Annotated in this window: 175 protein-coding genes, 1 tRNA gene and 2 pseudogenes (1 of these 178 cut by a window edge); 72 read left to right on the top strand and 106 right to left on the bottom strand. The window is 67.1% G+C overall.

What is annotated here, in order from left to right:
• Positions 1 to 431 precede the first annotated feature (431 nt).
• The 9 genes from ACWDPV_RS09045 to ACWDPV_RS09005 form a co-directional block, all read right to left on the bottom strand.
• Positions 432 to 1,988, bottom strand: a complete 1,557-nt coding sequence (locus ACWDPV_RS09045) for an HNH endonuclease signature motif containing protein (RefSeq protein ID WP_348809673.1) — start codon at positions 1,986 to 1,988, stop codon at positions 432 to 434.
• Positions 1,989 to 2,590: 602 nt separating this feature from the next.
• Positions 2,591 to 4,852, bottom strand: a complete 2,262-nt coding sequence (locus ACWDPV_RS09040) for a SulP family inorganic anion transporter (RefSeq protein WP_449742649.1) — start codon at positions 4,850 to 4,852, stop codon at positions 2,591 to 2,593.
• Between the two features lie 124 nt (positions 4,853 to 4,976).
• Positions 4,977 to 5,987, bottom strand: coding sequence for a YdcF family protein (locus tag ACWDPV_RS09035; RefSeq protein ID WP_449742648.1), 1,011 nt, complete (start codon positions 5,985 to 5,987; stop codon positions 4,977 to 4,979).
• 143 nt (positions 5,988 to 6,130) lie between these two features.
• Positions 6,131 to 7,633 carry an NAD(P)(+) transhydrogenase (Re/Si-specific) subunit beta gene (locus ACWDPV_RS09030; protein WP_348809675.1) on the bottom strand — a complete coding sequence of 501 codons (1,503 nt, stop codon included), beginning with the start codon at positions 7,631 to 7,633 and terminating at the stop codon, positions 6,131 to 6,133.
• On the bottom strand, positions 7,630 to 7,935 hold the full coding sequence (locus ACWDPV_RS09025; RefSeq protein WP_348806521.1) for an NAD(P) transhydrogenase subunit alpha: 306 nt from the start codon (positions 7,933 to 7,935) through the stop codon (positions 7,630 to 7,632). Before ACWDPV_RS09025 ends, ACWDPV_RS09030 begins: the two co-directional genes overlap by 4 nt.
• Positions 7,935 to 9,014, bottom strand: coding sequence for an NAD(P) transhydrogenase subunit alpha (locus ACWDPV_RS09020; RefSeq protein ID WP_348806522.1), 1,080 nt, complete (start codon positions 9,012 to 9,014; stop codon positions 7,935 to 7,937). Before ACWDPV_RS09020 ends, ACWDPV_RS09025 begins: the two co-directional genes overlap by 1 nt.
• 264 nt (positions 9,015 to 9,278) lie before the next feature.
• Complete coding sequence (locus tag ACWDPV_RS09015; RefSeq protein ID WP_449742647.1) at positions 9,279 to 10,679, bottom strand: hypothetical protein; 1,401 nt, start codon at positions 10,677 to 10,679, stop codon at positions 9,279 to 9,281.
• 81 nt (positions 10,680 to 10,760) lie between these two features.
• A complete protein-coding gene (locus ACWDPV_RS09010; RefSeq protein WP_449742646.1) occupies positions 10,761 to 12,281 on the bottom strand; it encodes a cutinase family protein in 1,521 nt (506 codons plus the stop codon).
• Positions 12,282 to 12,434: 153 nt separating this feature from the next.
• Positions 12,435 to 14,006 (bottom strand): molybdopterin-dependent oxidoreductase, encoded by a 1,572-nt coding sequence (locus ACWDPV_RS09005; protein ID WP_449742736.1) that lies wholly within the window; start codon positions 14,004 to 14,006, stop codon positions 12,435 to 12,437.
• A 205-nt stretch (positions 14,007 to 14,211) separates the two neighbouring features.
• Between ACWDPV_RS09005 and ACWDPV_RS09000 the strand changes: the two genes are divergently transcribed.
• Positions 14,212 to 15,675: an FAD-binding protein gene (locus ACWDPV_RS09000; protein ID WP_449742645.1), complete on the top strand. Its 1,464-nt coding sequence runs from the start codon at positions 14,212 to 14,214 to the stop codon at positions 15,673 to 15,675.
• 1 nt (position 15,676) lies between these two features.
• Here ACWDPV_RS09000 and ACWDPV_RS08995 read toward each other — a convergent pair whose 3' ends face one another.
• The 6 genes from ACWDPV_RS08995 to nadB all read right to left on the bottom strand — a co-directional run bounded on the left by ACWDPV_RS08995 (position 15,677) and on the right by nadB (position 21,524).
• Entirely contained in the window at positions 15,677 to 17,956 is a 2,280-nt protein-coding gene (locus ACWDPV_RS08995; protein WP_449742644.1) for a heavy metal translocating P-type ATPase, read from the bottom strand.
• Positions 17,957 to 17,986: 30 nt separating this feature from the next.
• Entirely contained in the window at positions 17,987 to 18,130 is a 144-nt protein-coding gene (locus ACWDPV_RS08990) for a hypothetical protein (protein WP_449742643.1), read from the bottom strand.
• Entirely contained in the window at positions 18,127 to 18,330 is a 204-nt protein-coding gene (locus ACWDPV_RS08985; protein WP_348806528.1) for a heavy-metal-associated domain-containing protein, read from the bottom strand. Before ACWDPV_RS08985 ends, ACWDPV_RS08990 begins: the two co-directional genes overlap by 4 nt.
• A 34-nt stretch (positions 18,331 to 18,364) precedes the next feature.
• Complete coding sequence (locus ACWDPV_RS08980; protein ID WP_348806529.1) at positions 18,365 to 18,658, bottom strand: metal-sensitive transcriptional regulator; 294 nt, start codon at positions 18,656 to 18,658, stop codon at positions 18,365 to 18,367.
• 137 nt (positions 18,659 to 18,795) lie between these two features.
• The gene (locus ACWDPV_RS08975) at positions 18,796 to 19,731 is read right to left on the bottom strand and encodes a hypothetical protein (RefSeq protein WP_449742642.1); all 936 of its coding nucleotides are present in this window, start codon (positions 19,729 to 19,731) and stop codon (positions 18,796 to 18,798) included.
• 110 nt (positions 19,732 to 19,841) lie between these two features.
• Positions 19,842 to 21,524 (bottom strand): L-aspartate oxidase, encoded by a 1,683-nt coding sequence (gene nadB, locus ACWDPV_RS08970; RefSeq protein ID WP_449742641.1) that lies wholly within the window; start codon positions 21,522 to 21,524, stop codon positions 19,842 to 19,844.
• A gap of 211 nt (positions 21,525 to 21,735) precedes the next feature.
• Between nadB and ACWDPV_RS08965 the strand changes: the two genes are divergently transcribed.
• Together ACWDPV_RS08965 and ACWDPV_RS08960 are read left to right on the top strand one after the other, a co-directional pair.
• Positions 21,736 to 23,109, top strand: a complete 1,374-nt coding sequence (locus tag ACWDPV_RS08965) for an ABC1 kinase family protein (RefSeq protein ID WP_348809685.1) — start codon at positions 21,736 to 21,738, stop codon at positions 23,107 to 23,109.
• Between the two features lie 102 nt (positions 23,110 to 23,211).
• Positions 23,212 to 24,744 carry a DUF3068 domain-containing protein gene (locus ACWDPV_RS08960; protein WP_449742640.1) on the top strand — a complete coding sequence of 511 codons (1,533 nt, stop codon included), beginning with the start codon at positions 23,212 to 23,214 and terminating at the stop codon, positions 24,742 to 24,744.
• Between the two features lie 445 nt (positions 24,745 to 25,189).
• Here ACWDPV_RS08960 and ACWDPV_RS08955 read toward each other — a convergent pair whose 3' ends face one another.
• On the bottom strand, positions 25,190 to 26,146 hold the full coding sequence (locus ACWDPV_RS08955; protein WP_348809687.1) for an alpha/beta hydrolase: 957 nt from the start codon (positions 26,144 to 26,146) through the stop codon (positions 25,190 to 25,192).
• Between the two features lie 285 nt (positions 26,147 to 26,431).
• On the opposite strand from ACWDPV_RS08955, the gene ACWDPV_RS08950 reads away from it, so the two are divergent.
• The 7 genes from ACWDPV_RS08950 to ACWDPV_RS08920 all read left to right on the top strand — a co-directional run bounded on the left by ACWDPV_RS08950 (position 26,432) and on the right by ACWDPV_RS08920 (position 35,570).
• The gene (locus ACWDPV_RS08950) at positions 26,432 to 28,090 is read left to right on the top strand and encodes an FAD-binding dehydrogenase (RefSeq protein ID WP_348806535.1); all 1,659 of its coding nucleotides are present in this window, start codon (positions 26,432 to 26,434) and stop codon (positions 28,088 to 28,090) included.
• A 99-nt stretch (positions 28,091 to 28,189) separates the two neighbouring features.
• A complete protein-coding gene (locus tag ACWDPV_RS08945) occupies positions 28,190 to 29,239 on the top strand; it encodes a Dyp-type peroxidase (RefSeq protein ID WP_348806536.1) in 1,050 nt (349 codons plus the stop codon).
• A 61-nt stretch (positions 29,240 to 29,300) separates the two neighbouring features.
• Positions 29,301 to 30,098, top strand: coding sequence for a family 1 encapsulin nanocompartment shell protein (locus tag ACWDPV_RS08940; protein WP_348809688.1), 798 nt, complete (start codon positions 29,301 to 29,303; stop codon positions 30,096 to 30,098).
• A 14-nt stretch (positions 30,099 to 30,112) separates the two neighbouring features.
• Entirely contained in the window at positions 30,113 to 31,396 is a 1,284-nt protein-coding gene (locus ACWDPV_RS08935) for an acetyl-CoA hydrolase/transferase family protein (protein WP_348806538.1), read from the top strand.
• An 89-nt stretch (positions 31,397 to 31,485) separates the two neighbouring features.
• Positions 31,486 to 33,219: an ABC transporter ATP-binding protein gene (locus ACWDPV_RS08930; RefSeq protein WP_348806539.1), complete on the top strand. Its 1,734-nt coding sequence runs from the start codon at positions 31,486 to 31,488 to the stop codon at positions 33,217 to 33,219.
• Complete coding sequence (locus ACWDPV_RS08925) at positions 33,216 to 35,174, top strand: ABC transporter ATP-binding protein (RefSeq protein ID WP_449742639.1); 1,959 nt, start codon at positions 33,216 to 33,218, stop codon at positions 35,172 to 35,174. The genes ACWDPV_RS08930 and ACWDPV_RS08925 overlap by 4 nt, the downstream gene beginning before the upstream one ends.
• A 228-nt stretch (positions 35,175 to 35,402) precedes the next feature.
• Entirely contained in the window at positions 35,403 to 35,570 is a 168-nt protein-coding gene (locus ACWDPV_RS08920) for a hypothetical protein (RefSeq protein ID WP_449742638.1), read from the top strand.
• Positions 35,571 to 36,107: 537 nt separating this feature from the next.
• Here ACWDPV_RS08920 and ACWDPV_RS08915 read toward each other — a convergent pair.
• A complete protein-coding gene (locus ACWDPV_RS08915) occupies positions 36,108 to 36,785 on the bottom strand; it encodes a hypothetical protein (RefSeq protein ID WP_449742637.1) in 678 nt (225 codons plus the stop codon).
• A 45-nt stretch (positions 36,786 to 36,830) separates the two neighbouring features.
• On the opposite strand from ACWDPV_RS08915, the gene ACWDPV_RS08910 reads away from it, so the two are divergent.
• A complete protein-coding gene (locus ACWDPV_RS08910; protein ID WP_348806542.1) occupies positions 36,831 to 37,400 on the top strand; it encodes a YdeI/OmpD-associated family protein in 570 nt (189 codons plus the stop codon).
• Between the two features lie 15 nt (positions 37,401 to 37,415).
• Here ACWDPV_RS08910 and ACWDPV_RS08905 read toward each other — a convergent pair whose 3' ends face one another.
• The 5 genes from ACWDPV_RS08905 to rnhA form a co-directional block, all read right to left on the bottom strand.
• Positions 37,416 to 38,222 (bottom strand): SDR family oxidoreductase, encoded by an 807-nt coding sequence (locus ACWDPV_RS08905; protein ID WP_449742636.1) that lies wholly within the window; start codon positions 38,220 to 38,222, stop codon positions 37,416 to 37,418.
• Positions 38,223 to 38,297: 75 nt separating this feature from the next.
• Positions 38,298 to 39,287, bottom strand: coding sequence for an aldo/keto reductase (locus ACWDPV_RS08900; protein ID WP_449742635.1), 990 nt, complete (start codon positions 39,285 to 39,287; stop codon positions 38,298 to 38,300).
• Complete coding sequence (locus ACWDPV_RS08895) at positions 39,284 to 39,751, bottom strand: MerR family transcriptional regulator (RefSeq protein ID WP_449742634.1); 468 nt, start codon at positions 39,749 to 39,751, stop codon at positions 39,284 to 39,286. Before ACWDPV_RS08895 ends, ACWDPV_RS08900 begins: the two co-directional genes overlap by 4 nt.
• 57 nt (positions 39,752 to 39,808) lie before the next feature.
• On the bottom strand, positions 39,809 to 40,720 hold the full coding sequence (locus ACWDPV_RS08890; protein ID WP_449742633.1) for a D-isomer specific 2-hydroxyacid dehydrogenase family protein: 912 nt from the start codon (positions 40,718 to 40,720) through the stop codon (positions 39,809 to 39,811).
• Positions 40,717 to 41,208 (bottom strand): ribonuclease HI, encoded by a 492-nt coding sequence (rnhA, locus tag ACWDPV_RS08885; RefSeq protein ID WP_449742632.1) that lies wholly within the window; start codon positions 41,206 to 41,208, stop codon positions 40,717 to 40,719. The genes ACWDPV_RS08890 and rnhA overlap by 4 nt, the downstream gene beginning before the upstream one ends.
• Positions 41,209 to 41,244: 36 nt before the next feature.
• On the opposite strand from rnhA, the gene ACWDPV_RS08880 reads away from it, so the two are divergent.
• Positions 41,245 to 42,012, top strand: coding sequence for a methyltransferase domain-containing protein (locus tag ACWDPV_RS08880; RefSeq protein ID WP_348809695.1), 768 nt, complete (start codon positions 41,245 to 41,247; stop codon positions 42,010 to 42,012).
• On the opposite strand, the gene ACWDPV_RS08875 is transcribed toward ACWDPV_RS08880, so the two are convergent.
• Entirely contained in the window at positions 41,971 to 43,227 is a 1,257-nt protein-coding gene (locus ACWDPV_RS08875; RefSeq protein WP_449742631.1) for a citrate synthase, read from the bottom strand. The two genes, ACWDPV_RS08880 and ACWDPV_RS08875, sit on opposite strands and share 42 nt — an antisense overlap.
• Positions 43,228 to 43,282: 55 nt before the next feature.
• Between ACWDPV_RS08875 and ACWDPV_RS08870 the strand changes: the two genes are divergently transcribed.
• Positions 43,283 to 44,422: a citrate/2-methylcitrate synthase gene (locus tag ACWDPV_RS08870; protein WP_449742630.1), complete on the top strand. Its 1,140-nt coding sequence runs from the start codon at positions 43,283 to 43,285 to the stop codon at positions 44,420 to 44,422.
• A 16-nt stretch (positions 44,423 to 44,438) separates the two neighbouring features.
• On the top strand, positions 44,439 to 44,978 hold the full coding sequence (locus ACWDPV_RS08865) for a DUF1697 domain-containing protein (protein WP_449742629.1): 540 nt from the start codon (positions 44,439 to 44,441) through the stop codon (positions 44,976 to 44,978).
• Positions 44,979 to 44,992: 14 nt separating this feature from the next.
• Here ACWDPV_RS08865 and ACWDPV_RS08860 read toward each other — a convergent pair whose 3' ends face one another.
• The 4 genes from ACWDPV_RS08860 to ACWDPV_RS08845 are packed head-to-tail and all read right to left on the bottom strand — an operon-like array spanning position 44,993 to position 47,109.
• Positions 44,993 to 45,481, bottom strand: a complete 489-nt coding sequence (locus ACWDPV_RS08860) for a hypothetical protein (protein WP_449742628.1) — start codon at positions 45,479 to 45,481, stop codon at positions 44,993 to 44,995.
• 10 nt (positions 45,482 to 45,491) lie between these two features.
• Complete coding sequence (locus ACWDPV_RS08855; RefSeq protein WP_449742627.1) at positions 45,492 to 45,959, bottom strand: MarR family winged helix-turn-helix transcriptional regulator; 468 nt, start codon at positions 45,957 to 45,959, stop codon at positions 45,492 to 45,494.
• Positions 45,956 to 46,669, bottom strand: coding sequence for a hypothetical protein (locus ACWDPV_RS08850; protein WP_449742626.1), 714 nt, complete (start codon positions 46,667 to 46,669; stop codon positions 45,956 to 45,958). The genes ACWDPV_RS08855 and ACWDPV_RS08850 overlap by 4 nt, the downstream gene beginning before the upstream one ends.
• Before the next feature lie 23 nt (positions 46,670 to 46,692).
• Positions 46,693 to 47,109, bottom strand: a complete 417-nt coding sequence (locus tag ACWDPV_RS08845) for a CoA-binding protein (RefSeq protein ID WP_449742625.1) — start codon at positions 47,107 to 47,109, stop codon at positions 46,693 to 46,695.
• Positions 47,110 to 47,133: 24 nt separating this feature from the next.
• On the opposite strand from ACWDPV_RS08845, the gene ACWDPV_RS08840 reads away from it, so the two are divergent.
• Positions 47,134 to 48,030, top strand: coding sequence for an SDR family NAD(P)-dependent oxidoreductase (locus tag ACWDPV_RS08840; protein ID WP_449742624.1), 897 nt, complete (start codon positions 47,134 to 47,136; stop codon positions 48,028 to 48,030).
• Positions 48,031 to 48,052: 22 nt separating this feature from the next.
• Positions 48,053 to 48,646: a dihydrofolate reductase family protein gene (locus ACWDPV_RS08835; protein ID WP_449742623.1), complete on the top strand. Its 594-nt coding sequence runs from the start codon at positions 48,053 to 48,055 to the stop codon at positions 48,644 to 48,646.
• On the opposite strand, the gene ACWDPV_RS08830 is transcribed toward ACWDPV_RS08835, so the two are convergent.
• The gene (locus ACWDPV_RS08830) at positions 48,643 to 50,028 is read right to left on the bottom strand and encodes an SMI1/KNR4 family protein (protein WP_449742622.1); all 1,386 of its coding nucleotides are present in this window, start codon (positions 50,026 to 50,028) and stop codon (positions 48,643 to 48,645) included. The two genes, ACWDPV_RS08835 and ACWDPV_RS08830, sit on opposite strands and share 4 nt — an antisense overlap.
• 154 nt (positions 50,029 to 50,182) lie before the next feature.
• The gene (locus ACWDPV_RS08825) at positions 50,183 to 50,941 is read right to left on the bottom strand and encodes a LysR family transcriptional regulator substrate-binding protein (protein ID WP_449742621.1); all 759 of its coding nucleotides are present in this window, start codon (positions 50,939 to 50,941) and stop codon (positions 50,183 to 50,185) included.
• A gap of 81 nt (positions 50,942 to 51,022) precedes the next feature.
• On the opposite strand from ACWDPV_RS08825, the gene ACWDPV_RS08820 reads away from it, so the two are divergent.
• Entirely contained in the window at positions 51,023 to 51,406 is a 384-nt protein-coding gene (locus ACWDPV_RS08820; protein ID WP_449742735.1) for a DUF5997 family protein, read from the top strand.
• Positions 51,407 to 51,484: 78 nt separating this feature from the next.
• Here the strand turns inward: ACWDPV_RS08820 and ACWDPV_RS08815 are convergent, their stop codons facing one another.
• The 4 genes and pseudogenes from ACWDPV_RS08815 to ACWDPV_RS08800 all read right to left on the bottom strand — a co-directional run.
• Positions 51,485 to 52,948, bottom strand: a complete 1,464-nt coding sequence (locus tag ACWDPV_RS08815; protein WP_449742620.1) for an MFS transporter — start codon at positions 52,946 to 52,948, stop codon at positions 51,485 to 51,487.
• Positions 52,945 to 54,219, bottom strand: a complete 1,275-nt coding sequence (locus tag ACWDPV_RS08810) for an alpha/beta hydrolase family protein (protein ID WP_449742619.1) — start codon at positions 54,217 to 54,219, stop codon at positions 52,945 to 52,947. The genes ACWDPV_RS08815 and ACWDPV_RS08810 overlap by 4 nt, the downstream gene beginning before the upstream one ends.
• Before the next feature lie 66 nt (positions 54,220 to 54,285).
• Positions 54,286 to 55,710 carry a hypothetical protein gene (locus tag ACWDPV_RS08805; protein ID WP_449742618.1) on the bottom strand — a complete coding sequence of 475 codons (1,425 nt, stop codon included), beginning with the start codon at positions 55,708 to 55,710 and terminating at the stop codon, positions 54,286 to 54,288.
• Between the two features lie 15 nt (positions 55,711 to 55,725).
• A pseudogene (locus tag ACWDPV_RS08800) lies at positions 55,726 to 56,952 on the bottom strand (AfsR/SARP family transcriptional regulator); the annotation flags it as partial.
• Positions 56,953 to 58,620: 1,668 nt separating this feature from the next.
• Between ACWDPV_RS08800 and ACWDPV_RS08795 the strand changes: the two are divergent.
• The gene (locus ACWDPV_RS08795) at positions 58,621 to 58,824 is read left to right on the top strand and encodes a hypothetical protein (RefSeq protein ID WP_449742617.1); all 204 of its coding nucleotides are present in this window, start codon (positions 58,621 to 58,623) and stop codon (positions 58,822 to 58,824) included.
• Between the two features lie 491 nt (positions 58,825 to 59,315).
• On the opposite strand, the gene ACWDPV_RS08790 is transcribed toward ACWDPV_RS08795, so the two are convergent.
• Positions 59,316 to 59,401 (bottom strand) — tRNA-Ser (locus ACWDPV_RS08790).
• 275 nt (positions 59,402 to 59,676) lie between these two features.
• Between ACWDPV_RS08790 and ACWDPV_RS08785 the strand changes: the two genes are divergently transcribed.
• A complete protein-coding gene (locus tag ACWDPV_RS08785) occupies positions 59,677 to 60,651 on the top strand; it encodes an NAD(P)H-quinone oxidoreductase (RefSeq protein ID WP_449742616.1) in 975 nt (324 codons plus the stop codon).
• Between the two features lie 4 nt (positions 60,652 to 60,655).
• Here ACWDPV_RS08785 and ACWDPV_RS08780 read toward each other — a convergent pair whose 3' ends face one another.
• Together ACWDPV_RS08780 and ACWDPV_RS08775 are read right to left on the bottom strand one after the other, a co-directional pair.
• The gene (locus ACWDPV_RS08780; RefSeq protein WP_449742734.1) at positions 60,656 to 61,135 is read right to left on the bottom strand and encodes a MarR family winged helix-turn-helix transcriptional regulator; all 480 of its coding nucleotides are present in this window, start codon (positions 61,133 to 61,135) and stop codon (positions 60,656 to 60,658) included.
• Positions 61,136 to 61,224: 89 nt separating this feature from the next.
• On the bottom strand, positions 61,225 to 62,421 hold the full coding sequence (locus tag ACWDPV_RS08775) for an aminotransferase class V-fold PLP-dependent enzyme (protein ID WP_449742615.1): 1,197 nt from the start codon (positions 62,419 to 62,421) through the stop codon (positions 61,225 to 61,227).
• A gap of 92 nt (positions 62,422 to 62,513) precedes the next feature.
• Between ACWDPV_RS08775 and ACWDPV_RS08770 the strand changes: the two genes are divergently transcribed.
• The 5 genes from ACWDPV_RS08770 to ACWDPV_RS08750 all read left to right on the top strand — a co-directional run bounded on the left by ACWDPV_RS08770 (position 62,514) and on the right by ACWDPV_RS08750 (position 66,798).
• Positions 62,514 to 63,086, top strand: a complete 573-nt coding sequence (locus tag ACWDPV_RS08770) for a bacterial proteasome activator family protein (protein ID WP_348807387.1) — start codon at positions 62,514 to 62,516, stop codon at positions 63,084 to 63,086.
• A gap of 71 nt (positions 63,087 to 63,157) precedes the next feature.
• Entirely contained in the window at positions 63,158 to 64,018 is an 861-nt protein-coding gene (gene wzm / locus ACWDPV_RS08765; protein ID WP_449742614.1) for a galactan export ABC transporter permease subunit Wzm/RfbD, read from the top strand.
• Positions 64,019 to 64,025: 7 nt separating this feature from the next.
• Positions 64,026 to 64,868, top strand: a complete 843-nt coding sequence (gene wzt, locus ACWDPV_RS08760; RefSeq protein ID WP_449742613.1) for a galactan export ABC transporter ATP-binding subunit Wzt/RfbE — start codon at positions 64,026 to 64,028, stop codon at positions 64,866 to 64,868.
• On the top strand, positions 64,865 to 65,779 hold the full coding sequence (glfT1, locus tag ACWDPV_RS08755; protein ID WP_449742612.1) for a galactofuranosyltransferase GlfT1: 915 nt from the start codon (positions 64,865 to 64,867) through the stop codon (positions 65,777 to 65,779). Before wzt ends, glfT1 begins: the two co-directional genes overlap by 4 nt.
• A 140-nt stretch (positions 65,780 to 65,919) precedes the next feature.
• Positions 65,920 to 66,798, top strand: coding sequence for a TIGR03619 family F420-dependent LLM class oxidoreductase (locus ACWDPV_RS08750; RefSeq protein WP_449742611.1), 879 nt, complete (start codon positions 65,920 to 65,922; stop codon positions 66,796 to 66,798).
• Positions 66,799 to 66,822: 24 nt separating this feature from the next.
• Here the strand turns inward: ACWDPV_RS08750 and ACWDPV_RS08745 are convergent, their stop codons facing one another.
• The 5 genes from ACWDPV_RS08745 to ACWDPV_RS08725 all read right to left on the bottom strand — a co-directional run bounded on the left by ACWDPV_RS08745 (position 66,823) and on the right by ACWDPV_RS08725 (position 73,108).
• Positions 66,823 to 68,331 (bottom strand): glycosyltransferase family 39 protein, encoded by a 1,509-nt coding sequence (locus ACWDPV_RS08745; protein WP_449742610.1) that lies wholly within the window; start codon positions 68,329 to 68,331, stop codon positions 66,823 to 66,825.
• A gap of 22 nt (positions 68,332 to 68,353) precedes the next feature.
• Positions 68,354 to 70,177, bottom strand: a complete 1,824-nt coding sequence (locus ACWDPV_RS08740) for a glycosyltransferase (RefSeq protein WP_449742609.1) — start codon at positions 70,175 to 70,177, stop codon at positions 68,354 to 68,356.
• Between the two features lie 86 nt (positions 70,178 to 70,263).
• Positions 70,264 to 71,685, bottom strand: a complete 1,422-nt coding sequence (locus tag ACWDPV_RS08735) for a phytoene desaturase family protein (RefSeq protein ID WP_449742608.1) — start codon at positions 71,683 to 71,685, stop codon at positions 70,264 to 70,266.
• Positions 71,686 to 71,732: 47 nt separating this feature from the next.
• The gene (locus tag ACWDPV_RS08730) at positions 71,733 to 72,236 is read right to left on the bottom strand and encodes a GtrA family protein (protein WP_449742607.1); all 504 of its coding nucleotides are present in this window, start codon (positions 72,234 to 72,236) and stop codon (positions 71,733 to 71,735) included.
• Between the two features lie 41 nt (positions 72,237 to 72,277).
• The gene (locus ACWDPV_RS08725) at positions 72,278 to 73,108 is read right to left on the bottom strand and encodes an aldo/keto reductase (RefSeq protein ID WP_348807378.1); all 831 of its coding nucleotides are present in this window, start codon (positions 73,106 to 73,108) and stop codon (positions 72,278 to 72,280) included.
• A 138-nt stretch (positions 73,109 to 73,246) separates the two neighbouring features.
• On the opposite strand from ACWDPV_RS08725, the gene ACWDPV_RS08720 reads away from it, so the two are divergent.
• The 5 genes from ACWDPV_RS08720 to ACWDPV_RS08700 are packed head-to-tail and all read left to right on the top strand — an operon-like array spanning position 73,247 to position 79,580.
• The gene (locus tag ACWDPV_RS08720) at positions 73,247 to 74,479 is read left to right on the top strand and encodes an alpha/beta hydrolase family protein (protein ID WP_449742606.1); all 1,233 of its coding nucleotides are present in this window, start codon (positions 73,247 to 73,249) and stop codon (positions 74,477 to 74,479) included.
• A 48-nt stretch (positions 74,480 to 74,527) separates the two neighbouring features.
• Entirely contained in the window at positions 74,528 to 75,751 is a 1,224-nt protein-coding gene (locus tag ACWDPV_RS08715) for an alpha/beta hydrolase family protein (RefSeq protein ID WP_449742605.1), read from the top strand.
• A gap of 13 nt (positions 75,752 to 75,764) precedes the next feature.
• On the top strand, positions 75,765 to 77,333 hold the full coding sequence (locus ACWDPV_RS08710; RefSeq protein WP_449742604.1) for a phytoene desaturase family protein: 1,569 nt from the start codon (positions 75,765 to 75,767) through the stop codon (positions 77,331 to 77,333).
• Between the two features lie 42 nt (positions 77,334 to 77,375).
• Complete coding sequence (locus tag ACWDPV_RS08705) at positions 77,376 to 78,800, top strand: FAD-binding protein (protein ID WP_449742603.1); 1,425 nt, start codon at positions 77,376 to 77,378, stop codon at positions 78,798 to 78,800.
• 18 nt (positions 78,801 to 78,818) lie between these two features.
• Positions 78,819 to 79,580 (top strand): decaprenylphospho-beta-D-erythro-pentofuranosid-2-ulose 2-reductase, encoded by a 762-nt coding sequence (locus ACWDPV_RS08700; RefSeq protein WP_449742602.1) that lies wholly within the window; start codon positions 78,819 to 78,821, stop codon positions 79,578 to 79,580.
• Positions 79,581 to 79,599: 19 nt separating this feature from the next.
• On the opposite strand, the gene ACWDPV_RS08695 is transcribed toward ACWDPV_RS08700, so the two are convergent.
• Entirely contained in the window at positions 79,600 to 80,229 is a 630-nt protein-coding gene (locus ACWDPV_RS08695; RefSeq protein ID WP_449742601.1) for a hypothetical protein, read from the bottom strand.
• Between the two features lie 113 nt (positions 80,230 to 80,342).
• On the opposite strand from ACWDPV_RS08695, the gene ACWDPV_RS08690 reads away from it, so the two are divergent.
• Positions 80,343 to 82,301, top strand: coding sequence for a galactan 5-O-arabinofuranosyltransferase (locus ACWDPV_RS08690; RefSeq protein WP_449742600.1), 1,959 nt, complete (start codon positions 80,343 to 80,345; stop codon positions 82,299 to 82,301).
• Between the two features lie 10 nt (positions 82,302 to 82,311).
• On the top strand, positions 82,312 to 83,070 hold the full coding sequence (locus tag ACWDPV_RS08685; RefSeq protein WP_449742599.1) for an MBL fold metallo-hydrolase: 759 nt from the start codon (positions 82,312 to 82,314) through the stop codon (positions 83,068 to 83,070).
• Positions 83,071 to 83,510: 440 nt separating this feature from the next.
• On the opposite strand, the gene ACWDPV_RS08680 is transcribed toward ACWDPV_RS08685, so the two are convergent.
• The 6 genes from ACWDPV_RS08680 to aroQ form a co-directional block, all read right to left on the bottom strand.
• Positions 83,511 to 83,834 carry an ArsR/SmtB family transcription factor gene (locus ACWDPV_RS08680; protein WP_449742598.1) on the bottom strand — a complete coding sequence of 108 codons (324 nt, stop codon included), beginning with the start codon at positions 83,832 to 83,834 and terminating at the stop codon, positions 83,511 to 83,513.
• Positions 83,827 to 84,279 (bottom strand): SRPBCC domain-containing protein, encoded by a 453-nt coding sequence (locus ACWDPV_RS08675; protein ID WP_449742597.1) that lies wholly within the window; start codon positions 84,277 to 84,279, stop codon positions 83,827 to 83,829. The genes ACWDPV_RS08680 and ACWDPV_RS08675 overlap by 8 nt, the downstream gene beginning before the upstream one ends.
• Positions 84,280 to 84,393: 114 nt before the next feature.
• On the bottom strand, positions 84,394 to 85,242 hold the full coding sequence (locus ACWDPV_RS08670) for an RCC1 domain-containing protein (RefSeq protein WP_449742596.1): 849 nt from the start codon (positions 85,240 to 85,242) through the stop codon (positions 84,394 to 84,396).
• Between the two features lie 54 nt (positions 85,243 to 85,296).
• On the bottom strand, positions 85,297 to 85,482 hold the full coding sequence (locus ACWDPV_RS08665; RefSeq protein WP_449742595.1) for a hypothetical protein: 186 nt from the start codon (positions 85,480 to 85,482) through the stop codon (positions 85,297 to 85,299).
• On the bottom strand, positions 85,461 to 86,405 hold the full coding sequence (locus ACWDPV_RS08660; RefSeq protein ID WP_449742594.1) for a serine/threonine-protein kinase: 945 nt from the start codon (positions 86,403 to 86,405) through the stop codon (positions 85,461 to 85,463). The genes ACWDPV_RS08665 and ACWDPV_RS08660 overlap by 22 nt, the downstream gene beginning before the upstream one ends.
• 77 nt (positions 86,406 to 86,482) lie before the next feature.
• The gene (gene aroQ / locus ACWDPV_RS08655; protein WP_449742593.1) at positions 86,483 to 86,947 is read right to left on the bottom strand and encodes a type II 3-dehydroquinate dehydratase; all 465 of its coding nucleotides are present in this window, start codon (positions 86,945 to 86,947) and stop codon (positions 86,483 to 86,485) included.
• A gap of 57 nt (positions 86,948 to 87,004) precedes the next feature.
• Here aroQ and ACWDPV_RS08650 point away from each other — a divergent pair, with 57 nt between their 5' ends.
• Entirely contained in the window at positions 87,005 to 90,331 is a 3,327-nt protein-coding gene (locus ACWDPV_RS08650; protein ID WP_449742592.1) for an arabinosyltransferase domain-containing protein, read from the top strand.
• A 254-nt stretch (positions 90,332 to 90,585) separates the two neighbouring features.
• On the opposite strand, the gene ACWDPV_RS08645 is transcribed toward ACWDPV_RS08650, so the two are convergent.
• The 3 genes from ACWDPV_RS08645 to ACWDPV_RS08635 form a co-directional block, all read right to left on the bottom strand.
• Positions 90,586 to 93,951 (bottom strand): arabinosyltransferase domain-containing protein, encoded by a 3,366-nt coding sequence (locus ACWDPV_RS08645; protein WP_449742591.1) that lies wholly within the window; start codon positions 93,949 to 93,951, stop codon positions 90,586 to 90,588.
• Entirely contained in the window at positions 93,944 to 97,318 is a 3,375-nt protein-coding gene (locus ACWDPV_RS08640) for an arabinosyltransferase domain-containing protein (RefSeq protein WP_348810243.1), read from the bottom strand. Before ACWDPV_RS08640 ends, ACWDPV_RS08645 begins: the two co-directional genes overlap by 8 nt.
• A gap of 100 nt (positions 97,319 to 97,418) precedes the next feature.
• Positions 97,419 to 98,114, bottom strand: a complete 696-nt coding sequence (locus tag ACWDPV_RS08635; protein WP_449742590.1) for a hypothetical protein — start codon at positions 98,112 to 98,114, stop codon at positions 97,419 to 97,421.
• Positions 98,115 to 98,224: 110 nt separating this feature from the next.
• Between ACWDPV_RS08635 and ACWDPV_RS08630 the strand changes: the two genes are divergently transcribed.
• The 7 genes from ACWDPV_RS08630 (at position 98,225) to ACWDPV_RS08600 (ending at position 109,060) form a co-directional block, all read left to right on the top strand.
• Complete coding sequence (locus ACWDPV_RS08630; protein WP_449742589.1) at positions 98,225 to 101,644, top strand: arabinosyltransferase domain-containing protein; 3,420 nt, start codon at positions 98,225 to 98,227, stop codon at positions 101,642 to 101,644.
• Positions 101,645 to 101,762: 118 nt separating this feature from the next.
• Positions 101,763 to 105,020, top strand: coding sequence for an arabinosyltransferase domain-containing protein (locus ACWDPV_RS08625; RefSeq protein ID WP_449742733.1), 3,258 nt, complete (start codon positions 101,763 to 101,765; stop codon positions 105,018 to 105,020).
• Positions 105,021 to 105,407: 387 nt separating this feature from the next.
• Entirely contained in the window at positions 105,408 to 105,953 is a 546-nt protein-coding gene (locus ACWDPV_RS08620; RefSeq protein ID WP_449742588.1) for a Dps family protein, read from the top strand.
• A 22-nt stretch (positions 105,954 to 105,975) separates the two neighbouring features.
• Positions 105,976 to 106,224 (top strand): hypothetical protein, encoded by a 249-nt coding sequence (locus ACWDPV_RS08615; protein WP_449742587.1) that lies wholly within the window; start codon positions 105,976 to 105,978, stop codon positions 106,222 to 106,224.
• Between the two features lie 119 nt (positions 106,225 to 106,343).
• Positions 106,344 to 107,552 (top strand): DICT sensory domain-containing protein, encoded by a 1,209-nt coding sequence (locus ACWDPV_RS08610; RefSeq protein WP_449742586.1) that lies wholly within the window; start codon positions 106,344 to 106,346, stop codon positions 107,550 to 107,552.
• 113 nt (positions 107,553 to 107,665) lie between these two features.
• Positions 107,666 to 108,424 carry a VIT1/CCC1 transporter family protein gene (locus ACWDPV_RS08605; protein ID WP_348807274.1) on the top strand — a complete coding sequence of 253 codons (759 nt, stop codon included), beginning with the start codon at positions 107,666 to 107,668 and terminating at the stop codon, positions 108,422 to 108,424.
• A 333-nt stretch (positions 108,425 to 108,757) separates the two neighbouring features.
• Positions 108,758 to 109,060, top strand: a complete 303-nt coding sequence (locus ACWDPV_RS08600; protein WP_449742585.1) for a hypothetical protein — start codon at positions 108,758 to 108,760, stop codon at positions 109,058 to 109,060.
• Positions 109,061 to 109,162: 102 nt separating this feature from the next.
• Here ACWDPV_RS08600 and ACWDPV_RS08595 read toward each other — a convergent pair whose 3' ends face one another.
• From ACWDPV_RS08595 to glf, 13 genes are all read right to left on the bottom strand, one after another.
• Positions 109,163 to 110,710 carry an acyl-CoA carboxylase subunit beta gene (locus ACWDPV_RS08595; protein ID WP_348807283.1) on the bottom strand — a complete coding sequence of 516 codons (1,548 nt, stop codon included), beginning with the start codon at positions 110,708 to 110,710 and terminating at the stop codon, positions 109,163 to 109,165.
• 19 nt (positions 110,711 to 110,729) lie between these two features.
• On the bottom strand, positions 110,730 to 116,048 hold the full coding sequence (gene pks13 / locus ACWDPV_RS08590; RefSeq protein ID WP_449742584.1) for a polyketide synthase Pks13: 5,319 nt from the start codon (positions 116,046 to 116,048) through the stop codon (positions 110,730 to 110,732).
• A 268-nt stretch (positions 116,049 to 116,316) separates the two neighbouring features.
• Positions 116,317 to 118,239 (bottom strand): long-chain-fatty-acid--AMP ligase FadD32, encoded by a 1,923-nt coding sequence (fadD32, locus tag ACWDPV_RS08585; RefSeq protein WP_348807285.1) that lies wholly within the window; start codon positions 118,237 to 118,239, stop codon positions 116,317 to 116,319.
• Between the two features lie 319 nt (positions 118,240 to 118,558).
• Positions 118,559 to 119,566 (bottom strand): LLM class F420-dependent oxidoreductase, encoded by a 1,008-nt coding sequence (locus ACWDPV_RS08580; protein ID WP_449742583.1) that lies wholly within the window; start codon positions 119,564 to 119,566, stop codon positions 118,559 to 118,561.
• Positions 119,567 to 119,850: 284 nt separating this feature from the next.
• Positions 119,851 to 120,864 (bottom strand): cutinase family protein, encoded by a 1,014-nt coding sequence (locus tag ACWDPV_RS08575; protein ID WP_449742582.1) that lies wholly within the window; start codon positions 120,862 to 120,864, stop codon positions 119,851 to 119,853.
• 37 nt (positions 120,865 to 120,901) lie between these two features.
• Entirely contained in the window at positions 120,902 to 121,444 is a 543-nt protein-coding gene (locus ACWDPV_RS08570; protein WP_348807288.1) for a DUF732 domain-containing protein, read from the bottom strand.
• A 270-nt stretch (positions 121,445 to 121,714) separates the two neighbouring features.
• Entirely contained in the window at positions 121,715 to 123,187 is a 1,473-nt protein-coding gene (locus tag ACWDPV_RS08565) for an alpha/beta hydrolase-fold protein (protein ID WP_449742581.1), read from the bottom strand.
• Positions 123,188 to 123,476: 289 nt separating this feature from the next.
• Positions 123,477 to 124,505, bottom strand: coding sequence for an alpha/beta hydrolase (locus ACWDPV_RS08560; protein ID WP_449742580.1), 1,029 nt, complete (start codon positions 124,503 to 124,505; stop codon positions 123,477 to 123,479).
• Positions 124,506 to 124,823: 318 nt separating this feature from the next.
• Complete coding sequence (gene zomB / locus ACWDPV_RS08555) at positions 124,824 to 127,196, bottom strand: flagellar motor control protein ZomB (RefSeq protein ID WP_449742579.1); 2,373 nt, start codon at positions 127,194 to 127,196, stop codon at positions 124,824 to 124,826.
• On the bottom strand, positions 127,183 to 128,103 hold the full coding sequence (locus ACWDPV_RS08550) for a decaprenyl-phosphate phosphoribosyltransferase (protein WP_348810172.1): 921 nt from the start codon (positions 128,101 to 128,103) through the stop codon (positions 127,183 to 127,185). Before ACWDPV_RS08550 ends, zomB begins: the two co-directional genes overlap by 14 nt.
• A complete protein-coding gene (locus ACWDPV_RS08545; RefSeq protein WP_425476276.1) occupies positions 128,100 to 128,837 on the bottom strand; it encodes a phosphatase PAP2 family protein in 738 nt (245 codons plus the stop codon). Before ACWDPV_RS08545 ends, ACWDPV_RS08550 begins: the two co-directional genes overlap by 4 nt.
• A complete protein-coding gene (locus ACWDPV_RS08540; protein ID WP_348810179.1) occupies positions 128,818 to 130,716 on the bottom strand; it encodes a glycosyltransferase in 1,899 nt (632 codons plus the stop codon). Before ACWDPV_RS08540 ends, ACWDPV_RS08545 begins: the two co-directional genes overlap by 20 nt.
• An 86-nt stretch (positions 130,717 to 130,802) precedes the next feature.
• Positions 130,803 to 132,020, bottom strand: a complete 1,218-nt coding sequence (glf, locus tag ACWDPV_RS08535) for a UDP-galactopyranose mutase (protein ID WP_348810171.1) — start codon at positions 132,018 to 132,020, stop codon at positions 130,803 to 130,805.
• Positions 132,021 to 132,132: 112 nt separating this feature from the next.
• On the opposite strand from glf, the gene ACWDPV_RS08530 reads away from it, so the two are divergent.
• Positions 132,133 to 132,810, top strand: coding sequence for a GAF and ANTAR domain-containing protein (locus tag ACWDPV_RS08530; protein WP_449742578.1), 678 nt, complete (start codon positions 132,133 to 132,135; stop codon positions 132,808 to 132,810).
• Between the two features lie 6 nt (positions 132,811 to 132,816).
• Here ACWDPV_RS08530 and ACWDPV_RS08525 read toward each other — a convergent pair whose 3' ends face one another.
• Positions 132,817 to 134,379 (bottom strand): SpoIID/LytB domain-containing protein, encoded by a 1,563-nt coding sequence (locus ACWDPV_RS08525; RefSeq protein WP_449742577.1) that lies wholly within the window; start codon positions 134,377 to 134,379, stop codon positions 132,817 to 132,819.
• 275 nt (positions 134,380 to 134,654) lie between these two features.
• On the opposite strand from ACWDPV_RS08525, the gene ACWDPV_RS08520 reads away from it, so the two are divergent.
• A complete protein-coding gene (locus tag ACWDPV_RS08520; protein ID WP_449742576.1) occupies positions 134,655 to 136,181 on the top strand; it encodes a peptidoglycan recognition protein family protein in 1,527 nt (508 codons plus the stop codon).
• A gap of 432 nt (positions 136,182 to 136,613) precedes the next feature.
• On the opposite strand, the gene ACWDPV_RS08515 is transcribed toward ACWDPV_RS08520, so the two are convergent.
• From ACWDPV_RS08515 to ACWDPV_RS08500, 4 genes are all read right to left on the bottom strand, one after another.
• Entirely contained in the window at positions 136,614 to 137,879 is a 1,266-nt protein-coding gene (locus ACWDPV_RS08515) for an HNH endonuclease (RefSeq protein ID WP_348810166.1), read from the bottom strand.
• 518 nt (positions 137,880 to 138,397) lie between these two features.
• Positions 138,398 to 139,237, bottom strand: a complete 840-nt coding sequence (locus tag ACWDPV_RS08510) for an HAD family hydrolase (protein ID WP_348809351.1) — start codon at positions 139,235 to 139,237, stop codon at positions 138,398 to 138,400.
• On the bottom strand, positions 139,234 to 140,061 hold the full coding sequence (locus ACWDPV_RS08505) for a lysophospholipid acyltransferase family protein (protein ID WP_449742575.1): 828 nt from the start codon (positions 140,059 to 140,061) through the stop codon (positions 139,234 to 139,236). The genes ACWDPV_RS08510 and ACWDPV_RS08505 overlap by 4 nt, the downstream gene beginning before the upstream one ends.
• A gap of 36 nt (positions 140,062 to 140,097) precedes the next feature.
• Complete coding sequence (locus ACWDPV_RS08500) at positions 140,098 to 140,505, bottom strand: YybH family protein (protein ID WP_348809349.1); 408 nt, start codon at positions 140,503 to 140,505, stop codon at positions 140,098 to 140,100.
• Between the two features lie 99 nt (positions 140,506 to 140,604).
• On the opposite strand from ACWDPV_RS08500, the gene ACWDPV_RS08495 reads away from it, so the two are divergent.
• Positions 140,605 to 141,486, top strand: a complete 882-nt coding sequence (locus ACWDPV_RS08495; protein WP_348809348.1) for a LysR family transcriptional regulator — start codon at positions 140,605 to 140,607, stop codon at positions 141,484 to 141,486.
• Position 141,487: 1 nt separating this feature from the next.
• Here the strand turns inward: ACWDPV_RS08495 and ACWDPV_RS08490 are convergent, their stop codons facing one another.
• The gene (locus ACWDPV_RS08490) at positions 141,488 to 142,255 is read right to left on the bottom strand and encodes a lysophospholipid acyltransferase family protein (protein ID WP_348807125.1); all 768 of its coding nucleotides are present in this window, start codon (positions 142,253 to 142,255) and stop codon (positions 141,488 to 141,490) included.
• Between the two features lie 79 nt (positions 142,256 to 142,334).
• Positions 142,335 to 143,195 (bottom strand): DUF5134 domain-containing protein, encoded by an 861-nt coding sequence (locus tag ACWDPV_RS08485; RefSeq protein WP_348807126.1) that lies wholly within the window; start codon positions 143,193 to 143,195, stop codon positions 142,335 to 142,337.
• An 84-nt stretch (positions 143,196 to 143,279) separates the two neighbouring features.
• Here ACWDPV_RS08485 and ACWDPV_RS08480 point away from each other — a divergent pair, with 84 nt between their 5' ends.
• Entirely contained in the window at positions 143,280 to 144,878 is a 1,599-nt protein-coding gene (locus tag ACWDPV_RS08480) for a Rieske 2Fe-2S domain-containing protein (RefSeq protein WP_348809347.1), read from the top strand.
• A 216-nt stretch (positions 144,879 to 145,094) separates the two neighbouring features.
• On the opposite strand, the gene ACWDPV_RS08475 is transcribed toward ACWDPV_RS08480, so the two are convergent.
• A complete protein-coding gene (locus ACWDPV_RS08475; protein WP_449742574.1) occupies positions 145,095 to 145,439 on the bottom strand; it encodes a hypothetical protein in 345 nt (114 codons plus the stop codon).
• Positions 145,440 to 145,718: 279 nt separating this feature from the next.
• Between ACWDPV_RS08475 and ACWDPV_RS08470 the strand changes: the two are divergent.
• Together ACWDPV_RS08470 and ACWDPV_RS08465 are read left to right on the top strand one after the other, a co-directional pair.
• Positions 145,719 to 147,241, top strand: a pseudogene (locus ACWDPV_RS08470) (basic amino acid/polyamine antiporter).
• Positions 147,242 to 147,304: 63 nt separating this feature from the next.
• Positions 147,305 to 148,552: an arginine deiminase gene (locus tag ACWDPV_RS08465; RefSeq protein ID WP_449742573.1), complete on the top strand. Its 1,248-nt coding sequence runs from the start codon at positions 147,305 to 147,307 to the stop codon at positions 148,550 to 148,552.
• Positions 148,553 to 148,585: 33 nt separating this feature from the next.
• On the opposite strand, the gene ACWDPV_RS08460 is transcribed toward ACWDPV_RS08465, so the two are convergent.
• The 4 genes from ACWDPV_RS08460 to ACWDPV_RS08445 are packed head-to-tail and all read right to left on the bottom strand — an operon-like array spanning position 148,586 to position 152,142.
• Positions 148,586 to 149,449 (bottom strand): DMT family transporter, encoded by an 864-nt coding sequence (locus ACWDPV_RS08460; protein WP_449742572.1) that lies wholly within the window; start codon positions 149,447 to 149,449, stop codon positions 148,586 to 148,588.
• A gap of 53 nt (positions 149,450 to 149,502) precedes the next feature.
• Complete coding sequence (locus ACWDPV_RS08455) at positions 149,503 to 150,417, bottom strand: EamA/RhaT family transporter (RefSeq protein ID WP_348807135.1); 915 nt, start codon at positions 150,415 to 150,417, stop codon at positions 149,503 to 149,505.
• 12 nt (positions 150,418 to 150,429) lie between these two features.
• A complete protein-coding gene (gene serS, locus ACWDPV_RS08450) occupies positions 150,430 to 151,692 on the bottom strand; it encodes a serine--tRNA ligase (protein WP_449742571.1) in 1,263 nt (420 codons plus the stop codon).
• A 24-nt stretch (positions 151,693 to 151,716) separates the two neighbouring features.
• Positions 151,717 to 152,142: an ankyrin repeat domain-containing protein gene (locus ACWDPV_RS08445; RefSeq protein ID WP_449742570.1), complete on the bottom strand. Its 426-nt coding sequence runs from the start codon at positions 152,140 to 152,142 to the stop codon at positions 151,717 to 151,719.
• 79 nt (positions 152,143 to 152,221) lie between these two features.
• Here ACWDPV_RS08445 and ACWDPV_RS08440 point away from each other — a divergent pair, with 79 nt between their 5' ends.
• Together ACWDPV_RS08440 and ACWDPV_RS08435 are read left to right on the top strand one after the other, a co-directional pair.
• Complete coding sequence (locus ACWDPV_RS08440; RefSeq protein WP_449742569.1) at positions 152,222 to 153,583, top strand: septum formation family protein; 1,362 nt, start codon at positions 152,222 to 152,224, stop codon at positions 153,581 to 153,583.
• 12 nt (positions 153,584 to 153,595) lie between these two features.
• The gene (locus tag ACWDPV_RS08435; protein WP_449742568.1) at positions 153,596 to 153,946 is read left to right on the top strand and encodes a metallopeptidase family protein; all 351 of its coding nucleotides are present in this window, start codon (positions 153,596 to 153,598) and stop codon (positions 153,944 to 153,946) included.
• A 332-nt stretch (positions 153,947 to 154,278) separates the two neighbouring features.
• Here ACWDPV_RS08435 and ACWDPV_RS08430 read toward each other — a convergent pair whose 3' ends face one another.
• Both ACWDPV_RS08430 and pheA read right to left on the bottom strand, forming a co-directional pair.
• Positions 154,279 to 154,947, bottom strand: coding sequence for a histidine phosphatase family protein (locus ACWDPV_RS08430; protein ID WP_449742567.1), 669 nt, complete (start codon positions 154,945 to 154,947; stop codon positions 154,279 to 154,281).
• Positions 154,947 to 155,948, bottom strand: a complete 1,002-nt coding sequence (pheA, locus tag ACWDPV_RS08425; protein WP_449742566.1) for a prephenate dehydratase — start codon at positions 155,946 to 155,948, stop codon at positions 154,947 to 154,949. Before pheA ends, ACWDPV_RS08430 begins: the two co-directional genes overlap by 1 nt.
• A gap of 133 nt (positions 155,949 to 156,081) precedes the next feature.
• Here pheA and ACWDPV_RS08420 point away from each other — a divergent pair, with 133 nt between their 5' ends.
• The 5 genes from ACWDPV_RS08420 (at position 156,082) to ACWDPV_RS08400 (ending at position 160,528) form a co-directional block, all read left to right on the top strand.
• Positions 156,082 to 156,873 (top strand): DUF2470 domain-containing protein, encoded by a 792-nt coding sequence (locus ACWDPV_RS08420; RefSeq protein WP_449742565.1) that lies wholly within the window; start codon positions 156,082 to 156,084, stop codon positions 156,871 to 156,873.
• 148 nt (positions 156,874 to 157,021) lie between these two features.
• A complete protein-coding gene (locus ACWDPV_RS08415) occupies positions 157,022 to 157,828 on the top strand; it encodes a CPBP family intramembrane glutamic endopeptidase (RefSeq protein WP_449742564.1) in 807 nt (268 codons plus the stop codon).
• Between the two features lie 220 nt (positions 157,829 to 158,048).
• Entirely contained in the window at positions 158,049 to 159,422 is a 1,374-nt protein-coding gene (locus ACWDPV_RS08410) for an LCP family protein (protein ID WP_449742563.1), read from the top strand.
• Between the two features lie 130 nt (positions 159,423 to 159,552).
• Complete coding sequence (locus tag ACWDPV_RS08405; RefSeq protein ID WP_449742562.1) at positions 159,553 to 160,095, top strand: ferritin; 543 nt, start codon at positions 159,553 to 159,555, stop codon at positions 160,093 to 160,095.
• 97 nt (positions 160,096 to 160,192) lie between these two features.
• The gene (locus ACWDPV_RS08400) at positions 160,193 to 160,528 is read left to right on the top strand and encodes a hypothetical protein (RefSeq protein ID WP_449742561.1); all 336 of its coding nucleotides are present in this window, start codon (positions 160,193 to 160,195) and stop codon (positions 160,526 to 160,528) included.
• Here ACWDPV_RS08400 and ACWDPV_RS08395 read toward each other — a convergent pair.
• From ACWDPV_RS08395 to ACWDPV_RS08375, 5 genes are all read right to left on the bottom strand, one after another.
• Positions 160,515 to 161,504: a DUF5926 family protein gene (locus ACWDPV_RS08395; protein WP_449742560.1), complete on the bottom strand. Its 990-nt coding sequence runs from the start codon at positions 161,502 to 161,504 to the stop codon at positions 160,515 to 160,517. The two genes, ACWDPV_RS08400 and ACWDPV_RS08395, sit on opposite strands and share 14 nt — an antisense overlap.
• Before the next feature lie 45 nt (positions 161,505 to 161,549).
• The gene (locus ACWDPV_RS08390; RefSeq protein WP_348807149.1) at positions 161,550 to 162,338 is read right to left on the bottom strand and encodes a glycerophosphodiester phosphodiesterase; all 789 of its coding nucleotides are present in this window, start codon (positions 162,336 to 162,338) and stop codon (positions 161,550 to 161,552) included.
• Positions 162,335 to 163,327 (bottom strand): DUF4328 domain-containing protein, encoded by a 993-nt coding sequence (locus ACWDPV_RS08385; RefSeq protein ID WP_449742559.1) that lies wholly within the window; start codon positions 163,325 to 163,327, stop codon positions 162,335 to 162,337. Before ACWDPV_RS08385 ends, ACWDPV_RS08390 begins: the two co-directional genes overlap by 4 nt.
• A 2-nt stretch (positions 163,328 to 163,329) precedes the next feature.
• Positions 163,330 to 163,674, bottom strand: coding sequence for a rhodanese-like domain-containing protein (locus ACWDPV_RS08380; RefSeq protein ID WP_449742558.1), 345 nt, complete (start codon positions 163,672 to 163,674; stop codon positions 163,330 to 163,332).
• A gap of 412 nt (positions 163,675 to 164,086) precedes the next feature.
• A complete protein-coding gene (locus tag ACWDPV_RS08375; RefSeq protein WP_449742557.1) occupies positions 164,087 to 164,935 on the bottom strand; it encodes a S49 family peptidase in 849 nt (282 codons plus the stop codon).
• Positions 164,936 to 164,988: 53 nt separating this feature from the next.
• Here ACWDPV_RS08375 and ACWDPV_RS08370 point away from each other — a divergent pair, with 53 nt between their 5' ends.
• Positions 164,989 to 165,750: a VOC family protein gene (locus ACWDPV_RS08370; protein WP_449742556.1), complete on the top strand. Its 762-nt coding sequence runs from the start codon at positions 164,989 to 164,991 to the stop codon at positions 165,748 to 165,750.
• 17 nt (positions 165,751 to 165,767) lie between these two features.
• Here the strand turns inward: ACWDPV_RS08370 and ACWDPV_RS08365 are convergent, their stop codons facing one another.
• Positions 165,768 to 166,841, bottom strand: coding sequence for a winged helix DNA-binding domain-containing protein (locus tag ACWDPV_RS08365; protein ID WP_449742555.1), 1,074 nt, complete (start codon positions 166,839 to 166,841; stop codon positions 165,768 to 165,770).
• Between the two features lie 5 nt (positions 166,842 to 166,846).
• Complete coding sequence (gene msrA, locus ACWDPV_RS08360) at positions 166,847 to 167,548, bottom strand: peptide-methionine (S)-S-oxide reductase MsrA (RefSeq protein WP_449742554.1); 702 nt, start codon at positions 167,546 to 167,548, stop codon at positions 166,847 to 166,849.
• 165 nt (positions 167,549 to 167,713) lie between these two features.
• Between msrA and ACWDPV_RS08355 the strand changes: the two genes are divergently transcribed.
• The 4 genes from ACWDPV_RS08355 (at position 167,714) to ACWDPV_RS08340 (ending at position 169,856) form a co-directional block, all read left to right on the top strand.
• Entirely contained in the window at positions 167,714 to 167,863 is a 150-nt protein-coding gene (locus tag ACWDPV_RS08355) for a hypothetical protein (RefSeq protein ID WP_449742553.1), read from the top strand.
• 241 nt (positions 167,864 to 168,104) lie between these two features.
• Positions 168,105 to 168,734, top strand: a complete 630-nt coding sequence (locus ACWDPV_RS08350) for a superoxide dismutase (RefSeq protein ID WP_348809330.1) — start codon at positions 168,105 to 168,107, stop codon at positions 168,732 to 168,734.
• 243 nt (positions 168,735 to 168,977) lie between these two features.
• Positions 168,978 to 169,496, top strand: coding sequence for a hypothetical protein (locus ACWDPV_RS08345; protein ID WP_348807158.1), 519 nt, complete (start codon positions 168,978 to 168,980; stop codon positions 169,494 to 169,496).
• 153 nt (positions 169,497 to 169,649) lie between these two features.
• Positions 169,650 to 169,856, top strand: a complete 207-nt coding sequence (locus tag ACWDPV_RS08340) for a hypothetical protein (RefSeq protein WP_449742552.1) — start codon at positions 169,650 to 169,652, stop codon at positions 169,854 to 169,856.
• 24 nt (positions 169,857 to 169,880) lie between these two features.
• Here ACWDPV_RS08340 and ACWDPV_RS08335 read toward each other — a convergent pair whose 3' ends face one another.
• The gene (locus tag ACWDPV_RS08335; protein ID WP_348807160.1) at positions 169,881 to 170,630 is read right to left on the bottom strand and encodes an energy-coupling factor transporter transmembrane component T family protein; all 750 of its coding nucleotides are present in this window, start codon (positions 170,628 to 170,630) and stop codon (positions 169,881 to 169,883) included.
• Entirely contained in the window at positions 170,627 to 172,825 is a 2,199-nt protein-coding gene (locus tag ACWDPV_RS08330) for an ABC transporter ATP-binding protein (RefSeq protein WP_449742551.1), read from the bottom strand. The genes ACWDPV_RS08335 and ACWDPV_RS08330 overlap by 4 nt, the downstream gene beginning before the upstream one ends.
• A gap of 175 nt (positions 172,826 to 173,000) precedes the next feature.
• On the opposite strand from ACWDPV_RS08330, the gene ACWDPV_RS08325 reads away from it, so the two are divergent.
• The 3 genes from ACWDPV_RS08325 (at position 173,001) to ACWDPV_RS08315 (ending at position 175,241) form a co-directional block, all read left to right on the top strand.
• Positions 173,001 to 173,522 carry a peptidase gene (locus tag ACWDPV_RS08325; RefSeq protein WP_348807162.1) on the top strand — a complete coding sequence of 174 codons (522 nt, stop codon included), beginning with the start codon at positions 173,001 to 173,003 and terminating at the stop codon, positions 173,520 to 173,522.
• Between the two features lie 116 nt (positions 173,523 to 173,638).
• A complete protein-coding gene (locus ACWDPV_RS08320) occupies positions 173,639 to 174,385 on the top strand; it encodes a TMEM165/GDT1 family protein (RefSeq protein ID WP_348809326.1) in 747 nt (248 codons plus the stop codon).
• 94 nt (positions 174,386 to 174,479) lie between these two features.
• Positions 174,480 to 175,241: an SDR family NAD(P)-dependent oxidoreductase gene (locus tag ACWDPV_RS08315; RefSeq protein ID WP_348809325.1), complete on the top strand. Its 762-nt coding sequence runs from the start codon at positions 174,480 to 174,482 to the stop codon at positions 175,239 to 175,241.
• A gap of 31 nt (positions 175,242 to 175,272) precedes the next feature.
• Here the strand turns inward: ACWDPV_RS08315 and ACWDPV_RS08310 are convergent, their stop codons facing one another.
• The 3 genes from ACWDPV_RS08310 to ACWDPV_RS08300 form a co-directional block, all read right to left on the bottom strand.
• Complete coding sequence (locus ACWDPV_RS08310) at positions 175,273 to 176,502, bottom strand: MAB_1171c family putative transporter (RefSeq protein ID WP_348809324.1); 1,230 nt, start codon at positions 176,500 to 176,502, stop codon at positions 175,273 to 175,275.
• Positions 176,493 to 176,999, bottom strand: coding sequence for a hypothetical protein (locus ACWDPV_RS08305; RefSeq protein ID WP_348807166.1), 507 nt, complete (start codon positions 176,997 to 176,999; stop codon positions 176,493 to 176,495). The genes ACWDPV_RS08310 and ACWDPV_RS08305 overlap by 10 nt, the downstream gene beginning before the upstream one ends.
• A 68-nt stretch (positions 177,000 to 177,067) precedes the next feature.
• The gene (locus ACWDPV_RS08300; protein WP_425476225.1) at positions 177,068 to 177,619 is read right to left on the bottom strand and encodes an XRE family transcriptional regulator; all 552 of its coding nucleotides are present in this window, start codon (positions 177,617 to 177,619) and stop codon (positions 177,068 to 177,070) included.
• Between the two features lie 285 nt (positions 177,620 to 177,904).
• Here ACWDPV_RS08300 and ACWDPV_RS08295 point away from each other — a divergent pair, with 285 nt between their 5' ends.
• Positions 177,905 to 178,726, top strand: a complete 822-nt coding sequence (locus ACWDPV_RS08295; RefSeq protein ID WP_449742550.1) for a hypothetical protein — start codon at positions 177,905 to 177,907, stop codon at positions 178,724 to 178,726.
• On the opposite strand, the gene ACWDPV_RS08290 is transcribed toward ACWDPV_RS08295, so the two are convergent.
• Positions 178,706 to 180,403, bottom strand: coding sequence for a TM0106 family RecB-like putative nuclease (locus tag ACWDPV_RS08290; protein WP_449742549.1), 1,698 nt, complete (start codon positions 180,401 to 180,403; stop codon positions 178,706 to 178,708). The two genes, ACWDPV_RS08295 and ACWDPV_RS08290, sit on opposite strands and share 21 nt — an antisense overlap.
• A 175-nt stretch (positions 180,404 to 180,578) precedes the next feature.
• On the opposite strand from ACWDPV_RS08290, the gene ACWDPV_RS08285 reads away from it, so the two are divergent.
• Positions 180,579 to 181,304: a DUF6474 family protein gene (locus ACWDPV_RS08285; protein WP_348807170.1), complete on the top strand. Its 726-nt coding sequence runs from the start codon at positions 180,579 to 180,581 to the stop codon at positions 181,302 to 181,304.
• Between the two features lie 90 nt (positions 181,305 to 181,394).
• On the top strand, positions 181,395 to 182,027 hold the full coding sequence (locus tag ACWDPV_RS08280) for a hypothetical protein (RefSeq protein ID WP_449742548.1): 633 nt from the start codon (positions 181,395 to 181,397) through the stop codon (positions 182,025 to 182,027).
• A gap of 16 nt (positions 182,028 to 182,043) precedes the next feature.
• On the opposite strand, the gene ACWDPV_RS08275 is transcribed toward ACWDPV_RS08280, so the two are convergent.
• Positions 182,044 to 182,892, bottom strand: a complete 849-nt coding sequence (locus ACWDPV_RS08275; RefSeq protein ID WP_449742547.1) for an alpha/beta fold hydrolase — start codon at positions 182,890 to 182,892, stop codon at positions 182,044 to 182,046.
• A gap of 62 nt (positions 182,893 to 182,954) precedes the next feature.
• Positions 182,955 to 183,785 carry a helix-turn-helix domain-containing protein gene (locus ACWDPV_RS08270; protein WP_449742546.1) on the bottom strand — a complete coding sequence of 277 codons (831 nt, stop codon included), beginning with the start codon at positions 183,783 to 183,785 and terminating at the stop codon, positions 182,955 to 182,957.
• 70 nt (positions 183,786 to 183,855) lie between these two features.
• Between ACWDPV_RS08270 and ACWDPV_RS08265 the strand changes: the two genes are divergently transcribed.
• The gene (locus ACWDPV_RS08265; protein ID WP_449742545.1) at positions 183,856 to 184,305 is read left to right on the top strand and encodes a DUF3224 domain-containing protein; all 450 of its coding nucleotides are present in this window, start codon (positions 183,856 to 183,858) and stop codon (positions 184,303 to 184,305) included.
• Positions 184,306 to 184,374: 69 nt separating this feature from the next.
• Here ACWDPV_RS08265 and ACWDPV_RS08260 read toward each other — a convergent pair whose 3' ends face one another.
• Positions 184,375 to 186,495, bottom strand: coding sequence for an ArnT family glycosyltransferase (locus tag ACWDPV_RS08260; RefSeq protein ID WP_449742544.1), 2,121 nt, complete (start codon positions 186,493 to 186,495; stop codon positions 184,375 to 184,377).
• 245 nt (positions 186,496 to 186,740) lie between these two features.
• Between ACWDPV_RS08260 and ACWDPV_RS08255 the strand changes: the two genes are divergently transcribed.
• Positions 186,741 to 187,307, top strand: a complete 567-nt coding sequence (locus ACWDPV_RS08255; protein WP_449742543.1) for an Rv1733c family protein — start codon at positions 186,741 to 186,743, stop codon at positions 187,305 to 187,307.
• 424 nt (positions 187,308 to 187,731) lie between these two features.
• On the opposite strand, the gene ACWDPV_RS08250 is transcribed toward ACWDPV_RS08255, so the two are convergent.
• The 3 genes from ACWDPV_RS08250 to rraA all read right to left on the bottom strand — a co-directional run bounded on the left by ACWDPV_RS08250 (position 187,732) and on the right by rraA (position 191,088).
• Entirely contained in the window at positions 187,732 to 188,922 is a 1,191-nt protein-coding gene (locus ACWDPV_RS08250; RefSeq protein ID WP_449742542.1) for a CapA family protein, read from the bottom strand.
• A gap of 78 nt (positions 188,923 to 189,000) precedes the next feature.
• Positions 189,001 to 190,554, bottom strand: a complete 1,554-nt coding sequence (locus ACWDPV_RS08245; protein ID WP_449742541.1) for a succinic semialdehyde dehydrogenase — start codon at positions 190,552 to 190,554, stop codon at positions 189,001 to 189,003.
• A 36-nt stretch (positions 190,555 to 190,590) separates the two neighbouring features.
• On the bottom strand, positions 190,591 to 191,088 hold the full coding sequence (gene rraA / locus ACWDPV_RS08240; RefSeq protein ID WP_449742540.1) for a ribonuclease E activity regulator RraA: 498 nt from the start codon (positions 191,086 to 191,088) through the stop codon (positions 190,591 to 190,593).
• Between the two features lie 148 nt (positions 191,089 to 191,236).
• Between rraA and ACWDPV_RS08235 the strand changes: the two genes are divergently transcribed.
• Positions 191,237 to 192,757: an alpha/beta hydrolase-fold protein gene (locus ACWDPV_RS08235; protein ID WP_449742539.1), complete on the top strand. Its 1,521-nt coding sequence runs from the start codon at positions 191,237 to 191,239 to the stop codon at positions 192,755 to 192,757.
• Between the two features lie 63 nt (positions 192,758 to 192,820).
• Entirely contained in the window at positions 192,821 to 193,585 is a 765-nt protein-coding gene (locus tag ACWDPV_RS08230) for a glycoside hydrolase family 16 protein (RefSeq protein ID WP_449742538.1), read from the top strand.
• 27 nt (positions 193,586 to 193,612) lie between these two features.
• On the opposite strand, the gene ACWDPV_RS08225 is transcribed toward ACWDPV_RS08230, so the two are convergent.
• Genes ACWDPV_RS08225 through lysX form a run of 3 tightly spaced genes read right to left on the bottom strand, consistent with a single transcriptional unit; the run spans position 193,613 to position 198,544 of the window.
• Positions 193,613 to 194,188 carry a LemA family protein gene (locus ACWDPV_RS08225; protein WP_449742537.1) on the bottom strand — a complete coding sequence of 192 codons (576 nt, stop codon included), beginning with the start codon at positions 194,186 to 194,188 and terminating at the stop codon, positions 193,613 to 193,615.
• 42 nt (positions 194,189 to 194,230) lie between these two features.
• On the bottom strand, positions 194,231 to 195,154 hold the full coding sequence (locus tag ACWDPV_RS08220) for an alpha/beta fold hydrolase (RefSeq protein WP_449742536.1): 924 nt from the start codon (positions 195,152 to 195,154) through the stop codon (positions 194,231 to 194,233).
• 3 nt (positions 195,155 to 195,157) lie between these two features.
• Positions 195,158 to 198,544, bottom strand: a complete 3,387-nt coding sequence (lysX, locus tag ACWDPV_RS08215) for a bifunctional lysylphosphatidylglycerol synthetase/lysine--tRNA ligase LysX (protein ID WP_449742535.1) — start codon at positions 198,542 to 198,544, stop codon at positions 195,158 to 195,160.
• Between the two features lie 64 nt (positions 198,545 to 198,608).
• Between lysX and ACWDPV_RS08210 the strand changes: the two genes are divergently transcribed.
• Positions 198,609 to 198,821: an RNA-binding S4 domain-containing protein gene (locus ACWDPV_RS08210; RefSeq protein ID WP_449742534.1), complete on the top strand. Its 213-nt coding sequence runs from the start codon at positions 198,609 to 198,611 to the stop codon at positions 198,819 to 198,821.
• 43 nt (positions 198,822 to 198,864) lie between these two features.
• On the opposite strand, the gene ACWDPV_RS08205 is transcribed toward ACWDPV_RS08210, so the two are convergent.
• The 4 genes from ACWDPV_RS08205 to gltB form a co-directional block, all read right to left on the bottom strand.
• On the bottom strand, positions 198,865 to 199,014 hold the full coding sequence (locus ACWDPV_RS08205; RefSeq protein ID WP_449742533.1) for a hypothetical protein: 150 nt from the start codon (positions 199,012 to 199,014) through the stop codon (positions 198,865 to 198,867).
• A gap of 183 nt (positions 199,015 to 199,197) precedes the next feature.
• Positions 199,198 to 199,632, bottom strand: coding sequence for an SRPBCC family protein (locus ACWDPV_RS08200; protein ID WP_449742532.1), 435 nt, complete (start codon positions 199,630 to 199,632; stop codon positions 199,198 to 199,200).
• Between the two features lie 143 nt (positions 199,633 to 199,775).
• Complete coding sequence (locus ACWDPV_RS08195; RefSeq protein ID WP_449742531.1) at positions 199,776 to 201,230, bottom strand: glutamate synthase subunit beta; 1,455 nt, start codon at positions 201,228 to 201,230, stop codon at positions 199,776 to 199,778.
• Positions 201,223 to 205,827: a glutamate synthase large subunit gene (gltB, locus tag ACWDPV_RS08190; RefSeq protein WP_449742530.1), complete on the bottom strand. Its 4,605-nt coding sequence runs from the start codon at positions 205,825 to 205,827 to the stop codon at positions 201,223 to 201,225. The genes ACWDPV_RS08195 and gltB overlap by 8 nt, the downstream gene beginning before the upstream one ends.
• Before the next feature lie 461 nt (positions 205,828 to 206,288).
• Between gltB and ACWDPV_RS08185 the strand changes: the two genes are divergently transcribed.
• The 3 genes from ACWDPV_RS08185 (at position 206,289) to ACWDPV_RS08175 (ending at position 208,520) form a co-directional block, all read left to right on the top strand.
• Positions 206,289 to 207,383 (top strand): alpha/beta hydrolase, encoded by a 1,095-nt coding sequence (locus ACWDPV_RS08185; RefSeq protein WP_449742529.1) that lies wholly within the window; start codon positions 206,289 to 206,291, stop codon positions 207,381 to 207,383.
• 29 nt (positions 207,384 to 207,412) lie between these two features.
• A complete protein-coding gene (locus ACWDPV_RS08180; protein ID WP_449742528.1) occupies positions 207,413 to 208,012 on the top strand; it encodes a DUF937 domain-containing protein in 600 nt (199 codons plus the stop codon).
• Positions 208,013 to 208,133: 121 nt separating this feature from the next.
• Positions 208,134 to 208,520, top strand: a complete 387-nt coding sequence (locus tag ACWDPV_RS08175; protein ID WP_449742527.1) for a DUF4189 domain-containing protein — start codon at positions 208,134 to 208,136, stop codon at positions 208,518 to 208,520.
• A gap of 82 nt (positions 208,521 to 208,602) precedes the next feature.
• Here the strand turns inward: ACWDPV_RS08175 and ACWDPV_RS08170 are convergent, their stop codons facing one another.
• Together ACWDPV_RS08170 and ACWDPV_RS08165 are read right to left on the bottom strand one after the other, a co-directional pair.
• Positions 208,603 to 210,759: a DUF2254 family protein gene (locus ACWDPV_RS08170; protein WP_449742526.1), complete on the bottom strand. Its 2,157-nt coding sequence runs from the start codon at positions 210,757 to 210,759 to the stop codon at positions 208,603 to 208,605.
• 119 nt (positions 210,760 to 210,878) lie between these two features.
• Positions 210,879 to 212,591, bottom strand: a complete 1,713-nt coding sequence (locus tag ACWDPV_RS08165; RefSeq protein WP_449742525.1) for a flavin-containing monooxygenase — start codon at positions 212,589 to 212,591, stop codon at positions 210,879 to 210,881.
• Between ACWDPV_RS08165 and ACWDPV_RS08160 the strand changes: the two genes are divergently transcribed.
• Positions 212,479 to 213,128, top strand: the beginning of a protein-coding gene (locus ACWDPV_RS08160; protein WP_449742524.1) for a phosphopantetheine-binding protein. The gene runs 817 nt beyond the window's last position; the window shows 650 of its 1,467 coding nt (coding positions 1-650); it begins with the start codon at positions 212,479 to 212,481; its stop codon lies beyond the right edge, outside the window. The genes ACWDPV_RS08165 and ACWDPV_RS08160 overlap by 113 nt on opposite strands.

The following is a 213,128-nucleotide window of genomic DNA, read 5'->3' as shown; positions in this document are numbered from 1 at the left end:
GCGAGGAGCCCCTGGGCGACGAGCCTCGAGACCACGCAACACGACGCTGGAACCCGATCACAGCACAGCACCACCCGACAGCAGGCCGAAGCCAGCCGCCTACCGCGGATTCGTGGTGATGGTTTCCCCGGACACGAGGTCACGCCACCCATCCGCCGGTCGAGGAGCGAGGAGCCCCTGGGCGACGAGCCTCGAGACCACGCAACACGACGCTGGAACCCGATCACAGCACAGCACCACCCGACAGCAGGCCGAAGCCAGCCTCTTACCGCGGATTCGTGGTGATGGTTTCCCCGGACACGAGGTCACGCCACCCATCCGCCGGTCGAGGAGCGAGGAGCCCCTGGGCGACGGGCCTCGAGACCTCGCAACATGGAGCTGGAAAGCGGTTGCAGCGCAGCACCACCCGGAGGCAGGCCGAAGCCGGCCTCTTACCGCGGATACGTGGTGATAGTCTCCCCGGTGACCGGGTCTCGCCACACCACAGCCCGATCGGTGAGCATGGTGGGGATCAACAACCCCATATGTTTTCGCTGATGGCACGCGATGCACAACGGCATCAGGTTGAACTCCACGGTCCAACCACCGGTCTTCGGATCGCGGTGCACAAACTTCACCACGTGATCGATCTGGCATTCACTGGCCGGCCGACCGCAATGGGGGTACCGGCAGGTGCCATCCAACTCGATGATCTTCTCCCGCAACCACGCCGGTATCCGATACGTCAACGCACCCTTCGGTGGGGTGAGGTAGCCGCCGTGCCCGCTCGGGTCAATCGGCGTTGCGGGGAACGGGATGTCGGGGCGGCGCCAGGCTGCGGGTACCCGATCCAACGAGGTCACGATGCCGGCGGTGCGCGGGATCTCCAGCCCGGGGAACTCCAAGACCTCGACCAGCCCCAACCGAATCAGGTGAGCGGCATGGGAATCATCGATCACCCCGAAGCCCGCCAGCCGGGCTTCGCGCTGCCCGACCGGATCGATGGCCAGATCCAGAAGCAGCTGCGCGTCGGTGTCGTCGTCCGAGTCTGCCGATTCATCCTCGCCCTCGGCGCCTGCATCGGCGTTGTCAATGGTGTCGCTCTCGGAGAAGTCCAGTTGCGCAGCGCGATCAGCATCAACATCATGCGGTAGATCGCCGGCCGGGTCGAGATCGGCAGGTTCCTCCGGCAACGGCACCGCGCGCGGGCAGTCGTCGAGTCCGCACTCACACGACAGATGCGCGCCGGGCAGTCCTTGGATCTCGGCGAACGCCGCGACCCGCTGCTGACCGCGGCGACGCGGATCACGAGTGCAGATGCGGACGTTGATCATCTTCGCGATGCGTGCCGCGAGGTGCGCGCCCATCTCCCCGGGCGCGTAGACGGAGATGTTGCAGTGCCCGTTGGTGTCTCGCCGCACCCGCACATTCTGGTCACGTTCGGCCGCGTCTTCTCGCCGGTCTGCGGCACCATCGGGGTCCAGCGCGATCACCATCTCGGCGACCTGATCCCGCAGGGTCGGATCGGCCTGATTACGTTCGGCGATCTCCAATGCGCGGGTTTCGGCGAAGGCGCGGACGTCGTCGTCGGAGAGGACGACGATCTCGTCGGCGATGATGCGGATGCGTTCCAACGAGTGGTCACCGTCGAGGAACGCTGCGGTCACCGTCGGGAGCGTCGACAGCACAGAGCTCAATGCCATCCAGGCTTTGGCTTTGGGGACTGAGACTCCAAGGCCTGTCGATATCTTGCTGGTGGCGGCTTTGTCGGCGCCGTCGTCGGTGTGGCAGTTGATCTCGTGGCCCGAGGTCAGCATGTCGAGGAAGACGCTCTGCCCGATCCGCGCCGCGGACAGGACTTTCCGAGCGATGACCTGTCGTTCCTGGCGTTGCAGGGAGCGGGCCAGGACGGTGGCGGCTTCGCCGGGGAGGTGATCGATCATGGCGGCGTCGTCGGGGGTCATCGACAGTTCTGGAACCTGCTTGGTCTGAATCATTGTGTCGGCCATGATGTTCACCTCCTCGGCTCGGTCGGATCAACTGAAGTGAGTCAAGTGTATCGGCGACCACCGACAACTTTCTCCGAAGCGGAATCGGTTGGGGGTGAATGCTGTCAGTTCTGTCACGCTTGGGTTCGGTTGGCAGTGGACCGGTTTCGCTGTCGAGTTGCGGAGGTCTCGACACGGCTCGTCGCTTGCGCTCCTCACCGGCTCGACCGGCGAGACGTGGGTTCGGTTGGCGGTGGCCCGGTTTCGCTGTCGGATTGCGGAGGTCTCGACACGGCTCGTCGCTCGCGCTCCTCACCGTCTCGACCGGCGAGAGGTGGGTTCGGTTGGCGGTGGACCGGTTTCGTCGTCGGGTTGCGGAGGTCTCGACACGGTCCTCCGCTATCGCTCCGGACCGGCTCGACCAACAGAAAGGGGCCGGCTCGACCAACGGGGGAAGGGTCCCGCTCGAGACGGGGGTAGAGTGCCGGTCGGCCAACGGAAAGGGGCGGGCTCGGCCAGCGGGTGGGACGGCTCGACCGGCGGAAGGAGCGGACCGGCTTGACCGGTAAGGGAAGGGCTCGGCCGGCGGGGTTATCCACCGCCGGCCGAGCCGTATCCGCCATCTATCCCAACGCGGGTTGAGCTTCGGCGGCCATTGGCTTCACGTGATGTCCCACCCCGGCGAGGTGGATGCCGGTCTGGGTGACCTCGTAGACCCGCGCGGCGCGAATGTCGTAGTAGAGACCGACGATCCGCAGGGTCGACTCGGCCGCTGCACGCCCGACGACCGGGTGCCTCGTCAGAGTCTCGACCTGCTTGGCGACGTTGACCACCGCGAGTTGGTCGACGTCGTCGAACCCGAGGGCGGCCGCCGCCCGGCCGGCCGGATGCCCGAGTCGCTGCGCGGCGAGACTCGGGAATGCACGATCCAACCAGCGCTGCAGTGCGGAGTCCGGGTTGCTGCCGGTTTCCGACGCCGCGAGGGCTCGCATCGCCCCGCACGAGGAGTGGCCACACACCACCACCGACGTCACGCCGACCTCGGAGACCGCGAACTGCAGTGCCGCCTCGGTGGATTCATCGGAACCGCCCGACGGTACCAGGTTGCCGACGTTGCGGACGGTGAACAGATCCCCGGGGCCACTGGAGGTGATGATGTTCGGCATGATCCGTGAGTCGGCACAGGTCAGGAAGAAGCCGTCGGGCCGTTGGTAGTCGACGACGTCGGCCAGGTGTGCGCGCATCACCTCGGCGTGGTCGCGGTGATACTCGGTGACCCCGGCCATGATGGACCGCAACGCCGGCGGGACGTCGGCGACCTGCGAATCGGACCATGTTGCTCGGCTTCGCCACGGGGTCAGCCCCACCACGCCACCGGTGTGCCGCTTCGGTGGTGCCTGCGCCGCGTCCGCCAGCCGGGCCTTTCCGCGTTCGAGTATCTGAACCGTCGCACCTCCACTGCGGCGCAACCGAATCCAGTCCTCCAGCATCTCCGATGCCGCGTGGTCGAGGAAGTCGGTGTCGAGTTCGACGGTCACCGGCACGTCGTCGGGGATGCGGCGCAGCACACTGTTGACCCGCGGCAGCGACAGGAAACTCAGTGACCCACGAATCCGGATGACGTGGGTGTCGTCGGGCATCTCGTCGACATGGATGTCGGCGCGGATCACCCGCCACAAGACCAGTGCCACCGCGAGTGCGAGCCCGATGGCGACGCCCTCGAGCAGGTTCAGGAACACGACCGAGACCACGGTGACGCCGTACACCCACAGGTCACCGGTGCGCAGTGCGGTCTTCATGTGCGCGAGCTTCACCAGCTGCATGCCGATGACGACGAGCAGGCCGGCAAGCGCTGCGGTCGGGATCTGCTCCACCAATGCGGTGAGGAAGACCGCGAACACGAACACCCAGATACCGTGCAGCACAGCGGACCACCGGGTACGGGCACCGGTGTTGACGTTGGTCGTGCTGCGCACGATCACCCCGGTCACCGGCAGGCCGCCGAGTGCGCCGGAGAGCATGTTCGCGCTGCCCTGCCCGAGGAGTTCGCGGTTGAAGTCGCTGCGCACCCCGTCATGCATCTTGTCGACCGCGACCGCCGACAGCAACGATTCGACGCTGGCGATCAGGGCGACGGTCAGGGCTCCGAGCACGAACCCCGACCAGTTGTCAGTGGGCAGCTCCGGCAGACTGATGGATTCGAAGAAGTTGCCGTCCAACGTGATCCGCTGGATGTCCGGGCCTGTGACAGCGGCGACGACGGTGGCGATCACGATCGCGCCGAGCGGTCCGGGCACCTTCCGTATCGGCGCGGGCAGATACTTCCATCCGACCAGCAGGGCGATGACGAGGAAGCCGATGAAGGCCGCCGACCACTGTGCGTGGTTGACCCGATCAGGCAGTTCGGTCAGGTTGGTGACGGCAGAACTCGATGACGAACCGCCGAACAGTACGTGAATCTGTTGCAACGCAATGGTGATGCCGATGCCGGCCAGCATGGCATGAACGACTACTGGTGCGATCGCCAGCGCGGCGCCGGCAATCCTGCTGAGCCCGAAGATGATCTGCAGGATGCCCGCGCACACCGTGATCGCGCAGGTGACCTTCCAGCCGAAGTTGGCGACGAGTTCGGCGACCACCACCGTGAGTCCGGCCGCCGGCCCCGATACCTGCAGCGGGCTCCCGCCGATCAGTCCCGCGACGATGCCGCCGACGACCGCGGCGATCAATCCCGCCATCACCGGCGCACCGGAAGCGATGGCAATACCTATCGAAAGTGGCAGCGCCACAAGGAAAACCACCATCGATGCCGGTAGGTCGTAGCGGACCACGTCTCGTATGGTCGTATGCGCATGTTGTTGTCGGATTCCCCCAATTGATCCCATATGCCCGAAGGTACCGATTTCTCGTGACATCAAGGTTTCGGCGCAAAAGGCGGCGACGTGAGAATCGCCGCGAACCCCGTGGCGACGTGGGCTGCGTCACGACGCCGGTGTCACCGTGCTCAGCTCATCCGGCCGAACCCGAAACTCCAAGTTGCTCAAGGATCTTGCCGCCGATATCGCCGATCAGGCCCGGTCCGACGTCGGGCAGTTGATCCGACGGCAGCAGCGGTTGCCGCGACGCCGGCAGCCCGGCGGCGCGGGTGGCCTCCACCCGGATACCGGTCTGCTTGTCCTTGCTCAGCGGCGTCGCGTACTTTGTCAGGTCCGTCGGTGTGGTGACGGCACCGGTGACCGAAAGCCCGGCCGCGGCGAAATCCGCTGCGGCACGACGGATGTGATTCGGTGACGTCACGAGGACGACCGAGTTGATGCCGCGCGCAGCCAGAATGGTGGCACTGTTCTGCGCATTGGACATCGTCGAGACCGACCGGTCCTCGGTCACGATGCGGGAGGCGTCGATCCCGTTGTCCACCAACCAGGTACGCATGGCGGCGGCCTCGGTGACACCGTTCTGCGGCTTGCCGCCGGTGACCACGATCGGAGCCGTCGGATCGGCTTGCGCCTGCAACTTTCCGGCGGCGAGTCGTTTGATCAACTCCGGCGCCATCGTCCCTTGCGGACTGAGCCCGAAACCGAGGATCACGATCGCCGGATTCCCGGACGTGGCAGTGGGTTCGGTGCTCGGGACGATCGCCGCGGCATCGGTGACCCCGGCGATGACCCGCCGCGCCGTCGCCACCAGCAGCGGGTTGACCACGGTCAGCCGGTCCAGGGCGGTGCGTCCGGTGTCCGCGTCGTCGATCTGATCGGCCCAGATGGCCTGCAGCGCCAGGGATTGGCCGTCGCCGGGCGAGAGGGTGAGTACCTGCCGCAACTCCGTCAGGCCGCCGGCGACATCTCCCGCGGCGAATCGTTGTTGCGCGGAGTTGTACAGCGACGACGGGTCGACGCTGACCGCGACCGGTCGCAGGCCACCGTCATCGGTCGGCTGCGTGGCCACGACGACGCCACCCAGCGATGCGACGGCGACGGCACCGATCGCCAGCCGCCGATACCGCCGTCTCACCTGAGTCACACCAGTCACTTCAGTAACAGTAGGTGTGGCCGTCGCGTCCCACCACCTCAGCGACGTTTCGGCTCGATAACAAAGCTCTCCAGCACACACAGACAGGCGGGAGGGGAAGATCACTTCCCCTGCCGCCTGTCAGGACGAACGTGTCAGAGCGCCTTGAGTTCCTCGATGATCGACTCGACGGACTTCTTCGCGTCGCCGAAGAGCATCGACGTCTGGTCGAGGTAGAACAGCGGATTCTCGATACCGGCGTAGCCGGAGGACATTCCGCGCTTGAGGACGATCACCGACCGCGCCTGATCGACGTTGAGGATCGGCATGCCGTGGATGGGCGACCCCGGATCGTTGCGGGCGGCCGGGTTGGTGACGTCGTTGGCGCCGATGACGATGGCGACGTCGGTGCGGCTGAACTCGCCGTTGATGTCGTCCATCTCCTTCATCGCGTCGTACGGCACATCCGCTTCGGCGAGAAGCACATTCATGTGTCCGGGCATACGACCGGCGACCGGATGGATGGCGTACTTGACCTCGACGCCCTTGGCCTCGAGCAGCGACGCCATCTCCTTGACCGTGTGCTGCGCCTGGGCGACGGCCAGGCCGTATCCGGGCACCACGACCACCTGGTTGGCATAGGACATCTGGATCGCGGCGTCGGCGGCCGAGGTGGCCTTGACGGTGCCGCCGGCCGCGCCGGCAACTCCGGCGCCACCTTCGTCGCCGCCACCGAACGAGCCGAACACGATCGCCGGGATGGACCTGTTCATCGCCTTGGCCATCAGGTTGGTCAGGATCGACCCGGAGGCACCCACGATCATGCCCGCGACGATCATCGCCTGGTTGTTCAGCGCCAGACCGGCTGCCGCAGCCGACAATCCGGTGAGCGCGTTGAGCAGCGAGATGACCACCGGCATGTCGGCGCCACCGATCGGGAACACCACGAACAGCCCCATCACACCGGCCACGACGAGCAGCGCGACGATCCAGAACCACGGGGTCGCCGAGGTGGAGTCCGCCGACACCCCGATGTAGATCGCGATCGCGATCGCCGCGATGGCCAGGATGATGTTGGCGAACTGGAAACCCTTCGCGGCGGCGACGAGTTTCTTCTCGAGATTCTTGTTGAGCAGTTCCTGCAGCTTCGCGAAGGCGACGAGCGAACCCCAGAACGACACCGAACCGATGATCGCGGCGAACAGCGAACCGACGATGACATGCACATCGGGGGTCTCGTGCAGGGCGGTGAAGCCGTCGGACTCGATGTACTCGGCCCACGCGATCAACGCGACGGTGCCACCACCGACACCGTTGAACAGTGCGACCAGCTGCGGCATGGCCGTCATCTTGGTCTTCAGCGCCGGCGGAATGCCCAGCGCCACACCGACAGCCAGTCCGACGACGATGAGAATCCAGTTGATCGACGGGACGCCCGCGTCACCGGCGTTGTTGTAGACGCCGATCAGCGTCGCGACGATGGCGATCCCCATGCCGACCGCGGCGATCCAGTTACCGCGCACCGCGGTCTTGGGTCCGGTCAGTCCCATCAGGCCGTAGATGAACAGCGAGAAGGCGACGATGTAGAGGGCGGTGACGCCGTAGCCGAGTGCCTCGGAGACCTGTCCGGACTCGGCGGCGAGAATTGCGGCGCTCACTTGGCGGACTCCTTCTTACCCTTGAACATTCCCAGCATGCGGTCGGTCACGGCGAAGCCGCCGACCACGTTGAGGGTTCCGAAGACCAACGCGACGAAGGCGATGATGCGCACACCCCAGTTGGCGTCGGCGGGCAGCGAGCCCAGCACCACCAGCGCGCCGAGCACGACGATGCCGTGAATCGCGTTGGTACCCGACATGAGTGGGGTGTGCAGGGTGTTGGGGACCTTCGAGATGACCGCGAAGCCGACGAAGCCGGCCAGGACCAGAATGGCGATGTTCGCCAGAAGTTCGGTGTACATCAGGCCGCCGCCTCCTTGGTGACACACGACGCGGAGATGACCTCGTCGGTGAAATCGGGTGTGAGCGCGCCGTTCTCATCGAGCATCAGATCGATGAGGGCGAACAGGTTCTTGGCATACAACTCGCTGGCGTGCTCGGGCATGGTGGCCGGCAGGTTCAGCGGCGAGGTGATCGTGACGTCGTGTTTGACGACGGTCTGACCCGGCTCGGTCAACTCGCAGTTGCCACCGGTCTCGCCGGCGAGGTCGACGACCACGCTGCCCGGCTTCATCCCCTCCACCGCGGCGGCGGTCACCAGACGCGGTGCGGGACGACCGGGCACCAGCGCGGTGGTGATGACCACGTCGAAACCCTTGATCGCGTCCTCGAGCGCCTGCTGCTGCTTGGCACGTTCCTCGTCGGTGAGTTCGCGGGCGTATCCGCCCTCACCGGCGGCGTCGATGCCGAGGTCGAGCCACTGCGCACCGACGGAGCGGACCTGCTCGGCGACCTCGGGTCGCACGTCGTATCCGGTGGTGCGCCCGCCGAGACGCTTGGCGGTGGCCAGCGCCTGCAGGCCGGCCACGCCGACACCGAGCACCAGCACCGTCGCCGGCTTCACCGTGCCGGCGGCCGTGGTCAGCATCGGGAAGAATCGCGTCGACAGGTCGGCGGCCACGACGACCGACTTGTAGCCGGAGACGTTGGCCTGCGAGCTCAGCGCGTCCATCACCTGGGCACGCGAGATACGCGGGATGGCCTCGACGGCGTACGCCTCGATCCCGGCGTCCTTGAGCGCACCGATCTTGTTGTCGGCATTGCGCGGGGCGAGGAAGCCGATCAGCTTCTGTCCGCTGCGCAGTTTGCCGATCTCCTCATCCGAGGGCGGCGACACCCGCAACACCACGTCGGCGGAATACGGATCGCCGATCGTCGCGCCGGCTTCGACGTATGCTGCATCGGGAATCAAGGCGCCCAGCCCGGCGCCCTCCTCGACGATGACGGGGACCTTCTTGCCCACCAGTGACGCGACCACCTTCGGGACAAGCGCCACCCGACGCTCTCCCGGGGCCGTTTCGCGCACGACACCCACACTCATTGTTTTGCTGTCTTTCGCCTCGTCGGTGCCGCCGCACGGGGCGGCGCACCAATCAGTCGGTTTCACACCGGCGACGACGACTCGGCCCGGTCGGTTCGCGGATCGGCCGTGCCGCGGTGATGCTTATCGTGTGCGGCGACGGATCGCATCACCGCATCGGGAAAAAACGTGCGACGAACATAACATGACCTCCGTCGATGGGGTTCACCACGTTGGGTTGGTCACTTTTTCTTGACGCGGGCCGAGCTGGTCACATGAAGCAGGTCACGATGCCGGAGTGGCGGAGGTCACAGCGGATGTGGTGGATGCCGACGTGGGGGCGTCGTCACCGGTGCTGCGCGGAGCGGGCGCCGGACCGGATGACCCGGTGACCGTCGTCGAACCGACCGCGGTGGTCGCGAGTCCCGAGAGCACATCGCCCAGACTCTGACGGTCGGTTGTGGTGACCGGCGTGGTGGTGGTTGTTGCGGCCCGGCCGGTGGTGTTCGCCGAGGTGGTGCGCGGTGTGGTGGTGAGCGGGGGCGCCTTCCACGTCTGCCCTGCGGCGGCCATCGCGTCCGGATCGGTCACCGGGACCGGCAGGCCGAGTTTCGCAGCGATCTGTACCTGCAGTTCACGCGGCGTGGGGATGTCGACACCGTTGACGGTGGAGCGCTCCCCCGGCATCGGCACCGGGACCAGCTCGTCGAGGGCGTCGTCGAAGGCGGTCGGCACCGGTATGCCCATGCTGCGCAAGAAGATCCCCCACGGGTTCCCGCCGTCGAGGACGACATAGGTGGTGGCACCGACCTGGGTCTGCGAGATGACGTCGTACTGGTTGACCAGATCGCCCTTCTGGCCGTGGATGGTGGCGCCCGGCCCCAGGTAGAAGAGCGTGGCGAAGGGATGCGCGAGCGGATTTCCCAAGCCGCACACCGCATCCCCGCGAACGCAATAGGAGATCACCCGGATGTCCCCGGTGGCCGACTCGTCGCGGGGACCGTTGGTGTAGACGCCGTCGATGATGCTCGGGAAAACGCTTTCGATGCCGGTGTTGGGGAATCGGGTGTCGGCGCCGTTGATGACGACGACGTCGGCGTCGGGGATGGCGTCCGGGTCGCCGGCGAGTGACTTCTGATGCAGGAGGTAGGCGACGTTCATCGCGACGGGCACGCTCTGCGAGTAACCGTTGAGGATGATCGTCCCGGTCTTCCCCTGCGCCGCCCAGGCGGCTTCGGCGGCGGCGAGACCGGCGACGGTGCCCGCATCCACGGAGTCGTTGTAGGTGCCGGTGCCGACCAGGTTGAGCGTGGTATCGCCGACGACGAAGCCGAAGGCCTGCGGGTAGTCGACGAAGCGGACCTGCGGATCGTTCGGGTCGTAGAACCCGATGCTCACCGTGCGTTCGTACTGATCGCCACCGACCGCGGAGCTCCCGCCGACGATGTCGTCGCCGGTGACCTCGGTGAAGTCGGAGGTTCCGGGTACCAGGATGACCGTCGCATCCCGACTCAGGTCGGCGGGCAACCAGGACGGCCGCTCCCGGATGACGGGCGCCTCGTACCAGGACGTCGGAAACAACCCGGCTCCGAGTGGGGCCGCGGCGGCCGCGCCCGTGTCGGGTGCCGATGTCAGAACCAGGGCGGCCGCGCAGGCGGTGACCGCAGTCATGGTCAGTCGACGCACTCGGACTCCCCTACCGATGAGATGCCGTCCGCGACACGTGGTGCGCGGGCCTTCCGGGTGGAGTGTCCCGGCGGTGCGATGCTAACCGGCCGCGGTCGCGCTCGCCACCTGCGTGCCGGAATCCGGAACCGGGTCGTCCGCGTCCGGGGCGGTGGTCGGTGCGGCGGCAGTAGTCGGCGCGGCGGCAGTGGTCGGCGCGGCGGCAGTGGTCGGCGCGGCAGCGGTGGTCGGTGCGGCGACGGTGGTCGGTGCGGTGATGGCGCCGGTGGCCGGAGCCGATGCGGTGGCGGCGATCCGGGATGCGGCGGAATCGCTCTGCGCCACTTCGGTTGTGGCGACCGTGGCGGTCGATGATGTGGTGGGCGGACCACTCTCGATGATGCCGACCGCGTCCGCGGTTGCTTGCGGATTCGGCGCGTAGTCCGCCCGGCAGGCCGACGGGCTGATGTCGCAGGTGTCCGGGTCGTGGACGGGAACGTCGATGCCGAGCCGATCGGCGACGAGTTGTTGCAGCTCACGCGGCGTCGGGACGTTGTAGGCCGACAGGCGTTGCCGGACGTCGTCCGGCAACGGCAGCCGAAGATCCGCGAGGGTCGACTGCTGGCCCGGCATCGGCACCGGAATGAGCGCGCCGAGAACATCGTCGAATTCGGTGGGCACGGCAATGCCCAGGTCCCGCAACATCATTCCCCAGGGGTTGCCGCCGTCGTAGACGATGTAATGGGTGTTGCCGTCCTCCCACTCGCGGGCGATCGAGTACTCGTTGATGCGGTACTCGAGGAAGGCGTGGACGTAGAACCCCGGAATCAGGTAGAAGAACGTAGAGATCGGGTTGACCAATGGGTTGCCGACTCCGCAGGTCGCGTCGCCACGCACGCAGTAGGAGTAGACCTTGATGTCGCCGGTGGCGTCCACATCGCGGTCACCGTTGGTGTACATCCCGGGCAGGAAGCTGGGCACGATGTTCTCGACCCCGGTGTGCGGGAAGCGGGAATCAGCGCCGACGATGACGACGATCTGATCATCGGGGATGTCGCCGTCACCCTCGGTGTTCTTGCGATGCAACAGATATGCGACGTTCATGGCGATCGGGGCACTCTGCGAGTAACCGTTGATGACGATGGTGGCGTCCGGATTACCCGCGTGGACCGCCTCGGCCGCGGCGACGCCGTTGACCGTGCCGACCTGCACCGAGTGGGTGAAGGTGTCGCTGCCCGCGAGGTAGATCGGGATGCCCCACGGATCGATCCCGAAGGCCGCCGGATAGGAGACGACCGAGATGGCCGGGGTCTGGGTCTCATCGACGCGGACGTCGTCCCCGGTGCCGACGACCCCGCCGAACAGTCCGATGCCCAGGGTCCGTTGGGTCTGATCGGTTCCGTCGTAGTCGGTGGTTCCCGGGATCAGGACCACCGCGTCGCCGGCCGACAGTGGCGGCGCCCAGGAGGGGGTCGCGATCACCGTCGGACGGGCCTGATCGATGGTCGCGGGCGGGTTGACATCGGGAAAGACGATCGGTCCGATCTGGAGCGCCCGTGCCACACCCGGGTCGACGCCCGGTGCCCAGAACATCGTGACGGCGACGACGGTCAGGACCATCATACGTCGGAACCCGACCAAATCTCCCCGCACCAAATCTCCTCTGCGCCAACCCGACCGGCCGCCTCCCGGCCGATCACCACACCGACGGCCCCGAAACCGACCGGCACAGTGTACGACGCCGCAGCAAGCAAGCAAGCAAGCAACAAGCGACGATCAGGTGACCGTGTAGCTACGGCTGTCCAGGCCGGTGGCGCCGTCGGGAATCGGGTCGGCGTTCTCCGAGGTCTGGACCTTGCCGTCCTTGCCGATCGCACGGCAGGAGATCTGGTGGGTTCCCGACGTCGCCGGCCAGGTGTACTTCCAGAGTCGCCAGGTGTCGTCGCTGTAGTCGGCGGCCAGAGTCGCCTCCTGCCAGGGGCCGTCGTCGACGCGGACCTGGACCTGCGCGATGCCCACGTGCTGCGCCCACGCCGTCCCGGCGATGACGACGTCACCGGCCGACACCTCCGCCGCGGACGGGCGGTCGATGCGGGAGGCGATCTTGATCGGACCGGTGGCCGACCATCCGCGCGTCGTCCAATACGCCTGCGCCTTCGAGAATGTGGTGAACTCCCAGTCCACCACCCACTTGGTGGCCGAAACGTAGCCGTAGAGACCGGGAATCACCTGTCGCACCGGGAAACCGTGCTCGACCGGCAGGGGCTCACCGTTCATGCCGATGGCCAGCAACGCATCCCGGTTGTCGGTGATCGCCGACACCGGGGTTCCACAGGTCCAGCCGTCGGAACTGGTGGACAGCAACATATTCGAGCCCGGTTGGACGCCGACGCGGTCGAGGATGTCGGTCATCCGGACGCCGAGCCACCGCGCATTGCCGATCAGGTCGCCGCCCACCTCGTTGGACACGCAGGTCAGGGTGACCAGCCGTTCGGTCATCGGCATCGCCAGCAACTCGTCCCAGGACAGGGTGATCTCCTCGTCGACCATCCCGTGCACCCGCAAGTGCCAGTCCGCCGTGGTCAGATGGGGCACCTGCAGCGCGGTGTCGATGCGGTAGAAGTCGACGTTGTTCGTGACGAAGCGGTTGGCCCCCTGCACCCCGAGGTCGGCGTCGGGCGGTACCGGTGGGGCCGGGTCGGCGGGTGTCGGGAGCAGGATCGCCTTGCGATCGGCGATGGTGCGCGACGCGCCCGCGAGCATGGTGCGGCCGAGTGCTCCGACGGCGACGGCGGCGGCCGCGATGCCCCCGGCGGTCAGCAGGAAACGTCGTGACACCGGCGCGCGCCGAGCGGAATCGGGCTCCGCTGCATCGGAATGCGCTGTGTCGGAATCCGCTGTGTCGGAATCCGCTGTGTCGGAATCACGGTCGAGCATTCCGATCAGCACGCGGAGCACCACCACGCCGACTGCGCCACCCAGGATCGACGGCAGCATGTACGACCCGGTGGCCCCGGCCCGACCGAGCGCCGCGACGGCTCCGAGAACCGCGAAGACGATGATGATCACCGAACCGATCGGCGGGCGTCGACGTTCGGCGGCACCGCTGCCGGCGGCGATGATCGCGATGACCGCCCCCATCACGACGAACAACACGAGTTTGTCGGAGGTGCCGAAGGTGGCGATCGCCCATTCGCGCACGGCCTGCGGCGTGTGGTCGACGACCCAGGAGCCGACCGCGAAGTACGGGGAGGAGTCCGGCGAGACGAGGGCGGCGACGAGTTCGCCCACGCCCAGCGCCGCGCCGACGGCGATGACGCCGGAGAGCGCACCCAGCGGCGGAGTCAATCCCGGGTGGGTGTGTGCCGACGCATTCGCGTCGTCATCGAGATCGGTGCGGGTTGGACGGGCCACACTCCTTGATACCTCGAAAACCTGCCGCGGCGTGCGTCCCGACGCATGTCAGGTCGGTCGGACAGTCGATGGGCCGGCCCGGAGAGCAAATCATGGAAGCACTAGAACGTGTTCTAGTTTGTGGGTTAACCTGATGCGCATGGCAGGTGACACAGCGATCCCCGAGACAATCGCGGTGGGGTCGATCGACGAGTTCAGCGACGACGTCGACGTGGTGGTGATCGGTCTCGGCATCGCCGGCGGATGTGCCGCGGCCGAGGCCGCGGCCCACGGAGCGCGGGTCCTCGTACTCGAACGTGCCGCGCAGGCCGGCGGGACGACGGCGCTGGCCGGTGGGCACTTCTATCTCGGCGGCGGCACCGCGGTCCAGCAGGCCACCGGACATGAGGACTCGGCCGAGGAGATGGAGCGCTACATCACCGCGGTCTCCCGGGATCCGGAACCCGAGAAGATCCACGCGTATTGCGTCGACAGCGTCGACCATTTCACGTGGCTCGAGGACCTCGGATTCACCTTCGAACGCAGCTATTACCCGGAGAAGGCGGTCGTCCAGCCCGAGACCCAGGGGCTGATGTACACCGGCAACGAGAAGGTGTGGCCGTTCAACACGATCGCCAGGCCCGCTCCGCGCGGGCACAAGGTGCCGGTCCCCGGTGACACCGGCGGCGCGGCGATGGTGGTGGAGTTGCTGGTGAAGCGTCTCGCCGAACTCGGCGTCGAGGTGCGCTACGAGGTCGGGGCTCGGGCGTTGGTCGTCGACGCCGACGGGCAGGTGGCCGGCGTGCGCTGGCGCGGCCTCGACGGTGCAGAAGGGTTCATCCGGGCGCGCAACGTCGTCCTCGCGGCGGGTGGGTTCGTGATGAACTCCGAGATGGTCGCGGAGAACGTGCCGTGGCTGGCCGAGAAGCCCTTCGTGTTGGGCAACACCTACGACGACGGCCTCGGCCTGCGCATGGGTGTCTCCGCGGGTGCGGTGCTCAAACACATGGATCAGGCCTTCTGTACCGCACCGGTGTACCCGCCGTCGATCCTGCTCACCGGTATCGCGGTGAACAAGAACGGCGAGCGCTTCGTCGCCGAGGACTCCTATCACTCCCGGACATCGGCTTTCGTTCTGGAACAACCGGATTCGACGGCCTACCTCATCGTCGACGAGGCGCATATGAAGCGGCCGCGGATGCCGCTGGTGCCGCTCCTCGACGGCTACGAGACCGTCGAGGAGATGGAGGCGGCGCTCGGTATCCCGACCGGGAAGCTCGCCGCCACCCTGGAGCGTTACAACACCCACGCCGCACGCGGCGAGGACCCCGACTTCCACAAGTCACCGGAATTCCTTGCCGCACAGGACAAGGGACCGTGGGCGGTCTTCGACATGAGTCTGGGCAAGGCCATGTACGCCGGGTTCACCATGGGCGGCATGGCGACGTCGGTCGACGGTGAGGTGCTCGACGCCGACGGCGCACCGATCGCCGGCCTGTATGCGGCGGGCGCGTGCGCGGCGAACATCGCGCAGGACAGCAAGGGATACGCCAGCGGTACGCAGCTCGGGGAGGGGTCGTATTTCGGCCGACGTGCCGGACGACACGCGGCGGCGCGCGACTGAGTCACCTCACCGCCGAACGAAACCCCCGCAACCGCAGGCTGTTGGCGACGACGAACACCGACGAGAACGCCATCGCCGTGCCGGCGATCATCGGATTCAGCAACCCGGCCGCGGCGACCGGGATGGCGGCCACGTTGTAGCCGAAGGCCCAGAAGAGGTTCTCGTGGATCATGCGAAGGGTCCGACGCGACAGCCGGATGGCGTCGACGACCTTGCGCAGGTCACCGTCGACGATGGTGAGGTCGGCGGCGGCGATCGCCACGTCGGTACCGGTGCCCATCGAGAGTCCGAGGTCGGCCTGGGCAAGCGCGGCGGCATCGTTGATCCCGTCGCCGACCATGGCGACCGAATGTCCTTGCTGCTGAAGATCTCTGATGAGAGATACCTTCTCCTCGGGGCGAACCTCGGCGTGCACCTCGTCGATGCCGACCTGCGCGGCCACATGTCGGGCCGCCCCGAGATTGTCACCGGTCAGCAGGATGGGGGTGAGTCCCATCGCGGTCAACTCGGAGATGGCTTGCGCGGAGGTCGCTTTCACTTCATCTGCGACCACGATCACGCCGAGTCCGGACTCACCGCCGCCGTCGATCGTGACGATCACCGCGGTCGAGCCGCGCTCGTGGGCCGAGTCGACGGCGGCGGCCAGCGGCGCCGGTAGTGCGGCACCGAATTCACGTGGGCTGCACACCCGCACCTTCTCGTCACCGACGATGCCGGTGACGCCGGCACCCTTGACGGCGACGAAATCGACGACCGCGTCGACCGGTCGGCCGTTCACCGAAAGCTCGTGCGCAGCATCGACGATGGCTGCGGCGATCGGATGTTCCGATGCGGCTTCCACGGCCGCGGCGACCGCCAGGAGGTGGTCGGCGTCGGCGCCGTCGGGTACCGCGATCGAGTCGAATCGCATCACGCCGGTCGTGACCGTGCCGGTCTTGTCCAGGACGATGGTGTCGACGCGGCGGGTGTTCTCCAGCACCTCTGGACCCTTCAGCAGGATGCCCAGTTGAGCGCCCCGGCCGGTGCCCACCATCAGCGCGGTGGGCGTGGCCAGGCCGAGCGCACAGGGACAGGCGATGATGAGCACCGAGACCGCCGCTGTGACGGCAAAGGTGATCGACGTTCCGGTGGCGATCGCCGATCCCATCCAGAATCCCAGGGCGGCAACGGCAATGGTGATGACGATGGGGACGAACCAGGCGGAGATGCGATCGGCCAGCCGTTGCGCCGCCGCCTTGCCGGCCTGCGCGTCGGCGACCATGGTGGTGATCTGCGCCAGCGCGGTGTCGGCACCGACGCGTGTGGCACGCACCCGAAGTCGCCCACCGGCGTTGAGGGTGGCGCCGGTCACCTCGTCACCGACGGCCACCTCCATCGGCACCGACTCACCGGTCACCATCGAGGCGTCGACCGCCGACACCCCTTCGACCACAACACCATCGGTGGCGATCTTCTCGCCGGGTCGCACGATGAACTCGTCACCGACGGCGAGCTGTTCGATCGGTACCCGCGTCTCGACGCCGTCGCGGAGCACCACGGCGTCCTTCGCCCCCAACTCCATCAGGGCCCGCAGGGCGTCACCGGCGGTGCGCTTGGCGCGGTTCTCCAGGTATCGCCCGAGTAGCAGGAAGGTGGTGACACCGGCGGCGGCCTCGAGATAGATGTTCGACGCCCCATCGGAGCGTTGCGGGATGAGATCGAAGCCGTGCGTCATCCCCGGCTCGCCCGCGGTGCCGAGGAACAGGGCGTAGAGCGACCAGCCGAATGCGGCGAGGGTGCCCATCGACACCAGCGTGTCCATCGTGGTGGTGCCGTGACGCAGGTTGCGCCACGCGGCCCGGTGAAAGGGCCACGCACCCCAGACGACGACCGGCGCGGCCAGCGTCAACGACAGCCACTGCCAGTAGGTGAACTGCCAGGCCGGCACCATCGCGAGTGCCACCACCGGAATCGACAGCGCCGCACAGATGATCACCCGCGAACGCAGCGCGGCGAACTCGGCGTCACGGGCGTCGTGGGAGTCCCTCGACGCTCCCGGCTCACCCGCGGCCGGGCGATCCGCCACCGGCGCGGCGTCGTAACCCGCCGCCCGGATGACGTCGATCAACTCGGCGGACGCGATCTCGGCCGGATGGTCGACGTGTGCACGTTCGGTCGCGAAGTTCACGCTGGCCTGCACGCCGTCGAGCTTGTTCAGCTTGCGCTCGATGCGGTTGGCACACGACGCGCACGTCATGCCCGAGATGTCGAAGTCGACTCGCTCCCGTTCGGTCGCGGCCATCAGTGACCTCCGTGCTGATCCGTGTTCTCTTCAGTGCTGCATGTCGGTGTGGTGATCGGTGCCGGCGGTGGGCGCCCAGGCGTGTCCCACCGCGAAGGCGATGGCGAAGACCGCCGCGAGCGCCACCACGAAGGCGGTGATGCGCGCGGCCGTGTTCGCGGCCCAGCTGTTCATACCAGTTGGTAGCCGGCCTCGGTGACGGCCCGCTCTACGTCGGCACGATCGAGCGGCGCCTCGCTGGTCACCTCGACGCGGCCGGAATCGACCGCGACCTCGACACCGGTGACACCGGCGATCTCCTCGATCTCCTCGCGCACCGATGCCGCGCAGTGCCCGCAGGTCATACCGGTCACGGTGTAAGTCTCATTCGTCATCGAACTCTCCTTTTTTGTCGACGTGATGGATGTGTCAGGATCGGACGAGCCGGCTGATCGCCTGGACGGCCTCGTCGAGCTTGGCCCTGCCCTGCTCCTCGCCCTCTTGGGCGGCCTGCAGCACACAGTGGTTCATGTGCTCCTCGAGCAATCCGAGACTGACCGCCTGCAGGGCCTTCGTCATCGCCGAGACCTGCGTGAGGATGTCGATGCAGTACTGCTCTTCCTCGACCATCCGCTGCAGCCCCCGCGCTTGGCCCTCGATCCGGCGCAGGCGACGCAGGTAATCGTCCTTGCGCTCGATGTACCCGTGTTCGGCGTGATCCATGACAACTCCGTTCTATACCCCCTACAGGTATACCTTAGGCGGCCATGGAACGGTACCCCCCTAGGGTAGGTGACGCGACAGTGTCGGGCGCCACCGCATCGGGCGGGGTCGAGCCGGGGATGGTGCCGGGTTGTTGGTCAGCTCCGACGCAACGCGTCGGCCAGGCGGGACAGCGCGGCGGCGACATCGCTCAACGCGTCACTGACGGCGTCCAGCGACGGCCCGGCCGAATCCGTGCCCGGGATGCCGGTGCTCGGGATGCCGGTGCTCGGGATGCCGGTGCTCGGGATGTCGGTGCTCGGGATGTCGGTGCTCGGGATGTCGGGGCTCGGGATGTCGGTGCTCGGGATGTCCGCGCCCTGGACGTCGGGCGCTCCGATCGGCGATGCCGCACCGGCCGTCACCACGACCGGATCCTCGTCGAATCCGTGACGACGTCCCTGATAGGGCGGCAGACCGTCGGGTGGGGCGGAGTCGGTGGACCGGCGGCCGCCGCGGTAGGCACCCAGTCCGTCGATCTCCGACGAACCCGTCGGCCCGGACACCATCGGCTCGGACACATCGGCCGGGCCGGACACCAGGTGATCAGGCATCCGGTGTGCACCACTGTGCCCGGCGGCCATGACCGGCAGGTCACCGGTGGACGGACCGCTGTGAACCGGCTCGGCAGGCGACGGCGGGAAGCCGGGCGACGCATGGTGATGCCCGCCGGACGGACCTTGTGCCCCGGCGGCCGCGATCCCCGTCAGCGCCGTGGGGGCGTGCCCGTTGGACCGGACGAAACCGTGGGGGCCGGGATGGCCGTGGAAGTACAGACACGGCGCGTTCTCCGGGGAGGTCACCGGGCACGGATTGCGTTCGATGAGCGATTGCGCGTGCGGATCGAAGTCGTTCCACTCCAGCCAGTACCGGCGGTCGGCTCGCGGATGCGCACCACCATCGGTAGCGTGGTTGCCCCGGTGCCCGATCCCCAAGCGGCACTGCAACATCCAGCCCGCCGAATCGGGGAGTCCCAACGCGCGCCGTTCCGCGGTCGAACTGACCACCGTCGACCAGCAACCTTCGCCGTCCATCGAGCCTCCATTCGCCCGGCCGTGCCGCGCAGTCCAACGATGGAGTTCCCGCCCATGACAGCGTCACACACAACCCCGCGGGTCAGTGTACGAAAGGACCCTCGATGCGGCTACCCCGAAAGGGGGACGGCCTCCCCGGTGCGCATCTCCCCAGGCCTCATCTCCACGGGGCTCAGCTCGGTCACCTGATCGCCCACGAGCCGAAAGACGCGTGACCGCGCGGTGGCCGCGGTCTCCGGATGATCCGACCGCACGTGGCAGCCGCGCGATTCGGTGCGGGCGGCGGCAGCGGCGACCACGGCCCGCGCGGTCATCGTCAACGCGGCGTCCTCGGCCGCCCGCACGGAGTCGAGCGGCACCGGACGGGCGCCCGCGAGCAGCGTGGCGACCTCGGTGAGCCCAGACGCGTCGCGTTGGAGCGCCACATGCCGACCCATCGCATCCTGCAGCACGGCGCGATCGAGCACCGGTGCGCTCATGACGGCGCTGTCGGGCGCGGCAGCGGCGTCGACGGTCGGCGATCGGCGCTCCCCGCGTGCCGTCGTCGCCACCCCGGCGGCGCGGATGCCCATCACGACGCCCTCGAGCAGGCTGTTCGACGCGAGACGGTTGGCGCCGTGCAGCCCGGTGCGGGCCACCTCACCGGCGGCGAGCAGTCCGGGGACCGCGGTGCGGGTGTGGATGTCGGTGACCACGCCGCCACACTGGTAATGCGCGCCCGGGACCACCGGGATGCGACCCGAACGCACCGACAACCCGGCCGCCGCGACCCCCGCGGTCACCGTCGGGAATCGGCGCTCGACGTCGGCGATCCCGCTGATGTCGAGGTAGACGCAGGGGTGTCCGGTCCGATCGATCGCGGCGATCGCGGCGTTCGCGACGACGTCACGCGGCGCGAGGTCGCCCTGCGGATGCACGCCCGCGGTGACCGACCGGCCGTCGACGTCGACGAGCCGACCGCCCTCGCCACGGATGGCCTCGGTGATCAGCGTTCGACGGCCACGTTCGCCGGGGGTGTAGAGCATCGTCGGGTGGAACTGGATGAACTCGAGGTCGGCGACGTGCGCACCCGCCCGCAACGCCAGCGCGACCCCGTCGCCGGTCGCGCCGGCCGGATTGGTCGTCGCCGGATACAGGTGGCCGGCGCCGCCGGTGGCGAGCAGCACCGTCGGGGCCGCCACCGCGTGTGATGCCCCGTGCCGCAGATAGGTGACACCGGAGACCCGCCCCTCGCCGTCGGTGAGCACCCGCGTGACGACGGCATCGTCGATGATCTCGATCGTGCCGTCATGTGCCGCGCCGGTGAGCGCGGCACCGAGCGCGCGTTGGATCGCGGCCCCGGTGGCGTCACCGCCGGCGTGCAGGATGCGGCGCACGCTGTGCCCGCCCTCGCGGGTGCGGGCCAGGGCGCCACGCGGGTCGCGGTCGAATCGGGTGCCCCACGCCATCAGTTCGGTCACCGCGGCCCAGCCGGCATCGACGATGGGTCGGGTCGCCGCCGGATCACCGAGGCCCGCCCCGGCGGCGATGGTGTCGGCGACGTGGAGGTCCACCGAGTCATCGGGGTTGGTGTCGTCGGGGTCGGTGGGCATCACCACGGCGATCCCGCCCTGGGCGTAGAAGGTCGAGGTCGGCTGTTCGGCGCGATCGGGGTTCCATGCCTGCCCCTTGTGCAGCATCGTCACCCGCAGTCCGGCGGCGTGCGCGGTCAGTGCGGCGGTGATCCCCGCGATGCCGGCGCCGACGATCACCAGGTCGGCGTGCGCGGGCACGGGCGCAAGTGCAGCGGCCATCGGACTCGCCTTTCTCGGGTGCCCGATCGTCGGGCGTCTGCCGGACTCAACCATCCGGGGGCGTTTTCGATTCCCAGTCGAAAACCTCTGCCACGCACTCTACGCGTCCCCGAGGTGACCGGGGTCTCTCGGTACACTGGCCCGCGGTGACCGCTCAAGCCCGCGGCCCACGCGGGATACCCCCCGATGACGACGGCGGCACCTCACCGATATGAACACTTCTCAGATCACCAGCCCGGACGTCACCGGCCTTCGACCGGTGTCACCACTGACCGAGGCCTACCGATTCGGAACCACGGCGGCGCACGGGGCCGCGGGCGTCATCCGCTTCGCCGTCGGCACCGCCGTCGATGCACTGCACCTGCGCCCACCCAACGCCGCCCGCGCCGCACACGAGGTGCGGACGACGTTCGAACATCTCGGGCCCACCTATGTGAAGCTGGGCCAGCTCATCGCATCGAGCCCCGGCGTCTTCACCGAGACCCTGGCAACCGAGTTCGAGTCACTTCTGGACCGCGTCCCCCCTGCCGACCCCGACGACATCCGTCGCCTCTTCGTCGAGGAGTTCGGCCGCGCGCCGGAGGAGGTCTTCGCCACCTTCGATCCCGTGCCTATCGCGTCGGCGTCGATCGCCCAGGTCCACACCGCCACCCTGGCCGACGGCACCGAGGTCGTGGTGAAGATCCAGCGGCCCGGGATCGGCGATCGCCTCGCCCCCGACGTGGCGATCCTCGACCGGCTCGCCGGCCTGGCCGAACTCTCCGAGTACGGACGCATGCTCAGCGCCCGCCACGTCGTCGAGGACTTCGCCGACGGCCTCGCCGCCGAGCTGGACTTCCGCAACGAGGCCACCACCATGCGGGAGTGGTACGAGTGCCTGAAACCGGGACCGTTCGGCGATCGGGTCCGCGTCCCCCACGTCCACGACGAGTTCACCACGGCCCGGGTGCTCACCATGGAGCGCATCTACGCGATCCGGATCGACGACGCGAAAGCGGTCCGCGAGGCCGGTCACGACGGCGTCGCACTGTGCCGCACCCTGCTGCTGTCCCTGCTGGAATCGGCCTTTCACGGCGGGTTGTTCCACGGCGACCTGCACGCCGGCAATGTGCTCGTCGACGACGCGGGCCGCCTCGTGCTGCTCGATTTCGGCATCGTCGGCCGGTTCACCCCGCGGACCCGCCGCATCCTGCGTCAGCTCGTCGTCGATCTCATCGTCAGGGGTGACTACGAATCCGCGGGGCGTGCGATCTTCCTGCTCGGCGCGGTCCGCAATCCCGGGTCCACCGCCCAGGGCGGCGTCGACATCGAGAAGGTCGCCGCACCCCTGTCGGGGACCGATCTGGGGGCGATGAGTTACACCGATCTGGGCCGGCAACTCGCCGCGATCGCCCGGGCCCACGACGCGCGGCTGCCTCGCGAACTGGTCCTCGTCGGCAAGCAACTGCTGTATGTGGAGAAGTACATGAAGCTGCTCGCACCGCGGTGGAAGGCGATGAGCGACCGCGAGATCTACGGGTACATGGCCGGGATCATGAAGGAGGCCGAACGGGACCGGCGCGCCGACCGCGCGCACACTCGCTGACCCGTCCTGGGTGGGTCCACCGGCCTGCGCCATTAGGGTGGTGACACGAAACCCGAGCGAATCCCGATCCCGCTCGACGGCGCCGACCCAGGGAGTCGATTGATGAAGCGAGTGTTGCCGGCCGTGCTGGCATTCCTCGGCGTGGCCTGCATCTCGGCGGCGATCGCCGTTCCGCTGTGGTTGGTGCCGCAACTGAAGGTCGTCCCGCTCGACCTCGACATCACCACCAACGCCACCTCGGTGAGCGCCGACGGCTCCCCCGGTGACCGCTTCCCCGCGGTGATCTTCGACCGTTGTTCGGTCAACGAGTCGCGGGCGCGGACCCTGCAGGCGCACCTCACCCAGCAACGCCGGTCGGTCATCGTCGACCCGTCGGACCGCCGTCAGGCCACCGTTCAGGCCGCCCAGACCGTGCGCATCGACCGCACCCGTGACGCGAACGGCGACGAGAGCGTGCCACCGGCCCCGGTGTCCGGTGGTGAACTCGAATGCGACGACGGCCTGCTGACGGCCAGCATCGACAAGGTCTCGGTGAACCGTAAGACCTCGGTACCCAACGGAACCGTGAGCTCCGTGCAGGTCGAGGCGGCACCGGAAGGCGTCGACCCCAAGGATGTGTCGGTGCAGCTGACCAACCGGCAGGGCTTCCAGTACAAGTTCCCGTTCAACACCAAGAAGCGCTCCTACCTGTACTACGACCTGAACAGCAGGCAGGACACCGAGGCCACGTTCGTCGGGGTGGAGACCATCGACGGCGTCGAGACCTACCACTTCCAGACGAAGGTCCCCGAGAAGGATCTGTCCTCACTGCCCAACCCGCAGAACGAGGCGGCCCTGGGCACGATGCTGACGATGCCCGCCCGGTGGTGGGGCATCAGCGGACGCGGGGTCCGCCCGACGCAGCAGGTCTCCATGCACCGCTATGCCACGGTGACCCGGGATCTGTGGGTGGAGCCGCAGACCGGCACGATCGTCGACGGCCGCGAAGACCAGCACCAGTACTTCCGTTCGCCGTACCAGGATGACGAGTCGACGCCGGCCGCGGTCCGCGAGTTCCGGCTCGACGCGCTGAAGACCACGTTCGAGTTCACCGATGCGACGGTCTCCGAACAGGCCGGCAAGGCCTCCGGCTACAAGGACGAGATCCGGCTGGGCGGTTTCTGGCTGCCGCTGATCCTCGGCATCGTCGGTGCCGTACTGCTGCTCGCCGCGGTGTTGCTGTTCCTGCGTGGTCGGCGGGCGCGCCGCCGCGATGGTGGCGACGACCTCGATGATGACCTGGAGAACACCGACTCCGACACCGAGATCGTCGAGCGACCCGACACCACCGCGGATGCCCCCGAGTACACCGGCTCCGAGGAACCCACGGTCGTCGACCGGCCGCACGGATCGCATGCCGCGGCAGCAGCGGCGGCGCCGACCGCCGTCATCGCCTCACAGCGGGCGCGGCACCGCAGCCCGGCCTCGCCGGTGGACGAATGGTCCGACGAGGACGAGGCCAATGCCTACCTGTGGGACAGTCCGACGCAACGGATCCCGCGCGTGGAGGGCCCGGCCCCCAAGATCGACGGTGAAGAGGACTTCCGGCCGGTGGACGGGGACTCCCCCGGCGGTCGAGCCGGTGAGGAGCGCTAGCGACGAGCCGAGTCGAGACCCCCCGCACGATCCGCTGGGAGCCATTGCGAGCGCTCCAGCCTCACCGACAGAGGTCTCGACACGCCGCTCGCCCTGGGGGGCTCGCGTCGGCTCGACCACCGGGCTTGGGTGCAGACCCGGCCGCCGCCGCTCAAGCCGACCCCACTTCCGCCGGTCAAGCCGACCTCTGCCGGTCAAGCCGACCCCGCTTCCGCCGGTCGAGCCGGTGAGGAGCGCTAGCGACGAGCCGAGTCGAGACCCCCGCACGATCCGCTGGGAGCCGTTGCGAGCGCTCCAGCCTCACCGACAGAGGTGACGCCGGTACCCACCGAAAGCGGAACCAACCCACACACGACAACCACACACAACAACAAGGGCCGGTGATCGTGATGATCACCGGCCCTTGTGGTTGAACTGGTTTGGGTCCCAGGTTCCTATCCGCGGATCAGAAGAACGCGGGAGCGAACGTGGTGGCCCAGGACTGCTTGAAGGTGTCGTCCCAGTAGGTCCACCAGTGGTCGCCATCCGGGGTGATCCGGGTGGTCAGGTGGATCGGCAGGGTGCGCAGCCGGGCGATGTAGAGCTGGCTGCTGGTCGACGCGGCGACCTCGAGCGGCACCATCTGGGCGAAGTGCACCGGGTTGAAGTTGGCGCTGCCCGGGGTGATGGACGAGTCGTACTTGCTGCCCATGCCGGTTCCGGCGGAGACGTAGACGTGCTTGCCGGACAGGTTGCCCGCCGACAGGAACGGATCGTTCTGGAACCATTCACCGGCCGGGTAGATGCCCCACATGTTGTTCGGGTTGCCGCCCATGTCGGCGACCGAGGCCTGGATGCCCTGGGTGAAGCCGGGCATCGTGACGGTCGGGTAGCCCGAGTAGGACGCGACCGCGTCGTAGAAGCCGGGGTGCCGCGACGCGAGGTTCAGCGCCGAGGTGCCCGACATCGACAGGCCGGCGATGCCGTTGCGACGGTTGTCACTGCCGTGGTTCTTGGCCATGTAGGCGGGCAGCTCACGGGTGAGGAAGGTCTCCCACTTGTTGACGCCCAGCTTGGGGTCCGGGGACTGCCAGTCGGTGTAGAAGCTGCCGCCGCCGCCGAACGGGATGGCGACGTTGGTGCCCTTGCCGGCCATCCAGCTGGCGACGTTGGTGTTGATCAGCCAGCCGCTGTTGTTGTTCGGGGCGCGCAGACCGTCGAGCAGGTACAGGGTGGGCTTGTTGCTACCGCCGGCAGAGACGATGCACACCGGCACACTGCGGTGCATGGCCGGGGAGTACACCCGCTCGACACTGCAGCCGTTGGCTGCGTGTGCGGCCGGCGCGGCGACCGTGGTGACACCGCCGATGGCGGCGACCGCCACCATTGCGGCCACCAGGCGCTTACGGGCGCGAGTCAGCATGAGATTCGATTTTCCTTACGATCGTGACCCGAGCGGGCGCGTTCATATGGGCATGGTGCGGGGGTACGGCGGCGTGCCGCCCGGGACGAACCCCGTCGCGGCCGATAGTAACGGCTCGATAACACAGCGGCAAAGGCAGGAAAGTGAACTCCGCGTGCTTTCTCCGATCCTGCCGCACCCGGGTGACCGGCGTCACCTGCAGCTATCACGGTTTCGCGTCGACTTGGTCACACCGGTTCCGGGCACCCCGATAAGGTCATGATCGACCCTTCCAAAGGAGATCCAGTGACCGAGCAGCAGGCCGATGCAGTCGTCGTGGGGGCCGGATTGGCCGGACTCGTCGCCACCTATGAACTCACCCAGGCCGGGCGCCGGGTGATCCTCATCGATCAGGAGAACCGCAACAACCTCGGTGGCCAGGCGTTTTGGTCACTGGGCGGGTTGTTCCTGGTCGACACCCCGGAACAACGACGCCTCGGTGTCCACGACTCGGCGGAGTTGGCGCTGCAGGACTGGATGGGATCGGCCGGTTTCGACCGCGACGACGAGGACTACTGGCCGCGGCAGTGGGCGCGCGCCTACGTGGAGTTCGCGGCCACCGAGAAGCGCCAGTACCTACACGACCTCGGACTGCGGGCACCGGTGGTGGGCTGGGCCGAGCGAGGCGGTGGCTTTGCCGACGGTCACGGCAATTCCGTACCGCGTTTCCACCTCACCTGGGGTACCGGCCCGGAGGTCGTCCGCATCTTTGCCGAACCGGTGCTCCAGGCCGAACGTCGTGGGCTCGTCGAATTCCGTTTCCGGCACCGCGTCGACGAGATCGTCGTCGACGACGGCGTGGCGGTCGGCGTGCGCGGGGCCGTCCTGGAGCCGACCGACCTCGAACGCGGGAAGGCGTCGAGCCGCGAGGTGATCGGCGATTTCGAGGTGCGCGGCGACGCCGTCATCGTCACCTCCGGCGGCATCGGCCACAACCACGACCTGATCCGCGAGAACTGGCCCGTCGAGCGGCTCGGTCCGGCCCCGCGGTTCATGATCTCGGGGGTGCCCGCGCACGTCGACGGCCGGATGCTGGCGATCAGCGAGTCGGCCGGTGCCAGCCTGGTCAACCGCGATCGCATGTGGCATTACACCGAGGGCATCATCAACTGGGACCCGATCTGGCCCGATCACGCGATCCGCATCATCCCCGGCCCCTCGTCGTTGTGGCTCGACGCCAACGGTGATCGCCTGGCGCCGCCCAACTTCCCCGGTTTCGACACCAATTCGACGATGAAGGCCATCCTGTCGACCGGATACGACTACTCCTGGTTCATCCTCACGCAGTCGATCATCGAGAAGGAGTTCATGCTCTCGGGATCGGAGCAGAATCCGGATCTGACCAACAAGGACCTGAAGTTCGCCGCCAAGAGCCGCCTCGCCAGGGGCGCACCCGCTCCGGTGGCGGCGTTCGTCGAGCACGGCGAGGACTTCGTGGTGGCCGACAACCTCGCCGCGCTGGTCGCGAAGATGAACACGATCACACGCGGTCCGGATCTCGATCTGCAGAAGATCGAGCGCATCATCTCCGCCCGCGACGCCGACGTCGACAACAAGTTCTCCAAGGACGCACAGCTGATGGCCATCACCAACGCCCGTCAATATCTCGGTGACAAGGTCGCCCGCGTGGCCAAGCCGCACAAGTTGCTCGACCCGGATCACGGCCCGCTGATCGCGGTGCGCCTGAACATCCTCACCCGCAAGACCCTCGGCGGACTGGAGACCAATCTCGATTCGGCGGTGATGCGCCCGGACGGCACCGTCTTCGAGGGCCTCTATGCGGCCGGTGAGGTCGCCGGTTTCGGTGGCGGCGGGGTGCACGGCTACAACGCACTGGAGGGAACCTTCCTCGGTGGCTGCATCTTCTCCGGCCGGGCCGCCGGACGCGCGGTGGCCCGGGGATGAACCACCGATGTACGCCCCGAAAAGGATTGCCTGGCCTCAACTTTCACAGGGTGCCCTGAGTGACCACGCGACCCGTACCACTCCGATAGGCTGAATTACGTGCCTGTGCCGCAGACGATCCTGACCCGCAAGACCAAACAAGCCTTGTTCCTCGTCATGACGATCAACGAGGGCGGCGAGAGCACGGTCCGGGATTTCCTCGGCGAACTCGGCTCGCGGATCAACTCGGTGTCGTCGCGGGCGCCCGAACAGGCACTCGCCGGGATCGTCTCGATCGGGTCCGACGCGTGGGACCGACTCTTCGCCGGCCCGCGGCCACGCTCACTGCGCCCCTTCGTCGTCTACGAGGGCGAGGTACACACCGCACCGGCGACACCCGCGGACCTGCTGCTGCACATCAAGGCCGATCAGATGGACCTGTGTTACGAGTTGGGCCGGCTGGCGATGACGGCGCTCGGTGACGCGGTGACAGTCGTCGACGAGGTGCACGGCTTCCGGTACTTCGATCTGCGCGATCTCATCGGATTCGTCGACGGTACAGAGAATCCCGTCGGGCAGGCCGCGATCGACGCGATCACCGTCGGCGACGAGGACCCCGGTTTCGCCGGCGGCAGTTATGTGGCCATCCAGCGGTATGTCACCGACTTCGCCGCGTGGAATGCGCTTTCGGTGGCCGATCAGGAAGACGCGATCGGCCGCACCAAGTCGGACAACATCGAGATGTCGGACGACGTCAAGCCGAGCAACTCGCACATCGCGCTCAACGTCGTGGAGAACGCCGACGGCGAGGAGATCGACATCGTCCGCGACAACATGCCGTACGGGGACGTGTCGGGTGCGGGCGAGGCGGGCACCTACTACATCGCCTACTCCGCGGGCCCCGACGTGACCGAGGAGATGCTGCGCAAGATGTTCATCGGTGATCCGCCGGGCAACTACGACCGCCTGCTGGACTTCACCACCGCGGTCACCGGATCGCAATTCTTCACTCCGACAACCGATTTCCTCGACGACCTGCCCGCCGCGCCACTGGCCGAGACCGCCGACGAGGACGACCACCCCGCCGACACCGCCGGAACCCCTGAACCCACCCCGCCGAGCGCCTCCCGCCCAGCCGACGGTTCGCTCGGCATCGGCTCCCTGCGCTGAATCACGTTGCGCTGAACCGGCACATCCACCACATCCCGATCCGACAACCAGGAGAGTCACCATGAACAACCTGCATCGCGAACTCGCCCCCATCTCCGATTCGGCGTGGGCGGCCATCGAAGAGGAGGCGACGCGGTCGTTCAAGCGCAACATCGCCGGACGGCGAATCGTCGACGTGAAGGGCCCCCTGGGACTCGAGGCGTCGTCGGTGACGCGCGGCCACCGCTCCAAGATCGATTCGCCCGCCGACGGCATCCTGGCGTTCCAGCGCCACGTGCAGCCGCTGGTGGAACTCAAGGTGCCGTTCACGGTGACCCGCGAGGCCATCGACGACGTCGACCGCGGTGCCGAGGATTCCGATTGGGATCCGGTGGTCGAGGCGGCCCGGCAGCTCGCCCTCGCCGAGGACCGCGCCATCTTCGAGGGGTACGACGCCGCCGGGATCAGCGGCATCCGGTCGGCCACCGCCACCCCGATCGCACTGCCCGAGGATGTGCGGGACTACCCGGAGGCGTTCAGCCAGGCACTCTCCACACTGAAGCTCGCGTCGATCGACGGCCCCTACTCGATCGCGGTGTCGGCCGACGTCTACAACCTGATCAACGAGACCTCCAATCACGGCTACCCGATCAGCCAGCACATCAAACGGCTAATCGACGGCGAAATCGTCTGGGCCCCGGCCATTTCCGGCGCCTTCGTGGTGTCCACCCGGGGCGGCGACTTCGAGCTGACGATCGGCCAGGACGTGTCCATCGGATACGACTCGCACGACGCCGACACCGTCAACCTGTACTTCCAGGAGTCGTTCACCTACCTCACCTACACCGGCGAGGCCGCCGTCGCACTCACGAACGCCTGAGTCACACTCGACGCATGTCCCCCACCTCAGCCGTGGCCATGCCGGTGGAGCCCGAGCGGGTTCTCGAACACATCCCGCCGGGCGCCAACCTCATCGCCCCGCTCTACGCGGCCGAACCGACCGCCCTGCTCGATGCGATCGAGGCGGGGAACGAGCAACTCACCGGGGTCCGGGTGCACCGGATGAGTGCGATCGAGGAACGCGCCTACATCCGCGGCGAGTTCGGCGATCGACTGCGCCACGTCGACTACTTTCTGGCGCCGGCCACCCGGCAGGCGTTCTGGAACGGCACCTGCGACCTGGTGGCCAGCCACTTCTCCGAAACCCCGACACTGATGCGCGCGCTCACCGGCCCCAAGCTGGTGATCACCAGCGCGAGCATGCCCGACGAGCACGGCTACTTCTCGTTGGGCACCAACGCCGAGTACTGCGCGGCGCTGATCGGTGAGATGCCGTTCTTCCTCGAGGCCAACGAGCAGATGCCGCACACCTACGGCGAGAACCACATCCACATCAGCCAGATCGTGGGGTGGACGGCGGTGGATCGCCCTCTCTTCGAGGCACATTCGGCCGGCGACGACCCGCGCGATCATGCCATCGCCGAGAACATCGTGGACCGGATCCCGGACGGCGCGTGCATGCAGTTCGGTATCGGCAACGTGCCCGAGAAGATCGCCGAGCTGTTGTCGGGCCACCGCGATCTGGGCATTCACACCGAGGTGCTGACCGACGGCGTGATGCGTCTGGTGCAGTCCGGCGCGGTCACCGGAGCCCGCAAGCGACACCACCGGGCCAAGCATGTGGCCACCTTCTGTCTCGGCACCCGGGAGCTCTACGACTGGATCGACCACAACCCCGGCATCGCGCTGCTGCCGGTGGATCAGACCAACGATCCGCGGCTCATCGGCGACGAACCCAATGTGGTCTCCATCAACGCGACCACCGAGGTGGATCTGATGGGGCAGGCGGCCAGCGAGACGATCGGCGGCCGCTACTGGTCGGGGTCGGGCGGTCAGGTGGACTTCGCCCGCGGCGCGCAGTACTCCGAGGGCGGACAGGGATTCCTCGTCACCCGGGCCACCACGTCGAAGGGTAAGAGCCGGATCTCGGCGCAGTTGAGTCCCGGCAGCGTGGTGACCACCCACAAGAACACCATCGACAACGTGGTCACCGAGTACGGGATCGCGGAGTTGCGCGGCCGGTCACTGCGGCAGCGCGCCGCGGCCCTGATCGCCATCGCCGCCCCCGAACACCGCGATCAGCTCACCAAGTCGGCGCGTGAACTCGGGTTGCTCTGAGCGGCCTCTGACGAGTGCTCTGACGAGTGCCCGGCAAACCATTCGCCGAGATGGTGGGCCTGTTGCTAGCGTCGTGAGGTGACCTGCCCATGCTGACGCGACTGATCCGGACATACCTGGCGCGGTACCCGGTCAACATCGTCGCGGTGATCGTGCTGCAACTCATCGCGACCGCAGCGATGCTGTTCCTGCCGACCCTCAACGCCGACATCATCGACAACGGTGTCTCACGCGGCGACACCGACTACATCCTGCGCATCGGCGGGGTGATGCTGGCCGTCGCGTTCGCGCAGATCATCTGCACGCTCATCGCCCAGTACTACGGTGCCCGCGCCGCCCTCGGCGCCGGTCGCGACATCCGCCACGACCTGCTGCACCGCGTCAACACGTTCTCCGCACGCGAGATCGGCACCTTCGGCGCACCGTCGCTGATCACCCGCACCACCAACGACGTCCAGCAGGTGCAACTGCTGATCGTGATGAGCACCGCCATCCTGGTGATGGCCCCGATCATGTGCATCGGCGGCATCGTGATGGGTGTCTATGTGGCGCCGGGCCTCTCGTGGGTGCTGCTCATCGCGGTGCCGATCCTGGGTGTCACGATGGCGCTGATCATCGCGCGGATGATCCCCGGGTTCCGCGCCATGCAGGAACGTCTGGACACCGTCAATCGCGTACTGCGGGAACAGATCACCGGTATCCGCGTGGTCCGCGCCTTCGTCCGGGAACGGTATGAGACGCAGCGCTTCGGCGTGGCCAATGACTCGCTCAGCGACGCCACCCTGCGGGTCGGCCGGATGATGGCGTTGATGTTCCCGGTGGTCATGGTGATCACCAATGTGACGATCGTGGCGATCATCTGGTTCGGCGGGCACGCCGTCGTCGACGGCGGCACCGAGATCGGCGCCCTGACCGCGATGATGAGCTACGCCATGCAGATCATGATGTCGGTGATGATGGCGTCGTTCCTGGCGATGATGGCGCCGCGCGCGGCCGTCTGCGCCGAGCGCATCTGCGAGGTCCTCGACACCGAGACATCGGTCCGCCCACCCGCCGAGGCGACCGGTTTCGCGGCGGCGCCGTCGTCGGTGGAGTTCGTCGGCGCCGAGTTCCGCTACCCGGGTGCCGACGAGAACGTGTTGAGCGACATCGGTTTCGCCGTGTCCGCCGGCACCACCACCGCCATCGTCGGGTCCACCGGCTCGGGCAAGACCACCCTGATGGCACTCGTGCCCCGGCTCATCGACGTCACCGACGGCGCGGTCCGCGTCGGCGGCACCGACGTCCGCGACCTCGACCCCGACGAGTTGCGGTCGGTCATCGGTTTCGTGCCGCAGCGGCCGTACCTCTTCTCCGGGACGGTCGCCTCCAACGTGCGGCACGGCAAACCCGACGCGACCGAGGAGGAGATCTGGGCGGCGTTGCGGATCGCGCAGGCCGAGGAGTTCGTCGCGGCCATGCCCGACGGGCTCGACACCGCGATCGCGCAGGGCGGCACCACCGTATCCGGCGGGCAGCGGCAGCGGTTGGCGATCGCGCGGGCCCTCATCCGCCGGCCGGCGGTGTACCTGTTCGACGACTCGTTCTCCGCACTCGACCTCACCACCGACGCGAAACTGCGTGCGGCACTGCGTCCGGCCACCGCGGATGCTGCGGTGATCATTGTCGCCCAACGTATCTCGACGATCGTCGACGCCGATCAGATCGTTGTCCTGGATCGCGGTCACGTCGTCGGGCTCGGTCGTCACGACGAACTGCTGACCTCGTGTGAGACGTATGCGGAGATCGCGAACTCGCAGCTGTCGATCGGAGAACCGGCATGACCCGCCCCGGACCCGGCTCGGGACCCACGGCCGCTCCCGGCCCGGGACGCGGCCCGATGATGGCCGGACCCGTTCTGCAGAAGGCGCATTCGTTCGGCCCGTCGATGAAGCGTCTGGTGCGGCTGCTGATGGCCTACCCGTTGCGGATGGTGACGGTGCTGACCGCGATCGTCGGGTCGGTGATCCTGCTCGCCATCGCACCGCGCATCCTCGGTCACGCCACCAACCTGATCTTCGACGGTGTCATCGGCAAGGCACTCCCCGAGGGGATCACCAAGGCGCAGGCCATCGACGGGCTGCGCGAGCGGGGGCAGGACACCGTCGCCGACATGATCTCGTCGATGGATGTGACGCCCGGCGTCGGCGTCGATTTCACCGCCGTCGGACAGACGCTGCTGATCGTCCTCGTCTGCTATGTCGCGTCGTCGTTCCTGTCCTGGGTCGCGGCGTATCTGCTGAACATCGTTGTGGTGGCCACGATCCGGCGGTTACGCGCCGACGTCGAGGACAAGGTGCACCGACTTCCGTTGCGTTACTACGACACCAGCCCGCGCGGCGATCTGCTCAGCCGTGTCACCAACGACCTGGACAATCTGTCGCAGAGTCTGCAGCAGACCATCTCGCAGTTCCTCAACTCGATTCTGACGGTGATCGCGCTGCTGGTGGTGATGATCTGGATCTCGCCGCTGATGGCGTCGATCGCGGTGATCACCGTGCCCCTCGCGGTGGCGGCCACCGCGATCATCGCGCGACAATCCAAGCCGCACTTCATCGCTCAGTGGTCGTCCACCGGGAAGCTGAACGCGCAGATCGAGGAGGCGTTCACCGGCGCCGAGTTGGTCAAGGTGTTCGGCCGCCAGGCCGAGGTGGAAGCGGTCTTCGACGAACGCAATGAGAAGCTCTACCAGTCGAGTTGGCGGGCGCAGTTCATCTCCGGCATGGTGATGCCGACGATCATGTTCCTCGGCAACCTCAACTACGTGGCGATCGCGGTGGTCGGTGGGCTGCGGGTGGCGTCGGGCAATCTGAGCCTCGGTGAGGTGCAGGCCTTCATCCAGTACTCACGGCAGTTCACCCAGCCGCTCACCCAGATCGGGTCGATGATCAATCTGATGCAGAGCGGCGTGGCCTCGGCCGAGCGGATCTTCGAGATCCTCGACGCCGACGAACAGACCCCGGATCCTCGCGATCCGGTGAGCCCGGCAGAGGACAAGGGCCGCATCGAGTTCGACGATGTCTCCTTCCGCTACGTCGAGGACAAGCCGCTGATCGAGGATCTGTCTCTGGTGGCACGACCCGGGCACATGGTGGCCATCGTCGGGCCGACCGGTGCGGGCAAGACCACGCTGGTCAACCTGATCATGCGGTTCTACGACGTCGATTCCGGCACCATCCGCCTCGACGGTGTGGAGACCCGCGACATGACCCGCGACGACCTGCGCGAACGCACCGGCATGGTGCTGCAGGATTCGTGGCTGTTCGGCGGCACCATCTACGACAACATCGCCTACGGCGACCCGACCGCCTCCCGCGAGCAGGTCCTCGAGGCCGCGATGACCAGTCACGTCGACCACTTCGTCCGCATCCTGCCCGACGGCTACGACACCGTCCTCGACGACGAGGGTGGCGGCGTGAGTGCCGGTGAGCGACAACTCATCACGATCGCCCGGGCCTTCCTGGCGCGGCCGACCATCCTGATCCTCGACGAGGCCACCAGTTCGGTGGACACCCGCACCGAACTGCTGATCCAGCAGGCGATGGCGAATCTGCGGGCCGACCGCACGAGTTTCGTGATCGCGCATCGCCTTTCGACGATCCGCGACGCCGACACCATCATCGTGATGGAGGACGGGCACATCGTCGAGCAGGGCAATCACGAGGAACTGCTGGCGGCACAGGGCGCGTATTGCCGGCTCTACCGCAGCCAGTTCGCGGGGGCGTTGGACACGGAGTAGCGGCCGGATCTCGCATCTGCACGCCCAACTCCCAGATACACACAATGCATTCCGTGCAGGTGGGAGTTGCGCGCGCAACTCACTTCTTGAGGATGCCGAGTCGCACCGGGCCACGAACTCACCGCGCTCGTCGAGGTAGACACGTTGGAGGATCGGAAGCGGCAGGTGTTCGACGATCATCTGCCCGCGGCCCCAGGATTCGCCCGGATTCTCCGACAGTCCGTTCGCATGCCCGAGCGCAAAGCGCGCGAGACCCACCCCGGTTCGTCGTCGCTCCAACGATTCGGCCATCGCCTCGGCGTCGGCACCCAACCGCAGGGCCGAGTCGAACACCGCCAACGCGCGCGCGAATTCGCCTACCCCACAGGCAAGATCGATGGCGGTCAGCTCCAGTGACGTCGTCGGGAATCCGTCGACGAGGTCGACGTCGGACTCGTCGAGCATCCCGCTGTGCAGGTGCCGGTAGGAATCTACCCGGCCACCGGTGGCCGTCCCGGTGCGCTGATGCACACGACCGAGATCTGGCATCAGCATGGACAGTCCGTGCAGCACCGCCGCCGACGTATGGCTGGCCACATGATCGGTGGTGCTACACGTCATGGCCGCGATGGTGCGGGCGCGGTGCAGCGGCTCATGCTCGAGGACCGTCGAGGACGGGAGGAACGCGCCCGGCCAGATCCGCCGGAGGTGGCCCTGGTCCACCGCACGTGCGAGCTGATTGTCGGTGATGCCGTGCTCGCGTGCGGTCTTTCGATACACGATGCCGTGCGGGTCGGTTGGGAAGGTGATGCGGGAAGGCGCCGGTGAGAGTGTCATGCAGGATTGGACGCACGCCGCGGCGTTTCGGTGCCATCCGAATCCAAGTACATGCTAAACTCCCAGATACACACAATGCATTCCGCGCAGGTGGGAGTTGCGCGCGTAACTCCCAGCTCAGGACTCGCGGCCGCGCTCCAATTCCCCGGCGATGCCCCGTTCGAGTTGCTCGGCGGCCGGTTGCGGGACGTCGATGAGGCCGTCGAGTTCGGTGCGGGCCTTGCGGTAGGCGGCCTGACGTTCGGCCGGGGTGGCCGCGGAATCGGCGGCCACCGCGATGAGTTTGCGGGCACGGTCGAGGGTTTCGCGCTCGATGGGTGAGAAGTCGGACTGCTTACGACGACGAGCCTCGCGTTCGGCGGCGTCGAACGACGCCGCGTACACCTGCACGGCGTCGCGGTAGTCGGCGAAGGTCTGCGGATCGAGGGTCTCCCCCGGCGCCGGACGCAGGTCGTCGGCGCGCACCTTGGCCTGATGGAACGCCAGGGTCAGCGGTTCCCGCATGTCGATGAGCATCGGGTATTCGATGAGGGTGGCCAGGTCGAGTTCGTACTGGAACCACTTCTCGTTGATCTCGTCGTGGCGGCGGGTCACCTTGATCACCTGGGCCTTGTCGGCCTGGGTGATCCGCATCTGTTCGGTCGTCGCGGTGGCCTTGATCCGGGCGAGTTCGATCTTGTCCTTGCGGCGCTTCTCGTTGTACCGCGCGATGTGACCGGCCCAGCCCCCGACGACGCCGCCGACCGGGAAGATCAGCCACCAGTAGTCCGTCGCGTAGTGGAGGAATTGGTCCACCCGACCAGGGTACCGACGCCGTCGATTCGGCGTTAGCGTGAGCACGTGGCCGATCCCGACGCCCCCACCCTGCTCGTCGCATCCATCGAGGAGTGGGGCACCTGGCTGTCGGCGAACCACTCCTCGTCGGCCGGTGTCTGGTTGGTGTTCTGGCGCAAGGACTCCGGCCGCGAACCACTCGATTACGACGAATCGGTCCGCGAGGCGTTGTGCTGGGGATGGATCGACGGCCACACCCGCACGATCGACGATCACCGCCGCGGCATGTGGTTCACCCGGCGCGGACGCAACTCCGCATGGGCCGCGTCGAACAAGAGGCGGGTGACCGAACTGCTCGACGCCGGCCGGATACGACCGCCGGGACAGGCCGTCATCGACGATGCCAAGGCGCGTGGCCTGTGGTCGTTGCTCGACGACGCGGAGGCCGGCATCGAGCATCCGGAACTCACCGCGGCACTCGACGCCGTGCCCGACGCCCGGGCCCACTGGGACGCCTTCCCGCCGAGCGCGCGCAAGTTCGCCCTGACCCAGATCGCGATGGCCCGCAAACCCGACACCAAGACCCGCCGGATCGCCGTCATCGTGGAGAAGGCGGCGCGCAATCAGCGCCCCTGACCCGCGCGTAGCCGACTACAGATCCGGTATCGGCAGGTCCAGGTTCGGCGTGATGATGCCGCCGTCGATCTCGAGGATCTTGCCGGTCACGTATGAGCCCGCCGGTGAGGCGAGGTACACCGCGGCCGCGGCGATGTCCTCCGGGTCGCCCAGTCGGTGCAGCGGCGTCGCGGACTCGACCGCGGTGCGCATCCCGTCGTCACCGGCGACGATCTCCAGCGCGGAGGTCAGGATCGCCCCGGGCGCAATGGCATTGACGCGGATGCGGGGATTGAGGTCCATCGCGGCCAGGCGCGTGTAGTGGGCAAGCGCCGCCTTGGCGGTGCCGTACGCCGCATATGCGCGACCGGGAACACGCCCGACCGCCGAGGTGACGTTGATGATCGATCCGGCGCTGTTCCCCGGGCCCTCGGCCGTGGCCAGCAGATGCGGTACCGCCGCGGTGGTCAGTGCGTGCGCCGTCGTCACGTTGAAGGTGAAGGCATCGGTCATGTGGCGCGCCTTGGTGTCGAGAAGCGGCCGCGGCATGGCACCGCCGACATTGTTGACGACGGTGTCGAGGCGGCCGAACTCGTCGACGGCGGTCTGCGCGAGGCCGGCCACCGTGTCGGGATCGGCGAGGTCGGCGACGACGACGTGCGCACGGCGACCGCGTGCGGCCACCTCGGCGGCCACCTTCTGTAGCTCGTCCTCGGTGCGTGCCGCGATCAGCACGTCGGCGCCGGCCTCGGCGAATCCGATGGCGATCGCGGCACCGAGGCCGCGGCCCGCGCCGGTGACGATGGCGACGGTGTCGGTGAGGAGGAAGCGGTCGAGGATCACGCTCCCGAGCCTGCCACACAAACTAGAACATGTTCTAGAAGTTCGCGGGTTCTGTTCCGCCCGGGCACCGGCAGGCTACGCCGAGCGCCCGGCCACCCATGCCATGTCCGGGTAGCGATCACCGGCCGGGCGTAGCGCGGCGAGCCGGGTCAGGTGCTCGTCGGACAATGCCACCGCGCTCGCCCCGATGTTCTCGTCGAGGTAGGTGCGCCGCTTGGTTCCCGGGATCGGCACCACGTCGTCACCCTGTGCCAGCAGCCACGCCAGTGCGACCTGCCCGGCGGTGGCGCCGACCTCGGCGGCCACCGCACGAATCTCGGCGACCAGAGCCAGATTGTGCTCGAGATTGTCGGCCTGCCACCGCGGCAGGGTGGATCGGAAATCGCCGTCGCCCGGCGCTGCCGCGGCCGCCGATCCGGTCAGCATGCCGCGTCCGAGTGGGCTGTAGGGCACGATGGCGGCGCCGGCCTCCCGGGCGGCGGGGACGTCGGATTCCTCGACGTCGCGGCTGAACAGCGACCACTCCGACTGCAGCGCAGCTATCGGATGAACCGCCGCGGCACGACGGATCGTCTCGGCGTCGGCCTCGCTGAGCCCGATCTCGCGGATCTTGCCCGCGGTCACGAGCTCGGCCATCGCCCCGATGGTTTCTTCGATGGGCCGGGCGGGATCGATGCGATGCACGTAGTAGAGGTCGATGACGTCGACCCCGAGACGGCCGAGCGACGCGTCGACGGCGCGGCGGACGTAGTCGGGCGATCCGTCGACGTCGCCGGTGGGATAGCCGGTGTCCTCGTCGACCAGGATGCCGAACTTGGTGGCGAGGACGACCTCGTCGCGACGCTCGGCGAGCACCTGCGACAGCAGGCGTTCATTGTCGCCGCGGCCATACATGTCGGCGGTGTCGAGCAGGTTGACACCCGCGTCGAGGGCGTGGCGCAGGGTCGCGATCGATTCGTCCCGATCGGCCGGGCCGTAGGCGAAACTCATTCCCATACAACCCAATCCGATGGGCGAGACCTCGAGTGAGCCGATGCGGCGAGTGGTGGTACGTGGCGTGGTCATGGTTGGGTCCGTCCTCCGTAGGTGGCGATCTTGTATTCGGTGGCCGCCAGCGACAGCGTGAGTTCGGCGATCTGGCGGCGGATGGTGTCACGATGTTCGAGCAGCATCTCGAGGCGTTCGTCGACGGTGCTCTCGCCCTGGTCGACAAGGGCGACGTAGTGTTGCAGGTCCCGGATGGCCATGCCGGACAACCGCATTCGCGTCAGGAAGATCAACCGGCGAATGGCCGCGTCGTCGTAGAGCCGGTTGCCCACACCGTCACGCCCGACGGCCACCAGGCCGATGCGTTCGTAGTAGCGCAACGTATGGGGCGAGACATCGAGCAGGTCCGCGGCCTCGGCGACGGTCAGCGGTTCGGTGATCTCGCCGGCGTCGACGAGTTCATGGATCACCTCGACCGACATCGGTCCGTCGAGCTCCCGCAGGGCCACGAGCGCCTTGCGCATCAGGTGGTCGGTACTCATGAGGATCACGCTAGGCCTTCGAGCGCACTCGAAGGCAAGACCCGCTTCGGTGAGACCTCAGTAATCCCGCCCCACCGGCACCACCGAGACGAGTTCCTCACCGGCGGCGAAGCGGCGGATGTTGCGTGCCACCCACGGTGCGAGTTCACGGGTCAGTCCCGACGCCGGGTTGGCGATGTGCGGGGTGATGATGCAGTTGGGCAGCGACCACAGCGGGTCGTCGTCCGCCGGCGGCTCCGGGTCGGTGACATCGAGTGCGGCACCGGCGATTTCGTTGCCGCGCAGCGCCCAGTACAGTGCCTGCTGGTCGATCAGCGGACCGCGCGCGACGTTGACCACCCACGCATGCCCGGGCAATGCGGCAAGGCTGCGCGCATTGATCAGGTGATGGGTCTCCGGCGTCGACGGTGCCGCGAGGATGACGTGATCAGTGGAGGTCCACACCTCCTCCATCCGCGACGACGGCAACGTGGTGTCGGCCCCCTCGACCGGGCGGCCCGACCGGTTGACCGCGAGAACCTGTGCGCCGCACGCCTTCAGGCGCGGCATCAGCGACGCGCCGATGCCGCCGGCGCCGACGATCGCGACCGTCGCCCCACGCAGTGTGCGCACGGCGGTGTCGATGCGGTCCTTGTCCCAGCCGTCGCGGATCGAGGTGTGGATCTGCCGCAGCCCGGTCAGCAACAGCGCCAGCGCATGTTCGGCCACGTTCTCGGCGTAGAAGCCGGACGCATTGGTCCAGATCCGCTTCTCATCGAGCACGCCCGCGTCGACGAACCCTTCGATACCCGCAGTCTTGAGCGCCACCCATTCGATGGTGTCGGGCAGATCGGGAAATCCGGTGGGGTCGCCGAGCCAGACGAGCACCCGGGCGTCGGCGAGATCGACGACCCGCGCGCCGGTGGATTCGACGGCGGCCACCACATACTCGTCGCGCACCGGCTCGACGGCGACCGCGAGGTCACTCATGACCGGACTCCGGGGATCTCGCGGGCCGCCGAGGTGGCCAGACGGTCGGCGATCTCGTTGTAGTGATCGCCGTTGTGGCCCTTCACCCAACGCCACGTCACCTGATGGCGCTTCTCCTCCTCGATGAGCCGCTTCCACAGATCGGAATTCTTGACAGGCTTCTTGTCGGCGGTCTTCCAGCCGTTGCGCTGCCATCCGGCGACCCACTTCATGATGCCGTTGCGGACGTAGCTGGAGTCGGTGTACAGGATCACCGTCGACGGACGGGTGAGCGCCGCGAGCCCCTCGATCGCCGCCTGGAGCTCCATCTTGTTGTTGGTGGTGTCCGGGGCGGAGCCGGAGATCTCCTTCTCGGTGCCCTTGTACCGCAGCACCGCGCCCCAGCCGCCGGGTCCGGGGTTGCCGAGGCAGGCGCCGTCGGTCGAGATCTCCACCACGGAGTCGTCGGTTGCCGGGTCGGGTGCGGTGTCCTGCGGGTCGCTCGCCATTCCTCAGAGGTTACCCAGCGGGGCTAGGGTGAAACCATGCCCGTCTGGGACCCCGATCGTTACCTCCAGTTCGCCGACTCTCGCACCCGGCCGTTTCTCGACCTGATCGCCCAGGTGCCCGGCGCACCCGCCTCGATCGTCGACCTCGGCTGCGGCCCCGGACACCTCACCCGGTATCTGCGGGCCCGCTGGCCGCAGGCACGGATCCTCGGCATCGATTCGTCGGCGGAGATGATCGACGAGGCGATCCGGTCCAACTTCGATGCCTTCGCCAACTACGACGCGGTCGACGTGACCACGTGGCAGCCGAACGGGCCGGTCGATCTGTTCGTGTCGAATGCGATGTTCCAGTGGGTTCCCAATCAGCTCGAGGTGATCGCCCGTCTGCTGCAGTTCGTCGCGCCGGGCGGCACCTTCGCCGTGCAGGTCCCCAACAACGCCGACTCGCCGACGCATGTGACGCTCGCCGAGGTGGCGCAGCAGGAGCCCTTCGCCGAACACCTCACTCACGCGCGTCGTCTGCCGACCACGGACCCGGCGCTCTACCTGGAGTTCTTTGCCGACCGCGGCTATCTCGTCGACGCCTGGGAGACCACCTACCTCCACGTGCTGCCCGGTGCGGACCCGGTGTTCGACTGGATCTCGGGTACCGGTGCCCGGCCCTATCTGCAGGCGCTGCCCGACGATCTCGTCGCGCCGTTCACCGACGAGGTGAAAGTTCGCCTGCGCGAGGCATATCCAACCCATTCCTGGGGCACCCCGCTACCGTTCCGACGTACCTTCGCCGTCGCCACCAGGCCCTGATCCGGGCCGGATACCGGTGTAGACACCTTCCGGACGGAAGCGCAGCCGCGGCTCCCGGTACTCCTCGAGCGCATGCGCGGTCCACCCGACCATCCGGGCGAGCGCGAAGATCGTCTCGGCGGCATCGGGGCTCATCCGGTACCGCAATGCGATGGCCGCCAAAGCGAGATCGGAGTTCACGAACTGTCTCGGACCGATGTGATCGACGATGGTCCGCACCGCGGGCATCACCCGCCGGTCTCCGCCGCCCATGGTGCCCAGCCTGTCGATGATCTCCTCGGCCCGAGGATCGGAGTGCCGATAGATCACGTGACCGGTCCCGGGGATCGGGGTTCCGGTGTGCAGTGCATCGGCGAGGGCCGCGGTCGGGTCATCGAGGGCACCCGCGAGGAATCGGTAGGCCAATGTCGTTGCGCCGCCGTGGCTCGGGCCGTCGAAGGCGCCGAGACCGGCCCCGATCACCGCGTAGACACTGCCGCGTGCACTCGCGGCGACGCGTGCGGCGACCACACCGGCCGAGAGGTCGTGATCGGCGAGCAGCACCAGCGCGGCATTCACCAACGACACCGTCCGACGGGTGGCGGGTTCATCGGTGAGACGCGGCCAGAGCCGTTGCGCGACAGCAGCTTCGGATGGACCGTCACCCAGCGCTTCAACGGCAGCGGCAATCGCGGACACGGCCTTTCCGGTCACCGCATCGGGATCGATCTGGTGACGCAACGGATCTCGCGCCCCGGCCAGGTCGACCGCCAGTCGGATCCGGTCCACACCGCGCGCCCGGACACCGGCGACCCGTCTCACTGCGGCCCCGATGGCCCGCTGGTCTGCCGGCGACGACGGCGAGGTCCACGGCCGATCCCACAGCAGCGCGGCGACATCCTCGAAGGACGTGGTACGGGACAGCTCGACGACGTCGCGGCCACGATAGTGGAGCCGGTCGCCGCTCAGGAAGGTGAGCTGGGTGCGGATGCGTTCGGCGACCCCGGTCGGCGGACGATGGCGGGTGCGGTCGAGGAGCCCGTCGACCTCGTCGACCGGAAACATGCTGCCGTCGTGGCCGTCGATGCGCCGGCTGCTCAGACGCCCGCGGCTGACATACGCGTAGACGGTGGACACCTTGACCCCCAGCATCTTTGCCACCTGCTCGGTGGTCAGATAGTCCCGCCCGTCGTGGTGGATGGGCGTCGGATAGCGGCGGGTGTGGGTGCGGGTCACATATTGATTGAATCAACATTGACCGGCCGGCTCAATACGGTTCATCGTCGTGGGTATGACCGAGCAACTCATCGCCCCACCCGGATTGCAGAACGTGATCGTCGCGGACACCGAGATCGGTGACGTCCGCGGCGCCGAGGGCTTCTTCCACTACCGCCAGTACTCGGCGATCGAGTTGGCACGCACCCGCAGCTTCGAGGAGGTCTGGTACCTATTCGTCCACGGCCATCTCCCCGACGCCGACGCGTTGGCCGAGTTCATCACGCGCACAACCGCCCTGCGCACGCTGCCGGACGAGCTCGCCGGCATCCTGCGCACGGCAGCGCTGCTGGGCGGTGAGCGCGAATCCCTCTCCGGCCTGCGAACGGTCCTCTCGGCCACCGGACCCGCGACCGGGGCCCGCCCACTCTGGGATGCCGACCCGCGGCAACGCGTCGACGACGCCCTGCACGCAACGGCCCTCACTCCGACGATTCTGGCCGCCCTGCATCGCATCCGCGCCGGTGAGAGCCCCACAGAGCCTCGCGCGGACCTCGGTGTGGCCGCCAACTGGCTGTATCTGATCTCCGGCCGGGAACCGACGGCGCAGGAGGCGCGAGCCATCGAGCACTACCTGATCGCCACGATGGATCACGGATTCAACGCGTCGACATTCACCGCCCGGGTGATCGCGTCGACCGGAGCCGACGTCTTCGCCGCGGTCTGCGGCGCGTTGGGCGCCTTCTCCGGCCCGCTGCACGGCGGGGCCCCGGATCGGGCCCTCGATGCCCTCGACGAGATCGCCGCCCACGGGGATGCGCGTACCTGGGCGGCGGAGCAGGTGGCCGCACACCGTCGCATCATGGGCTTCGGGCACGCCGTCTACCGCACCGCCGACCCTCGTTCGATGATGTTGCGCGCCATCGCACTCGGGTTCGGTGGTCCACTCGTAGAACGGGCCGTGGCCGCCGAGGAGGCCATCACCGAAGTTCTCGCGCAGGCACATCCGGAGCAGCCGCGGTATGCCAACGTGGAGTTCTACGCCGGCGTCGTGATGGAATGCTGTGGGGTGCCCCGTTCGATGTTCACGCCGACGTTCGCGGTGAGCCGGATGGTCGGATGGTGCGCCAACATCCTCGAGCAGGCGCAGAGCCGCAAGATCATCCGGCCCGCGGCGCGCTACGTGGGCCCGAGTCCCGACGCACAGCGGCCGTGACATGCCACACTGGGGCATGGCCTCGCTCCCCCACATCTTCCTGATCCGCGCGATCAACGTTGGTGGCGCGAAGTTGCCGATGGCCGACCTTCGTTCCGAGGCAACCGAACTCGGCGCCACCGAGGTCCGTACACATATCGCGTCGGGCAACCTGATCTGTGTCCCACCAAACTCACCGGCGGCATTCGCGAGCGCCCTCGAGGAACTGATCGAAGCGCGCCACGGATTCTCCCGCGAGGTCATCGCGCGGTCGGTCGACGAGTTGCGGAATGCGGTGGCGGCCTTCCCCTTCGAGGCGGACGACGAGAAGTTCGCCCACCTCTACTTCCTCACCGGTATCCCCGACCCGGACAAGACGAAAGCCTTCCTCGACATGGACTTCGGCGATGATCAACTCGCCGTGATCGGCGCCGATCTGCACATCTACTACGCCGGCGGCGTCGGCAAGAGCACACTCAGCTCACCGAAGATCGCGCGCGGGCTCGGCGTCGCGGGCACCGGACGCAACCTGCGGACGGTGCGGACACTGATCGAGATGGCCACCAGACAAACCTGAACGCCCGAGGTGGTTCAGTACACCACCCGATCGATCGCCCCGATGACCGAATTCATATCGTCGCGTTGCTGGGCGAACGGCGCTTCCCACAACTGCCGGGGCAACTCTTCGAGCGCCTTGACGGCGGTCTCGAGTTCCTCGAGTCGTTCGGTCTTCTCGTCGCCACTCGACGAGGCGGCCGCGATGAGCTGGTCGTCGAGATCGAAGACCTTGTCGTCGAGCCGATCTCGCACCGCAACGGTCTCGTCATCGTGCGGGATGGCCGGATTCTGGTGCACGTCGGCGATCGCGTAGCGCACCCGTCGGTGCAGCAACGCCTCCGGGCTGGTGTCCGTCGTCCACTCCTTGGGCGCACGACTCGGTTTGCCGGGGATCAAATCGGTGGACCGGGCGAACGCGCGGATGCGTTTGTCGGAATCCCAGGCGAACCAGATCGCACCACCGAGGGTGAACAACGCGACGGCAACAATGACGACGATGACGATGATCGCGACGGGCGACATGACCTCGACCCTATCCCTCGGCCCGGGCCGCGGGCCGTTCGGCGCGCACGGCGGCGGCATTCACCCGGGTCAGGACGCCGTGGAGTTCTTCGAGGTCGGCGATGTCGACCCCGAGGGCGGCGACGACGGCCGGCGGGATGTCGAGGGCCTTCGTACGCAGTGCGCGTCCGGCGTCGGTGAGGTCGATGTCGACGTTGCGTTCGTCGTTGTCGCGCCGACGCCGCTCGATCAGTCCATTCGCCTCGAGCCGTTTGAGCAGCGGTGAGAGCGTCGCCGAATCCAGTTGCAGCACCGCGCCGATCTCCTTGACGCCGCGCGGGGCCGATTCCCACAGCGCGAGCATCACCAGGTATTGCGGGTGGGTGAGTCCGAGTGGATCGAGAAGTCGCCGGTAGATCCGCAGCACCGAACGGTTGGCCACGGCCAAGGCGAAACACACCTGCCGTTCCAGCAGCAGCGGATTGTCCGGTTCGGTCATTCTCCCATCGTAGGCTTGCCCGCCACCAGGTCCTCCACGTCGAGGCCCCAGCGACCGAAGCGGGCGTCGAAGGCGCTCGCCCGGTCGCGAGCGCGTTGCTTCTTGGCGTCGGAGTAGTGACGGCGCGCCCACCGCGAACCCGGCCGGGCGAGGCGTACCGCCCCGATCCATCCGACCGGCGGGATGAAGGCGGCCACCGCGGCGGTCGAGTACTTGCCCTTCGCCACGCACACCAGCACGCAGGCGATGTGGACGGGTAGTACGACGAGGAGGCCGAGGTGCCCGACCGCGGAGAGATCGTCCTCGGTGAAGGGATCGATACCCAGCGCGAGAAGACCGAGGAGTGCGACGGTCAGGCTCACCACCTGCACCGACAGCTGTCCCTCTTTGGTCCAGTACACGTCGGTGAGGTGCAGGATCAGCGCGAACTCGTCGAGGACGAGGCTGGCGCCGACACCGATGAGGACCGCGGCGATCAGCGATCCCGGTGCATGCCCGGCCACCGCGACCGACGTCACCGCACCGATCAGCAGCAGGATCAGACCGGGGACCGCGTGGTGGATGTGTACCCCACCCTCAATGTTGTTGCGGAACGGACCCTTACCGGCCCGGATCAGCCGCGTGATGGTGCGGGTGATCAGGAAAGTCACCAGGAAAGCGACGAACAGCACCGCCAACGGCAACTTCGGTTCATTCCAGAACGAGTCCACGTCGGCAACCCCTGATCGGTGGATCAGTGCCCGGCGGTGATCCCGGTGCGGGCCTGTTCGATCTTGAGGCAGCGGTCTTCGACGTAGAGCAGACCCGCGCCCTCGGCGATCTGCCGTGCCTCCGGCGAGGTGATACCCAGTTGCAGCCACAATGCGCCCGCCCCGGCGGCGACGGCCTGCCGGGCGATCTCCGGGGCGTCGGCCGACGGCCGGAACACGTCGACGAACCCGACCTGCTCGGGCACGTCGGCCAGGGTCGGATACACCCGCTCGCCGACGATCTCGGTGGCCGTCGGGTTCACCGGGATGATGCGCCAGCCCTTGTCCTGCATGAGCGCGGGAACCTCGTTGGCCGGCTTGTGCGGATTCGCGCTGGCGCCGACGACGGTGATGGTGTCGTAAGTGTTCAGGATCTTCTCGACGATCTCGTCTGTGCTCATGGCGACGAGTCTATGGTCGAATCCATGAGGCGCACCACGACCGACCCGTTCGCCGATCTGGACCTGGCCGCCCTGGCCGGGACCCGCGCGGTGGTCACCGGGGCGACGAACGGACTCGGCATGGCCACCGCGCGAGCACTCGCGCGAGCGGGCGTGTCGGTGGTGATGCCCGCCCGGGACGTCGAGTTGGGGAACGCACGTGCCGATGAGTTCGGTGGCGACTGCGTGGTGATACCGCTCGATCTGGCCGACCTGTCGTCGGTGCGCGCGTGCGCCGAGGCCATCGACGGGCCGATCGACTTCCTGATCAACAACGCCGGCATGTTCCCCACCGGTCGCGGTGAGACCGTCGACGGCTTCGAGCAGACCATCGGCACCAACTTTCTCGGGCCGTTCGCACTCACCAATCTGCTTGTGCCACAAGTCCGTCGACGGATCGTGTGCGTTGCCTCCGACGCCCACAAGGCGGCCAGGATCGATCCCGGCGATCTGAACCTTTCTGCGGCACAGTGGAGTCCCCCGCGCGCATATGCCAGATCCAAACTCGCGGTGATGCTGTGGGGTCTCGAACTGGACCGCCGGTTGCGGGCGGCGGGCTCACCGATCGAGACCATGCTGACCACCCCGGGCTGGGTGGCGTCGAACATCTCCAACAAGCCGCATCTGGGCGTCGCGCATCGGGTCGTGCAGGGCGGTGCGCGACTACTGGCCAACGACGTCGACGCCGGCGCGGCGACGACCCTGTATTGCCTCACCGAACCGATCGCGACCGGAAGCTACGTCGGCGTCGACGGATTCGGCGCCCTTCGCGGTGCGCCGGTACTGTTCGGCCGGTCGCGTACGGCGTGTGACTTCGGGCTCGCGGGACGATTGTGGGATGCGGCTGAGAAGGCCACGGGAACCACGCTTTCCGTACAGTAGGTCACCAGTACAGTAGGTCATCATGCGTCCACTGATCTACTACGTCGCGGCCAGTCTCGACGGATTCATCGCCGACACCGACGGGAACTTCGACGCCTTCGACGCCGAGGGCGATCATATGGCGACCATCCTGTCCGAATTCGCCGACGCGCTACCGCAACCGGCGCTCGACGCTTTGGGTATCGCGCCGCCGGGCACCGTGTTCGACACCGTCCTGATGGGCAGTGCCACCTACGCCGTCGGTGCCGACACCGGCCTGGCCAGCCCGTACCCGCACCTGCGGCAGTTCGTCTTCTCCCGGTCCGATCGCACGGTCCCCGACGATGTGACCCTGACCGCCCAGTCCCCGCCGGACGTCGTGGGAAGACTCAAAGAGCAAGAAGGCCAAGGTATCTGGTTGTGCGGTGGCGGAGTTCTGGCGGCCTCACTCATCGACGACATCGACCGCCTCATCCTCAAGGTGAATCCGATCCTGCTCGGCGAAGGTGTCCCCCTGTTCGCCGGCACGCTCTCCGGTGTGCGCGGCTTCGACCTCACCCGCAGCAGGGCATACGAGTCCGGGGTGATGATCAACGAGTACGAGCGCCGAGGACCGGTGGTCGAACCCACCCCCTAGGTGACCGTCGGGACGAACGTGTCGATCCCGCTGCCGCGCACTCGTGTCACCTCGACCGCGTCGAGTCCGCGCATCCGCAAGAGCGTGTTGGCAAGCGCTATCGGCGGAATGAGATCGCCTGGTGCATCCCGAAATTCGAACGCGACGGGGATCGACGGCACCGCATCGTCGGCGACGAGTTCGAGCCACGTCGGGTACGGCAGCGAGAGGTATTCGAGCGCAGGTAGCGCACCGAGCGTCTGCGCCATCCCGGTGACGCTGTCGGGGCCCAGGATCAGGGTGCGCAGCGTCGGGTGACCGGCGAGCACGGTGAGGTCGACGGGTTCGTCGAGGTCGAAGACTCGCAGGACCTCGGTGTCGGAGGTGACCGCCGAGAGAGTGAGCCCACTGCGGGCGGAGGCAACGACCTCCTGGACCGGTGCCCGGGTGGACTCGCCTGTGTCCCTCTCGCCTGTGCCCGTCTCGCCTGTCCCCGTCTCGTCTGTTCCCGGCGAGGACCAGCCGTGCAGGAAGAACTCCGTCAGTGACGGCGCAACCCAGCGGGCGCCGGAGTTGGTGTCGCGGTGGATGAACAAGAGCTGGCCGACGGTGCCGCGCGGTCCGGGCGCCAGGTCGACGACGTAGTAACTCCCGCCCCAGTTGTCGGCGATCGGGAACCACGCAGACGAATGCGCCAGCGGTTGTACGCGTTCGGTCGGGTCCGGCCGGACCACCTCGGTGGCGGAGAAGGCCCACGAGATGGCACGGTTGGCAGCGGTGCAATAGTCGCGGTCCGTGCTGTCGAGGGCGCAGATGTGCAGGCCATAGGCATCTTCCTCGCCCTCGCGGTCACCGTTGAGGTCGAACGGGATTCCGCCCGGACGGAATGCGAGATCACCCGAACCCACGGCGCGGTACAGGGCGACGATCTCGGCGGGCAGGGCGCGACCGAATTCCTTTTCCGCCGTGGCTATCGCGGCGTCCGACGCGGGCGTGGCGTCCGGAAGCGCCCGACGAACCATGTCGGTCAACGACGCGGGGTCTGCGCCGGGCGATGGCGTTGTCGACATCGACTCGGGCACAAGCAGATACGGACAAGGAAGGGCATCGGGGTCGAAGAGGACGCCCATGATGTCACCGTTCGGCGACATGTTCGCGATGGCCGGCGAGGTCAGGTCGACGAGGAGTATTTCGGCGTCACCGTCGGGCGAGACGGTCGCCTGGTAGCCGAAGTCCTCCCCCTTGTCGAGGGAGTCGGCCAGTGGTCCCAGCAGCTCGGTACCGACGCGAACAGAAGCGAATCCCGGCTCCCGGACTCCGTTCATCCCGTAGGCGGATCGGCTGATGTTGCCGGTGACCACCGCAGTATCGGTCGGCGCGATATCTGCGCGGGCGTCTCGCATCCGGCGAAGGATCGGTTCCCAGGTGGCAAGCGACGTCAGTGAGCTAATCGGCACGAGACCTGTGATACCACGCCGGCACCCACTGCAACGCCCGTCGCCTATCCGCGCGAATGAGGTCAGTGCCACGATGGTCGATCGACCACGACCGGAGGCCTCAGCGCGGCCGGCGGCGCCGATTCGTCGACCGTCCGGCACCGGGCACCTTCCCGGCCGCTTCGCGGGCCGCGCGTTTGGCGGCTGCCTTCTCCTTGGCCGACCGTTTCGGCGGCGCGTCGGTGGTGCCACGGGAGGAGTTCGGTTTGCGGCCGCGGACGATTCCGATGAATTCCTCTGCGACCTCCGACGTCGGGTCCGGCCACAGTAGTCCGACGGTGCTCGTCGGCAGACCCACGACCGGCCGATAGTCCAGGTCGCGACGGTGATGCAGCCGGGCCAGCGACTGGGGCACCACCAACAGTCCGACGCCGGCGGCGACGAGTTCGATGGCGTCGGCGGTGGTTTCGGGGCGATGTTCGATCGCGATTCCTGGACGATCGGTCACGACGAGTGGTTCGTCGAGCGGCCACAGGACGTTCTCGTCGCCGAGGTCACCGGGCCGTAGTTCGTCGCCCGCGTTGAACAGATGATCCTTTCCGAAGACCACCACCGTCGTCTCCTCGTAGAGCGTGATCGTGTGGTGTGGCCCGGGGTCGGCGTGGGTGAGCGCGTCGGGCAGGCGGGTGATCGCCACGTCGGCATCGCCGCGTCCGATCACGGCGGCCGTGTCGGCGACCTCGACCAGACTCATCTGCAGCGGGATGTCCGGGTGACGCTCACCCCAGATCCGCACCCACTTGCCCGGTGTCGTGCCCGGCGCATAGGCGAGCCGGAACGCCGCAGGACTCGACCGGTCGGCATCTGCGGGCGGATTCACGTCCCGAGGCTACCCCGGAGATTCACGGCCTCGGAGAATTGCGGGCAACGGGGATACGCTGCGAGCATGAGCTCGCAGTCGATGAAACCGGCCACCGCCGCCAAAAAGCTTGACGTCTACCTGCCGGCAACGCCGGAGGAGTTCCGCGCCGGCCCCATCACGCGCGCGGACCTGGCCGCGCTGCAGGCCGACCCGCCGCAATGGTTACGTGACCTGCGCACCAACGGACCGCACCCGAAGAACCTCGTCGCCGCCAAGCTCGGGATCTCGAATTCCGGCCTGATCCGGGGCGAGGTGACCGAGGCGTTGACGACCGAACAGATCAACGCGCTCCTCGACGAGATGCCCGAATGGCTTGCGGCCGAACGCACCAAGCATGTCGAGGCGCTGCGTGAGGAACGTCGCATCAAGTCCTTGCATGCCGATCGGCGACGGGACGAGGCAGAGACACCGGATGACGCATGATTGCCGCCCTTGGCGTGACAACGTCGCCGACAGAACCCGCGCCGGGTGACGAGGGTTCTGCGCCGGGCACGTCCGGGGTCAGCCGGCGACGTCGAGGTCGACCTCGGTGCGCCCGGTGATCCGCTCCTTGGACAGCAGGACCACGGCAGAGACGAGGGCGACAGCGAAGACCGCGGTGGCGATCCAGAACCCGACGGTGATCGCATCGGCGGCGTGCTGCGGGACCGGTGTTCGGGTGAGGCGATGCTCGATGCCGAGGATCACCGAACCGATGACCGCGACGCCCAGGGTTCCGCCCAACTGCCGGATGGTCTGCACGATGCCCGACGCCTGACTCCGCTCCGCCGAGCTCACGCGTGACAACGCGTCGGTGTTGGTCGGGGAGAACACCAAGCCGAGTCCGAAACCGGTGATGATCATGCCTGGTACCTGCCACGCGTAGTCGAGATGCGGGAGGGCCAGGGTCCAGCACGCCATGCCGATGGTGGCCATCGTCAGGCCGGTGATCACCGGCGGGCGGTTGCCGCGGCGGTCGTACCAACGGCCGCCGAGCTGCGCGCCGACGGTGATCGGCAGGATCAACGGCAGCGCCGCGACACCGGCCTTCATCGGGCTCATGTGCAGTAGATCCTGCAGGTACAGCGTGGAGAAAAGGATGGCGGCGAGCAGCGAGAACTGCACCAATCCCAGGGTCACGAGGTTCGCGGTGAACGCCCGGCGGGCGAACAGACGGACAGCGACAAGTGGTGTCGCCGAACGCCATTGGGTCACCACAAATACCGCGGTGAGGAGTACGCCGATGACGAGCGGAACGAGCGTGGCCGGTGAACTCCAGTGCCAGGTGCTGCCCTGCTGGATCGCCAGCACGGTCAGCAACAGGCCGGTCACGAGGAGAGCGGCCGCACCCATACTCACGTGAGCGTCGCGGTCACGCACATCGGCCGGGCGAGCTACGGCGACGAGGATCAGCGCCAATACGCCGACCGGAACGTTGAGCCAGAACACCGCGCGCCAACTGATCCACTCGGTGAGGGCACCACCGATCAGCGGACCGATGGCCAGGAAGACCTGCGACACCCCGGCGTACACGGCCATCGCCCGACCGCGTTCGGAGATCGGGAACGCATCCATCACGATCTTCGCCGAGACCGGCATCATCAGCGCCGCACCGATGCCCTGGGCGGCGCGCGCGGCGAGAATCCAGACCTCGCCGCCACCGGTCGGGGCTAGTCCGCAAAAGACCGACGCCATGAAGAACAGGATCACCCCGACGCGGAAGCAGGTCACCGGACCAAGTCGGTCGCCGAGCTTGCCGCCGAGGGCGACGCACGCCGCCATCGCGAGGACGTACGCGTTGACCACCCATTGCTGACCCGACGACGACAATCCGAGATCACGGGTCATCGATGGCAGCGCCACCGTGACGACGGTCTGATCGAGCATGATCATCGACAGCGCACCGGTCATCGCGAACAATGTCAGCCAGCGGTTGCCGGACAGACCCGACGCGCGGTTGACCACGCCGTTGAGTGCGGTGCTCATCGCCGGCCGCCGATCGTGCCGGTGGCGGAAGGGACGGCGGTGATGGGTCCGCCCACGGTGCGGGCAGCGAGTACGGTGTCGAGCCAGTCGTAGACGACGTCGTCCCAGACCCGCTGCCCCAGGCCACCGCAATGTCCGGAGATGCCGCTGCTCGGCTCGGGTGCAAACAGTTCCTTCTGCGCGACGGTGAGCGAGTCGTACAGCGTCTTTCCCTGGCCGCCCACCGGATCGCCGGCTGACTCGACAATGAAGGTGGGACAGGTGATCTCGGATGCCCGATCGAGCATCGTGAAGGTCTTCAGTTCGGCGAAGTAGTCGGCGATGGTGTGCACGCCGTGGCAGGCCATGCGGGAGCCGAAGAAGTCGGCGCGTTCGCGGCTGACGCGGCACATGAAGGTCATCAGCGGTGCCGCGATCCGACCTTTCCAGCCGCCGGGGATCTTGCCGCCCATGTCGGGCTGGGCGGGATCGCAGATCATCGCGGCCACGCGGGAGTCACCGGCAACACCGCGTGGGATCAGGTAGCCGGCGAACGATCGGCCCTGGGCGACGATCCGCCGGGTGTCGACGCCGGGCACGGTGACGAGCCAATCGAGGATCTGCGACAGTACGGCCTCGTAGTCGGGGCGGAAGTAGACACGGTCGACGATGAGTGTGGCGCCCTGGCCGGGACCTTCGATGCTCAGGACGTTGTAGCCACGGGCCAGCGCGCCCTGGGCGAATCCCCACCCGGATTCGGCGGTGGAGTCGTATCCGCACGGCATGACGACAGTGGGTCGCGGACGGGTCACGTCGGCGTCGGGCCGGAACAGCCAGCCGTGGATGCCGATCTGCCGGGTGCCCGAAGTGGTCGACGAGACGAACGGGATCGACACCTCCTCGGCGACGATCGGACTGGCGGTGTGCGACAACAGTTCCATCGCGCGACCGAAGGTGCGGCTGTGCGCCTGATACGCATCCTGGAGGCGCTGATCGTCAAGGTCGGTGCGCAGGTAGAAGTAGGCCTGACGGTAATACTCGCTGGCTCGCAGATACGACTGGTGAGCGGTCACGAGGTGTCCGGCGGCGTGGGCCTGCTCGGCCGCGGTGCGCACCGACTCGGCGCGGGCGAGCCACCGTGTGTACCACCGCTGCGGGTTGTACTTGCCGCCGATCTCGCGGGCGGTGGTGTACGCCTCGCCGAGGTCGGCGGCGCCGACGGCTGCCGCCGACAGTGTGCGGCCGAACTGGCCGTCGAACTCTTCGTTGGCGAATGCCAGTCGCTGTGTCATGAGAATCTCCTTCAGAGTCGTGCTGATGCGGTGTCATCAGCACACTCCGCGGACCTCACAAAACGCTCACAAGTCGGAAAAGCGCTGGTGATCGTGGGTGCTGAGCGCATCGGCCGCATCGATCCACCCGCCCCGCCACCCTCGCTCGAACATCGACGGATCGGTTTCGCGGGCGCGTCGCAGCGCGTCGTGGGTGAACGGATTGCGCGGCCAGTCGAGTCCGGCGTCGACGGCATAGCGTCGAGACACGGCGAAAGCGCGGCCCGCTCGTTCGATCTGTCCGGCGGCGGTCAGATGGTTGCCGCGCTGTTCGATGGTGTCGCAGATCTGCACACCGCCCGACTCCAGATACGTGCGGAACGCCTGATCGTTCCACCGCAGCCCCATGTCGGTGTCCCCTTCGAACAGCGACGCGATGCCGAGCATCACTGCTGCGAGGTAGGTGGCGAGCGGGTCGCCGCGTTCGGTGCCGAGGGCGAGCGCGGTGTGCGCGTGATCGAGCGCTTCGGTGAACTGGCCCGCGATCACCTCGCACAGCGCCTGTGCGGCGGTGACCGTCGCCTCGATCCCCGGCGCTCTACTTCCCACGGTGTCGTCGCCGGTCATCGAGGCGGCATACCGGGCGTAGTCCTGCGCAACGGTGAAGTCGTCGCCGACCCACGCGGCCAGCGAAACGAGAGCCATTCGAGTGCAATGCATCTCGGGATCGCCGTCGCCCGGCTTGATGGTCTCGGAGAGTTCGTCGAGAGGGATCGAGGTGAGGTATTTGTGTGCCTCGTCGGTGAGTTGGCTGAACGCCAGCGCCGATCCCAGCGCGAGTGTGACCATGGCGGTCGTCCGTGGTCGGCACCGACCGTCGGCCGTGGTCGTCGCCGCGACTCTCAGGACCCGGATGCCGTCGGCCAGCCGGCGGCGCAGATACCAGTAGACGCCCAGGCGTTCGAGGACGTCGATGTGGTCGTCGAGGCGGGCGGGATCGGCCACCACGGACTCCAGGAAGGCCATCACGGTGCTGTGATCGTCGTCGACGCGGGAGAGATCCCGCGCGGATTGGGGTGTGCTGCGAATCGGGGTCGACGACAGCAGGGTCGCGATGGCGTCGTCGCGCGCGGTTCGCGCCGCATCGGCCCGTTCCGGTGCGCTTGAGCGGGCGTGTTCGGCAACGGTGTGCGGAATGGTGAATCGTGTTGGGCGGTGCCTATTTCCGCGGATCGGCCACAGCAGGGAGCGGCGAGTGAACTCGCCGAGGTCGTCGGCGATCGACATGCTGCCGCTCACCGTGGCGGCCAGCGTCGGCGTGAACGGACTGCGCAGGGCGGCGAGGCGGAGGAATCGGTCGAACAGATCGTCGTCCATTGAGTCGAAGGCGAGGGCGAATGCCCGGCTCACGGGTTCGGGCACCGCGGTGCTGAGTTGGTCGGCCACCTCGGCGAGCGAGAAGGTGGCGGTGCGGGCGGCGGCGAGTTCCAGTCCTCGCGGCAGACCGCCCATCGCGCGACAGACTCAGTCGAGGTCGCCGCGGTCGTCGGCGCCGGCGTCGAATTGTCCTGTCACACCACGGATACGGTCGGCAAGCAAGCGCTGCGCCGGCGGGAGGGCGCCGGCGGTGGGCGACTCGGTCGGCAGGGGATGAACGGTCACCTCGCGTTCCCCGGCGACGCCGATCGGAGTGCCGACGATGAGTACGGTGACAGCGGCGCAGCGCTGCAGGAGGATGTCGATACTGTTGTTGGCCAGAGCAGTTGGGCGGTCGACGCGATGCCCGTCGAGGACGAGCAGCGTGGACGTCGTGGACAGGTGAGCGCACAGCTGGTCGCTGGCGGCCGGGGTGTCGGCCGACGGCTGGATGCGCATCGCCTCCAGGATCGTGGTGGCGTCGTCGACCTCGTCGCGGCGGGCGACGTACCAGACGCCGTCGTCGAAGCCATCCGCTGCCCGGCGGGCCGCTTCGATGGCCAGCCGCGTCTTGCCGACACCGGGGATGCCGGTGATGGTGACGACCCGCTCGTTCTCGAGCAGGCGGACCACGTGCGCGAGTTCGGCGTCGCGGCCCACGAACGACGTGTGCTGCGACGGCAGCCGGACGTGGCGCACCGCACGACTGTGGTCATCGAGGACGGCGCGGTGCGCGCCGCGGGTCTCGGCATTTGGCTCCACACCGAGTTCGGTGGCGAGCAGTTCGCGGATGTCGCGGTAGGCGAGCAGCGCTTCGGCCCGTTGCCCGCCGGCGGCCAGCGCGGTGATCTTCACCGTCCACGCATGCTCGCGAGCGGATCACGGGTGATGAGCGCCTGCGCCTCGTCGAGTGCGCGGTCGAACTCACCTGCGGTCAGCAGCAGGTCGGCGCGGCGGGTCAACAACGAGGCCCGGACCGCGTGCAGGCGTGGTCGCGTCCGGTCGATCGTGGGTGTCGACGTCGCGGTGGTGAACGGCTCACCACGCCACTGGTTGAGCAGGTCCTCGAGCGCACCGACGGACGGGGTCCGGGCCGGGTCGAGCAGGTCGGCCGCGGCGGACTCGAAGGCGATCGAGTCGACGACCACCTCGCCGAGATCGAGACGATAGCCGGCACGGTCGGTGACGATGGCCGACGGCTCACCTTCCGACGACAAGGCTTTGCGCAGCCGCCAGATCTGGGACTCCAGCGCACGGTGTGTGCGCTCGGGAGCGTCCGGACCCCACACGTCGGTGATGAGTAGGGACGCGGGAACGGGACGTCCGGCGTGTGCACAAAGCACTGCGAGGATTGTTCGCGGTTTCGTGCCACCGGGATCGCAACGCAGAGTTCCCCGTTCGGCGACGAGTTCGCCGAGGTCGCGAATCACCAACACAGGCGTGCCTCGGTGACCAGCGGGGAGAGTTGCCTCATAGGTCGATGATAAGGGCGAATTGGGCGATTGTGGCCAGACTCGGGCGGATCTACCTCAGGCATCGTCGGCGGCGTCACGACGAAGCGTTTGGTGTGCAACGGATTTCACGCCCGCAACGCGGCCGTCAACCCGCAAGTCACCAGATAGGCGACGACGAACACAATCCCTCCACCCCGAGATACGTCGACGGGTGAGAAAGATCGGCACACACACGTCAACGCCACGGCAGCAGCGATGATGGGATGAGGTTGCCGATCGCGAGATCCCGATTGCTCCGGATGGTGGACACGACCGTCGTCACCAGCTCAGCACCTGGCCACCACCAACAGAATCAGCAACGCCTGCCCACCATCGCCGGTAGGTCGATGCGAATCATCTTTTCCGGCAGGCCATATGGAAGAATCGCGGCTGAAATCCCGAGGATCAAACGGATATTGACCATGCCGGTGCCCGCAACGTTGCCCCAGCCGAGCGGCGATGGCCGAACCGCAGAGCACCACGGCACCGAGCACCTGGAAACCAACTCGAGGAACGCGCGACTCGCAGAGCGGGTGACTCGCGGCCATCGGCACCACCAGATCGGCGTTCCCCGGCCAGTCGGATCATCGATCGCCGCGATGCACCACGGAAACGCCAGACTCTCCGGCTGCGCACCGGCAAGCGATGAAACCATTGGCGGCCGCGCGCGGCGATCGTCCCGACCGGGATCGATCGTTGAGCCGCGCCGGCGATGCGTCGACCGCCTCACCGGTACCGACGGGACGAGGTGGAGACACCGGACGACGAAATGTAACCGGGAGATATGCGGCAACTCACGACGCATACGACCTCGAAACCCCGCAGCGCTCCCGGATATATCGCGACATCGCCAGGTCGCGGTGTTGCACGAAGCAGCGCAGCCCGGTCAATCGAGCTCGACGTCGCGGTAGGGGAACCGCCTGGGTCGACGGCGCGGCGGATCGGTGACAGGCACTTGTCCGGCGCCACCGAGTGCAGGTGATCTGATATCGTACGGGGACCCGGCGTATGCCACATAGTGGCCCGAAACAACACTCTCGGGTCATTCGTGCCGCGGCGGAATCGTTGCCCCCCAAGGTTTCACGTCTGAACTGAGAAGGCTGTCCGCTCGATCAGCGGGTACCGGAGTCGGGGTGTAGACCGAGCACGTATCCGACGGCCGCCTCCAGCACGATCATGAGAACCCCGGCGCGGAAGCCAGATCGAACGCTCAGAGTCGCTTTCGATCCGACGCCCACCCTGGCATCCCATCCCCGACCGGCTCTCTGCGGAAGCGGAGGGATTTGAGCCTAATCAGCCCTCACGGTCAGGTGTAGATATACGCTCTGACCTGCGGTTTAACGTCACCCTAGGTCACCCCAGATAATCCGGTTTCGTGGTCAAGTGCGGGCAAATTGTGGGCACGAAGAAGTTGAGGCGATGGTCCACCTCGCCTGCCGGGAATGTCCGTTGTTCGAAGGGATTCCCGGATAGTCGCGCAGCGCCCACCAGAGAAGTGGATAGCGTCCGAGCCATGGACAAGTGGGAGTACACGCTGGTCGACACGGTGATCAGTGCATATCGGAACGCTGACGATCAATCAGCCGAATGGCTGGAGCATTTGAATGCGCTTGGCGCCGAAGGCTGGGAAGTAGTGAGCGACACCATCATCTACGCCAAGGGGTACAACTCGACACAATGGCCGGTGCTCCTGCTGAAGCGCAAGGTGGCTGCTTGACCGCTCATGATGAGCTAAGCCAGCGCGAGCCTGCCACGTCATCGCTCGATGGTGATTAGGTGCGTCATCTGTGTGAGCTGACGACGGATCGCGGAGTAGTCATCCGCATGGTTCTCCCGGCAGGGACCGCCGGACATCTGACTCAGACCAGATCGGTCCGCGCGCCACGCCCCGGTCGGTTCGCGTTCCAGTCGTCGGTGGTGGCCGACCTCCAGCCGCGCACGGTGCCCTTGGGTAGCGAGCCGTCGTCGTTCACCTCTCCGACGATCACGTCAGGGTCGGGCAGCGTGTACCGGGACAGCGTCGGCGCGGCGACGCCGATCCGCGCGGCAACCTGGGCTCGGGAGAGGAAGTGTTCCGCCGTGCCGATCAGCGTACATCACCGCAATGCAAGGTCTGACCGGCGAAAATCGTGGGCAGAAGCGCACGCCGACACCACGGCCGGATAACAGAAAAGCCCCTCACCTGCGAAAACAGGTGAAGGGCTACAGCGGAAGCGGAGGGATTTGAACCCCCGGTGCTGTTTAGGCACGCTCGCTTTCAAGGCGAGTGCATTCGGCCGCTCTGCCACGCTTCCCTGCGCAAAAGGGTACGTGAAACGTCACAACGGGACCGAATCGGCTCCCGACCCGAGCACCGCGATCCGGGCCGAGACCCACGGCGGGTACGGCGACCACCATCGACCCCTCTGCAGTAGGAGTCGACATGACTCACGCGGCACATCTTTGCTCACGCTCGCATTGCCACGACCGCGCGCACGCGCAGGCACCGCGCGACCTGAGGGCCACCGCGTCAACGACCGGACGCGCAGTCCGGGGCTGCCGGCCAACACCGATGTGCCACCATCGACTCATGCGCGCGGTCACCGTCTCCGACTCCGGCGAACTGAGCATCGCCACCATCGACGATCCGGTTGCCGGCTCCGACGAGGTGGTCATCGACGTGGTGTCGGCCGGCGTGAACCGCGCCGACGTGCTGCAACGACGCGGCCTCTATCCACCACCACCCGGGGCGCCCGACACCCTGGGGCTCGAGGTGTCCGGACGCATCCGGGCGGTCGGCTCCGATGTCGTCGGCTGGGCGCCCGGCGACGAGGTGTGCGCGTTGCTCGCCGGCGGCGGCTACGCCGAGCAGGTGGCCGTGCCCGCCGCCCAGGTCCTGCCGGTCCCGGCCGGGGTGTCGGTGGCCGACGCCGCCGCTCTGCCGGAGGTGGCCTGCACCGTCGTCTCCAACGTCATCGAAGCCGCCCACCTGGTCCCCGGCGAACTCCTGCTCATCCATGGCGGGTCGAGCGGGATCGGTACGCACGCGATCCAATTGGCGCGGGCGCTCGACGCGCGTGTCGCAGTGACCGCGCGAACCGCCGACAAACTCGACCGTTGCCGCGAGCTGGGCGCCGACATCACCATCAACTACGCCGAGCAGGACTTCGTCCATATCATCTCCGAGCAGGGCGGCGCGGACGTCATCCTCGATATCGTCGGCGCAAAATACTTGGCGCGCAACGTTTCCGCGCTGCGAACGGGTGGGCGGCTGGTGATCATCGGGATGCAGGGCGGAACGAAGGCCGAACTGTCGATCGCAGCGCTGATGGCCAAACGGGCCTCGGTCATCGGCACCACGTTGCGTTCCCGACCGGTCGACGGCAACGACGGCAAGGGACATGTGGTCGCGCGCACCCGCGAACTGACGTGGCCGCTGATCGAGGCCGGAAAGGTCGTCCCCGTCATCGACAGCGTCTTCGGACTCGACGACGCCGACGCCGCCCATCAGCGCCTCGACAGCGGCGAGTCGATCGGGAAGGTCCTGCTGCGGGTGTCGGACTGAAGAATCAGTCGCAGGCCTTGCGGATCCGCTCGAAGGCATCACCGATGGATTCGTACTGCTCGGGTGCCACCACGTCGACGACGAGCCGTTTGATCAGACCGTCGCGCACGCTCATCTGCCGGTCGAGTTCCACCCGCCCGGCCTCGGTGATCCGCACCAGCCGGTGCCGGGCGTCGGCCTGCGACGCCACCCGCTCAAGGGTTCCGTCGTCGATGAGTCGACTCACGATGCGCGACACCGTGCTGACGCCGGCGTGCAGGGTGGCAGCCAGTTCGCTGATACCGATCGAGTCGCGGACCGCGAGGATCTCCAGCAGGCGCATGTCGGTCGCCGAGAAACCTGCCGCGGCGAACCCGGCGGTCACCTGAGCCATCAGTGCCCAACCACCGTCGACGAAGTTATGCCAGACCTGCTGCTGGCTCTCGGTGAGACGGCACGGACCACCTGTGGACGCGTGGCCGCGTCCCGACTCGGGCTCCCGCATATTCACTGTGTCGAAGATAGTGCGGTGTGCGTCAAATTACGAAACGGTGTGGGTCGTCCGACCGACAACCCGTCGCGCACCGTGGCAATTCAGGCGAGGGAGCCGAGTGTCCTGACCAGATGATCCACTTCGTACGGGGTGGAGTACGGCCCGAGGCCCACGGTGACCGCACCGCCGAAGTCGCCGGCACCCATCCGGGTCAGCGCCCGGCTGGGAAGGTCGGCCAACGCGCAGATCCCGTTGTCGGCGAGCCGACGGACCACGGTGTCGGCACCGACCCCGTCGACGGCGAAGCTGACGAGCGGGACGCGGTTGTCGCTCTTGCCGATGACCGAGACGTGATTGAGCTGGTCGAGTGTGGTCACCAGATAGAACCCGAGCCGTTGCAGGTACTCCGACACGCCGTCGAGGGCCGCGACGACGCGTCGTCGGCGTTTACCGAACGCATCGGGGTCCAGGGCGGCCAGATGCTCCACCGACGCCACCAGACCTGCGAGCAACGCACCCTGGTGTTCGCCCACCTCGAGACGTTCGGGTCCGACGGCATGGGGATTGGACGAGAGTGACGAGAGGTTGTCCATCGCCCGCGGGTCGGCGAACACCATCGCCGCCACCCGCGGACCGCCCCACCGTTCGGCCGACACCACCAACACGTCGGCACCGAGTTCGGTGATGTCGAGGGGCACGTAGGGCGCGGCGCTGGTGGCGTCGACGACCAGCCTGGCACCGACCGCCCTCGTGCGTTTGGCGATCTCGGCGACGTCGGTGAGAGTGCCCAACGTCGACGACGCCAACGGGACGGCGACGACGGCGGTGCGATCGTCGATGAGGTCGTCGTACTGCCAGGTGGGCAGTTCGCCGGTCTCGACGTCGATCTCCGCCCAGCGCAGCTGGCCACCCACCCGACCGAGGGCGCGCACCCACGGCAGGATGTTCGGCTCGTCGTCCTGGCGGCTGACGACGACATTGCCTGACAGCCACGTGTTGGGTTTGATCGCCTCGGCCAGCGTCCACAGCAACAGCGACCGGGACGGGCCGAGGACCACCCCGGAGGCCTGCGCGGCCACCATGTCGGCGATCGCCCGACGCGCACCGTCGAGGGCGTCGGCGGTGGCGCGGGCGGCGGGATATCGCCCCGACGGCGCCGCTCCGAGCTGGCGAAATCCGGTCGACACCGCACTGGCGACCGAATCCGGGATCACCATGCCGGCCTGCGGATCAAGACGGATCCAGCCGTCACCGAGCGACGGGAACAGTCCGCGCGCATGGGCGACATCGAAGGCCATGGGCCCCACCATAGACGGGCGTCATCGCGTCTCAGCGAGGTATCGCCGCGGGTATCGCCCCGACCCGTCGACGGCTTGGGCACAATGGGGGCATGGTCATCGACGGCACACCTGCGAGCCCCTTCGGTAGTCCCGATCACGACGGCGCGTCCGAACCCGGCAACGATTCCATCGTGGTGGTGGGTGCGGACGCCCCCCTGGGCACCGCCGCCGCCTCCGCCGAGTCGTCGGACGACGGCACGAGCGTCGCCGACATGGTGGAGCAGCCCGCGAAGGTGATGCGCATCGGCACCATGATCAAGCAGCTGCTCGAGGAGGTGCGGGCGGCACCTCTCGACGAGGCGAGCCGCAACCGGCTCCGCGAGATCCACGAGTCGTCGATCCGCGAACTCGAGGACGGGTTGGCGCCGGAGCTGCGTGAGGAACTCGAACGTCTGGCGCTGCCCTTCACCGACGACACCACCCCTTCGGACGCCGAACTCCGCATCGCCCAGGCACAGCTCGTCGGCTGGCTCGAAGGCCTCTTCCACGGCATCCAGACCGCACTGTTCGCCCAACAGATGGCCGCCCGGGCGCAGCTCGAGCAGATGCGGCAGGGCGCATTGCCGCCGGGAATGATGCCGGCTTCGGGGAGCGGACACGGAAGTACCGGGCAGTACCTGTAGGGCACCTCGGCAGCTCCCCCGAGAACCTCTGTGCCGGGTGACCACATGAGCGCTCTGTATGCTCAAGCCTCGTGTCAGCGGAAGTGATCGAGGGGCAGGTGCCACCGCCCCCGCCGGGCGCGGGATCTCGGTCGATGAGCCGGGCCTTCGGCGACCTGGCCGAAGGCATACGGTCGCGGGAGCTGTGGCTGCATCTGGGGTGGCAGGACATCAAACAGCGGTATCGCCGCTCGGTGCTGGGCCCCCTGTGGATCACCATCGCCACCGGCGTGACCGCCGTGGCGATGGGCTTGCTCTACGGCGAGCTCTTCCACATGGACATCAAGACCTTCCTGCCGTACGTCACGCTCGGGTTCATCTTCTGGAACTTCATCCAGAACTCCATCCTCGAGGGGGCGGAGGTCTTCGCCAAGAACGAAGGCCTGATCAAGCAGCTGCCCGCGCCGGTGAGCGTGCACGTCTACCGGATGGTGTGGCGGCAGCTGATCATCTTCGCCCACAACATCGTGATCTACATCGTGATCCTGATCGTCTTCCCGCAGCCGATCAATTGGACTGTGGTACTGGTGATTCCGGCGATCATCCTGTACGTCATCAACGGCGTGTGGGTGTCGATCGTATTCGGCATTCTCTCCACCCGGTTCCGTGACATCGGGCAGTTGCTGACGACGGCGGTGCAGTTGGTGTTCTTCATGACACCGATTATCTGGACGACGCAGAGCCTGAGCCAGGTCGGCGGGGAGAATCCGCGCCTGCGGCTGGTGGAACTGAACCCGATGTATCACTACCTCGACATCGCGCGGGGGCCCCTGCTCGGCCAGTCGGTGGCGTTCTATCACTGGGCGATCGTCATCGGCTGCACCGCGATCGGGTGGCTCGCCGCGTTGGCGGTCATGCGTAACTACCGGGCCCGCGTGGCGTATTGGGTGTGATTGGGCGATGAGTAATACCAGTTCGGTACGCGTGGACACGTGGGATGCGTGTGTGGATTTCCCGATCTTCGATGCGAAGACCCGGTCGTTGAAGAAGTCGGTGATGGGTGCGGCCGGCGGGGTGATCGGCGCCAACGACTCGAACGTCATCGTCGTCGAGGCCCTGAAGAACATCAACCTGCACCTCGAACACGGTGACCGCGTCGGTCTGGTCGGCCACAACGGTGCCGGCAAGTCGACATTGCTGCGTCTGCTGTCCGGGATCTACGAGCCGACGCGTGGCGCCTGCCGGGTGACCGGACGGGTGGCCCCGGTGTTCGACCTCGGCGTCGGCATGGATCCGGAGATCTCCGGCTACGAAAACATCATCATCCGCGGCATGTTCCTGGGACTGACACGCAAGGCGATGCTGCGCAAGATCGACGAGATCGCCGACTTCTCCGAACTCGGCGACTACCTGCAGATGCCGCTGCGAACCTACTCGACGGGTATGCGGGTGCGACTTGCCCTCGGCGTGGTCACCAGCATCGATCCGGAGATCCTGATCCTCGACGAGGGCATCGGCGCGGTGGACGCCGAATTCATGAAGAAGGCCCGAATCCGGTTGCAGGCCCTGGTCGAACGGTCCGGCATCCTGGTGTTCGCCAGCCACTCCAACGAGTTCCTCGCCCAGCTCTGCGATCGTGCGCTGTGGATCGATCACGGCGAAGTCCGGATGGACGGCGGAATCGAAGAGGTGGTCGGCGCCTACGAGGGTCCCGACGCTGCCGCGCATGTGCGTGAGGTGCTGGCCGGGATGAAGCGCGACGAGGCTGCCGGCGAGGGCACCGACGGGGACACGCCGACATGAGCACCGACACCGTGGTGGCGGTGGTGGTCACCCACCGTCGCGCGGAGCTGTTGGCGGCGTCACTGAAAGTCCTGGCCACGCAGTCACGTCCGGTCGACCACATCGTCGTCGTCGACAATGCCGACGAGGCTGTCGTCGCCGACCTTGTTGCCGCACAGCCGGTTCCGACAACCTATCTCGGATCGAGGCGAAACCTCGGCGGCGCAGGCGGATTCGCCCTCGGCATGCTGCATGCCCTGGCACTCGGTGCCGATTGGGTCTGGTGCGCCGACGACGACGGCCGGCCCGAGGGCAGTGAGGTTCTCGCGACGCTGATGGACTGTGCGATCACGCACGATCTCGCCGAGGTCTCCCCGGTGGTCGCCAACATCAACGACCCGGAGACTCTCGCGTTCCCGTTGCGCCGGGGAGTCGTGTGGCGGCGCAAGCGATCCGAGTTGTTCGAACCCGGCAACCCCGACGGCGACCTGCTGCCCGGGATCGCGTCGCTGTTCAACGGCGCACTGTTCCGCGCGGCGACGCTGGAGATGATCGGCGTGCCGGACCTACGGTTGTTCTTCCGCGGCGACGAGGTGGAGATGCACCGTCGGTTGCAGCGATCGGGTCTGGCCTTCGGCACCTGCCTGAGCACCGCATACCTGCATCCCTACGGCACCGACGAGTTCCGGCCGATCCTCGGTGGTCGGATGCACACCCAGTATCCGGACAACCCGACCAAACGCTTCTTCACCTACCGCAATCGTGGCTATCTGATGAGCCAGCCGGGGATGCGCAAGCTCCTCCCCCAGGAGTACGCCCGCTTCGGCTGGTACTTCCTGGTGCAGCAGCACGACGTCAAGGGCTTCGCCGAGTGGCTGCGGTTGCAGCGCCTCGGCCGTCGTGAGCGGTTCGTCCGGCCGGACTCTGACTGACTTACCAACTGCCGGTCGCTTCCCGGATACTCGCGGGCCGGCAGCCCACGGACCATCGGATTCTCCCCAGATGCAACCACAAAACTAGAACGTGTTCTACCCTGAGTGGGCTGGTCTACGAGTACCAAAGGGGCACACCGATGCGTTTCACCTTCGCCGAAGCGATGACCGACCCGGCCTACTACGCGCCACTCGCGCAGGCTGCGGAGAAGGCCGGGTATGCAGGATTCACCATTCCCGATTCCCTCGCCTACCCCGAGGAATCGGACGCAACCTATCCCTACACCCCCGACGGCAATCGGGAGTTCCTCGAGGACAAGGCGTTCATCGAGACCTTCATCCAGGCGGCGGCACTCGGCGCGGTCACCTCGACCATCCGCTTCACCCCGTTCGTCCTCAAGCTTCCGGTGCGTCCGCCTGTGCTCGTGGCCAAGCAGGCCGCGTCGGTGGCCTACCTGACAGGCAACCGCCTCGCGCTCGGCGTCGGCACCAGTCCGTGGCCGGAGGACTACGAGATCATGGGTGTGGATTTCCGTCGCCGCGGCAAGCGGATGGACGAGTGTATGGACATCATCCGCGGACTGACCTCCGGCGGGTACTTCGAGTTCCACGGCGAGTTCTACGACATCCCCACGATCAAGATGGCACCGACCCCCACCGAACCCATTCCGCTGCTCGTCGGCGGTCACGCCGAGCCGGCGCTGCGCCGGGCAGTGATCCGCGGCGACGGCTGGATGCACGGCGGCGGACCGGCCGAGGAACTCGACGCCCTGCTCGAGCGGATCGCCGACCTCCGCAGGGCCGAAGGAAGAACGAACGACCCCTTCGAGATTCACGTCATCTCTCTGGACGCCTACACCGTCGACGGGGTGAAGAAGCTGGAGGACAAGGGGATCACCGATGTGATCGTCGGATTCCGGCTGCCCTACGTCGTCGGCCAGGACACCGAACCACTGCAGACGAAAATCGACCATCTCAACTGGTACGCCGACAACGTCATCGACAAGGTCAACCGCTGAGCCGCAACGCGATCGGCGCGTCCACTATCCAGAGCTCTGCATCCGGACCACCTGCGAATGACAGAATTCGGTGCGGTCGGTGATGTGCAGACCCGCCTGCGACAACTCGCGATACAGGGGCGTACCGGTGAAGTGGAACGGCTCGAAGTACCAATTCAGCGTGCCGCCCGGCAATTCGACGAACGGCACGTCACGCTCACCATCGGTGATCACCCACATCACCTCGCACGACTCCGCGAATGCCCGGTAGGCGGTGACGGGCTGGTCGACATCCCACAGCCGACCGGCCCGTGCCGCGTCGACGGCCGGACCGAGATCACGGAGGCCGACGAAGTCGGCAGGTCTGGCCGACATCACCACGCGCTGCGACACCGGACTCCAGGAGGGGGCCGAGTCGAACGCCACACAGTCACCGGGCTGCGCGTGCTCGCCGATGTAGTCGGCAACCGCGGAGAAATCGCTGCCACCCATGTGGCCGTAGGTGCCACGGCCCGCCACATATCCCGGTGCTGCAGCCACCGCCGGGATCAGCACGACGAGCAGGGAGATCCAACGGCTTTCCCGGGCGATGTGCATGGCCGACCATGCCAGTAGCAACGCCACTCCCGGCGTCGTGAACGCCAGGTACCGCGGCGTGTACAGCGGCTCCCCGATGACCGAGATCAGCCACACGAGGCCCGCGGGCACGACGAGCCAGCACAGCGACAGAACCAGCACCCGATGTCCCTCGTGCGTCCAGGACATCATCGACGCAACCACACCCACCACCACGACAAGCAGCGCCGTCACCGCGAAGGGCCATGACCCGTCGAAAAACTCCCATAGGGCATAGACCGCAACGGTCCGGTCCGTGGTATCCGGAATCCAATCGATCTGCGCGCGCTGCCCGCTCACCCACCAAACGAAGGGCGACAAGACGATCGCCACGCCTACCGCCGTCGCGAACAACCACGGCCATGCCGAGCGTTTGGTCAGCAGCACATACATCAGGTGCGCGACAACAAGTGTCAGCGAAAGCAGAAACCAGATCCCGGCAATCCCCGCGACGAACCCATACGCCACCCACCACCATCGTCCGCGATCAAGTGCGTACAACAGCACGAGGCACAACGCGATCGACAGAAAGACGGTTCCCGCATACGATCTCGCCTCCATACCGGCCCACGTGATTCGTGGGACGGTGAGAAGTGCGAGCGCGGCGAGGACGCCGAACCAGGTGCTCCACAACCGATTTCCGAGTACCACCAACAGGGCCGATGCGCCCCCGATCGCCATCGCCGACGGGAACCGCAGTGAGAATTCGGAGATCCCGAACACCGACGCCCACGCCTTCGTCACCATGTAGTAGGCAGCGTGCACCCCGTCGGTGTGATGGACCAGCGACAGCAGTTGCGGATAGCTACGATCGATCGCGGACACCGTGGCCGCCTCGTCGTACCAGAACGACGGACGCCACGACCCGGCCGCGGAGAGAACGACCCCGAGAAGCCCGACGGCCAGCGACGCACCGAGTAGCCACCGGCGACCAGTCACCGCCCGATCAGTCACCGCCCGATCAGTCACCGTCGAAGAGTCGCTGCCAGTTCTCATGGCTCGTGAGTCGCGGCACGGCGTCACGCCACTGCTGCGCGATCTCCGGCGCCCGTCGTCGCAATATCCACGAAAGGCGCGCCAACTCGCGGCCCTGCCGGACAGCGATGTCTTTGTCACGGCGACGCACCCGAACCCCGGTCTGCGACGCATCGGTGACGACGGCCTCACTGAACAACCCGACGTGCCACCACCGCGCATCGTGCGCCGAGATGGCCACCTTCCCCGGCGCCACCCGACCGAGGAACTGCTTGACCACGCGCTTGGCGAGCACCTGATCGAGTTTGTCCTCCTTCGGTTCCGGGCCGCGCACCACGATCCGCGGATCGTCGGCCAACGCTTCAGTGGCCTCGCGCCGCACCGTGTCGGGGTAATGCGAACGCAGCTCCGCGAGCTCGGCGAGTTTGCTGCGTCCACCGTCGGCCAGAATCGTTGGGCCAGAGAGAAAATCGCGTACCGCCAGGAGGAACGTCTCGGCCAGCCCGTACTGCATGGAGACGATGTGACTCGTGATCTCCCGCGCGACAACAGCACTCACGGTCTTCGGATCGAATCGATCATGAATCGCCGCGACGATCAGGGCATTGCGCCAACTGAAATACCGCGACCAGTCGTCGTAATCCTTCAGATGGAAATCGGCATGCCACACACCGGCGTTGGGCAGGGTGATGGTGGGGAACCCGGCCTTGCGGGCACGGATTCCGAACTCGATGTCGTCCCATTGGAAGAACAGCGGCAGCGACAATCCCGCCTCCACCACCGCCTCAGCGGGGAGAAGGCATGTCCACCAACCATTCCAGCCGGCATCGGTGCGCGGGTCCTGCTGCTTCTCGAGCGCGTTCAGCCCGGCCTTGCCACGCGGCCCCGGGCGACCGGCCTTCAGCTGATCGAGGGCTTCCCACTCGCTGGTCATGTGCACTCGGTAGGTCTCCGACAACAGCAGCATCTGCGAGCCGACCAGGACCGGACGAGTTGCGTTGTTGGCCATCGCCGACAGACGCACCACCGACTCCGGCTCGCACAGGATGTCGTCGTCCATCACCACGATGTCGGTGTCACATGACCCGTTCTTGGTGAGTTCGTGCAAACCTCGGTTGAATCCCCCTGCACCGCCCAGATTCGGCTGGATCAAGTACTGCAGGCGTGGTCCGAGCGCATCTTTGACCAACGGGAACTGTTCATGCGAGTCAACACGCTGCGTTCCCTGGTCCACCACGTACACCGCGTCGATGAGTCCCAGTGCGACGGGATCACCCGCCAAGGTCAGCAGCGTCGAGATGGCGTCGGCTGGGCGGTTGTGTGTACATATCACCACCGAAATGGCGCGGTTGCGTTCCGGACGGGTCACCGACCACGTCACGTTCGACACGCTCGCTGCGCCACCAATCGCTGTGGCGTCAAACCAGATCGCGCCTCCGTCGAGGAATCGTCGGACCTCGACATCGACCGTCGCCCGGCCATTGCCGGTGACCTCGATGACGTCCACGGGGCGCCGACGGCCACCCGCATCCGAGGCGTTGACCTCGACACGCAGACACCCGCCCTCGGCGACGCGATGGTCGAACTCGAGCCGCACGGAATCAATGGCGGTATATCGCTGCCAATAACTCGCGGCAAATCGCCCGAAATACGTATTCGTACTCAGGATGGCACCCGGCTCCATCCGGACCTCGGTCCGGTCCGGGCGCACCATCGCCATGTTGGCGTCGACGTACATTCCCGGGGCCACACGGGGATTGGGGCCGGCGAACAATGTTCGCTGGACCAATACCAGGGCTTCTTCCTGCATCACACCTCTGCTATCGCGCGGACCGATGTCGATGTTGCGGCCCGATTCCCGTCGAGACTAGCTCACAGCGACCTGCCAGCCGGAAATCACGCGCGCGTAATCAAGTGATCCAGTGCCGTTTCGGCAGCGTGAAATCCACACATTCCGTGCACGCCACCTCCGGGCGGCGTCGCCGAGGAACACAGGTACACCCCGGCGACACCGGTGGCGTACGGCGTCGTCGTCGGCCGTGGCCGTGCGATCAAGTGCAGCAGGTCATTGGGTCCGCCGCCGATGTCACCGCGCACATAGTTCGGATTGTCCATCTCGAGTTCACCCGGGGTTCGCGCCCGGACGTCGACGACGCGGTCGGCGAAACCCGGCGCGAATCGCTCGATCTGCGCGGTCACCAGCTCGGTGACCGGGCCGTCGAATCCATTGGGCACATGCGCATACGCCCAGAGCGGACGCAGCGAACCCGCGGCGCGACCCGGGTCGGCCAGCCACTGCTGTCCCACCAGAACGAAGGGACGCTGCGGCATCCGCCCGGTCAGCACGGCCCGCTCGGCGTCGGCGATCTGCGCGGACGTGCCGCCGACGTGGACGGTGCCCGCCCGGTCACAGCCGGGCGCCGTCCACCCCATCTCGCCGTCGATCACATAGTCGACCTTGAAGGCTGCGGTCGGATGCTCGATCGCCCGCAACGCGCGGCCGAGGCGAGGCGGAATGGCGGTGCCCAGCAGATCCGCCGCGAACTCCGGCGCCGTGTCCAGGATCACGATGTCGGCGTCGGCGACGTCGCGGTAACGGTCGATTCGCCGGCCCGTCACCACCTCGCCCCCGAGTTCGGCCAGTAGAGCGGCCATGGCCGATGCGATGGCCGCCGACCCGCCTTCGGCCACCGGCCATCCGGCGTGATGCCCCGCCGCGACCAGCATCACCCCGGCCGCCGAGGAACCCGGCCGGTCCAGTCGGGTGAACCCGTGCGCGGCCATCCCGGTGAACAGCGCCCGCGCGCCCGGTGTCCGCATCATCCGCGCCAGCATCGTCGCCGGGGCGAGGGCACGCACACCGAATCGGGTCAGCATGATCGGATGTCGGGGCACGTGGGCGAACGGCCGCAGGATGTCGGTACCGATGGCGTCGAATCGTGCCGCGAGCGGCCCGAACAAGCCCTTCCAGCGCGGACCGTCGACACCGAGGCCGTCGGCCGTCTCATCGATGTCGCGGTACAACAGCGCTGCGGTGCCGTCGTCGAGGGGATGCGCACAGTCGATCTCCGGCCACCGCCACCGCAATCCGTGCCGGTGCAGCGGCAAGGACGCCAGAAAAGGTGACGTGACCCCCAGCGGATGGAATGCCGAGCAGTGATCATGCAGGACGCCGGGCACCATCAGTTCACTCGATCGCGTCCCGCCACCGATCTCGTCGGCGGCCTCGTACACGGTCACCGCCACCCCTGCCTGGGCCAACCGCACCGCAGCGGCCAACCCGTTCGGCCCCGAGCCGACGACCACCGCGGTCCGCATCGATCCGCCGCTCGATCGTCCCCCGCGTCGGCCGAGTGACACCGTCGCTACCGAATCTTGAAGATGACGGCCCGCTGGACCACGAAGTTGATGATCGTCGCCAAGCCCTGCGCGATGACGTACGCGATGAGGCTGTACATCAGCTCGTGCGGCCACAGACGCGACAGCCACACGTAGACACCGACGTTGACGAAGAAGGTGACGCAGTAGAGGACGGCGACCGCGATGAACCGTGCCATGCTCGGCTCGGCGCGGAAGGTCCACCGCCTGTTGAAGTAATACGCGGTGGTGGTGCCACAGATGAAGCCGATCGCCTTGGCCAGACCGGGCGGCAGTCCCGCGAGGTACTGCAGCAGCGCGGTGAGACCGAAGTCGATGACCCCGGACCCGGCGCCGGTGATGACGAACCGGATGATCTGTGTCATCAGCGGGACGTCGGTGGAGGCCTCCCCGTCGTCGAGGGGCAGCTCCGGGGGCATCGGCGCATGACGCGTCGCGAACTCGTCGTGCGTGTGCTTCGGCTCGTCGGAACTCTGGTCTACCACGGCCATCACCCTAGGTCATGGCGCTGAGAATTCACGTGGCAGCCGGGTCAGAATTCTTCTTCCACATCGGAGTCGCGGGCCGCCTTCTCACCGCGATCCAGGCTCGCGAGGTCGGTCATGTCGGCCTCGGTCAACTCGAAATCGAACAGGTCGGCGTTCTCGAGCTGGCGTCCCTTGTGTGCCGACTTGGGCACCACACCGATGCCCTGCTGCACCGACCAGCGCAACGCGATCTGGGTGGGCGACTTGCCGTACTTGCGGGCCAGCCGGATGACGACGGCGTCGGCGAGCATGCCCTCCTTGCGGCCGGTCGGATGCCACGCCTGCGCATGGATTCCGTTGTGCTGCATGAACTCTCGCAGGTCGTCACGCGCCAGTGCGGGTGAGCACTGAATCTGGTTGAGCTCCGGCCACTTCCCCGTCTCGTCGTAGAGCGCCTGCAGATGATGCGTCTTGAAGTTCGAGACGCCCGGCACCCGGATGAATCCCTCCTCGGCCAGGGTCAGCAGGGCCTTCCACGATTCGACCATCTTGCCCAGACTCGGGCACGGCCAGTGGATGAGGTAGACGTCGAGGTAGGCCACCCCGAGCCGCCGGGCACTGTCCTTGGCCGCGTTGATCGCCTCGTCGAATCCCTGATCACCGCCGCCGAGCTTGGTCTGCACCACGACATCGGCGCGGTCGATGCCCGACTCCTCGATCCCCATCCCGACGCTGCGTTCATTGGAATAGCGCGACGCCGTGTCGAGCAGCCGGTAGCCGGCGCCCAGCGCATGCGAAACGGCATGCGCGCAGGGCATCCCGAGCATGTCGTAGGTGCCGAGGCCGACCAGCGGCAGCGAAAAACCGGACGCGAGCGTGACCGAGGGGATCTCCACTACCTAAGAATATGGGCCAACCGTCGATCGGTGTCGGGTAGAGCGCGCAATAGGCGTGCGCCCACGTCCCGAATCGAACGCCCGCACGGCACGAACTCCCCTATCCGGAACCGGGGTGTGCACCCTACTCTTCGCCCCATGCTCTCCCTCGTACGTCGGATGCGCCGACGGACCCACGCCGTTGTACCCACGGTTCTGGTCGGCGTACTGGCCGCCGCCGCGATCATGTCCGCCACCGGTTCCGCACACGCCGACGACGAGGTCGTCGTCGGAACACCCAACTGGTCGGGGTTGGACGTGACGGACTACTCAGGACCCATCCCGGCGCCCGGCACCCTGATGGCGAAGGTACCGCTGGCACCGTCGGTGTCGCTGCCCGCAGCGAGTTCGGCATATCGCGTGCAATTCGCCACGATCGACCAGCACAACAGGAAAGCGACCAGCACCGGTGCCGTCTTCGTACCGAAGGGCACACCCCCGGCCGGTGGTTGGCCGGTGATCTCGTGGGCGCACGGCACCGTCGGCATGAACGACGACTGCACCCCGTCGGCACTGCCGCGCAGCCAGCGCGACATCGAGTACCTCGGGCACTGGCTCAACCAGGGCTATGCGGTCGTCGCCGCCGACTACGTCGGACTCGGCACTCCCGGCCTGATGGCCTACCTCGACGGCAAGGCCGCAGCACATTCGATCGTCGACATCGTCATCGCGTCACACCACGCCGGGCTGCCGCTGGGCCCGAAGTGGGCGATCATCGGCCAATCGCAGGGCGCTGCCGCCGCCCTCAACGGCGCCCGCTACGCCACCGAATTCAGCCGTGGCTCCGGCCTCGACTACCGCGGGGTGATCGCGACCGGGATTCCGGCCAACCTGGAAAACCTGTACCAGCTGATGGGTCCCGCCGTCCCTCCCGTGGCTCTGCCCGGCAGCCTCAATGCCTACACCGCCTTCATCCTCGCGGGCTTCAATGAGACCAGGCCGGACATGCACGTCACCTCGGTCATGAACACCACCGGACTCGCACGCCTGGAACAGGGACGCACCACGTGCTATCCGGTCCTCAAGAACGAGCTGTCCGGCGACCACGTCAACACCTGGTTCGCCAAGCCGCTCATGTCGATTCCCGGACTCAGTGCGGCGTTGCGCGAGTACATGATGACGCCGTACAAGGGCTATGACCGTCCGATCTTCCTCGGCCAGGGCCTCAAGGACGCCGATGTCCCGGCGCCGTCGGCGCTGTCCCTGTACGCGCAGATGAAGGCCAACAACCAGCCGGTGACGCTGCACGTGTACCCCGATCAGGACCACTCGGGAACGGTTCTGGCCTCCGTGCCCGATTCCACGCCGTGGCTCGCCCGGATCATGCGCTGAGTCCCGATCGCGGCCGCCACGTGGGAGGGGCGGGTTATCGTCGAGATCATGGTGACGCGCCGCCGAGTTGCACCCGCGACCCTGAGACTCCTCACGTTCATCGTGTCAGTGCTTCTCGCCGGACTCACCGCGGCCCTCCTCCCCACCGAGGCACGCGCCGACGGCCCACCGCCCACCGAGACGCCGATCGATTCGGGTCTCGACGCGGCCGGCTATTCCGGTCCCATCGGTGCGCCCGGCACCCTGATCGCGCAGGTCCCGCTCGCGAGTCCGCTCACCCTGCCGTCGGCCGGACGCGCCTACCGCATCCTCTACGCGTCCCGCGACGTGCATGGCAGGCCCGCGGTGAGTTCCGGTGCGGTGTTCCTGCCGAAACGCCCCGCACCCGCCGGCGGTTACCCGGTGATCGCGTGGGCGCACGGCACCACCGGACTCGGCGACGACTGCGCCCCGTCGGTGCAGCCGCGCAGCTCCCGCGACACCACCTACCTCGATCATTGGCTCGATCAGGGCTATGCCGTCGTCGCCACCGACTACGTCGGGCTCGGCACCCCGGGGCTGATGAACTATCTGAGCGGGGTGGCGCAGGCACAATCGGTCGTCGACTCGGTGATCGCCGCGCATCAGATGGGCCTGCCGTTGGCCCGGAAATGGGCGATCGTCGGACAGTCGCAGGGTGCGAGTGCCGCCCTCAATGCCGCGCGCCGCGCCACCGCACTCTCGGCCGGTTCCGGACTCGACTACCGCGGCGTCGTCGCCACCGGAACACCCGCCAACATCGAGCAGATCGTCTCCCTCGCCCCGCCCGCACCCGTCGCGCTGCCCGCGGCCCTGACCGTCTACACGGCCTACATCTTCGCCGGATTCGCCGAGGCGCGGCCCGACATCGACATCGCGCAGGTCCTCGGTCCGAAGGGCCACGAACTCGTCGCCGACGCGCGCACCATCTGCGACCCGGAGATGACTCCGCTGGCGTCCGGGGTTCGGCTGGATCAGTTCCTGTCCCGGCCGGTCAGCTCCATCCCCGGTATCCGCGAGGCATTGACGGACTACATGGGCACCCCGTCGTCGGGCTACGACCGACCCATCTTCCTCAGCCAGGGCCTCCTGGACTCCGACGTCCCGGCCCCGTCCGCACTCTCGCTGTACGCACAGATGGTGGCGGCCGGGCAGCCCGTCGAACTGCACGTCTATCCCACGAAGGATCACTCCGGCACGGTGCTGGCCTCGATCGCCGACTCCACCCCGTTCCTCTCCCGGATCATGCGTTGAGGCCGGCGGCACCGTGAGGACCTACGACGACGTCATCATCGGGGCCGGGCACAACGGGCTGACCGCGGCGGCCTACCTCGCGCGCGCCGGCCGCAGCGTCCTGGTGCTGGAATCCGCCGATCACGTCGGGGGTGCGGCGGTGTCGGCGATGCCGTTCCCCGGGATGGCCGCCCGCCTGTCGCGCTACTCGTATCTGGTGTCGCTGATGCCGGCCCGGATCATCACCGATCTCGACCTCGACGTCACCCTGATCCGGCGCCGATACTCGTCGTACACACCGCTGCCGACCGACCCGGCGCGCGGGGTCCTCGTCGACACCGACGACGCCACGGCCACCGCGCATTCCTTCGCCCAGGCCACCGGCAGCGACACGGAATTCGGCGCGTGGCAATGGTTTTACGAGCGGATGAGTGAGATCGCACGCGCGGTGTTCCCCACCCTCATCGAGCCGCTGCGCTCGGCGCAGGAGATGACCGATCTCGTCGTCGACGGCGACTCGTCACGCGCCGAACTCTGGGAGATGCTCACCGAACGCCCCCTCGGCGAGCTGATCGAAAGGTACTTCGACGACGACCTGATCCGCGGCATCGTCGCCACCGACGGCCTGATCGGCACCTTCGCCGACCTGCACGACACCTCCCTGCGGCAGAACATCTGCTTCCTCTATCACCTCATCGGCGGTGGCACCGGCGACTGGGATGTGCCGGTCGGCGGCATGGGTGCGGTCTCCGGTGCGCTGTATCAGGCCGCACTGGCCGCCGGTGCCGACATCCGCACCACCAGCACCGTCGTCGGGATCGACCCGGGTGACGGGCTCGTCGAATACCTCACCACCGATCACGGCAGTTCCCGGCAACGCGTGGCCACCGTCCGGGGCGAGATGGTGCACGGGGCGTGCGCGCCGGACGTGCTCAACACCATGCTCGACGAACCCCTCGACACCGAATCGGGCACCGCGGGCGCGCAACTCAAGATCAACCTGTTGCTCGACCGGCTGCCCGAACTGCGGGACCCCACGACGTCGCCGACCGCCGCGTTCGCCGGCACCTTCCACATCAACGAGTCCTACGACCAGCTGCGGACGGCCTGGCAGCAGGCCCGCAACGACGAGGTGCCGACCCTGCCGCCGTGCGAGATCTACTGCCACACCCTGTCCGATCCGTCGATCCTCGGTCCCGAACTGGCCGGCAAACACACGTTGACGCTGTTCGGCCTGTACATGCCACCGACTGTGTTCGCCGCCGGCGGCGCCGCCAGTCAAGCCGTCGAGGCGACCCTCGCATCGTTGAATTCGGTTCTGGCCGAACCGATTGCGCGCGTCATCTCCCACGACGTCCACGGCAATCCCTGTCTGGAGGCCAAGACCCCACTCGACCTCGAGACCGCACTGGGCCTGCCCGGCGGCAACATCTTCCACCGCTCGTTGCAGTGGCCCTGGGCACCCGAGGCCACCGAGGTGGGCACCTGGGGTGTCCAGACCCGCCATCCACGACTACAACTGTGTGGCGCCGGGGCCCGGCGCGGTGGTGGCGTCAGCGGAATTCCCGGCCGAAACGCCGCGGCGGCCGTCCTGGGGTGGTGAACGCCGCGGGCCGCACATTCGATTCGAGTATTCTCTTCAGCGATGTCTACAGATGAATTGCTGCCGATCACGACCCGTGAACTGGTCGGATGGTCACGCACCACACCCGTACACGCTCACGTGCTCTCGACGCCGTATCCCGAGGTCATCGCCGAGGCCGTGGCGCGTGTCGCCGACGACAACGCAGACAAACCCGACTACCTCAAGCGTGGTGTGATCGCGCGCGGACTCGGACGTTCCTACAACGAGTCCGGGCAGAACTCCGGTGGCCTCACCGTCGACATGACGCCGCTGACGCGGATCTACTCCCTCGACGAGGACACCGGCATCGTCGACGTCGACGCCGGACTGTCCATCGATGCCCTGATGCGGGTCGTCGTGCCACGCGGTTTCTGGGTGCCGGTCATGCCGGGAACGCGGCAGGTCACCATCGGTGGCGGCATCGCCCACGACATCCACGGCAAGAATCACCACGCGACGGGCACCTTCGGCGATCACATCGTCGAGATGCACCTGCTGGTCGCCGACGGCCGGATCCTGATCCTGACGCCCGAGGGATCGGCGGATGATCCCGACGGCACCCTGTTCTGGGCCACCGTCGGCGGTATCGGTCTGACCGGCATCGTGCTGCGCGCCAAGATCGCGCTCAAGCGCACCGAGACCGCGTACTTCCTCGCCGACACCTTCACCACCGCGAACCTCGACGAGACCATCGACCTGCACCTCGAGCAGCGCTACGAGGACGGCTTCGAATACGCCTCGGGATGGTTCGACACCATCAGCGGCGGATCGAAGCTGGGTCGCGGTTCATTCAGCCGCGGCAACCTGGCCACCCTCGACGAGTTGCCCGCAAAGCTGCGCGACAAGGCACTGAAGTTCGACGTCAAGCCGCTGATCTCGCTACCCAATGTCTTCCCGCGCGGCCTGGACAACAAGTTCGACTTCTCGCTGATCGGCGAGCTGTACTACCGGATGGGCTCCAACAAGCGCGGCATCATCGAGAGCCTGCCGCAGTTCTATCACCCGCTCGATCTGATCGGGAACTGGAACAACGCCTACGGCCGCGGTGGCGCGTTCACCCAGTACCAGTTCATCGTGCCGACCGGCAACGAGGGCGACTTCAAGCAGCTCATCCTCGACATTCAGGCCTCCGGGCACGTCAGCTTCCTCAACGTCATCAAGCTGTTCGGCGACGGCAACCGCGCGCCGCTGTCCTTCCCGTTCCGGGGCTGGAATGTGTGCCTGGACTTCCCGGTGCGCAAGGGGCTCGCGGAGTTCCTCAATGACCTCGATCGCCGCGTCATGGAGATGGGTGGGCGCCTCTACACCGCCAAGGATTCGCGCACCTCGGCGGAGAGCTTCCACAAGATGTACCCGCAGATCGACGAGTGGATCGCCACTCGCCGCACCATCGACCCGACCGGTGTGTTCATGTCCGACATGGCCCGGCGCCTCGAGCTGGCCTGACCCGAAAGCAGAGAAACCTTGTTCAACGCCGTAGGCGCCCCACAGTCCATCCTCATCCTCGGCGGCAGCTCCGAGATCGGCCTGGCCATCGCGAGTGAGTTCCTCACCCGCGGTCCGGCGCGGGTCGTGCTCGCCGTCGTCCCCGGCGACCCGACCGCTGAGGCTGCCGTCGCCACCATGAAAACCGCCGGTGCCACCGAGGTCGAACTGATCGACTTCGACGCCCTCGCCCCCGACACGCACGCCGCCGTCATCGACAAGGCGTTCGCCGGTGGCGACATCGACCTCGCCATCGTCGCCGCCGGTGTGCAGTTCGACGACGAGGCCGTCTGGCAGGACCAGAAAAAAGCCGTCACCGAGGTCACGATCAACTACACCGCCGCCGTCAGCGTCGGCGTGCTCCTCGGCGAGAAGTTCCGCGCCCAGGGACACGGGCAGATCGTCGCGATGAGTTCGGTTGCCGGAGAACGTGTTCGGCGCTCCAACTTCCTCTACGGATCGTCCAAGGCGGGCCTGGACGGGTTCTACCTCGGCCTCGGCGAAGCCCTGGCACCCGAGGGTATCGGCGTGCTGGTGGTCCGGCCGGGCCAGGTGCGCACCCGACTGTCGGCGAATGTCGCCGAGGCCCCGCTGACCGTCAACAAGGACGATGTCGCACGCGCGGTCGCCAAGTCGGTCGACGCCGGCAAGGAGATCGTGTGGGTCCCCGGAACGTTCCGCTTCATCATGATGGTGCTGCGTCACGTCCCGCGGAAGGTGTTCCGCAAGCTGCCGGTCTAGTCTCGTCGGATCGGATCGGTCACGCCCCACAATCGGGTGAGGGCGCTTCGACCATGCACCAGGTGAGCGGACCGCCGGTGTCTCCGAGCCCATCGGTGAGCAGGACCGTCGTGTTCGACGAATCGCCGGACAGGCGGGCGGTGAACGTCTGTCCGGTGTGCAATCCGACGCCGGTGCCCGACCGGTCGATCTGCGTGGTCAGGGTGCCGACGATGTGGGTGTCGGAGTCGGTATCGCTACGTTCCCAGGTGAAGTTCCACTTCTCGACGTCGATCGCGGACGCCCCCATCAGCAGCGTTCCGGTGAGCGTGGTGTTGTCGATGTCCAGGGACGAGTCGTGGCGTTGCCCGTGACCGGCGAATGCCGAGATGCCGGTCCCATGACCGGCCGGGAGCGTCTGGGTCGTCTGCGGCGTGCTCTGCGGTGCGGGGTCAGCGGGTAGGGTCCCGGTCGCATGGACAGTGGACGTGACGGTGGCGGAGGTGACAGTGCTGGCCGCGACGGTGCTGGTCGCGACGGTCGGCGCGGCCGCAGAGGTCATGATGGTCGACGTCGGATCATTGGGCGAACTGAGCGCCCCACATCCGGCAAGTAGCAGCGCGGTGGCCAGCGAAGCCGGGGCTCCGACGACGGTGAAGCGAGTCCTCATGAGCGTCCTTCCAGGTGGTTGACGGCCCCCAGCAACTACTTCGCTCCCCTAACGACCCTCATTACCGCCGTCCCCTCCGCGAATGACGGACCCGTCTTGCTACAACTGACTGCGTGACTGCGCAGACCCGAGAGCGGCGACAGATCAGACCACACCTCTCCGATCTCGCGGATCTCGTCATCGCCGTCGTGATCGGCGCTGTGGTCGCATTCATCGGCCTCAAGGTCATCGACGCCGTGCAATGGCCGGCGTTCAACTCCTCCAACGTGACACGTGCCCTGACCACGGTTGGTCAGGTGATCGCGGTGATCGTGCTGGTCGGGGCCGCGCTGCTGTATCGGTACGGCCGGTCCCGATGGCTGACCACCGTGGCATCGACGGCAGGGGTGGCCGGACTGGTCACCGTGACGCTCGGCATGCCGCTGGGTGCGACCCGGCTCTATCTGTTCGGGTTGTCGGCGGATCAGCAGTTCCGCACCGAGTACCTGACTCGGATGACGTCGAGTCCACACCTGGCCGACATGACCTACGTCGATCTGCCGCCCTACTATCCGGCCGGCTGGTTCTGGTGGGGTGGACGGTTTGCCGCAGCGCAGGGAATGCCCGGCTGGGAGGCGTACAAACCGTGGGCGATCCTGACGATCGCGGTGGCCGCATCCGTCGGCGTCGTGTTGTGGAACCGGATGGTCGGCGCGGATCGCGGAGCGGCGATCGCGCTCGCCGTCACCGTCGTCACGCTGATGGAGGCCTCCCCCGAGCCCTACGCCGCGGTGCTGATCCTCATCGGTGTGCCGATGCTGATCCCGATCATGTACGGACTGCGGGGCCGCAGTCGGATGGCGGACGGACCGACCGGATCACTGAGGACAGGTACCAGCTGGCCTGCGGTGGGTGCGGGCGGGCTGTTCCTCGGGCTGTGCGCGACGTTCTACACGCTGTATGCCGGGGTGGTTGCCGGCGTCGCCGTGTTGATGGCGCTGGTACTGATCGGCATCGGCTGGGTGCGGGCGGGCAACAAGGCCGTGCCGTCGACGGACGTGTCGGTGCTGCGACGCCGGGTGATCGTCGCGGTGGGCGGCCGCCTGATTGCGATGGGAGTGGTGTCGGGGATTGTCGCCTTGCTCGTGTGGACCCCGTATCTCATGGCGCGCCTGCGCAGTGAGCCGTCCAGCGGAGGTACCGCCGAACACTATCTGCCCGGACGTGGCGCGGTTCTCCCGCTGCCGATGTTCCATCTCACCATCGTCGGAGTGATCACCATGATCGGGCTCATCTGGGTGCTGCTGCGGTTCCGCGAGCGGACCATCGCACTCGCGCTGGGTGTGACGGTCGTCGGGATCTACCTGTTCTGCCTGTTGTCGATGATCCGCACCGCCACCGGGTCCACGCTGCTCTCCTTCCGGCTCGAGCCGGTTCTGGTGGCCGTGCTGGCGGCTGCCGGAGTGCTCGGTGTCGCCGAGTTGTCGCGGTGGGCTGTCGGCAGGTTCGGCGACATCCGGACGTTGATCGGGGTGGTCGCCGCCGCCACGGCGATCGCTGCGGCACAAGGTATTCCGGAGTACTTGTCGGGTGAGATCACCACCGCCTACACCGACACCGACGGCTACGGCGTTCGCGCCGACCAGCGCCCGGCCGGTGCCGAGTCCTTCTTCCCGGAGATCGACCGGAAGATCACCGCGCAGACCGGCCGTCCGGCCACCGACAATGTGGTTCTCACGGCCGATTACGGATTCCTCTCGGTGTACCCGTACTGGGGTTTTCAGGGACTGACGTCGCACTACGCGAATCCGTTGGCGCAGTTCGACAAGAGGGCCGCGACCATCGCGAAGTGGGCGCAGGCGTCCACGCCTGACGAGATGATCGATCTACTCGACCATGCCGAGTGGCCGGCGCCCAATGTGTTCCTGTTCCGGTACTCCGCAGATGGATATGCGCTCCGGTTGGCCCAGGATGTCTATCCGAACGACCCGAATGTGAAGCGCTACACCGTCACCTTCGATCCGAAGGCCTTCGATGATCCTCGTTTCGAGGTCACCGAGATCGGGCCGTTCGTGCTGGTGGTTCGCAGGTGACACCGAGGAGATGATCATGCCGGCCGAGAAGTTCGCCCTCAGTCATGTCGACGGCGCGTCGTCACGAGCCTGGTTCGTCGGCACCCAAGCCGTCAATTGGGTTGTCATCCAGGATGAGTCCGGACTGACCCTGATCGACGCCGGCTACCCCGGACAGGCCGACCTGGTGGTCGAGTCGATTTCCCGGATCGGTGCCCACCCGGAGGACATTCGTGGTGCGTTGCTCACCCATGCGCACGTCGACCATATCGGCGGGATGGCGAAAATCGTGCAACGGTATGGGTTTCCGGTGTTCGTCGATCCCGCCGAGGTGGGCCACGCACATCGCGATTACCTCCAGCAGGCATCGCCGCTCGACATCGCATCGGTGGCGTACCAGCCGCGGGTATGGCGGTGGCTGGCCGAAGTCATGCCGCTGGGGGTGTTGAGCCGCAAGGGAATCGACTCGGTCCAAGCCTTCCCGGAGGCGATCGATCTGCCCGGATCGCCCGTTCCTGTACCCTCACACGGCCACACCGACGGCCACAGCGCCTATCTCGTCGCCGACGGGGCCGTGCTGGTGTCCGGCGACGCGCTGGTCAGCGACCATCCGATCTCCGGAATTCATGGCTGCCAATGCATTCCGGATGTCTTCCAGCATGACGTCGCAGCAGCCCGCCGCAGCGTCGAGGCGTTCACGACGTTGGACGCCTCGGTACTGTTCCCCGGACACGGGCCACGAGTCGACGGTTCGGTGGCAGTAATGGCACGAGAAGCGTTGGCGCGGTGAATCTATCGATCGTGGAGCATCTGGCTCTCGCGTATGGGTGAGTGCTGGCTGCGGAGCTTCACAAGATTGATGCGGTCCCGGACGGGTAAGCGTTGAGCCGTGTGTTCGGATGGCCTGTTCAGGCGATCTGTTCGGGTGGCCCTGGTCAGGTGATCGGTTCGGATAGTTGGCTTTCGGTCGATTGATCTCGCGTCCATGAGTTGGTCTCGGTAGGCCCACATCCCACTGACAGCGCCCGCCCTCTCGCTGACAGCGCTCACCACGCCGTTGACAGCGCCGGCCCCGCCAATGACAGCGCTCACCACCTCGATGACGGCGCTCGCCTTTCATTGACTGCGAACCCGTCTCGACTCGACCTCGGCGGAGCTCAAACACTGGGCCAACGTCTGGTCGATCGGCGGAAGTTCGCATTGCACACCACCGACCGAGCGAACCTCTGTTCAGACATCACCTTCGGCGAGATCCTTGATACGCGCGAGTCGTCGCTCCCACCCGCCGGCGATTCGGTCGAGCTGGCGGGCAACGTCTGATAGACGTGAACCGAGTGCCTCGTAACGGATCTCGCGTCCCACCTTCGTCGATTCGACCAGTCCGACATCGGTGAGTATCCGTAGATGCTTCGCGATCGCCTGACGAGTGATGGGCAATCGACCCGCCAGCGCCGACGCCGATGCCGGTTGCCGGCCGAGCTCCACCAACACTTGCCAACGACTGTCGTCGGCCAGCGCCGCGAAGACGTCGACCGGCGATGACCCCTCAGGCATGCGAATTCGATTCGGTGAGGGCGTTTTTGGCTAGGTCGAGCTCCAGGCGCCAACCCTCGCTGTGATCGTCGAAGCGCGATCGGCGATCGGTCTCGGGTTCGTCAAGAGAGGAGAAGCCACTCTCGGCAACCTTGAGTTCCACTCCGTCGTCGACCTGGGTCAGCCAGAACTCCACGAGAGTCGCTGCACTGTCCGGATTCTCGGCGTCGATCAGCCAGCGGAAGGCAGCGTACCGAGGCTCATCGAGTTCGACGATCCGCATCGCGAACGATCCGTGCGTTGGATCGTGGACGATGGTGACGTCGCCGCGCGTCTCGATTCGGTGCTCGGTGAGCGCCCGATCGTTGATGTACCAACCTGGTTCGCTGACAAGTGCCCACACGCGGTCAATGGGGGCGCTGATGGTGACGTGGTGCTCGATGCGGTCGAAATCGATGGTGACCATGGTGGCTCCTGAGTTGGGTTTCTAATGCAACCCCAAGGTTGCACTAGATCGTCATCAAATGCAACCGTCGGGTTGCAAACAATGGTGAAGACATCAGGAGTCGATGGGAGCCGGTCACTTCCCTGGAGGCTTGAGAAGGCCCATGCAGAACAAGTCGCCACTGCGGATCGCACACATGCTGCGGAACGGAACCGTCACCTGTGAGGCGCCGTCGAACCCGTCGATCTTCACCGGCCGTGGGCTGTCGCCGTCCAACGCACCATCAGGGTCGATCACGTAGTCATAATTGCTCCCCCAGCAGGACACCTCGTGCTCGGCGGAGATCCCGCAGATGAGAGGGCCGGTACTGTGGTCGCCGACAGCGATGTCCACGTATCCGTGCAACCCTGGAACGGGTGTCGGTTTCGGCACGCCCGCATACCGGCCGTCATCGCCCAAGAGGTTGCCCCAACACTCCGGAGTGCCGTTCTGCAGGACGCAGAACGCTCCACCGCCGCCGCTGATCTTGGTGATCGGCGCACCTCCGTTGGAATCGACGACGGGACGGGGCGTGGGCACCACCGAGTCTTCCACGCTGCCGTTACCGAGGCGACCGTCGGCATTGTTGCCCCAGTAGGGGATACCGTCACTCAGTGCGCAGTATGCAGAGCCTGAGATCGCGACATCGGTGACGTGACCGAGTCCCGGGACCTTCGTCGGCACGGACACGTACTCCGCGTGACCGCCCACGCCCAAAGAACCGTCCTCGTTGTAGCCCCAGCAATAGACATCCCCTTGACGAAGGGCGCATCCGGTCGACGCTCCGACAATCTTCGTCACATTGTCGATGCCCGCCAGCCTGGTGGGTGTGGCGACCGGCGGCGTGTAGTCGGCCGATCCGTACTCGCCCCAGCAATACACCTGGCCTCCGGCAACCGCACACCCCGCCTGGCTGTCGAAGCTGACGTCGGTGACGTCGTGCAACGAGCCGAACGGGGAAGGGTCTGACTCGGCGAAGAAGTCGATGTAGGTGGCCGATCACTCCTTGTTCGACCAGCAGAAGAGCTCGCCACCGTCCACACCACACGCGGTTCCCATGAATCCGTCCACCGCCGTCCACCGCGATCCGGCCGACGGGTTGGCAATCTGACGGGGATCCGGGTTCGTTCCGCCGCGCACAACCACGACGGCGACGATCGCCATCACCGCAAGCAGTGCCACCACGCCAACCGGGATGGCCACAACCACTTCCGCCGCGACGAGGACCGAGCCGGCGGAACCGGCGAGACCACGGGTGACACCGGTACATGCGGCGCCGGGACGGCTTTGGACAACGACACACTGCGCTGCGCAGCCGGATCAGACACCGCCAGTGCGCCTTTCAACGCGCCGGCAAACTCACCACACGACACGAACCGCGCCCGCGGATCCTTCGCCAACGCACGCGCCAGCACCGCATCGACCGCCGGATCACCCACCGACGGCACCGGCGCCGACAACTGCGCCATCATCAGTCCCGCCGAAGTCGGCGCCTCAAACGGGAGTCGTCCAGTAAGACAAGCGAACACCAGCACCGCCAACGAATACTGATCCGACGCCGGCGACGGCATCCCACCCTGCAACAGTTCCGGCGCCGCGAACGACAACGCCTCCGGACCCGAATCAGCGCCGGCAACACCGAAGTCGGTCACCACCACCCGAGCGATGGCACCGTCCTCGCCGCGTGTCACGATCACATTCGACGGCGTCACCGCCCGATGCAGAACACCTTGGGCGTGCGCAGCATCCAACGCCGCGGCCACATCGCCGACAACCCGCGACAGTTCGGCCGGTGACAGTCCGCCGGCGTGGGCCAGGTCCGGCCCGTCGACGAACTCCGTCGCACACCACGGCACCCCACCGGACGCGAGATCACCTTCCACCCCGAACCGGGAGATCGTCGCAATGCTCGGATGCGACAGCTCCGACACCGTCCGCATCGAAGCGATGAACTGCTCGGGCGCAGGCCCACCACGATCGGGCTCGATCACATGCAGCGCGACCCGAGATCCGTCCTCCAGATACTCGGCCTCATACATCGTCCCGGTGCGGCCCGACCCCAACGTGCGCACCACCCGGTAACCGGCGAATTCCTCGTCGGGCTGCATGACCGTCTCCCTCGATCTAGTACGGTTCGCAGCAGAATACCGACGCCAGTGCGAACGGGAAGAACCGCGTCAGCTCGTCAACCGACCAACTCGACCAATCGTCGAATGGCGAACTCATAGCCCCGGATGCCGTAGCCGACGACGATGCCGGCCGCGATCGGCGACACATACGAGTGATGCCGGAACGCCTCACGCTTGTGCACATTGCTGATGTGCACCTCCATCACCGGAACCTCGGGAATGACGAGTGCGTCGGCCAGGGCGACGGAGGTGTGCGTCCAGCCGGCCGGGTTGATCACGATGCCGGACACGTTCCCACGCGCCTCGTGAATCCAGTCGATCATCTCGCCCTCGTGATTGGTCTGCGCGGCACGCAGTCCGTAGCCGAGTTCCGCGGCGGTTCGTTCGGCCAGGTCGACGACGTCGGCGAGCGTGTCGGCACCGTAGATCTCGGGCTGCCGCAAGCCGAGCGTGTTCAGGTTCGGGCCGTTGAGCAGCAGGATCGGCAAGCGTGTGGCGTCGGGAGCGGCATCGGTCGACATGACGGTCAGCGTACCGGCGGCGAAATGCGTCGCGTGATGCAACTACGATCACTCTTTGTGCCAGCAGCGTCGACGGTAAGGCGAGCCAGACTCCTCGCCATCATCACCGGACTGCTCGGGGTGTTCCTCGCTCTGGCGACTCCCCTGATGCCGGTCAAGCAGACCACCGCGGAGATCTCGTGGCCGCAGCACGGCGAGATCACCTCGGTGACCGCGCCGCTGGTCAGCTACGTACCCATCGACCTGGATGTGAGCGTCCCGTGCTCGGCGGTCGACGACCTGAAGCCCGGCGAGTCGGTGCTCCTGTCGACCACTCCCAAGGGCGCGGAGAAGGCACCCGAACGCGGCCTCTTCATCCGCACGACCGGCCCGGCCGGCGGCGGGCAGACCGTCGAGGTGGTCAACCGCAACGTGCCGCTGGTCTCGGCCACGCTCGATCAGATCCGGGCACAGGACTGTCGCGAGATCGTCGTACACGCCGATCACGACGAGGTGACCGCCGAATTCGTCGGCATGACCAACGACAAGGGCCAATCGCTCACCGGCACGACCGCCGACCGCGAGCTCTATACCTCCGACCAGCGACCGCAGGTCACCGGCCTGTTCACCGACCTGTCCGGCGCGGCGTCGGCCGTTCCCGGGCTGACGGCCCACGTCACCATCGACTCGCGGTACACGTCGACGCCGACGATCCTCAAGTGGCTCGTCCTCATCGTCGGCATCATCTGCACGTTGCTGGCGCTGTCGGCGCTGGCGGTGCTCGATTCGACCGACGGCCGCAAGCACCGACGGATCTTCCCGGCCCACTGGTGGCGCCTGAATGCCCGTGACTACGTGGTCATCGGCGCGCTGATCGTGTGGCACTTCATCGGACCCAACACCTCCGACGACGGCTATCTGCTCACCATGTCGCGGGTCGCGCAGAACAGCGAGTACACCGCGAACTACTTCCGGTGGTTCGGCGCGCCGGAAGCGCCGTTCGGGTGGTATTACCAGGTCTTCGGTCTGCTCAGCCACGTCTCCGTGGCGAGCCCCTGGATGCGTCTTCCGGCTCTGCTCTGCGGCATCGGCTCGTGGCTGATCATCAGCCATGAGGTGCTGCCACGCCTCGGTCGCGCTGCGATCGTCCGCCCCGGGGTGGGGTGGACGGCCGCGTTCGTGTTCCTGGCTTCCTGGTTCCCGTTCAACAACGGGCTGCGCCCCGAACCGATCATCTGCCTCGGCGCGCTGCTGACGTGGTGCTCGGTGGAACGTTCCATCGCCACCGGACGGCTCCTCCCCGCCGCGCTCGCGTGTCTGTTCGGCGCGTTCAGCCTCGCGGCCGGGCCGACCGGATTGCTTGCTGTCGCCGCATTGATCGCCGGGGCGCGGCCCATGATCCTGGCGTTGATCAGACGCGCCCGGGCCATCGGTGGCGGCTGGCGGGCCTACCTGGCATTGCTCGCACCGATCGGCGCGGCCGGAACGTTCGTGGTCTTCGTCGTCTTCTCCAACCTGACGCTGCGCTCCTTCCTCGAGGGTTCGAGCATGAAATCGGCGCTCGGTCCCTCGCTGCACTGGTACAACGAGATCGATCGCTACTCGTCACTGTTCGCGTTCTCCGCCGACGGCTCCATCGCCCGGCGCTTCGCGGTGCTCGCGATGATCCTCGGAATGGTGGTCTCGGCCGCCGTGCTGATCCGCAAGTCCCGCATCCCCGGAACCGCGCTCGGACCGTCACGGCGCATCGTCGGAATCACGTTCGCGTCGTTGGTGTTCCTGATGTTCACCCCGACCAAGTGGACCCACCACTTCGGCGTATTCGCCGGTCTGGCAGCAGCTTTGGCGGCCATCGCCGCCATTGCCGCCAGCCAGAGCGCCATGCATTCGCGGCGCAACCGCACCCTGTACGCGGCGCTGGTGTTCTTCATCGTCGGTCTGGCGTTCACCGGCCCCAACTCCTACTACTACTCGTCGGCCTGGGGTATGCCGTGGGGCGTCGACCAGGTCACCATCGTGGTGCGCATCGGTACCGCCATGCTGGCAGTTTCACTGGTGTTGTTGTTGCTGGCGTTGTGGTTTCACTTCCGGGAGCCGTTCACCGGCACCGACCCGGAGGCCGCCGAGGAAGCACACTGGACCGAGCGACCACATCCCTGGTATCGCCGTCTCTGGCATTCGCTGGCCGGGGCTCCACTGGCGTGGGTGGCCGCGGTGGTGGTGGCCTTCGAACTGATCACCGCCGCCTTCGCCGGTATCCACCAGGCCGAGTCGTATTCGGTGCCGCGTTCCAACCTCGAGGCCCTGACCGGCAAACAGTGCGGCATGGCCGACAAGATCTGGATCGAGCAGAACCCGAGCGATTACCAACTCACCCCGGTTGATTCGACGCTGCGCGATCCGCTCGCCGGACCCACGACACAACCCGCGGATTCGACCCGGCAGGCGACCACCGGATTCACCCCCGACGGTACGCACGATGACCTCAACGCCAATGCCCCGGCCGGATCGCTCGGCGTCCTCGCCGGCGACGCGGCCGCAGACCCGGATGTGTTGATCGCCAACGCCGGTGGCACCGGCGGCGGTGAGGAGGCCACTCCCGGCGTCAACGGCAGCCACGCGTCGTTGCCGTTCGAGCTCGACCGTTCGAAAACCCCTGTGCTCGGCAGCTATTCGGATACCGACCAGACCACGGCGCGACTCACCTCCGGCTGGTATCGGATGCCGACCGACTACAAGTCGTTGCCCCTGGTGACGTTCTCGGTGGCCGGGATGTTCGACTATCCGCAGAATCTGCAGCTCGAGTACACCACCGATCCGATCGGCAACGACACCCGGGACGCAGACCTCACTGCCGCGGGCGCGAAGGACATGATCGACCCGGGGCCGCGTCCGTCGTGGCGCAACGTGCGACTACCCACCAGCGACCTGCCCGACGGGGTAACCGCGGTGCGCATCGTCGCCACCGACGACAACCTGTCCCAGGACCGCTACATCATGGTCACCCCGCCGCGGCTACCGAAGATGCAGACCCTGCAAGAGGTTGTCGGAAGCAGCGATCCGGTGCACGTCGACTGGACCTCCGGCCTGGTCTTCCCCTGCCAGCGTCCCTTCACCCATCACGACGGCGTCGCCGAAATCCCCCGGTGGCGCATCGAACCCGGCGCCGACCTGTCGGCCGCGGTGTCGGCCTGGCAGGACAGCTTCGGTGGCGGACCCCTGGGGTGGGAGCAGGTCCTCCTCGACCCGACCGCCGTCGGCACCTACCTGCAGGGCGACGTCGGACGGGACTGGGGGTCGCTGGAACGTCTTGTCCCGTACGACGATGTGACCACCAACGCGGACATCACCACCGGAACACAGACCCGCAGCGGGTTGTGGAGTCCGGCGCCGATTCGGTACTGACAGCGCTCTCAGTTCCGCTGACAGCGCCCTGACCGTCGTTGACAGCGCCCGGCTCTCCGCTGACAGCGCTCTGAAGTACGTTGACAGCGCCCGGCTCTCCGCTGACAGCGCTTGGAGTTCCGCTGCCGGCGCCAGGAAAGCGCTGTCATTGCCTGGGAAAGCGCTGTCAGTGTGAGAGAGAGCGCTGTCATTGCCGGGGAAAGCGCTGTCAGTGTGGGAGAAAGCGCTGTCAACGTCGGGGAGAGCGCTGTCGGTCAGTTGGTGATCGCCCGCATCGGTCCGGGGGTCCAGAGTCCGGTGTGGACGTCCTGCGTCACTTCGAGATTCGCCACCGGAACCTGATCGACAAGCGGGGTCAGCTTCTGCAGACTGCCCCAGTCCTTGGCCCAAGCGTTGCGTAGATAGGACGGCAACACCGTCGGCCGCAGATCGTTCTCGACGATGCCGAGCGGGCCGCCATAGTCACCGGCCATCCAGCGCCGCGAATTCACCCGCTCACCCTCGGCGTCCGGGGTGATCCGCCATTGCGGAACCTCCAGGATGCCGTTGTGCACACCGGCCGGCCGCTGACATGGGAAGGCGAAGGCCACCTCCCAGTCCAGCAGCACCGGATCCTCGCTGCCGACAAGATCATTCAGTGTCGTCATCGGCGTGACGCGCGGCGGGGTGAGCGCCAGCCACTGCGCCGGGTCCGAGCTCGTGTCGGCGGCGACGACGCGAACGACGGACGCGCGTGGCGGTGCGGATGCCAACGGGAATCGCAGGTTTCGCCACTCGGGGGCGGTGTCGATACCCAGCGGCACCATCGAGGCGACGGTCGTCACCCGGCCGTCGGGCTCCACCCGCCCGAACTCCATCGTGAGCTTCTGCCCCGGATGCGTCACCGCGAGCTCGTCCACGTACTGCACCTGCCCGGCCACCGACATCGTGACGAGGGGCTTGTCCTCGCCGCGTGCGGGCAACTGATACCAGTCGGAGGTCAACTGCGCCCGGCCATTCGGCGCCCCGAAGCTTCCAAGGACGGGCACCTGGGACTGGTCCAGGCCGAACGGCAGCTTCACCGACGAACCGTTCACGCCCTGGTTGGCGGTGGTGCCGCCACCGGTGTCCGACGATCCCGCGGTGCCCGACGACAGATCCTGCGACGTGGTCGGTTCGGTCTGCGCCGGGTCCTGTGTGGTCGCATCCGAGCCGTCGGAATCGTCGTAGGTGTCCTCGAGATTCGTGGCCACACCATTGGGTGTGAAGCCGGTCATCCCGGCGCCGGCCAACGCCGCCCCGGGCGACGGATTGTTCTGTCCGGCAACCTGTGCCGGTGCGAGAATCCCCTTGTTCGGGTCGGCCTCGACGAGTACCGCGTCGGCCAATGCGCACGGATCACCCCGCAGCGCGTTGACGTTGGAACTCGCCCATGACCACGAACCTCGCTGTGTCTGAATCGCTTTCGCGAACGAGATCATGTTGAACACGAGCACGATCGCCAACACGATGGCCAGCGAGTACGTCGGCATCCGCCCGAGCCACCCGCGCACACCCTTGCTCGACTCCTCGACCGGCTCGCCGGCCTGGGCGCGACGGTCGTCCCGGTAGTACTGCCACGCACCGAGAATCGTCAACGCCACCGCGACGAGCAGGATCGGAATGTACAGTTCGATACCCGCGACGTTGGGGGTGTCGTCGCCCCAGGGGATTCCGTAACTGCCGACGTACCACCACTGATTGCGGCCGGCGAAGGTGACGGCGAGCACGTAGGTCGCGGCGGCCGCGATGAACGTGCGATTGCATCGGCGTCGGATCACCTGCGGCGAGATCATCGCCGTCGCCGACGCCACCAGCACGCCGGTCATGCAGGCGAACGCGCCCATCTGGTGGGTGGCCTTGGTGGGCGAAAATGCCAGCACCAGAACGGCTCCGGCCAGGATCGCGACCACTCGCCACAGCGGCGCCGTCGCGATGCGCGGCACCCGGCGTTTGCTCAGCAGGGTGAGCACGATGATGATGACCGCGAGGAAGGTCACGAAGATACCGATGCGTCGGGCGATGGAGCCGTCGGTGGTCGGATTCTGCAGGATGTAGTACCGCATCGCCTCGGTCCACCACTTGTTGGTGGGTCCGACGATGCCCTGCACCTTGACGCCCTCGAGGATCGATGCGAGGGGCTGATCGGCGAAGATCTCGTACAGCACCAGCAGACCCGACGCGAGAATCGGCACCAGCACCGGTAGCCAGCCGTCGCGCCGGATGCGGTAGCGCAGGCGTGTGACGATGGGCCGCAACGCCGCAACGAGTGCGAGTGCGGCGATCGCGCCGGCCGGGTGCACGGTGAGCGTGAACGCGGCGACGATGATCGCCAGCGTCAGCGGGAACAGCCGTCCGGTGGCCACCGTGCGTTCGACGAGCAGCCAGGTCGCGAGGATGCCGACCGCCAGGATCGGCTCGACGCGCAATCCGTTGTTGAACGCCAGCCACACCGCCAGGAACCCGAACGCACCCGCCCACCGTGCGGCGGTCGAGGTTCGCACGGCCGCACCGATCCGTCCGAACGCGGCCCGCGACAACAGGAACCACCCGGCAAGGGCGAACAGTAACGGCAGCAGTCGCAACCACGGCGTGGCCGTACTGACCTGCATCCACAGCGCGAGGTACTGGTAGTGCCATCCGAAGGGGTCCTGCGGCACACCGAAATACCGGTAGTAGTTGTCGAGGTATCCGGCGCCGGGCGCGATGCGTCCGACGGTCAGCTGATATCCGTCGTCGGCGGTGTTGCCACCGATGAACAGCCAGATCACCAGGGTGGCAACGACCACCACGTCGGCGAGGGTGATCCGCCACCACCGTCGAGGCAGCCAGCGACGCACCTTGCGGCCATCCTGCGAGTCGAGGATCGCCAACGCGACCAGCGAGGCGATCGTCATGATCACGCCGACGATCGCGGCGATCAGTTTCAGCGCCGTCGGGCTCGACACGAAGCGGGTGTCCACCGTGGAGCTGTACGAGAGGCCTTGGGCGTCAACATCCTTGGGCAGGTCGGTGAAGACGCCGATGATCTGCGGACGCGCATTGGGGTCGCGCAGATCGAAACTCGGCGGTGCCCCACCGTCGGTGGACAGGCCCCGGATCTCGCCGCGGGTGCCATCGGTGTCGGCATGAATGACCACCGTGCAGTCGGGGGTGCTCTGTGCCTGCTCTCGCGGTGCGTTGAGCAGCACCGCATTTCGCTGCGTCACCAGCAGACGATCCGAGGTGGCCCGGACGAACAGGCCCACCTTGCCGGCCTCGACCCCACTCTGCGGGACCGTCGACACCAGGACCCCACCCTCTGCGGGCAGGTCGGCGGCCAGCCGGCACGGCACCGTGATGTCCATGTTCGTCGGCGTGTAGGACACGTTGGGCGCCACCACATTCTCGACACCCTGCTGCGGCCAGTTGAGCACCACCTTGGTGAAGCTCACCGGTAGCAGCGGCATCGCGACGGCCAGCAGAATGCCGATGGCGCCGGCGACGACGGCAACGATCCGAGCGATCCGGATTCTGCGGTCGGACACCCCCGCCCCGGACACCCCGGTCCCGGATGCCCTGGTCTCGGATGCCCCGGTCTCGGTCACCTCGCGGTCAGTCATTCTCTGCCACCACTCTGATCGCACCGTCGCGGGTCCATCCCCATTGTGTCGCCTCGCCGGTTCCGATCCGGGCCGCCGGGGCGTCGGGCACGAGCGGCGTGAGCCGTTGCAGGCTGCCCCAATCGCGGTACCAGTCACCCTCCAGATACGTCGCCAACGTGTCCGGCTTCGTCAACGCATCGGCCGTGGTGAGGGCACCACCACCGATCGCCGATTGCCACGACTTGGATTTGGAGAAGGTCGTCGTGCGATCCGGGGTGATCCGCCACTGCGGGATCTGGCTGACGCCGTTGCTGACGGTGGCCGGCTGCTGGCACGGGAACTGGCTGCCCACCGACAGATCCAGCAGCACCGGGGCGTCGGAGCCGACGAGGTCCTGCAGGGTCGTCAGCTGTGGAGCTCGCGGCGGGGTGAACGCCAGCCACTGATCGTTCGCCAGGTTGTCGTCGACGGCGACGATCCGCATCGCGGTGGCCTGCGCGGGCACCGCGGACATCGGGATGCGCAGATTCCGCCACGGCCGATTCGGGCGGTCGGGCCCGGGATCGATCGGCACGTACGACGCGCCGATGCGCCGGAAGTCGTTGCCCGACACCGTGCCGAACTCGACGGTCAATGACCGGCCAGGGGTGATCACGCCGTCCTGGTCGACCGAGAACACCGGTCCGGCGGCGGTGATGACGATCAGCGGTGAGGAATCGCGGGCCGGCAGACGGTAGGGCAGCGAGGTCAATTCGGCGGTGCCGTTGTCGTGGCCGTAACTGCCGAGCACCGGTGTGGTGGCCGGGTCCAGACCGAAGGGCAGCGCCGCCGTGGAGCCGTTGACCCCGGCCGGGCCGACGCCGCCGATCGTGCCGGGCATTCCCCCGGTCACCACGTAGGGTCGCGCGAGATTGCCTGCGGTGTTGATGGTTCCGGCGCCCAGCGTCGTCGACTCCGGGGTGAGGTCGCCGGCGACTCCGTCGGGGGTGAAGCCACTCTGTTCCCCGGCCAGCGCCGCGGAGATGTCGGTGGTGCCGATCGGTTGCAGCGCACCGGCATTCGCGTCCGGCTCGACGAGCACCTTGTCGGCCATGCCACACGGGTTGCCGGTGACGGCCGCGACGTTGGCCCCGAAGGTGGTGTAGGTGTCACTACGGTCGGCGGCGGCCTTGGCGAACAGCACCAACTCGGCCAGCACCACCACCGAGACGATCACCACCATCGGCGCCGAGGCGAGACCGGTCCGCCAACCACCCGCCGACGCGGAATCTGTTCGCACCCGACCCTTTTCGGCGTCGATGTCGATGCGCAGGTGGAACCACACCGCGACCGCCAGGGACAGGACCGTGAGCACCAGGAACACCGACGACAGCGGCCGGCCGGCGAGGACGGGCGCCTTGTCGAACCAGGCGATACCGAAGTCGTAGGCCCAGCCCCAGGCGTTCTGGCCGGCCACCGACACCGCGCACACGAACATCAGGCCGGCGATGTAGATCCACAGATTGCGTGGTGAGCGTCGGGCGATCTGCGCCACCGCCACCGTGGTCACCGCGGCCATCGCCGCCGCGAGTCCGGTGTAGATCCCGAACTGCACGGTCCACTTGGTCGGGGTGAACGACAGCAGCAGCACGGTCAGTCCGACGGCACCGATGAGACGCCACACCGGTGCCGAGTCGACACCGCGGATGTGTTTGCGGCGCAGCATGATCGCCACGGTCACGAAGATCGCCGCGAAGAACAGCAGCACCGGAACGCGACGCACCATGGTGCCGTCGGTGGTGGTCAGGGTGAGGTAGTAGTACCGGAGGAACTCCTGGTACCAGGACAGTGTCGGGCCGACGGTCTCCCGCACGCGCAGCGCCTCGGCGACGGTGGCCAGGCTCTGGTCGCGGAAGACCACCATCACCACGAGCCCGGCCGCCGCGGCGAGCGGCGCGAGCAGCGGCACCAGTCCCGATCCCCACAGCGTGCGGCCACGCCACCGTAGGTGCAGGTCGGCCGAACGCAGGCGCAGGGTGCGCAGCATCGGCCGGGAACCGGCCAGCAGCAGCGCGACCGCAATCACTCCGTGCGGCGCCAGGGCCAACGTCATCCCGGCGGCGAGGGTCGCACCGGCGGCCGGTAGCAGTCGCCGGGTGGCGACTGTCTGCTCGACACCCCACCAGGTGAGCAGCGAACCCAGCACGATGATCGGTTCGGCGCGCAGCCCGCTGCACAGCGGCATCCAGAAGGCCACGAAGACCGCCGCGGCGGTGAACATCGCCCACTGCGACCGGCGGATCGCGCCACCGAGTCGCGGCAGCAGGATGCGGCTGAGGATGAACCAGCTCGCCAGCCCGGCCAGCAGGGCCGGTAACCGCATCCACACGCCGGCGGTCGACACCTGCGACCAGAGCGCGAGGAAGGAGTAGTACCAGTCGAACGGCGCCTCGGGGATGCCGAAGAATCGGTAATAATCGGCCAGGTATCCGGCGTCGACGCTGTTGCGCGCCATCCCGAGGATGTAGCCGTCATCCGACGATCCGGCGCCCAGGAAATGCCAGATCACCAGCACCGCCGTCACGACGATGTCGACGGCCCGCGGCATCAGCAGTCGACGGACGTCGATCCGGCCGATCCGCCGGTGATATCCGCCGATGACGTCGAGGGCCGCGATCGCGACGAAGGACAGCAACGCCGCGAGAACCCCGAGGATCATCACCACGAGTTTCAGCGCCGACGGACTGGTGTCGAAGCGGTTGTCGATGTCGACGCGCACGGCCAGACCGGTGGTCGAGTCGAGATCGGTGAACAGCCCGGCGATTTGTGGCTGGTCGGCGGGTTCGGCGGTGCCCGCCGCGTCCGGACCGCCCACGCCGAGGAATCGGGCGCCGACCCCGTCACGTGCCGACCACACGTGCAGCCGGCGGCAGGTGGTCAGTTGGTCGGCGGTGGCCGCGGCGATCTCCGTGCCGCGGGTCACCACGGTGACCCCGGTGCGGGTGGCGGTGATGACCAGGGCGCTGTCGCGGGCGCGCTGGGCGTCGGCGGGCATGGTCGTCAGGACGGTGCGGCCACTCGTGTCCGCTGCGCGCACGGCGTCGGAGAGGAGTCCGCAGTCGGCGCTGACGTCGAGCCTGGCGGCGGTCTGCGCGGCCAGCGGCGCGGTGACCCCGGGTGTCGCCTGCTGCGACTGACCCTGCGGCCACGTGATGGTGGCCGTGTGGGCGGTGACCGGCAGGAACGGGGTCAGGATGGCCGCGATGACGGCGACGCACCCGGCGACGGCGCTGAGCAGGGCCCAGAACCTCGGATCGGAGTGGATCCGGCGGCCGCCGATGTGGAGTGCACGAGTATCGCCACGCCGATCGGGCGTGACGGACGTCGGCGTCTGGGGCTCACTCATCTCAGTCGGACACAGTAGTGGACGATCCTGGGTGGTCGTCTCGGTGCATCGGATTGCGGCATCGGATCATGCCGGGGAATCCGACAGGCCGGACTCCGCGTCAGCGCTGTGCAGACGAATACCTGAGCAGTTCCAGGGCCGTGTTCTTGATCATGATCTCGGCCTGCACCCGCATCCTCGCCTCGACGGGTTCACCGTTGCGCGCGGCCACCTCGACGGCGGCGGCAGCCGACTGGACGCATCGTGAACACCAGTCGCGGGCGATCACGTCGCCGGCGGGCAGGGGTTTGCCGAACGGATAGAGCACCCGCGGGCCGATCTCGACGTCGGCGGGACCGGTCTCGATCGCCGGGTTCACCGACTGACAGGCGAAGGGACTCCCCCAGTGTTTGACGAGGCCGACGACACCCTTGGATTCGACGACGTCGAGTGCCGGGACCTCCACGCAGTACACCGCCGGCACCCCGTGGACGTCGGGCGCGATGAAGTGCAGTCGTGGCGCGCGCTGCCCGCAGCGCTCACAGACCCACGGGTCGTCGGAGTCGAACACCCGCGCGGCGAGCTCCTCGGCCGCGGTCAGTTTCTCCTGATCGGGCTCGTCCGGATGCCCGTCGGTGGTGCCGGGCCGTTTGAGGAAGGTGTCGCGGCTCTGAACGCGGCCGTCCCGGGACCGCAACCAGTCCTGATAGCGCGGCGACCACAACACGCGACGTGTGGCGCTGTGCGCATGCGGCAGGACCACCGCGTAGAACTGCGAGAACAGTTCGGGACCCGACATATCGCCGTCGAAGTGCATGCCGCCCATTATCGTGGCCCGACGGGCTCTGCGGCACCGACCGACACGCATCCGCCCGCAGTACGCGCCCGCTCGGTTCCTCTCAGTTCCGTCACATAGCATCAATCATCGTGCCCGCGACAGCCCCGCCTCCCGCGTCGGGATCACCTCAGCAGGCGTCGGCGGCGGACGCTCGGCGCGGCGTTCCGGTCGGCGTGATCGCCGTCGTCTCCGGTGTGCTCGGGGCACTGCTGTGTCTGCTGACCCCGCTGCTGCCGGTGACGGTGAAACAGTCGTCGTTCGACTGGCCGCAGGCACAACTCGCCGGTGACACCTCACCCGACGTGGTGGCCCCGCTGATCGCGCAGACCCCGCAGTCATTGGACATCTCGATTCCGTGCACCTTGCTGAGCGCGACACCCGCCGACGGCGCGGTCGTCCTGTCGACGATGCCGACCGCCGCGCCGGACAGCAAGAACAAGGCCCTGTACGTGACGGCGAGCCGCGACGCGGTGTCGGTGACCTTCCGCAACACCCAGGCGGCGAGTGCCCCGCGGTCGGCTCTGGGGCGGTGCTCGCACGTCCGGATCACCTCGTCGGCGACGGGCACCGGCGCCCGGTTCGTCGACGCGGCGGGCGCCGAGCCCGAGGGTGTGCGGTCGGCGGGCGATCTCGGTGCCGATGCCCGCCCGCAGGTGGACGGCATGTTCACCGCACTGCCCACCCAGCAGATCAGTGCGGCCGTCGACCAGGGTCTGCGTGCCCACGTCGAGATCGACAGCCGGTTCACGAGTTCGCCGTCGACGATCAAACTCGTCGTGATGATCCTCGCGGTGATCTGCGTGATCATCTCGCTGATCGCGCTGTTCCTGCTCGATCGCGAGCACGGGTATCGACGCCGGATCACCGCCGGACGGTCCTGGTGGACGGTGCTGTGTCCGCGACCCACCGACGTCGTCGTCACCGCGACGCTGATCGTGTGGTTGTTCCTCGGTGCCGGTTCACCCGACGACGGTTACATCCTGACGATGGGGCGGACCGCGGACTCGTTCGGGTACCTGGCGAACTATTACCGCTTCTACGGCATCCCCGAGGCGCCGTTCGACTGGTATTACTCCTTCCTCGCGCACTGGGCGGGCGTGTCGCCGTCGCTGCTCTGGATGCACATCCCGCCGCTGATCGCCGGGCTGGTCTCGTGGTTCGTGCTGTCGCGGGTGTTGCTGCCCCGCCTGGGCCCGGCCGTGGCCGGAAACCTGTCGCGGGTGCGCCGGTGGGAGGGCTGGGCGTGCTGGGCCGCGGCGACGGTGTTCACCGCGTTCTGGCTGCCGTTCTGCAGCGGACTGCGCAGTGAGCCGATCATCGTGGTGGGGTCGCTCCTGACATGGTGGGCGGCGGAGCGGGCGATCGCGACGCGGCGCCTGTTGCCGGCCGCGGCCGCCGCCATCGCCGCCGGTTTCACCCTCGCCTTGGCACCGCACGGCATCATCGGCGTCGCCGTCCTCGTCGTCGCGGCACGGCCGTTGCTGCGGGTGGTGCTCGCCCGTCGCGCCGCCGGAGTTTCCGTGGCCGCCCTCGTCGCGCCGATCGTCGCGGCCGGTCTGTTGATCCTCGTCGTCGTCTTCCGCGATCAGTCGTTGGCCTCGGTCGTCGACGCGGTGCGCATCCGCTATCTCACCGGTCCGGTGATCTCGTGGAATCAGGAGTACCTGCGGTACTACTTCATCGCGGTGGAGACCAAGGACGGCGCCCTCACCCGACGGGTACCGCTGCTGCTCTTGTTGGCCGGACTCATCGTCTGCGTCGCGGTCATGTTGCGGCGTGGGCACATTCGCGGCATCGCACCCGGACCGGTGTGGCGCCTGATCGGCACCATCGGCGTGACCATGCTGCTGTTCGCCTTCACCCCGACCAAGTGGACCATCCAATTCGGGGTGTTCGCGGGTGTCGGCGCGGGGATCGCGGCGTGCGCGACGGTGGCCGTCGCGCAGTCGGCGGCACGCTCCACCCGCAACCTGACCGTCTTCGTGTCCGCATTGTTCTTCGCGCTCGCCGCGGCGATGGCGGGCAAGAATGCCTGGCCGTTCGCCTACGAATTCGGCATCTCCTGGTTCGACCGGGCCCCGGTGGTCGCCGGCGTCGGAGTGTCGACGATCTTCCTGATCCTGGCCGTCGTCGCCGCGATTGTCGCTGTGTGGCAACACCTTCGGCTCGACTACGTGACCAACAAGGGTCTCGCCCACGGCGGCGGTGACAGCCGGTCGGATCAACGTCGCCTGTTCCTCGCGTCGTCGCCGATCGCGGTGATCGCCGCGCTGATGGTGATCTCGGAGGTCCTGGTGTTCGCCAAGGCCGCGGCGGTCCGGTATCCGGCGTTCACCGTGCTCGGGGAGAACCTGAACACGGTGCGCGGCAACAGTTGTGGGCTGGCCGACGACGTGCTCGTCGAACCGGACCCGAACGCGGGCATGCTCGTCCCGGCGGGCGGCGAGTCGGCCTCGGCGGCGCTGGCGGGTGCCGGCAGTGGCGTGACGTCAACGGGATTCAGCCCCGACGGGGTTCCCGACGACCTGTCACCGAAATCCGGCAGTGCCCGACCCGGCCAGATGAATGTGGCGGCGCCGTTTTCGCAACCGTTTGTGATCTCCGGCGGACTGGAGGCCGGCACCACCGGCGGGCGCGGGCCCGAAACCGTCAACGGGTCGACGGTCGCCCTGCCCTATGGCCTCGATCCGGCGACCACGCCCGTCCTGGGCAGTTATGGGTACGTGGGGCAGGCCACCCTCACCACCGGGTGGTATGACCTCCCGGCCCGCACTTCCGCACCGCTGCTGGTGTTCTCGGCGGCCGGATCGGTGGCCAGTGTCGACATGTTCGGGGTGTATCAATTCGGCCAGAAGCTGGTGGTCCAGTTCGGTCGCCCCGGTGCGGGCACCGACGAGCAGGGTGGTTTCGAGCAGATCGGCCCCGACGTCGGACCCCTCGACGCGGGTCCGACCATCATCAACCGCCCATGGCGCAACCTGCGGGTGCCGATGTCGGCGGTCCCGCCGGCCGCGACGGTCATGCGATTGTCGTTGTCGGACAACAATCTCGGCGCCGACCAGTTCCTCGCCATCACACCACCGCGGGCGCCCCGACTGCAGACCCTGCAGCGGGTCGTCGGCACCGCGCCGGCACTCATCGACTTCACCGTCGCATCGCATTTCCCGTGCCAGCAACCGCTACAGGTGACCAACGGTGTGGCACAGGTTCCCCGGTGGCGCATCCTGCCCGACTACGTCGCGGCGAACTCGCAGTCCAAGACGTGGCAGGACGCCGACGACGGTGGGCTGCTCGCGGTGTCGGAGGGCACCACCTCCGCACAGGCGGTGCCCACCTACCTGAAAGACGACTGGCATCGATCCTGGGGTGCACTGGAGAAGCTGACGCCACTGGAACCCGAAGCCGTACCGGCACAGGTGAACACCACCGGCCGCTCGCAATGGGGATGGTCCGGACTGCGCGTGTCCGGGCCGACGACGATCCGGGTGGAGTCCTCCGATGACAACTGATCCCCAGCCGACCGAGCCCCAGACCACCGTGTCCCAGACCACCGAACCCCCGCCAACCCCGTCACCCGGCAATGCTCGTCTGATCAGGATCGGCGCCGTCGTCTTCGGTCTGCTCGGGATGCTGCTGGCCGTCGGAACCCCGCTGTTGCCGGTGAATCAGACGACCGCCGAACTGCGGTGGCCGCAGGGCGACGCGGTGGGCAATGTGAGTGCACCGCTGGTGTCGTTCGTGCCGATCGACATGGACGTCGCCGCGCCGTGTGCACTGGCACGCGCATTACCCGCGAGCGGTGGGGTGCTGCTCTCGACACTGCCCGAGGGCGGGCAGGACGCCGCGGCACGCGCCCTGTTCATCCGCGCCACCGCCGACGCGCTGGTGGTGACCGACCGTGACGTCGTGATCCTTTCGGCTCCCCGGGACACGGCCCAGGACAATCCCGACTGCCGCATCCTCTTTCACGCCGACGGGTCGGGAGTGTCGGCGCGTTTCGCGGCCGGACCGGGCAGCGCGTCGGACGCGCCCGTCCTCACCGGCGACGACGCCCAGTCGAGTTTCACGGTGCCCGACCAGCAGATGCGCCCGCAGATCGTCGGCATCTACACCGACCTGCCTGCCGAGACGCCGCGTGACGGGCTGTCGGTGCACGCCACCATCGACACCCGCTATGTGAGCACACCGACCCCGCTGAAGGTGACGGCGATCGTCCTCGGCATCCTGATGACCCTCGCGTCGCTGGTGATGCTCGGTCTGCTGGACCGTCGGGATGGCCGCAGCCACAAGCGGTTCCTGCCGTCGGGCTGGTGGACGATCCGGCCGCCCGACGTCGCGGTGTTCGTCATCCTGGCCCTCTGGTGGCTGATGGGTGCCAACACCTCCGACGACGGCTACAACTTCATCGTCGGCCGGATCGCCGGCGACGCGGGATACGCCGACAACTACTTCCGCTACTTCGGTGTGCCGCAGGATCCCTTCGGGTGGCACTTCCAGGTCATCTCGGCGATGACCCATGTCAGCCTGGCCGCACCGTGGATGCGGTTGCCCGCCTTGCTGCTCGGGCTCCTGGGGTGGTGGCTCATCTCGCGCGAGGTGATCCCTCGCCTGGGTCGCGCGGTCCGCCACAGCACGCCCGCGGTGTGGTCGGCGGCGTTTGTGTTCCTGGCGATCTGGTTGCCGTACAACAACGGATTGCGCCCGGAGCCGGCCGAGGCGGTCGGCGCCCTGCTCACCTGGTGCTGCGTCGAACGTGCCATCGCCACCCGCCGCCTGCTGCCCTATGCGATCGCCGTGGTCACCGCCGCCTTCACCCTGGCGTTGGCGCCGGGCGGATTGATGGCCGTGGCAGCGCTTCTCGCGGGTGTGCGGCCCATCGTCAAGACCCTGGTGACCCGACGCCGCCGCGACGGTCTGCTGCCGATGTTGGCGCCCATCCTGGCCGCCGGTACCGCGGTGCTGTTCCAGATCTTCGCCGATCAGCCGTTGATGCCGCTACTCGTGGGCAATCAGGTGGCCACCTCCGTCGGTCCGACGCTGGAATGGTGGGAGGAACCGGTGCGGTACTACTACCTGATCCTGCCGACCGCCGACGGCACGCTGTCCCGGCGCTTCGGCATTCTGGTGATGATCCTGTGCCTCATCGTGGTCCTGCTCCGCCTGCTGCGTCGGGTCCATCCCAACGGGGTTGCACGGGCACCGATCTGGCGACTCATCGCGGTCACCCTGGGCACGATGTTCTTCATCGCGTTCACCCCGACCAAGTGGACCCACCATTTCGGGGTCTACGCCGGCATCGCGGGCGGCCTTGCCGCCGCGGCCGGTGCGATGATGGCACCGGCCATCCTGCGATCCCGGCGCAATCGGACCTTCTTCGCCGCGGCCGTCCTCGCGGTCACCGGGATCTCGTTCACCGGCACCAACGGATGGTGGTTCGTCGGAAGTTACGGTATCCCGTGGTGGGATCGTCCGCCGTCGCTGGCCGGAATCCAGTTCGGCACGGTGTTCCTCGTCCTCGCGGTGGCGACCGCACTGGTCGGACTGTGGTTCCACTTCCGCGACGACTACGTCGACGAGGACACCCGTGCGGGCCGGTCCGACCATTGGTATACGAGGCTGACGTTCTCTCCCCTGCCCGTCATCTCGGCGTTCGTGGTCATCTTCATGGTCGTGACCTTCGCGAAGGCCGCCTACGTGCAACGTGACTCGTTCTCCTGGCTCAACTCCAATGTGCGGGCACTGACCGGGAACTCCTGCGGCCTGGCCAATGACGTTCTCGTCGAGGCGGATCCGACGGCGGGTCTGCTGCGGCCCGCGGCCGTCGACGGCACACCCGCGCCGGACGTCTCGGCGGCACTCGCCGGCACACCGTCCGGGCAACCCCCGAGCGGGTTCTCCCCCAACGGGGTTCCCGACCAGCTCAGCGTGGACGCCACCGAGGACTCCGATACGACCACGACGTCGTCGGGCACCAACAGTGCCGCGTCCGGGGCGGGTTCGGATGAGTCCCAAACCTCCGACGAGTCGGCGCAGGGCGGCACCGAGGGCGGTCAGGGGCAGCGGGGAGTCAACGGATCGACGGTGCGGCTTCCGTTCGCTCTGGACCCGGCCGCCACCCCGGTGCTCGGCAGCTACGGATCACCCACCGGCACAGGTCATCTGACCACCGCGTGGTACACCATACCGGCACGTTCGGATACCGCTCCGCTGCTGACCGTCGCGGTCGCCGGGTCCGTCGAGGCCGTCGACGGAATCGGCGTGGTCCATCCGGGACAGACGGTCATCGCACAGTTCGGACGCATCCGGCCCGACGGCACCGTCACCCCACTCGGCACGATGTCGCCGATCGACATCGGGGAGGCGCCGGCCTGGCGTAATCTCCGCTTCCCCCTTGGCGAGTCACCCGCCGGCGCCACCGTCGTCCGTATCGATGTGGTCGACACCGCCGGTGCGCCGGCCGAATGGGTGGCGATCACCCCACCGCGGATCAGCACCCTCGGAACGCTGAACGATGTTGTCGGACGCACCGATCCGGTGTTCATCGACTGGCTGCCCGGGATGGTGTTCCCCTGCCAGCAGCCCATGAAGGTCGTCAACGGCGTTCTGCAGGTACCGAAGTGGCGCATCATGCCCGACGCCGAGGCCACCCGGAAGAACAGTCAGACCTGGATGGCCGGTACCGCCGGCGGGCCACTCGGCATCACCGAGGCGATGCTCACGCCGACCCTGCTGCCGACCTATCTGCGCAACAACTGGGGCCGGGATTGGGGTGGGCTGCAACGGTTCACCGAGATCGACCCGGCACCGCCCGCCGACCTGGAGATCGGTACGGCACGGCGGTCCGGGCTCTACAATCCGGCACCGATGCGATCCAGCGGGTACTGATCGGCCACGGCATCGGACTCCAGGAACCGGATCGTCTCGGTGATCGTCTCCGGCGCGTCATTCTGCGGCAGCCGCTGCAGTTCGTCTTCGACGATCCACGGCCACCGCCACCCGATCCGGCGTCACCGACTTGACCGCGGCGTCGACGACGGTGCCCTTGCTGGTCGCCCTTGTTGTCGAGGAGCAACTGCTTGAGGTTGTTGCTCGACCGCGAGTACATGTCACGGAACTCACCGGTGGAACCGTTGGTGACGGCAAATGCTGTCACCGCGAGACGGGATCGCTTGCGCGCTTGCGTCGTGACCATACCGTGATCATCCGTCTCGGTTGCGTTGCGCAGCGCCGCCGAGGGTGTGCGGCGGTCGGCGGCACTCGTAGCGTGGGGTCATGACCACATTCACCGCTCCCGGACTTGACTCCGACGCCGCATCGACGGTCACCACTCTGCTGCAAGAGCGTCTGTCGGCGCTCAATGACCTGCACCTCACCCTCAAGCATGTGCACTGGAATGTGGTGGGCGCCAATTTCATCGGCGTGCACGAGATGATCGACCCGCAGGTCGAACTGGTCCGCGGATATGCCGACACCATCGCCGAACGCATCGCCACCCTCGGCGCGTCGCCACGTGGCACCGCCAAGGCCATCGAGGTCGACCGCTCCTGGGATGACTACTCGATCGGTCGGGACACAGCGCAGGCGCACCTCGGCGCGCTCGATGTGGTGTACGACGGCTTCATCACCTCCCATCGTGACGCCATCACAAAGACCGGTGATCTCGACCCGATCACCGAGGACATCCTCATCGGGCAGACCGCCGAACTGGAGAAGTTCCAGTGGTTCGTGCGGGCGCATCTGGAGAGCTACACCGGCGAACTCGCCACCGCGGGCCAGACCACCGAGAGCGGCGCCGCAGCAGCCGCACGTAACGGCTGATCTCTGACACGACGTCGGACGCATGTCACCCGAACCCGCTGTTCCGAACCACACCGCCGCCGGTGGTGCCGAGGTCGATCCGATTCCGGCGCCACCGGATCCCGCGGACCGCGGTGTCCGGGTGCTGTGGATCGCCGCCATAGTCGCCGTCATTCTCTGGGTTTTCGTCATGGCCGTCGGCTTCACCGGGTCGGTGACGGTCGCTGCCGCCCTCATCGCATTTCTTGTTACCCTGGCCGTAGGCGCCATGTTTGCCCTGTCACGGTTATGAGCCACCTCATGTGACGTTCACAAGAGGATGTGAAACAGCTGCATCCATCCGGTTGCGCCTCGACGCGCCAAGGAAAGGCCGATGGACGTGGTTCTGCGATGACCCCTGATTCTGCACAGATGCCAGTCGGGAGTGGATTCACTCTCTTCGATGACCTGGAGCTCCACATGCAATTCGCGCCGGTGTGCCGGTTGAGCGACGGCGCCGTTGCGGCGGTCGAACTCACCCTGCGCGGCCCGACAGGCACACGGGTCGGCACCTCCCGCGCCCTGCGTCGGGCGGCCCGGCTGATGGATCAGCACCGCGTCCTCGACAACCGCAAACGCGAGTTCGCGACCTCCCCGCAGGCACAGTCCCTGGCCAAGATTCTGCCGCTGCTCGTCCACCTCGACCTCGAACTCGTCGACGGCCTTGACGACGACACTCTCGACGTTCTGGAGCGACACGTCATGGTCGTGCTTCCCGACGCCGTCGAACGCAGCCCGCAGCGCACCCTCGCGCGGGTCGCCCGGGCCCGCAGCAAGGGACGGGTGATCTGTGTCGACGGCCTGACCACCAGCGATCAGGCAGCGACCCTGCTGTCGCTCATCGAACCCGACATCATCGTCACCGGGCCCGAGCTACTTGCCGCCGACGCCAATCCGGACGGCGCGCGGATCGCACACACCTTGGCCGCCCACATCGAACGCACGCATGCGGTGGTCGTCGCCGACGGCGTCGACGACGAGGCCAAGCGGATCACCGCGATGACGATGGGCGCGTCCTACGGCACCGGCAGCCTGTATCCCGCCGTCGAGTCGCCGTCGGTGTTCGGAACGGCGACCATCGTTCCGCTGCCGGATCTGCCGGTGTGGTCGACACCGGCACCGGACGGCGCCACCCCGTACGCCATCGCGTCGGCCCTGCACGTCCCGCGCCGCGGCAGCAAACGGTTGCTGATCGAGATGAGCAAGGCGTTGGAAGAACAGGCCGCCGCCGGTGGGGCGGCCATCGTGCTCGGCACCTTCCAGCACGCCCGGCACTTCACCGACCGAACCGCGGCACGATGGCGGTCGATGTCGATGCGCACCGGACTGGCCGGCGTCTACGGGGTCGACCTCGTCGACATCCGCGACGGCAACGTGCACCGCGCACCGCTGGCACCCGACGACGACCTCGTCGAGGAATGGAATGTCGCGGTGCTGGGGCCTCATTTCGCCGCTCTGCTGTCGGCGCGCGATCAGCATTGCGGATCGGCGGACCTCGACCGCACCTTCGATTTCGTGCAGAGCTACGACCGGGTGACGGTCACCCAGGCGGTGCACTCCATCCTGCAGCGGTTCGCGTGAGTGCGGTCGCCATGGATTCGCCCATCCGAGACACACGAAAATCGCGGCAAAACTGCAGCTAGGTTCGGCTTTCCTGACTTGCGGCTCCCGACAATTCGGGCTTGAGTTGAGTCATGCGCAACGTCGAGGACACTGCTGCCGAGCATGACGATGCCGATCCGCCGCATCAGCATCCGGGTGAACCCCACGCCGGCGGCTCACTGAAGAATCGTCTCAACTGGCTACGTGCCGGTGTGCTCGGCGCCAACGACGGCATCGTCTCCACCGCGGGCATCGTCGTCGGTGTCGCCGCCGCCACCACCGAGCGCGGTCCGGTGTTCACCGCCGGTCTCGCGGGCCTCTGCGCCGGCGCCGTGTCGATGGCACTCGGCGAGTACGTGTCGGTGAGCACCCAACGCGACACCGAACAGGCACTCCTGGCCAAGGAAACCCGCGAACTCCGTGAGGAACCCGAGGCCGAGTTCGAGGAACTGGTGGGCTTGTACGAGGCCAAGGGCCTCAGCCACGACACCGCCTGCCGTGTGGCGACCGAACTGACCGACCGTGATGCGTTCGAGGCCCACGCCGACATCGAACTCGGCATCGACCCCCACGAACTCACCAACCCGTGGATGGCCGCGGTGTCCTCTGCGGTGTCGTTCCTGTCCGGCGCCCTGCTGCCGATGCTGGCGATCCTGTTGCCGCCAATCAATGTTCGGGTGCCGATCACCTTCGCAGCGGTGATCGTCGCCCTGGCCTTGACCGGCTACGTCGGCGCCGTCCTCGGCGGCTCATCGCCGTGGCGGCCGATGTGCCGGGTCGTCGTCGGAGGCGCCATCGCGATGATCGTGACGTTCGCGATCGGAAAAGCACTCGGCACCGCAGTGGGCTAGGAAGACCCGACGCGGGTCGCTGCGATCTCGGTGAGGACCGCACCGTCCATCTCGGTGGGAATGATCCGGGTCAACTCGCTGAAGTGGACTGCCGCAATCGCGTTCGATCTTCGCGCCACGCGGGGTGTTGTCCGCCGGGTGTTGTATCTGTCGCCGGCCGCGGCGCGATCTTGCCGGCAGAACGATTTCGCCGGGTCGGAGCCAGTCAGCCGCCGCGTTGAGCTCCGTCGAAACGACACCCGTGTCCGCCGGGCCGAGCTTGTCGAGGTCGAGACCCGGTGAGACAAGGCTGAAAACCTAACCACTCCAATCCCATCGGGCCATGCTCAGCCTGTGGTCAGAAAGTACTCACCCGGCACCACGGTCACCCGCTACTGCGCGTCGAGCGTGCAGGCGGCACGGGTGGCCATGCATGCGATCCAAGCAGGCGAAGGCGGCGCATTCGTCGTCGCCGGCCCGTGGATCGATCCCTGCGGACGTAACGAACTGCCCGACGTCTATATCGCGATGGGCCAGACCGCGAAGAATGTCACCCAGGTCTCGATGAGCTGCTCGCGCAAAGCGATTACCGACGGGTGTCCGGCGAGGGCTGGAAGCACATCGACAAGGCCGAACGCGACGCCGGCAAGCCGCTGAAGCGTTGGCGACGCAAGATCGTCGACACCGCCGAACTACTCGACTGCGCGAGTCCGGTGAGCACTCCGGGGTGATCGCTCCGGGGTGATCGCTCCCGGGCGATCAGATGGGCATCAGGAAGTGCTTGCGGTCGGTGCGGAGCATCTGCTTGTCACGCAACTGCGCCAACGCCTTTCGCAACTGCAGCCGGGTCTCGGCGGGCTCGATGACCGCGTCGATGTAACCGCGTTCGGCAGCCAGATACGGCGTGGCCATCATCGTGTTGTAGAAGTCGATGAAGTCGCGGCGCACCTTGTCGGCGTCGTGCGCACTCATCCCCTCGGTCTGCCGTCGGGTCAGCACCGCCGCGGCCGACTCGGCACCCATCACCGCGATCTTCGCCGACGGCCACGCGAAGTTGATGTCGGCGCCGAGTTGCTTGGATCCCATCACCGCATACGCGCCGCCGTAGGCCTTGCGCAGGACCACGGTGATCTTCGGGACGTCGGCCTCGACGTAGGCGTAGAGGAATCGGCCGGACCGCCGGATCGTCGCCTTCTGCTCCTCCACCAGGCCCGGCAGGATGCCGGGGGTGTCGACGAGGAAGATCAGCGGGATCCCGAAGGCGTTGCAGATCCGCACGAATCGCGCGGCCTTCTCCGACGAATCGGTGTCCAGGGTCCCGGCCATCACACTCGGCTGGTTGGCCACCACACCCACCGACTGGCCGTCCACCCGGGCGTACCCGGTGATGATGTTGGGCGCGAACAACTCTCCGACCTCGAGGAAGGCGCCGTCGTCGAAGAGTTTGATGATGATGTCGTGCATGTCGTAGCCCGCGTTGTCGTAATCGGGCATGAACTCATTGAGGGAGAGATCGCTGGCGGTGATCTCCGGCTCGAGGCCCGGGTTGATCACCGGCGGGCGCTCGTAGCAACTCGACGGCATGTACTGCAGGTAGTCCCGCACCCACTCGAAGGCGGCCTTCTCGTCGGCGGCGACGTGGTGGATGTTGCCCCACCGCGCCTGATTGTGCGCACTGCCGAGGTCCTCGGCCGAGATCTCTTCTCCGGTGGTCTGTTTGATGATGTCCGGCCCGGTGACGAACATGTAGGACTTGTCCTCGACGGCCACCAGGATGTCGGTGTTGGCCGGGGTGTACACGGCACCGCCCGCGCACTTGCCGAGGATCACCGAGATCTGCGGCGCCAGACCGGACAGCAGATCGTTACGCCGGCCCATCTCCGCGTACCAGGCCAGTGACGTCACCGCGTCCTGGATGCGCGCACCGGCCGAGTCGTTGATGCCGACCATGGGGCAGCCGATCCGCCCGGCCCACTCCATCAGCGCGGCGACCTTGCGGCCGAACATCTCACCGACGGTGCCGCCGAGGACGGACTGATCGTGGGAGAACGCGGCGACCGGACGGCCGTGGACCAAGCCGTGGCCGGTGACGACGCCGTCGCCGTAACCGGTCTCCGCCGCACCCGGCATCTTGGCCAGCGCACCGATCTCGACGAAGGTCCCAGGGTCGAACAGCATCGCCAAACGCTCACGGGGTGAGAAAATCCCCTTCTTGGCTCGCTTGGCGATCGCCTTCTCGCCGGCCGGTTCCTTCGCCAGTTCGAGCTTGGCCCGAAGGTCGGCGAGTTTCGCTGCGGTCGTCTCCACGGTCTACTCCTAGCCGTTGTCAGTGGGTGCTGGGCGCCGGAACGTCGCTCAGGCGGCGGGTCAGGTCGGCACCGATCTTGCCGATGAACGGTTCGTCGACGATCGAGAGGTGATCGCCACCGATGTGGATGATCTCCAGATCGTCGACGACCTCACCCCAGCGGCCGTCCTCGTCGATCTCGGCCCATTGCGGCTCGAGCTCGATGGCGCCGTCGTGCATCCGGTCGGCGCGGTAGAGCACCACCTTGCCGTCGTAGCGGGTCGGCCGGATGTTCGTGAGCGCACGATTGTCGATGAACGAGGTGCGCTGATGCTCGATGATCCCGCCGGGGATCTTGGTGCCCGACATCGACATCATCTCCATGATGATCGCGAACTGCCCCTCGTCGTCGGCCTCGACCAGCCGATCCATCGGGATCGGGATGTCGGCGTCGAGATCGTAGTTGCGGATCGCGAACTCCTTCCATCGTTCCAGCCGTTGACGTTTGGTGTCCGGGGTCTCCGCCACGTCGTGGCGCGGCCGGACGACGTCGATCAGGCCGACGAACGCGACGTCCTCACCCTCCTCGGCGAGCACCTGCGCGCAGCCGTAGGCTAGAGCACCGCCGAGGGACCAGCCGATCAGCACGTACGGGCCGTGCGGCTGCACCTCGCGCAGGCGTGGCATGTATTGGCGCACACGCTCTTCGATGCTGCCCTCGACGCGGTCGAAACCGATCACCGGCTGATCGTCGGGCAGCCGCTTCAGCAGCGCCTCATACGCCGAGGTGTTGCCGCCGGCGGGATGGAACAGCAACGCCGGCACCGGATCTCCGGCGCTCGGGTCGTAGCTTTTCTTGCCCGCCGGCGTCAGCCGCAGGTATCGGATGAAGCCGTCGGTGTCGGCGGCGGCGTCGAGGAACTCGCGAACGTAGTTCGACATCTCCTCGATCGTCTCCGAGTCGAGGATGTCCTCGACGTCGATATCGCCACCGGTGCGCTCGTTGAGCTTGTCGGTGAGTGCTTGTGCCACTTCCTCTTCCAGCACCGGCAGCTTGTTGAAGATGCCGCCCGCGGACCGCTTGGTGATCACCGCGTACACCCCGAAGGTCAGACGCTCGGCCGCGTCACGCGGCGGGACGTCGGAGCCCGCGGCGTCGGCCACGGCCTTCTGATCGGTGAGATCGGGGGCAGGTGAAGGTGCGGCCTCCACTGCGGGGGGTTCAGCCGAAGGGGAAGCTGTGGCCTCCACGGCGGGGGGTTCAGCCGCGGGGGAAGGTGCTGCAGTGGGGGCGGCGGCACGCTTGGCGTTTTGCTCGTCGATGTAGGCGTTGAGCGCGGCGGTGTCGAGTTCGCCTCCGCCGCCGGCATTCTCGGCCAGCGAGTCGAGTTCGTCACGGTGGGCGACCGCGTACTCGACGAACTTGGTGACGTCGGCGAGGTTGGCCTGACGCATCGCCTGCAGCTGCAGTTGCGGGATGTCGAACTCGAACTCGACGCGGTTCTTGATGCGCACCGCCATCAGCGAATCCAGCCCGAGTTCGATGAGCGGGATCTCGCGCGGCAGGTCTTCGGGGTCATACCCCATCGACTCACCGACGATGATCGCGAGCCGATCCTCCACCGACTCGCCCGATGCCGGGTCCCAGCGGTTGCCGATGTCGTCGATCACCTCGTCCTCGACGACCACCGAGGTGTCGGTATAACCGATCTTGTCCGGATCGACCTTCGCCGGAGCGCCGTCAGTGACATTCTGGGCGGCGTCAACGAGATTCTGGGTGCCGTCAACGGAATTCGGAGCGCCGTCGGCGAGGTCGCCGGTCACCGCGGCCTCGAAGAGCAGCCGGAAGTTCTTGTCGGCCGTGTTCTTGTCGTCCCGGGCATGCACCGTCACCGACGCGCCACCCGGGTGCGGGCTCAGCGTCGTCGTCAGGGTGCCCGCCGACGGCAGCTCGCCATGGGCGAGGGCCGCACCGACCGTGGCGCCGGAGAGGACCTGAGCGGCCGCCGCCCGCACCAGCTCACGCGGGTCGGTGACGGCGGCGGCGTTGACCTCCCAGGCATGCCGACCGTCCGGCAGCGCCACGTGGGCGCCGGGAACCTTGCCGACACCGGAACCCGACGACAGCGAGGCGGAGAGCCAGTATTCCTTGCGCTCGAAGCGGGTTCGCGGGATGTCGGCGAAATCGCCTGCGCCGAACAGTGATCCGACGTTCACCGGATGTCCGTGCACGTAGAGCTTCATCAAGGCGTTGATGAGCCCGTAGCTCTCGTCCTCCTTGCGGCGCAACGTCTCGATCAGTTCCGCGTCGTGCAGACCCGACGAGAAGGTCACCGCGGCAACGGAGATGAGGACGGTCGGGTTGGGTGAGAGTTCCAGGAAGGTGCGGTGCCCGTTCTCCACCGACTTCGAGATGGCCTGGGAGAACCACACGCTGTGGCGTAGGCCCTTGAGGAAGTAGTCGATGGTGTGCACCGGCTCATGCCCGGGTCGGTAGAAGGTCTCCCGATCCACCGAACTGTAGAAGCCGACGGTGGGCCGTAGCGGCTCGATTCCGGTGAGCTCGTAGGACAATTCGCCGAGCAGCGGGTCCATCTGCGAGGTGTGGCTGGCGCCCTTGGTCTGGAGTTTGCGACCCAGCTTGCCCTCGGCCTCGGCGCGCGCGACGATCGCGTCGACCTGCGATTCCGGCCCGCCGATGACGGTATGCGTCGGTGCCGCGTACACACAGATCTCCAGATCCGGGTAGTCGGTGAGCACACCGGTGATGTCGTCGGCGGAGTACTCGACCAGCGCCATCAGGCGGATGTCGTCGCCCTGGAGCATCGACTCACCCTCACCCATCAGGCGCGAACGCTGGCAGATGACGCGGGTGGCGTCCGCCAGCGACAGTCCGCCGCTGATGTAGGCGGCGGATGCCTCACCCATCGAATGGGGCACCAGCACACCGGGTTCGGCGCCGAAGTGACGCAGCGTGTCGGCCAGGGCCACCTGGATGGTGTAGATGCCGACCTGGCTGGTCTCGATGCCGTAGGTCTGTGCGTCGTCGAGGAACATCTCGACGATCGAGTAGCCGAGTTCCTGCTGCACGAAGGCGTCGACCCGGTCAGCATACTTGGCGAACACCGGATTCTCGGTGTAGAGCTGCTTGGCCATCTTGCGATGCTGCGATCCGAAACCGGAGAGCAACCAGACCGCCGACGCCGCATCCGGTGAATCCACCGAATACACAGTCGGATTGGCCTTGCCCTCGGCGACCGCGCGAACACCCTTGATCGCGTCGTCGTGGCTGCGGGCCATCACCACCGCACGGGACCGCCCGTGGTTGCGGTGTGCCAGCGCGCGGCCGATGTCGGCGAGCGGAGTCGCCTGTCCCGCATCGGATTCCAGCCATGACAGGAGGTCGGCGGCGGCCTTGCGGCGACGCGACGGCAGGAATGCCGAGATCACCAGCGGCACCACCGAGCCCTCGGCCGCGGCCGGTGCGAACCCCTCGGCGGGATCGGATTCGGCGACGGCGGCAGGCGCCTCGGCGGCCGGGTTTTGCGCGGCGAGGACCGCACGCTCGGCCTCGGTGAGGAATTCGTCGTCGTCATCGTCGTCGGCCACGGGGGTCTCGGCGGCCGCCGCGTCGAGCGCGGGGATGTCGACGTCGCCGCGGGTCAGATCACCCGGCAGCACCTCACGCACGATGACATGCGCATTGGTGCCACCGAATCCGAAGCCGGAGACGCCGGCGATGGCGTGCCCGGAGTACCGCGGCCATTCGGTGACCTCGGGGGTCACCTTGAGTCCGGTCGCCTCGAACTGGATGTACGGGTTGGGGCCCGCGTAGTTGAGGGATGCGGGAATCGTGTTGTGCTGCAACGACAGCACCACCTTGGCCAGTGCGCCGGCACCGGCCGCCGATTCCATGTGACCGAAGTTGGTCTTGGCCGACCCGAGCAGAGCGGGCGCACCGACCACGCGGCCACGGCCGACCACGCGGCCGAGGGCGTCGGCCTCGATGGGGTCACCGAGGATGGTGCCGGTGCCGTGGGCCTCGATGTAGTCGACCTGACGCGGGTCGAGCGCGGCGTCGACGTAGGCCGATCGCAGCACCTCCACCTGCGCTTCGGGATTGGGGGCGAAGATGCCGTTGGAGCGGCCGTCGGAGTTGACCGCGGAACCGGACACGACGGCCAGCACCTGATCACCGTCGCGGCGGGCGTCGGCGAGGCGTTTGAGGACGAACATGCCGCCACCCTCGGAACGCACCATGCCGTCGGCGTCAGAGGAGAAGGCCTTGATGTGACCGTCCTTGGCGACCGCGCCGATGGTGTCGAAGCCGACGGTCGCGGCGGGGGTGAGGATCATGTTGACGCCACCGGCCAGCGCGACGTCGGATTCGCCGGAGCGCAGGCTGCGGACGGCCTGATGCACGGCGACCAACGACGAGGAGCACGCGGTGTCGATGGCCACCGACGGGCCGTGGAAGTCGAAGAAGTAGGAGACGCGGTTGGCGATGATCGAGGTCGCGGTGCCGGTCAGGGCGTAGGCGGCGGTCTCGTCGGAACCCTCGCCGAGGCCGAGGGCGGCCATCAGCTGGTAGTCGTTGGTGGAGGTGCCGACGAAGACGCCGACCTGCCCGCCCTTGAGATCGCTGGCCGGGATGTGGGCGTGCTCGAGCGCCTCCCAGGTCAGTTCCATCGCGAGGCGCTGCTGCGGGTCGACCATCTCGACCTCACGCGGACTCATCTGGAAGAAGTCGGCGTCGAAGGACTTCACGTCGTCGAGGTAGCCGCCGCGCAGGTTGCGCTTGGCGAGCACCTCGGCCATCTGCGGATCGGAACGGAATTCCGTCCACCGGTCCTCGGGCAGGTCCGAGATGCCGTCACGGCCGGTGATCAGTGCGTCCCACGTCGAGTCCGGGGTGTCGCCGGCCTTCGGGAATCGTGTCGACAGGCCCACGATGGCGATGTCGTCGGCGTCGTCGCGGTCGCGTTCCCAGAAGCGGTCGGCGTCGACGTCGACATCCTCGTCGGGATCGCCCTCGATGATGCGTTTGGCCAGCATCGCGATGGTCGGATGGTTGTAGGCGACGGTCGCGGTGAGGATGACGCCGGTCTTGTCCTCGACGTCGGCGGCCAGGGCCACCGCATCGCGTGAGGACAGGCCGAGCTCTTCCATCGGCCGGTCGTCGTTGATCTGGTCGGCGGGGACACCGGTCGCCTCCGACACCCAGTTCCGCAGCCAGTCGCGCAGTTCGCCGACGGTCAGGCCACCGGCGGTCTCGCCGTCGGGGGAAGCGGGAGCCGCGGCACCCTCGTTGACGGTGTCGTCGGACCCAGTGTTGGCGTCGTTATGCAGTTCAGACATCAGTACCCAAAATACTCATCAGTGGGCCGGTACTGGACCGGCCCTGCGGAAATGGAGTGGCGCACCGCTACCACCAGGTGTTCGGGCCGCGCCGCGATGCAGGAGGAAGAGCGAGGAGCGAAGCCGTCGGGTTGAGTGGCGCCTCCGGGCCCGAACACTCGCGGACGCGGAGCGGACGCCACATCTTCGCGGCGTCGTCTTCGACGACGAGCGGTGCTCAAGGGCGCAAACACCCGCGCCGCCGGAAGCGGCGCCAGTCAGCACGCCGCTAAGCGCCCGCATCCGGGAAAGCTGTTTGCTTGTACCCACCCCGCAGGCTGCCGTCGATGTAGGCGGCCTTGGTGGCGCGCCGGGCGATCTTGCCGCTGGAGGTGCGGGGGATGGAGCCGGCGGGCACGAGGAGGATGTCGCGGGCCATGACGCCGTGGCGCTGTGCGATGGCGGCGCGGACGGTGTCGGCGATCTCCTGCGGGTCGGTCTTCTTGCCCGGTCCGCGCTCGGCGACGATGACGAGTTGTTCGGAGGCGTCGTCGGGGTCGAAGCTCAGACCGCTGGTCGACTGTTCGAAGACGACGGCGGGGAGTTGGTTGGCCGGGACCGCGAAGGCGGCGACGAAACCGGGGCGCAGCGCGGTGCTGGCCTCTTGGGCGCTGAACTCGATGTCCTGCGGGTAGTGGTTGCGGCCGTCGACGATGACGAGGTCCTTGACGCGGCCGGTGATGTAGAGCTCACCTTCGAACCAGACGCCGTAGTCGCCGGTGCGCATCCATTCGGCGCCCTCGGGTGCCCCGTCGGTGTGGCTGCCCTGGGGCAGCGGCACGTCGATCGTGTTGTGGAAGGTTCGCTGGGATTCGGTGGGCTTGTTCCAGTAGCCGGCGCCGATATTGAGTCCGTGCAGCCAGATCTCGCCGACCTGGCCGTCGGCCTTCTCGGTGGCGGTGCCGGTCTCGTCGTAGTCGGCGGCGTCGACGATGGCGGCCCACTGGCTCAGGGCGACCTGGCCGCAGGACACCTGTGCGACGGCACTGGGGGCGTCGGAGTCGATGATCTTCATTCGTCCGGCGCTGAGTTCGTCGCGGTCGACGTAGATGATCTTGGCCTCGTTGTCGCGCTGAGTGGCGGAGACGAACAGGGTGGCCTCGGCCATGCCGTAGCAGGGTTTGATCGCGGTCTTCGGCAGGCCGTAGGGACCAAAGGCGTCGTTGAACTTCTTCATCGAGCCGACCGTGACCGGCTCGGAACCGTTGATGAGTCCGATCACGTTGGACAGGTCGAGGGTCTCGCCGGGCTTGGGCAGTCCGCGTGCGGCGGCGTGCTCGTAGGCGAAGTTCGGTGCGGCGGCGTAGGTGGGGGCGTTGTCGTCGTCGGCGGCGAGTTCACGGATCCAGCGGCCGGGGCGGCGCACGAAGGCCTGCGGGCTCATGATCGTGATGTATTTTCCGCCGAGCGCGGGCAGGATCACCGTCAGCAGTCCCATGTCGTGGAACATCGGCAGCCAGGTGACGCCGCGGGCGTTGCGGTCGATCTCGATGCAGTCGTAGATCTGCAGAACGTTGGCGGCGACGGCCTGGTAGGTGATCTCCACGCCGGCCGGTACGCGGGTGGAGCCGGAGGTGTACTGCAGGTAGGCGACGGTGTCCTTGTTGTGGTCCTTGCCGGCGACGGGGGCGACCCAGCCGGAGCCGACGGAGTCGGGGACCGCGTCGACGGCGATGACACGAGGACGTTCCTTGGCGGGGCGGTCGGCGAAGAAGTTGCGGACCGCCTCGGCGGATTTGGTGGAGGTGAGGATGGCGGTCGGTTCGCAGTCGGCGAGGACCGCGGTCAGGCGGTCGGTGTGGCCGGGCTCATCGGGGCTGAACAGGGGTACGGCGACGTTGCTGGCGTAGAGCGCGGCGAAGAAGCCGATGACGTACTCCAACGACTGCGGGGCGAGAATGGCGACCCGGTCCCCGTGCTTGGTGACCTGCTGGAGTCGGGCGGCCACCGCGCGCAGTCGCTTGCCGAACTGTGCCCAGGTGAGGTCCTGACGCTCACCGTCACGTTCACGGCTGTAATCGATGAATCGGTACGCGAGGGTGTCGGCCGCGTCGCGGACGTTGCGCTCGACATAGTCGACGAGCGTCGCGTCCTCGGTGAAGTGCAGCTGACCGTTCTCGTCGAGGAACTGGTCGAATTCAGTGTTCAGCATCCATCTACTCCTGTGGCCCCCACGTCACTCCCCTGCCGGGCAGGTGAGTGCGTACCTTTCTCGTGGCACACCCCGCGGCGCCCACGAACAACGATGACGCTCGACTGCTCGGGCATCGGTGTTCGCATCGGTACTCATCTCGCGACTACCGCCTCACGGTAGTGCAGTCGCGTCTTCGGTTTCGCTTCGCGTGATCGTCATGTCCGCTTTTTGTGATCCTGCAGCCCGATCACGTGACTGCAGGCCCCTCACCTGGGCGGACACCACCGGGTTCACGCATATCCGGTGTCCGGGTGCGCCGCCAGACCGAGGTCACACATTACTCTCCCTTGAGGAGCGAGATCACCGGCGCGAACGCGTCCATCTGGGTCGGGAACACCCCGACGTACGACATCGACGTCCGGCGCCGGATCTCGCGGATCTGATCGGCGATCTCCTCGAAGGAGCCGATCGCGATGTACGGCGAGCTCAGCACATCGTCGACGGTGAACTCGGCGTCGCGGGCGATGTTCGGCGGATACCCCTGATCAAGCGCCTTGAGAGCCATCTCGGCGGTGGCCTGCCGATCATCGGTGATGACGATGACCGCGATGGTCCAATTGATCTCGATGTCGTCGAATCGGTCGCCGGCCGCCGCACGGATGCGGTCCACGCGCTCGGCGGTCTTCTCGATCGTCATGTCGGAGAGCTTCATCTTGCCGTCGGGTGTGGTGCCCGGCGCCACCGAGATGATGTCGGCGTGCTTGGCTGCCAGCGCGAGCATCTTGGGGCCGCCACCGCCGACGGCGATCGGCGGGCGCGGTCCCTGCCGGGGCCGCGGCGTGCCCTCGAGTCCCTTGATCTGATAGAACTCGCCGTCGAAGTCCACGGTCTCGCCGCGCATCAGCTTGTCGAGGATGGTCAGCGACTCGTCGAGACGCCGGATGCGTACGCCGGGCGATTCGAACGGGATACCCGCCTTGTCGAATTCCTCTTTCATCCAGCCTGCGCCGATGCCGAGTTCGAGGCGTCCCTTGCTCAGCACGTCGATCGTGTTGGCCTCCTTGGCCAGGATCGCCGGATTGCGGAAGCCGTTGGCCAGCACCGAGGTGGCGAGGCGGATACGGCTGGTGGCCTGACTGAGTGCACCCAGCGCGGCCAGCGGTCCGACCTGATTACCGAGGTGATCCGGTACCGCGAACGTGTCGTATCCGTACTCTTCGGCGGTTTGCGCGAGTTTGACGAACTTACGGGCGCCGCCCTCGTCCTTGTTGCCCTCGCCACCCGCGCCGAACCGGAACCTGCGCACAGTGCTCTGGCCCGGCCCGGCGGGCTCGACCTGGGTCATACGCGTCTCTCCTCGTGCCCGGCGGTACCTGCCCGGCGTCGTCGATGTTCCGGCGGAGGATCTCCCCCACTTTGGGGGACATCGCCGAACCAGCCCACAACGTTAATGCAGGCCCGTGAGCTCACCAAACGGTGCTTGGTTGCGATCGCTCCGCGAATCGCGCGTGCGTGCGCCCACCTGCACCGCTCGTCGTCGTCATCGCATCGTCGCTACGCTCCTCGCTCTTCCTCCTGCATCGCGGCGCGACGCACACACGGGCCTGTAGGCGGCGCTTGTTGCGCCCGTCAGTTGTGGGCCGGGCGGGGCGCCGCGTCGATCAGGTTCTGCGACCAGCCGAGCATCCACTGGGTGGCGGTGGCGCCGTCGTGGGACCAGTACCGCGGTGTCGCGTAGAGGGCGTGCACCGGGTTGTTCAATGCGCCGAGCAACTGGTTGACCGCGCCCAGCGGATTGGTGACGGTGGGCGCGTCACATATGAGATCGCCTGGCGCACAGATGGATACGACCTTGTCGCGAACGCTGCCGAATCCGCCGGTGCGTGGTCCGGTCATCGTGATTCCCGGTACGAGCGTACCCATTCCACTCAGCGAGATCTCGGCTCCGACGCCCGGCGGGCTCGGGGTGATGTCGCGCTGATCGCCGGGTTGCCGACGACCGTCGGCGATCAATCCGACGCCGAGGACGAGATCGGCATCCTCGGCGGGTAGCACCCCGCCCCGCCCGTTTCCGATCGCCGAGGCGAGATCACCGGAGATCACCGCACCCTGTGAGAAGCCCATGATCACGTAACGGGTCAGCGGGCAACGCTCGTGCGTGCTGATGATCTTGCCCGCGGCCCGCTTGAAGCCCTGGGTCCGCGAGTCGTTGTAGTCGGCCTGGTGGTCGTTGAGGTTGGTCGGGTTACGGAACTGCGCCACGTAGGGAACCGTGTACACCTCGGTCCGCGATTCGGGGAACTGCTCCTTGAGCGCCGAGGAGACGCGCAGCATCAACGATCGCGGATTGGCCGTGGGGTTGTCCGGGTCGTCATCGGCGGCCGACTCCCAGGTACCCGGCACCACCAGGGTCAACACGTCCGGACAGTCGGCAGACTGCGCCTCGGGGCGGGTGGACGGCGTCGACGGCGTGGTCGAGGTGCCCGGCGGTTGCGGCGCACCGCCACGCAGACCCTGCACCCACAGCACGACGAGAACGATGGCGATGATCGCGAGCAGGGCGACCGCTGCGAGCATCAGCGGCAGGATGCGTCGGCGGGCCGGGCGCGATCGGGCACGGCGAGATCGGCGGGCGGCGTTCACCGGTCAGGGTGTCCGCTCAGAAGCGGTGATCCCGCGCTCAACAGTAGTAATCCTCGGCGGCCTTGATCACCTTGTCGGCCTTGGCGTTGGCCTCCTGCGTGCTGTTGGTGCCGGGCGCCACCAGCGCCACCACATACCCCTTGGTGGTCACCGGATCGGTGTTCTTGCGTTGGGCCTCACACACCCAGATCGCGACGCTCAACGCGACGCCGTTGTCCTCGTCGCCGAGCAGGGTGACGTTCTGATCGCGCAGGGCCTGCAGATACCGCTTGGCCTTGGGATCGAGGGCCTGACCCGACGGTGCGACGAACGAACCCGACGCCGCCGCGGTGGTACGCGGTGCCGTGGCGGGCAGACTCGAACCAGCGGTGGTCGATGTCGCCGAATCGGGGGACGAGGAGTCGGCGGCGGCCGACGACGAGGGCGCACTGGACGACGCCGAGTACAGCGAGGTGGTGGTGACCGGGTTGCTGGTGATCGGGGCACTCGCGGTCGAATCATCCGAACACGCCGTCAGCGAGCCGAACGCCAACGCGGCGCCCATCATCATCAGGCCGAGCCTGAGGTACTTGGTCATCATCACTTCGTCATCGCTTCCACGTCTCGCGCCGTGAAAACAGCACGGCACAAACAACATCGGGCCAACGCTCACCGGTCGGTGTGCGGACCGCCAGCGCAAGGCTACCCAACACCTCCGACGAATCCGGCCGCGGGAACACGTGATCTGCGGAAAACCCATGGATTCCACAGAGAGCTCTCAGGCCCGGCACACTCCGATGTCCCCGGGATCACACGCGGGAGCCGCCCCACGTGGTGTGGAGCGGCTCCTGCGTGTTCATGTCGGGTTCGGTCACCGGGCGAGTACGGCACCTCCGCGCGGTGTCCAGTTGATCCGACCGTGCTCAAACGTCTGGAACTTGCCGCCGTCGCGCCAGTTCTGTTCGTCCCCGGTGGGCAGGCCGAGCTTGCCGCCCGGTCCGCCGGCACCCGCGTAGGCGCCGCCGATGGCCCCACCCACCACCTTCGGGCCCTTGGGTCCGGTGATGATGCGTCCGCCGGCGAAGTCCTGTGCCCGACCGCCTGGCACGGCGTACTCCGGCGTGAGGCAGGCACCGATCCGGGCGCGGTCGGCGACCTTCTTGAACGCGGCGCTGGGACGGCAGCTGACCTTGTCGCCGGACAGGCCGAGTGCGGCGGCGGCCTGCGGCCATGCCTGATGCATCTCGAACTCCCAGTACGGCCAGGTGTGGGTGCCCGATGCCCGGTAGACGGCCTGACCGGGAATCCCCAACTGGTTCAGCTTGATCGCGAACTGCTGCGAGGTGACCCGGGAGAGTAGTTCCAGGCCGACGCCGGAGTAGTTGGTGGCCAGCATCGGGATGTCCGACGGTGAGTCGTGCGGGCCGATCATTCCGTTCCCGGAGGAGATATAGAGGCTGGTGCCCTGGAGCTTGTCGGCCAGCAGGTAGGGATCGTGTTCCTTCCAGGCCGGATCGCTGGGCGGCCCGAACATCTTCATCGCGTCGTAGCCGCCACCGTCGCGCAGGGCGAACTGAATCGCCTGCGGCATGCCGTAGGACGTCATCTGAAGGATGCCGGAGAACGAACCGGCGAACTTGTAGAAACCGGGATTGCGGGCCGCGAGCATCATCGCCGCGGAGCCACCCATCGACAGCCCCTCGATCCCGCGGACGTCGGTCGACCGCCAGTCGCCCTCCAGGATCGGCGGGAGCTCATGGATGAGGAAGGTCTCCCACTTGTAGGTCTTGCCCTTGTCCGGCTGCTGCCAGTCGGTGTAGAAGCTGGATTCGCCACCGATCGGCAGGATGACGTTGACGTTCTTGTCCTGGTAGAAGTTCACGATGTCGGTGTTGATGATCCAGCCGCTCTGGTCATCCTGGGCACGCAGGCCGTCGAGCATCGTCAGTTGGGCGAACTTGGCCCGAGGATTGGCCCACCAGTCGCGGGCGAGCAGGATCTGCACCTGGATCTCGGTGTTCATCGCCGGCGAGAACACCCACAGGGCGACCCGGCGGTCGGTGTACCAGTACGTCTTGGTGACGCGGGCGGGTGCCGTCGCCGCGGGCGCTGCGGCCGGCGCGGGACTGGCCGCCGGGGCCGGAGATTCCGCCGGTGCCGGGGAGGCGGGTGACGGTGCCGGGGAGGTCGCCGGTGGCGCGGCCGGCGCGGGTGCCGGTGCGCCGTGTGCGGTTTGCTGCCCGATCAACGTCCACGCCGCTGCCACCACGGCGATCACCACCATCGTGATGATCATTCGGACGGGGTTGCGCCACCGTGGCCGCCCCGCACTCGCTGTTCGCATTCCCTTGAGCTCCTTCGCACCCCGACGACCCGTCGCCACGGGGGATTGTCCTCCCGAACACCACATGAGTCACAAAAATCTCACTGGTGTCATCTAGCCTCAGGTGTTTCTTACACGGTCATGCGCGTCGGGCGGGGACGCCACGCTGTGGCAGATGAGATTTTTGTGACTTCTGTGATCTAGGCGGACAGATGTAGCGTCCCGACCGGGTGACCGGCCGATGCGAAAACCCCGGCCGGAACCAGTGGTTCCGACCGGGGTCGGTAGAGCAGTTGCCGCGTCTAGCGGATCAGCGGAAGAAGCCCTGTGCGTAGGCGTTCCACACCATGTCCTGCCAGTAGCCCCAGGCATGGGTGCCGTTGGCGTAGTGACTCATCACCGGCAGACCGTTGATCAGTGCCAGCCCCTCGAAGGCCTTGGCCTGGGTGAAGGCGAGCACCTCGAGCGTCGAACCCTTGAAGAGGTCGTCGAACACGTTCGGCAGTGCGTTGTACCGACCGAACAGGCCGTTACCCGAGCCGACGAAGATCTTCATCCCGTGCATCCGGTTGATGAGCATCGACGGGTCGTTGTCGTACCAGCGCGGATCCCACGGCGGGCCCCACATCGCGTCGACGTTCCACGGCGCCGGTGCGACGTCGAGCATCGCGAGCCGGATCATCGTGTGCATGCCCGGGGCGCTCAGGAAGTTGTAGCCCGACAGCGAACCGGCGGCGTAGTAGAGGTCGGGGCGGTGCGCGGCCAGCGACAGTGCGGCGTTACCACCCGAGGAGATACCCATGATGGCGTACTTGCCGTTCTTGCCCTGGTAGCCACGCTTCTTCAGCGCCGGCACCAGACGATTCTGGATGACGCATTCCCACATGTAGCGGCGCTGCTGGCCGTTGAAGTTACTGGGGGCATTCCAGTTGGTGTAGAAGCTGGCCGGGCCGCCGATCGGCTCGACGACGTTGACGCCGCGCTTGACCAGTTCCTGGATGTTGGTGTTGATCTCCCAGCCGGAGAAGTCGTACTGGGCGCGCATGCCGTCGAGCATGATGACGGTGCGCGTGTTCTTGGGATTGAACCAGGTGCGGACGTTGACCCGGCCCGGTGCCATCGACTTGTTGCCGAACGCCCCGTTGGTCGGCATTCCGCATGCGTCGATGTCGAAGTTGTTCTGCTGGCCGGTGCCGTTGATCCGCGCATCCGCCTGACCGGAACCGGCAACCACTCCCACGAGTCCGGCCACCGTCAGCGCGGCGACCACGATCGCCACCAGCCGACTGCGGAGCCGGAACCCACCGGTCGCCTTCGGTTTCATCTCACCTGCACCCATCGACTGAAATCTCCCTCTGTCACCGGTGTCACGGACCCGTCAGATCGGTCCGCCCACGCCGGATTACAACGACGACATCCGGTTGACCCCCAACACCACATGTTCGTGCGATCGCTCGCACGGGACTTTCGGCAGCCTATGTGAGTTGCCGAACCCTGACAAACTCTGTGATCTCTCTCACATCGCTCTCAGGTTGGTGCTGACAGACGTCACCGGACGTCTTGTTCACGGTCGTTCTATCGATCGCGCCGCGCGGCACGTTACCGATTCGAGATCATTTCTCGCAAGTTCTGTGCGCGACCCGTGCGAGACCGCGCATCACCGCGGGTTGAGACGTTCCGGCATCTGCAGGCCACAGCGCTGGATCTCGTATTCGGGATTGCGATTGATCCGGTAGTCGGTGAACCCGAAAGACTGCACCAGATTGCGCTTGAACCGCGACCACGACCACGGCTCCTCGAACGAGGCGAACCGGTCCCGGGTGGCGGGGCAGGTGAGAGCCACCTGAGCCTGACGCACCACGTCCTCGTCGAGGTATCCCGGCAGCACCGGCTTGCGTGGGTTGGCACCGGCCTCGGCGACCACCCATTCCGACGGCAACACCTTGTCGTGCCCGATGCGGCCGTCCTCGAGCCGCTCGGTGTGAGCGGCCAGCGGGTACGCCAGGCCCATCTGATCGACGACGCGCACGTCGAGCGGCGCGTTCATGCTCGTCATACCGAGATTGAGGAAGTACACCGTGAGTTGCCGCTTGTCGGCCGGGGTCCGCTCCGGCAGCTTGGCGATATACCACTCGTCGTAGTTGAACGACGCCAGCAGTACCCCGCCCTCGGTGCGGTACTTCTCGATGTTTTCGACCATCGCCTGCATCCGCGGGTAGTGCAGATAGTCCTCGGCGGTCACCGGATTCTCGTTGCCCATGTTGGTGACGTAGAAACGGCGTTCGTCGACGATGCCGCTACGACCGATGTCGATACCGGCATTGGGCAGCACGGTCTCGTGCGCGGCGACCGCCCAGATCACCGTCGCGACCCACATGCCCAGCATCAGGGCCGAACCGACCAGCTGAAGTCGCGTGCGTCGGTTGCGGTCGGGGTCGGTGCCGGGCTGATCGGAGGCCTCGGAGTTGATGTCATCCGCTGGGGCGTCGGCATCGGCTGCGATGTCGTCGACCGCGTCGGTATCGGCTGCGATGTCGTCGGTGTCTGGCTGCTGCTTCGCGCCCGGGGTCCGCCGGAATGCGGCGAGGATGCCGTGGACCGGGATCGTCACCGGGATGACCATCAGCGGCAGCAACAGGATGAACAGCGGGGTCAGCAGCACTCGGCCGTGCATGAAGTCGCCACCCTGACGCAGCCAGTACATGAAGACGACGGCGCCGGCGAGCAGTACTGCGATCACCACCGCACTCGGCGTCTGCAGGCGCGCCGACCAGCCGGCCACGCGCTCGCGCCGCGACTGCGGGCGAGCAGGCGTCGGGGCGGCGGCCGTCGGCCGGGATCGCCGCAGCCGCACACCGACGATCAGCACGATCCCGGCGACGAACGCCAGGATCACCGGCAGAAGCAGCGTGTACGGGCCGAACAGGTTGGCCAGGTAGAGGAATCCCTGATGCCACTTGGAGCCGCTGGCGTCCTTGGCCACCGCCGGATTCGGGACCAGCAGCGCGTAATAGCCCATCCGGAAGATCTGGTAGCCCACCGGCAGCACCGCGGCCACCACGACCACACCGACGCGCATCCTCCATCCGAGCGGGGCGAGAAACACCAACATCAGGGCGATGCCGCCGACGATGGCGAGTTCGGGGCGGATCAACGGTGCCAGACCGGCCCAGAACGCGAGGAACAGCGTGGCCGCGGCACCCCACCGGGTTCCGTCGTCGCCGGAACGTCGTCGGCTAGGCCGCCTGCTCCACGACACCAGCAGGCACCACAGCGTCGCCGCCCAGAAGATGCAGAGACCGTTCTCCAGTCCGCTGGTCGCGAAGTCTCGGGCGGGCGGGAGAGCGATGTAGATGATCGCGCCGAGCGGCAGCAGCAATGTGTAGCCGTCGCCGGTGATGCCACCGAGGCGGGTCCCCATCAGTCGGGCCGTGCCGTACATGGCGATCGGGATGGACGCCACCGAGAGCACCAGCGCCACCCATAGCGCGACGTATTCGAGTTGACCGTCGGTCACCCACGCCCAGAACCACAACAGGTAGGTCCAGGCGGTGGAGGTGTTGGCCTCGACCCGCTCCCCCGCGTTGAACACCGGGCCGTTGCCCGCGAAGAGGTTACGCAGGGTACGCAGGACGATGAGGCCGTCGTCGGCGATCCAGCGACGCTGCCAGGCACCGATGGCGAAGAAGATGGTCACGGCGACCGTACCGATCAGGAAACTGATCGTGGCGGTCCACTCGCGACCACCCCAGCGGCGACGCGGCTTGGCGCTCTCGTCCCCGTTGACAGCGCCCTCGTCGTCACTGACAGCGCTCTCGTCGTCGCTGACAGCGCCCTTGTCGTCGCTGACAGCGCTCTCGTCCCCGTTGACAGCGCTCTCGTCATCGCTGGCAGCGCCCTCGTCGTCGAGATTCAGTCGCAGCCACCGCGTCGGGTTGTCGTCCGGCTCGGGCTGGGCTCTGCGCGCCGAACGCCGCGACGCCTCGTCGGCCGTGCGGCGGTCGTCGGCGGGTCGATCAGGAGACTGCATAGACCGCGACACCCACGCATACTATCCAGGCCACGGCCAGGACCTGCAGTACGCGGTCACCCAGCGCGATCTCCTCGGGTTCACCGGCCTCGCCGCCGTCCACGTCGACCGCATACCGCAGGATCGCGATGGTGAACGGCACCATCGACAAGGCGTAGGCGACGTTTGTGTCGTGGTCGGAGTTCTTGTCGAAGGCCCACAAACCGTAGAAGAGGACGACCGCGGTGGCCGCGAGCGTCCAGACAAACCGCAGGTACGTGGTGGTGTAGTACTGCAGCGCCTTGCGGATCTTCGCTCCTGTGCGTTCGGCGAGTTGCAGCTCGGCGTAACGCTTGCCGGCGGCCATGAACAGCGACCCGAACGCCATGACCAGCAGGAACCACTGCGACAAGCGGATCTCGGCGGCAACGCCACCGGCGATGGCCCGCAGCAGGAAGCCCGACGACACGATGCAGATGTCGATGACGGCCTGGTTCTTCAGACCGAAGCAGTAGCCGAGCTGGATCACCAGATAGATGGCGATGACCACCGCGGTCTGCCAGTTCGCGACGAAGGCCACCGCGAGCGATCCGGCGCCGAGGATGACCGCGAGGGTGTAGGCCAACGGCACCGGGACGACGCCGGCCGCGATGGGGCGGAAACGCTTCGTCGGGTGATTACGGTCGGACTCGACGTCCATCGAGTCGTTGACCAGGTAGATGCACGACGCCACCATGCAGAAGGCGATGAAGGCGATGCCGGCCCGCCAGAGGACGGTGGAGTCGGTGATGTTGCCCGCGGCCAGCGGCGCGGCGAGAACCAGGACGTTCTTCACCCACTGACGTGGACGGACCGCCTTGATGAGCCCCGCGGTCAGGTTCTTGGGCGGACCAAGGACCTTCCCGTGCTCGATCGGCTCCTCGCTCATGCGTTCTCCCTGTTGCTGAACTTCCCACCGACCAGTTGCGACATCACCAGGCGGGCCGTCGATCCCGGCACCAGTGCGAGCGCACCGAGGCGGGCGGCCACGCCGGCGAGCCGGGTTGTGGTCGGATGGCGGGCCGCGGTGTCGGCGGCGCGCTCGATGAACTGATCGCCGACAACGACGGCACCGGCACTCAGGGCACCGATCGCCGCACCGGCGGCGACGTCGCTCGGATAGTGCACACCGAGTACCAGTCGCGAGGTGAGCATAGGCGGCACCAGCGCGGCCGGGAGCAGGTAGGGCGGTAATCCGGCGGCGCGACCGATCAGGATGGCCGCCGCCGTCGTCGACGTGGCATGCGACGACGGGAAGCTCAATCGGCTCGGCGTCGACACCCCGACGACGATGCGCGGGTCATGTGGTCGCCGGCGCCGCACGATGCGCTTGATGATCACCGACGCGGCGTGGGCACCGAAGGCACCGACACCGGCCTCGATCCAGCGGCGCTGGGCCACCTCGTCGTCGCGGCGTACCGCCAGCGCCCAACCGATACCGCTGATCGCCAGCCACCCCAGCGAATGCTCGCCGAAGTGCGAGAGCCCGCGCGCCGCGGGCAGCACACCGGGCCGATCCGCGAGAGCACCTTGGATCGCGACGAGGGCCGCCGCCTCCCCGGTGGGTGCCGGGCCGATCACACTGACCGTGCTGACGTCGCTGTCAGTCGATTCCGAAGACACCCGCCCAGCTCTCCTTACTGGTCAATTCCTGATGTTTGCCGCGATAGAGCTCGCGCATCTCGTCGAATCGCTCGTTCAACTCCCGGACCAGGGCTGCCGACTCGCGGGCCAGGGCGATCATCGTGTCCCGATCACGCTTGCGGTAGACCACGCCCCGACCGTCGGCGGTGGTGACGGTGACGCCGTCGACCCGGCCCAGCGAGAACCAGCGGGCCTCGATGGGCGGGTAATTCGCCTGGGGCACTTCGTGATGCCGCGGGTCGGCCGGACGCATGTTGTTGACCACCACACCGGCGAGCGCCCGCAGCTTGGCCACCGCGCCCTCTGGGATGTTGGTGCCCAGATGCGTTGCCTCACCACTGGTCCGGGGCAGTTCGGTTGCCGACGGCAGGACCACCGCGTCGGAGAACTGCTTGCGCATGCCGGCCACCTTGGGCAGCGCGGTCGGCAACAGCGAACGGATGTGATCCGGACCGGCCAGGAAGTCCCGGATCGCCTCGTTCTGGATAGCGACGGTCGAATACTCAAGGCACAGAAGATGTTTCGCTGTCGCCTTCGCCATCGACTGCAAGATGCCCTTGATCGGGCCGTCGTGATGGATGGACGCGACGACGAGCCGGTTGCGCAGGTGGAAGTACGCCTGCCAGTCGATGGCGTCGTCCTTGTCGCTCCACGCCATGTGCCAGATGGCAATTCCCGGCACCGTCGCCGTCGGATAGCCGGCTTTCGCTGCGCGCAAAGCGAATTCCCAGTCATCCCACTTGATGAACAACGGCATCGGCAGGCCGATCTCCTCGGCGCACTGCCGCGGGATCATGCACATCCACCAGCCGTTGCCCTCCACATCGATGCGCCGATGCAGATTCTTGGAGTTCTCGCGGTCACGCAGCGGGTACTGGGCGAAGTTGTGGTCATACTCGACAAACGGCGCCGCCGTCCACATGAAGGTGTGGTGATTGATGACCTCACCCATGCAGTGCAGGTGGCTGCGGTCCTGCAGGTTCAGCATCTGCCCACCGACGAGCATGGGGGATTTGGCAAATCGCGACATCGCCAGGGCCCGCAGGATCGAGTCGGGTTCGATGGCGATGTCGTCGTCCATGTACAGCACATACGGACTGTCGGTCAGTCGCAGCGCCTCATACATGATGCGCGCGTACCCGCCCGAACCACCGAGGTTTCCCTGATCGAAGATGCGCAGTCGCTCGCCGAGCGCTCCGGCGGCCTCGGCGTAGCCGGGTTCGTCGACGACCTTGCGGGTGCCCTGATCGGGCATCAGGACGGCGTCGATCACCTCGTCCACCAACGGATCCGAGGTGAGGGCGGCGAGCGCATTGACGGCATCGGTGGGCCGGTTGAACGTCGGGATACCGACGGTGACCCGCTTGGTGTCTGCCGGTTGCGGGCATTCGATCGCCGAATACCAACCGGCGGAGACGATTTCGGTCTCGGTGTCGGTGGTGATGTCGAACCAGATCCAGCCGCCGTCCTCGAACGGCCCGAGGTCCAACTCGAATTCGATGACGCCACGGCCGTTCTCGTCGGTGGCGATCAGATCCCCGCCGATACCGATCCGGGAACCGTCGACCTTGGAGCGGTACAGATCCACCCGGCAGGTGCCGATGACCTCAACACGCAGCACCACCGTGCTCAGGACACTCCAGCGGCGCCAGTAGGCGGCGGCGAAGGCGTTGAAGTAGCTTTCGAAGCTGACCTCGGACTCGGCGCCGAGAACCACCGAGGTGCGGCTCGGCGAGTGTGCGCGACGACTGTTGCCCCACGATTCGACGAGGTACAGCGACCGCACGTCGACCGGTTCACCGGGCCGCGGGAAGATCACCCGCTGCAACAGTTCGACGGCCTTGGACTCCTCGGCCATGGTGGTCTCGGGCTGTGTTTGGGTCACGGTCACTGCCTTGTCTTCTCCACTCCGGCCTGCTTCACTCCGGTCTGCTTCACTCCGGTTCACCGGCCCGTCAACGATGCGCCGTCGGCCAGGTGCGGTGCCAGCGTGTTCTCGAACATGGTGAGCGCGCTGGCGATCGCCATGTGCATGTCCAGGTACTGATAGGTGCCCAGGCGCCCACCGAAGAGCACCTTGGCCTGCACCGTCTCGGCCTTGGCCAGATCCCGGTAGGTGGCGAGCATGTCGCGGTCCTCCGGAGTGTTGATCGGGTAATACGGTTCGTCGTCGTCGGTGGCGAATCGGCTGTACTCACGCATGATGACGGTCTTGTCCGACGGATAGGTGTCCCGCTCGGGATGGAAGTGCCGGAACTCGTGAATCCGGGTGTAGGGCACGTCGGCGTCGTTGTAGTTCATCACCGGGGTGCCCTGGAAGTCGCCGGTCGGCAGCACCTCGGTCTCGAAATCCAGGGTGCGCCAGCCCAGCCGCCCGGCCGAGTAGTCGAAGTACCGATCCAGCGGCCCGGTGTAGACGACGGGCGCGTCGGGGTTGGCGGCGCGGACCGCGTCGCGGACCTCGAACCAGTCGGTGTCGAGCCGGACGTCGATCCGCTCGTCGGCGGCCATGTTCTCCAGCCACGCGGTGTACCCGTCGACGGGCAATCCCTCGTAGGTGTCGTTGAAGTAGCGGTTGTCGAAGGTGTAGCGCACCGGGAGGCGGGTGATGTTGCCGGCCGGCAGTTCCGTCGGGTCGGTCTGCCACTGTTTGGCCGTGTAATCACGGACGAAGGCCTCGTACAGAGGGCGACCGATGAGGCTGATCGCCTTCTCCTCGAGGTTCGTCGCATCCGCGGCGTCGATCTCGCTGGCCTGCTCGGCGATCAGCGCACGCGCCTCGTCGGGGCTGTAATAGCGGCCGAAGAACTGGGCGACCAGGCCGAGTCCCATCGGGAACTGATAGGCCTGTCCCTTGTGCATCGCGAAGACGCGATGCTGATAGCCGGTGAAGTCGGTGAACCTGTTGACGTACTCCCACACCTTCTTGTTGGACGTGTGGAACAGGTGTGCGCCGTACTTGTGGATCTCGATGCCGGTGGTGGGTTCCGGTTCGGAGTAGGCGTTGCCGCCGAGGTGATGACGCCGCTCGAGGACGAGGACACGTTTGCCCAGCTCGGTGGCGGCGCGTTCGGCGACGGTGAGGCCGAAAAAGCCGGATCCGACGACGATCAGGTCGTAGCCCTGGTACGAGTCAGGAGCTGCGCTGCTATTGGATGCCACGGGTGTTCAGCGTAACGGACCGAACCTGAGGATTCGCCGACCCACGAGGCAACGGCTGCGCGTCGTACCCTTATGGAGTTGGTTTTCTCTGTCCCGGCGAGGAGGACTCGAGTTGACGACGGACATGACGTCGCTGATCACCACCCTGGTAAACGAGCTGCGGATACGCAGTGACGGTGCCGAGGACGTGCTGCGTGCCATCACGGCGGCTGCGGTGGGAACCGTGCCGGGCGCCGACGAGGCCAGTGTCACGGTGGTCACACGACGACAGATCGAGACGCCGGTCGCGGTCGGCGCCGGTGCTGCTCGCTGTGACGACATCCAACGCGAACTCGGCGAGGGACCGTGCGTGCGGTCCGCGGTCGACGACGCCACCGTGTCGATCACCGACATGACCCGCGACGAGCGCTGGCCCCGGTTCGCCGCGGCCGCCGCACAGGCCGGGATCGCCTCGATGCTGTGCTGCACCCTCTACATCGACGGCAGCGACTTCGCGGCACTCAACCTGCACAGCCATTCCTCCGACGCGTTCGACGCGCAGGCGCAGGCGCTCGCGGAGGTATTCGCGGCGCACTGCTCGACGACGTTCGCCGCGGCGCGAGAGAAGGAACAGTTGCGTCGTGCCCTGTCGTCGCGTGATCTCATCGGGCAGGCCAAGGGCATGCTGATGGAGCGGTACCGCATCGACGCCGACGCGGCGTTCTACCTGCTGGCCAAGTTGTCCCAGGAGTCGAACACCAAGCTCGTCGATGTGGCCGGCGGCGTGGTGGCCGCAGGTCCGGGGAGCTGACGCCCGCTACCGCAGGACGTTGCGCTTGGGGAAGCCCAGCACCGGGATTCCGCCGCGCGCCTGATACCGCGCGAGTCCTTGCCCGGCGAGTGCGTGCGCGCCGGTCTGCTGCGAGAAGAACATCATGCCCTTCTGGAACAGCTGGGTGACGCCCGCGCCGTCTGGGGTCAGCGTCGGCACGCCCAGCGCCTGGCCGAGTGGTCCGGTGATGCCACCGAGGTCGCCGGACAGCCCCTGGAATGCGCTGGTCGCCGCGCTGAGGAGATCACCGGCACCGGGCAGGAGCTGGTCGGCGAGCCCGCCCAGGGAACCGAGATCCAGCGACCCGGCCCCACCGGCGGGTCCGGTCGGCGGTTTCACGATCGCCGGCGGCGTCTGTTGACCCTGGACGGAGAACCACGACGATTTCAGACCGAGTTTGGTCCGCGCCTCCTCGCCGGTCGCCTCCACGCTGCGGCCACCACCGGTGGCACGCACCTTGAGTGCGCGGCCGTGCTCGGCGCCGAGACCGTTGGCCTCGATCACCTCGAACTTGTCGAGACTGCCCAGCCCGAAGGCCGCTGCCACCGCACTCGGGCTCACCGTCGCGGTCCAGTCGTGGTTGGGCGATCCGGCGTCACCGTCGTCGACCACCGCCGGGAACTTGCCGCCGGCACTGAACCCGCCGGTGGATGAGGAGAACTCGGTGAAGGCGGGTTGACCGTTCTGTAGCCGGATCTGGCCCGCGGTGGCATCGGCCGCTGCGTTGGTCCGCGGGTCCTCACCCGCGACGGCCCCGTACACCTGGGAGTTCTGCGTGTCGTCGATCTTCTTGCCGCCGGCGATCGCGGCCAGCGCGTAGCTGCGCGCGACGACCGCCTGCGCCTTGAGGGCCTCCATGCCGCCGGAGTCGGCCCAGCCGGGGATGCTCTCGCGCGGGATGACGCCCTTGACGTAGTCGTCGACGTTGAGTTTGTTGACCACGCGGCCGCCATCGAGCCCGAGCGATCCGCGGTAGGCGGCGTTGGAGCCGCACAGTTTGAGGAATTCGTTGGCGGGCCGGTTCGGCGCGGCGTTGACCGGATCGACGAAGGGTTGGGTCAGCGGCACCGAACGGATCACCGAGCCGCCGCAGCCGGAGAGGATGTTGGCCATGTTGCCCGCGAGGCTGACCGCCTGGCCGGCTTCGACGGGCTGCCCGCCAACGCGCATACCCGCATCGGAACGGACGCTGACGCCGCCGACGTTGGTCAAACCCACCTGGATCTCGGGGTTGGCCGGACGTCCGGCCGTGGTGTCGCCGTAGAAGTGCTGCAGGATCTGCTGATACGACCAGCCGCGTTTGGCGTAGCCGTACGCGCCGTACTGGCCCATACCGCGGCCGTGGCCGTATCCGTGACCGATCAGGGTGATCTCCGAGCCCGCGGTGAGACCGATGTCGGGTGCGCGGTCGGCGGTGGTCCCGACCAACGCGATACCCCCGACGAGCGTCAGTGCGGCCGCCGCCCCGATCACCGATGAGGTGCGGCGTCGACGCGCCAGACCGGGGCGAACCCGGGTCGTCAACGCTCGTGTCAGGCGAGTCGCCATCGCTCGAACACACCTCCCCCTTCGGCCGGAACACCGCAACCGGCTGTTACGGATGGTGTTTATGTGACTCAAGTGACGATAGACAAGTCTCTTGAGAATCACCAACCACAGGAGATAACAACCACATCACATGTTGTGGGTACGCGGCGTGGGGTCGGCGCGTCGTCGACGTCGGCCGTGGAGGATCAGCGCGGCCGGTGCGGACGAGAGCCCACCGGGCCATACCGACGTGAAGGAGTGGACCACCCGTGCGATACCCGCGACGCAGACCCTCGATGATGATCGCCGCCATCGCCGTGATCGTCGGGGCGGGCTTCCTCGTCGACGCCGGCGCCCAGCGATCGGCGGATATTCGCGCGGTGGACACCCAACGCAGCCTCGAGGACGCGCCGACCGACGCCGTCGAGAGCGCGACGGTGAAACTCCGCGATGTCCCGGCCACCGCACTCGACCTCGCGCGATCCGGCTTGGGCCGGGCGGGGATCACCCTGCCCCGCCTCGATTTGTCGCAGATGCCGGTGGCCGATGATGTGCCTGCTCCGGCCACTTCCACACCGTCCGGTGCAGCCCCTTCGCCGTCGGCAACTTCGCCGTCGGCAACTTCGCCGTCGACAACTTCGCCTTCGGCTGCGAGCGGTTCACCGTCCGGCAGCGCCCCGTCGGGGCGTCGCCCGGTAGGTGCACTCGTGAAGCATCTTGTGCGGGACACGCCGTTCAAGATGGTCGGATTCACGTGGACCAGGCCGGTGTGGAATGCCGACGAGCAGACGATGTTGCTTCGGGCCAAGCAGCCCAATGGACGCTGGGGCGACTGGATCGAGCTCGAACCGATTCACACATCGGGTGAGCCGTCGGCGCGACAACCGGGCGGCACCGAACCCGTGTGGGTGGGCGGCGCGAAGGAGATCCAGGTCGCCTTGGCCGCCGACGGTCTCGCCATTCCCGCGACGCTTGCCGCCGGCGACACCGGCAGCGGCCTCCTCGATCTCGTCGTCGGCAGTGGCGCCGAGATCGTGAAGAACCTCGCCGGCACGGTCTTCCCTGAGTTGACCGCGACCCTACTCAATCCGGACAGCCTGCTCTCCCTCGGATCGTCGATGCTGACGACGCTGTCCGGTGGTCCTCAGGTGATCTCCCGGGCGGCGTGGGGTGCCGATGAGTCCATCCGCTGCTCTCAGCCGTCGTTGTCTCCGACGTTGCGTGGCGCGATCGTGCATCACACGGCCGGGAGCAATGACTACACACCGCAGCAGTCGGCGGAGATCGTCCGGGGTATCTACGCGTATCACGCACGCACTCTCAATTGGTGCGACATCGGCTACAACGTTCTCGTCGACAAGTACGGCCAGACCTTCGAGGGCGCATTCGGCGGTCTGGACCGCAACGTCGAAGGCACGCATACCGGCGGATTCAACCGTGACACCGTGGGACTGTCGATGATCGGCAATCTCGACGAGATCGCGCCGAGCGGACCGATGATCGCCTCGGCCGGCCGGTTCCTGAAGTGGCGCCTGAACCTGGCGGGACTGAATCCTGCGGGGACTGCCGACCTCACGTCGGAGTACTTCTCCGACAGCAAGTTTCCCGCCGGAACCCAGACACACATGCCGATGATCGCGGGACACCGGGACTACAACAACACCTCCTGCCCGGGGATCCTGGGCTATCCGGCGTTAACGCAGATCCGCGGCCTGGCCGGGGCGATCGCCCCGCCCCCGGCGGAGACACAACCCGAGATCGCACCGAGTGAGACCGAGCCAGTTGCACCGACGAATCCACCGGTGATCGCACCGGCGCAATAGTATTCACTCACTTGCCCTCACGGCAGGCTGGACCCGCCGAGGCATCTCACGCTGCGCACCCCTGCGACGTGGGGCCGTCGAGCGCACGACACCTCTTGTCGGCGTCTACATTTCACTGTGGATTTGTCAAAGAACGGATGCGGTCCCAGCCGGGGCCGGGTGCGGGTTGGTTGGTCTGTTGTCTATCTGTGGGCTTTATGGGCGCTGGTAGTTCCCTTATCCAGCTGCTCGATCCGAGCCCCCATCTCCCCGGTCGAGCCCCTTTGCCAGCCGGTCGAGCCCCTTTGCCCGTCGGTCGAGTCCCTTGCCCGTGGGTCGAGCCGGTGAGGAGCGCTAGCCGCCGCGTTGAGCTCCGTCGAAACGACGAGCCGTGTCGTTTCGACGGAGCTCAACGCAAGGAGACCTCGCAACCCGAGGCTGGAACTCGAATTATCATGCCGCACCCGGCAATCCATCCAACGTCATGGTCTTGCGGTGATACGACCTCAGCCATCGGCGTTGTGGGTCAACCGTTTCCGGTGGGATCAACCACGGGTGGTGGTCGGCTCCCATGACGACGTCCCATCCGTTATGGTGGACATCGTCATGACAGGACGAACAGAGCAAAGCGCCGTTCTCCACACAGGTTTCGCCGCCATCGATCCAATGGACGATGTGGTGCGCCTGGGTCCGCGAAGGCGGCGCACCGCACTTGATGCACCCTTTGTCGCGGTGCGTCAACGCGCGGCGTTGGGCCCGGTTGAACAGTCGGATCGTCCGTCCGAGTGACAGGGGTACCTCGTCTTTGCTGACGATCATCACACCGACGGTGGCGTCGCAGCACAGTTTTCGGGCGGTGGCTTCGGTGACCGATCCCATGAACCGCAGCGATGCCAACGAGGGCGTGCCGGTGGGGATCGTGAGGTTGACCAGTTCGGTGGGCATGCGTGGCCCGTCGTCGTCGCAGTACTGTCCGGTGGCGACACGGGCGGCGGTGTCCAGGATGATCTCGAGGGCGTCGGCACGCATTTGCCCGGCCGAGCGTGGATCGCGGGACCCGTCGGGTTGGGGTCGTGGCGCCGACAACACTTCGATCGCGGTCCGTAGTTTCTCCCCGAGCACGGCATGCAGATCGCCGGTGACGGTGAGTCGTCCGTCGTCGGAATCGTGAAAGTCCAGCGTGTTGATACTGCGATCTTCGCCCGCCGGTAGACCATCGGTGTCGTCGGCCTGCTGATTCCCGCGACTCTTGGCGTAGTCACGGATCTCGGCGGGCGTGAACCCGGCGGTCGCGTGCCCGAGTAGGGCAATGCTGTGTGCGTCGCGTTCTTCGGCGGTGACGGGTTCGCCGGATCGTTTCTCGATGTGCGTCAATCCTCGGACGATGGCGTCGGCGTGTTCGGCCGACAATGTGCCCAGCGCGGTGTGGCGGTGTACGCGGTCGATATCGGGAGTGGTACCCAGGCGGATCATGCGGGACGCCGAGGCCGGGGCGACACCCCACTCGAGCAGGAGCTCCTGCAGTTTGCGACCCTCCTTCTCTGCAACCTTCAGGTGATCGCAAAGTCCGACAAGCACACTGGCGTGGTGATCGACCAGATTGCGGATCAGCAGGATGGCATGCAGCGCGCTCTTTGCGTCCTCGTGGGTGAGGCTGCCGGTGGCGAAGTCAAGCTCCGACAACAAGTCGATGGTGGTGTCAAGTTCCCCCGATGTCATGTCCACCACAGTACGCCGGGTTGGCGGTCGACGCAAGGGTCAGTGTCGTGAATCCTGTTGTTGTGCATAACTTTTGGTCTGTGAATAACCTATCGTCGGCGTCGATCCCTTGTCGGTGGGCTGTGCTATAGCGCGGCACGTTCACGGGAGACGTTGTAGTGGTACGGGTTCCAGCCTTGTCTCACCTGGTCTCGACACGGACTTCGTTTCGACGGAGCTCAACGCGGCGGCTAGCGCTCCGTCCGGCTCGACCGGCGGGATGGGGCCGCCTCGACCGGCGAGAGGATGTGGCTCGACCGGAGGGATGGGGCCGACTCGACCGTAATATGAGCGCTGTCAACGGAATAGAGAGCGCTGTCAGTGACGAGGTGAGCGCTGTCAACGGAATAGGGAGCGCTGTCAGTGACGAGGTGAGCGCTGTCAACGTAATTCAGGGCGCTGTCAACGGGATACCGAGCGCTGTCAACGTAATTCAGGGCGCCGTCAACGGGATTGAGAGCGCCGGCGCTGCGATCAGGCTAGCCGAACCAGCGTTCCAGGACCCGGGCGACGCCGTCGTCGTTGTTGCCGACGGTGATCTCGTCGGCGGCGGCGAGGGCGGCGGGGTGGGCATGCCCCATCGCCACGCCGTGGTCGACCCAGGTGAGCATCTCGACGTCGTTGGGCATGTCGCCGAAGGCGATCGTCGAGGACGCGTCACTACCGGTGTATTCCAACAGCTTTCGCAGCCCGGAAGCCTTGTGGGTGTCCGGCAGGGATAGTTCGATCAGGCCGTTGTCGGTGGAGTAGGTGATCTGGGCGAGCTCACCGATCGGACCCGAGAGCCGTTGTGCCATTTCGGCACTGGGCATCCGTGGCGCGCGCACCAGGAGCTTGACAGCCGGTTCGGTGTAGATCTCGTGGTCGCCGACCTCCACGTGGTCGGGGTTGAGCCAGGCGTGTTGGTATCCGGCGGTGGCAACGAAGGGTGCGGTGGCGGCATCGTGGGCCGACTCCCCCACCCGCTCGGCGGCGATACCACAGCCCGGAAGGTGTTCCAGGGCAAGTCTTCCGAGCTCGATGAGCACCTCCGGGGCCAGGGTCGCCGCCCACAGCACCCGATCGCTCTCGACGTCGTAGACGATCGCGCCGTTCGCGCACACCGCATGGCGGACCGGCAGCACCGACGGATCGAACTGATCGGTGATCTCGGCGATCCAGCGCGGCGGACGTCCGGTGGCGAGAACGAAATCGACCCCTTGGGCGACGGCGTTGGCCAGCACCGACTTGGTCCGTTCGGACACCACATTGTCGTCGTCGATCAGCGTTCCGTCGACGTCGCTCGCGATCAGGGTCGGTCGCTGCCCGACGCCACTCATTTTCCGGCCTTCCGGTCATGCGCAGCGGCTTTCGCGGCCCGCGCCTCCGCTTTGCGTTGTGCCTCTTCGGTTTCGATCACCGCAGCCTCTTCTGGCGTCGGCGCCGACCCACCCAGGCGGGCCGGGACCCAGAACTCACCGGCCGGATGCGAGTAGTGCTCCTGGATCTCATGCAGCATCGTCGTCATCGTGTCGCGCACCCTCAGGATCTCGGCATCCATGTCGGCATCGACATCGACGACAATCGGCGCACCGTAGCTCACGCGGACCGGGATCCCACTGCGTCCCATGTTCCGCCGACCGCCCTTGGTCCACTGACGCTGAGCGCCCCACACGATCGCCGGAACAATGGGCACACCCGCCTCGGCGGCCATCCGCACCGCTCCGGACTTGAACTCCTTGAGCTCGAAACTGCGGCTGATGGTCGCCTCGGGATAGACCGCAACGATTTCACCACTGCGCAAGGAATCGACCGCCGCGTGATACGCGTCGGCACCTTGTGAACGATCGACCGGAATGGTGCCGGTGTGCGTGACCAGGAAGCGCATGATGCCGATGTCCATGACCTCGGACTTGATCATGAACCGGATTCGACGGCCGACGGCGTGCAAACCGAGGGCAGCGGGAAGAAAGTCGACGTAGGACGTGTGATTGAGGACCAGCACCGCACCGCCGGAGGCCGGGATGTTGTCGAGCCCGGTGAACTGCAGATCGACGTTCTGCGCACGGCGCAGCGTCGAGGCGATGATCTCGAGGGTGCGAAAGACCGGCTCCCGACGCCGAGGTCGGGACCGGGAACCGGTCGGCCCGGCCGCAGTCATCATGCGGCCACCCTATCGGTAGCCTCCGACAGCGAACCCTCAGTCGTCGCTCGACCGCACGAACTCGGGCTGATCGATGATCCGCACCCACGATCCGTCGGGCCGCTGCACGACCACCTGGGCTCGCGCTCCCGCGCCGTCCTTCGGCGGCGTGGAGGTGAGCGCGATGTCACCGAAATACAGGGTCGGCAGCGGCGGCTCCGGCGTGAAAGTCGGCCGGTCGGCCAGCACCGTCGCCCACAGATCGCGAATGGCATCGCGGCCACGGGTCACCTCTCCCGGCGGGAAGGCCATCACCGCATCCTCGTGATACAGCGAGGCCACAGCGTCGGCGTCGCCCGCATTCGAGAACTCGACGAACAGCCGGGTGATGTCCTCCGGGGTGGCGGCGGTGGGTCGGGTGGCGGTGGGTCGGGTGGCGGTGGGTCGGGTGGTGTCCGTCGACATGAGGTGGTCCTCTCCGGTGGTTGATGTGCTCCTCCAGCATCGAACGCATCCACACATAAGTCCAAGACGCATCTTTGATCTGAACTATCATTGGCAGTTATGGAACTCCGGCAGCTGGAGTACTTCGTCGCCGTCGCACAGTCGGGCTCGTTCACCCGGGCGGCCGAACTCACCCACACCTCACAACCCAACGTCAGCGCCCAGATCCGCGGCCTCGAACGCGAATGGGGCACAGCACTTTTCGAGCGTGTCGGCCGCACCGTCACCCTCAGCGACGCCGGTGCCGCCGCCCTCCCGCACGCTCGCGCGGCGCTGGATTCCGCGGCGGCCGCGGCAACAGCGGTCGCCGACGTCGGGCAGGTCATAGCCGGATCGCTGTCGGTGGGCATGGTCGATGGATGCACCATCGGCGCACTGTTCGATGCCTTCGCCGGGTTCCGGAGGGCTCACCCCGGCGTCCGGTTCTCCCTGTGCGAGGACGAATCCCCGGCACTCGCCGACCGCGTGCGCACCGCCGATCTCGACGTCGCGCTCACCGGCCTGGCCGGCACCACTCCGGCCGATCTGGCCTGCCAGGTGATCATCGCCGAGCACATCGTCGCCGTGGTACCGCGCGGTCATCACCTCGCCGGACGTGCCCGGCTCACCCCCACCGACCTGGCGGCCGAAACGCTCGTCGGGTTGCCGCGAGGCGCCGGCATCCGCACCGTCTTCGATCGCGGGTGTCCGGATCTGCGCATCGACGTCGAGGCCAGCTCACCCGATGCGATCCTGGCCCTGGTCCGCAGCGGCGTCGGCGTCGGCATCCTCAGCGAGTCGATCGCGGCCGGTGCCACCGACACCATCCGTGGCCTGCGCATTCGGGGCGTCGACGAGCAGGCGCTGCTGGCCCTGCTGTGGCGCCGGAGTCCCTCACCGGCGGTGGCGGCATTCGTCACCCGGGCCCGCACAGCCTTCGGAGTGGACCGAGTGACGAGGTGACCTACTCCGCCGAACCACCCTCACGCTGCGCACGCTTGGCCGCCTTCGCGGCCTGCTCCTCGGCGTCCATCCGGTTGGCCTCCTCGAGAGTCGGCGCGGAGCCGCCGAGGCGCGCGGGTACCCAGAACGCACCCTTCGGATGATCGGGGTAGCTTTCCTGCAACTCGAGCAGCTTCTCGCTCATCACCTTGTGTAGTTGGGCGGTGAGGGCGTCGGGATCACCGACCGGCTCTATCGGCTCGGCCACCCCGATGGCGATCGGCGTCTTGGTCCGACCCAACCGCTTCGGATGGCCCTTCGTCCACACCCGCTGCGCGCCCCAGATGACGGTCGGGATGATCGGCGCACCCGATTCGATCGCCATCCGCGCCGCACCCGACTTGAATTCCTTCAGCTCAAAACTGCGGCTGATCGTCGCCTCCGGATACACGCCGACGAGTTCGCCGTCCTTCAGGTACTCGACGGCGGTCCGGTAGCTCTCCGCCCCCTGAGCACGATCCACCGGAATGTGCTTGAGCGAGCGCATGATCGGACCCGAGTACTTGTTGTCGAAGACCTCTTTCTTCGCCATGAACCGCACATACCTCTTGCCCTGCAGGAAGGCCGGGATGCCGGCGTAGGTGAAGTCGAGGTAGCCGGTGTGATTGATGGCGACGACGCCGGGCCCGGTCTTGGGCACGTTCTCGACGCCGGACACCGAGAACTTGAGTCCCTCGGCCAGCCACAGGAGGCGCGCGGTGGTGATGACGGACGAGTACACGGGTTCCATGACAGACGAGCTTAGCGAGGTGGTTACGGGTGCGTAGCCGCGTGCCGAGAACTCGGCGCCGACGCGGCCGTCACGGCGCTCACAGCGAGAACCCGGCCATGCCCTGCATCCCGAAGAACATGTAGGCCATGCTCAACGCCATGAACGCCATCGCCAGCCGGTCCGGCCACCCGGACGGCAGGTAGGCGTCATCACCGGCGGTGTGGCTGTGTTCGGAGCCGGTATCGCTGCCCGCTCCCGGGGGCACGACCGAGTATCCGCGGAAGATGTCGCTGAGCCACCCGATCGCCTCGGCGACGAACCACACGATCAGGACGACACTGAGCAGTCCGCTCCACGACGCCATCGGCAGCCACATGTAGATCATTCCGGCCTGCTGAGCGAGCAGCAGCAGCCACAGCAACGAGAACGATCGTCGGCGGGCGAGCAGGCTGACGAGATAGGCCAGGACGAGCGCGCTGATGACGACGAAGAACCACATCTGTGCCCGCGAGACATCCGGCCCCCAGGACTCCGGCGGGCGGAACGACATGATCAGGTACATGTAGATCATCGACAGGCACATGACGATGTGCCCGAGGTGGAACCAGCGATTTCCGTGTCCGCGGATCACGCACGGCACGTGATGCAGAGCCGCGCCGAGCAGCAGGATCGACACGAGGATCGTCAGCCAGGGCGGGAACCAGTCGATCCCCGGTGCCATCTCGTGCATATCGGACTGCATCTCCATCGGCATGCCGGGCATCTCGTCGGCGAGCGTGATCATGGCGTTCCCCTGAACCTGGTCGGTCGTCATCTGCAGGGCGGTCATCACGATCACCCAGGACAGTGGTCGCCGGGGACAGCCCTGCGGTTCCGCGATGTGAGCGCGGTCATGCGTCGACAGGGCCGCACACGCCTCGCCGGAGGCGGCGCCGACAAACACAGCCCTACGGCCCACGACGTCACCACGCCGGGCTCGTTAGATTGGTATGTCGAAGCGACAGGCGCGCAGCCCCGCGCATGCGAAGCAGAAAGGCCCCACGTGCAGATCACCAGCATCGGCCATGCCGGATTCCACATCCAGACCTCGGCCGGGTCGATCCTCTGCGATCCCTGGACCAATCCGGCGTATTTCGCCTCGTGGATCCCGTTCCCGGACAATTCCGAGCTGGACTGGAAGGCCCTCGGCCAGTGCGATTACCTCTACGTCTCGCATCTGCACCGCGATCACTTCGACGAGCAGAACCTGCGGGACAACGTCAGCAAGGACGCGACGGTGCTGTTGCCCGACTACCCGGTGCCGGATCTGAAGCGGGAACTCGAGAAGCTCGGTTTCACCAAGTTCGTGGAGACCACCGACTCGGAGAAGACGACGGTCACCGGCCCCAAGGGCTCCCTCGATGTCATGATCATCGCGTTGCGTGCCCCCGCCGACGGCCCGATCGGCGACTCCGGTCTCATCGTCGACGACGGCGAGACCGTGGCGTTCAACATGAACGACGCCCGCCCCATCGACCTCGACGTCATCGACGAGCAGTTCGGTCGGGTCGACGTGCATCTGCTGCAGTACTCGGGCGCCATCTGGTATCCGATGGTCTACGACATCCCCCGCCGGTCCAAGGCGAACTTCGCCGCACAGAAGCGTCAGCGGGGCATGGATCGGGCCCGGTCCTACATCGAGCAGGTCGGCGCCACCTGGGTGGTGCCGTCGGCCGGTCCGCCGATGTTCCTCGACGAGGACCTGTTCTCGCTCAACGACTTCGGTTCGGGGATCGAGGGTTCGGACAACGAACGCCCCGGCGATGTCACCTCGATCTTCCCCGATCAGGAGACCTTCCTGGAGCAGATGCGGATCCACGGCACCGACGACGGCGTGAAGCATCGTGGGCTGATGATGGTGTCCGGTTCGGTCGCGAACTTCACCGGTGATGTTCTCGACGACGTCACGCATCCCTATGCGCCGCACGATGTTTTCGGCGAGAACAAGCAGGCCTATCTGGAGCGGATGAAGGAGAAGTTCGCCCCGGTGATCGCCGCGGAGAAGGCCGGCTGGGCGTCGGCCGAGGGCGATCCGCTGCTGCCGCCGCTCAAGGAACTCTTCGAGCCGATCATGGCCGCCTCCGACCTGATCTGCGACGGCATCGGCTACCCGGTCGGTCTGGTGATGGGCGAGGAGACCGTCGTCCTGGACTTCCCCAATCGCATCGTTCGCGAGCCGAAGGAGGGAGAGGGCAAGTACCGCTACGGTTTCCGGATCTCCCCGGAGATCGTGCGCACCGTCCTGCGCGACGACGAACCGGACTGGGTCAACACCATCTTCCTGTCGACGCGCTTCACCACCTGGCGCATCGGCGGATACAACGAGTACCTCTACACCTTCTTCAAGTGCCTCACCGACGAACGCATTGCCTACGCGGACGGCTGGTTCTCCGAGGCGCACGACGATTCGGCGTCGATCACCAAGGACGGCTGGCAGATTCAGCGCCGCTGCCCGCACCTCAAGGCCGACCTGAGCAAGTTCGGGGTGATCGAGGGCGAGAAGCTGACCTGCAACCTGCACGGCTGGCAGTGGGATCTGCCGACCGGCCGCTGCCTCACGTCCAAGGGACATGAGCTGCGCGCCAAGCACCTCGACGGCTGAGAGGTCGTGAGAGGTTCGGGGGTCACACCATGTGACCCCCGAACAGGGTCACCCGAAAGAGCCGCCGGGACCAAACCTACGCCGCCGGCGACCATTCCGGTCCGAGGGCGGTGGCGATCGAAGCCACCGTCAGGAACTCGATGAGCATCAGCGGTATCTCGGCCGCCGCGGTGGTCAGCACGCTACGTTCGTCGACGGACTGCAGCGCCGGAACCGTCAGGGTGACCGTCGTCCCCTGCTGCGCGCGGGCTCGACCTCCACATCGGCCATGGCGTCGAGTGCTCTCGGCGCCAAGCGATCTCGCAGGGTATCGGCGTCGAACATTCCGGTTCCGTTGTCGCACAACGTGCTCCGTCGGAATCGGCGATCAAAGTGGACCGCGACCTGATCCGTCCCGGAGTGTTTGGCCGAGTTGGTGATCGCCTCGCCGATCAGACCGACGATCCCCTCCCGACGCCATCGGGGCTGGGCACCGAGCGCCCGCTCCGGATCATCCGCATCGTCGACGGTGACGTCCCGGTCGAACACCCGGGCACCGGCCGGCACGACGATGTCGGACACACGTAGTGATTCGAGTTCGTCGAGCGCCTCGATGTCGGTGGTCGGTAGAAATGCCGAAAACGAAGGCGTGATGAACGATGGGTGTACGCTGGCCGATAGGAATCGCGGTCACGCCCGTGACCTGGGGTTATCGGTTCGCCTTCGCATCCTTGACCCCCGAAATGTGGACAAACAACTCGACATCGGCGCCCTCGCGCGACGTGCAGAATGAGCCTCGTGCATCATCGGTTCGCCGATATTCGATCCCCATTACGGCATCGCAGCGCAGGAGGATCATTCATGGCATCTCCGACGTCGGACACCGACCCGGCAACCACCACCGGCAAGGTCAATCTCGCCACCCTGACCGCCATGGTCGTCGGCTCCATGGTCGGATCGGGAGTATTCCTGTTGCCGAGGCGTTTCGGCACCTCGGCGCCATCATCGCCTGGGCGATCGCCGGCACCGGAATGCTGATGTTGGCCTTCGTCTTCCAGCGACTTGCCGTGCGCAAGCCGGCGCTGGACGCCGGAATCTTCGCCTACGCCAAGGACGGCTTCGGTGACTACGTCGGATTCAGCTCCGCCTTCGGTTTCTGGGCCTCGGCCTGTGCGGGCAACACGTCCTACTGGGTGCTGATCATGGCGACCACCAGCGCCCTGTTCCCGGCACTGGGAGACGGGTCGACGCTGCTGGCCGTCGTACTCTCCTCCGTCGGACTCTGGTTGTTCTGCTTCCTGATCAGTCGCGGCGTCCAGCAGGCGGCCATCATCAATCGCATCGCCACCATCGCCAAGGTCGTGCCGATCATCGTCTTCATCGTGCTCGCACTTGTCATGTTCGACGCCGGATACTTCTCCGACAACTTCTGGGGCGGAAACGGGATCGACTCCGGCTCGCTGTGGGAGCAGGTCAAGGGCACCATGCTCATCACGGTGTTCGTCTTCCTCGGCATCGAGGGCGCCAGCATGTACTCGCGGTTCGCCAAGAAGCGTGAGGATGTGGGCAGGGCAACGGTTTTCGGCTTCCTTGGCGTGCTCGGTGTCTTCGCCCTGGTCACCCTGGTCTCCTACGGCGCGATGCCGCAGGGCCAACTCGCCGAGGTCGACCAGCCGTCGATGGCATCGGTACTGGAATTGCTTGTCGGCGAGTGGGGTTCGGTGTTCATCCGCATCGGCGTGATCCTCTCGGTGCTCGGCGCCTACCTCGCCTGGACACTGATGGCAGCCGAGATCCTCTATATCCCCGCCCGCACCGCGGACATGCCGAAGTTCCTCTCGCGCACCAACAAGGCCGACGCCCCGGTCCCGGCACTGATCTTCGCGACCGGCCTGGTGCAGATCCTGCTGATCATCATCCTGTTCGTCGACGACGCCCTGGACTTCATGCTGGATCTGACCTCGGCGTTGGCACTGCTTCCGTATCTGCTCGCCGCCGCCTACATGCTCAAACTCACGCTCACCCGCGAAACCTACGACGGCGAACCGGGTTCCGAAGGCAGCCGCGGCAGAGGCACCGACATGACGATCGCCGTCGTCGCGGTGATCTACACCGTTTTCCTGCTGTGGGCAGCCGGAATCGACAAACTCTTGTTGTCCTGCATCCTGTTCGCCCTCGGCACAATCCTCTACGTCATCGCCCGGCGCGAGCAGAAGCTGCCCGTCTTCCGGCGATTCGAGGCCGCGATCTTCGGCGTATTCCTGGTGGGTGCGATCGGCGGTGTCATCTACCTCGCCACCGGAGCCGAGGACATCTACGACCATCCCGAACAGGAGCGGCACTCCAACTACGTCGAATATCCCGAAGCCGGACAACCGGATTGACCTCCGACCGAACGGCCACCACCTCATCGGACAGGCACACATCATCGAGACAGGACGGACGCAATGACTGCACCATCAGCGAAGTACGGGGTTCATTCCGAGGTCGGGAAACTGCACAAGGTTCTGGTGTGCTCCCCAGGACTCGCGCACGAACGACTGACCCCCACCAACTCCGACGAACTCCTCTTCGACGACGTGCTCTGGGTGCAGAACGCCAAACGCGATCACTTCGACTTCGTCACCAAGATGCGTGACCGCGGCGTCGACGTCGTCGAGCTGCACAACGTCCTCACCGAGACGATGGACATTCCCGAGGCACGCACGTGGCTGCTCGACCGCAAGATCGTCGCCAACGAGACCGGCATTGGGCTCGTCGGCGCCACCCGCGAATTCCTCGACGACATCAGCACACGTGACCTCACGAAGTTCCTGATCGGCGGATTGTCCACGGTGGACCTGCCCACCGAACTGCGCCCCCGCTACATCGATCTGGTCGACGAGGCCACCGGACGCGGCGAGTACCTGATGCCGCCGCTGCCCAACACCCTCTACACCCGCGACACCACCTGCTGGATCTACGGCGGCCTCACCCTGAATCCGTTGTATTGGCCTGCGCGCCATGCTGAAACACTGTTGATGAAGGCCATCTATCAGTTCCACCCCGACTTCGTCGGCTCGGCGGTGTGGTGGGGCGATCCGGAAAAGTCCTGGGGCGCAGCAACCATCGAAGGCGGAGACGTGCTGGTGCCGGGCAACGGCGTGGTGCTGATCGGCATGAGTGAACGCACCTCCCGCCAGGCGGTCACCCAGGTGGCCCGCGACCTGTTCGCCGCGGGCGCCGCCGAGAAGGTGGTGGTGGCGGGGATGCCGAAACTGCGGTCGGCCATGCACCTCGACACGGTGTTCACCTTCGCCGACCGCGACCTGGTATCGGTATACCCCACCATCATCGACGCGGTCCGCCCGTTCACCCTGGTGCCCAGCGACGCCGAACCCGGCGTCGAGGTCATCACCGAGACCGACCACTTCCTCAAGGTGGTACAGAAGGCCCTCGGGCTCGACGGTCTGCGGGTGGTGGAGGCCGGCGGCACCGCCTACGCCTCGGAACGCCAGCAGTGGGACAGCGGCAACAACCTGGTGGCCGTGGAGCCCGGCGTCGTCTTCGCCTATGACCGCAACACCTACACCAACGCCCTGCTGCGCAAGCAGGGCGTCGAGGTGATCACCATCGTCGGTGCCGAACTGGGCCGCGGACGCGGCGGCGGGCACTGCATGACCTGCCCGATCATCCGGGATCCGTTGCCCGCCTGATCTCCCCGCCGCGTCGATTCACACCTGTGAGCGTCAGGCGTTCTCGGCCTGCTCGACCTCGGTGACCGCCGACGACGTCGCCACCACCATGGCGCCGGCGACCGCGACGACGAAGGCGGTCACGGCAATCGGCCCCCATCCCGATCGCACGGTGTCGCCGAGCCAGAGAATGCCGACGGCACTGGGGATCACGGTCTCGCCGACCACGATCGACGCGGCGGCCGCGCTCACCGATCCGGTCTGCAACGCGATGGTGAACAGGTAGAAGCCGCCGAGACCGCACGCCACCACGGCGTAGGCGGCCGGGTCGGTCAGCAGCGTCGGCAGGTCGAACGGATCGAGTCCGTCGACAAGGCGTACGGCCACCGCCATCACACCGAACAGGGTGCCGCCGAGCAGGCCCGCCATCACCGCGACGCGACCGGTGAGCAACCGCATCCCGATGAGGCCGGCCACGAGGAGTCCCAGTCCGATCCCCAGGACCATCCAGTGGCCGGATTCGGTGTTGTCGTGTCCCTCCTCACCGGCCGACACCCCGAGCACCACCAACGCGACCACGACCGCCACGATCGCCCAACGATCCCGCATCCGAAGACCGATGTGCAGGACGATCGATGCGAGCACCGCGGTGACCGCGAGATTGGCCGCGATGATGGGCTGTACGAGGAACAGCGGCGCGGTGCGCGCGGCGAACAGATTGCCGAGGAAGCCCAGTCCGTCGAGGACCAGTCCGGTGATGAACGTGGCGGTGAGCATCGCCGCGATGGTGGACCGCAGGCTCGGCGCGCCGTGGCCATTCGTGTCGTCGGGGACACTCGTGGCGCCCTTGGCCTGCAGCACCGACGCCGTGCCGTAGGCGCATGCGGCCACGATCGCCGCGACGATGCCGATCACCATGAGTGTCAGTATGACCGGTCACGACGGGAGCGACCGGGCCCCGGCGCGGCGCGTCAGCCGTGTCCGTATCCCGCGGGCCGGTTGGTCAGGTCGGCCTTCTCGACCGCGGTCACCGCACTCGACGACGCCAGCACCACACCGCCCAGGACGGAGGCGACGAAGGCCACGATCGCCGCCGGGCCCCAGCCGTCGCGGACCAGATCGCCGAGGAAGATCAGTCCGACCGCACCGGGCAGAACGGTCTGCCCCACCACCAGGGCGGCCGCGGCGCCGTTGACCGACCCCGTCTGCAGGGCGACGGTGAACAGGTAGAAGCCACCCATGCCGCTGAGCAGCAGCGCATACAGCGCCGGGTCAGTGAACAACACACCCGGCTCAAAGGGGCTGACACCGTCCAGGATTCGCGACGCCACCGCCATCACTCCGAACACCGCACCGGCGATCAGACCGGTCGCCGCGGCAATGTGGCGACGCATCGTGCGCATCACCACCAGTCCGAGACCGAACAGTCCGAGACCTGCCACCAGCACCGCCCAGTGCATCCACCACATGTCGTCGGCGCCTTCCCGGCCCGCCGACACCGCCAGCAGGATCAACGAGAACACCACCACCGCACCGGCGATCCAGTCGCGCGTGCTCAGGCCGACCTTCAGCACCACCATCGCGAGCAGCGCGGTCGCGACGAGGCGCGCGGAAATAATGGTCTGCGACAGGAACAGCGGGATGAGTCGCGCCGAGGCGAGGGTCGCGATGAAACCGACGATGTCGAAGATGAACCCAATCAGGAACGGGACCGTCAGCATCGTCGCCGCCGTCGACCGCAACGACGGATGCGCCTTGTTCGACTCACGGCGTTCCTCACGGATCGCCGCGCGTTGGGCCACCTGATCGGCGCCGAGCGCCTGGAGTACGGCCGCCGCGGCGAAGGCGAATGCGCCGATCACCGCGACGATGATTCCGAGGGTCATCGCGAACTCACATCACGACATTGAGGGGGTGAGCACCTCGGTGCCGACGAAACGCGCGAGTTCCGGCGGCAGTACCACCGAACCGTCGGGCTGCTGATGGTTCTCCAGGATCGCGACCAGCCAGCGTGTGGTGGCCAGCGTGCCGTTCAGTGTGGCCGCGACCTGAGGCTTGCCGGTCTCGTCGCGATAGCGGATGGACAGTCGACGAGCCTGGAAGGTCGTGCAGTTCGACGTCGAGGTGAGCTCGCGATAGGTGTCCTGGGTGGGCACCCAGGCCTCGCAGTCGAATTTGCGGGCCGCCGACGATCCGAGGTCACCGCCGGCGACGTCGATGACGCGATACGGCACGTCGATCGCCGCGAGCATCTCCTTCTCCCAGCCGAGCAGCTTCTGGTGTTCGGCCTGCGCCTCCTCGGGTTTGCAGTAGATGAAACCCTCGACCTTGTCGAACTGGTGCACGCGCAGGATGCCGCGGGTGTCCTTGCCGTAGGAACCGGCCTCGCGGCGGAAGCAGCTCGACCATCCGGCATAGCGCTTGGGCCCATCGGCGAGATCGATGATCTCGTTCATGTGGTAGCCGGCCAGCGGCACCTCGGAGGTACCGACCAAGTAAAGATCGTCGTCCTTGTCGAGGTGATAGACCTCGTCGGCATGCGCACCGAGGAATCCCGTGCCGCCCATCACCTCCGGACGCACCAGCACCGGCGGGATCATCAGGGTGAAACCGTTGGCGGCGGCCTTCTGTGCGGCCATCGTCAGCAGCCCCAGCTGCAGCATCGCGCCGAAGCCGGTCAGGAAGTAGAACCGCGACCCGGACACCTTGGCGCCACGTTCCATGTCAATCAGGCCGAGGGATTCGCCGAGTTCGAGGTGATCCTTCGGGTTCTCGATCGGGTGGGGCTCACCGACGTGCTCAAGCACGACGTAATCGTCCTCGCCGCCGGGCGGTGCCCCCTCGACGACGTTGGAGATCGCGATGTGCGCGGCCTTCGACGCCTCGTCGGCCTCGGTCTGACGCGCCACCGCGGCCTTGACCTGGTCGGCGAGTTCCTTGCCCTTGGCGAGCAACGCCGTCTTCTCGTCGCCGGACGCCTTGCCGACCTGCTTGCCGAGGGTCTTCTGCTCCGAACGCAGCGCATCGGCCTCGACGATCGCTGCCCGACGCGTCGCATCCGCGGAGAGCAGCTGGTCGACCAGTCCGGGGTCTTCGCCACGGACCCGCTGGGACTCGCGAACACGGTCGGGGTTCTCACGCAGAATCTTGAGGTCGATCACGAGAAAAAACCTTACGCGAGCTGATCAGGAGTCCCAGAGTCGCAGGTAGTCGTCGCGGCCGAACATCGTCGCCGTGTCGTGCGCGGTGGGTGCCCCCGCTCGGGGATCGGCGCCCGCCCCGACGAGTGCCGCGACCACGTCGTCGACTCCCTTGAACACCGCCCCGGCGAGCGGTGTCTGACCACGATCGTTGGCCAGGTCGACGTCGGCGCCACGCTCGGCGAGCGCCATCACCGTGTCGGCGTGCCCGTGATAGGCGGCCAGCATGAGCAGCGAGTCCCCGGACCGATTGCGCAGGTCCGGGGGTGCACCGGCGTCGAGGTAGGCGGCGAGTTCGGCGGTCGCACCGGCCCGGGCGAGGTCGAAGAGCCGGGTCGCCAACTCGATCACGGCCGGGTCGATGTCAGGTCCGGGGGCGTGGCCTTCGGGCTCATCGGCGTGCGCAGACACGGGCTCGAGTCTAGGCGCGCGGACTCCGGGGCCGTGGCGACGCTCGCCGTGCGGGCCGCACCAGGCATGATGGATGGCGATGAGTGACGAAGCCCACCGTGACGACGACATTCGGGACGACGACGTTCGGGACGACGACGTTCGGGACGACGATGCACCGGTCGACGACGTTCAAGACGCCGCGCCGCCACACGACGATGCCGCCGACGATCGGCCGACCACCCAGTTCCGCCCGGTCGACGACGACCCGGAACGCACCCGGCAGGCCTGGTCGGCGGTCGATTCGGGCCACGCGGACGCCGACACCACCGAGTTCGTCCCCGCCACCGACCAGCACTCCGACGAACCCGGCGAATCTGCTGAACCCGCCGAATCGTCGAGTTGGCTGCAGCGCAACATCGTGCTGATCGGTTTGGCCGCGGTGCTGGTGGGCGCGCTGGTCGCCGGTGGAATCGCGGTGGCGATGGGCGCCTTCGACGATCGCGGCAGCGTCGGCGACACCGACATCGGCGAGAGCGAACGTCTCGCGGAGAACGCCTTCACCCAGTCGGGTCCCGGGGATTGCCTGACGTGGCCGGAGAACAAGCCCGGTGAGCCGGTGAACGTGCCGTGCGCCGAGGAGCACCGCTTCGAGGTGGCCGGCGCGCTGAACACGGCGATCCTGCCCGGCTCGGAGTTCGGCGAGTCGGCGCCTTGGCCTGGGACGGAGCGCTTCGGGCAGATCCGCGACGAGCAGTGCCCGGTGATCGTCAACCGCTACCTCGACGGACGGCTCGATCCGCAGGGCCGTTTCTCCGTCGGCCTCATGTATCCGCCACAGGATCAGTGGGTCAAGGGTGCCCGCGAGCTGCGCTGCGGCCTGCAGGTGACCGGCGCCGACGGCACGCCGCAGCTGTTCGCCGGGAAGGTCGCCGATCAGGATCAGTCGTTCCAGTGGGCGGCCGGCACCTGCATCGGCATCAACCCCGAGACGCGTCAGGTCGCAGTACCGCCGACGACGGTGAGTTGCTCGGAACCGCACGCCTTCCAGACCACCGGCATCGTCGACCTCGCCCAACGGTTCGGCGACAAGAACTCCGGACGTCCTTGGCCGGCGGTGAAGGACCAGAACGCGTATCTGACCACCATCTGCCCCGCCCAAGCCGAACGATTCGTCGGCGGCAAGACCAAACTCGACGCCACCACGCTGAACGTGCAGTGGTCGGTGATCAGTGAGCCGCGTTGGCTGTCGGGGAGCCGAAAGGTGGTGTGCTACCTGGGTCTACCCGATCGCGGTGGATTCGCCACGCTCGTCGGGGACGCGCGCGGCACCGTCCTGATCAACGGCAAGCTGCCGGTGGCGCCGTCGCAGGCACCTCCCGGACGGGCGCTGCCGACGCCGGTTCCGTTGCCGCCGGGCGTGACGCCCAATCCGGTCGAGACTCCCGCCCCGGCCGGCTGAGAAAGGCGCACGATGCCCGTACCGATGCGCGACGAGGACTTCGAGATCCTCGTGGGGGATGCGCTCGACTCCATCCCGAGCGAATTGACGGATGCGATGAGCAACGTCGTCATTCTCATCGAACCCCGCAACCCCGAGTCCGATCACATCCTGGGGCTGTACTCCGGTGTGGCACTGACCCAACGGACCCATGACTACGGCGGGTTCCTGCCCGACACGATCACCATCTATCGGGAACCGATCCTCGCGATGTGCCACACCCGCGAGCAGGTGGTGCACGAGGTCGCGGTCACGGTGGTGCACGAGATCGGCCACCACTTCGGCATCGACGACGAGTGGCTGCACGCCCACGGCTGGGGGTGAGGTCGGGTCACCCTCGCTCTCGATCCGCCTCACCTGTCGACGAACAATGGGTTACATTCGCAGACATGCAGCCTGTACCCGATCATGCCGCCCGGGTACAGGCGACGATCTTCGTCGACGAGTTCGAGGCGATGGCCGACTCGCTGGTGGCCGAACTCGACGACCTGTCACCGCGCTCACCTCAGCGGCATCAACTCACCGCCGACCTCTATGAGGTTCGTCGCCACATCGCGCAACTCCAGCGCACCTTCGGACTCTCGCCTGTCCGCGGCGCCTCTGCCCAGCCGCGCCTGAGCGGCGGGACGCAGCCCGGTCGGAGCCGGACCGCACTCCTACCCCATCGGATTGTCGTCGACCACCAGCGGCTCGTCGACGACATCCCCGAACGGCGCGCGGGTGGCACCCCATCGATGGCAGATCCACAGCCCGTCCCGGTACTCCAGCTCCACCGATCCAGTGTTGGGCAGATGTGTTGCGGCAGCAAACTTTCCGTCGATTCCCGCCAGGCGGGCGGCGACCAGCCGGATGGCGGCACCGTGACTGACCACCACCACGTCGGTGGCGTCCGGTCCGCTCAGATGCCGTTGCGCGAGAACGTCGATCGCCGGAAGGTAACGCGCATAGACCATCTCGAGGGACTCCCCGCCGGGGATGCGGGTGTCCGGTGCACCTCCGTACCAGGCGTCGAGGACCGACCGGAACACCCCGTGCGCCTCCTCGTCACTGCGATCCTCGAGTTCGCCGGCCTGCACCTCGTGGATTCCCTCGACGACCTCGGGCACCACCTCCCACACCGAGCCGATCAACTCGGCGGTCTGCTGTGCGCGCCGCGCGACCGAGCTCACCAACACCGCCGGTGTTTGCCTCCCGCTTTCCAGCGCATATCGCACACCTTGCCGCACACCGAAATCCGTCAGTGCCGCACCGGGCAGCGCGGTGTCGAGGCGGCGCATGACGTTGGATGTGGTCTCACCGTGGCGGACCAGATGCAACCGGGCCATCAGTCCTGCCCCTTGCGGATGCGCTCGAGCCACTGCGCTCCGGCGCGGAGATCGGGTGGTGGCGCGCCACCGGGCCGGGTCATCGCCCACGATCCGAGGTAGGTGATGCGTTCAGCCCGACGGTAGAGCGCCTGCAGGGCCTCCGCGACGGCCGCGTCATCGATGTGTCCGACGGCGTCGAGGAAGAAACGATACTGCCCCGGCATCGTCGTGCCGTTGTCCAGATCGCGCCGGGGACGCGATTGAATTCGGGTGAGATCGATTCCACGCGAAGCGAATTCGTTCATCGCGGCCATCAGGCTGCCGGGCTCGTTGGACAGTTCGAGGATTACCGACGTGCGGTCGGCGCCGGACGCCGGCAGCGGGGCCGCGGGCCGACCGATCAGCAGGAACCGGGTGAGTGCATCGGTGGCGTCACAGACCCCGTCGGCCAGCACGGCCAACCCCGACGAGGCGGCGGCCAGACTCGTGGTGACCGCCGCGTCGGTCACGCCGGCCGCGGCGTCGAGTGCGGCGGCCGCATTCGAGGTGGCGGTGACGAACCCGGCCTCCGGGAACAACCGGGCGACGCTGGTGCGTACCTGCGCCGAGGCGACCGGATAGGCGGCGATGGTGCGCACGTCGCCGGTCTCGACGCCCGGTCGGGCGGCGATGGTGAAGGCGATCTCCAGCTGGACCTCGGCGAACACCTGCACCCGCGGTATCACCGCACTCGCGACGGGGACGAGGGCATCCATCGTCGCCGGCACCGAACCCTCGAGGGAACTCTCGATGGGCACGCAGGCGAACTCCGCCCGTCCGGAGCGGACGGCGTCGATGGTCGCCACCGGGCTCGGTGCGACGACCTTCTCGATTGCCCCCGGTCCCGTCGCTCCCGGCTCCCCCGAGGGCGACCCACCCTCGCCGCGTAGTGCCGACATCAGGTCCGCGTCGGCGAGGAACCGATCGAGGGCCATCTCGGTGAACGTCCCCGACGGCCCGAAGTAGGCGAACTGTGTCACGACCAGAGCCTAGCCGTTCATCGGTCCGGGCGAATTTCACTCAGAGGTATTTCGACCCTTGCCGGTTGACGCCGCCTCAAATTAGGTTAGGGTTACCTTTGTAGCCACACGTCAGACCGAGTGAGGACCGACCATGACACGAGCCATCACCGACCGACCGTCGGATGCCGAGGTGATCGCGACGGCCTGCCGACGCGCCGACTCGGCGATGCTGGCCGTCGAGGTCGCCGGTCGCACCCCCGCATCCGATGCGGAACACCTCGGTGGCCCGACGACGGTGGGCCTGGTCCACCTCTTCGAATCCCAGGCGTTCCTGCTGGTGCCGACCGATTCCGAGGTCATCGAGCTCGCGTCGGGCTCGCCCGAGGGGGTCCCGGCGATGGTTGAGATCACCGACTGCGCCCCGATCGACCTGCGGGAACGCGTGCGGTCACTGGTCTGGCTCAACGGAACCGCACACGCCGTCCCGCGTGACCTGGAACGCGACCTGGCCCTCGAGATCGCCGCGGATCACCCCGACGGCGCACTCCTCGACATCGGCCACGGCCGGTCGATGATCCGACTGCAGGTCGACAACGCCGTGGTCGCGAGCAGCTCCGGCGCGGCCTGCGTGCAGGCGTCCGAGCTCGCCCTCGCCGACCCGGACCCGTTCTGGGAGTACGAGGGCGACTGGATCGCGCACCTGGATTCCGACCACGCCGACGTCGTCGGGCAACTCGCCCGCAAGCTTCCCCGCGACCTGCGCAACGGCCGGGTTCGCCCGCTCGGGCTGGACCGCTTCGGCATCCGCTTCCGCGTCGAGGGCTCCGACGGTGACGCCGACGTCCGACTTCCCTTTCCGCGCCCGGTGAACGACGTGAGTGAGCTGTCGCGGGCGTTGCGTTCCCTGGCGGGCTGTCCGTTCATGAACAGCCTGCCCGACTGACCACCCGACGGAGTTCCACCCCGGTCTCGATGGTTGGGCTGGCCACCGAGATCGATGAGGCGAACTCCGGATGTGGTGCCGGTGGATCACCGCGAACCCCTCCTGGGGTGATCCACCGGCACACATTCGTCCCACTACCCTGACCGACATGCGCGCCACCCCGCGGACCTGGGTCCGCCCGCCCGCACAGACCGTCGTCCCGGTCGTCACCGATCGCGTGCAGCGACGGGCGTTGATCATCGAACTCGCCATCGTCGGCGTGCTGACCTTCGGTTTCTCCGCGCTGTCGGCCATCTTGTCGCTGATCGAACTGCAGGTTTCGGTGGGTGTCGGTAATGCGACCGTCGCGCTGAATCCGAGCCGTTCGTCGGTCGGCGTGATCGACTTCCTCCGTCAGCTGATGAGCGCCGCACGTCTCTACGCCATCGCCGCGCTGGGCGCCTACCTGCTCTGGCGCGGCGGGATCGTCCTGCGCCGGGTGGGACTCGGCCGCATCCGCACCCCCGACATCTCCCCGGGGCTGGTCCTGGCCGCGGTGATCGGGCTGCCCGGACTGGCGTTGGTCGCCGCGGCGCGCGCCCTCGGCATGAACGCCCACCTGATTCCCGCCGAGACCGACGGCGCCTGGTGGCGATGGCCCCTCTACATCCTGCTCGCGATCGGGAACGCGGCCGCGGAGGAGATCGTTGTCGTCGCCTACTTCATCACCCGGCTGCGCCAGCTCGGGGTGGGCGAGAACACCTCGATGGCCGCGAGCGCGGTGCTGCGCGGCGGATATCACCTTTACCAGGGCATCGGAGCGGGCATCGGCAACATCGCGATGGGGGTGATCTTCGGGCGGTATTACCAGGTCACCTCCCGCATCTGGCCGTTGGTCATCGCGCACACGGTGATCGACGTGGTCGCTTTTGTCGGATATGCGCTGGCGCATGACCATCTGGGCTGGGTGGGATGAGGGGGCCACACCGGATGAATGACACGGAAGTGGCGGGGCCGTCGGTACATTCGGTGGGATGAACCAGCCAGATCCGCCTCCCGTGGGGCGCCGCGGTTCCGCGCCGCCGCCCCCGCGCCGACGGAATCCGGCACCCCAACCCCCGCCCGGCGTCACGCCCGAGTGGCAGGTCCCGCCACCGCAGAACCGGGCACAGCGGAACCGGGCACAGCAGAACCCGATGGGACGCCACAACCCGCCACGTCAGGCCCCACCGCAGCAACCCGGTCGCGACAGGTTCCCCGCACCCGGTCCGCAGGGCCACCGTCCGCCACGTCTGCCGGCCGGCCAGTCGGGTCAGTTCCCGATACCGCAACGTGCGCCGTCCCGGCACGCGGCGCCGGCGTTCGCCGAGCCGCCGACCGTACGGGTCGCCGACCCGCGTGACGCGGCCCCACCGCCCCGGGCGTATTCGCAATCGGCGTACGCACCGACGCAGAAACCCGAACCGGTTCCCGACCGCGACCGCCGGCCGGTTCCCCCCGACCGGCGGCCACCCGAGCGGCGCCCCCGCGGCGCAGACCAACCGCCGCGCCCACCGGCCGCACCCCGTTCGGCGGGTTCGGAGCCGCCCCGCCGACGTCGCATGTCGGCATTTCGTCGGTCCCCGGGCCGGCCCGGCCGGCGATTCACCCGTCGCCGCGTCGGCACGATCTTCCTCGTGGCGTTGCTGGTCGCACTGGTCACGCCGATCGCGTTGATGTTCTACTACGACTCGAAGCTGCACCGGGTCGACGCCCTCGCGCCGTATGCGGGCCGTCCCGCCGACACCCCCGGTACCACGTGGCTGATCGTCGGCACCGACTCCCGCGCCGATCTCACCGAGGAGCAACGGCGCGAACTGGCCACCGGCGACAGCGACGGCGCACGGACCGACACCATCATGATGGTCTACAAGCCGCCGTCCGGGGACGCGTCGATCATCAGCATCCCGCGTGATCTCTACGTCCCAGTTCCCGGGCAGGGGCAGCACAAGATCAACGCGGCCTTCAACTTCGGCGGTCCGCAGCTACTGGTGCAGACCGTCGAACAACTCTCCGGGGTGCGCATCGACCACTACGCGGAGATCGGTTTCGGGGGATTCGACCAACTCGTCGACGCCGTCGGCGGCGTCGACATCTGTATCGACACCGCCCTGCGCGATCCCAAGGCCGGCCTGAACCTGCAGGCCGGATGCCAAACACTGGGCGGCGCACAGGCTCTCGGGTTCGTCCGGACCCGCAACTTCCCCAACGCCGACCTCGAGCGAGTTCAGAATCAACGAAAGTTCCTGGCCGCCTTGATGTCCAAGGCGACCAGCCCGTCGGTCATCGCCAACCCGTTTCGCCTGTTCCCCTTCGTCAACGGCGTCGTCGACACCCTCACCGTCGACAACGGCACCCACATCTGGAATCTCGCCATGCTCGCGTGGTGGTTACGCAGCTCGCCACAGACGGTGACCACCCCCAACGGTGGTGCCGTCGACACCGACGACGGCAGTTCCCTCGCGGTCGACGACTCCACCACGGAGTTCTTCGACGCGATCCGCATGGGCAGGCAGATCCCGCAGCAGTGAGGCCGCGCCGGTGCGGCCGGTGCTGCCGGGCGAATCCTGGTGCGGCCGAGCGCATCAACCAAGGTCAGACTGGCCTCAGTAAGGGTCAACTGAGCCGAAACCGGGCGGATCGGCCGGTAGAATCGGACACATGACCACTACCGAATCGACCAAGTTCCACCAGTTGCTCCACGACCAGGTCGGCCACGAATTCGCCGCGTCACAGCAGTACATCGCCGTCGCCGTCTACTACGACAACCACGACATGCCGCAGTTGGCCAAGCACTTCTATCAGCAGTCCGTCGAGGAACGCAATCACGCGATGATGATCGTGCAGTACTTCCTCGACCGTGACATCCAGGTGGCCATCCCCGGAATCGAGGCCCCGCGAACCGAATTCGACGATTACAAGGCGCCGATCGAGTTGGCGCTCGACCAGGAACGACGGGTCACCCAGCAGATCGTCGACCTCGCCAAGTCGGCCCGCGACAGCGGCGACTACCTCGGCGAGCAGTTCATGCAGTGGTTCCTCAAGGAGCAGGTCGAGGAGGTCGCCACGATGACGACCCTGCAGACCATCGCCGAGCGCGCCAACGGCAACCTGTTCGATCTGGAGAACTTCGTCGAACGCGAGTTCGCCGGCGGCAGCACCGGGGACGCCATGGCACCGGTGGCCGCGGGCGGCAACCTCTGAGAGGGTCCGGTCGAACAACCCGGGGTTGATCCCACGATCTGGGTGAATCTCCGGTGATGTTCAGCCATTCTTCAGCCCTATGCGGCAGGGTGGTCCCATGGCATCACGAAGCGGTAACAGCCCCGCCTCCTCCGGCCGCCCTGCCCGTTCGGGCCACACCAGGAGAACGACCCGATCGACGACCGTGCCGCGATGGTTCGCGGTGCTCGCCGCCGTCTATGGCAGCCTGCTGACCTTCCTCGCCGTCGCGTTCTACCTGGGTGCGAGCACGTCGAATACGCACACCGCCGCGGCACTGGTCGACGGGGTGGGCCGGTGGTGGCCGTCGGCGGTGCTCGCCGCGGCGCTCATGGCCAGCCTGCTCGTCGGATTCGGTGCGGCCGCATCGCGTACCCGCCGATCCCGGGCCGACGGGCGCATCAGCGTATTGTGACCTGCCGCCCGCGCAGACCGTCCCGGGAACTGCGTTCGGCGGTGGTGAGGTCGCCGGTCTCGGTCAGCGCCTCCGACAGCCAGGTGTCGAACTGATCGAGTCCGTCGTACCACTCCTCGTGGTGACGTTCGTTGTCCAGGTCGAAGACGGGCACCAACAACCCCAGCGTGCGGAACGACCCGGCGAACCGCGATCCCTCACCCAGGGTCAGCCGACCCGCGGCATGCAGACGTGCCAGCGCCGTCATCACCTCGTCCTCGGGTTCGGGACGCACCCACCGCAGGTGGGCGCGTTCCCCGGCATCGACCCACCACGGCGCACCCTTGCCACTCGTCACGTTCAACCGTGCGGTCGGCATGATGGTGTCGTTCGCGCGGTCGAGCATCACCGAGATCTCTTGCGGCACTTCAGTACCCGGAGGAAACCACCAGGAGAAGTCGCCGTGCACGGTGATCGACAGATCGGCGTCGGCGTTGAGCACATCGGTGAGACGCAGATCGGATTCCGTTGATGCACCCCGCAATTCGCCGCCGGGATCGCTATGCGCGGCCCAGTCGATGGCGCCGGCGAGCGCCGCAGCGAGGTCGTCCGGTTCGGGATCGGACTGCAGCGCCACCAGACCCTGGGTCCGGCCCCGCGATTCCCGGGTGATCGCCGCGACGGCTCCGGGCAGAATGGTCGCCAGGATCACCTCGTTGCGGGTCCCGGCCGGCACCGGGGGCAACACCGCGGTCTCATCCGGCATCACCGACGTCAACTCGACCGGCGGCGGCCCCGGCTCGATGAGGTCGAGGACCGCGGTCGCCGACGACACGAACGTGTGCAGGGCCACCAGATCACATTCGGCGGCGAGCCCGGCGAACGGCCGGGGCGGGGCGACCAGCGCGGCCGCCTGCCGTGCCTTACGCGCCGCGACCCGCTCGGCTCGATTGCTCCCCGGACGCGGCCCACTTCCCCGCTTGCTCTTCTTGCCCATCGGTCCACCTTCTCATGTGGCCCGGCCGAACATGGGGCCCGGCCGTCAGTCGACGGTCACCAGCCAGTCGCGCACCTTCTGCGGATGATTCGTCGCGATCCAGCGCACCCCGAGGTCGGCACACAGTTGCACGTCGGCCAACTCGTCGACCGTCCAGCAGTAGGTGACCCGACCGGCCGCGGCGGCCTTGTCCACCAGATCCGGATGCAACCGCAGGGTCTCCACCGAGGGGCCGATGCCCGTCGCCCCGACCGCCGTGGCGGCGCTGCCGCCCAGCACCCGTGCCGTCTCGCCGAGCAGGATCGTCGGCAGCATGGGCGCGTGCCGACGGATCCGCCACACCCCCGAGGACGAGAAGGAGATCACCACGGCCCGGCTGTGGTCGGCCGACGGCGGCGTCGCGACCCCGAAATCGTGCAGCGTGGACAGCAGTTGCTGCTCGACGAGACTGCCGAACCGCACCGGATGTTTGGTCTCGATGAACAGCCGAACCGGCCGGCGCCAATCGAGGGTGAGGGTGAGCAACTCGGTCAGCGTGAGCACCTGCGCGGGCTTGCCGGCGTTGTGCCAGCTCCCGAAATCGAGTTCACGCAACTGCGGCAGGGTCATCTCACTGACCACGCCCGATCCGTCCGACGTGCGGTCCACGGTGCGGTCATGGATGCAGACCAACTCGTGGTCGGCGGTGAGCCGGACGTCGCATTCCAGACCGTCGGCGCCCTGAGCGAGGGCCAGTTCATAGGCCGCGAGGGTGTGTTCGGCGTGATCGGCCGACGCACCGCGATGGGCGACGACGGCGGGCTTGCCCGACCGGGAGACCTGGTCGCCGATCATGCGGCCACCACCCATCGCCGATGCGGGGCCGCGTCGACGTGGGTGCGATCGAAGATCGCGATGAGTCGGGGGCCCACCCACAGGGCGAACACCGCCGACACCGCCGCGCTGATGACCACCATCAGCACGGCGTTGGCCCCGGTCTGGATAGACCCCGATTCGGCGGCCACCCACCAGGTGATCGCGGCCAGCACCGCCACGGCGTTGACCAGGACCCACGCCACCCACAGCGTGCGCAGTCGTGATGACCCCCGGGCGTCGGAGCCGCCGGTCATCACGGCCGCCTCCTGGATGAGCAGCGGTGCACCGACCACGTTGACCAGCGGGATCGCTGCCAGGGGGATGCTCATCCATCGCGGCCGCGGATCGAGATACCCCGCCGCGGCATAGGCCTCCGTGCGCTTGGCGAGCAGCCACCGGACGAAGACGACGGTGGCGTAGACGTAGCACCCGAGGGCCGCCACCCCGGCGACGAGCACGAGGATGGTGCTGAAGGTGATCAGCCATTCCGGAAGGGTGCTCGTCCGGTTGATCGCCAACAGGACATAGCGGAACAGGTGGATCACCGCCGAGGCCACGAGGACCAATCCGACCACCCGCAGACCGCCGGCCAGCGCGTTCGTCAGGCGCGTTGTCGCCGACGGCCCGTCGTCGGGTGACACCGGCGCATCGAGCAGACCCCATTGCGGGATGTAGGCGTAGCGCGGGATCCGATGCGACACCGCCCGGTGCGGCGCGGGTGGCGGCGGCAGGGTGTCGGCGGGACGTCGCGCGATCCACCGCACCGCTCGGCTGCCGTATATGTGCGACGCCGACCGGATGGGCGGTGGTGGCGGCGGTGGCGGTCCGGACTGTTGATACCGGGCGACGACAGCACTCGCCTCGACATCGTCGGCGACGACGGTCAGCGGGCCACCGCACCGGGGGCAGCGGTCACGACCAGGGCGATGCGGCGCCTGAATACGGCAGCGGGGACACAGATCCAGCATGGTCAGGCAGGTCCCGCTCCGGTCGGACCGGAGGTCTGCACCGGCTTGCCGTTCTGCACCCAGGCGAGCATGCCGCCCTGCACGCAGGTTCCCTCGTATCCGACCCGTTCGAGGTATTGCAGGACCCGCATGGACCGGCCGCTCGAATGGCAGATGACATAGAGATCGGCGTCGGGGTCGATCTCGTCGAGCCGGCCCGGCACGTCGCCGAGCGGGATGTGGACGGCGCCGCGGACGTGCCCGGCCGTCCACTCGTCGTCCTCACGGACGTCGAGGAGAACGCGGTCGGCGTCGGCGGTGAAATCGTCCGGGAGTTCCGTCACGGGAACCTGCGGTATCTCTCCCATGCTCACCGATCCATGTTCGCATAGGCGGCTGCGCGCCGAGGCCCGCCTGCCCAACGCCGCGGCCCGACACCCTGGGATGCTTCGTGTGACCGTCGATCGCGGGACAGCCGGTTTGACGTGCCCGAACCGCCCGCCAACAGACTATGTAGGACTGCATAACGCTATCCACATGCGGCGATACCGGGCTGTGACCTGCGTCACCAGCCAAGGCTCAAGTTGTGGATGAGACTGTGGAATCTGTGGAGAATCGCACTACGCGCACCAGCAATTGTGATCGGAGTCACTCGATGTGTGCGAACATTCCGCACAGTGTTCACGTCAGTACACGCCCACCGACCGGCTTGACAAATCACTGAAATCCACAGGTCCTGTGGATAACGTGGGGACAACACGCCGCAAGTGGATCAATCAATCAACGAAAACGCACACCACTGGCGCCGTCGAGTGCACGCACCGCACCACCGATGAGATCCTCGGCCAGAACCGCCGCATGCACCTGATCGCCCAGGATGCGTGTCAGCAGCGGTTTCGGCGCGTCGACGGTGACGATCTCCGCATCCGGATAGTGCTCGGCCACCACCGACCGCATCACGCCGACACCGTCGACGAGGCCGAGTGCGGCTGCCTTCTCGCCGATCCACACGTCACCGGAGAACAGCGCGGCGTCGTCGCCCTCGAGGCGCTTGCCGCGACGTTGACGTACCCACCGGATGAACGTCTCGTGGAGTTGACCCTGCAGTCCCTCGAGCCACGCCACATCGTCGGCGTTGACCGGCGAGAACGAATCGAGCCGCACCTTGTTCTCCCCCGCGGAGTACAGACGCCGTTCGACGCCCAGCCGCGCGATCACATCGGTGAAGCCGAATCCCGACGACACCACGCCGATCGACCCGACCAGCGACGTGTGTGCCGCATAGATCTCGTCGGCGGCGCAGGCGATCCAGTAACCGCCGGAGGCCACGACGTCCTCACAAAACGCGAGAACCCGGACACCCTTCTCGGAGGCGAGCTGACGGATGCGTTCGGCGATGTACTCCGACTGCGTGGGCGATCCACCCGGCGAGTTGACGACGATGACCACCGCACGCAGATGTTCGGTCTCGAACGCCCGCTTGAGCACCGATTCCACCGACGTCGTCGTCAGCCCTGCCCGCCCGGGCCCCACGTGACCGATCACGCCGTCGAGTCGCACCACCGCGACCTTCTCCGCACGCGCGCGGCCGAGCTTCTTGGCGATCCGCTTGATCGCTGCAGCAGTCATCTCGCCGAGTCTAGCGACGCCTGATCCGCACACCCACCACCTACACTGCTCACGTGCAGATCCGGTGGCTCACCGCGTTCCTCGACTTTCCCGCGCGGCAGTTCGGCAGTGAGGTCACGTTCTGGCGGGCCATCGCCGGTTCGACGGTGTCGCCGCCACGTGGCGAGCATCGGGAGTTCGCGACGCTGCAACCCTTCAACGGCGATGCGCACCTGCGGGTCCAGCGGATCGAGTCCGGCGTCGGCGGCGTGCACGTCGACATCCACACCGACGATGTGCGGGCCGCCGCCGACGAGGCCGTCGCACTCGGCGCCGTCCTGGCGGCCGACAACGCGTCGTTCCTGGTCATGGAATCACCGGCGGGTCTGCGGTTCTGCCTGGTCCCCGCGGCCGCGACCGCGCGCCGATCCCGTCCGATCCGCTGGCCCGAGGACACCATCAGCATCATCGACCAGGTGTGCATCGACGTCCCGGACTTCCTGTTCGACCGCGAGGTGTCCTTCTGGTCGGAGCTGACCGGACGACCCACCCTGCCCGCGCGTCGCCCCGAATTCGTCCGCCTCCAGCGAGATCCACGCCTGGCCCTGGGAATCCTGTTGCAGCGCTTACCCTTCGACGGGTCGGCGGCGACGGCGGGGGGATTGCGTGCGACCGCGCAACTGGACCTGGCGACCACCTCGGTCGACGACGAGATCGCCCGCCACGAGGATTGGGGCGCAACGATGGTCGAGCGTTTCGATTCGTGGGCGGTGATGATGGATCCGGCCGGACGCCGCTACTGCATCACCGACCGCAATCCCCGCACCGGCGACTGAGGCGGTGACCGGCGGGCTCAGTCTCCCGCAGCGAGCCAGGCACGTAGCCGGTCCACCTCGCCGTCGAGTTCGCCCGCCACGCGACGAGAGGGCTCGACGAAGAGGTCGACACGCGGTCCGTCGTCGGCGAGTGACCAGGTTCCTGCGAGCCGGCCGTCGCAGAGCACGAAACCGGGTGAGCGGCCATTGGGGGTGACGGTGCGGGCGAACAGTTTCTCGTCGGCGATCCGCGCGCGGTCGGCCTGCGCGACCAGGATGTGATCGAACGGCGCGATGAGTCGGACCGGTGCCGGGGTGTCCGCGGGGATCAGATCGAGACCCTCGAGGTCGTAGAGCGTCTGACCGTCCGGGCCGGTGTGGCACTGCAGCTCCCAGTCGCGTTCCATCTCCTCGACGAGGGGCCGGAGTCCACGCAGCCCCGACCACGTCTGGATGGCCGGCACCGACGCCGGACCGAATCCGCGCAGATAGAGCCGGATCAGTTCCCGGCGCGCCTCGTCGCCGACGAGGGCGGGTTCGCCGGGACCGATCCACTCGTCGAGCAACCGGTAGGTCACCGCACCCCGACCCCGCCACATCCCGCGCGGCGGGATCTGCACCAGCGGAAGGCCGCACCGGGCGACGGCGACCAGGGTGGCGGGTTGCTCTTCGGGGAACCGCTGCGACAGCGTCGCACCGAGTTCGGCACCACCGACAGACCGCCCGGCCAGGATGTCGACCGCGGCGGTGATCACCTCCGACGGATCGGCCTCGGACAGACGGCCACGATGGATCGCGCGGATCTCGGTGTCGAAGGCCTCCTGTGCGACGGGCCGGATCCAGCGTGCGTCGTCGCCGTCGACGAGGAAGATGGTGCCGCGCAGCAGGGCCATCCGCACCACCTGACGATCGGTGAGCAGATCGTCGAGTTCGCCGGGTTCGAAGCCGTCGATGCGGGAGAACAATCCGAAGAACGCCGCTCGCGGATCCTGCGACTGCATGCCGACGATGCGATCGATCACCTCGATGGCGTCCTCGTCGGCGCGCGCGAGGAGATGCTGACGGTGCAGCAGCGTGCGATTCCACTGACCGACCGAGATGGGTTCGGGCACGTGTCTCAGCCCGGGAAGGTGATTCCGGTGGCCGCGTGGCAGCGATACCCGTGCGGGTTCTTCGCCAGGTACTGCTGGTGGTAGTCCTCGGCGTAGTAGAAGTGTCCGTCACCGGCCTGATCGAGCGGTGCGACCTCGGTGGTGATCGGGCCCAGTCCCGCCGCATCCAGCGCGGTCTGGAAGGTGGTCGCCGATTCTCGGGCGAGGTCGGCGTCGGCGGCCGAGGTGGTGAAGATCGCCGAACGGTACTGGGTTCCGATGTCGTTGCCCTGACGCATCTCCTGTGTCGGGTCGTGGGTCTCCCAGAAGGTCCTCAAGATGCTGCGCAGGTCGACCTGCGATTGGTCGAAGACCACCAGCGCGGATTCGGTGTGCCCGGTCCGGGCGGTGCAGGTCTCCTCGTAGGTCGGATTCGGGGTGTATCCGCCGGCGTATCCCACCGCCGTCGTCCACACACCCGGCACCTGCCAGAAGATCTCCTCGACACCCCAGAAACAGCCGCCGGCCAGCACGACCGCCTGCAATCCGTCGTCGAAGGTGCCGATGCCGGTGCCGTTCTCGAAACCCGAACCCCGCATCGGGTGATGCAGCACGATGTTCTCCGGCGCGAGCGGCACCGGGGTGCTCCGGCCCGGTAATGCCGCGTCGGCATCGATGAGCTGCTGCTTTCCGGACCGGGACGCGAAGAGCTCGTCAAGCCATGACATGGGTCAATCCTACGCAAGGAGTTCCGGGCCTCATTTGAGTCGGCCGTCCGACTGTGCTTAAGTTGAGCCACACGGGATGTGACACCGATCACCACAGCGCTTTATTCCCGTCGAGCCCGAGACCTGCTCCGCCCGGGTCTCTCACACCCTCAGTGGAGGACCGCGATGGCCACAGATGCGACGCGCAACCTGCGATCGATCACCCGTGGCCCGAGTACGCCCCGCGCCACCTACGACGTCCGGTCCTCCTGCATGGGCATCGGCGCCAGCATCTTCGGACTCCTCATCCTGCTGGGCATCCTGGCCCTCATGTAAGTCCACATCGATTCTCGGGCAACGATATTCGGAGCCCATCGAGTACCTGACACGACCCACAGACCTCAACCAGGGTTGAAGTTTGTTGGGTCGATTTTGTTGCATTCGGTCAACCACTGCGTAAGGGTGGAAGGGTCCGCGATGCGTCGTCCACCCAGACGATTCCGCGCGTGTCGATAGTTGAGAAGCAATACCCCCAGACGGTATGTGCCCAAAGGGTATATGCACAGAGAGGAATACCGTGGCCGAATACACCTTGCCGGATCTCCCTTATGACTACGCGGCACTGGAGCCGCACATCTCCGGCAGGATCATGGAGCTCCACCACGACAAGCACCACGCCACCTACGTGAAGGGCGCCAACGACACCCTGGCCAAGCTGGCCGAGGCACGCGAAGACGGCACCATCGCGGGCAAGGTCTACGGACTGTCGGCGACCCTGTCGTTCCACCTCGGTGGACACACCAACCACTCGATCTTCTGGAACAACCTGTCGCCGGACGGTGGCGACAAGCCCGAGGGTGACCTGGCCGCGGCCATCGACGATCAGTTCGGCGGCTTCGACAAGTTCCAGGCCCACTTCACCGCCGCGGCCACCACCCTGCAGGGTTCGGGCTGGGCGATCCTGGGCTACGACACCATCGGCGGCAACCTCGTCACCCTGCAGCTGACCGACCAGAGCGGCAACATCCCCGCCGCGATCATCCCGGTCGTCATGCTCGACATGTGGGAGCACGCCTTCTACCTCGATTACCAGAACGTGAAGCCGGACTACGTCAAGGCCTGGTGGAACGTGGTCAACTGGGCCGACGCCGCCGAGCGTTTCGCCCGTGCGACCAGCCAGGGCAAGGGACTCATCGTCCCCGCCTGATCGCTGGACAGACCTCAACGGCGGCCGACCCCGAAAAGGGGGTCGGCCGCCGTTGTCGTCAGAACCGAGGACACCGACCCTCCGTCTGGTGTCACCAATCCTGGTGACACACATCGGTTTTCGTCCGAACAGTTGACACGATCGGCGAGTGAATCCCCCGAACGGCCGATATCGGGGTCGCGACACGTGCGGTTAGCGTCGCACTGCTGTCCCCCGACACCTGATGTCCCCGAAGGAGATTCCGTGCTCAACCGCACCTCGCGAACGCTGGCCGCCGTCGGCCTGTCCGCCGCCGCCCTCGCCGTCGCCGCACCCGCCGTCGCCCATGCCGATGGAACCCAGGACCCGGCGTACAGCCAGCCGCCGACCGCCGACTCGGATCAAGGCACCCAGCTCAACGAACGACGCGCACCGCTGCAGCAATGCCCCGGCGGCGCACAGGGTGGCGAGTACAGCGCGAATCCGTCGTACTTCCCCATCGAGCTCAACAAGCGCGGACCCAGTACGTTTACGTTTGAATACAACACCATCAACATCCCCGACAAGTTCGACATCCTCTACGACGGCAAGCAGGTCTACACCACCGGCTGGCGAGGCACTAACAGTGCAGAAGCCAACCGACAGGGCCACACCCTGAGCGGAGGCCCCAGCGACTCGGTCCGGATCACCTTGCCCGCCGGACGTTCCACCCAGATCGAGGTCCGGGTCAACACCGACGACGTCGACACCAAGTGGAGTTTCAGCGTCGAGTGCCCCAACTAAACTCACACCGCCACAGGGTGTCGCACGCTCACGCGTGCGGCACCCTGTGCCGTTTCCAGGCGTCATTCACCCGACCGGCCCGGTCACGCCGGCCACGTCGGACATGAGAGGCTACGGGTCACTTCACGACAACTGGGGGTCACCACCATGTTCATGGCGTCGGGAGAATTGAGCGGCGCACCGACGGGGCTGCTCCTGGCTGCCGGGATCGCCTGGTTCCTGGTCTTCTACTTCGCGCTGATGTGGGTCAAAGAAGCCGTCAACAAGAACGTCGCGGGCAGGAAGATGTCCGTGAAGTTCATGCAGATCATCGGCGCGGTCGCGGCGGTGCTGACCGTCATCACCCTCGCGCTCTCCTAGCGGCCGACCCTCAGAACACCGGCCTCACCACACCACCGTCGCCGTGATCGCCGCGGCACACGCCACCACGATCACCGCGAGCACCACCCAGTCCCGACGATGGGGCCGCGACGGGTAGGCCGTCAACCGGCCGGTGCCGCCGCGAGCGGTGATCGCTTCGGCCATCTCCTCGCTGCGTCGTAGCGCCGAACTCATCGCGGCGACCACCATGTCGATGATGCCCATCTCCGCGGCGGGATGCCCGGAGTTGGCGGGCGCGGTCGGCCGCAGGCGGTGGGCGGCACGCAGCAGTCGCAGTTCCTCGATGAGCATCGGCAGCCCACGCAAACACAACGCGATCGACACCGCCCACTCGTCGACGGGCAGCCGCAACCATCGCAGCGGTCGCATCAGGGTGGCCACCGCGGGCGCGACCTCGGCCAGCGGCGTCGTCCAGATCACCAGGATTGACGTCCCCAGCAACACCAACCCGAGGGCCGTCGCCCGCAGGAAGATCACCACCGCGCTCAGCCCGACGGCGGCGTTGACCGCGGCGCCGACGAGGATCAGTCCCCAGAACCACCAGGGCGGTCGGGGGATGGCGCCCAACGGGATTCCGGCGAGCAGCGCGGTGATCACCAGGACCGCCGCCACCATGCCCAGCGCCGGCCACGACGGCAGCACCCACGTCATCGCGCTCAGCGCGAACACCACGAGGAGTTTGGTCCCGGCCCAGAGGCGGTGGATCACCGAATCGCCGGGCACCTGCCGCAGCGGCACCGTCCGCATCGTCATTCGATCGTCCCCTCGGCGTTGATTCCCTTGGCGTTGATCCCCTCTGCGTTGATTCCCTCGCCACGCACCGGCCAGACCGCACCGCCCGGTCCCCCGGGCATCTCTTCTCCCCCGGCGGTGAGTTCGCCGCCGACCAGATGCACCCGCCGGTCGCACACCTGCTCCAACGACGAGAAGTCGTGGGAGATGATCACGATCGTCATCCCCGCCTGCCGCAGTGACGCGAGCACCCCGATCACCTCGGTCCGCGCACCCGGGTCGAGTCCGGCCAGCGGTTCGTCGAGCACCAGGATCTCCGGGGTGCGCGCCAGCAACCCGGCGAGGACCACGCGACGCATCTGACCGCCCGACAGCGAGTCGGTGCGCGCCGCCGCCATCGACCGCGGCAATCCGACGGCCTCGAGGACGCGGGCCACCTCGGTGGTGCCGACCTTCTCACCACCCGCGGCCATGATCTCGTCGCCGACGTTCTGCTTCTGGATCTGCAGCCGTGCATGCTGAAAGGCCAGCCCGACCTCGCCGACCGAGTCGGTGACCTTCTGCCACTCGTCGTCGACGAACAGTTCGCAGGACCCTTCGGTAGGGGCGATGAGTCCGGCCATGATCCACGCCAAAGTGGTCTTGCCCGAACCGTTTCCACCGACGATGAGCAGTCCGTCGCCGCGATCGACGTGCAGCGACACGTCATGCAGCGCCCGCACCTCCCACGGTGAACCCGCGAGGTAGACGTGTCCGAGCCCGGCCAGACGCAACAGCGGTCGGCGACTGCGGATGGCGTGGGTGTCGCCGATGGATTCCGGGAGTGCCTCGACGCGCTGGGCCTCCGGTGCCATCCACTCCGGCGGCGTCGGCGCCACCCGGCCGTCGACGATGTGGATGACGCGGTCGGCCGACCGCGCCTCCGACGCCCGGTGGGTGATCAGCACGACGGCCACGCCGCGTCGTTGGGGCAGTTCGGTGAGCAGGGCCATGATCTCTTCCCGACCGACCGGATCGACCATCGAGGTCACCTCGTCGGCGATCAACAGCGCGGGATCGCGGGCCAGCGCACCGGCAATCGCGAGACGCTGTTGCTGACCGCCGGACAGGTCCGAGGTCTCCCGCTCGCCGAGTCCGGCCAAACCCACCTCGGCCAGCAACGCATCCACATCCACCTCGGTCTCCGGTGGCAGACCCCACACCACGTCGTCGGCCACCCGCGAGCCCAGCATCTGGGTCTCCGGGCGTTGCAGCACCATCGCGGTGCCGCCGGCCCGACCCAGGCCGGCGAGCCCGGGACGGATCACCGCACCCGCCGACGGCCTGCGCCCGGCGAGCACCTTGGCCAGCGTCGACTTCCCCGAACCGTTGGCCCCGACGACGGCCACGAACTCACCGGGCTCGATGATGAGGTCGACGCCGCGCAGGATGCGCCGACCGCCCGCCTCGTAGGCGAACTCGACGTCGCGCAGCGTCATCGGAACGGGCGCGACAATCCCGGAACCGACCGCGGAGTCGACCCCGGAGCCGGCGGCGTCACCGGCGTCGAGGGTGTCCTCGCTCGGCACATCGGCCAACCGGGCGATGATGGCACCCAGAATCCACCAGGCGACGACGATCGTGATGAACGTCCCGACGGTCCCCGACACGAGCACCCACGCCCACCAGTAGTCGGCGATGTTGGTGCCCAAGCCCTTGAGGAAGTCGCCCACACCGCTCAGGCCCGGGACCTTGGCAACCCAGCGGCCGAGTCCCTCCATGCTGTTGCGCATCGCGGCGAGCACCAGCTCGCGCAGCGGCTTGAGCAGGAACAACACACCGACGGTGACCGCGGTGACCAGGGGTGCGGTGACCAGTGCGGCTGCCAGCATCGTCGGCACGCCCCGACCGCGACGTTTGATCTCGCCGATGATGCCGCCGAGGACCGCCGACCCGAACACCGACAACGCCGCACCCGACCCGGCCATCGCGAAGGCCACACCGGTGCTGGCCACCGCCGCGGCGACCATGGCACGGGGGCGGGTTCGCGCCGCGATCAGTGCCAGCGGCACCGGGGCGAGCACGCGGACGGCACTGGCCAGCGGGATGACCGCGGCCACCACGACCGCGGCGACGGCCAGTCCGCCGAAGATCGCGATCGTGGCGATCTCCACCGGCCGCAACGGTCCACGCACACCGGCCGACCCCGTCGACGATGTATCGGTCTTTCTTCGCACCCGTCCAGTGTGCCTGTGCCCACCGACGTACCTGCCGGAGAGTCCTGCGCCGCGCGATGTAAAAGAACCGTCACATCCGGTGTTTCGAGTTGTCCGGCGCAGGGGCAGGGTGGATTCTTTTTCCACCGGTCGTTCGCATCCGGTTCGCTCGTCACCTGCGCGGAAGGGAGACACCATGCAGTCGATCCCCATCGGACTCACACCCGTTCACCAGGAAGGTGAACTGAACGGCATCCTGATCTCCGGTCGCTGGCCGGAATCGACGCTGGAATGGACCCAGACGCTCGTCGCCTCGGTCCGCATCGCCTGCCGTCCCGGGTTCCTGCCCACCACCACGATCTTCGGGGTGGTCGAGGAGCATCCCGACGACGCCGACACCGAGACCGTCGGGATGATGGTGGCCGTGGGCAACGTCGTCGACGACAGTTTCCTCGAGGCCGGGCGTTTCCTCACCAATCCGCCGGCGTTGTTCATGTTGCATCCGCCGTCACGGACCCGTCCGTCCCTGCCGGAATGCGCCGACGTCGCCTCCGGCTGTGTGTTGCTGCCGGGACTGCCGGAACTCGGCCTCGAGCACCGGGCCGGGTGGGCCGAGGCCGAGGCCGACGGAACCGTGGTGACGCTGCGCAACAAGGTGGGGATCGATCCCAACGCCGACCCCGATACCGCGGTGCTGGCGATGCTGCTCGCGGCGTGAGCATCCGGATCTGTTTTTCAGGGCACCCTAACTCCTGGTTTTGAGTCCCCTACCTGCATAAATACGGATCAGCGAGACGTTGCACACATCACTGAGGGCTGTCTAACCTGGCCTTCATGATCGCTGCCCTCCTGTTGAGCTTCGGCGTGATCTTCGTCGCCGAACTCGGCGACAAGTCGCAGCTGATGGCCATGACGTACGCCCTGCGCTACAAGTGGTGGATCGTGCTGGCCGCGATCACCGTCGCCACCACCGCGGTGCACGCGGTGTCGGTCTTCTTCGGCCATTTCCTCGGCCTGTCGATCCCGTCGGATCTGATCTCGATCGTCGGCGGTCTGGCGATGTTGATCTTCGGCCTGTGGACCCTGCGCGGCGACGACCTCGACGACGACGAGCAGAGCAAGGCCGACCGCGTGGGTGCCTCGGTGTTCTTCGCCGTGATGTCGTCGTTCTTCCTCGCCGAACTCGGCGACAAGACGATGCTGGCCACCATCACCCTGGCCACCGACAACAACTGGCTCGGCGTCTGGATCGGATCGACCATCGGTATGGTCGCCGCCGACGCGCTGGCCATCGCCGTCGGCGCCGTCCTCGGCAAGCACCTCCCCGAACGCACCATCGCACTCGGTGCGGCCGCACTGTTCTTCGTCTTCGCGGCCTGGCTGCTCTACGAAGGCCTGTCGGTGGCCTCGACCCCGGTGATCGTCGGCACCGTCACCGCGGTCGTCGTGCTGATCGGCGTCGGCTCGGTCTACATCCACCGGGTGCATCGCCGGCGGGTGCGGGCCCGACTCGACGAGGCCCAGCAGGTGCTCGCACACGCGCACGGCGAAGGACCGGGCGGGGACGAGCCGGGCCACTGAGTGCGGCAGGGTCGGGATGAGCGGCCGGCCGGCGACTGTCTAGGGTGACGGGGTACCGAGCGAACGCTCGGCCGACTCCCCGAAAGGACACCCGATGGACGTCTCCGGCTCCTCCGTCATCGTCACCGGCGCCGCCTCCGGCCTCGGCGCCGCCACCGCCGCCCGTTTCGCCGCCGCAGGCGCCGAGGTCTTCGGCCTCGACCTGCAGCCGTCGATCGACAAGGCCGAGCCCGTGGGCGGTGTCACGCTCATCGCCACCGATGTGACCAGCGAGGACGAGGTCCAGGCCGCCATCGACACCATCGCCGCGTCCGGCGCCCCACTGCGTGTCGCGGTGAACTGCGCCGGCGTCGGTTGGGCCTCGCGCATCCTGAGCAAGAAGGGTCCGCACGACCTCGAGTTGTTCCGCAAGGTCATCGACATCAACCTGGTCGGCACGTTCAACGTGATGCGCCTGGCCGCCAACCAGATGCAGAAGGAAGCACCCGTCGACGACGACGGCGCCCGCGGCGTCATCATCAACACCGCGTCGGTGGCGGCCTTCGAGGGCCAGATCGGTCAGATCGCCTACGCCGCATCCAAGGGCGGTGTGCACGCGATGACCATCTCCGCCGCGCGCGACCTGGCGCAGGTCGGTGTGCGCGTGTGCACGATCGCCCCCGGGACGATCAGCACCCCGATGCTCGCGGGCATCACCCCCGAGTTCCAGAAGACCCTGGCCGAGGCGATCCCGTTCCCGCAGCGACTCGGCGAGCCCACCGAGTACGCGCAGCTCGCGGAGTTCATCGTCACGCACAACTACCTCAACGGCGAGACGATCCGGATGGACGGTGCGCTGCGGATGGCACCGCGCTGAGGCGAGAACACGCCGACCCGGTGCGGGCCCGCTACCCCTTGCGGTGGCGGGCCCGCACCGCGATGTCGGGTGAATCCTGTTCCCCGACAACGGGTGTGACGGCCTCGGAGGTGGTCGCCTCGGTGGTGATCGTCTCGGAGGTGATCGTCTCGGCGGCGAGCGCCTCGGAGACGGCCAGCAGCGGTTCGGCATCACCCTCGAGGGTGTCGGAGGTGGCCGGCAGCAGGTGGCGCACGGCACCGGCCCGCGGTCCCTGCGCCAGCCGTTCGTCGACGGCTCGCCGGATCATCCGGGCCGCGACGTCGGCCTCGGCATAGTCGAAGACCGGCGGGAGGAACGGACTGAGCTGGGTCAGCGCATCCCGGATCTCGACGACGCGGCGATGCAGCAATGCGGTGGGCGACAAGTCATCTGTGCCCGGCAGCACCACCTCGGGCACCGCGTCGGTCACCAGCGTCCACAGCGGCAGCAGCCGGCGCGCCGCATTCCGCCGCCGTCGGCGGGAGGCGAGTTCACGCCACCGCGCCTGCACCATCGGGTAGCTGATGCCGAGGAGGAATCCGACGACGCCGAGAACGGCGATCACCCGGCTCGCGGTCAACAGCCCCTGCAGGTGCACCAGCCCGCTCGCGTTTCCGAGGACGTAGACGATCTCGGTGATCGCGGCGACGGCGAGCAGCCCCAGCCCGCCGATCAACATCGACAACGAGTGCCGCAGATAGCCGTCCGCCAGCGCCAGGTACTGCCAGACGCTGCGCAGGCAGGCCAGGAACCCGTAGGCGAGATACCCGGTCGCGATCAGATAGAACGCCGCGTAACCCCAGTTGGTCAGGGTCCATTCGCTCATCGACGCGGTGCGCATGTCCGACGGCACCAGGTAGAGGCTGACCTGCAGCCCGACCAGCGCCGCGACCAGCGGAACCGCCTCGACTCCGGCGCGGCGTTCCCGCGTCACCCGATCGCGTGGATAGAAGAACACGACGATCAGACCGGCCACCCCGATCGCCAGCAGGCCGTACAGCGCGACCCGGGCGGCCCCGGCGAACACGACGTCGTCGAGGGTGCGCGCCGCCGACGCGTTGGAGACCGCGAATGCGAGGGTGAGGGCCGCCACCGAGATCGTCATCGCCACCGCCTGCAGTCCGCCGCCGGACCGCCGGATCTGATCGAGCCGCCAGCACAACGCCGAGACGAACACCACCACGGCGAGCACGTTGACGGTCGCGGCCGCCGCCGTCCACTGCGCGGCCATCACAGCCATCCCTTGTGGCCTCCCAGCAGACGCTGCAGTCCACGAACATCGGTATCCGATGCGCTGCGCCCGACGCCGTCATTGGCCTCGGCGGCCCAGGTGAGGATCATCGAGGCGATGGTCTCGGCCTCCGCCTCGCGGACATCGTCATAGCAGGTGCGCCGCAACGTCGCCTCGGTGTCGGCGGCGCTGAGCCCGGCCATCACGGTCGGCAGATCGCTGAGCATCTGATGCCCGGCGATGAGGTGGGCGAACTCGTGGATGACGATCTGATCGCGATGCCAGCGGGTGGTGTTCGCCTGATGGAAGAAGTAGTCGGCGTCCTCGGCCGCGAGCCAGATCCCGTTGGGGACGCCGGCCGGCAGGGGATGTGCGACGACGCGGATCGGACGACCCCGCCGCTGTCCGTGGCGTTCACAGAGCTGATCCACGTCGAGCGGGAGGTCGAGGTCGAGGCCACTCAGCGTCGACCTGCACAGCGACCACATGGCCCGGCGACTGCGCATCACCGAACCGTCCCCCGCCTGCGACGAAGGTTTCCGCGAAGGCCGACGGCGGTTACCGAAGCCGATCGTCAGTCCTGGGTTTCCTTGCCGCCGACGACTCGCAGCAGCGCATCACCCTGGTCCTCGGTGAGTCCGGCGGCGACGATGTCGGGCGGATCCTTCGGCAGGCCCTGCTGTTCGCGCAGCACCTTGATGAGTTCGTTGACGACGGTCACCGAATCGCTGGACAGCCCGGCCAGACGGAACGCGGCGAGCTGCACGTTGGTGTCGGCCTGCAGGCGCATCAGGTCGATCTCGTCGCGCGTGCGCTGGGCCGCGCGATCCTCCAGGAAGTAGTGGACGTCGACGCCGAACGCCGCGGCGATGCCCTCCACCGTGCGGAACGACGGCGACTTGGCCTTCCCCGAGCGCAGCTGGCTGAGGTAGGACTCGCCGAGGCGGAATCCACGTTCGGTGGATCGCGCCGCGATCGCCTTGGCGCTGTAGGCGCGTCCGTTGGGTCCGGGAACGGTACGGAACAGTTCCTCGAGCCGGCGGGCGAAGAGTCCCGGGTCGGTATCGACCGGTCGCTCGGATCCTGTCGCACGATCTGTGGACATGTCATCCCCTCGAGTGGTCATCATCTACTCTCCGAAACTAAAGCTTGCATGTGCAAACATTAAATACCTCAAACTGGATCGCGCGCAACGGCCGCTATCATCAATAATTACCCGACGGCCGCATACATACGCAGAGCGAGGCCACTGCCAGCGCGGCTGACGTTACTGTGTTGTTGGTCACACTTCTGATACCGGGCGTGTATCGCGCTGTGATCGCACCGTGATCACGCAGAGACGAAAGCCGCCGTCGGGTGAACCGGCGATGAACGAACGATGATGAACAGACGAGGGACGGAGAGGGTTTTCGTGGCGGGACGACGACTGCGGCTGACGCGACTGCTCGGCGCCGCCACGATCGCCCTCACGCTCGGACCCGGCGTCGGCCTGGCCGCCGCACACCCCTGGCATGACTCGCCGGGCCACGGCAGTGGCACCGGGACCGGCACCGGCACGGGTCCGGGAAGTGGCCACCACTGGCCGACGACCACACCGTCGACCGGGACCACCACCAGCGAGCCCACCACGACCGACCCGACCACTACCGATCCGACCACGACCACCTCGTCGGGAGGCCTCACGGTCACCCCGGGCGGGCCCGGCGCCGGAAGTGGCAGCGGGCACGGCACAGGCGGAGGTGCGGGTGCCGTGGTACCCACCCTGCCGACCACGACGGTGCCGTCGGCGAACCTCGGGTCGGCACCCGGACGACCGGCCACCCCCGGTCCGAGCGGCGCCGATCCCGGCTCGGGCAATCCCGGCGCCGCCAATCCCGGCGCACCCGCCACCGGTCCGGCCGCCGCACCCCAAGCCCCCCAGGTCGCCGTGCCCCGGGTGGCCCCGGCGGCACCGAACGGCTCGGTGACCGCCGCGCCGTCGGCCGGCATCAACCCTCCGGCACCGCAGGCCGATCCCGCACCCGCGACCGCCGGCGAGCCCGCCGTCACACCTGCAGGCACGTCGGGGCCCACCCCTCACGTCCCGCAGGCCGCGCCCGGCACATCGGTGGCGCTGGTGAGCGTGCGCGATTTCCTCGGCGACGTCGCGCCCGGCCTGCTCCTGCTGCTGGGTGCCGTCGCACTGATCGGCAGCGGACCCTTCCTCGAGGCCCTACGCTCGATGCGCGTGTGAGTCCGACGCCGTTGTGCGCGAATCGGATCCGCTCCGCCGAAACGCCAGCAGGTCGTCGCGCAACGGCAATGCCCGGGCAGCCGGCTCAACCATCCACTCGCGCAACACCTTCGTCGCCCGGACGTCGTCCTCGTTGTACTCCAGCAACCGATCACGCTGGGAGAGGTCGACATCGACACCGTCGAGTCCGACGGCCCGCTTGTACCAGTCCATCGACGCCGCACCACCGGCCTCGGCGTCACGCCAGGTGAAGCCGGCCACCGGCGCAATGCGCTTGAGTCCCTTGCCTTGTGGACAGACGAAGTTCGCGCCCACCGCCTCGTAGATGTCCACCCACTCGTCCGAGGCGATGAAGTCCTCGACGTCGGCCCGGGGCGGAATGCCGTCGGCGTCGGCGAACCGATCGACCGTCGACCGCAGCCACCGGTTCTCGGCCTGTTGCGAATAGCAGTATGCGGCAAACGTTTTGCCCTGGGCGTGGGCGCCGGCACGTTCGGCCATCAGCCAGGTCCAGAACTCGGCGAACGAGCGCGCCTCATCCCTGGTCGGCAGTGGCTGCCAGGTGACGAACGCACGGTAGATCACCGGCCGGTCGCTCTCGACGCGATCGGTGAGCAGCGTGCCCCACATGTACGCGCCGTCCTCGCCGTAACTCTCCATGTCGACGTCGACCTCGACGTCGGCGCGGCGCACCTGCGGCTCCTCGACACGACGGATGAGGGGGATGTCGGCGAGCCAGGCGATCGCGGTGGACACCGCATCGTCGAAGGCGATGTTCGACGGCCACGATTGCGGCGCCGGACCGCGGTGGCGCGCCAACTGGTCGATGGTGGTCACCCCCGACTCGACGAGCAGGTCGGCCTGATTTCCCGACGCCACCAGGCTGACATCGCGACGCTGCACGAGTTCGGGTTCGCAGCGCGGCCACCACGGGCAACTCCGGCACTCCGAGACCCGGCGGGCGGCGGTCAGCACGTCGCCGGAGGCCACCGCCTGACGGCGGGTGAACACCTCCCGGTACTCGCGCAGCAGCGTCCCCGTCCGGTGGACGACGATGCAATCGGCATCCAGCCCGATGGAACCGCCGAGCAACCTCGACTCGTCACCCGACGGTGCCAGTCCCAGATCCAGCAGCATCTGGGTGAGGTGCGCCAATCGCATCTGATCGCGGCGATGGTTACGCCCGGTGCGGTACGGATCGTGGGTGGGCAGCCAGCCCCACAACGGACTGGTGAGAAACGGGGTGGCGTCGGGGGTGAGGTCTCGGCGCACCTTCGCCGGATAGGACACACGATGGTTGACGACGATGACCGGCAGGTACCCGTCGCCGACGCGCGCCAGGAGTTCGGAGTGGCCACGCCGGCCGCCGTCGACGTCGGTGGGCAGGGTGGCATTCCAGATCCACGACGCCCCGTCGGCGCAGGCCCGCAGGGTCGCCGCGACGCGTTCGGATGTGCGTTCCGGCCCGATGATGACGAAGGTGCCCGGCGGTTGATCGCTGTGCATGGCGCGCAGGAGATCGCGGACCCGGTCGCGGTGGGAGTTGGCGGCCTCGATGCGTCGGACGGCCTCGGCGGTACGGGGACGGTCGGCGGCCAGTTGCGGATGCGACACATCCAAGGCGAGCCGGTGCTCACAGCCGGCGAGGTCGCGCGCATGCAGGATGGCCGGCCTCACCCCCTCACCACCTCTCCTCATCGTGATCGGGCGGCCGTGGGTGTTTTGGCTTCCTGTCCACCGCCTCCTCCCGAGCCTATGCAATGCTTGATCAGGTTCACGTCACCACCGGTCCGGCCCCTCCGCGGACACCCGGGTGAACCGGCCACCGGCAGTCCGCAGCGAAAGGTCCCTGATGGGTGTGTTCTCGTCCGACGGAAAGAGCCGATCTCAGCGTCGCGCCGAGGCCAAGGCGCTGAAGAAGAAGGCCAAGCTCGAGGCCAAGTTCGAGTCGAAGGACCGTCGCAAGGCGGAGAAGTCCCGGCTCAAGGCCGAACGCAAACTCCGCGACAAGGAACGCAAGGCCGACGCCAAGGTGGCCGAGAAGGTGGCGCGCAAGTCCGCCAAGGCCGAGCGCAAGGTGGCGAAAGCCCAGGTGAAGGTCGCCGAGGCGGAGACCAAGACGGTCGCCGCCAAGGCCAAGGCCGCCGCCGACGCACGTCCCCTCAGCCCGGCCAGTGTTCGTCGGTACCTCACCGTTGCGCGGCTGGTGGCTCCCATCGTCGCGCCGATCGTCTACCGCGCGGCGGTGGCCGGACGCGGCCGGATCACCTCCCTGCAGGCCGATCGTGCCGGTGTCTCGCCCGAATTGCTGCGCCAGTACTCGGGTCACGGTGCGCCGTTGGCCGCCCGCATCGCGTCGACCCGGTCCGCGCTGGAGAAGGTGTCCGCTCAGGACACCTCGCACGATGCGAAGACATTCGTCGACACCATGGGCGGGCGACTGGACAACCTGTCGATCGCGGTGGAGGCGTCGGAGGCCATGTCGTCCGGACAGCGCCGCACCGCCCACCGCGCGATCGAGGATGAGCTCGGCGCCATCGACGCCGACATCCTGGCACGCCTGGGTGTGCGGGCCTGACCGAACCGCGCGTGCGGCTGCCAGGCAACGCTCCGGTGTCCTCTAGGATCGGGTGAAAGGCCCGGTGACACGCAAGGGAGCGACCTCACGATGACGGAATCGGATCCTGTGGACCCCGTCGACCGACCCGCACCCGAGAACTCGGGCGCGACACCCGCCGGCGAGAAGGCCGCAGCGAAGAAGACTCCCGCGAAGAAGAGTCCGGCCGCAAAGAAGGCTCCCACCAAGAAGGCGGTCGCCAAGAAGGCTCCCGCGAAGAAAGCCCCGGCCAAGAAGGCGGTCGCCAAGAAATCCCCCGCCAAGAAGGCCCCGGCCGCCAAGAAACCGGCCCCGGGCGCCGGGACCGCACCGGCCAAGAAGGCTCCGCCCAAGACCTCACCGAACGCCGGATCTCCCGCGGCGGCACAGAATCCGGCGGCATCGTCGTCATCCCCGGAACCGCCGACCGTGGTGCCGACACCGCAAGTCGACGAGGCTCCGATCATCGAGACGCCGGTCGCCGAGACACCGGTCGCCGAGACCTCGGTTGTCGAGACGCCGGTGCCGGCGACTCCGGTCGTCGACGCCGTCGCCGAGGCCGATGCCCAGCGCGCGACGTTCGCGCAGTTGCGCGCCGGCGCCCCCACCGAACTCCCGTTCCCGATCCGCGTGCCGGTGATCGCCGCCGCGATCATCGCGGCCCTCTCGGTGATCGGGGTGCTGCTGCGGCGCCTGCGCCACTGAGCAGGATCCCAGAGCGTCAGGCGGAGTGGGCGATCCGGGCGAGGACCGCGTCGGCCACCGCGTCGGGCCGCCGCTCCGGAATCCAGTGGTCGACACCCTCGAGCACGATGAAGTCGTAGGGCGCGTCGACCATCGCCGCACATCCGCGGGCCCCCGCGCGCGACAGGTAGATGTCGCCATCGCTCCAGATGTAAGTGGTGGGAACCGTCGTCTTGCGACGCATCAGTTCCCGGTCCATGTACCGCATCGCCCGATACCAGTTGAGGCCGCCGGGCAGGGCACCGTAGTCGACGATGTCGGTGCGCAACTTATCGGCAAGTCCCTTGGGCCCGAACCTTTCTGCGCCTTCACTTGCCAACGCCTTGGGCAGTAGCCACTCCACCAGGCCGGGGATCTGAAAGACGCCTATGTACCACGACCGGAGGAGTTGCCCCCGGGGCATCGCGCGCATGTAGGCACCCGGATGCGGGACGGCGAGCGTGGTCAGCGTCGCCAACCGGTCCGGGTACCGCAAGGCCACCGCCCACGCCACTATCGATCCCCAATCATGGCCCACCAGATGTACTTTGGGAGCTTCCACGGCGTCCGCGAGGGCCACCACGTCGGCCACCAACTCGGCGATCCGATAGTCACGCACCTTCGTGGGTCGGGCCCGCGGCGAGTACCCGCGCTGATCGGGGGCGATGGTGCGCAGGCCCGCGGCGTTGAGGAGCGGGGTCACCGATCTCCAACAGTCGGCGCGCTCGGGGAATCCGTGGAGCAGGATCACCGGTATCGACGTCTCATCACCGTCGGCGATCGGGCCGGAGTCGACGACATCGAAAACGTAACCGTCCCTGCTGAATTCGGTGATCTTTCTCGGCATGCCGACCTCCACTGCCCACCCGATGACCCACTGTGTCGATTTCGGATGGTACATCGTCGGGTTCAGCGATTACGCGAGTACGCGGCCGGTGAGGTCCCGACGATCCGTGTGAATGCCCGTGTGAGATGTGCCTGATCACTGAATCCGAGGCGCACAGCCGTTTCCGCCCAGTCGATGTCACCGCCCGCATTGGCGACCGCCGCGACGTCGAGCATCCGGAATCGCTGGATGACCCATTTCGGCCCGATTCCCACGTAGTCGCCGAATTGCCGCTGCAGTGTCCGCAGGCTGACGCCGGCAAGCGCGGCCAGGTGCTCGGCCCGGGTGAGGTCCTGATCGTGTTCGGCGGCGTCCACCAGCGCTCCAACCTCCCCGATCACCGGATCCGCACGCGGCCCGAGCCGTTCCAGCCAGTCGCATGCGGCGGCGACGAGATCGGTGTCACCACGCTCCGGGTCGAGGAGTGTCGCCGCGATCGGCCGGTCGTCGACGCCCAGCACGGTCTCCAGCGGCATCACCGATCGGGTCAGAGTACTCACCGGCTCGTTCGAGAATCCGCGAAAACCACCCGGGCGGAACGCAATTCCGACGGTGTGTCCGCGACCGGCGAGGGTTCGCGAGAAATGCAGATCCCCCACCCCGTTAACGTTGAGTCGTCCGCCCTCGGCGGCGAGATGCACCACGGGTTGCGGAATCACCTGCTGCACAACAGGTGTGTCCACGGCCCAGCGGACGATCCAGATGTAATCCAGCCACAGCGCCAGGTCCGGCGTCGGCCGATGACGGGTGATCTGCAGTGGCGCGGCGCCGACGGAGGTAATGATCGCCGATCGGCCGCGTCCCTCCGGCTCATCGGTGCCACCGGCAGCGTCGGCGGATGCGTTCTCGCTCATCGCCTCCAGTGTCGGGCTTGATGTCGTGTTTGTTCAAGACCCGGCTGCGGCGACGCGGCAGCCTGAGAACATGACAACCACGACGACACACACCGCAACGGGCACATTCCAGGTGACCGCCTGGTCGGAGACCCCCGTCTACACCCGCGACGACCGCACCGTCGAAATCAGTGGCGTTGCCTACCCGGCACACGGGTTCACCCGCGCCGACGTGTCCTACGACTACTCCGGTGACGTTCACGGGACCGGCACGCTCGCCTATCTGATCGCCTACATCGAGGGCACCGAGGCCCCGACGCTCGGTCTCCAGGCCTTCGAGGGGTCCATCGACGGGCACGACGGAACACTGGTCCTGCGCCACGACGGTTCCCACGATGCCATCGGGGTGCACGAACGTCTCGACATCGTCGACGGGCTCGGCACCGGCGGCCTCGCCGACATGCGTGGCCACGCCGAGATAGAGATCGCCGGCCACAGCGACGACGGGTATCCGATCACCTTCCACTATTCGATGCGCTGAGCAATCCAGGGACGACAACAGCCGCGACCGGAATGGTCGCGGCTGTTGTGCCGGTGTCTGCCGGATGGGTCAGATCAGCTTGTAGACCGTCTGCCCGCCGACGGTGATCGCGGTGAAGTGCTCCGACACCCAGGTGGAGATCTCCGAGTTCCCGCCGGGACCGCCACCGGAACCACCGATGTAGTAGGCGATCTGGCCGTCGGCCACCATCTGCTTGAACTCATCGAGCGTCGGAGCGGGGTCACCGCTCCAACCGCCGATGGCCATCACGGCCTCACCCGAGGCGATCTCGATACCCGCTGCCGACTGCGAACCGTTGGTCGCCGCCGCCCACTTGGTGTCGGAGGCCTGGAGGAGTTTCACCAACTCGGCGCTGGTCGACGCGCCGCCGGGGCCACCCATGCCGCCACCGCCCGAACGTTGTCCGGTCTGCTGGCCGCTGCCCTGGCCGGCGGTCGAGCCCTGACCCTGGCTCTGCGTCGAACCCTGGCTCTGGCTCGAACCCTGGCCCTGCGTCGAACCCTGACCCTGCGTCGAACCCTGACCCTGATTCTGGGTCGAACCCTGACCCTGCGTCGAACCCTGGTTCTGTCCGGGCGGTGTGCCGCCTCCGCGGTTACCTCCGCCGCCGGGGCCACCCATGCCGCCACCTTCCATGGAGGTCTGGACCGCGGTCGGGATCGAGCCGCTGTGCGCGGTCGCCGCGGTGGCGATCGAGAAGGCCGCTGTTCCACCGAAACCGGCGAGTGATCCGGCGATCAGTGACGCCGCAACGAGCTTCTTGAGTCCGAGCACGGAGCCGGCGATGACGCCCACAACTGCGACCACGGCGACCACACCGATCAGCCAGCGGCACCACACCGGACCCCAGTCGTTGCGATCGAGCAGGACGATCGACCACGCGGCGGCCAGTCCGATCATCGCGGCCATCGCGATGCGGCCGTCCCAGTGGTCACGTCGACGCCAGGCGAAGACTGCTCCCATGCCGACCAGGGCGCCGATCGCCGGGGCGAGGGCCACCGTGTAGTACGGGTGGATCGTGCCGCTCATGTAGCTGAAGACCATGCCGGTCACCAGCAGCCAGCCACCCCAGGTGACGATGGCGCCGGACTCGACCCGATTCACCCCGTTGCGGTAGGAGAAGGTCGGGAAGCTGCGGATCATCAGGTACACGCCGAAGGCCACCACAAACAGGGCCACGGGCAGCAGCCAGGAGATCTCATTGCCCATCTCCGAGCTGAACAGCCGATCGAGGCCGGTGGAGCCGCCGAACGAACCGCCGGCCGTACCACCGCCACCGCCGGGCCCATTGCCCTGGCCACCGCTGATGCGTCCGACGCCGTTGTAGCCGAGGACCAGATCCATGAACGAGTTGTCGATGGAGCCACCGATGTAGGGCCGCGAACTCGCCGGCACGATCATCGTGACGACCACGAACCAGCCGGCCGAGACGACCAACGCGAGTGCCGCACCCAGCAGGTGGGCGATGCGCTTGATCCATCCGTTGTTGGCGAAGATCAGGTAGGCCAAGCCGAAGGCCGGCAGTACCAGCAGACCTTGCAACATCTTGGTGAGGAATGCGAAGCCGAGCGCCACACCGACGAGGGCCAGCCAGCGGCCGGAGTTCGTCGCGATGGCCCGCGTCATGCAATATCCGCCGGCGACCATGAGCAGGACCAGCAGCGCGTCGGGATTGTTGAAGCGGAACATGAGCGCCGCGGCCGGTGTGAAGGCGAGGACGGCACCGGCGATGAGGCCCGCGGCGGTGCCGTGACGCGGATCGGTGAAGACGCGACGCATCGTCGCGTACATCAGTGCGACGGCCAACATGCCCATGATGGCCTGCGGGGCGAGTACCGCCCACGAGTTCATCCCGAAGATCCGCACCGACAGTCCGGTCACCCACAGCGAGGCCGGCGGCTTGTCGACGGTGATGAAGTTCGACGGATCGAGGGCTCCGAAGAACCAGGCCTTCCAGCTCTCCGATCCCGCCCATGCCGCGGCGGCGTAGAAGCTGTTGCCGTAGCCGCTGGCCGAGAGATTCCACAGGTAGAGGAATCCGGTTGCGGTCAACAGTCCGGCCAGGGAGAGCTTGCTCCAGGGCACGGCACGTCGGGATCGCCGGTGCGCCGGTGGCGCGGCATCGTCGGCCGGCGGCGACGTGCTCGGCCGGTCCAGAATTGCGGTCATCACTCCTCCTGAGCGGATCGGGGTCTTTTCGCGTGCGCCGTACCGATAGGCATCACACGCACTGCGTCGAGTACCAGAGTGGGTCGCCGGGCTCCGCTGAGACTGGACACCAACTGGGAGAAGTCTGTGAACGTCGGAGTGTTCTGTTGGTCACAAAAACCACGGTCAACCGGCATTGTGGTTGGCATTGCGGCGCCCAGAGGCCAATTCTGGATACGAGAGTTCCCCTTTGTGACGAGGTTCAGATGGCGGCGCACACCACGTACCGGCGATTCGCCGCGTTCTATCCGTGGTCGACCAACCCGCTGATGCGTCGTGGCGATCGACATCTCGCCCGCGCCGGTTGGTCGGCCGTGCTGGTGACGGTACTGGCGATTCCGCTGTGCATCTGGGCGGCCACCACCACCTATGACTCGGTCACCGCCCGCGCCGATCGTGCGATCCCGGCGTCGGCGACGGTCCTCAGTGTGGTCGCGGCCGACCCGACCGCGATCGACACGTCCGCCACGGTCTCCTGGCGGAACGCCGACGGCACGCACACCGCGATCACGTCGGTACCGCACGGCACCGCGGAGGGTTCGTCGATCGACATCTGGACCACCGCCGATGGTTCCCAGCTGCAGCAGCATGCAGGCCCGTTGGAGCGGATCCTCGGTGCCGTCTGGGTCGGCATTCTCAGCTGGGCGCTGGTCTTCGCCATCATGATCGGCGCGGTTGCACTCGTCCGCCGGCGGGTGGCGCGCGCCCACGCCGATCAGTGGGACCGGGAGTGGCGTCAGGCAGGCAACGCCAACGGTTGGGCCGCGCACTAGCTGCATTTGCCGAGTTCGAATCCGACCCGAACCGAGTGCGGACGGTGGAGGGCGTGGCCGAGGCGCGAAGAAACTCGCCGACCACTCGGTAGGTAGCCGAAACTCTTTGTCCTGCAACAGAAACGGATATCCGCACGACTACGGATAAGGGACTACGGATCAGGTCAGTACTCCATCACGGAGTTGATGGACCGTCGACGTGGATCGTCGATCGAATGACTGGCTCTGCTCTTCTGCGTCAGTCGCCACCTTTGACGTAGCACCACACGACCGCGTCGGAAATCCAGGGCCATGGGTTCCTGGGTCGGTCTTCGGTGGCGGTAGGACAAATCGGGAACTCCTCGCACCTTGCTCACGTCAACGAATGCGTGCATTGCGGGAGATCATCACCCACATAACACGCTGCTACCTGCGGAAAGGCACCTCAGCCCGGACCGGCCACCACGGACGGCGATGCCGGCGGCGACGTCACCGGGCGGGGCGCCACCGGAACAAAGGCGTTGACCGCACGACCCCGCAGCGTCGGCGAGATCTCGTTGATGAAGGCCAACACCTCCCGGCCCTCCGCCGGCGGATAGGGCGTCGGGACGTAGTCGTTGTACGCCTCCGTTCGCGAGACCCGCGTCGGGATCACCCGGAAGTCGACTCCCCGAACGTCCTTGCCGGACATGTCGAATCGGGTCTGGAGGATGAACGTCCGCTTGTCCGTCGGATTGCTGTTGCCGCCGAAGGCGAAATTGCCGAACGAGTAGGCGATGAGCTTGCCGCGGTAGATCTCCATCGACTGGATCACGTGCGGGTGGGTGCCGACCACCAGATCGGCACCGCTGTCGATGGCGAGGTGGGCCAACTCGGTCTGCACGCTGTACGGCACGTGTTCGGACTCGATTCCCCAGTGCATGAACGGGATCACGACGTCGGCGCCGGCCGCGCGCAGGCGATGGATGTCGGTCACCAGTTTCCGGCGCATCGCCGGATCGTCAGTCCACGCCTGATAGCCGACGAAGCCGAACGTCACACCCTTGACCGTCGTCAGATTACGGATGTCGTAGGTCGATCCCTCACCCTCGTAGCCGGTGCCGAAGTATTCGACGCCGACGCCCCGCAACGCCGCGAGGGTGTCGTCGAAGCCGGCCTGGCCGTAGTCGAAGGTGTGATTGTTGGCGACGGTCACCACGTCGATCCCGCCCGCCGGCAGCGTCGCGGCGAGGGCAGGCTCCCCGTGGAAGTGGTACACCTCGCCCTCGCCCTTGTACCGCTGATTCAGCCGACGGGTCAGTGCCACTTCGAAATTGGCGACGGTGAGGTCGTCGGCGTCGAGGAATCGTTTGACGTTCTGGAAGAAGTAGTCGGGGCGTCGCCCGCTCTGTTCCCAGAGCGTCGGCAGCGAGTTCGAGGTGGAGAACTTGTCGTCGGTACCCAGGATGTTGTCGCCGGTGAAACTGAGGACCAGTTGCTGCTCGACGGGTGGGGGCTCGACGACCGCACTCGTCGATCCCGCGTGTATCGCCACGGCCCCGGTCGGTACCGCCGACGCCGCCGCCACGGCGACGACGACAACCGCCAGCACCACACCCACTCCGACGGCACGCCATCGGCCTCTTTCACCGAACACCCTTGCATCCAACACGATTCACGTCTCGGGCGCGCGTCGTACAAACGGTGGAAATCGGCGGTGGCGCCCTGACGCGGGTCAGCGGCCGGGCAGGTACTTCAGTGCGCGCATCGCCATCGGGGTCAGCGCACGATAGAAGTCCTTGGGGATACCCGGTGCGCGGTCGATGCCGAGGAACCGCTGTTCGGCGATCGTCTGGGGCTCGGTGTACTTGAGCAACCCCTCCTCGCCGTGACGCCGCCCGACACCGGAGATGCCCATGCCGCCCATCGGGGCGGCCGTCGACGCCCACGCCGCGGCGTATCCCTCGTTGATGTTGACGGTGCCGGCGCGCAGTTTCTCCGCGATCCGCTGGGCTTCCTCGCTGCTGCCCGCGAAGACGCTGGCGTTGAGGCCGTAGTCGGTGTCGTTGGCGAGTTTGATGGCCTCGTCGATGGTATCCACCGGATAGATCGACACCACCGGACCGAAGGTCTCGTTGCCGTAGCAGGTCATCGCGTCGGTCACGCCGGTCAGGACGGTCGGCTCATAGAAGAACGGGCCGAGATCCGCGCGGCGTTTGCCACCGGCAATCACCGTGGCGCCCTTGGACACCGCGTCCTCGACATGCGCCTCGGTGGTGTCGACCTGCGCCGCCGAGGCCAACGAACCCATATCGGCACGGAAGTCATAGGTCGCGTCCAGCTTCATGTTGCGCACGTATGCACCGAACTTCTCGGTGAATTCGTCGGCGATGATCGCGTCGACGTAGAGCCGCTCGATGGAGATGCACAGCTGTCCCGAGTTCGAGAAACAGGCCCGCGCGGCGCCCTCGACGGCCCGGTCGATGTTGGCACCGGCGGTCACGATCATCGGGTTCTTGCCGCCCAGTTCGGCGGAGAACCCGATGAGGCGTTGCCCGGCCTGCGCCGCCAAGGTCGCGCCGGTCGTCGAGGAGCCGGTGAACATCACGTAGTCGGTGGTGGCGACGATGGCATGCCCGACGACGCTGCCCGGGCCGGGAACGACGGCGAAGAGTTCCTGCGGCAGACCTGCCTCGTACAGCAACTCGGCCAGCGCCAGGGAGCAGTACGGGGTCTGGCTGTCCGGCTTGATGACGACGCCGTTGCCGGCGATGAGCGCGGCCACGGCGTCGGACACCGCGAGCGTCAGCGGATAGTTCCAGGGACTGATGACGCCGACGACGCCCTTGGGCTGGTAGCGCACCCGCACATTGGTCGCCCCCGGGATAAGGCCCTTGACCTTGTGCTCGGCCAGCGCCTTGGGCCCGACGGTGGCGTAGTGCCGCGCGGTGAGGGCGACGTCGATGACCTCTTCCTGCGCGTAGATCCGGGCCTTGCCCGACTCCGCCTGCGCGATGTCCATCAGCGAGTCGGCGTGGCGGTGCACGAGCTCGGAGAACTTCGCGATCACCTTGGCGCGGTCCGCAGCCGGCCGCGCGGCCCACCCTTCCTGCGCGACGCGCGCCCGGGCGACGGCGGTTTCGAGGTCCTGGGCCGTCCCCACCGGAATCGTGGCCATCTCGACGCCGCTGAACGCCTCGAGCACCGGACGGGTCGGACGCTTGTCGGCGTCGTCGATGGCCACCAACGCGCCCAATCGCGCGAAGTACGCAGACGTGGGTTTCGGCATGACGGGACTCCTCGGTGAGTGGTGCGGTCGGAAAGGTCAGACGGCGGCGACGAGGACGATGCCGTCGTCGTCGGAGTAGAGCGTGTCTCCGGGGGCGAAGGTGATCCCACCCAGTTCCACCGGGACATCGCGTTCACCGACACCGGTCTTGGTCGACTTGCGCGGGTTGGTGCCCAGGGCCTTCACACCGATGTCCATTCCGCCGATCGTCTTGGCGTCGCGGATCGCACCGTTGACGACGATGCCGACCCAACCGTTGGAGCGGCCGAGTTCGGCGATGAGATCGCCGACCAGCGCGGTGTGCACCGACGCGTCGCCGTCGATGACGAGGACGCCACCGGGGTTGGATTCGCCGAGGATGGACTTCAGCAGCGCATTGTCCTGGAAGCATCGGACGGTGCTGACGGTTCCGACGAACTCGCGGACGCCACCGTACTGGGTGAACTGGGTGTCGCAGCTGCGCACGTCGGCGCCGATCTCGTCGACCAGATCCGCGGTCGGGGTGAAAGTGAGCTCACTCATGCCGACCAGCATAGGTGTTACCCGCGGGCACACGTATGGCCGGTGTGAGCAGGATGACCGTCGGCGCCCCGACAGCTGAGTCACACCTGAAGTTAGCCTTACCTAATCCTTAGGGTAGGGTCGGTTCTCGCCGACCGCCGCCGAGCAAGGAGACCCGACGATGCCGCTCCGGAGCACCTCCGCCACATCCGGAATGCGTCGTCCACGAACGCGCCTTGCGGTCTGCGCCGTCGCCGTGCTCACCACCGTCGGACTGGCCACCGGCGCCGGGCAGGCCTTCGCGGTCGACCCGACCGTCGTCCGGGACGGGTGTGCGTTCACCAGCGACGCCGATCGCGCGGCCAACATCCAGACCTGCTGGGTGTGGTCGGAGTCGATGCAGACCTCGGTGACGGTCAAGATCCGGCCGTCGGATCAGGAGGCAGGCGAATCCGAACAGGCCGTGTACTTCCTCGGCCAACTCAGCGACCCGAGCACCAACGGCCGCGGCGATCTGTACGGCACCGAGTACAACCTCGTCGCCATCCCCGATTCGGCCACCACCTGGTCGGCGAACTGGCAGTCGACACCCCGCGACAACGACGGCAACGTCCTCACCACCTACGAGGGGGGCGAGTTCTATCCGGCCTGGGAGACCTTCGCCGGGGAAGAACTGCCCGCATTCCTGAATGAAGAATTCGATATCAGCACGTCGGGGAATGCCATCTCCGGCCTGTCGATCTCCGGCGGACAGGCCATCAATCTGGCGCTGAAATATCCCGACGTCTTCTCCGTCGCGGTGTCCCGTTCGGGCTATTACCAGACCGACAATATCTTCGGGTATCTCGCAGTACCGTTCATTCTCGCCACCCGACAAGGCGTGTCCAACGGCTTCGACGCCCTCTGGGGCAACCCGTTCCTACCGGGTAACACATGGGCCGCCAACGACGTCGCCGCGCGGATCGCGGCGGCGAAGGCCAACGGGCAGACCATCATCGTCTCCACCGGCAACGGCCTGCCCGCATCGCAGGCCGAGTGGGACGAGATGATGGCCCAGGGCGGGATCCTCAACGTCGCGATCGGCGTCGGCCTCGAGGTCGTGTCGTTCGCGTCGACACTGCTGCTCAACGCACAGGCCGACCTCCTGGGACTGCCCATCGAGTTCATCTACACCGACGGCGCCCACACCTGGAACCGGTGGATTCGCACCGACGCCGAAGAAGTCGCCAAACTCGAAGAGGCGCTGAAGAAGTACGCCGTCACCTCGACTGCGCCCACCTCGACTGCGCCCACCTCGACTGCGCCCACCTCGACTCCGACCGTGTCCGCACGCGCCGTATCTGCGGCGTCCCCATCGGAATCGTCCACACCGGAAGTCGATTCGGCATCGACACCCCCAGCATCGACACCCACAGCATCGACCCCGACGGCCACCGACCCCGACGAGACCGAGGACTCGCCGGCATCGTCGACGACGACATCAACACCGTCGACGACGACATCAACGCAGTCGACGCCGGCACCGACGTCCACATCCCCCTCGACCGAACAGAGTTCCGACCCGATAACCCCCGACCCCACAACCCCCGATACGTCGACGCCGACCTCGGAAAGTGTTCCGGATTCCGACGATTCCGCCGCCTCCGAAATTGCGGCTACCACATCCGCTGCACCGATAACAAAGAATGCGATTTCCGACTGAAAGAATGCGCATTCCGGCCCGGCAGCCGACAAAATACTCTGCTATGTTCTACCCGTGCCGAAAATGCGTCTGCGACCATTGGTGTCGACATTCCTTCGCCCCATTCTCACCCTCGGCGTGGTCGCCGGAGCGACGATCGCGGCCGATCCGGGCGACGCACACGCCCTCGACCTCGGATCGTCGTCATCGGCCCGGTGCACCGCAACCGCCGCCGCCCAACATGGCTGGGGCACGCCCGATCACGCCGATGACTTCAACTCGCTGAGCAACTGGCACGTCTACGAGGGCGCCGGCCATGCCGGGAACGGCAGCCGCACGCGCGACGCGGTGTCCATCTCCGACGGCGCATTGGCGATCACCTCGAGCATCAACGGCGACTCCGGTGGCGTCACCCCCACGTGGGCGGGACGCAAGTACGGCCGCTGGGAGATCTGTGCCAGAACCACCATCGCATCGCCGAATTGGCATGCGGTGGCGCTGCTCTGGCCCGACGCGGAGGACTGGCCGGTCGGCGGCGAGGTCGACTTCATGGAGATCGTCGACGCCACCCGGCAGGCGGTCCAGTACGACCTGCATTACAGCCCCCTGGACACCGTCGAATCCCACACCACCTTCGTCGACACCACCGCCTGGCACAGTTGGGCGGTGGAGTGGACACCGTCGCATATCGCGGTGTTCCGCGACGGTGTCCAGTGGGCGATCAGCACCGATCCCGCACGGTTCCCGCCGCGCGCCATGCACCTGGCCCTGCAACTCGACAACTTCGGCGGCATCATCGTCCCGACCGGGCAGATGTTCGTGGATCGGGTCGCCGAATACGGCATCTGAACCGACAACCCGGCCACCGGTACGGGTTCAGGCCGGATCGTCCCGATCACCGAAGAGTCGATCCACGTCGACCACATCCCGCACCGACACGTCGCCGATCTCGAAGTACTGCTCCGGCGTCACCCGATGCAGCGACACCACCACCGAGGCGGGCACACTGCCGATCCCGGTGTTGAGGGCGCGGACGTTGGCGTTGTAGAGGGGCCGCGCGACGACGATCCGATCCTCGGTGTCGCCGAGTTCTCGTTGCAGCGCTTCGTAACTGCGCACGACGCCGAGGTCCGGGTACTCCTCGGCCAACGCACCGAGCCGCCCGAGGGTGGCGGTCAGCGCATCTTCGGCGTCGCCCACCGCGGCGACATCGATCGCCGCGGGGCAACAGCCGGCAGTCGCAGTGCGAACACGTTGCGACAGTGGCTGCTCATCTGAATGCGGTTGTTGTTTTCCATCAGGTGTAGTGGAAGTACGTCGCGGGGTAGCACCACGAAGGTCAGTGCACTCAGCGAGTTCGAAAACGCCGACCGCGACCAGAACGGAACGCCCGCCTCTCTGCGCACTTCCTCCGCACGCACATCCGCCCCGCAACCCAGGTGCCCTCGTCACTCGTGCCTGCACGGGTAGCCACTGCACGTGGGCACCGACGAATCAGTTCTTCGGCCCGGTCGGTCCCCCGAATGGCCTCGGCAACGCCCGCACCTCGTCGATGATCCGCGCGAGTGCCTCGGGTTGGTCGAGGACGATGAAGTGTCGTGACCGGAGTGCCCGAATCGAACCGCCCAACATCCGGGCATACCGTTGCTGCTTCCACCGCCAGACCCGTTGCCACACCGACGGTCCGGACAGCGCCACCACCACAACCACCGGCACCGGCGGGATCTCGGCCACCTTCCGTATCTGGCGAAGCGCTTCGTTGATGGCCGGAAACGCCGCATTCTCCACCAGCGTGGCCAGCAACATCGACGTACCACCGAAGAGCTGTTCGGCCCACGCCTGCTCCGCGTCGCCGAACCCTTCCGGCGGTTGCGGCAGGAGGCGTGCACGCAGCAGCGCTCGGCCGTGCAGCCGAAGATCGGTGCGCCGAGCGACCTCCCGCACGACGGCGATCAACCGATGGGCGTTGGCGACGCGGAATGCGGTCGGCACCAGTCGCCATGGCAGCAGGACGAACGATCCGTCGAGCATCACCACCGCGGCAATGCGATCCGGATGTGCGCGAGCAAAGCCCTCGACGTAGAGCGAGGCCAACGAATGCCCCACCACCACCACCGGCTCGGTGACCCCCACCGCGTCGAGAACCGCACGCATGCGCTCGATTTCGTCGGCGAGCGTCGGAACATGACCGGGCGCCGGCTCCTCGGAGAAGCCGTATCCGGGGCGGTCGTAACGGATCACCCGCCGCGATCGTGCGCGCAGCCGCCAGGCGATCGCATCGAGATCGAACCAGTTGCTGCCCAGCGCCGCCATCAGCAGCACCGGATCACCGACCCCCTGATCGACGACATGTATTCTCCGACCGGCGATCTCGAAGAACTTCCCCGGCGGTTGCCGCACCGTCGTCAGATCCTGCATCGGTTATCCCTCGTCCGGTTTGACGAGCGGGAACGGCAGGGATTCGCGGATGGACTGGCCGGTGATGAGCATGACCACGCGGTCCACGCCGATACCGAGGCCACCGGTGGGCGGCATCGCGTACTCCAAGGCCTCGAGGAAGTCCTCGTCGAGTTCCATCGCCTCGGGATCACCGTCGGCGGCCAGGATCGACTGCGCGGTGAGCCGGGCCCGCTGCTCCACGGGGTCGGTCAATTCGGTGTACGCGGTACCCAATTCGACGCCCCACGCCACCAGATCCCAACGTTCGGCGACACCCGGGCGGCTGCGGTGCGCACGCGTCAACGGCGACGTCGACGTCGGGAAGTCGATGTAGAAGGTCGGGAAGGTGGTGCGGTCCTCACCGAGATGTTCGTAGAGTTCGAGTACCAGTGCGCCGGCATCCCAGTCGGGACGGTGCGCGATCTCCAGCCGATCGCAGATACGACGCAGTTCCTCGGCGCTCGTCTCCGGGGTGATCTCCTCGCCGGCACCTTCGGAGACCACCTCGTGCACCGTCTTCACCGGCCACGGTCCGGAGATGTCGATACGCTGCGTCTCGCCGTCGTCGCCGGTCCGGTAGATCACCGGTTCACCGTGCGCGGCGGTCGCGGCGAACTGGATCATCTCCCGCGTCAGATCCAGCATTTTGAGGTAATCACTGTGTGCCTCATAGGCTTCCAGGCTGGTGAACTCCGGGTTGTGGGAGAAGTCGACGCCTTCGTTGCGGAAGTTGCGGCCGATCTCGAAGACCTTCTCCACCCCGCCGACGCACAGCCGCTTGAGGTAGAGTTCCGGCGCGATCCGCAGGTACAGGTCGAGGTTGTAGGCGTTGATGTGGGTCCGGAACGGAGTTGCGTTGGCGCCGCCATGGATTCGTTGCAGAATCGGCGTCTCGACCTCGAGATAGTCACGGGTGGCCAGGAAGTCGCGTAGCGACTTCACCACCACGCTGCGGATACGCAGCAGATCACGGCTTTCGGCATTGGTGGCCAGATCCAGATACCGTTGCCGGACACGGGCTTCCGGGTCGGCCAGGCCGGACCACTTGTCCGGGAGCGGACGCAGGCATTTGCCGTTGATCCGCCACGCGTCGATGAGGATCGACAGTTCGCCCTTACGGCTGGTGCCGACCTCGCCGCGTACCTCGATCAGGTCACCGAGATCCACATCCGAGCCGAAATCCGGTGTGCCCGGAATGATCCGATCGGCCTCGACGAGGAGCTGCACCTGTCCCGACCAGTCGTGGACGTCGGCGAAGATGACCTTGCCGAAGTCGCGGAAGCGGGTCACCCGTCCGGCGATCGTCACCTGCGTACCCATCGGCTCGGCGACGGCCTGCGCGATGGTGTGGGTCGGGGCATCGGCGGGTGGATACGGATCGAATCCCTGCTCGACGAGCCGCTCCAGTTTGGCCATCCGGACCCGCACCTGCTCGGGGCGGTGGACCTCCACGGCGCTGCGGTCGGCCTCGGCCTCGAATTGCGCGATCAGCGCGTCGACGTCGACACCGGCCGGGATCGACGGCTGGCCCGCCTCGTACTGTTCCTTGCGGCCGAACCGCGGCAGCCGCACGAATCCCTCTGTGACCACGCTCGCCAGGCCCGCACGCGGCAGCATCCGGGCGTCCTCGAAGCACAGGAACCGCGGTTGCCAATCCGGCAGGTACTTGGCGTTGGACTTGTAGAGCGATTCCATCTGGAAGAACCGGGAACCGAACATCAGCACCGAGTAGGTGGCCCGCATGACCGGGCCGGCACCGATCTGGCCACCCTGCTCGAAGAACGCGCGGAACGTCGCGAAGTTCAGCGAGACGTCGGTGACACCGACCTGCTCGGCCTGTCGGCACAGTTCTGCGACCATCGTCTCGACGACGCCGTTGACGCCGTTGCGGTCGCGGCGCATCAGATCCAGCGACACCCCGCGCCGTCCCCACGGCACGAAGCTCAGCATGCCGATCACCCGTTCCGTGCCATCGTCGCCGGTCTGGATCGCCTCGACGAGCAGACAGTTGTCGTCGGCCGGATCACCGATCCGGGAGAGCGCCATCGCGAATCCGCGCTCCTCGTCGGTGTCGCGCCACGCGTCGGCACGCGCCACGACGTCGACCATCTCGGCGTCGGTCAGCTCTCCGTGCCGACGAATACGCACCATCACCCCGGCCCGACGGTTACGGGTGACGGCCTGACGTACGCTCTTCATCGCCGATCCGGACAGGCTGAACTCGCGGGTGTGGATGATCGCCTCGTCGCCGATGTTGAGGGTGTTGAACCCGGCCGCATCGTAGGCCTCGGCGCCGCGTTCGCCGGCGCCCATCGCCGCCGGATGCCACCCGTACCGTTCACACAGGGTCAGGAACTCCGCGATCGCGCCGGGCCACGATTCCCGGTCACCGATCGGATCACCGCCGGCCAGGCCGACACCCAACTCCACCCGATAAGTGATGGCGGCACGGCCGTCGGGTGAGAACACCACCGCCTTGTCCCGCCGGGTGGAGAAATAGGCCAGCGAGTCGTCGTCGCCGAATCGGGTGATCAACGCGCGGATGAGGCGTTCATCCTCCGCGGTCATCAACGATTTCAGACGTTGCGACCGGAACAGCACGATCGCCGCGGCGATGAGTGCCAGTGCGCCGAACAACCCCAGCAGGCCGTTGATCGGCGCGTGGGCGTGACCGTCGAAGGTGCGTTGGTCGATGGTCGCGAAGGCCACCACCCGGTTGAAGGCGTACGGCAGGCGCTCACCGGACTGCAACGTTCCGGGGAACAGTGCCACCAGCGCCCACCCGAGGAGGGTGGCGACGAACAGGCCCACGATCAGGACGACGAGCGCGCGCAGCAGCGCCGCGCGCCGGACCCGCGTATAGAACTGTCGATAGGTGAGAAGCAGGAAGATCAGGATCGCGACGTCGATCCCCAAGCCGATGACGAGGTTGACGCGTTCGGTCCGCGAAATCTCGAGTTCGTCGGCGACCGCCGGGATGAGCAGCAGGGAGTTGGTGAGCATGAACAGCACCAGGATGATGACGCAGATCCACCAGGCGATGCGTTTGCGGGCGGCCAGCGCGATGGCGACGAGCGCCAGCACGTACGCCCACGCGAAGCTGGTCTCCGGCATCGCGATGATGTAGTTGTCCACGTAGTCGCGGGGTACGTGAATCCAGTGCCGGAAGAACGGCAGAATGCTCGACGCCAATGCGATCGCCGCCATGACGCCGACGACGGTGCCGGCGATCTGCGGTGCCCGATGTCCGAAACCCCGCGGGTGCCGGATCTGCTCGAGCAGATCCGCCGACCGCCGGTCGGCGACCGTCCGGTCGGGCTCATGCGGGACGTCGGTGCCGGTTCGCGAGGGTGGTGTGTCGACCGCCATGGCAGCCAACGTTAGTCGGCGGTTGCGGTCGCCACGAGTGGTTCATTACGGGCACTATGGGCGTGTGTTCGACGTGACGATCAGAGATGACACGATCCGCCTCGGCCAGTTCCTGAAGCTGGCCAACCTCATCGAGTCCGGGGCGGAGGCCAAGGAGGTCATCGCCGACGGCGAGGTCTCGGTGAACGGTGAGGTGGAGACCCGACGCGGCCGGCAGTTGGCCGTCGGTGACGTGGTCGAGTTCGCCGGCGAGTCGGCGCGGGTCGTCGCCGAGTAGCGGTACGGCCACCGCGGGCGGCCGCGACGCGGGCTGACGCGGGTTAGAGCGCCAGTCGCTTGAGTTCGGCGGGGGTTGCCAGTCGTTCCGCCTCGGCCGGGAACATCCGGGCCTGCCGGCGACCACGCCGGTTGGCCAGCGCGAACAGTTTGGAGGGGCGTCGGTGAGAGTTGATGCTGTCAGTCAATTTCATGACTTGAGGCTTCCCTGATCAGTACAACGGATACGAACTTCAAAGAACCGTAGTTGTCGATTCCCCAATCGCAACTCACCCGTGTACGTCGATGATGACACGCGCAACGTTACCGATCCGGTAGCGACGCGCCAGCGCGTTGACCTGCGGAAAATCTCCCGAGTGGCACACGCCACACAGATTTCAGCGGGACTCGAGCACCTCGGTCATCTGTTTCGGCACCGAATCGGCCAGCCGCCCGAAGATGAATCCGAACAGCAGTTCGCCGATGAACGCGAACCGGTGGAAGTCGACCAGCGCGCGGTACGTGATCGTCGTCCCGCCGCCGTCGGCGTCGGCGAAGGACAGATCGTCGGAGGTCGTGGCGGTCTTGTTGCTGCCGGAGAACACGACGTGGTCGGCGTCGTCGCGCACCAACTCATAGGTCAGTTCGGTGGAGATGCCGTACAGCTTCGACTTGTTGTGCCAGCGGGTACCGAGCCCTATGTCGCCCGGCGTTTCCGGCGTGCACTCGACGGTCCCGGGATCCCAGGCGGTGGCGTTGGCGAAGTCACGCAGATAGGCCACGACCTCTGCGCGCGGACGGCTGACGGTGAAGGTGCGGGATACGTCGACCACGGATGAGTCCTCTCGATCGCTGAGCGGTGTCATCAGGGATTCGCCGACGACCCCGGTTCGGATGAGAGCAATGGGGTCCTGTTGGAAAATATGTGTGCTGTGGCACCCAGATTCTCCAACAGGACCCAACCTCAGCGGGCGTGTCAGCGCTGAGCGACCTGCGTCGGATAGATCGGCGCGGGCAGATCGGTCTGGCCGGCGAGGAACGCGTCGGCGGCCGCCGCGGCCGAACGGCCCTCGGCGATCGCCCACACGATCAGCGACTGACCACGGCCGGCGTCACCGGCCACGAACACGCCATCCTGGCCGATCGCCCGGAACTCGTCGTCGCGCTTGATGTTTCCGCGCTGGTCGTACTCGACGCCGAGCTTGTCGAGCAGATCGTTGCGCTCGGGGCCGACGAAGCCCATGGCCAGCAGGACGAGATCGCATTCCAGCTCGAAGTCGGAGCCCTCGACCTTCTGGAAGCGACCGTCGACCATCTTCACCTCGTGCGCCTGGAGCGCGGTGACCTTGCCGTTCTCGCCGACGAACTGCTCGGTGTTGACCGAGAACACCCGCTCGCCGCCCTCCTCGTGGGCCGAGGAGACGCGGTACATCAGCGGATACGTCGGCCACGGGGTCGACTCGGCACGTTCCTGTGGCGGCCGCGGCATGATCTCGAACTGGTGCACGATCTCGGCACCCTGACGCAGCGAGGTGCCCAGGCAGTCGGCGCCGGTGTCGCCGCCGCCGATGATGACGACCTTTTTGCCCTTGGCGCTGATCTGGGATTCGACGGTGTCGCCCAACTGGATCCGGTTGGCCTGCGGCAGGAACTCCATCGCCTGATGGATACCGTCGAGTTCACGACCCGGGATGGGCAGGTCACGACCGATGGTCGAGCCCATCGCGAGCACCACCGCGTCGTAATCGGTGCGCAGCTGCTCGATGGTGATGTCGACGCCGACGTTGACGCCGGTCCGGAAGACGGTGCCCTCGGCCTTCATCTGCTCCAGACGACGGTCGATGTGCCGCTTCTCCATCTTGAACTCGGGGATGCCGTAGCGCAGCAGACCACCGATGCGGTCGGCCCGCTCGTAGACGTACACGGTGTGACCGGCGCGGGTGAGCTGCTGCGCGGCAGCCAATCCGGCAGGGCCCGAGCCGACGACGGCCACATTCTTACCGGTCCGCTCGGTCGGCAGCACCGGGGTGACCAGGCCGGAATCCCAGGCGTTGTCGATGAGTTCGACCTCGACCTGCTTGATGGTCACGGCAGGCTGGTTGATGCCGAGCACGCACGACGCCTCGCACGGCGCCGGGCACAACCGACCGGTGAACTCCGGGAAGTTGTTGGTGGCGTGCAGCCGTTCGATGCCGGCATCCCACTGGTTCTTGTAGACCAGATCGTTCCACTCGGGGATCAGGTTCCCCAGCGGGCAACCGTTGTGGCAGAACGGGATACCGCAATCCATGCAGCGACTGGCCTGCGTCTTTAACTCGTCCTTGCCGAAGTCGGTGTAGACCTCTTTCCAGTCGAGCAGTCGCAGGTCGACGGGTCGACGGTCGGGCAGTTCACGCTCGGTGTGCTTGAGGAATCCTCTGGGGTCAGCCACGTGCGGCCTCCATGATCGCTTCGTTCACGTCTCGTCCATCTCGCTCGGCCGCTGCCGCCGCCGCGAGCACCCGCTTGAAGTCGCGGGGCATCACCTTGGCGAACTGGCTCTGCGTGGTCTCCCACTCGGTGAGAACCGCTGCGGCAACCGGAGATCCGGTCTCGTCGCGGTGCTCGGAGATCGTCGCCGACAGGAACGCGATGTCCTCGTCGTCGAGCGGCTCGAACTCCACCAGTTCGGTGTTGAGGTTGTCGGCGAATCGTCCCGCCGGGTCGTATACGTAGGCGATGCCGCCGGACATGCCGGCCGCGAAGTTGCGTCCGGTGTCCCCGAGTACCACCACCCGGCCACCGGTCATGTACTCGCAGCCGTGATCGCCGACGCCCTCGACGACGGCGGTCGCACCCGAGTTACGCACGCAGAACCGCTCACCGACCACACCACGCAGGAAGATCTTGCCCGCTGTCGCACCGAAGCCGATCACGTTGCCGGCGATGATGTTGTCCTCGGCCACAAAGCCTTCCGGCGCATTGGCCGCCGGGCGCACCACGATACGACCACCGGAGAGTCCCTTGCCGACGAAGTCGTTGGCGTCGCCCTCGAGGCGCAGGGTGATGCCCTTGGGCACGAACGCTCCGAAGCTGTTGCCCGCCGACCCGGTGAAGTCGATCATGATGGTGCCGTCCGGAAGCCCTTGCGCACCATAGGTCTTGGTGACCTCGTGGCCGAGCATGGTGCCGACGGTGCGGTTGACGTTGGTGATCTTCGAGGTGAAGCTCACCCGGGTACCACTGTCGATCGCCTCACGGCTCTGCGCGATCAGTTGCTGGTCGAGCGCCTTGTCCAGACCGTGGTCCTGCACGCCGGAGCAGTACAGATCCTGGTTCATGAACGGCGACTCGGTCAGCGCCAGCACCGACGACAGATCCAGCTTGCCGGCCTTGTCCGACGCCCAATGCGCCTGCGCCTTACCGGTATCAAGTGCCTCGACGTGACCGACGGCCTCCTGCAGCGTCCGGAATCCCAGACGCGCCAGCAGTTCCCGGACCTCTTCGGCGATGAACAGGAAGAAGTTCTCGACGAACTCCGGCTTGCCGGTGAAACGCTCACGCAGCAGCGGGTTCTGGGTGGCCACACCCACCGGGCAGGTGTCGAGGTGGCAGACCCGCATCATGATGCAGCCCGACACCACCAGCGGCGCGGTGGCGAAACCGAATTCCTCGGCACCGAGCAGTGCCGCGATCACCACGTCCCGACCGGTCTTGAGCTGGCCGTCGACCTGCACCGAGATGCGGTCGCGAAGTCCGTTGAGCAGCAATGTCTGCTGAGTCTCGGCGAGGCCGATCTCCCACGGCGCACCGGCATGCTTGAGGGAGGTCAGCGGCGACGCGCCGGTACCACCGTCATGCCCGGAGATGAGCACCACGTCGGCGTGCGCCTTGGACACACCCGCGGCGACGGTACCGACACCGATTTCACTGACCAGCTTGACGTGAATCCGCGCCTGCGGGTTCGCGTTCTTCAGGTCGTGGATCAGCTGCGCGAGATCCTCGATCGAGTAGATGTCGTGGTGCGGCGGCGGCGAGATGAGGCCGACGCCCGGCGTCGAACCACGCACCTCGGCGACCCACGGATACACCTTGTGCGGCGGCAGCTGGCCGCCCTCACCGGGCTTGGCGCCCTGCGCCATCTTGATCTGGATGTCGGTGCAGTTGGTCAGGTAGTGCGAGGTGACGCCGAAACGTCCCGACGCGACCTGCTTGATCGCGCTGCGCCGCCAGTCGCCGTTCTCGTCATGGTGGAAGCGACGCGGATCCTCGCCGCCCTCACCGGAATTCGACCGGCCACCGAGGCGGTTCATCGCGATCGCGAGGGTCTCGTGTGCCTCGGCCGAGATCGACCCGAAACTCATGGCGCCGGTGGAGAATCGCTTGACGATCTCGCGGGCGGATTCGACCTTGTCGATCGGGATCGGGTCGCGGTCACCGAAATTGAAGTCGAACAGACCACGCAGGGTGGCCAGCTTGCGCGACTGATCGTCGACGAGCTTGGTGTATTCCTTGAACACCTTGTACTGCCCGGTGCGGGTGGCGTGCTGCAGCTTGAACACCGTGTCCGGGTTGAACAGGTGGTACTCACCCTCACGGCGCCACTGGTATTCACCGCCGACCGGCAGTTCGCGATGCGCCCGCTCCGAGGGACGCTCGCTGAACGCGAGTTGGTGGCGGGCGGCGACGTCGGCGGCAATCTCGTCGAGACCGATACCACCGAGCTGGCTGCGCATGCCGGCGAAGAACTCGTCGACGGTCTCGGTGTTGATGCCGATGACCTGGAAGAGCTGGGCGCCGGTGTAGGAGGCCACCGTCGAGATGCCCATCTTGCTCATCACCTTCAGCACGCCCTTGCCCGCGGCCTTGATGTAGTTGGTGCGGGCGGTCTCGAAGTCGATGTCGCCGAGCACTCCGCGTTCGACCATGTCCTCGATGGATTCGAACGCCATGTACGGATTGACCGCTGCCGCACCGAAACCCACCAGCGTGGCGACGTGATGCACCTCGCGGCAGTCGCCGGATTCGACGATCAGGCCGACCTGGGTGCGCTTGCGCTCACGCACCAGGTGATGATGCACCGCGGCGGTCAGCAGCAGCGACGGGATCGGGGCGAGCGTCTCGTCGGATTCCCGGTCGCTCAGGATGATCAGGTTCACCCCGTCGGCGATCGCGGCGCTGACCTTGGCGCGGACCTCGTCGAGTGCCTTGCGCAGTCCGGCGCCGCCCTCGGCCACCGGATACAGGCCGTGGATGTGGGCGCTGCGGAAGTCGGGCAGGTTCTCGTCGTCGTTGATCCGGACCAGCTTGGCCAGGTGATCGTTGTCGAGAACCGGTGAGGGCAGCGCGATCTGGCGGCACGACTCGGGGCCCGGGTGCAGCAGGTCGGCTTCGGAGCCGATGGTGGCGCCGATGCTGGTGACGATCTCCTCGCGGATCGCGTCCAACGGCGGGTTGGTCACCTGCGCGAAGAGCTGCTGGAAGTAGTCGAACAACATCCGCGGCCGTGCCGAGAGCACCGCGATCGGGGTGTCGGTGCCCATCGAGCCGATGGCCTCCGCGCCGGTCTTCGCCATCGGCGCGACCAGCAGGTTCAGCTCCTCGGTGGTGTATCCGAAGGTCAACTGGCGCAACGTGACCCGGTGATGCGACATGTGCTCATGCGGCAGCGCCTTGACGTGATCGATGTGCACGAGCCCGTTGTCCAGCCACTCCTGGTAAGGGTGCTCGGCGGCGAGTTCGTCCTTGATCTCCTCGTCGTCGACGATGCGGCCGGCCGCGGTGTCGACGAGGAACATCCGGCCCGGCTGTAGGCGCATCTTCTGCACCACGTCGGAATGGTCGATGTCGAGGACGCCGACCTCCGAGGCCATCACGACGAGGCCGTCCTTGGTGACCCAGATGCGGCTGGGGCGCAGACCATTTCGGTCGAGAACCGCGCCGACGACGGTGCCGTCGGTGAAGCACACCGACGCCGGTCCGTCCCACGGCTCCATCAGCGTCGCGTGATACTCGTAGAACGCGCGGTGCTCCGGCTTCATCGACTCGTGACGTTCCCACGCCTCGGGGATCATCATCAGCACCGCATGCGGGAGGCTGCGGCCACCGAGGTGCAGCATCTCGAGCGCCTCGTCGAAGCGCGCGGTGTCGGACGCACCCGGTGTGCACACCGGGAAGATCTTCTCGGCCGTGCCCTCGCCGCCGAACAGTTCGGTGTCGATGAGCGCCTCACGGGCCCGCATCCAGTTCTCGTTGCCGGTGACGGTGTTGATCTCACCGTTGTGCGCGACGCGGCGGAACGGGTGGGCCAGCGGCCACGACGGGAAGGTGTTGGTGGAGAAGCGCGAGTGCACCAGACCCAGCGCCGACTCGACACGCGAGTCCTGCAGGTCGACGTAGAACTCCCGCAGCTGCGGGGTGGTCAGCATGCCCTTGTAGACGAAGGTCTTGCCGGACAGGCTCGGGAAGTAGACGGTCTCGCGGCCCGGGCCGTCGGCACCGGCACCCTTGTTGCCGAGTTCGTGCTGGACGCGCTTGCGGACGACGAACGCCTTGCGCTCCAGCGCCATGCCGTCGGCATCCTCGACGTCCTCGGGGAGCGAGAGGAAGACCTGACGGAAGGTCGGCATCGCGTCACGCGCGAGCGCCCCGAGACCGTTCTCGTTGGTGGGCACCTCGCGCCAGCCGAGCAGGTTCAGGCCCTCGGACTCGATGATCTTCTCGACGCCCTCGACCGCCTCGGTCACATCCTTGGAGCCCTGCGGCAGGAAGGCGATGCCGGTGGCGTAGGCGCCCTCGGCGGGCAGGTCGAAGTCGACGACCTCGCGCAGGAAGCGATCCGGAACCTGGATCATGATGCCCGCGCCGTCGCCGGTGTTCGGTTCGGCGCCGGCGGCGCCGCGATGCTCCAGGTTGACCAGCGCCATGATCGCCTTGTCGACGATGTTGCGGCTGCGTCGACCGTGCATGTCGACGACGAAGGCGACACCACAGGCATCGTGCTCGTGGACGGGGTCGTACAGACCGGTCGGACCGGGAGCATGCTTCATATTCGCCCTCACTTTGCGCGCCACTCTGCGCACCGATTCATCCGTATACGTCTTGTGCGGACTCGACACCCCCGACCCCGTCTCGACACGCCCCGGTTGGTGGGCTGACCTGGGCATTGTCGAGGGTCAAGCGGTGGCGTCCCGAGGGTCAGCGCCATTGCTGACTGATTCCACCCGACATCAGTTGTCGGGCAGGACTCACCCTGCTCGCTGAGCATTGTCGATTATTTTCTCACGGCGGGTACCCAGTATCGAAATCCGGTTACCACAACGATGCCGTCCACGCAGCGTATGAGGCATTGCGTGTCCTCCCCAAGGTCCTCGCCGACAGCGCTCTCCCCCACTGGCAGCGCCCGCCACCCCACTGACAGCGCTCACCCCCACGTTGACAGCGCTCGGTTTCGCACTGACAGCGCCCGATTTCCCCCACCGAAGGGCTACGCAGGCATAGTGTCGCGTTTGTGAACCCCACGTCAGGTGCCGCGGCGGAGCTGCCCGACACCAACGATCCCGCCACCACGGACACCCACGACGCCCCGATTGACGACCGGCATCCCTCTTCGGCCCTCGCGTCGCGGCGGACGCTGGCACTCAACTCGTATCTGCGACGGGTCACCCGCCCACTGATGGCGGGTGCCCGCTACGGCTCCCCCGCCGTCACCGCGCAGGTCATCCGCACAACCCGACCGGGACTGAACCGGGCACTGGAGGTCATGAGTCCGATCCCGGAACGCGTCGTCACCCGGCCCGTCGCGACGCGATTCGAGGGCGGTCAGGTCCGCGGCGAATGGGTCGGCGACAGCAGCCGGCACGGCGTGCACCTGACCATCGGCCGCGATCGGCCGGTGATCTATTACCTCCACGGCAGCGGATACGTCGTCTGCTCGACGCGCACCCATCGCGGGCTCGTCGCCCGGTTGAGCCGACGGACCGGATGTCTGGCCTTCAGCCTCGCCTACCGACTCGCACCCGAGTACCGGTGGCCGGCCGGCGGCGACGACGCGATCCGCGGATATCACTGGCTACTGTCCCAGGACATCGATGCCGAGCAGATCATTGTGGCCGGCGATTCCGCGGGCGGGCATCTCGCGCTCGACCTCCTCGCCGACAATCAGCGCACCGGTACTCCGCAACCGGCCGCGATGACGCTCTTCTCACCACTGTTCGACCCCACCTTCGACACCGCCGTCGCCCACCAGCGCGCCGGCGCACGCGACCCGATCATCGACGCGATCGGGGCACGCAAGATCCTGCGGCTCTACACCGGCGACGCCGATCCCGACCACCCCCGCATGCGCATCAGTGTGGATGATCGAACACCGTTGCCGCGCACATTGATCCAGTATGGCGGTCTTGAGGTGATGGGCCAGGACGCGCGTAACTATCACCAGATGCTGACCGACGCCGGTGCCAACGCACGGATCGAATCGTGGGCCGGGCAGGGGCACGTCTTCCAGATGTTCCCGCGCCTCTCACCCGAATCCGGCCATGCGCTGCGCAGCGCCGCCTCGTTCATCTCCCAATCCGTGACGACGCCCCGAACCAACACGCCCTGACCCCACACCCCAACCCAAGGAGAATCGACGTGTCCGACATCGACGACCTGATGTCCCGCCTCCCCATCGGCGACATCGCCGGCCAACTCGGCGTCGACGAGACCACCGCGCGTTCCGCTGTCGCGCAAGCCCTTCCGGCCCTTGTGGGCGGTCTGCAACATCAGTCCGCCGACGAGTCCTCGGCACAGGGCATCGCCACCGCGTTGTCTGCCCACGACAACGACCTCGCGCAGGGCACCATCAATCTCGACGATGTCGACACCGCCGACGGCGACAAGATCGTCTCGCACATCTTCGGCGACAAGACCGACTCGGTGGCCACCGCCCTGAGTGATCAGGTCCCGGCCGCCGCGGTGGATCAGGGCCTCGTCAAGAAGCTGCTGCCCATCCTCGCCCCCATCGTCATGAGTTACCTGGCGTCGAAGATCCTCAACAGGGGTGGCGCATCGTCCACCACCGCGTCCGGCGGTGCCGGAGACCTCGGCTCCATCCTCGGCGGCGCCCTCGGTGGCGGCGCGGGCGGCGGGCTCGGATCCATTCTCGGTGGTGTTCTCGGTGGTGGCTCGAAGGGCGGCTCGGGCGGCGGCCTCGGGGATCTGCTCGGCGGAATTCTCGGCGGCCGCAAGTAACGCTGGGCACCAGGACGTCTCGGACGGCAGCACCCGATCGGCTCGACACCCTCGCTCGGCCAAATGACACGCGCCGCGCGCGATGAGAAACACCTGAGGATTCGTTGTTAACGTCCCCGGCATGTTCGCACGACGCATCCTCGCCGCCCTGACGCTGACCGTTTCGCTCACCGGCGTCGGCCTGGCCCTGTCTCCGGCCGCGCCGGCCGCAGCCTACGACTACAACTTCGGCGCCATCGCCTACGACAACTACGGCGGAACCGCCGCGGCCTGGAACTACCCGACGGCGCAGGCGGCGACCGACGTGGTCGAGGCGCAGTGCGGCGAGGACTGCGGCTACTTCACCTTCTACAACTCCTGCGGTGCGGTCGCCTACTCCGACGACGGCGAGTCCGTCGCCTGGGCACGCGGGTACGACACCCACGAAGGGGCGCGTCGTGCAGCGTTGCGCAAGCTCGGCGCCGGCGTCCCCGGCCACATCGCACGGTCGGTGTGCACGGATCGCTGACACACGCGTCGATCCGTCAACCATCAAGCGCCCCAGCCCGTCACGGGTTTGGGGCGCTCGGTGTCTGCTCGCTCGCTGGCGGCTACAGTGCCGCACCCCGTTCGGAGCCGTATCCCTGCCGGTCGGGGTCGGCGGCGAGCCGACGGTCGAGCGGCACCGTCCATTCCTGGGCGAGTTGCATATCGAGGGCCTCGAGTCGTTCGAGAATCGGCGATTGCTGATCGTCGGCGCACTGCGCGGCGAGCGTTTCGTAGAGGGCGCGTAGCCGACGGTGTACCTGCGCCTGGCCATGGCTGTGGCGGCGGATCTCGTCGGTGCCGATGGCCACGTAGTCGGCCCAACTGCGCCGGTAGCCACGCACGAACCTCGACTGGCTTGCCGCGCGCACGCGTGGTGCCAGCATCAGTAACAGATCCTCGATGTGATCGAGGGCCAGAACCGCACTGCTCGGATCATTGCCCGCGGTGGAGATCGCCTTGAGCGCGATGTCGGTGATCGCCTGCAGTGCCGCCGCCGGACTCACCGACGGCTGATGGGTGTCGCCGAAGAACAGGGAGCCCAGCACTTTACGCTGAAAATCCGCATCGCTGCCCTCGTCGCCGCCGTCGGTTCGCCCGATGACGGCGATCACCCCGACGTTGTGGGATACGTTGTCGCCCACCCGGACCAGCAGGTCGAATCGCACCTGCCGCGACGCGGCGTACCGCTCCAGCATCGGCACATTGACGGCCAGGAGGATCCGACCGCGGGCACCGAGTTCCGGAAGCGTGATGACGGTCCGCGGTGCCGCTGCGGCACCGCCCCATTCGTCGACATCGGAGCCGTGGTCCACGGTCTGCCCACCGACGACGGGATACTGCCGCCGGATCGCCGAACGTCCGTCGGCGGCAATCCACCGCAGCAACTGGGCGGAGTTCAGTACCGAGCCGACCTTGGTCACCAAGGCGATGAACAGGATCGCCGACACCACGGTGAGGAAGGCCGCGATGGCGGTCGACACGCCGGGGGTGCCGTCACCGGGCCCCGACAACGCCAGGTCCATCGCTATGATCACGCTGAACACGAAGGTCGCCAGAAAGAAGCCGATGGACCAGCGCATCACCGGTTCGCGCTGCAGCATCGGGATCACCCGCACCGAGATCTGCGACGCCCCGAACTGCATCGCGAGGGTCACCGCGGTGAAGACCAGACCGGTGAGGGTGGCGGTCGCACCGGCGATCACCCCGAGCACGGTTGCCAGGGTGCCGGAATCGACGTCGAGACCCAGGTTTTCGTCGATGGTCACGCACGCGATCGCCGCGATGATGGCCAGCATCACCAGGATCACCGGAAGCCGCCAGGTCGGCACCACTTTCAGTTCCCGTCGGATGCGGCGCCAGCGGATGGCGGTGGCGATCCGGTTGGGCACCTGCACGGACGGGGATTGCGCGATCGGGGCGGGTACCGGCGCGACCGGTTGCGACACCGGCGGGGCGTCGGGCACCCCGAATCTGCCTGCGAGCGCCTCCTGCACGACAATCTTCCACCGGATCATCGGTTCACGCAGTCGTCGCTCACGCCGGATGGCCTTCTGGTGCTTACCGTCTCGACTGCCGTAGAACCAACGCGCCCACGGGGAGGCCGGTCGCGCCACCCTGACGGCGCCGACGACCAGCAGGACCGGGATGAACATCCCGATGAGCCCGGTCCACAACTTGCCCTTCACCAGGGTGATGATCGCCAGCACCACGTTGACCGCGATGCCCACCACGACGATGATCCGACGCACCACATCCGGGTCGTCACGGAATTCGCCCACCGCCGAGGAGAAGTCGAGCGGACGAAACCCCATCAGGAACAGCAGCCCGATCGCGATGGCGACGAACACCGCGTCCACCGACGCGCGTCCTTCCTTCTCCCAGTAGACGTCCCGCAGATGCAGGATCAACGCGAACTCGTCGAGCACCAGCGCACATCCGACGCCGAACAACGACGCGAGCACCGCGTCTGCGATCGGGGTGTCGAACCGTGACACGGAGATCAGCCCGAACCCGGACAGCGTCATCACGATGACGCCGAAGAACTCGTGATGCAGATGCAGACCACCGGGGGTCACGTTGCCCGGCCACCACCGCACCTGCGCCCGAATCATCCGGACGCTGAATCGGATGAACAGGAAGGTGAGGATGAACGCGACCAGGAAGACGAACAGCGGCAGCCGCCCCGGGTCGACGATGGTGCGGGTGAACCACGAGGTCACCGCGCCCGCCTCGGATGCACGATGGGGCGTCGGCAGTTCATGGCGGTGAGTCTAATTCGCCCGCCGACCGGCCACCGACCGTTTGGCACCCCCGGCCCCCGATTCCGGACACAGCCGCCTCACATCATGTGTTTGGGATGCACGTTCTTCGGCATCAGTTGCAGCAGCGACATGTCCCACACCGCGTTCCGGAGTCGGCCGACCGGCTCGGCGTAGAGATCCTCGAGGGCGGCCTTCCCGAGATTGTGGGGGCCGACGATCCGGTAGCACGACTGATTGAAACTGCCGAACCACAACTGCTTGAACAGCTTCGGGCTGATCAGCATCCGCCACATCGGGACCAGGACACCCATCTCCTTCGCGATCGAATCCAGGTAGACCACCTGCGAGGGAATCGATTCGGTGTGCCGGGGACTCAGCGCGGTCCAGTACTCCTCCCACTGCTTCTCGCGCAGGATGCGATCGGCGACGTCCGCCGGCAGCTTCTGCTTTCCGCTGCACAGTCGCGCGAAGTAGCGGGCCTGCATCTCCGCGCAGATCGGGATACCACCGGAGAAGGGCCGCACGAACCCGATGAACGCGGCGGTCCCGTCGTGCTCCGGCGGAATGGAATGCTTGTAGAGGTTGCGGACATTGCTGTCACGGACCGTCAGGTCGCCGATCGCGAGTCGTTCGGTGGTGAACCCGGTGCACAGCACGACGGTGTCGAAGTCGGCGGCCGTCGCATCCTTGAAGAAGATCTTCTTGCCGTCGGACCGATCGATCCCGGCGTCGTTGAGCGTGACCTTCCCGGACACGAGGCTCGGGATGAAGGTGACGTTCTTGCAGAAGATTCCCCGCTGGATCCAACTCCCGTCGGGATGCGAACGCCGGTTCCAGGTCCGCAGCATCTCCCAATTCGCTTCGTCCTCAACCGTTCCCAGATCCATCTTGAACGGGTGGATCGGCTCACCCATGGGATTGAGGGCGGGTTCGTCCGGTGTCCGTCCGGCCCGGCGGGCGAGTTCACCGCGCAGCCCGCCGACGCCGGCCGTGATGAACCCGAGGATCACCGAGGCCACCAGGAACACCGCTTTGGCGAACCGGTTGCGTCCCCAGAACGTCTCCAGCGGGAACGGGTAATCCGTTGAGCGACGCAGCATCTCGTGATGGTGGGAGCGGACCGTGCCGTAGTCGGTGGTCTTGTCCCCCTCGAACACCCGGGGCAGCAGCCACGTGTAGGAACGGATCGACAGCGTGGCGGACTCGGCGACGTCGCCGATCTCGCGGACGATGTCGGCGCCGGATTCGGCGAGGCCGACGATCAGGACGCGCTTGCCCCGGAAGCGTTCGTTGTTGCGGTACTGCGCGGAGTGCACGATCTCACCGTCGAAACCCTCGAGACCGGCGATGGCACGGTTGGGGGTCTTGAACGGGCCGGAGCAGATCGCGACGGCGCCGGACTCTTCGCTCGACTCGACACCGCCACGGCGCACCGACCCCGTCCACGACCTGCCGGTCTTGCGGACGTCGGTGACCTCGCTGCCGAACCGGATGTGATCGCGCAGCCGGAAGCGGTCGGCGTAGTCGCGCAGGTAGCCGTGATACTGCTTGCGTGAGTAGAAGACCCGGCCACCCTTGAACGGATGGTCGGAGTAGGCCATCAGTTTCATCGAGATGGTGAGCATCAGGTTGTCGAAGGCCTTCATCTCGTCATCGTCGCCGGCGTGCCGGAGCCAGATGCCGCCGATGTCGGCGTTCTTGTCGAAGCAGACGACCTCATGTCCTTCGTCGCGGAGTTGTTTGATGGTCGTCAGGCCGCAGGGGCCCGCTCCGACGACACAAACCTTCATGGACTACCTCCGCCTAACTCACGCGCAATGCTGTACCGGCGACCACGGACAGTTTCCGCAGTGTAGGCTTACCTTTACCGATGAACGGCGGCGGGTGGCCATCGGCACACCGCAGCCGTCGGTCACCATCCGCATCCTCGACGAGCGCCTGCAGCCGGTGCCACCCGGCTCGGCCGGCGAACTGTATCTCGGCGGCATCCAACTGGCCCGCGGCTATTACGGCGAACCTGCGCTCACCGCAACCACATTCGTGCCAGACCCGTTCGGACCGGCCCACGGCCCGGGCGCCCGGATGTATCGGACCGGCGACCGGGTCCGACTGCGTGGCGACGGGAACCTGAAGTACCTCGGCCGCACCGACCGGCAGCTGAAGATCAACGGATTCCGCATCGAACCCGGTGAGGTCGAGGCCGCGTTGCGCAGCTGCACCGGCGTCGACGACGCGGTGGTGACCGCGATTCCCGGACCCGACGGCAACGCTCGTCTGGTCGGCTTCGTGACCGGAGAGTCGTTGTCACTCACCCTGGTCCGGTGGGA

The sequence above is a fragment of the Gordonia sp. NPDC003504 genome, assembly GCF_053587995.1.
The sequence above is the reverse complement of the archived record's forward strand: the minus strand, read 5'-3'. Positions and strand labels throughout refer to the sequence as shown.

Excerpts from the sequence above, each read along its gene's own strand:
- ACWDPV_RS08890 (WP_449742633.1), bottom strand. The coding sequence starts at position 40,720 with ATGAGTGACCTCGCGGTCGCCGTCGAGCCGGTGCGCGACGAGTATGTG.
- ACWDPV_RS08235 (WP_449742539.1), top strand. The coding sequence starts at position 191,237 with ATGCCGCTCCGGAGCACCTCCGCCACATCCGGAATGCGTCGTCCACGA.
- ACWDPV_RS08795 (WP_449742617.1), top strand. The coding sequence starts at position 58,621 with ATGGACAAGTGGGAGTACACGCTGGTCGACACGGTGATCAGTGCATAT.
- gltB (WP_449742530.1), bottom strand. The coding sequence starts at position 205,827 with ATGAAGCATGCTCCCGGTCCGACCGGTCTGTACGACCCCGTCCACGAG.
- ACWDPV_RS08265 (WP_449742545.1), top strand. The coding sequence starts at position 183,856 with ATGACAACCACGACGACACACACCGCAACGGGCACATTCCAGGTGACC.
- ACWDPV_RS08990 (WP_449742643.1), bottom strand. The coding sequence starts at position 18,130 with ATGAACAGCTGGGCCGCGAACACGGCCGCGCGCATCACCGCCTTCGTG.
- ACWDPV_RS08175 (WP_449742527.1), top strand. The coding sequence starts at position 208,134 with ATGTTCGCACGACGCATCCTCGCCGCCCTGACGCTGACCGTTTCGCTC.
- ACWDPV_RS08995 (WP_449742644.1), bottom strand. The coding sequence starts at position 17,956 with ATGGCCGCGACCGAACGGGAGCGAGTCGACTTCGACATCTCGGGCATG.
- ACWDPV_RS08615 (WP_449742587.1), top strand. The coding sequence starts at position 105,976 with ATGTCACCCGAACCCGCTGTTCCGAACCACACCGCCGCCGGTGGTGCC.
- ACWDPV_RS08380 (WP_449742558.1), bottom strand. The coding sequence starts at position 163,674 with ATGGGAGAGATACCGCAGGTTCCCGTGACGGAACTCCCGGACGATTTC.
- ACWDPV_RS08865 (WP_449742629.1), top strand. The coding sequence starts at position 44,439 with ATGGCCTCGCTCCCCCACATCTTCCTGATCCGCGCGATCAACGTTGGT.
- ACWDPV_RS08830 (WP_449742622.1), bottom strand. The coding sequence starts at position 50,028 with ATGCGAGACGCCCGCGCAGATATCGCGCCGACCGATACTGCGGTGGTC.
- ACWDPV_RS08620 (WP_449742588.1), top strand. The coding sequence starts at position 105,408 with ATGACCACATTCACCGCTCCCGGACTTGACTCCGACGCCGCATCGACG.
- ACWDPV_RS08440 (WP_449742569.1), top strand. The coding sequence starts at position 152,222 with ATGAGTGACGAAGCCCACCGTGACGACGACATTCGGGACGACGACGTT.
- ACWDPV_RS08260 (WP_449742544.1), bottom strand. The coding sequence starts at position 186,495 with ATGACCGCAATTCTGGACCGGCCGAGCACGTCGCCGCCGGCCGACGAT.
- ACWDPV_RS08340 (WP_449742552.1), top strand. The coding sequence starts at position 169,650 with ATGGCGTCGGGAGAATTGAGCGGCGCACCGACGGGGCTGCTCCTGGCT.
- ACWDPV_RS08660 (WP_449742594.1), bottom strand. The coding sequence starts at position 86,405 with ATGCAGCCCGACGAGGAATTCGCCGGTTACCGGGTGGTGCGCACGTTG.
- ACWDPV_RS08255 (WP_449742543.1), top strand. The coding sequence starts at position 186,741 with ATGGCGGCGCACACCACGTACCGGCGATTCGCCGCGTTCTATCCGTGG.
- ACWDPV_RS08770 (WP_348807387.1), top strand. The coding sequence starts at position 62,514 with ATGGTCATCGACGGCACACCTGCGAGCCCCTTCGGTAGTCCCGATCAC.
- ACWDPV_RS08625 (WP_449742733.1), top strand. The coding sequence starts at position 101,763 with ATGCTGCTGGCCGTCGGAACCCCGCTGTTGCCGGTGAATCAGACGACC.
- ACWDPV_RS08705 (WP_449742603.1), top strand. The coding sequence starts at position 77,376 with ATGTCTACAGATGAATTGCTGCCGATCACGACCCGTGAACTGGTCGGA.
- ACWDPV_RS08455 (WP_348807135.1), bottom strand. The coding sequence starts at position 150,417 with ATGACCCTCGGAATCATCGTCGCGGTGATCGGCGCATTCGCCTTCGCC.
- rnhA (WP_449742632.1), bottom strand. The coding sequence starts at position 41,208 with ATGGCGAGCGACCCGCAGGACACCGCACCCGACCCGGCAACCGACGAC.
- ACWDPV_RS08400 (WP_449742561.1), top strand. The coding sequence starts at position 160,193 with ATGGCATCACGAAGCGGTAACAGCCCCGCCTCCTCCGGCCGCCCTGCC.
- ACWDPV_RS08405 (WP_449742562.1), top strand. The coding sequence starts at position 159,553 with ATGACCACTACCGAATCGACCAAGTTCCACCAGTTGCTCCACGACCAG.
- ACWDPV_RS08435 (WP_449742568.1), top strand. The coding sequence starts at position 153,596 with ATGCCCGTACCGATGCGCGACGAGGACTTCGAGATCCTCGTGGGGGAT.
- ACWDPV_RS08895 (WP_449742634.1), bottom strand. The coding sequence starts at position 39,751 with ATGAGTACCGACCACCTGATGCGCAAGGCGCTCGTGGCCCTGCGGGAG.
- ACWDPV_RS08610 (WP_449742586.1), top strand. The coding sequence starts at position 106,344 with ATGCCAGTCGGGAGTGGATTCACTCTCTTCGATGACCTGGAGCTCCAC.
- ACWDPV_RS08315 (WP_348809325.1), top strand. The coding sequence starts at position 174,480 with ATGGACGTCTCCGGCTCCTCCGTCATCGTCACCGGCGCCGCCTCCGGC.
- ACWDPV_RS08280 (WP_449742548.1), top strand. The coding sequence starts at position 181,395 with ATGACGGAATCGGATCCTGTGGACCCCGTCGACCGACCCGCACCCGAG.
- ACWDPV_RS08730 (WP_449742607.1), bottom strand. The coding sequence starts at position 72,236 with ATGGCCGTGGTAGACCAGAGTTCCGACGAGCCGAAGCACACGCACGAC.
- ACWDPV_RS08205 (WP_449742533.1), bottom strand. The coding sequence starts at position 199,014 with ATGAAATTGACTGACAGCATCAACTCTCACCGACGCCCCTCCAAACTG.
- ACWDPV_RS08580 (WP_449742583.1), bottom strand. The coding sequence starts at position 119,566 with ATGACCCAGGTCGAGCCCGCCGGGCCGGGCCAGAGCACTGTGCGCAGG.
- ACWDPV_RS08695 (WP_449742601.1), bottom strand. The coding sequence starts at position 80,229 with ATGAGGACTCGCTTCACCGTCGTCGGAGCCCCGGCTTCGCTGGCCACC.
- ACWDPV_RS08430 (WP_449742567.1), bottom strand. The coding sequence starts at position 154,947 with ATGGCCCGGTTGCATCTGGTCCGCCACGGTGAGACCACATCCAACGTC.
- ACWDPV_RS08835 (WP_449742623.1), top strand. The coding sequence starts at position 48,053 with ATGCGTCCACTGATCTACTACGTCGCGGCCAGTCTCGACGGATTCATC.
- ACWDPV_RS08375 (WP_449742557.1), bottom strand. The coding sequence starts at position 164,935 with ATGACTGCTGCAGCGATCAAGCGGATCGCCAAGAAGCTCGGCCGCGCG.
- ACWDPV_RS08940 (WP_348809688.1), top strand. The coding sequence starts at position 29,301 with ATGAACAACCTGCATCGCGAACTCGCCCCCATCTCCGATTCGGCGTGG.
- ACWDPV_RS08820 (WP_449742735.1), top strand. The coding sequence starts at position 51,023 with ATGAAACCGGCCACCGCCGCCAAAAAGCTTGACGTCTACCTGCCGGCA.
- ACWDPV_RS08840 (WP_449742624.1), top strand. The coding sequence starts at position 47,134 with ATGAGGCGCACCACGACCGACCCGTTCGCCGATCTGGACCTGGCCGCC.
- ACWDPV_RS09010 (WP_449742646.1), bottom strand. The coding sequence starts at position 12,281 with ATGATGGTCCTGACCGTCGTCGCCGTCACGATGTTCTGGGCACCGGGC.
- ACWDPV_RS08335 (WP_348807160.1), bottom strand. The coding sequence starts at position 170,630 with ATGACGATGCGGACGGTGCCGCTGCGGCAGGTGCCCGGCGATTCGGTG.
- ACWDPV_RS08520 (WP_449742576.1), top strand. The coding sequence starts at position 134,655 with ATGATGATCGCCGCCATCGCCGTGATCGTCGGGGCGGGCTTCCTCGTC.
- ACWDPV_RS08570 (WP_348807288.1), bottom strand. The coding sequence starts at position 121,444 with ATGATGACCAAGTACCTCAGGCTCGGCCTGATGATGATGGGCGCCGCG.
- ACWDPV_RS08495 (WP_348809348.1), top strand. The coding sequence starts at position 140,605 with ATGGAACTCCGGCAGCTGGAGTACTTCGTCGCCGTCGCACAGTCGGGC.
- ACWDPV_RS08955 (WP_348809687.1), bottom strand. The coding sequence starts at position 26,146 with ATGCTGACTCGCGCCCGTAAGCGCCTGGTGGCCGCAATGGTGGCGGTC.
- ACWDPV_RS08305 (WP_348807166.1), bottom strand. The coding sequence starts at position 176,999 with ATGCGCAGTCGCCGGGCCATGTGGTCGCTGTGCAGGTCGACGCTGAGT.
- pks13 (WP_449742584.1), bottom strand. The coding sequence starts at position 116,048 with ATGTCTGAACTGCATAACGACGCCAACACTGGGTCCGACGACACCGTC.
- ACWDPV_RS08505 (WP_449742575.1), bottom strand. The coding sequence starts at position 140,061 with ATGATGACTGCGGCCGGGCCGACCGGTTCCCGGTCCCGACCTCGGCGT.
- ACWDPV_RS08775 (WP_449742615.1), bottom strand. The coding sequence starts at position 62,421 with ATGGCCTTCGATGTCGCCCATGCGCGCGGACTGTTCCCGTCGCTCGGT.
- ACWDPV_RS08960 (WP_449742640.1), top strand. The coding sequence starts at position 23,212 with ATGAAGCGAGTGTTGCCGGCCGTGCTGGCATTCCTCGGCGTGGCCTGC.
- ACWDPV_RS08805 (WP_449742618.1), bottom strand. The coding sequence starts at position 55,710 with ATGGGCGGTCTGCCGCGAGGACTGGAACTCGCCGCCGCCCGCACCGCC.
- wzt (WP_449742613.1), top strand. The coding sequence starts at position 64,026 with ATGAGTAATACCAGTTCGGTACGCGTGGACACGTGGGATGCGTGTGTG.
- ACWDPV_RS08565 (WP_449742581.1), bottom strand. The coding sequence starts at position 123,187 with ATGCGAACAGCGAGTGCGGGGCGGCCACGGTGGCGCAACCCCGTCCGA.
- ACWDPV_RS08680 (WP_449742598.1), bottom strand. The coding sequence starts at position 83,834 with ATGCCTGAGGGGTCATCGCCGGTCGACGTCTTCGCGGCGCTGGCCGAC.
- zomB (WP_449742579.1), bottom strand. The coding sequence starts at position 127,196 with ATGCAGTCTCCTGATCGACCCGCCGACGACCGCCGCACGGCCGACGAG.
- ACWDPV_RS08860 (WP_449742628.1), bottom strand. The coding sequence starts at position 45,481 with ATGTCGCCCGTCGCGATCATCGTCATCGTCGTCATTGTTGCCGTCGCG.
- ACWDPV_RS08500 (WP_348809349.1), bottom strand. The coding sequence starts at position 140,505 with ATGTCGACGGACACCACCCGACCCACCGCCACCCGACCCACCGCCACC.
- ACWDPV_RS08715 (WP_449742605.1), top strand. The coding sequence starts at position 74,528 with ATGGTGACGCGCCGCCGAGTTGCACCCGCGACCCTGAGACTCCTCACG.
- lysX (WP_449742535.1), bottom strand. The coding sequence starts at position 198,544 with ATGGCGGTCGACACACCACCCTCGCGAACCGGCACCGACGTCCCGCAT.
- ACWDPV_RS08925 (WP_449742639.1), top strand. The coding sequence starts at position 33,216 with ATGACCCGCCCCGGACCCGGCTCGGGACCCACGGCCGCTCCCGGCCCG.
- ACWDPV_RS08735 (WP_449742608.1), bottom strand. The coding sequence starts at position 71,685 with ATGCGGACCGCGGTGGTCGTCGGCTCGGGGCCGAACGGGTTGGCCGCT.
- ACWDPV_RS08740 (WP_449742609.1), bottom strand. The coding sequence starts at position 70,177 with ATGCAGGAAGAAGCCCTGGTATTGGTCCAGCGAACATTGTTCGCCGGC.
- ACWDPV_RS08390 (WP_348807149.1), bottom strand. The coding sequence starts at position 162,338 with ATGATCGGCGACCAGGTCTCCCGGTCGGGCAAGCCCGCCGTCGTCGCC.
- ACWDPV_RS08785 (WP_449742616.1), top strand. The coding sequence starts at position 59,677 with ATGCGCGCGGTCACCGTCTCCGACTCCGGCGAACTGAGCATCGCCACC.
- ACWDPV_RS08720 (WP_449742606.1), top strand. The coding sequence starts at position 73,247 with ATGCTCTCCCTCGTACGTCGGATGCGCCGACGGACCCACGCCGTTGTA.
- aroQ (WP_449742593.1), bottom strand. The coding sequence starts at position 86,947 with ATGTCGACCGATGCCGCTCCCGACGCCACACGCTTGCCGATCCTGCTG.
- ACWDPV_RS08880 (WP_348809695.1), top strand. The coding sequence starts at position 41,245 with ATGCCCGTCTGGGACCCCGATCGTTACCTCCAGTTCGCCGACTCTCGC.
- ACWDPV_RS09000 (WP_449742645.1), top strand. The coding sequence starts at position 14,212 with ATGGCAGGTGACACAGCGATCCCCGAGACAATCGCGGTGGGGTCGATC.
- ACWDPV_RS08845 (WP_449742625.1), bottom strand. The coding sequence starts at position 47,109 with ATGAGCACAGACGAGATCGTCGAGAAGATCCTGAACACTTACGACACC.
- ACWDPV_RS08855 (WP_449742627.1), bottom strand. The coding sequence starts at position 45,959 with ATGACCGAACCGGACAATCCGCTGCTGCTGGAACGGCAGGTGTGTTTC.
- ACWDPV_RS08355 (WP_449742553.1), top strand. The coding sequence starts at position 167,714 with ATGGCCACAGATGCGACGCGCAACCTGCGATCGATCACCCGTGGCCCG.
- ACWDPV_RS08685 (WP_449742599.1), top strand. The coding sequence starts at position 82,312 with ATGATCATGCCGGCCGAGAAGTTCGCCCTCAGTCATGTCGACGGCGCG.
- ACWDPV_RS08635 (WP_449742590.1), bottom strand. The coding sequence starts at position 98,114 with ATGCACTTCGACGGCGATATGTCGGGTCCCGAACTGTTCTCGCAGTTC.
- msrA (WP_449742554.1), bottom strand. The coding sequence starts at position 167,548 with ATGTCATGGCTTGACGAGCTCTTCGCGTCCCGGTCCGGAAAGCAGCAG.
- ACWDPV_RS08320 (WP_348809326.1), top strand. The coding sequence starts at position 173,639 with ATGATCGCTGCCCTCCTGTTGAGCTTCGGCGTGATCTTCGTCGCCGAA.
- ACWDPV_RS08605 (WP_348807274.1), top strand. The coding sequence starts at position 107,666 with ATGCGCAACGTCGAGGACACTGCTGCCGAGCATGACGATGCCGATCCG.
- ACWDPV_RS09020 (WP_348806522.1), bottom strand. The coding sequence starts at position 9,014 with ATGAGTGTGGGTGTCGTGCGCGAAACGGCCCCGGGAGAGCGTCGGGTG.
- ACWDPV_RS09025 (WP_348806521.1), bottom strand. The coding sequence starts at position 7,935 with ATGTACACCGAACTTCTGGCGAACATCGCCATTCTGGTCCTGGCCGGC.
- ACWDPV_RS08920 (WP_449742638.1), top strand. The coding sequence starts at position 35,403 with ATGCCCGAGCGCAAAGCGCGCGAGACCCACCCCGGTTCGTCGTCGCTC.
- ACWDPV_RS08285 (WP_348807170.1), top strand. The coding sequence starts at position 180,579 with ATGGGTGTGTTCTCGTCCGACGGAAAGAGCCGATCTCAGCGTCGCGCC.
- ACWDPV_RS08415 (WP_449742564.1), top strand. The coding sequence starts at position 157,022 with ATGCGCGCCACCCCGCGGACCTGGGTCCGCCCGCCCGCACAGACCGTC.
- ACWDPV_RS08675 (WP_449742597.1), bottom strand. The coding sequence starts at position 84,279 with ATGGTCACCATCGATTTCGACCGCATCGAGCACCACGTCACCATCAGC.
- ACWDPV_RS08815 (WP_449742620.1), bottom strand. The coding sequence starts at position 52,948 with ATGAGCACCGCACTCAACGGCGTGGTCAACCGCGCGTCGGGTCTGTCC.
- ACWDPV_RS08930 (WP_348806539.1), top strand. The coding sequence starts at position 31,486 with ATGCTGACGCGACTGATCCGGACATACCTGGCGCGGTACCCGGTCAAC.
- ACWDPV_RS08985 (WP_348806528.1), bottom strand. The coding sequence starts at position 18,330 with ATGACGAATGAGACTTACACCGTGACCGGTATGACCTGCGGGCACTGC.
- ACWDPV_RS09040 (WP_449742649.1), bottom strand. The coding sequence starts at position 4,852 with ATGGGATCAATTGGGGGAATCCGACAACAACATGCGCATACGACCATA.
- ACWDPV_RS08270 (WP_449742546.1), bottom strand. The coding sequence starts at position 183,785 with ATGAGCGAGAACGCATCCGCCGACGCTGCCGGTGGCACCGATGAGCCG.
- ACWDPV_RS08515 (WP_348810166.1), bottom strand. The coding sequence starts at position 137,879 with ATGACATCGGGGGAACTTGACACCACCATCGACTTGTTGTCGGAGCTT.
- ACWDPV_RS08550 (WP_348810172.1), bottom strand. The coding sequence starts at position 128,103 with ATGAGCGAGGAGCCGATCGAGCACGGGAAGGTCCTTGGTCCGCCCAAG.
- ACWDPV_RS08385 (WP_449742559.1), bottom strand. The coding sequence starts at position 163,327 with ATGCTGGATCTGTGTCCCCGCTGCCGTATTCAGGCGCCGCATCGCCCT.
- ACWDPV_RS08420 (WP_449742565.1), top strand. The coding sequence starts at position 156,082 with ATGACACGAGCCATCACCGACCGACCGTCGGATGCCGAGGTGATCGCG.
- ACWDPV_RS08640 (WP_348810243.1), bottom strand. The coding sequence starts at position 97,318 with ATGAGTGAGCCCCAGACGCCGACGTCCGTCACGCCCGATCGGCGTGGC.
- ACWDPV_RS08325 (WP_348807162.1), top strand. The coding sequence starts at position 173,001 with ATGCAGTCGATCCCCATCGGACTCACACCCGTTCACCAGGAAGGTGAA.
- ACWDPV_RS08810 (WP_449742619.1), bottom strand. The coding sequence starts at position 54,219 with ATGACACAGCGACTGGCATTCGCCAACGAAGAGTTCGACGGCCAGTTC.
- ACWDPV_RS08165 (WP_449742525.1), bottom strand. The coding sequence starts at position 212,591 with ATGAAGGTTTGTGTCGTCGGAGCGGGCCCCTGCGGCCTGACGACCATC.
- ACWDPV_RS08275 (WP_449742547.1), bottom strand. The coding sequence starts at position 182,892 with ATGCCGAGAAAGATCACCGAATTCAGCAGGGACGGTTACGTTTTCGAT.
- ACWDPV_RS08410 (WP_449742563.1), top strand. The coding sequence starts at position 158,049 with ATGGGACGCCACAACCCGCCACGTCAGGCCCCACCGCAGCAACCCGGT.
- ACWDPV_RS08460 (WP_449742572.1), bottom strand. The coding sequence starts at position 149,449 with ATGGTGATCGGCATCGTCGCGGCGATCGTGGCCGCATGCGCCTACGGC.
- fadD32 (WP_348807285.1), bottom strand. The coding sequence starts at position 118,239 with ATGCTGAACACTGAATTCGACCAGTTCCTCGACGAGAACGGTCAGCTG.
- ACWDPV_RS08780 (WP_449742734.1), bottom strand. The coding sequence starts at position 61,135 with ATGCGGGAGCCCGAGTCGGGACGCGGCCACGCGTCCACAGGTGGTCCG.
- ACWDPV_RS09045 (WP_348809673.1), bottom strand. The coding sequence starts at position 1,988 with ATGGCCGACACAATGATTCAGACCAAGCAGGTTCCAGAACTGTCGATG.
- ACWDPV_RS08870 (WP_449742630.1), top strand. The coding sequence starts at position 43,283 with ATGACCGAGCAACTCATCGCCCCACCCGGATTGCAGAACGTGATCGTC.
- ACWDPV_RS08510 (WP_348809351.1), bottom strand. The coding sequence starts at position 139,237 with ATGAGTGGCGTCGGGCAGCGACCGACCCTGATCGCGAGCGACGTCGAC.
- ACWDPV_RS08245 (WP_449742541.1), bottom strand. The coding sequence starts at position 190,554 with ATGCCGAAACCCACGTCTGCGTACTTCGCGCGATTGGGCGCGTTGGTG.
- ACWDPV_RS08490 (WP_348807125.1), bottom strand. The coding sequence starts at position 142,255 with ATGGAACCCGTGTACTCGTCCGTCATCACCACCGCGCGCCTCCTGTGG.
- ACWDPV_RS08465 (WP_449742573.1), top strand. The coding sequence starts at position 147,305 with ATGACTGCACCATCAGCGAAGTACGGGGTTCATTCCGAGGTCGGGAAA.
- ACWDPV_RS08230 (WP_449742538.1), top strand. The coding sequence starts at position 192,821 with ATGCGTCTGCGACCATTGGTGTCGACATTCCTTCGCCCCATTCTCACC.
- ACWDPV_RS08645 (WP_449742591.1), bottom strand. The coding sequence starts at position 93,951 with ATGACTGACCGCGAGGTGACCGAGACCGGGGCATCCGAGACCAGGGCA.
- ACWDPV_RS08525 (WP_449742577.1), bottom strand. The coding sequence starts at position 134,379 with ATGGCGACTCGCCTGACACGAGCGTTGACGACCCGGGTTCGCCCCGGT.
- ACWDPV_RS08395 (WP_449742560.1), bottom strand. The coding sequence starts at position 161,504 with ATGGGCAAGAAGAGCAAGCGGGGAAGTGGGCCGCGTCCGGGGAGCAAT.
- ACWDPV_RS08560 (WP_449742580.1), bottom strand. The coding sequence starts at position 124,505 with ATGGGTGCAGGTGAGATGAAACCGAAGGCGACCGGTGGGTTCCGGCTC.
- nadB (WP_449742641.1), bottom strand. The coding sequence starts at position 21,524 with ATGGCCGCTGCACTTGCGCCCGTGCCCGCGCACGCCGACCTGGTGATC.
- ACWDPV_RS08300 (WP_425476225.1), bottom strand. The coding sequence starts at position 177,619 with ATGACCACTCGAGGGGATGACATGTCCACAGATCGTGCGACAGGATCC.
- ACWDPV_RS08965 (WP_348809685.1), top strand. The coding sequence starts at position 21,736 with ATGAACACTTCTCAGATCACCAGCCCGGACGTCACCGGCCTTCGACCG.
- glfT1 (WP_449742612.1), top strand. The coding sequence starts at position 64,865 with ATGAGCACCGACACCGTGGTGGCGGTGGTGGTCACCCACCGTCGCGCG.
- ACWDPV_RS08980 (WP_348806529.1), bottom strand. The coding sequence starts at position 18,658 with ATGGATCACGCCGAACACGGGTACATCGAGCGCAAGGACGATTACCTG.
- ACWDPV_RS08935 (WP_348806538.1), top strand. The coding sequence starts at position 30,113 with ATGTCCCCCACCTCAGCCGTGGCCATGCCGGTGGAGCCCGAGCGGGTT.
- rraA (WP_449742540.1), bottom strand. The coding sequence starts at position 191,088 with ATGCTGGTCGGCATGAGTGAGCTCACTTTCACCCCGACCGCGGATCTG.
- ACWDPV_RS08540 (WP_348810179.1), bottom strand. The coding sequence starts at position 130,716 with ATGGCCGAGGAGTCCAAGGCCGTCGAACTGTTGCAGCGGGTGATCTTC.
- ACWDPV_RS08750 (WP_449742611.1), top strand. The coding sequence starts at position 65,920 with ATGCGTTTCACCTTCGCCGAAGCGATGACCGACCCGGCCTACTACGCG.
- ACWDPV_RS08310 (WP_348809324.1), bottom strand. The coding sequence starts at position 176,502 with ATGGCTGTGATGGCCGCGCAGTGGACGGCGGCGGCCGCGACCGTCAAC.
- ACWDPV_RS08220 (WP_449742536.1), bottom strand. The coding sequence starts at position 195,154 with ATGCAGGATCTGACGACGGTGCGGCAACCGCCGGGGAAGTTCTTCGAG.
- ACWDPV_RS08900 (WP_449742635.1), bottom strand. The coding sequence starts at position 39,287 with ATGACCACGCCACGTACCACCACTCGCCGCATCGGCTCACTCGAGGTC.
- ACWDPV_RS08975 (WP_449742642.1), bottom strand. The coding sequence starts at position 19,731 with ATGGACGGCGAAGGTTGCTGGTCGACGGTGGTCAGTTCGACCGCGGAA.